The organism is Mesorhizobium sp. B1-1-7 (assembly GCF_006442705.1).
Classification (GTDB): Bacteria; Pseudomonadota; Alphaproteobacteria; order Rhizobiales; family Rhizobiaceae; genus Mesorhizobium; species Mesorhizobium opportunistum.
This window is the reverse complement of sequence record NZ_VFWQ01000004.1, coordinates 115,344-339,482: the sequence shown is the minus strand read 5'-3', so window position 1 is coordinate 339,482 and position 224,139 is coordinate 115,344. Positions and strand designations below refer to the sequence as shown.

223 protein-coding genes, 3 tRNA genes, 3 pseudogenes and 1 riboswitch (2 of these 230 running past the window's edge) are annotated in these 224,139 nt (G+C 63.3%); of the genes and pseudogenes, 136 read left to right on the top strand and 93 right to left on the bottom strand.

The genetic code is table 11. The annotated features are described in order from the left end of the window. From FJ978_RS08845 to FJ978_RS08815, 8 genes are all read left to right on the top strand, one after another. Positions 1–755, top strand: partial view of a M20 aminoacylase family protein gene (locus FJ978_RS08845; RefSeq protein WP_140571750.1) — the 3' portion only. The gene continues 406 nt to the left of window position 1, outside the view; the window shows 755 of its 1,161 coding nt (coding positions 407–1,161); its start codon lies off the left edge, out of view; it ends in the stop codon at positions 753–755. A 313-nt stretch (positions 756–1,068) separates the two neighbouring features. Beyond that, entirely contained in the window at positions 1,069–1,242 is a 174-nt protein-coding gene (locus FJ978_RS08840) for a hypothetical protein (RefSeq protein WP_224730446.1), read from the top strand. A gap of 305 nt (positions 1,243–1,547) precedes the next feature. Further along, positions 1,548–1,721 (top strand): hypothetical protein, encoded by a 174-nt coding sequence (locus FJ978_RS32745; RefSeq protein WP_013896242.1) that lies wholly within the window; start codon positions 1,548–1,550, stop codon positions 1,719–1,721. 101 nt (positions 1,722–1,822) lie between these two features. Beyond that, a complete protein-coding gene (locus FJ978_RS08835; RefSeq protein ID WP_140571748.1) occupies positions 1,823–3,916 on the top strand; it encodes an ATP-dependent helicase in 2,094 nt (697 codons plus the stop codon). A gap of 8 nt (positions 3,917–3,924) precedes the next feature. After that, on the top strand, positions 3,925–4,704 hold the full coding sequence (gene dapB / locus FJ978_RS08830) for a 4-hydroxy-tetrahydrodipicolinate reductase (protein WP_140571745.1): 780 nt from the start codon (positions 3,925–3,927) through the stop codon (positions 4,702–4,704). 176 nt (positions 4,705–4,880) lie between these two features. After that, entirely contained in the window at positions 4,881–5,894 is a 1,014-nt protein-coding gene (locus FJ978_RS08825) for an ABC transporter substrate-binding protein (RefSeq protein WP_140571743.1), read from the top strand. A 142-nt stretch (positions 5,895–6,036) separates the two neighbouring features. Continuing rightward, positions 6,037–6,891 (top strand): ABC transporter ATP-binding protein, encoded by an 855-nt coding sequence (locus FJ978_RS08820; protein WP_013896238.1) that lies wholly within the window; start codon positions 6,037–6,039, stop codon positions 6,889–6,891. Between the two features lie 13 nt (positions 6,892–6,904). Next, complete coding sequence (locus tag FJ978_RS08815) at positions 6,905–7,783, top strand: ABC transporter permease (RefSeq protein WP_140571741.1); 879 nt, start codon at positions 6,905–6,907, stop codon at positions 7,781–7,783. Positions 7,784–7,812: 29 nt separating this feature from the next. On the opposite strand, the gene FJ978_RS08810 is transcribed toward FJ978_RS08815, so the two are convergent. Both FJ978_RS08810 and FJ978_RS08805 read right to left on the bottom strand, forming a co-directional pair. Continuing rightward, the gene (locus tag FJ978_RS08810; protein WP_140571739.1) at positions 7,813–9,165 is read right to left on the bottom strand and encodes a sensor histidine kinase; all 1,353 of its coding nucleotides are present in this window, start codon (positions 9,163–9,165) and stop codon (positions 7,813–7,815) included. Between the two features lie 13 nt (positions 9,166–9,178). After that, on the bottom strand, positions 9,179–9,856 hold the full coding sequence (locus FJ978_RS08805) for a response regulator (RefSeq protein ID WP_013896236.1): 678 nt from the start codon (positions 9,854–9,856) through the stop codon (positions 9,179–9,181). Between the two features lie 498 nt (positions 9,857–10,354). Here FJ978_RS08805 and FJ978_RS08800 point away from each other — a divergent pair, with 498 nt between their 5' ends. After that, the gene (locus tag FJ978_RS08800; protein ID WP_013896235.1) at positions 10,355–10,561 is read left to right on the top strand and encodes a DUF680 domain-containing protein; all 207 of its coding nucleotides are present in this window, start codon (positions 10,355–10,357) and stop codon (positions 10,559–10,561) included. Between the two features lie 51 nt (positions 10,562–10,612). Further along, positions 10,613–10,840, top strand: a complete 228-nt coding sequence (locus FJ978_RS08795) for a DUF680 domain-containing protein (protein ID WP_013896234.1) — start codon at positions 10,613–10,615, stop codon at positions 10,838–10,840. Between the two features lie 5 nt (positions 10,841–10,845). Here the strand turns inward: FJ978_RS08795 and FJ978_RS32740 are convergent, their stop codons facing one another. Then, entirely contained in the window at positions 10,846–11,082 is a 237-nt protein-coding gene (locus tag FJ978_RS32740; RefSeq protein ID WP_181180393.1) for a hypothetical protein, read from the bottom strand. Positions 11,083–11,178: 96 nt separating this feature from the next. On the opposite strand from FJ978_RS32740, the gene FJ978_RS08790 reads away from it, so the two are divergent. Beyond that, positions 11,179–11,418: a DUF680 domain-containing protein gene (locus FJ978_RS08790; RefSeq protein WP_140571737.1), complete on the top strand. Its 240-nt coding sequence runs from the start codon at positions 11,179–11,181 to the stop codon at positions 11,416–11,418. A gap of 56 nt (positions 11,419–11,474) precedes the next feature. Here the strand turns inward: FJ978_RS08790 and FJ978_RS08785 are convergent, their stop codons facing one another. From FJ978_RS08785 to purM, 5 genes are all read right to left on the bottom strand, one after another. Next, positions 11,475–11,987, bottom strand: a complete 513-nt coding sequence (locus FJ978_RS08785) for a histidine phosphatase family protein (protein ID WP_140571735.1) — start codon at positions 11,985–11,987, stop codon at positions 11,475–11,477. A gap of 351 nt (positions 11,988–12,338) precedes the next feature. Then, entirely contained in the window at positions 12,339–12,623 is a 285-nt protein-coding gene (locus tag FJ978_RS08775; RefSeq protein ID WP_013896231.1) for a type II toxin-antitoxin system RelE/ParE family toxin, read from the bottom strand. Positions 12,624–12,636: 13 nt separating this feature from the next. Then, entirely contained in the window at positions 12,637–12,912 is a 276-nt protein-coding gene (locus FJ978_RS08770) for a type II toxin-antitoxin system ParD family antitoxin (protein ID WP_013896230.1), read from the bottom strand. Between the two features lie 54 nt (positions 12,913–12,966). After that, entirely contained in the window at positions 12,967–13,680 is a 714-nt protein-coding gene (gene purN / locus FJ978_RS08765; protein ID WP_013896229.1) for a phosphoribosylglycinamide formyltransferase, read from the bottom strand. Beyond that, positions 13,677–14,771, bottom strand: coding sequence for a phosphoribosylformylglycinamidine cyclo-ligase (gene purM / locus FJ978_RS08760; RefSeq protein WP_140571729.1), 1,095 nt, complete (start codon positions 14,769–14,771; stop codon positions 13,677–13,679). The genes purN and purM overlap by 4 nt, the downstream gene beginning before the upstream one ends. A gap of 205 nt (positions 14,772–14,976) precedes the next feature. Between purM and FJ978_RS08755 the strand changes: the two genes are divergently transcribed. The 3 genes from FJ978_RS08755 to hdaA are packed head-to-tail and all read left to right on the top strand — an operon-like array spanning position 14,977 to position 17,420. Then, entirely contained in the window at positions 14,977–15,534 is a 558-nt protein-coding gene (locus FJ978_RS08755) for a CDP-alcohol phosphatidyltransferase family protein (protein WP_041164322.1), read from the top strand. Beyond that, positions 15,506–16,714, top strand: a complete 1,209-nt coding sequence (locus FJ978_RS08750) for an AI-2E family transporter (protein ID WP_140571727.1) — start codon at positions 15,506–15,508, stop codon at positions 16,712–16,714. The genes FJ978_RS08755 and FJ978_RS08750 overlap by 29 nt, the downstream gene beginning before the upstream one ends. Position 16,715: 1 nt before the next feature. After that, the gene (gene hdaA / locus FJ978_RS08745) at positions 16,716–17,420 is read left to right on the top strand and encodes a DnaA regulatory inactivator HdaA (RefSeq protein WP_140571725.1); all 705 of its coding nucleotides are present in this window, start codon (positions 16,716–16,718) and stop codon (positions 17,418–17,420) included. Positions 17,421–17,731: 311 nt separating this feature from the next. Here the strand turns inward: hdaA and FJ978_RS08740 are convergent. Next, a tRNA-Pro gene (locus tag FJ978_RS08740) sits at positions 17,732–17,808 on the bottom strand. A gap of 141 nt (positions 17,809–17,949) precedes the next feature. Between FJ978_RS08740 and FJ978_RS08735 the strand changes: the two genes are divergently transcribed. From FJ978_RS08735 to FJ978_RS08695, 8 genes are all read left to right on the top strand, one after another. Then, positions 17,950–18,255 carry an ETC complex I subunit gene (locus tag FJ978_RS08735; protein WP_140571723.1) on the top strand — a complete coding sequence of 102 codons (306 nt, stop codon included), beginning with the start codon at positions 17,950–17,952 and terminating at the stop codon, positions 18,253–18,255. A 56-nt stretch (positions 18,256–18,311) separates the two neighbouring features. After that, positions 18,312–18,388 (top strand) — tRNA-Arg (locus FJ978_RS08730). 167 nt (positions 18,389–18,555) lie between these two features. Beyond that, complete coding sequence (locus tag FJ978_RS08725; RefSeq protein WP_140571721.1) at positions 18,556–18,966, top strand: hypothetical protein; 411 nt, start codon at positions 18,556–18,558, stop codon at positions 18,964–18,966. Positions 18,967–19,815: 849 nt separating this feature from the next. Further along, the gene (locus tag FJ978_RS08715; protein WP_013896221.1) at positions 19,816–20,037 is read left to right on the top strand and encodes a hypothetical protein; all 222 of its coding nucleotides are present in this window, start codon (positions 19,816–19,818) and stop codon (positions 20,035–20,037) included. A 183-nt stretch (positions 20,038–20,220) separates the two neighbouring features. Continuing rightward, entirely contained in the window at positions 20,221–21,003 is a 783-nt protein-coding gene (locus tag FJ978_RS08710; RefSeq protein ID WP_140571717.1) for a GGDEF domain-containing protein, read from the top strand. Between the two features lie 99 nt (positions 21,004–21,102). Next, a complete protein-coding gene (locus FJ978_RS08705) occupies positions 21,103–22,065 on the top strand; it encodes a glycosyltransferase family 4 protein (protein WP_140571715.1) in 963 nt (320 codons plus the stop codon). Positions 22,066–22,134: 69 nt separating this feature from the next. Next, positions 22,135–23,361, top strand: coding sequence for an anion transporter (locus tag FJ978_RS08700; RefSeq protein ID WP_140571713.1), 1,227 nt, complete (start codon positions 22,135–22,137; stop codon positions 23,359–23,361). Between the two features lie 17 nt (positions 23,362–23,378). After that, on the top strand, positions 23,379–24,248 hold the full coding sequence (locus FJ978_RS08695) for a tetratricopeptide repeat protein (protein WP_140571711.1): 870 nt from the start codon (positions 23,379–23,381) through the stop codon (positions 24,246–24,248). Here FJ978_RS08695 and FJ978_RS08690 read toward each other — a convergent pair. From FJ978_RS08690 to FJ978_RS08665, 6 genes are all read right to left on the bottom strand, one after another. After that, positions 24,186–24,902, bottom strand: a complete 717-nt coding sequence (locus tag FJ978_RS08690; RefSeq protein ID WP_140571709.1) for a hypothetical protein — start codon at positions 24,900–24,902, stop codon at positions 24,186–24,188. The two genes, FJ978_RS08695 and FJ978_RS08690, sit on opposite strands and share 63 nt — an antisense overlap. A 148-nt stretch (positions 24,903–25,050) precedes the next feature. Further along, positions 25,051–25,374, bottom strand: coding sequence for a cupredoxin family copper-binding protein (locus tag FJ978_RS08685; RefSeq protein WP_013896215.1), 324 nt, complete (start codon positions 25,372–25,374; stop codon positions 25,051–25,053). Beyond that, entirely contained in the window at positions 25,371–25,895 is a 525-nt protein-coding gene (locus FJ978_RS08680; protein WP_013896214.1) for a DUF4142 domain-containing protein, read from the bottom strand. The genes FJ978_RS08685 and FJ978_RS08680 overlap by 4 nt, the downstream gene beginning before the upstream one ends. A gap of 106 nt (positions 25,896–26,001) precedes the next feature. Continuing rightward, positions 26,002–26,685 carry an RNA polymerase sigma factor gene (locus tag FJ978_RS08675; protein ID WP_181180389.1) on the bottom strand — a complete coding sequence of 228 codons (684 nt, stop codon included), beginning with the start codon at positions 26,683–26,685 and terminating at the stop codon, positions 26,002–26,004. Between the two features lie 104 nt (positions 26,686–26,789). Next, a complete protein-coding gene (locus FJ978_RS08670; RefSeq protein ID WP_140571707.1) occupies positions 26,790–27,869 on the bottom strand; it encodes an HPP family protein in 1,080 nt (359 codons plus the stop codon). Positions 27,870–28,112: 243 nt separating this feature from the next. Continuing rightward, on the bottom strand, positions 28,113–29,291 hold the full coding sequence (locus FJ978_RS08665; RefSeq protein WP_140571705.1) for a cystathionine beta-lyase: 1,179 nt from the start codon (positions 29,289–29,291) through the stop codon (positions 28,113–28,115). Positions 29,292–29,590: 299 nt separating this feature from the next. Here FJ978_RS08665 and FJ978_RS08660 point away from each other — a divergent pair, with 299 nt between their 5' ends. From FJ978_RS08660 to FJ978_RS08630, 7 genes are all read left to right on the top strand, one after another. Then, entirely contained in the window at positions 29,591–30,226 is a 636-nt protein-coding gene (locus tag FJ978_RS08660; RefSeq protein ID WP_140571703.1) for a DUF1326 domain-containing protein, read from the top strand. A gap of 7 nt (positions 30,227–30,233) precedes the next feature. After that, positions 30,234–31,133, top strand: coding sequence for a DUF2182 domain-containing protein (locus FJ978_RS08655; RefSeq protein WP_140571701.1), 900 nt, complete (start codon positions 30,234–30,236; stop codon positions 31,131–31,133). 433 nt (positions 31,134–31,566) lie between these two features. Beyond that, entirely contained in the window at positions 31,567–32,595 is a 1,029-nt protein-coding gene (locus tag FJ978_RS08650) for an amino acid ABC transporter substrate-binding protein (protein WP_140571699.1), read from the top strand. A 63-nt stretch (positions 32,596–32,658) separates the two neighbouring features. Beyond that, on the top strand, positions 32,659–33,846 hold the full coding sequence (locus FJ978_RS08645) for an amino acid ABC transporter permease (RefSeq protein ID WP_013896207.1): 1,188 nt from the start codon (positions 32,659–32,661) through the stop codon (positions 33,844–33,846). Between the two features lie 4 nt (positions 33,847–33,850). Next, positions 33,851–35,008 (top strand): amino acid ABC transporter permease, encoded by a 1,158-nt coding sequence (locus tag FJ978_RS08640; RefSeq protein ID WP_013896206.1) that lies wholly within the window; start codon positions 33,851–33,853, stop codon positions 35,006–35,008. Between the two features lie 24 nt (positions 35,009–35,032). Next, a complete protein-coding gene (locus FJ978_RS08635; RefSeq protein ID WP_010915400.1) occupies positions 35,033–35,836 on the top strand; it encodes an amino acid ABC transporter ATP-binding protein in 804 nt (267 codons plus the stop codon). A gap of 112 nt (positions 35,837–35,948) precedes the next feature. After that, positions 35,949–36,614 carry a TIGR02117 family protein gene (locus FJ978_RS08630; RefSeq protein WP_140571697.1) on the top strand — a complete coding sequence of 222 codons (666 nt, stop codon included), beginning with the start codon at positions 35,949–35,951 and terminating at the stop codon, positions 36,612–36,614. Between the two features lie 240 nt (positions 36,615–36,854). Here FJ978_RS08630 and FJ978_RS08625 read toward each other — a convergent pair whose 3' ends face one another. Both FJ978_RS08625 and FJ978_RS08620 read right to left on the bottom strand, forming a co-directional pair. After that, the gene (locus tag FJ978_RS08625) at positions 36,855–38,093 is read right to left on the bottom strand and encodes an FAD-dependent monooxygenase (RefSeq protein ID WP_140571695.1); all 1,239 of its coding nucleotides are present in this window, start codon (positions 38,091–38,093) and stop codon (positions 36,855–36,857) included. 19 nt (positions 38,094–38,112) lie between these two features. Next, positions 38,113–38,358: a zinc-finger domain-containing protein gene (locus tag FJ978_RS08620; RefSeq protein WP_013896203.1), complete on the bottom strand. Its 246-nt coding sequence runs from the start codon at positions 38,356–38,358 to the stop codon at positions 38,113–38,115. 144 nt (positions 38,359–38,502) lie between these two features. Between FJ978_RS08620 and FJ978_RS08615 the strand changes: the two genes are divergently transcribed. Together FJ978_RS08615 and ppx are read left to right on the top strand one after the other, a co-directional pair. Continuing rightward, positions 38,503–40,704: an RNA degradosome polyphosphate kinase gene (locus FJ978_RS08615; RefSeq protein ID WP_023766425.1), complete on the top strand. Its 2,202-nt coding sequence runs from the start codon at positions 38,503–38,505 to the stop codon at positions 40,702–40,704. After that, positions 40,704–42,239 (top strand): exopolyphosphatase, encoded by a 1,536-nt coding sequence (ppx, locus tag FJ978_RS08610; protein ID WP_140571693.1) that lies wholly within the window; start codon positions 40,704–40,706, stop codon positions 42,237–42,239. The genes FJ978_RS08615 and ppx overlap by 1 nt, the downstream gene beginning before the upstream one ends. A gap of 263 nt (positions 42,240–42,502) precedes the next feature. On the opposite strand, the gene FJ978_RS08605 is transcribed toward ppx, so the two are convergent. The 4 genes from FJ978_RS08605 to FJ978_RS08590 all read right to left on the bottom strand — a co-directional run bounded on the left by FJ978_RS08605 (position 42,503) and on the right by FJ978_RS08590 (position 45,782). After that, positions 42,503–42,907: a DoxX family protein gene (locus tag FJ978_RS08605; RefSeq protein ID WP_140571691.1), complete on the bottom strand. Its 405-nt coding sequence runs from the start codon at positions 42,905–42,907 to the stop codon at positions 42,503–42,505. Positions 42,908–43,132: 225 nt separating this feature from the next. Beyond that, positions 43,133–43,555, bottom strand: a complete 423-nt coding sequence (locus FJ978_RS08600) for a DoxX family protein (RefSeq protein ID WP_140571689.1) — start codon at positions 43,553–43,555, stop codon at positions 43,133–43,135. 175 nt (positions 43,556–43,730) lie between these two features. Then, entirely contained in the window at positions 43,731–45,128 is a 1,398-nt protein-coding gene (gene fumC / locus FJ978_RS08595; RefSeq protein ID WP_140571687.1) for a class II fumarate hydratase, read from the bottom strand. Positions 45,129–45,308: 180 nt separating this feature from the next. Then, positions 45,309–45,782, bottom strand: coding sequence for a cupin domain-containing protein (locus FJ978_RS08590; RefSeq protein WP_181176724.1), 474 nt, complete (start codon positions 45,780–45,782; stop codon positions 45,309–45,311). A 113-nt stretch (positions 45,783–45,895) separates the two neighbouring features. Between FJ978_RS08590 and FJ978_RS08585 the strand changes: the two genes are divergently transcribed. Next, positions 45,896–46,840, top strand: coding sequence for a LysR family transcriptional regulator (locus FJ978_RS08585; RefSeq protein WP_140571683.1), 945 nt, complete (start codon positions 45,896–45,898; stop codon positions 46,838–46,840). Between the two features lie 28 nt (positions 46,841–46,868). Here the strand turns inward: FJ978_RS08585 and FJ978_RS08580 are convergent, their stop codons facing one another. Next, positions 46,869–47,642 (bottom strand): SDR family oxidoreductase, encoded by a 774-nt coding sequence (locus FJ978_RS08580; protein ID WP_140571681.1) that lies wholly within the window; start codon positions 47,640–47,642, stop codon positions 46,869–46,871. 282 nt (positions 47,643–47,924) lie between these two features. Here FJ978_RS08580 and FJ978_RS08575 point away from each other — a divergent pair, with 282 nt between their 5' ends. Next, complete coding sequence (locus FJ978_RS08575) at positions 47,925–48,860, top strand: glycosyl transferase family 90 (protein ID WP_181176715.1); 936 nt, start codon at positions 47,925–47,927, stop codon at positions 48,858–48,860. Positions 48,861–48,914: 54 nt separating this feature from the next. Here FJ978_RS08575 and betI read toward each other — a convergent pair whose 3' ends face one another. Beyond that, the gene (gene betI, locus FJ978_RS08570; RefSeq protein WP_140571677.1) at positions 48,915–49,553 is read right to left on the bottom strand and encodes a transcriptional regulator BetI; all 639 of its coding nucleotides are present in this window, start codon (positions 49,551–49,553) and stop codon (positions 48,915–48,917) included. A 92-nt stretch (positions 49,554–49,645) separates the two neighbouring features. Between betI and choX the strand changes: the two genes are divergently transcribed. Further along, complete coding sequence (gene choX, locus FJ978_RS08565; RefSeq protein ID WP_140571675.1) at positions 49,646–50,584, top strand: choline ABC transporter substrate-binding protein; 939 nt, start codon at positions 49,646–49,648, stop codon at positions 50,582–50,584. Continuing rightward, the gene (locus FJ978_RS08560; RefSeq protein ID WP_181180388.1) at positions 50,581–51,420 is read left to right on the top strand and encodes an alpha/beta hydrolase; all 840 of its coding nucleotides are present in this window, start codon (positions 50,581–50,583) and stop codon (positions 51,418–51,420) included. The genes choX and FJ978_RS08560 overlap by 4 nt, the downstream gene beginning before the upstream one ends. Positions 51,421–51,422: 2 nt before the next feature. Here the strand turns inward: FJ978_RS08560 and FJ978_RS08555 are convergent, their stop codons facing one another. Beyond that, complete coding sequence (locus FJ978_RS08555; RefSeq protein WP_140571673.1) at positions 51,423–51,674, bottom strand: hypothetical protein; 252 nt, start codon at positions 51,672–51,674, stop codon at positions 51,423–51,425. Between the two features lie 42 nt (positions 51,675–51,716). Next, on the bottom strand, positions 51,717–52,511 hold the full coding sequence (locus tag FJ978_RS08550; protein ID WP_140571883.1) for an NIPSNAP family protein: 795 nt from the start codon (positions 52,509–52,511) through the stop codon (positions 51,717–51,719). A 149-nt stretch (positions 52,512–52,660) separates the two neighbouring features. Here FJ978_RS08550 and FJ978_RS08545 point away from each other — a divergent pair, with 149 nt between their 5' ends. Next, complete coding sequence (locus FJ978_RS08545; protein ID WP_246678092.1) at positions 52,661–53,308, top strand: TetR/AcrR family transcriptional regulator; 648 nt, start codon at positions 52,661–52,663, stop codon at positions 53,306–53,308. A 45-nt stretch (positions 53,309–53,353) separates the two neighbouring features. Here FJ978_RS08545 and FJ978_RS08540 read toward each other — a convergent pair whose 3' ends face one another. Continuing rightward, entirely contained in the window at positions 53,354–53,953 is a 600-nt protein-coding gene (locus tag FJ978_RS08540; RefSeq protein WP_140571669.1) for a hypothetical protein, read from the bottom strand. Between the two features lie 167 nt (positions 53,954–54,120). Between FJ978_RS08540 and FJ978_RS08535 the strand changes: the two genes are divergently transcribed. Next, positions 54,121–55,248 (top strand): metallophosphoesterase, encoded by a 1,128-nt coding sequence (locus FJ978_RS08535; RefSeq protein ID WP_140571667.1) that lies wholly within the window; start codon positions 54,121–54,123, stop codon positions 55,246–55,248. A gap of 25 nt (positions 55,249–55,273) precedes the next feature. On the opposite strand, the gene FJ978_RS08530 is transcribed toward FJ978_RS08535, so the two are convergent. Next, complete coding sequence (locus tag FJ978_RS08530; RefSeq protein ID WP_013896186.1) at positions 55,274–55,453, bottom strand: CsbD family protein; 180 nt, start codon at positions 55,451–55,453, stop codon at positions 55,274–55,276. Positions 55,454–55,660: 207 nt separating this feature from the next. Here FJ978_RS08530 and FJ978_RS08525 point away from each other — a divergent pair, with 207 nt between their 5' ends. From FJ978_RS08525 to FJ978_RS08490, 8 genes are all read left to right on the top strand, one after another. Then, on the top strand, positions 55,661–56,314 hold the full coding sequence (locus FJ978_RS08525) for a glutathione S-transferase family protein (RefSeq protein WP_140571665.1): 654 nt from the start codon (positions 55,661–55,663) through the stop codon (positions 56,312–56,314). An 81-nt stretch (positions 56,315–56,395) separates the two neighbouring features. Beyond that, entirely contained in the window at positions 56,396–57,151 is a 756-nt protein-coding gene (locus tag FJ978_RS08520; protein ID WP_140571663.1) for an SDR family NAD(P)-dependent oxidoreductase, read from the top strand. A gap of 524 nt (positions 57,152–57,675) precedes the next feature. Next, positions 57,676–57,885: a cold-shock protein gene (locus tag FJ978_RS08515; RefSeq protein WP_010915421.1), complete on the top strand. Its 210-nt coding sequence runs from the start codon at positions 57,676–57,678 to the stop codon at positions 57,883–57,885. Between the two features lie 341 nt (positions 57,886–58,226). After that, on the top strand, positions 58,227–58,454 hold the full coding sequence (locus FJ978_RS08510; protein WP_013896181.1) for a hypothetical protein: 228 nt from the start codon (positions 58,227–58,229) through the stop codon (positions 58,452–58,454). Then, a complete protein-coding gene (locus tag FJ978_RS08505) occupies positions 58,454–58,861 on the top strand; it encodes a hypothetical protein (RefSeq protein WP_013896180.1) in 408 nt (135 codons plus the stop codon). Before FJ978_RS08510 ends, FJ978_RS08505 begins: the two co-directional genes overlap by 1 nt. A 1-nt stretch (position 58,862) precedes the next feature. Next, on the top strand, positions 58,863–59,024 hold the full coding sequence (locus tag FJ978_RS08500) for a hypothetical protein (RefSeq protein WP_013896179.1): 162 nt from the start codon (positions 58,863–58,865) through the stop codon (positions 59,022–59,024). Between the two features lie 58 nt (positions 59,025–59,082). Then, positions 59,083–59,376, top strand: a complete 294-nt coding sequence (locus tag FJ978_RS08495; RefSeq protein WP_085984580.1) for a YkgJ family cysteine cluster protein — start codon at positions 59,083–59,085, stop codon at positions 59,374–59,376. A gap of 93 nt (positions 59,377–59,469) precedes the next feature. Beyond that, positions 59,470–60,081, top strand: a complete 612-nt coding sequence (locus tag FJ978_RS08490) for a LysE family translocator (protein WP_023766446.1) — start codon at positions 59,470–59,472, stop codon at positions 60,079–60,081. Positions 60,082–60,162: 81 nt separating this feature from the next. On the opposite strand, the gene FJ978_RS08485 is transcribed toward FJ978_RS08490, so the two are convergent. The 3 genes from FJ978_RS08485 to FJ978_RS08475 are packed head-to-tail and all read right to left on the bottom strand — an operon-like array spanning position 60,163 to position 62,062. Further along, complete coding sequence (locus FJ978_RS08485) at positions 60,163–60,549, bottom strand: nuclear transport factor 2 family protein (protein ID WP_140571661.1); 387 nt, start codon at positions 60,547–60,549, stop codon at positions 60,163–60,165. Further along, entirely contained in the window at positions 60,546–61,013 is a 468-nt protein-coding gene (locus FJ978_RS08480) for an OsmC family protein (RefSeq protein ID WP_140571660.1), read from the bottom strand. Before FJ978_RS08480 ends, FJ978_RS08485 begins: the two co-directional genes overlap by 4 nt. A 38-nt stretch (positions 61,014–61,051) precedes the next feature. Beyond that, complete coding sequence (locus FJ978_RS08475; RefSeq protein WP_140571658.1) at positions 61,052–62,062, bottom strand: NAD(P)-dependent alcohol dehydrogenase; 1,011 nt, start codon at positions 62,060–62,062, stop codon at positions 61,052–61,054. Positions 62,063–62,160: 98 nt separating this feature from the next. On the opposite strand from FJ978_RS08475, the gene FJ978_RS08470 reads away from it, so the two are divergent. Next, a complete protein-coding gene (locus tag FJ978_RS08470) occupies positions 62,161–62,769 on the top strand; it encodes a TetR/AcrR family transcriptional regulator (protein ID WP_140571656.1) in 609 nt (202 codons plus the stop codon). Positions 62,770–62,862: 93 nt separating this feature from the next. On the opposite strand, the gene groL is transcribed toward FJ978_RS08470, so the two are convergent. The 3 genes from groL to FJ978_RS08455 all read right to left on the bottom strand — a co-directional run bounded on the left by groL (position 62,863) and on the right by FJ978_RS08455 (position 65,947). Further along, complete coding sequence (groL, locus tag FJ978_RS08465) at positions 62,863–64,518, bottom strand: chaperonin GroEL (RefSeq protein ID WP_013896172.1); 1,656 nt, start codon at positions 64,516–64,518, stop codon at positions 62,863–62,865. A gap of 62 nt (positions 64,519–64,580) precedes the next feature. Next, positions 64,581–64,877, bottom strand: coding sequence for a co-chaperone GroES (gene groES / locus FJ978_RS08460; RefSeq protein ID WP_006203049.1), 297 nt, complete (start codon positions 64,875–64,877; stop codon positions 64,581–64,583). Positions 64,878–65,152: 275 nt separating this feature from the next. Beyond that, the gene (locus tag FJ978_RS08455; RefSeq protein WP_140571654.1) at positions 65,153–65,947 is read right to left on the bottom strand and encodes a class I SAM-dependent methyltransferase; all 795 of its coding nucleotides are present in this window, start codon (positions 65,945–65,947) and stop codon (positions 65,153–65,155) included. 154 nt (positions 65,948–66,101) lie between these two features. On the opposite strand from FJ978_RS08455, the gene FJ978_RS08450 reads away from it, so the two are divergent. Further along, positions 66,102–66,869: a hypothetical protein gene (locus FJ978_RS08450; RefSeq protein ID WP_246678091.1), complete on the top strand. Its 768-nt coding sequence runs from the start codon at positions 66,102–66,104 to the stop codon at positions 66,867–66,869. 99 nt (positions 66,870–66,968) lie between these two features. Here FJ978_RS08450 and FJ978_RS08445 read toward each other — a convergent pair whose 3' ends face one another. Further along, positions 66,969–67,595, bottom strand: coding sequence for a TetR family transcriptional regulator (locus FJ978_RS08445; protein WP_140571650.1), 627 nt, complete (start codon positions 67,593–67,595; stop codon positions 66,969–66,971). Between the two features lie 126 nt (positions 67,596–67,721). On the opposite strand from FJ978_RS08445, the gene FJ978_RS08440 reads away from it, so the two are divergent. From FJ978_RS08440 to FJ978_RS08425, 4 genes are read left to right on the top strand one after another with little or no spacing between them, the layout of a single operon-like run. Beyond that, positions 67,722–68,939, top strand: coding sequence for an MFS transporter (locus FJ978_RS08440; protein WP_140571648.1), 1,218 nt, complete (start codon positions 67,722–67,724; stop codon positions 68,937–68,939). 5 nt (positions 68,940–68,944) lie between these two features. Further along, positions 68,945–70,240 (top strand): D-arabinono-1,4-lactone oxidase, encoded by a 1,296-nt coding sequence (locus FJ978_RS08435; RefSeq protein WP_140571647.1) that lies wholly within the window; start codon positions 68,945–68,947, stop codon positions 70,238–70,240. Positions 70,241–70,242: 2 nt separating this feature from the next. Then, complete coding sequence (locus FJ978_RS08430; protein ID WP_181176713.1) at positions 70,243–71,388, top strand: DSD1 family PLP-dependent enzyme; 1,146 nt, start codon at positions 70,243–70,245, stop codon at positions 71,386–71,388. Positions 71,389–71,448: 60 nt separating this feature from the next. After that, positions 71,449–72,393, top strand: coding sequence for a helix-turn-helix domain-containing GNAT family N-acetyltransferase (locus tag FJ978_RS08425; protein ID WP_140571643.1), 945 nt, complete (start codon positions 71,449–71,451; stop codon positions 72,391–72,393). A gap of 7 nt (positions 72,394–72,400) precedes the next feature. On the opposite strand, the gene FJ978_RS08420 is transcribed toward FJ978_RS08425, so the two are convergent. The 5 genes from FJ978_RS08420 to FJ978_RS08400 form a co-directional block, all read right to left on the bottom strand. Next, positions 72,401–73,234, bottom strand: a complete 834-nt coding sequence (locus FJ978_RS08420; protein WP_140571641.1) for an AraC family transcriptional regulator — start codon at positions 73,232–73,234, stop codon at positions 72,401–72,403. Between the two features lie 90 nt (positions 73,235–73,324). Beyond that, the gene (locus FJ978_RS08415; RefSeq protein ID WP_013896163.1) at positions 73,325–74,218 is read right to left on the bottom strand and encodes a glycosyltransferase family 2 protein; all 894 of its coding nucleotides are present in this window, start codon (positions 74,216–74,218) and stop codon (positions 73,325–73,327) included. Further along, positions 74,215–74,961, bottom strand: coding sequence for a glycosyltransferase (locus FJ978_RS08410; protein ID WP_013896162.1), 747 nt, complete (start codon positions 74,959–74,961; stop codon positions 74,215–74,217). Before FJ978_RS08410 ends, FJ978_RS08415 begins: the two co-directional genes overlap by 4 nt. Then, complete coding sequence (locus tag FJ978_RS08405; protein ID WP_013896161.1) at positions 74,952–75,842, bottom strand: glycosyltransferase; 891 nt, start codon at positions 75,840–75,842, stop codon at positions 74,952–74,954. Before FJ978_RS08405 ends, FJ978_RS08410 begins: the two co-directional genes overlap by 10 nt. Then, positions 75,839–77,512, bottom strand: coding sequence for a glycosyltransferase (locus FJ978_RS08400; protein ID WP_013896160.1), 1,674 nt, complete (start codon positions 77,510–77,512; stop codon positions 75,839–75,841). The genes FJ978_RS08405 and FJ978_RS08400 overlap by 4 nt, the downstream gene beginning before the upstream one ends. A 273-nt stretch (positions 77,513–77,785) precedes the next feature. Here FJ978_RS08400 and FJ978_RS08395 point away from each other — a divergent pair, with 273 nt between their 5' ends. From FJ978_RS08395 to FJ978_RS08375, 5 genes are all read left to right on the top strand, one after another. Then, the gene (locus FJ978_RS08395) at positions 77,786–78,088 is read left to right on the top strand and encodes a hypothetical protein (RefSeq protein WP_140571637.1); all 303 of its coding nucleotides are present in this window, start codon (positions 77,786–77,788) and stop codon (positions 78,086–78,088) included. Continuing rightward, complete coding sequence (locus tag FJ978_RS08390) at positions 78,072–79,130, top strand: LacI family DNA-binding transcriptional regulator (RefSeq protein ID WP_013896159.1); 1,059 nt, start codon at positions 78,072–78,074, stop codon at positions 79,128–79,130. The genes FJ978_RS08395 and FJ978_RS08390 overlap by 17 nt, the downstream gene beginning before the upstream one ends. Next, positions 79,127–80,644 (top strand): sugar ABC transporter ATP-binding protein, encoded by a 1,518-nt coding sequence (locus FJ978_RS08385; protein WP_013896158.1) that lies wholly within the window; start codon positions 79,127–79,129, stop codon positions 80,642–80,644. Before FJ978_RS08390 ends, FJ978_RS08385 begins: the two co-directional genes overlap by 4 nt. Next, complete coding sequence (locus tag FJ978_RS08380) at positions 80,644–81,699, top strand: ABC transporter permease (RefSeq protein WP_013896157.1); 1,056 nt, start codon at positions 80,644–80,646, stop codon at positions 81,697–81,699. The genes FJ978_RS08385 and FJ978_RS08380 overlap by 1 nt, the downstream gene beginning before the upstream one ends. Positions 81,700–81,766: 67 nt before the next feature. Beyond that, complete coding sequence (locus FJ978_RS08375) at positions 81,767–82,750, top strand: substrate-binding domain-containing protein (RefSeq protein ID WP_013896156.1); 984 nt, start codon at positions 81,767–81,769, stop codon at positions 82,748–82,750. A 101-nt stretch (positions 82,751–82,851) separates the two neighbouring features. Here the strand turns inward: FJ978_RS08375 and FJ978_RS08370 are convergent, their stop codons facing one another. Together FJ978_RS08370 and FJ978_RS08365 are read right to left on the bottom strand one after the other, a co-directional pair. Beyond that, the gene (locus tag FJ978_RS08370; RefSeq protein ID WP_140571635.1) at positions 82,852–85,146 is read right to left on the bottom strand and encodes an endonuclease/exonuclease/phosphatase family protein; all 2,295 of its coding nucleotides are present in this window, start codon (positions 85,144–85,146) and stop codon (positions 82,852–82,854) included. Positions 85,147–85,334: 188 nt separating this feature from the next. Then, the gene (locus FJ978_RS08365) at positions 85,335–86,399 is read right to left on the bottom strand and encodes an aminopeptidase (RefSeq protein ID WP_140571633.1); all 1,065 of its coding nucleotides are present in this window, start codon (positions 86,397–86,399) and stop codon (positions 85,335–85,337) included. Between the two features lie 27 nt (positions 86,400–86,426). Between FJ978_RS08365 and FJ978_RS33115 the strand changes: the two are divergent. Next, positions 86,427–86,699: pseudogene (locus FJ978_RS33115) on the top strand (integrase); the annotation flags it as partial. Between the two features lie 83 nt (positions 86,700–86,782). Here FJ978_RS33115 and FJ978_RS08355 read toward each other — a convergent pair. From FJ978_RS08355 to FJ978_RS08340, 3 genes are all read right to left on the bottom strand, one after another. Next, positions 86,783–88,273, bottom strand: a complete 1,491-nt coding sequence (locus FJ978_RS08355; RefSeq protein ID WP_013896152.1) for a winged helix-turn-helix domain-containing protein — start codon at positions 88,271–88,273, stop codon at positions 86,783–86,785. Positions 88,274–89,148: 875 nt separating this feature from the next. Continuing rightward, positions 89,149–89,568, bottom strand: a complete 420-nt coding sequence (locus FJ978_RS08345; protein WP_013896151.1) for an SgcJ/EcaC family oxidoreductase — start codon at positions 89,566–89,568, stop codon at positions 89,149–89,151. A 208-nt stretch (positions 89,569–89,776) separates the two neighbouring features. Beyond that, positions 89,777–91,819 (bottom strand): autotransporter outer membrane beta-barrel domain-containing protein, encoded by a 2,043-nt coding sequence (locus FJ978_RS08340; RefSeq protein WP_181180387.1) that lies wholly within the window; start codon positions 91,817–91,819, stop codon positions 89,777–89,779. Here FJ978_RS08340 and FJ978_RS33110 point away from each other — a divergent pair. From FJ978_RS33110 to FJ978_RS08280, 12 genes and pseudogenes are all read left to right on the top strand, one after another. Further along, complete coding sequence (locus FJ978_RS33110; protein ID WP_246678090.1) at positions 91,800–92,375, top strand: hypothetical protein; 576 nt, start codon at positions 91,800–91,802, stop codon at positions 92,373–92,375. The genes FJ978_RS08340 and FJ978_RS33110 overlap by 20 nt on opposite strands. A gap of 727 nt (positions 92,376–93,102) precedes the next feature. Continuing rightward, on the top strand, positions 93,103–93,252 hold the full coding sequence (locus FJ978_RS32730) for a hypothetical protein (RefSeq protein ID WP_181180386.1): 150 nt from the start codon (positions 93,103–93,105) through the stop codon (positions 93,250–93,252). 480 nt (positions 93,253–93,732) lie between these two features. Further along, positions 93,733–93,943: riboswitch (cobalamin riboswitch) on the top strand. 21 nt (positions 93,944–93,964) lie between these two features. Then, entirely contained in the window at positions 93,965–94,426 is a 462-nt protein-coding gene (locus FJ978_RS08325; protein ID WP_140571627.1) for a DUF1636 family protein, read from the top strand. Further along, a complete protein-coding gene (locus FJ978_RS08320) occupies positions 94,423–95,208 on the top strand; it encodes an ABC transporter ATP-binding protein (protein WP_140571625.1) in 786 nt (261 codons plus the stop codon). The genes FJ978_RS08325 and FJ978_RS08320 overlap by 4 nt, the downstream gene beginning before the upstream one ends. Positions 95,209–95,256: 48 nt before the next feature. Next, on the top strand, positions 95,257–96,204 hold the full coding sequence (locus FJ978_RS08315; protein ID WP_140571623.1) for an ABC transporter substrate-binding protein: 948 nt from the start codon (positions 95,257–95,259) through the stop codon (positions 96,202–96,204). Continuing rightward, on the top strand, positions 96,204–97,253 hold the full coding sequence (locus FJ978_RS08310; RefSeq protein ID WP_181180384.1) for an iron ABC transporter permease: 1,050 nt from the start codon (positions 96,204–96,206) through the stop codon (positions 97,251–97,253). The genes FJ978_RS08315 and FJ978_RS08310 overlap by 1 nt, the downstream gene beginning before the upstream one ends. A gap of 492 nt (positions 97,254–97,745) precedes the next feature. Beyond that, positions 97,746–97,859: pseudogene (locus FJ978_RS08305) on the top strand (iron ABC transporter permease); the annotation flags it as partial. A gap of 157 nt (positions 97,860–98,016) precedes the next feature. Further along, positions 98,017–98,496, top strand: coding sequence for a MarR family transcriptional regulator (locus tag FJ978_RS08300; protein ID WP_013896145.1), 480 nt, complete (start codon positions 98,017–98,019; stop codon positions 98,494–98,496). After that, the gene (locus tag FJ978_RS08295) at positions 98,493–99,680 is read left to right on the top strand and encodes an HlyD family secretion protein (RefSeq protein ID WP_013896144.1); all 1,188 of its coding nucleotides are present in this window, start codon (positions 98,493–98,495) and stop codon (positions 99,678–99,680) included. Before FJ978_RS08300 ends, FJ978_RS08295 begins: the two co-directional genes overlap by 4 nt. 307 nt (positions 99,681–99,987) lie before the next feature. Further along, on the top strand, positions 99,988–101,523 hold the full coding sequence (locus FJ978_RS08290) for a DHA2 family efflux MFS transporter permease subunit (RefSeq protein WP_013896143.1): 1,536 nt from the start codon (positions 99,988–99,990) through the stop codon (positions 101,521–101,523). A 564-nt stretch (positions 101,524–102,087) separates the two neighbouring features. Then, complete coding sequence (locus tag FJ978_RS08285) at positions 102,088–102,495, top strand: metalloregulator ArsR/SmtB family transcription factor (protein ID WP_246678089.1); 408 nt, start codon at positions 102,088–102,090, stop codon at positions 102,493–102,495. A gap of 725 nt (positions 102,496–103,220) precedes the next feature. Then, positions 103,221–103,658, top strand: coding sequence for a hypothetical protein (locus FJ978_RS08280; protein WP_013896140.1), 438 nt, complete (start codon positions 103,221–103,223; stop codon positions 103,656–103,658). A gap of 261 nt (positions 103,659–103,919) precedes the next feature. On the opposite strand, the gene FJ978_RS08275 is transcribed toward FJ978_RS08280, so the two are convergent. The 3 genes from FJ978_RS08275 to FJ978_RS08265 all read right to left on the bottom strand — a co-directional run bounded on the left by FJ978_RS08275 (position 103,920) and on the right by FJ978_RS08265 (position 105,805). Beyond that, on the bottom strand, positions 103,920–104,432 hold the full coding sequence (locus tag FJ978_RS08275; RefSeq protein ID WP_140571621.1) for a CAP domain-containing protein: 513 nt from the start codon (positions 104,430–104,432) through the stop codon (positions 103,920–103,922). Between the two features lie 127 nt (positions 104,433–104,559). Continuing rightward, entirely contained in the window at positions 104,560–105,135 is a 576-nt protein-coding gene (locus FJ978_RS08270) for a DUF308 domain-containing protein (protein WP_140571619.1), read from the bottom strand. A 76-nt stretch (positions 105,136–105,211) separates the two neighbouring features. Beyond that, positions 105,212–105,805 (bottom strand): TetR/AcrR family transcriptional regulator, encoded by a 594-nt coding sequence (locus FJ978_RS08265; RefSeq protein WP_140571617.1) that lies wholly within the window; start codon positions 105,803–105,805, stop codon positions 105,212–105,214. Between the two features lie 198 nt (positions 105,806–106,003). Here FJ978_RS08265 and FJ978_RS08260 point away from each other — a divergent pair, with 198 nt between their 5' ends. Together FJ978_RS08260 and FJ978_RS08255 are read left to right on the top strand one after the other, a co-directional pair. Further along, a complete protein-coding gene (locus tag FJ978_RS08260) occupies positions 106,004–106,828 on the top strand; it encodes a DUF2189 domain-containing protein (RefSeq protein ID WP_140571615.1) in 825 nt (274 codons plus the stop codon). Between the two features lie 69 nt (positions 106,829–106,897). Next, positions 106,898–107,707 (top strand): dienelactone hydrolase family protein, encoded by an 810-nt coding sequence (locus FJ978_RS08255; RefSeq protein WP_246678088.1) that lies wholly within the window; start codon positions 106,898–106,900, stop codon positions 107,705–107,707. Here the strand turns inward: FJ978_RS08255 and FJ978_RS08250 are convergent. The 3 genes from FJ978_RS08250 to FJ978_RS08240 all read right to left on the bottom strand — a co-directional run bounded on the left by FJ978_RS08250 (position 107,704) and on the right by FJ978_RS08240 (position 112,586). Beyond that, positions 107,704–108,336, bottom strand: a complete 633-nt coding sequence (locus FJ978_RS08250) for a LysE family translocator (RefSeq protein ID WP_140571613.1) — start codon at positions 108,334–108,336, stop codon at positions 107,704–107,706. The two genes, FJ978_RS08255 and FJ978_RS08250, sit on opposite strands and share 4 nt — an antisense overlap. 129 nt (positions 108,337–108,465) lie before the next feature. After that, positions 108,466–110,451 (bottom strand): TadE/TadG family type IV pilus assembly protein, encoded by a 1,986-nt coding sequence (locus FJ978_RS08245; protein WP_181176711.1) that lies wholly within the window; start codon positions 110,449–110,451, stop codon positions 108,466–108,468. Between the two features lie 200 nt (positions 110,452–110,651). Beyond that, a complete protein-coding gene (locus FJ978_RS08240) occupies positions 110,652–112,586 on the bottom strand; it encodes a TadE/TadG family type IV pilus assembly protein (protein WP_140571611.1) in 1,935 nt (644 codons plus the stop codon). A 302-nt stretch (positions 112,587–112,888) separates the two neighbouring features. Between FJ978_RS08240 and FJ978_RS08235 the strand changes: the two genes are divergently transcribed. The 3 genes from FJ978_RS08235 to FJ978_RS08225 all read left to right on the top strand — a co-directional run bounded on the left by FJ978_RS08235 (position 112,889) and on the right by FJ978_RS08225 (position 115,149). Next, the gene (locus FJ978_RS08235) at positions 112,889–113,749 is read left to right on the top strand and encodes a TIGR01459 family HAD-type hydrolase (RefSeq protein ID WP_181176723.1); all 861 of its coding nucleotides are present in this window, start codon (positions 112,889–112,891) and stop codon (positions 113,747–113,749) included. 6 nt (positions 113,750–113,755) lie between these two features. Continuing rightward, positions 113,756–114,736, top strand: a complete 981-nt coding sequence (locus FJ978_RS08230; RefSeq protein WP_140571608.1) for a bifunctional riboflavin kinase/FAD synthetase — start codon at positions 113,756–113,758, stop codon at positions 114,734–114,736. 86 nt (positions 114,737–114,822) lie between these two features. Further along, positions 114,823–115,149: a hypothetical protein gene (locus FJ978_RS08225; RefSeq protein ID WP_049802475.1), complete on the top strand. Its 327-nt coding sequence runs from the start codon at positions 114,823–114,825 to the stop codon at positions 115,147–115,149. A 4-nt stretch (positions 115,150–115,153) separates the two neighbouring features. Here the strand turns inward: FJ978_RS08225 and FJ978_RS08220 are convergent, their stop codons facing one another. Next, positions 115,154–115,708 carry an HdeD family acid-resistance protein gene (locus FJ978_RS08220; protein WP_013896128.1) on the bottom strand — a complete coding sequence of 185 codons (555 nt, stop codon included), beginning with the start codon at positions 115,706–115,708 and terminating at the stop codon, positions 115,154–115,156. A 230-nt stretch (positions 115,709–115,938) separates the two neighbouring features. Here FJ978_RS08220 and FJ978_RS08215 point away from each other — a divergent pair, with 230 nt between their 5' ends. Further along, positions 115,939–116,709 carry a MipA/OmpV family protein gene (locus FJ978_RS08215; protein ID WP_246678087.1) on the top strand — a complete coding sequence of 257 codons (771 nt, stop codon included), beginning with the start codon at positions 115,939–115,941 and terminating at the stop codon, positions 116,707–116,709. Here the strand turns inward: FJ978_RS08215 and FJ978_RS08210 are convergent. Further along, positions 116,685–116,888 (bottom strand): hypothetical protein, encoded by a 204-nt coding sequence (locus FJ978_RS08210; RefSeq protein WP_140571602.1) that lies wholly within the window; start codon positions 116,886–116,888, stop codon positions 116,685–116,687. The genes FJ978_RS08215 and FJ978_RS08210 overlap by 25 nt on opposite strands. A 108-nt stretch (positions 116,889–116,996) precedes the next feature. Between FJ978_RS08210 and ileS the strand changes: the two genes are divergently transcribed. Beyond that, positions 116,997–119,966: an isoleucine--tRNA ligase gene (gene ileS / locus FJ978_RS08205; RefSeq protein ID WP_140571601.1), complete on the top strand. Its 2,970-nt coding sequence runs from the start codon at positions 116,997–116,999 to the stop codon at positions 119,964–119,966. 258 nt (positions 119,967–120,224) lie between these two features. Next, a complete protein-coding gene (locus FJ978_RS08200; protein WP_140571599.1) occupies positions 120,225–120,902 on the top strand; it encodes a hypothetical protein in 678 nt (225 codons plus the stop codon). A 40-nt stretch (positions 120,903–120,942) separates the two neighbouring features. Here FJ978_RS08200 and FJ978_RS08195 read toward each other — a convergent pair whose 3' ends face one another. Continuing rightward, a complete protein-coding gene (locus FJ978_RS08195; protein ID WP_013896124.1) occupies positions 120,943–121,392 on the bottom strand; it encodes a nucleoside deaminase in 450 nt (149 codons plus the stop codon). A 242-nt stretch (positions 121,393–121,634) separates the two neighbouring features. Here FJ978_RS08195 and FJ978_RS08190 point away from each other — a divergent pair, with 242 nt between their 5' ends. The 5 genes from FJ978_RS08190 (at position 121,635) to FJ978_RS08170 (ending at position 128,216) form a co-directional block, all read left to right on the top strand. Then, the gene (locus tag FJ978_RS08190) at positions 121,635–123,665 is read left to right on the top strand and encodes a pseudouridine synthase (RefSeq protein WP_140571597.1); all 2,031 of its coding nucleotides are present in this window, start codon (positions 121,635–121,637) and stop codon (positions 123,663–123,665) included. 46 nt (positions 123,666–123,711) lie between these two features. Then, positions 123,712–124,266, top strand: coding sequence for a 16S rRNA (guanine(966)-N(2))-methyltransferase RsmD (gene rsmD, locus FJ978_RS08185; RefSeq protein WP_140571595.1), 555 nt, complete (start codon positions 123,712–123,714; stop codon positions 124,264–124,266). A gap of 169 nt (positions 124,267–124,435) precedes the next feature. Further along, on the top strand, positions 124,436–125,824 hold the full coding sequence (locus FJ978_RS08180; protein WP_140571593.1) for a pitrilysin family protein: 1,389 nt from the start codon (positions 124,436–124,438) through the stop codon (positions 125,822–125,824). Positions 125,825–126,027: 203 nt separating this feature from the next. Beyond that, on the top strand, positions 126,028–127,350 hold the full coding sequence (locus tag FJ978_RS08175) for a pitrilysin family protein (RefSeq protein ID WP_140571591.1): 1,323 nt from the start codon (positions 126,028–126,030) through the stop codon (positions 127,348–127,350). After that, complete coding sequence (locus FJ978_RS08170) at positions 127,347–128,216, top strand: patatin-like phospholipase family protein (RefSeq protein WP_140571589.1); 870 nt, start codon at positions 127,347–127,349, stop codon at positions 128,214–128,216. Before FJ978_RS08175 ends, FJ978_RS08170 begins: the two co-directional genes overlap by 4 nt. Before the next feature lie 67 nt (positions 128,217–128,283). Here the strand turns inward: FJ978_RS08170 and FJ978_RS08165 are convergent, their stop codons facing one another. Beyond that, positions 128,284–128,826, bottom strand: coding sequence for a dihydrofolate reductase family protein (locus FJ978_RS08165; RefSeq protein WP_140571587.1), 543 nt, complete (start codon positions 128,824–128,826; stop codon positions 128,284–128,286). Between the two features lie 174 nt (positions 128,827–129,000). On the opposite strand from FJ978_RS08165, the gene FJ978_RS08160 reads away from it, so the two are divergent. Continuing rightward, on the top strand, positions 129,001–129,900 hold the full coding sequence (locus FJ978_RS08160; protein ID WP_140571585.1) for an HNH endonuclease: 900 nt from the start codon (positions 129,001–129,003) through the stop codon (positions 129,898–129,900). Between the two features lie 50 nt (positions 129,901–129,950). On the opposite strand, the gene efp is transcribed toward FJ978_RS08160, so the two are convergent. Further along, the gene (gene efp / locus FJ978_RS08155; protein ID WP_023766508.1) at positions 129,951–130,517 is read right to left on the bottom strand and encodes an elongation factor P; all 567 of its coding nucleotides are present in this window, start codon (positions 130,515–130,517) and stop codon (positions 129,951–129,953) included. A gap of 126 nt (positions 130,518–130,643) precedes the next feature. On the opposite strand from efp, the gene epmA reads away from it, so the two are divergent. Continuing rightward, positions 130,644–131,690, top strand: coding sequence for an EF-P lysine aminoacylase EpmA (epmA, locus tag FJ978_RS08150; RefSeq protein WP_140571583.1), 1,047 nt, complete (start codon positions 130,644–130,646; stop codon positions 131,688–131,690). A gap of 18 nt (positions 131,691–131,708) precedes the next feature. Here epmA and FJ978_RS08145 read toward each other — a convergent pair whose 3' ends face one another. Next, the gene (locus FJ978_RS08145; RefSeq protein ID WP_140571581.1) at positions 131,709–132,125 is read right to left on the bottom strand and encodes a VOC family protein; all 417 of its coding nucleotides are present in this window, start codon (positions 132,123–132,125) and stop codon (positions 131,709–131,711) included. A 169-nt stretch (positions 132,126–132,294) separates the two neighbouring features. On the opposite strand from FJ978_RS08145, the gene FJ978_RS08140 reads away from it, so the two are divergent. The 6 genes from FJ978_RS08140 to lpxK all read left to right on the top strand — a co-directional run bounded on the left by FJ978_RS08140 (position 132,295) and on the right by lpxK (position 137,887). Further along, on the top strand, positions 132,295–133,638 hold the full coding sequence (locus FJ978_RS08140) for a TldD/PmbA family protein (RefSeq protein ID WP_140571579.1): 1,344 nt from the start codon (positions 132,295–132,297) through the stop codon (positions 133,636–133,638). After that, entirely contained in the window at positions 133,625–134,428 is an 804-nt protein-coding gene (locus FJ978_RS08135) for a 3'(2'),5'-bisphosphate nucleotidase CysQ (RefSeq protein WP_140571577.1), read from the top strand. Before FJ978_RS08140 ends, FJ978_RS08135 begins: the two co-directional genes overlap by 14 nt. A gap of 76 nt (positions 134,429–134,504) precedes the next feature. Then, positions 134,505–134,750: a DUF4170 domain-containing protein gene (locus FJ978_RS08130; protein WP_013896111.1), complete on the top strand. Its 246-nt coding sequence runs from the start codon at positions 134,505–134,507 to the stop codon at positions 134,748–134,750. Positions 134,751–134,755: 5 nt separating this feature from the next. Beyond that, positions 134,756–135,547, top strand: coding sequence for a lysophospholipid acyltransferase family protein (locus tag FJ978_RS08125; protein ID WP_140571575.1), 792 nt, complete (start codon positions 134,756–134,758; stop codon positions 135,545–135,547). Further along, positions 135,544–136,860 (top strand): lipid IV(A) 3-deoxy-D-manno-octulosonic acid transferase, encoded by a 1,317-nt coding sequence (gene waaA / locus FJ978_RS08120; RefSeq protein ID WP_140571573.1) that lies wholly within the window; start codon positions 135,544–135,546, stop codon positions 136,858–136,860. The genes FJ978_RS08125 and waaA overlap by 4 nt, the downstream gene beginning before the upstream one ends. Before the next feature lies 1 nt (position 136,861). Further along, the gene (gene lpxK, locus FJ978_RS08115; protein WP_140571571.1) at positions 136,862–137,887 is read left to right on the top strand and encodes a tetraacyldisaccharide 4'-kinase; all 1,026 of its coding nucleotides are present in this window, start codon (positions 136,862–136,864) and stop codon (positions 137,885–137,887) included. On the opposite strand, the gene FJ978_RS08110 is transcribed toward lpxK, so the two are convergent. Further along, a complete protein-coding gene (locus FJ978_RS08110; protein WP_140571569.1) occupies positions 137,884–138,117 on the bottom strand; it encodes a DUF2093 domain-containing protein in 234 nt (77 codons plus the stop codon). The genes lpxK and FJ978_RS08110 overlap by 4 nt on opposite strands. 126 nt (positions 138,118–138,243) lie before the next feature. Between FJ978_RS08110 and FJ978_RS08105 the strand changes: the two genes are divergently transcribed. Continuing rightward, positions 138,244–138,831 carry a hypothetical protein gene (locus tag FJ978_RS08105; protein ID WP_140571567.1) on the top strand — a complete coding sequence of 196 codons (588 nt, stop codon included), beginning with the start codon at positions 138,244–138,246 and terminating at the stop codon, positions 138,829–138,831. A 30-nt stretch (positions 138,832–138,861) separates the two neighbouring features. On the opposite strand, the gene FJ978_RS08100 is transcribed toward FJ978_RS08105, so the two are convergent. After that, positions 138,862–139,788 (bottom strand): LysR family transcriptional regulator, encoded by a 927-nt coding sequence (locus FJ978_RS08100; RefSeq protein ID WP_140571565.1) that lies wholly within the window; start codon positions 139,786–139,788, stop codon positions 138,862–138,864. Between the two features lie 92 nt (positions 139,789–139,880). Here FJ978_RS08100 and FJ978_RS08095 point away from each other — a divergent pair, with 92 nt between their 5' ends. Then, on the top strand, positions 139,881–140,774 hold the full coding sequence (locus tag FJ978_RS08095; RefSeq protein WP_013896104.1) for an EamA family transporter: 894 nt from the start codon (positions 139,881–139,883) through the stop codon (positions 140,772–140,774). 198 nt (positions 140,775–140,972) lie between these two features. Here the strand turns inward: FJ978_RS08095 and mutL are convergent, their stop codons facing one another. Next, the gene (mutL, locus tag FJ978_RS08090; RefSeq protein WP_140571875.1) at positions 140,973–142,847 is read right to left on the bottom strand and encodes a DNA mismatch repair endonuclease MutL; all 1,875 of its coding nucleotides are present in this window, start codon (positions 142,845–142,847) and stop codon (positions 140,973–140,975) included. Between the two features lie 56 nt (positions 142,848–142,903). Beyond that, a complete protein-coding gene (locus FJ978_RS08085; RefSeq protein ID WP_023766521.1) occupies positions 142,904–143,806 on the bottom strand; it encodes a LysR substrate-binding domain-containing protein in 903 nt (300 codons plus the stop codon). Positions 143,807–143,898: 92 nt separating this feature from the next. Here FJ978_RS08085 and FJ978_RS08080 point away from each other — a divergent pair, with 92 nt between their 5' ends. The 6 genes from FJ978_RS08080 (at position 143,899) to FJ978_RS08055 (ending at position 150,476) form a co-directional block, all read left to right on the top strand. Then, complete coding sequence (locus tag FJ978_RS08080; protein WP_140571563.1) at positions 143,899–145,449, top strand: trimethylamine methyltransferase family protein; 1,551 nt, start codon at positions 143,899–143,901, stop codon at positions 145,447–145,449. Between the two features lie 43 nt (positions 145,450–145,492). Then, positions 145,493–147,142: an ABC transporter substrate-binding protein gene (locus tag FJ978_RS08075; protein ID WP_140571561.1), complete on the top strand. Its 1,650-nt coding sequence runs from the start codon at positions 145,493–145,495 to the stop codon at positions 147,140–147,142. Between the two features lie 99 nt (positions 147,143–147,241). Next, positions 147,242–147,934: a B12-binding domain-containing protein gene (locus tag FJ978_RS08070; protein ID WP_140571559.1), complete on the top strand. Its 693-nt coding sequence runs from the start codon at positions 147,242–147,244 to the stop codon at positions 147,932–147,934. 113 nt (positions 147,935–148,047) lie between these two features. Next, complete coding sequence (locus FJ978_RS08065) at positions 148,048–149,157, top strand: mandelate racemase/muconate lactonizing enzyme family protein (protein WP_140571557.1); 1,110 nt, start codon at positions 148,048–148,050, stop codon at positions 149,155–149,157. A 196-nt stretch (positions 149,158–149,353) separates the two neighbouring features. After that, positions 149,354–149,848, top strand: coding sequence for a DUF3828 domain-containing protein (locus FJ978_RS08060; protein ID WP_140571555.1), 495 nt, complete (start codon positions 149,354–149,356; stop codon positions 149,846–149,848). A gap of 4 nt (positions 149,849–149,852) precedes the next feature. Further along, a complete protein-coding gene (locus FJ978_RS08055) occupies positions 149,853–150,476 on the top strand; it encodes a hypothetical protein (RefSeq protein WP_140571553.1) in 624 nt (207 codons plus the stop codon). Between the two features lie 8 nt (positions 150,477–150,484). Here the strand turns inward: FJ978_RS08055 and queF are convergent, their stop codons facing one another. Continuing rightward, on the bottom strand, positions 150,485–150,946 hold the full coding sequence (gene queF / locus FJ978_RS08050; protein WP_013896095.1) for a preQ(1) synthase: 462 nt from the start codon (positions 150,944–150,946) through the stop codon (positions 150,485–150,487). A gap of 138 nt (positions 150,947–151,084) precedes the next feature. Here queF and FJ978_RS08045 point away from each other — a divergent pair, with 138 nt between their 5' ends. Then, positions 151,085–153,130 carry an NADH:flavin oxidoreductase gene (locus FJ978_RS08045; protein ID WP_140571873.1) on the top strand — a complete coding sequence of 682 codons (2,046 nt, stop codon included), beginning with the start codon at positions 151,085–151,087 and terminating at the stop codon, positions 153,128–153,130. Positions 153,131–153,271: 141 nt separating this feature from the next. Here FJ978_RS08045 and FJ978_RS08040 read toward each other — a convergent pair whose 3' ends face one another. Beyond that, a complete protein-coding gene (locus tag FJ978_RS08040; protein ID WP_140571551.1) occupies positions 153,272–153,679 on the bottom strand; it encodes a hypothetical protein in 408 nt (135 codons plus the stop codon). A gap of 113 nt (positions 153,680–153,792) precedes the next feature. Here FJ978_RS08040 and FJ978_RS08035 point away from each other — a divergent pair, with 113 nt between their 5' ends. From FJ978_RS08035 to FJ978_RS08025, 3 genes are all read left to right on the top strand, one after another. Then, positions 153,793–154,221, top strand: a complete 429-nt coding sequence (locus FJ978_RS08035) for a MarR family winged helix-turn-helix transcriptional regulator (protein WP_013896092.1) — start codon at positions 153,793–153,795, stop codon at positions 154,219–154,221. Between the two features lie 70 nt (positions 154,222–154,291). After that, entirely contained in the window at positions 154,292–154,534 is a 243-nt protein-coding gene (locus FJ978_RS08030) for a type II toxin-antitoxin system Phd/YefM family antitoxin (protein ID WP_140571549.1), read from the top strand. Between the two features lie 8 nt (positions 154,535–154,542). Next, positions 154,543–154,992: a type II toxin-antitoxin system VapC family toxin gene (locus FJ978_RS08025; RefSeq protein WP_140571547.1), complete on the top strand. Its 450-nt coding sequence runs from the start codon at positions 154,543–154,545 to the stop codon at positions 154,990–154,992. Here the strand turns inward: FJ978_RS08025 and FJ978_RS08020 are convergent. Both FJ978_RS08020 and FJ978_RS08015 read right to left on the bottom strand, forming a co-directional pair. Further along, positions 154,980–155,684: a polysaccharide deacetylase family protein gene (locus FJ978_RS08020; RefSeq protein WP_224731227.1), complete on the bottom strand. Its 705-nt coding sequence runs from the start codon at positions 155,682–155,684 to the stop codon at positions 154,980–154,982. The two genes, FJ978_RS08025 and FJ978_RS08020, sit on opposite strands and share 13 nt — an antisense overlap. A gap of 110 nt (positions 155,685–155,794) precedes the next feature. After that, positions 155,795–157,867, bottom strand: coding sequence for an EAL domain-containing protein (locus tag FJ978_RS08015; protein WP_140571543.1), 2,073 nt, complete (start codon positions 157,865–157,867; stop codon positions 155,795–155,797). Positions 157,868–158,197: 330 nt separating this feature from the next. On the opposite strand from FJ978_RS08015, the gene FJ978_RS08010 reads away from it, so the two are divergent. Together FJ978_RS08010 and tdh are read left to right on the top strand one after the other, a co-directional pair. Continuing rightward, the gene (locus FJ978_RS08010) at positions 158,198–159,385 is read left to right on the top strand and encodes a glycine C-acetyltransferase (protein ID WP_140571541.1); all 1,188 of its coding nucleotides are present in this window, start codon (positions 158,198–158,200) and stop codon (positions 159,383–159,385) included. Positions 159,386–159,437: 52 nt separating this feature from the next. Next, positions 159,438–160,472, top strand: a complete 1,035-nt coding sequence (gene tdh / locus FJ978_RS08005; protein WP_013896085.1) for an L-threonine 3-dehydrogenase — start codon at positions 159,438–159,440, stop codon at positions 160,470–160,472. Positions 160,473–160,693: 221 nt separating this feature from the next. On the opposite strand, the gene FJ978_RS07995 is transcribed toward tdh, so the two are convergent. After that, positions 160,694–161,131, bottom strand: a complete 438-nt coding sequence (locus tag FJ978_RS07995) for a MarR family transcriptional regulator (protein ID WP_140571539.1) — start codon at positions 161,129–161,131, stop codon at positions 160,694–160,696. 96 nt (positions 161,132–161,227) lie between these two features. Here FJ978_RS07995 and hmgA point away from each other — a divergent pair, with 96 nt between their 5' ends. The 4 genes from hmgA (at position 161,228) to FJ978_RS07975 (ending at position 165,116) form a co-directional block, all read left to right on the top strand. Next, positions 161,228–162,541, top strand: coding sequence for a homogentisate 1,2-dioxygenase (hmgA, locus tag FJ978_RS07990; RefSeq protein WP_140571537.1), 1,314 nt, complete (start codon positions 161,228–161,230; stop codon positions 162,539–162,541). A gap of 11 nt (positions 162,542–162,552) precedes the next feature. Then, on the top strand, positions 162,553–163,407 hold the full coding sequence (locus FJ978_RS07985) for an MBL fold metallo-hydrolase (protein WP_181176722.1): 855 nt from the start codon (positions 162,553–162,555) through the stop codon (positions 163,405–163,407). Positions 163,408–163,519: 112 nt separating this feature from the next. Further along, positions 163,520–164,533, top strand: a complete 1,014-nt coding sequence (locus tag FJ978_RS07980; protein ID WP_140571533.1) for a fumarylacetoacetate hydrolase family protein — start codon at positions 163,520–163,522, stop codon at positions 164,531–164,533. Positions 164,534–164,555: 22 nt separating this feature from the next. Next, entirely contained in the window at positions 164,556–165,116 is a 561-nt protein-coding gene (locus FJ978_RS07975; RefSeq protein ID WP_140571531.1) for a DinB family protein, read from the top strand. On the opposite strand, the gene FJ978_RS07970 is transcribed toward FJ978_RS07975, so the two are convergent. The 3 genes from FJ978_RS07970 to hppD form a co-directional block, all read right to left on the bottom strand. Further along, positions 165,095–165,469: a type II toxin-antitoxin system VapC family toxin gene (locus tag FJ978_RS07970; RefSeq protein ID WP_140571529.1), complete on the bottom strand. Its 375-nt coding sequence runs from the start codon at positions 165,467–165,469 to the stop codon at positions 165,095–165,097. The two genes, FJ978_RS07975 and FJ978_RS07970, sit on opposite strands and share 22 nt — an antisense overlap. After that, on the bottom strand, positions 165,466–165,693 hold the full coding sequence (locus FJ978_RS07965; protein ID WP_013896078.1) for a type II toxin-antitoxin system prevent-host-death family antitoxin: 228 nt from the start codon (positions 165,691–165,693) through the stop codon (positions 165,466–165,468). The genes FJ978_RS07970 and FJ978_RS07965 overlap by 4 nt, the downstream gene beginning before the upstream one ends. 70 nt (positions 165,694–165,763) lie before the next feature. After that, entirely contained in the window at positions 165,764–166,876 is a 1,113-nt protein-coding gene (hppD, locus tag FJ978_RS07960) for a 4-hydroxyphenylpyruvate dioxygenase (protein WP_140571527.1), read from the bottom strand. 137 nt (positions 166,877–167,013) lie between these two features. Here hppD and FJ978_RS07955 point away from each other — a divergent pair, with 137 nt between their 5' ends. Further along, positions 167,014–167,481 carry an Lrp/AsnC family transcriptional regulator gene (locus tag FJ978_RS07955; RefSeq protein WP_023780518.1) on the top strand — a complete coding sequence of 156 codons (468 nt, stop codon included), beginning with the start codon at positions 167,014–167,016 and terminating at the stop codon, positions 167,479–167,481. Positions 167,482–167,730: 249 nt separating this feature from the next. On the opposite strand, the gene FJ978_RS07945 is transcribed toward FJ978_RS07955, so the two are convergent. The 4 genes from FJ978_RS07945 to aztA all read right to left on the bottom strand — a co-directional run bounded on the left by FJ978_RS07945 (position 167,731) and on the right by aztA (position 170,882). Next, entirely contained in the window at positions 167,731–168,069 is a 339-nt protein-coding gene (locus FJ978_RS07945; RefSeq protein WP_013896075.1) for a TIGR01244 family sulfur transferase, read from the bottom strand. Between the two features lie 150 nt (positions 168,070–168,219). After that, on the bottom strand, positions 168,220–169,161 hold the full coding sequence (aztC, locus tag FJ978_RS07940; protein WP_140571525.1) for a zinc ABC transporter substrate-binding protein AztC: 942 nt from the start codon (positions 169,159–169,161) through the stop codon (positions 168,220–168,222). Between the two features lie 27 nt (positions 169,162–169,188). Then, positions 169,189–170,064, bottom strand: a complete 876-nt coding sequence (gene aztB / locus FJ978_RS07935) for a zinc ABC transporter permease AztB (RefSeq protein WP_140571523.1) — start codon at positions 170,062–170,064, stop codon at positions 169,189–169,191. Beyond that, positions 170,064–170,882 carry a zinc ABC transporter ATP-binding protein AztA gene (gene aztA / locus FJ978_RS07930; protein ID WP_140571521.1) on the bottom strand — a complete coding sequence of 273 codons (819 nt, stop codon included), beginning with the start codon at positions 170,880–170,882 and terminating at the stop codon, positions 170,064–170,066. Before aztA ends, aztB begins: the two co-directional genes overlap by 1 nt. A gap of 224 nt (positions 170,883–171,106) precedes the next feature. Between aztA and FJ978_RS07925 the strand changes: the two genes are divergently transcribed. Then, on the top strand, positions 171,107–171,451 hold the full coding sequence (locus FJ978_RS07925; RefSeq protein WP_140571519.1) for a RidA family protein: 345 nt from the start codon (positions 171,107–171,109) through the stop codon (positions 171,449–171,451). 179 nt (positions 171,452–171,630) lie between these two features. On the opposite strand, the gene hutC is transcribed toward FJ978_RS07925, so the two are convergent. Both hutC and FJ978_RS07915 read right to left on the bottom strand, forming a co-directional pair. Beyond that, positions 171,631–172,371, bottom strand: a complete 741-nt coding sequence (hutC, locus tag FJ978_RS07920; protein ID WP_140571517.1) for a histidine utilization repressor — start codon at positions 172,369–172,371, stop codon at positions 171,631–171,633. Continuing rightward, positions 172,368–173,720, bottom strand: a complete 1,353-nt coding sequence (locus FJ978_RS07915) for a formimidoylglutamate deiminase (RefSeq protein WP_140571515.1) — start codon at positions 173,718–173,720, stop codon at positions 172,368–172,370. Before FJ978_RS07915 ends, hutC begins: the two co-directional genes overlap by 4 nt. Before the next feature lie 100 nt (positions 173,721–173,820). Between FJ978_RS07915 and hutI the strand changes: the two genes are divergently transcribed. From hutI to FJ978_RS07875, 8 genes are all read left to right on the top strand, one after another. Then, entirely contained in the window at positions 173,821–175,056 is a 1,236-nt protein-coding gene (gene hutI, locus FJ978_RS07910) for an imidazolonepropionase (RefSeq protein WP_140571513.1), read from the top strand. Beyond that, the gene (hutH, locus tag FJ978_RS07905; protein WP_140571511.1) at positions 175,053–176,588 is read left to right on the top strand and encodes a histidine ammonia-lyase; all 1,536 of its coding nucleotides are present in this window, start codon (positions 175,053–175,055) and stop codon (positions 176,586–176,588) included. The genes hutI and hutH overlap by 4 nt, the downstream gene beginning before the upstream one ends. A 256-nt stretch (positions 176,589–176,844) precedes the next feature. Then, the gene (hutG, locus tag FJ978_RS07900) at positions 176,845–177,660 is read left to right on the top strand and encodes an N-formylglutamate deformylase (RefSeq protein WP_140571509.1); all 816 of its coding nucleotides are present in this window, start codon (positions 176,845–176,847) and stop codon (positions 177,658–177,660) included. Between the two features lie 26 nt (positions 177,661–177,686). Beyond that, positions 177,687–179,357 (top strand): urocanate hydratase, encoded by a 1,671-nt coding sequence (gene hutU, locus FJ978_RS07895; protein ID WP_140571871.1) that lies wholly within the window; start codon positions 177,687–177,689, stop codon positions 179,355–179,357. 12 nt (positions 179,358–179,369) lie between these two features. After that, positions 179,370–179,966 carry a HutD family protein gene (locus tag FJ978_RS07890; RefSeq protein ID WP_140571507.1) on the top strand — a complete coding sequence of 199 codons (597 nt, stop codon included), beginning with the start codon at positions 179,370–179,372 and terminating at the stop codon, positions 179,964–179,966. A gap of 266 nt (positions 179,967–180,232) precedes the next feature. Next, on the top strand, positions 180,233–188,830 hold the full coding sequence (locus tag FJ978_RS07885; RefSeq protein ID WP_140571505.1) for a glucoamylase family protein: 8,598 nt from the start codon (positions 180,233–180,235) through the stop codon (positions 188,828–188,830). Positions 188,831–189,203: 373 nt separating this feature from the next. Next, the gene (locus FJ978_RS07880) at positions 189,204–190,976 is read left to right on the top strand and encodes a glucan ABC transporter ATP-binding protein/ permease (RefSeq protein ID WP_013896062.1); all 1,773 of its coding nucleotides are present in this window, start codon (positions 189,204–189,206) and stop codon (positions 190,974–190,976) included. Positions 190,977–191,210: 234 nt separating this feature from the next. Further along, positions 191,211–192,050: a heme ABC transporter permease gene (locus FJ978_RS07875; RefSeq protein ID WP_246678086.1), complete on the top strand. Its 840-nt coding sequence runs from the start codon at positions 191,211–191,213 to the stop codon at positions 192,048–192,050. A 115-nt stretch (positions 192,051–192,165) separates the two neighbouring features. On the opposite strand, the gene FJ978_RS07870 is transcribed toward FJ978_RS07875, so the two are convergent. After that, positions 192,166–193,224 carry a D-TA family PLP-dependent enzyme gene (locus tag FJ978_RS07870; protein WP_181176710.1) on the bottom strand — a complete coding sequence of 353 codons (1,059 nt, stop codon included), beginning with the start codon at positions 193,222–193,224 and terminating at the stop codon, positions 192,166–192,168. Positions 193,225–193,472: 248 nt separating this feature from the next. Between FJ978_RS07870 and FJ978_RS07865 the strand changes: the two genes are divergently transcribed. Further along, a complete protein-coding gene (locus tag FJ978_RS07865; protein WP_140571502.1) occupies positions 193,473–194,159 on the top strand; it encodes a D-lyxose/D-mannose family sugar isomerase in 687 nt (228 codons plus the stop codon). A 27-nt stretch (positions 194,160–194,186) separates the two neighbouring features. Here FJ978_RS07865 and FJ978_RS07860 read toward each other — a convergent pair whose 3' ends face one another. The 6 genes from FJ978_RS07860 to FJ978_RS07835 are packed head-to-tail and all read right to left on the bottom strand — an operon-like array spanning position 194,187 to position 200,137. After that, complete coding sequence (locus FJ978_RS07860; RefSeq protein ID WP_140571501.1) at positions 194,187–195,050, bottom strand: RDD family protein; 864 nt, start codon at positions 195,048–195,050, stop codon at positions 194,187–194,189. Then, entirely contained in the window at positions 195,037–196,056 is a 1,020-nt protein-coding gene (locus FJ978_RS07855) for a stage II sporulation protein M (protein ID WP_140571500.1), read from the bottom strand. Before FJ978_RS07855 ends, FJ978_RS07860 begins: the two co-directional genes overlap by 14 nt. Further along, complete coding sequence (locus tag FJ978_RS07850) at positions 196,053–197,357, bottom strand: DUF58 domain-containing protein (RefSeq protein WP_140571499.1); 1,305 nt, start codon at positions 197,355–197,357, stop codon at positions 196,053–196,055. Before FJ978_RS07850 ends, FJ978_RS07855 begins: the two co-directional genes overlap by 4 nt. Further along, complete coding sequence (locus FJ978_RS07845) at positions 197,354–198,310, bottom strand: MoxR family ATPase (protein ID WP_140571498.1); 957 nt, start codon at positions 198,308–198,310, stop codon at positions 197,354–197,356. Before FJ978_RS07845 ends, FJ978_RS07850 begins: the two co-directional genes overlap by 4 nt. Beyond that, the gene (locus tag FJ978_RS07840; protein ID WP_140571497.1) at positions 198,297–199,508 is read right to left on the bottom strand and encodes a DUF4350 domain-containing protein; all 1,212 of its coding nucleotides are present in this window, start codon (positions 199,506–199,508) and stop codon (positions 198,297–198,299) included. The genes FJ978_RS07845 and FJ978_RS07840 overlap by 14 nt, the downstream gene beginning before the upstream one ends. Then, complete coding sequence (locus FJ978_RS07835) at positions 199,505–200,137, bottom strand: hypothetical protein (RefSeq protein WP_140571496.1); 633 nt, start codon at positions 200,135–200,137, stop codon at positions 199,505–199,507. Before FJ978_RS07835 ends, FJ978_RS07840 begins: the two co-directional genes overlap by 4 nt. Positions 200,138–200,284: 147 nt before the next feature. On the opposite strand from FJ978_RS07835, the gene FJ978_RS07830 reads away from it, so the two are divergent. Further along, entirely contained in the window at positions 200,285–201,064 is a 780-nt protein-coding gene (locus FJ978_RS07830; protein WP_140571495.1) for a hypothetical protein, read from the top strand. Positions 201,065–201,112: 48 nt separating this feature from the next. Here the strand turns inward: FJ978_RS07830 and FJ978_RS07825 are convergent, their stop codons facing one another. After that, positions 201,113–202,798: a hypothetical protein gene (locus FJ978_RS07825; RefSeq protein WP_140571869.1), complete on the bottom strand. Its 1,686-nt coding sequence runs from the start codon at positions 202,796–202,798 to the stop codon at positions 201,113–201,115. A gap of 47 nt (positions 202,799–202,845) precedes the next feature. Then, complete coding sequence (locus FJ978_RS07820) at positions 202,846–203,478, bottom strand: hypothetical protein (protein WP_140571494.1); 633 nt, start codon at positions 203,476–203,478, stop codon at positions 202,846–202,848. Between the two features lie 183 nt (positions 203,479–203,661). Between FJ978_RS07820 and FJ978_RS07815 the strand changes: the two genes are divergently transcribed. Further along, positions 203,662–203,904 carry a hypothetical protein gene (locus FJ978_RS07815; RefSeq protein ID WP_140571493.1) on the top strand — a complete coding sequence of 81 codons (243 nt, stop codon included), beginning with the start codon at positions 203,662–203,664 and terminating at the stop codon, positions 203,902–203,904. Positions 203,905–204,163: 259 nt separating this feature from the next. Here the strand turns inward: FJ978_RS07815 and FJ978_RS07810 are convergent, their stop codons facing one another. Next, positions 204,164–205,306: a site-specific integrase gene (locus FJ978_RS07810; protein WP_181180383.1), complete on the bottom strand. Its 1,143-nt coding sequence runs from the start codon at positions 205,304–205,306 to the stop codon at positions 204,164–204,166. Continuing rightward, positions 205,306–206,037 carry a hypothetical protein gene (locus FJ978_RS07805; protein WP_140571491.1) on the bottom strand — a complete coding sequence of 244 codons (732 nt, stop codon included), beginning with the start codon at positions 206,035–206,037 and terminating at the stop codon, positions 205,306–205,308. The genes FJ978_RS07810 and FJ978_RS07805 overlap by 1 nt, the downstream gene beginning before the upstream one ends. A 105-nt stretch (positions 206,038–206,142) precedes the next feature. Here FJ978_RS07805 and FJ978_RS07800 point away from each other — a divergent pair, with 105 nt between their 5' ends. Then, the gene (locus FJ978_RS07800; RefSeq protein WP_181180382.1) at positions 206,143–206,346 is read left to right on the top strand and encodes a helix-turn-helix domain-containing protein; all 204 of its coding nucleotides are present in this window, start codon (positions 206,143–206,145) and stop codon (positions 206,344–206,346) included. A 47-nt stretch (positions 206,347–206,393) separates the two neighbouring features. After that, on the top strand, positions 206,394–206,807 hold the full coding sequence (locus FJ978_RS07795; protein ID WP_140571489.1) for a hypothetical protein: 414 nt from the start codon (positions 206,394–206,396) through the stop codon (positions 206,805–206,807). Positions 206,808–207,646: 839 nt separating this feature from the next. Here FJ978_RS07795 and FJ978_RS07790 read toward each other — a convergent pair. Then, on the bottom strand, positions 207,647–207,934 hold the full coding sequence (locus FJ978_RS07790) for a hypothetical protein (protein ID WP_140571487.1): 288 nt from the start codon (positions 207,932–207,934) through the stop codon (positions 207,647–207,649). A 66-nt stretch (positions 207,935–208,000) separates the two neighbouring features. Here FJ978_RS07790 and FJ978_RS07785 point away from each other — a divergent pair, with 66 nt between their 5' ends. The 9 genes from FJ978_RS07785 to FJ978_RS07745 all read left to right on the top strand — a co-directional run bounded on the left by FJ978_RS07785 (position 208,001) and on the right by FJ978_RS07745 (position 216,129). Next, entirely contained in the window at positions 208,001–208,636 is a 636-nt protein-coding gene (locus FJ978_RS07785) for an HK97 family phage prohead protease (protein WP_140571485.1), read from the top strand. 27 nt (positions 208,637–208,663) lie between these two features. Next, the gene (locus FJ978_RS07780; protein WP_140571483.1) at positions 208,664–209,614 is read left to right on the top strand and encodes a hypothetical protein; all 951 of its coding nucleotides are present in this window, start codon (positions 208,664–208,666) and stop codon (positions 209,612–209,614) included. Positions 209,615–209,620: 6 nt separating this feature from the next. After that, positions 209,621–210,472 carry a hypothetical protein gene (locus FJ978_RS07775; RefSeq protein ID WP_140571481.1) on the top strand — a complete coding sequence of 284 codons (852 nt, stop codon included), beginning with the start codon at positions 209,621–209,623 and terminating at the stop codon, positions 210,470–210,472. 299 nt (positions 210,473–210,771) lie between these two features. Then, the gene (locus tag FJ978_RS07770) at positions 210,772–211,386 is read left to right on the top strand and encodes a helix-turn-helix domain-containing protein (protein WP_140571478.1); all 615 of its coding nucleotides are present in this window, start codon (positions 210,772–210,774) and stop codon (positions 211,384–211,386) included. Between the two features lie 4 nt (positions 211,387–211,390). Continuing rightward, complete coding sequence (locus FJ978_RS07765; protein WP_140571476.1) at positions 211,391–212,053, top strand: DUF6441 family protein; 663 nt, start codon at positions 211,391–211,393, stop codon at positions 212,051–212,053. A gap of 2 nt (positions 212,054–212,055) precedes the next feature. Continuing rightward, positions 212,056–214,827: a phage tail tape measure protein gene (locus tag FJ978_RS07760; RefSeq protein WP_140571474.1), complete on the top strand. Its 2,772-nt coding sequence runs from the start codon at positions 212,056–212,058 to the stop codon at positions 214,825–214,827. A gap of 1 nt (position 214,828) precedes the next feature. Continuing rightward, complete coding sequence (locus tag FJ978_RS07755) at positions 214,829–215,155, top strand: hypothetical protein (RefSeq protein WP_140571472.1); 327 nt, start codon at positions 214,829–214,831, stop codon at positions 215,153–215,155. 5 nt (positions 215,156–215,160) lie between these two features. After that, positions 215,161–215,655 carry a head decoration protein gene (locus FJ978_RS07750; protein ID WP_140571470.1) on the top strand — a complete coding sequence of 165 codons (495 nt, stop codon included), beginning with the start codon at positions 215,161–215,163 and terminating at the stop codon, positions 215,653–215,655. A gap of 63 nt (positions 215,656–215,718) precedes the next feature. After that, positions 215,719–216,129 (top strand): hypothetical protein, encoded by a 411-nt coding sequence (locus tag FJ978_RS07745; protein WP_140571468.1) that lies wholly within the window; start codon positions 215,719–215,721, stop codon positions 216,127–216,129. Positions 216,130–216,419: 290 nt separating this feature from the next. Here the strand turns inward: FJ978_RS07745 and FJ978_RS07740 are convergent, their stop codons facing one another. Together FJ978_RS07740 and FJ978_RS07735 are read right to left on the bottom strand one after the other, a co-directional pair. Then, positions 216,420–216,662, bottom strand: a complete 243-nt coding sequence (locus FJ978_RS07740; protein WP_140571466.1) for a hypothetical protein — start codon at positions 216,660–216,662, stop codon at positions 216,420–216,422. Beyond that, positions 216,652–217,995, bottom strand: coding sequence for a hypothetical protein (locus FJ978_RS07735; protein WP_140571464.1), 1,344 nt, complete (start codon positions 217,993–217,995; stop codon positions 216,652–216,654). The genes FJ978_RS07740 and FJ978_RS07735 overlap by 11 nt, the downstream gene beginning before the upstream one ends. Positions 217,996–218,187: 192 nt before the next feature. Between FJ978_RS07735 and FJ978_RS07730 the strand changes: the two genes are divergently transcribed. Both FJ978_RS07730 and FJ978_RS07725 read left to right on the top strand, forming a co-directional pair. Then, complete coding sequence (locus FJ978_RS07730; protein ID WP_140571462.1) at positions 218,188–219,072, top strand: ATP-dependent DNA ligase; 885 nt, start codon at positions 218,188–218,190, stop codon at positions 219,070–219,072. An 82-nt stretch (positions 219,073–219,154) separates the two neighbouring features. Continuing rightward, positions 219,155–219,430 (top strand): hypothetical protein, encoded by a 276-nt coding sequence (locus tag FJ978_RS07725; protein WP_140571460.1) that lies wholly within the window; start codon positions 219,155–219,157, stop codon positions 219,428–219,430. A 107-nt stretch (positions 219,431–219,537) separates the two neighbouring features. Here FJ978_RS07725 and FJ978_RS07720 read toward each other — a convergent pair whose 3' ends face one another. The 3 genes and pseudogenes from FJ978_RS07720 to FJ978_RS07710 form a co-directional block, all read right to left on the bottom strand. Beyond that, a complete protein-coding gene (locus tag FJ978_RS07720) occupies positions 219,538–220,089 on the bottom strand; it encodes a hypothetical protein (protein ID WP_140571458.1) in 552 nt (183 codons plus the stop codon). Between the two features lie 82 nt (positions 220,090–220,171). Next, positions 220,172–220,366, bottom strand: a complete 195-nt coding sequence (locus FJ978_RS07715; RefSeq protein WP_140571456.1) for a hypothetical protein — start codon at positions 220,364–220,366, stop codon at positions 220,172–220,174. 447 nt (positions 220,367–220,813) lie between these two features. Further along, positions 220,814–221,041 (bottom strand): annotated as a pseudogene (locus tag FJ978_RS07710) (helix-turn-helix transcriptional regulator); the annotation flags it as partial. A gap of 93 nt (positions 221,042–221,134) precedes the next feature. On the opposite strand from FJ978_RS07710, the gene FJ978_RS07705 reads away from it, so the two are divergent. After that, positions 221,135–221,764: a hypothetical protein gene (locus tag FJ978_RS07705; RefSeq protein WP_140571452.1), complete on the top strand. Its 630-nt coding sequence runs from the start codon at positions 221,135–221,137 to the stop codon at positions 221,762–221,764. A 503-nt stretch (positions 221,765–222,267) separates the two neighbouring features. Here the strand turns inward: FJ978_RS07705 and FJ978_RS07700 are convergent. Both FJ978_RS07700 and FJ978_RS07695 read right to left on the bottom strand, forming a co-directional pair. Further along, positions 222,268–222,341, bottom strand: a tRNA-Gln gene (locus FJ978_RS07700). 334 nt (positions 222,342–222,675) lie between these two features. Further along, on the bottom strand, positions 222,676–223,608 hold the full coding sequence (locus FJ978_RS07695) for a lysylphosphatidylglycerol synthase domain-containing protein (RefSeq protein ID WP_140571450.1): 933 nt from the start codon (positions 223,606–223,608) through the stop codon (positions 222,676–222,678). A 277-nt stretch (positions 223,609–223,885) separates the two neighbouring features. Between FJ978_RS07695 and FJ978_RS07690 the strand changes: the two genes are divergently transcribed. Next, positions 223,886–224,139 carry the 5' portion of a Ppx/GppA phosphatase family protein gene (locus tag FJ978_RS07690; protein ID WP_140571448.1) on the top strand. The gene runs 1,111 nt beyond the window's last position, so 254 of the gene's 1,365 nt are visible here — the first part of the coding sequence; its start codon is at positions 223,886–223,888; its stop codon lies off the right edge, out of view.

Here is a 224,139-nt window from a genome sequence, read left to right as displayed (position 1 = left end):
AATGGGGCAGGGGCGCGCTGGCCATGCTCGATGATGGCCTGATGCGGCGTTTCCCCTTCGACGAGATCTTTGGGCTGCACAACATGCCCGGCCTGCCCGTCGGGCATTTCGAGACCCGCGCCGGCCCGATCATGTCGGCCGAGGACATCTTCGAGATCGTGCTGAGCGGGCTCGGCGGCCACGCGGCGCGGCCGCATTCGGGCAACGAAACGCTGGTCGCCGCCTGCGCGCTGGTCACCAATCTGCAGACCATCGTCTCGCGCAGGCTGAGCCCGGCCGACATATCGGTGGTTTCGGTGACCGAACTGATCACCGACGGCTCCCGCAATGCGCTGCCCGGCTTGGCCCGCATCCTTGGCGACGCACGCAGCTTCCGCCCCGAGGTCAGCGCCGGGATCGAACGCCAGATGCGTATAATCGCCGAAGGCACCGCCGCCGCCTACAACGTCACCGCCGAAGTGAACTACAGCCGCGAATTCGTGCCGCTGCGCAACGATGTCGAACTGGTCGACGCGGCTTTCGCTGCCGCCAGGGACGTCTTCGAACCCGGCAACATCGCGGTGGCGGCTGAGCCGATGACAGCCTCGGAGGATTTTGCCCGCTTCCTCGACCACGTGCCGGGCTGTTTCGTCTTCCTAGGCAATGGCGAGGCCTCGGCGCCACTCCATAACTCCAGCTATGACTTCAATGATGAGGGGTTGCTATTCGGTGCCAACTTCCATGTCGCCATCGCCAGGCGACGGCTTGGGGTTTGAAGGGCGAGGACTCGTTTGGTTCGTTTTGCGGGGGAAAACGCCCGGAAAGAGCCAAAATCCTCGATCCTGCATGACGCAGCGGCAAGACTCAGCTAGCCTCTTCCTTGCGGCGGACCTCTTATCCGCTTGGCCGGCGCCTTTCTCCTCCCAAGCGGCGCCGGCCTTCTTCTGCGTGGCGCCGCCTTGCTAAATTAGCACTCATTAAATTTGGAATATTCGCACTTCCAGGAAGTTAGGGTCTTGCTGGCATAAGGCGGCGGGTCTTTGGGGACTTGCGGGAAGACAGATGCGCGGGCGGAACTGGATAAAGGCGTTGCGTCAGGACGAAGCGCGGCAGGTGCGTGCGCGTATCGCCGAGCTCGAACGGAACCTGACGGCGGCGTCAGCGTCCCCAAGCCGTCAGCAACGGCACGAAGCCGGGCACGAACTGCGCAATGCCAAGTTCCGCCTCGAGCGGCTCGAGGAATGCATCTCGGCGATGCCTTGAACACCCGACCTGTTGCAAGGAGCCCAGAACCTGCTGCACGGAGCACTGGCTCACTTGCCGACAGTGCCCGTGTTTACGACGGGGTTGCTGGCGAGGCTTTGTTCAGCGCCGGGAGCCGTCGTTGGCGGCAATTTGTTGTCGCAGGCCGAAACAGCCAATACCACCAGGACGAGGCCCAATCTTAGCTTTTTCATCGCTATCGCCTTCTGTCTCAAAACGAGGTGATGTCGGTTTGGTTGCGAATTTCGCGTGAGGGAACAAAACGCCGTTCCTTTGGTTGATCCCGATCACGGGAGAACCGATCCATGGTCCGTTTGCTTCTGGCAGCCACCCTTGCCCTTCTCGCATACCGGCTCGCTCGCAAGATGATCGATGAGGTGCCCGACAATTTCGACCCGCTGTTGCTGCCGGCGCCAAGAAGCGACCGCGAAGCTCTGCGCCGTCAATCGGCGGCGATGGGTGTCGATCCCAAACGGTAGTCCCCAAGCGATAGTCCCCCAAGCGATAGTCTCCAAAGCGGTCGTCCCCTATCGTGCCGCTTCTGTGTTGCGAACAAAGCGGAAACGATGCTTGATGGGCGATGAACCTCGCCGCCCATGATTCGACCTTTGTGGAATCGACCGTCCCGCCCGCCTACCTTGAGCGGTTGAACGACGCCCAGCGCCAGGCCGTCGAGCATGGCGACGGCAAGATCGCGGGGCCTTTGCTGGTCATTGCCGGCGCCGGCTCGGGCAAGACCAACACGTTGGCGCATCGCGTCGCGCACCTGATCGTCAAGGGCGCCGACCCGCGCCGCATCCTGCTGATGACCTTTTCGCGGCGCGCCGCGTCCGAGATGGCGAGACGCGTCGAGCGCATCGCCGGTGAGGTGCTCGGCCGCGACGCGACGGTGATCACGGATGCGTTGACCTGGGCCGGCACCTTTCATGGCATCGGCGCCCGGCTGCTGCGCGATTATGCGCTGGAGATCGGCCTGGATCCGGCCTTCACCATCCATGACCGCGAGGATTCCGCCGACCTGATGAACCTGGTCCGGCATGAACTCGGCCTCTCGAAGACTGAGGCGCGCTTTCCGACCAAGGGCACCTGCCTCGCCATCTATTCGCGCGCCGTCAACGCGCAGGCGCCGTTGGGCGAAGTATTGGGTTCCGCCTTTCCCTGGTGCGCCGGCTGGGCCGAGCAGCTGAAGCAGCTGTTCGCCGGTTACGTCGAGGCCAAGCAAGCGCAGAACGTGCTCGATTACGACGATCTGCTGCTCTATTGGGCGCAGATGGCGGCCGAGCCTGAAATCGCCGCGCATCTGGGCGGGCGTTTCGACCATGTGCTCGTCGATGAATACCAGGACACAAACCGGCTGCAGGCTTCGATCCTGATGGCGCTGAAGCCCGACGGTGCCGGGCTGACGGTGGTCGGCGACGATGCGCAGTCGATCTATTCGTTCCGCGCCGCCGAGGTGCGCAACATTCTCGATTTCCCCAAGCAGTTCGCGCAAGCCGCCGATGTGGTGATGCTGGAGCGCAACTACCGCTCGACCGAGACCATCCTCGCCGCCGCCAACGCGGTGATCGGCGAGGCCTCGGAACGCTTCACCAAGAACCTGTGGTCGGAGCGCAAATCCACGGGCAAGCCGAGACTGGTGAACGTCCGCGACGAGGTCGAGCAGGCGAATTTCGTCTGCGATACCATCCTGGCCGAGCGCGAGGCCGGCATCGCGCTGAAATCCCAGGCGGTGCTGTTTCGTGCCTCGCACCACAGCGGGCCGCTCGAGATCGAGCTGACGCGGCGCAACATTCCCTTCGTAAAGTTCGGCGGTTTGAAGTTCCTCGATGCCGCCCACGTCAAGGATGTGCTGGCGGTGCTGCGCTTCGCCGAAAACCCGCGCGACCGCGTCGCCGGCTTTCGGGTGCTGCAGCTTTTGCCGGGAATTGGCCCTTCGGCCGCCGCGCAGGTCGTCGAGACGATGACATCGGCGCTGGACGAGGCGATGGGCCTGGCCGGATGGCGCCCGCCGCAGCGCGCGGCGGACGACTGGCCAAGCTTCGTCGCGCTCTATTCGGGCCTGCGGGCCGGCGCCAAATGGCCTGCCGATCTCGAACAGGTCAGGCTGTGGTACGAGCCGCATCTGGAGCGCATCCATGAGGATGCGATCACGCGCCGCGCCGACCTTTTGCAACTCGAGCAGATCGGATCGGGTTATGCCTCGCGCGAACGGTTCCTGACCGAGCTGACGCTCGACCCGCCGGACGCGACCAGTGACCAGGCCGGGCCGCCGCATCGGGACGAGGATTATCTGATCCTGTCGACCATCCACTCGGCCAAGGGCCAGGAGTGGAAAAATGTCTTTGTGCTCAACACCGTCGATGGCTGCATCCCGGCCGATCTCGGCGTCGGCACCAAGGAGGACATCGAGGAGGAGCGCCGGCTGCTCTACGTCGCGATGACACGGGCCAAGGACAACCTCAACCTGGTCATGCCGCAGCGCTTCTTCCCCCACGGCCAGGCGGCGCGCGGCGACCGCCATCTCTATGCCTCGCGCACCCGTTTCATCCCGGCCTCGATCCTCGCCGCGTTCGAACAGATGTCGTGGCCAAGCGCGCAGGCCGCGCAGGGCAGGGCGCCCCGGCCGGACGTGCGGGTCGACATCGGCGCGCGCATGCGTGGCATGTGGAAATAGCCGAGGCCATGCCGCAGCCGCCGATCAGGATCGCCATCGCCGGCGCGCTCGGCCGCATGGGCCGCCAGATGGCTGACGCCGTGCGGGCCGATCCACGGCTGGCGCTCGCCGCTCGCTTTCATCGGCCGGGCATTGTCGGTGATGGGCTGGTTAGCCGCGAGGAGGCGCTTGCCGCGGCCGATTTGGTCATCGACTTCACCACGCCGGCGGCCTCGGCTGACCTGGCAAGGTTTTGCGCTGCCCGCGGCGGGCCGGCCCTGGTCATCGGATCGACCGGTTTCGATGCGACTGAACTCGCCGACATCGCCGAGGCCGCGAAGATCATCGCCATCGTGCGCTCCGGCAGCTTTTCGCTGGGGCTGAACATGCTGGTCGGATTGGTCGAACAGGCGGCGACAGCGCTCGATCCCGAAGACTGGGACGCCGAGGTCTTCGAGGCGCACCACCGACACAAGATCGACGCGCCGTCGGGCACCGCCTTGATGCTTGGCCAAGCCGTGGCCGGCGGACGCAAGGTCGAACTCGACGCGGTGGCGCGGCGTGTTCGCGATGGCGTCACCGGCGCGCGGCCCGCAGGCGAGATCGGCTTCGCGGTGGTGCGTGGCGGCAGCATCGTCGGCGAGCACAGCGTCAGCTTCTGCACCGAGGGCGAAACGGTTACCCTGTCGCATGCGGCCGGCGACCGCATTATGTTCGCCCGTGGCGCCATCGCCGCCGCGCTCTGGGTGGCGGGGCGCCACCCCGGCGAGTACGACATGCGCGACGTTCTCGGTTTCGGCGCTCCGTGACCGGCAGCCACAACGGATTCCATTTCAACGGCCGCTAAAACGACTGAAAGCCAGCTGAAAGCTTAGGCGTGCCATGAAGTCATTGCGGCGTTCGCCGTGTGACCGGTGCGGGAGCGGCCGGTAAGGAGGAATGCGGCGCAGCCGGGATGGCGCGCCGCCCAAGTGGAGGAAGTTTCGTGACCGGTTTCATCTCGAAGTGCGCCCTGCGCACAGCGGCGCTAACCCTTGCTGTTGCAGCCACAAGCGCCACGGTGGCTTCTGCTGCCGACAAGATCACCATCATCGTCGGCGGCATGGAAAAGCAGATCTATCTGCCTGCCGTGCTCACCCAGCAGCTCGGCTACTTCAAGGACCAGGGGCTCGATGTCGAACTGCTCAATTCGCGCGCCGGGGTCGAGGCCGAAAATGAACTGCTGGCCGGTGCCGTCCAGGGCGTTGTCGGCTTCTACGATCACACCGTCGACCTGCAATCGAAGGGCAAATACATCCAGTCGATCGTCCAGTTCAGCCAGGCGCCTGGCGAGGTGGAGCTGGTCTCCGCCAAGCACCCCGAGATCAAGTCGCCCGCCGACTTCAAGGGCGCCACGCTCGGCGTCACCGGTCTCGGCTCCTCGACCGATTTCCTGACCCAGTATCTTGCCGTGCGCGGCGGCCTGAAGCCCGGCGACTACACGCTGCTGCCGGTCGGCGCCGGCAACACCTTCATCGCCGCCGTCAAGCAGGACCAGATCCAGGCCGGCATGACCACCGAGCCGACCATCGCCAAACTGCTCAAGACCGGCGAGGCAAGCATCCTGGTCGACATGCGCACGCCCGAAAAGACCAAGGAAGCGCTGGGCGGCGACTATCCGGCAGCGTCTTTTTATGTCCAGTCCTCCTGGCTGGAAGGCCACAAGGACGAGGCGCAGAAGCTCGCCAACGCCTTCGTCAAGACGATGAAATTCATCGCCACGCATTCGGCCGAAGAGATCGCCGACAAGATGCCGAAGGATTATTATGCCGGCAACCGCGACCTCTACGTGCAGGGGCTGGCCGGTGGCAAGGCGATGTTCACGCCGGATGGCCGCATGCCGGCCGATGGCCCGCCGACCGTGCTCAAGGTTCTCTCGACATTCTCGAAGAGCCTGCAAGGCAAGCAGATCGACCTGTCGAAGACCTATACGACGGAATTGGTCGACGCCGCCAAATAGCGGCACCAGCCTGCCACTCGTTGAATAACAAGGGTTTGCGCCGGCTGCTTGAATCAAGAAGGCAGCGGCGCGGCCTCCCGAACACCTGGAGATCCGTGGCACTGCCGCGGGCTCCCTTGCCCCATTGCGACAGGAGTGCGCCATGCAAGTGCAACCGATGGCGGCCGAGAAGTTGTCTCAGGCCGCGCCACAAGCCGACGCCGCGATCGCCATCGATGATGTGACCTTGCGTTTCGTCACGCCCGACGGCCACATGATGACGGCGATCCGCGATTTCACGATGACCGTGGCGCGCGGCGAGTTCGCCTGCGTCGTCGGGCCGACCGGCTGCGGCAAGTCGACGACGCTCAATCTGGTCACCGGCCTGCTGCGGCCGACGACCGGCAATGTCCGTGTCATGGGCACGCCGGTCACCGATATCAGCCGGGACATCGGCTTTGTCTTCCAGGCGGATGCGCTGTTTCCCTGGCGCAGTGTCATCGACAATGTCGCCGCCGGTCCACTTTATCGCGGCACGCCGAAGGCGCAGGCCTACGACCGCGCCCGCGACTGGATCGCCCGCGTCGGCCTCGGCCGCTTCGAGAAGCACTATCCGCACCAGCTTTCGGGCGGCATGCGCAAGCGCGTCGCGCTGGCGCAGACCTTCATCAACCAGCCCAAGATCCTTTTGATGGACGAGCCGTTCAGCGCGCTCGACATGCAGACGCGCACCGCCATGCAGGACGAGTTGCTAGGTCTGTGGTCGGAGCAGAAATCCTCGGTCGTCTTCGTCACCCACGACCTCGAGGAGGCGGTGGCGCTGGCCGACAAGGTCTATGTGCTCACCGCTGGGCCGGGCACGGTCAAGAGCGTCTACCGCATCGACCTGCCGCGCCCGCGCGTCATGGCCGACATCCGCTACGACCCGAACTTCGTCGAGATCGCCAAGGTGATCTGGAACGATCTGCGCGAGGAAGTGCAGCTCGGCCAGAGCCGGACCTTGCAGACCGGACATTGAAAGGAGAAACAGCATGACCGCAATCTCTCCGACCGCCAACCAGGCCGCCGTCCGCGATGCTTCCATCGCCGTTGCCGAAGCCCGGGCGAGGGCAAGGCTGCGCCGCCGCCACGCGCTTGTCATCTCCTTGCGCCTGGCGATCCTGGTCGTCTTCCTTGGCCTGTGGGAACTCGGCGCCGACTACAACATCATCGACCCGTTCTTCTTCGCCAGCCCTTTTGGCATCTGGCAGCAGATCTGGTCGTGGATCACCGAAGGCACCTCGCAAGGCCCGCTCTGGCTGCAGATCTACGTGACGCTGGAGGAAACCTTCCTCGGCTTTGTCATCGGTGCCCTTGGCGGCATCGCCGCCGGCATCATCCTCGGCCGCAATCGGCTGTTGGCGGATGTCTTTTCGATCTACATCAAGATCGCCAATTCGGTGCCGCGCGTCGTGCTCGGCTCGGTGTTCATCATCGCGCTCGGCCTCGGCATGGCGTCCAAAGTGGCGCTTGCCGTGGTGATGGTGTTCTTCGTTGTTTTCGCCAACGCCTTCCAGGGCGTGCGCGAGGCCGACAGGGCAATGATCGCCAATGCCCAGATCCTTGGCGCCTCGCCGTTCCAGATCACCCGCACCGTCATCATTCCTTCGGCGATGAGCTGGATCCTCGCCAGCCTGCATGTCAGCTTCGGCTTCGCGCTGGTCGGCGCGGTGGTCGGCGAGTTCCTCGGCGCCAAGCAAGGCATGGGCCTGCTGATCTCGACCGCGCAGGGCGCCTTCAACGCCAATGGCGTGTTCGCCGCGATGATCATCCTGGCTGTCATGGCGCTGGTGGTGGAGTTCATCATCACCCGCTTCGAGAACTATGTCGTGAAGTGGCGGCCGGCGCCGTTCAACGAGCAGGGAACGTGATCGGTCAGACCAAGGGCAGCCCTGACCAGTCAGGTCAAGGGCAGCCTGACCTCGACCACCAGACCGCCGGCCGCACCATCCCCGAGGGTGACGCGGCCGCCGGCGTTCTCGACCACCTCGCGCACGATCGCCAGCCCGAGCCCGCTGCCTTGCTCGCTCGAACCGGCGACGCGATAGAAGCGTTCGAACACATGCTCGCGCTCGTCCGCCGGGATGCCGGGTCCGTTGTCGGCGACGGTCAGCACGGCCTCGCCATCGAGGGCCGCCAGGCTGACCGTGACACGCCCCCCGACCGGGGAGTAGCGCAGCGCGTTGTCGACAAGGTTGACGATCATCTCGCGCAGCATGGTGCCGTCGCCGGTGACCGGCACGGGACCGGCCTCCTCGAGGCCGAGATCGATGTTACGGGCGATCGCTGTCGGGGCCTGCGTTTCCAGCACGTGGCGGGCGGCTTCGGCCAGATCGACGCGGTCGGCGCGCGGCCGCCGGCTGCCTGGCTCGGCGCGTGACAGGGTCAGGAGCTGTTCGGCCAGCCGCGCCAGTTTGCCGGAACTCGCCTGCAGCGCCACCAGCGCCTCCTGGCGGGCATCGGCGGCACTTTCGCGAAGCGCATAGCTTGCCTGTGTGGACAGCAGCGCCAGAGGCGTGCGCAGCTGGTGCGCCGCGTTGGCGATGAAGCGGCGTTGCGCCGCCATCTGCGCCCGCACGCGCTCCATGTAGGCGTTGAGGGCGTCGATCAGCGGGCGGATCTCGCTTTGCGCACCGGGCACTTCGACGGGGTCAAGGTCGCTGCGGTTTGGCGAACGTACCGCGTCGCGCAGCCGGATCAACGGCGCCAGGCCGCGACGCAAGCCGAGCAGCACGAACACGCCGGCAATCGCCACCAGCGCCAGTTGCTGGGCAAAGGCGCTGAACCAAAGCCGTTTGACCATGGCGTCATGGCCGGCAAGGGTGACACCCACGGTGACCGATATTGGCGAGTCGTTGCCGGCGCCGATCACCGCATGGCCAAGGGTCATGAGCCGCAGCTGGTGATCGCGGTAGGCGGCCTCGACACTGGCATGCCGCGGCGCTTCGGGCAGGTCGGGGTATCCGGTCAGCAGCCGCCCGCCGGCTGTTTCGACGCGATAGTAGACGCTGTCGCGGTCGCCGGTGTCGAACATCTCGATCGCCGCCGGGGGCACCGTGGCATCGAGCACGCCGTCGACCATGGCGACCTGCTCGGCAATCGCCCGCGCCGATCCCACCAGCATCCGGTCGGTGACCAGGTCCGCGGTCGCCAGTGCGTTGCGCTGGCTGGTCCACAGGTTGATGGTCGCGAGCCCGGCAAGCGGCAGCACCACCCATGCCAGCAATTGCAGGCGGAGGCTGTTGATCCTCATGGCGCCAGGATCGTCACGGCGCCAAATCGTCTTGGCGCAAGAGGTAGCCGAGGCCACGCAGTGTGGCGATCTGGACCCGCGACCCTTCGAGCTTCTTGCGCACGCGGTGCACGTAGATCTCGATGGCGCTGGGATCGGCGTCGGTCTCGAAATCGTAGATCGCGGCCGACAATGCCGCCTTGCTCACGGTGCGCCCGGCCTTGACCATCAATTGTTCCAGCACTGCGTGTTCGCGCGGTGTCAGCGCCAGCGTTTCGCCCGCGAGCGAAAACAGCCTTGTGTTGGTGTCGAAGACGAGGTCACCGCAGGTGATCATCGGCGCGGTGCGGTCATTGGCGCGGCGCAACTGCACGCGGATACGCGCTTCGAGTTCCTCGATCTGGAAAGGCTTGGCCAGGTAGTCGTCCGCGCCTTCGTTGAGGCCTTTAACGCGGCCGTCGAGGCTGGCATTGGCTGTGAGCACGATCACCGGCACACGGTTGCCGCGCGCCCGCAGCATGCGCAGCACCTCCATTCCGCCCATTCGCGGCAGCGCAAGGTCGAGGATGATGAGTGCGTGGTCGCCGGCCGCCAGCGCATGCTCGACATCCTCGCCGTCATGCACGATGTCGACGACATAATGCGCCTGGCGTAGGGTCTTGCCCAGCCAGTCCGCCAGTTCGTGGTTGTCCTCGACAAGCAGCAATCGCATGTCTGTTGCTGTTCCTGCATCCGTCTCTTCTCGATCGCGGCGGGCTGCCCTGGCTTGAACGGCCGCCGCATCCGACAATCAGACTTGAAATGAGCGATAGTCTCGATCTCGACGCAAGGCAAATGCGGGCAGGTGGCCGGCGGCGGAAGGCTTTTCGCAGGCTCGATCCATCCATTTCGGCGTCCATTTCAGCATTAAATCGAACCGAACGGTTCGGTTCTGATTGACAGATTGTATCGCAAACGGTGAACAATAGATCGCGAACTGGTGTCGCTTTCGTTGAAGGCGAAAACTTAAGTTACTGGAAATATTGGAGAAGTCATGTCGCATTTGCTGCGGTGCAATATGCATTGTCCATAATATAACGAATAACTGCAAAACCGATGCGACTGGAAATCCAAAAAGGCATTCCCTACTTCGGGGTGGTCCGAGCGACGCGAAATTCCTCCCAAGGGCACGCCACTAGACGGACAGGACTAGCAAACTGGAGTAACCAAAATGACCAAGATCGCTCTTACCGCCGCCGCCATCCTCGTTGCCACGGGCACGGCCTTTGCCGGCAGCGACAATTATGGCTCGGCCAACGCCAATCAGCCCGCCGCCACTGTCGACCATTCCGTTACCGCTTCGATCTCGAAGTCGAACGGAACCGTCCAGGCCCCGGCTCCGCAGGGCGCCGATCACAACCTCTTCGGCAACCACTAATCGCGTTTCCCGAACCGATCGCAACCAATCTTCAAATCAGGAGTAAATAAAATGACCAAGATCGCTCTTACCGCCGCCGCCATCCTCGTCGCCACGGGCACCGCTTTCGCCGGCAGCGACAATTATGGCTCCAACAATGCCAACCAGCCGGTCGCCAACCAGTCGACTTCCAACGTCGACACGCTCCGCACCGGTTCGATCCTGAAGATCGACAAGACGCAGGCCGACGCCAATGCGAAGGTTCCTGCCGAGTCGGGCCAGGGCATCTGGGGCCGCTAACAGCTTCAAACCCTGCATGACGACAAAGAGCGGTGGGCTTGGCCCGCCGCTCTTGTTTTTTGTGCCATGGCGCAGGCACTGACGGGCACCGTCTTGGGCAGTCGGTCTTCGCACTCGCCGAAAAAAGCTTCCACCTCCAGGAATAAAACCCGTTGGCCCCAGGTCTTGTCCATAGAGCCGGATGATTTCAGGTCGAATGACCTGAAATTTGAATCCGCCTCTAAATCAAAGAGATAGAGCATGATGGCGTCCGAAGGCCGCTTCACACTTTTCGGCATCATGCTCTAGCGGAACCGTCCTCCCAAGACGCCGCCCAACGGATGAAACAGGAGATTGAAATGAACAGGATCGCTCTCGCTACCGCCGCCATCTTCGTTATGACCGGCGCTGCCTTTGCCGGCAGTGACCACTATGGCTCCGATGGTGCCAACCAGCCGGTCGCCTCGGTCGCCGGCGTCGATCACGCCGCCACCGGCGCGGTCAAGGACACGGACATGGCTGGGCACAAGGCAGCCGACACCAACATGAAACCCACCAAGGAATGGCCCGAACCCGGCCAGGGCATCTGGGGGAACTGATGTCCGTGGGCAGATATGCGGCGGGTTTTGCCCCCGCCGTTCCTGCCAACATCAGCTTACTGGCTCAGATCCCTCAGCCGCAGGAAATGCGTCAGCCGCGCGGACGTCAGGCCGGACCAGTCGCCCTCGAAGACGAAGCGCGCAAGGGCTGCCGTTGGGAACTTCTCCCCGAGCCGCTTGCGCGCTTTCGCTTCCGATCCTGAACTGGCAAGCTGTTTCGCCAGATCCTCCAGGTCCGGATTATGGCCGACCACCAGCAGGCAACCGTCCGACGGATCGGCCAGGCGAATCTGGCTCAGAATATCCGCCGCCGAAGCGTCATAGAGCGCCTCGGCAAACACGGCTCGAGGATGCATGGGCAACTCCGCCGCCACCAGCCGCCAGGTGTCGCGTGTGCGCAGCGCCGGCGACACCAGCGCCAGATCCGGAACCCAGTCGCGCGCCGCAAGCTCGCGCCCGATCAGCGGCGCCGTCTTCAGCCCGCGCTCGGCGAGCGGCCGGTCGAAATCGGCAAGCTTGGGATCATCCCGACTCGACTTAGCGTGGCGCAGGACAAGCAGCTGTCTCATCGGTATTGGTCAGGACCAGGGAATGTCGGCATTGAAATCCTTGCCATATCCGCCACCATACTTCGTGCCCGTGGTTGCATCAAAGGCCGCTGACAAAGTGCCGAAGATGAACAGACCTACACGTTGCTTGTCACGATCCCACCTAACGGCGACATCTGCCTCGGTGATCGCCCACGCGCCTGAGCGAATATGAATTGTGCCAATGATCGGTCCAACTGCCTGGCCCTTGATCTCGCTCAGATAAAATAGGCTCTAGCGTTTTGTGCCCCATCGGTCTCGTCATATTCAAAAATACCGGCGAAATCGCCTTTTCTTCGGATTGCACTGTCGAAGACGTCCACGGCTTTGATCCTAAAACAGCGTCGAAACATCGCGCGCACCATGCACGATACGCACGATCTCGATCCATCCCTCCGCGAGGCGATAGAGGATGAGATAGTTGCCGATCGTCAGCGCTCGCGCGTCGGCGCCGATGTCGGGTCTACGTGGTCCGGATTCGGGGAAGGCAGCAAGCTGCAGGATACGTTCCGCGATAGCATCAAGAAAGTGATCGGCTGCACGTGGACTGTCATTGGCGATGGCAAGCCAGATATCGACAAGGTCTCCTTCTGCCGCCGGGCTGCGGATGATCGGCATGCTCACCATGAAGCTATTTCTTGATAGCGTCGACGAGCCGGCTGCGGGCCTTCTGTTTTATGTCTTCGATGTCGAAAGGAGCGAATGGACCGCTTTCCAACCCCTCGATCCAGGCTTTGCGCAACCGCTCCGCCTCGGCCTCGCGCAATGGCTGGCGTAACCGCCACTCGCGCAGCGCCTCGCGGATCACCTCGCTTGCCGATCCGTAGCGCCCGCTGTCGACGGCGCCCTTGACCATCTCAAGCAACTCCGGCGAAAGCGCCACGCTAACTTTCTCGACTGTCGCCATTGAACTGTCTCCTTCAACCAGAAGGGTAGCAATATTTGCTACCAGGCTCAAGGCTCAAGGCGTAATCCGCGCCAGGTGCTCCAGATCGGCTTCCTCGCGCAGCGGGTCGGGCGCCATCACCACCGACGTGCCGTTGTCGGCATCGTCGGCAAAATGGGCAAGCACGGTGCGGCCGGCCTCCATGCGCGCCTTGCCTTCGGCGACCAGCCCCAGCGCCAGCGCATAGAGCCGGTGCTCGGCCTTCAGCACCCGGGCGGCCAGCGTGTCGGCATTGTCGCCGACCATCACCGGCACGGCCGCCTGCGCGATGATCGGGCCGTCATCCATTTCGGTCGTGACGAAATGCACCGTGCAGCCGTGGATGCGTATGCCGGCCGCAAGTGCGCGCGCATGCGTATCAAGCCCCTTGAAGGCGGGCAGCAGGGCAGGGTGGATGTTGATCATGCGGCCCTGCCATTTCTGCACGAAGCCGGGAGTGAGGATGCGCATATAGCCGGCCAGCGCCACGATATCGGTGTGGAAGGCCGTGAGTGCGGCGTCTATCGCGGCATCGTGCGCCTGCTTGCTGCCATGGTCGGCACGGGAAATGACCCGCGTGGCGATGCCGCGTGCCTTGGCGATGCCGAGGCCGGCGGCATCCGCCTTGTCGGAGATGACGCCGACGATCTCGGCCGGGAAGGCCGGGTCGCTGGCAGCCGCGATCAGCGCGGTCATGTTCGATCCACGTCCCGAGATCAGGACGACGGTGCGTTTCTTCTGCATATTCATAGGCCGATCGAGCCCCGATAGATGACGCCGGCGTCGCGGCGCGGCACGATGCGGCCGATCGGCGTCACCGTCTCGCCGGCTTCCTGCAGCACGGCGGCGACCTGCGCCGCCTGGCCGGAGGCGACCGCCAGGATCATGCCGATGCCGCAATTGAAGGTGCGCATCATCTCTTCCGGCGCCACGCCGCCGGTCTTGGCCAGCCAGGAGAATACCGCGGGCACGTCGATCGCCTCGAGGTCGAGTTCGGCCGAAAAATCCTTGGGCAGCACGCGCGGAATGTTTTCCGGGAAGCCGCCGCCGGTGATGTGGGCCAGCGCCTTGATGCCATGCGTGTTGCGGATCGCCTTGAGGATCGACTTGACGTAGATGCGGGTCGGTTCGAGCAGCGCCTCGGCCAGCGTCACCTCGTCGTTGAATGGCGCCGGATCGCTCCAGGCGAGGCCGCTGACGCCGACGATGCGGCGCACCAGCGAAAAGCCGTTCGAATGCAGCCCCGAGGAGGCCAGACCCAACAGCACGTCACCTTCGACGATATCGTCGGTCGGCAGCAACTGGCCGCGTTCGGCCGCGCCCACCGCAAAGCCGGCAAGGTCGTAGTCGTTGCCGTGGTACATGCCGGGCATTTCTGCCGTCTCGCCGCCGATCAGCGCGCAGCCGGCCTGGCGGCAGCCCAGGGCGATGCCGCCGACGATCGCCGCACCCTGGTCGGGATCGAGCTTGCCGGTGGCGAAATAGTCGAGGAAGAACAGCGGCTCGGCACCTTGCACGACGATGTCGTTGACGCACATGGCGACGAGGTCGATGCCGATCGTGTCGTGTTTGCCGGCTTCGATGGCGATCTTGAGCTTGGTTCCGACGCCGTCATTGGCCGCGACCAGCACCGGATCGGTGAAGCCCGCCGCCTTGAGGTCGAACAGGCCGCCGAACCCGCCGATCTCGCCATCGGCGCCCGGCCGGCGCGTCGCGCGCACCAGCGGCTTGATCTTCTCGACCATCAGATTGCCGGCATCGATATCGACACCGGCCTCGGCATAAGTGAGCCCGTTCCTGCGCTTGCCCGTTTTGTCCTGGCCCGTTTCGCGCTTGCTCATCGCAATTTCCCTGTTTGCGGGCTCTTCGCATGAATGGTTTCGGGGGGCAAGGATAACGGCGGCGGAGGGGCGGTTCAAAGTGACAAAATCGTGGACAGCGGACCCCAACCGGCCAGTCCGCGCGGCAAAGGGGATTGGCGGCTTCTCCCTTGCACCCGGCTTTCGTCTCCATCATCTATCAGCAAGCAAACTGGCAGGCACGCATTTGACGATCCCCAACCTGATCACCATCCTGCGGCTTCTCCTGGTGCCCGCCGTGGTGCTGGCGATGCTGCAGGAGCGCTGGGACTGGGCCTTCGTCGGGTTCGTCGTCGCCGGCGTCTCCGACGGTGTCGACGGCTTCATCGCCCGCCGTTTCAACCAGTGGTCCAGGCTCGGCGCCTATCTCGATCCGATTGCCGACAAGCTGCTTTTGGTTTCGGTGTTCATCGTCATGGGCTTCATAGGACAGTTGCCGCTATGGCTGGTCGTCACCATGGTGGCGCGCGATGCGCTGATCGTTTGCGCGGTTCTGTTGTCTTCCGTCATGGCCCAGCCGGTCGAGATGAAGCCGCTGTTCGTCTCGAAGGCCAACACCGCCATCCAGATCGTCCTGGCGGCGGTTGTGCTGGGCGAGCTGGCTCTTGCCGTGCGACTCGACCCTTTGCGGCCGGCCCTCATATTGCTGTCCGGGGTCTTGACCGTGGCTTCGGCCGCGGCCTATCTCGTGGCTTGGCTGAGGCATATGAGCGGCTATGGCGAAAGCTCCAAACCGGACACCTGACCAAGGATCCATCGAAGCGGCCGCTGAGGCTGCGGCGGCAGGCGAAACTGCGTCTCTGGCGTTCCGCCGGCAGATCTTCTTCTGGCTGGCCGGATTGGCGGTGCTTGCGCTGTTCCTCTATGTCTTCAGCGACATCCTGCTGCCCTTCGTCGCCGGCATGGTGCTTGCCTATTTCCTCGATCCGGTCGCCGACCGGCTGCAACGGCTCGGCCTGTCGCGCTTCATGGCGACGGTGGTCATCCTCATCACCTTCCTTATCGTGCTGGTGCTGGCATTCGTCATTCTGATCCCGGTGCTGGCGACGCAGATGGCCGACTTCGCCGGCAAACTGCCGGAGTACCTGACCCGGCTGCAGAGCCTGATCACGTCGTTCGATCCGAAATGGCTGGAAGAGAAATTCGGCGTCAACGCCAATGGCTTGCGCGACGGCCTGAATTCGCTGCTGACTTCCGGCTTTGGCCTGATCACCACCGTCTTCACCTCGTTGTGGAGTTCCGGCATGGCGTTGGTCTCGGTGGTCAGCCTGTTCGTGGTGACGCCGGTGGTTGCCTTCTACATGCTGCTCGACTGGGACCGCATGGTCGCGGTCATCGACAGTTGGGTGCCGCGCGACAACGTCGCCACGGTGCGCGCCATCGCGCGCGACATCAACACCGCCACCGCCGGCTTCGTGCGCGGCCAGGGCACGCTCTGCCTGGTGCTTGGCGCCATGTATGCCACCGGCCTGACGCTTACCGGGTTGAATTTCGCCATCCTCATCGGCCTCTTCGCCGGGCTGATCTCCTTCATTCCCTATGTCGGTTCGCTGACCGGCCTGGTGCTGGCCGTCGGCGTTGCCTTCGTCCAGTTCTGGCCGGACTGGACCATGATCGTCGCCGTCGCCGTGGTGTTCTTCATCGGCCAGTTCATCGAAGGCAACATCCTGCAGCCCCGGCTGGTCGGCAAAAGCGTCGGCCTGCATCCGGTATGGCTGATGTTCGCGCTGTTTGCCTTCGGCGCGCTGTTCGGTTTCGTGGGCCTGCTGATCGCCGTGCCGGCTTCGGCGGCCGTCGCCGTGCTGGTGCGCTTTGCCATCGCCCGCTATCTCGAATCGCCGCTCTACAAGGGCCACGCGAAAGAGCCCGTGCCGCCGCTGCCCGCCGATCGCGGCCGCGGTCGCCGCACGCAGCCGCGTCGCTGACGTGACTGCCCAGCGCACCGATCCGCCGCGCCAGCTGCCGCTCGATCTCGGCCACGGCACCGGCTATTCGCGCGACGAGCTCGTCGTCTCCGGCACCAACAGCCAGGCGGCGGCGCTGGTCGACCGCTGGCCCGACTGGCCCTCGCCGGTTGTGGTGCTGGCGGGTCCCGCCGGATCCGGCAAGACGCATCTCGCCGCCATCTGGCGCGCGCGTGCCAACGCGGTGGCCGTCGACGCCGGGCGCATCGGCGACAGCATCGCCAATCTTGGCGCCCGCCCGGCGCTGATCGACGATGTCGACGCCGGAGCGGTCGACGAACAAGGCCTGTTCCACCTTATCAATGCCGTGCGTGGCGCCGGCTCGACGCTGTTGTTGACGGCGCGGCGCTTTCCGGCCGCCTGGGGTGTGTCATTGCCCGATCTTGCCTCGCGGCTGAAGGCGGCGGCGACAGTCGAGATCCACGAGCCCGACGACCTTCTGCTGGCGGGTGTCATCACCAAATTGTTCGCCGACCGCCAGGTCGAGGTCGAACCGCATGTCGTGCAGTATCTGGTGCGGCGTATCGAACGCTCGCTGGCGACGGCGATGCGTGTGGTGGAACGGCTGGATCGCATCGCGCTCGAGCGCAAGATGCCGATCACCAGGGCGCTCGCCGCCGAAACCGTCAGCGTGATGGACGAAGGACAGGGTGAATTCGAGATCTGACGGCCTCGATGTTCGGATAGAGCCTGCCGGCATGGCGGCTCTCCGTGCTACCTGCCGGTGTTCCATTTTGGGAAAACAAGGCTGGCATCAGTCTTGCTCCGAGAGTTTGCCGGCTGACCCCGGTCCTGATTGCGTTCCAAGTCAGGTTGTAGGCTCGCCGGGGGATGGCGCGGGGGTTCTCGCCCGGCGAGCTTGCCTGTCGAAAGGCCCGGATCGACAGGCCTAAAAGATCGACACGCCCATGGTCGGCGAGCCGCAAGGTGGCCATGCGCTCATGCCAGTGGCTATCGATATCGCGTTTTTGAGAAGGATGGTCGGAGTGGAGAGATTCGAACTCCCGACCCTCTGGTCCCAAACCAGATGCGCTACCAGCCTGCGCTACACTCCGAACGGTCTGTTGCCTATTCATTTCGGCGTTGGATGGCAAGTGCAAAAACCTGCAAGTGCAAAAACCTTGCCGCCGTGCGCATTGCGCAGTAATGACGGGCCAAGGGCGGGCGATACCGCCTTGCACAACAATGAGGTGGCCATGTCCGCGCGCATTTTCAGCCCAGCCAAAACCGCGATGCAGTCCGGCAAGGCCAAGACCGGTTATTGGGTGCTGGAGTTCGACCCCGAGATGCGCAAGAAGATCGACCCGCTGATGGGCTATACCACGTCCGGAGACATGAGAAGCCAGATCAGGCTCACCTTCGAAACGCGGGAAGAAGCAGTGGCCTATGCCGAAAAGGAAGGCCTTGCCTTCCGCGTCGAGGAGCCGAAAGAGGCTAAGCGCCGCCAGATTTCCTATGCGGAGAATTTCCGTTATGACCGCAGGACGCCCTGGACGCATTGAACGCGTGCCCGAACGGGCGCCAGAGGCAATATCTACCGGCCCCCGGGTCGGCCAGCGGTCCCGTAGCTCAGCTGGATAGAGCACCGGCCTTCTAAGCCGATGGTCACAGGTTCGAATCCTGTCGGGATCGCCAATCTTTTCAGTGTAGGGCCCGGACACATGGGTTACGGTTTATACCGAAGACATGGGTAACACTTGGCCCGAGAGGGTCCTGTGGACGGTTTTGATTTTGATTGCGTTCTCATTTTAGGAAGACCTAATATCGAAGTGCTTTGAAATCGGCATTTTGGGAGGAGTGTCATGCCTAGAGTTTCAGATCTTTTCTTCAAGACCGCCGTCGTGTGGCTCATTTTGGGAATAGGCGCCGGTTTGCAGATGGCGATCTCGGGCGACCACGGTGCTTTTCCGGCCCATGCACATATCAATCTGCTCGGATGGGTCACAAGCGCTATATTCGGCGGCTACTACGCCCTCAATCCCGCAAAGGCAGCTCGTAAGATCGCAATGATCCACTACGGCCTCTATACGATCGGCTTGGTAATCATGCTGCCAGCCCTGTATCTGATGCTACACGGCGGCTTTACGGCGATCGAGCCGGTCGTCGCCGCCGGCTCGCTGATCGTGGCCGCTGCCGTGCTGGTGTTTGCCTTCGTGGTCTTCTCAGGCGCGAGCGTGCGTTTGGCATCTGAGCTGTCGCCAGCCGCACGCTGAATTGGCGGAATTGATATCAGCGAGATAAGCCCACCAGAAAGCTGCCGACGCTTTGGGACCCAGCGATCGGCCCGCTCAAGCTGCGCCAGAACCCTATTGGCAATTCCGCGTGCCAAGGTTTGAGGAGGAGCATCACCGGCGACACAATATTTTAGTGGCTGCGAAACAAAGATTTCCGACCCGCGTTTAGGCTCGTCCGACATGGGAGCCCTCGGGAATGGATCCAGCAACTGCAGCGGTGATGGTTTTGCTTTCGTGCAGCCCAGGCCAAGCGTCCGTCTGCAAACCTGTCAACTGGGCACCTGAGACTCGCTATGCCTCGCTTGAGGAATGCCGTGCCTCATTGGCCGACAGGCTCGCGGCCGCGCCTGGCGGAGAAATAGTCGGCCGATGCCGTCTTGTCGACCAGACCGTCACCGGCTCGCTGCCTACCGGATATACGACGGTTGTGGTGACCCGAGGCATTGGGAGCGACGCCGTCAGCACGAGCTATATCGTGCAGCACCACGAGTAAGATTTCCTGTGAGGAAGCGAGCTATGCGGCGGACTTGATGGTCCGCCGGGCGGGCCCTTGGCGGGGCGCCCGCCCATTTTGGGTGCGGGACCGCAGTCCGGCGAGTTCGCAATCCGAGCAAACAAAAGTGCGACAAGATCAGCATGCGTCCCGGTCGGCTTCCGCCGCTCAGCATCATCGTCCCCGAATTATTTCGTGATCTTTCGGGCCTGGAACCTTACCACACACCGCGCGTTCGGGGCCTTGTATTCGCGGTGCCTGATAAAAAGGCAATGTGAGGACCAGCGAATCGGGCGGGGCAAAATAGGTGCGGGTTGGGGGAGGAGAAGCAGGCCATGTCGAAACGTGAAATTGGAACGTCCCCTGCTTTGGGGCGGCGTATCGCCGAACTCAAGGCCAGAATGCAGGATGCCGAAATTTCCGATCATGAGATGAGGACCTTTCACAAGGTCGCCGCCATCATGGGGGCGGGCGACGGTTCGCTGCGACTGGATGCCGACGACCTGATCGCGGCATCCTTCGTTGTCGAGGCGGGTGGGCCTTCACCCAACCGCTGACATTCAGGATCTCCCCTCATCCACGCGAAATTCGGTGAATTCGCTTCAGTCGCCGGAGCACTGCCGCCCATTGAGGCAAGCGTGCTCCGGCTCCCGCCAACCGATCTCGAATTGAAACGAACATCTTATCATTTTGTTTGCGTTGGCACGTCATAGTAGAGACGGCTAACGGAGTGAAACGGGATGAAGCTCGACCTGTCGCCGACCAGCTGGGGCAGGGTGGTCGCCGTCACTGCCGCCGGAACGGCGTTCTTTATCGCCGTGGCGTTTTTCGTCGATTCGTTCAATTTCCCCTATCTTTCGCCGGAGGCCGTCTGGCGCGCGCAGCTGACCGACCTGATGCTTCCCCTGGTGCTGGGCGGCTCGTTCCTGTTTTTTCTCATGTGGAAGATCCGGCAGCTGGCCATAGCCCAGCGCGATCTCAGCGTCATCGCGGCGACGGACAGCCTGACGGCGGTGTTGAACCGAGGTGCCTTCTCGATGCTCGTCGAAGCCTATCTCGAGCAGACCCGCAAACAGGAGCCGACCCTTTCCGGCGCGCTGCTGATCATCGACGCCGACCACTTCAAGTCGATCAACGACCGCCTCGGCCATGACTGCGGCGACCAGGCGCTCAAGCTGATAGCGCAGACGATCAAGGCACAATTGCGCGGCAGCGATATCGTCGGCCGCATCGGCGGCGAGGAGTTTGGCGTGTTTCTGCCTGGTGTCGATCCGTCGCAATCCTGGCTGGTTGCCGAAAGCATCCGCCGGCGCATCAGCGAGATGGACTTTTCGCCCGGTGGCCGCTCCTGTCCGCTTTCCGTCAGCATTGGCGGCACCAGCTTCAACGGGCCGACCACCTACGAGGCGATATTCTCCGCCGCCGACAGACGGCTCTATGCCGCCAAATCGAATGGCCGCGATCAGGTCAGCTTCGATCCGGCGCAGGCCGCACCGGAACCCAGCGCCGCCACCATGCATTGACCACCGCCTTGCAAGTGGCTGGAGGCTACGCGGGCGGCTTCCTTGACGCTCTCTCACCGCTATGCTTCCTCCGGGCAAGGCCAGGTAAGCGCAGCGATCATGATCCATTTGTTCAACGGTTTTCAGAACCCGTTTGGCGGCAGTGAACGCGAAGCCCTGGACCTGTACCGACTGTTGAGCGCCGATGTGCCGGTGCGGCTGTGGGCAACCTCCTCGCGCGTATCGGACGAGCTGATGCGCCAATTCCCGATTCGCCCCGTCTCGCCGGCAACGCGCAACGTGCCGGACGGTGGCACCTATGTCTTCCTCGGCGCGCATTGGCGCAACAAGCTATGGCCCTACCTGATCCCGAGGCCGCGCCGGCTGATCTATGTCTTCAACACCTTTCACCCGAAGATTATCGCGCTGACGACGCGCATGCCGCGCCTGCTTGGCTGGCCCGACGCCGAACTGGTTTTGATATCCGACTTTCAAAAGCGACTGTTGCGGGTCGAGGGCGTGGTTCATCCGTCGCCGATCGATATCGACCGTTTCGCGCCACGGCAGGGAAGGCCGGACGGTCCGTTCACGGTTGGCCGGCTGAGCCGCGACACGGCGGACAAGCATCACGCCGACGATGCGGCGCTTTACGAGGCATTGCTGGCCGATGGCGTCGCGGTGCGGATTCAAGGCGGCATGCCGCTCAGGGACAGGCTCGCGCAGCATCCGCTGCTCGAACTCCTGCCGCAGGGCCAATTTGCCGCCGAACAGTTCCTGCCGACGCTCGACGTGTTCTACTACCGCACCGGTTCGCATGTGGAGACGTTCGGCCGCGTCGTGTTCGAGGCGATGGCTTGCAGTTTGCCCGTGGTCTGTCATGTGCATGGCGGCTATGCCGACCACATCAGGCATGGCGAAAACGGCTTTCTGTTCGAAACCACGCAGCAGGCGGCCGGCATCCTGGCCGAGCTCAAGGCCGATCCGTCGCGGCGAGTAACCGTGGGCAAGAAGGCGAGGCAGACCGTCGAACAGGTGTTTTCACCGCAGGCATTGCGGCAACAGCTTGATTTCTACCGGCGTTAGCGGCACCACGCCATCTGGCCTTTCCAGGCTCCCTCCGGCCCGCCAACAGATCGAGCAGGACTTCCACCGATGACATTGATGGGCGCCGCGGCACTGCTGATCCTGGTCCTCACCTATGCCGGCGTCGCTATCGGCCGCATCCCTGGCCTGCGTCTCGACCGCGCGGGGATCGCACTGCTTGGCGGCGCCGCGATGATCGCCATTGGCGCCCTCAGCATGGAGGATGCCTATCTGGCCATCAATTTCGACACCATCACGCTTCTGCTCGGCATGATGATCGTGGTGGCTCATCTGAAGGTATCGGGCGCCTTTCGCGGCCTTGGCGCCATCGCCATCGAGCACGCGCACGCACCGTTCATGCTCCTGGTGATGGTGACGCTTCTAACCGGCGTGCTGTCGGCCTTCCTGGTCAACGACGCCATCTGCCTGGTCATGGCGCCGATCGTCGTCCACGTCACCCGCGTCATCAACCGCAACCCGGTTCCCTATCTGATCGCCACCGCCACGGCGTCGAACTGCGGCAGCGTCGCCACCATTACCGGTAATCCGCAAAACATGGTCGTCGGCGCGCTATCGGGCATTTCCTATCCGGCCTTTTCGGCGGCGCTGGCGCCGGTCGCGCTGTTCGGCCTCGTCGCGGTCATCGTCATCGTGCGCATCGTCTACCGGGCCGAATTCACCCGTACCGCCGAATTGACGCCGCATGTCTCGCGCGGCCGCATGCATCGCGGGCAAGTGCTGAAGGCGGTGATTGTCTGCATCGGGCTGGCGATCGCCTTCTTCGCCGGCGTTCCCGTGGCCAAGGCGGCGCTGGTCGGCGGCGCCATTCTCCTGCTCACCCGCGCCATCAAGCCGGAACGCATCTACCGCGAAATCGACGGGCCGCTGCTGTTCATGTTCGCCGGACTGTTCGTCGTGGTTGCCGGCGCCGAAAAGACGCTGCTGACACCCGACATCATCGCCTCGGCCAAGGATCTCGGCCTGGACGACGTTTGGCGGCTGTCCGGCTTCACCGCGGTGCTCTCCAACATCATGAGCAATGTTCCGGCCGTGCTGGCGCTGAGGCCGTTCATACCGGGTCTGGAGAATCCGCAGCGTGCCTGGCTGGTGGTGGCGATGAGCTCTACGCTCGCCGGCAATTTCACTTTGCTCGGCTCGGTCGCCAACCTGATCGTTGCCGAGCACGCGCGGGTCACCGGCAACCCGTTGTCCTTCGGTGCCTTCTTCAAGGTCGGCTTGCCGCTGACGCTGATCACGCTCGTCGCCGGCACCGCTTGGCTGGCGCTTGGGTTCTAGAGGGGAGCTTCAATCGAGTGACCAGCAAAGGTCAAGGCGACATCGGCAATCTGATCCGGCGGGCTGTGGCTGCGTTCAATTCCGGCAATCACGACCAGGCGCTGGAGCTGTGTGAATTGGGCCTGACGCAGCACCCGGGAGATCCGGCGCTTTGCCATCTCCTGGCGGCTGTATTGTTTGCGAAGGCAGACCTGCCCGAGGCTCGTGCACGCATCGAAGCCAGTCTTGCCTCTCGCCCTGACAATGTGCCGGCCTTGATCCTGGCATGCAGGATTGCCCGGGCCGAAGGCCGGTTTGAAGCGGCGCTGCGGCAATTGGAGCGCGCTGCAAGGCTCTCGTCGCATGCGGAAATACTCGTCGAGCGGGCACGCACCCTGGATCAGGCAGGTGATAGTTCGGCGGCGGGCGTGTCTTGGACACTTGTCTTGCAACAGGATCCGAAATCCGAGGAGGCAGCGGCTCGCCTCGGGCGCCTCGCGTGGGAACGCGGTGCGTCTCTGGAGGCGGAAGCTCTGCTTGAACGCGCCGTAGCAGGCGGCGGGCATCCAACTGCCTGGTTCGATCTCGGGCTGGTGCGTCAGGACTTGCGCAAGTTTGGCAGCGCCGCACAGGCCTATCGACGGGTGCTCGAGATGAGCCCGGACGCACCGGAGGCTGCTGTCAATCTGGGCGTCGTCCTGCAGGAAACCGGCGATCTCGACGGGGCCATGGCAGCCTATTCATTGGCCTATGGTTTGAGCCCATCTACCTTTGGAGTGATCGCCATGGCACTTACGTCGGCGCCAAGCGGCCGGTTGTGGCTCGATGAGGAGGCGCTGCGTCGCTCACTCGCTGGTGGAGCGCCCCCGCCTGGCGCGAAACCGTTTGCGGTAGACACCGGGCGTTGACAGGACATCGGCGACCGTCTGCGTATAGGCGGCTTGGCGTTTCTCGTCGAACACCTCGTATTCGAGCTGCGGCGCGGCCCGCGGAACCGCAAAGCATTGCGCGACAGGAGTTCCTTTCGGGAGCACGCCCGAGAATTCGGGCTCCGTCCAGACCGCCGGGAAATTGATGCCGCCATCGCTGAACCGGTCGCAATCCACCAGACCCGTCACCAGCCTGAAGGGCAGATCGTCGCGATTGACCGGATGAGTCGCGAACAGCGACCAGCCATCCTCGACTTCAATGGTCCAGAAGCTGTTGAATTTGAGGGCGGCCTGGCCTGGGTTTGCAAACGGGCTGCCGGCGAGCTGACCCGGCGTGTGGAAACTCAGCGGAGCTCTGGGGTGGTTCTTGGTAACCGGATCCGGGATCTTCCAATTCCAGGAAAACGCCCCCTTGTCGACAACGACGTCGCAAGGCAGCAAGACCATGAAGCCATAGGTCATCGCGTCGACCACCGGCGGGCACTGCTTGAGCGTACGAATGTCGCGGCCATGGATTGCCGAATATGCGGTGGCAGGCATAGCGCGCAGCCAATCCGGCAGAGCGCCTCGCGCCGGCATTGGGCGCGGCAAATGTGCGGCCAACATTGGATCACATCGGAAAATGACACGCATCGCCGCCTCCTGGCGTTGCGATATCATGGTTGGCAGCTACGCTCCAAGCCAGTCAGTCCTTGTTCCCGCATCTAGCCCGAACAATGTTCGGCGGCCCGGTTGAGCTGCAGCGCGGCAGTACCTCGCCGCAGCTCAACCGGGCCAGAGATTAGGGCGATACGTCGAGATGGCCCTTCATGTTGGGATGGAAGCGGCAGAAATAGTCGAGCGTTCCCGCCGCCTTCAATGTCAGGCTTGCTGATTTCCGTGGCTGGATCATCACCTCCCAGCCGCCCTTCACTGTGGCTGTGTGGGCGATCACGTCCTTGTTCACCCACTCGATCGTGTCGCCGACCTTCGCCTCGACGGCATCAGGCGAAAAGACCAGCTTGTCGATGGTGACCTGGATGGTCGCACCCGCCGCCGGCGCCGCCGCAAGGACCAGCGCCAGCGTGGCCAGCCATGGCAAGCGATTTGAAGCTCCCGCTTTCATTTCAGCATGCCGGCGACGTGTTCGGCATGCTGCTCATGGCCCTGGAAGATCTTCAGGCCGGTCTCCAGCAAGCCCTTCAACTCGGCATTGCTGGCCGAGGGAATGAGCAGGGTTTCGAGCGCGCCGTTGACCTGCTTGTGGTAAGCGACCTCGTTGTCGACATAAGCCTTGTCGAAGGCCGCGCCTTTCAGCTTGGCGAGCTTGGCGCGCTCCTCTTTCGCCGCCTTCGTCAGCGCCTGGCTGGTGGCGTTGTCTTCGGGCTTCACCTTGAGCTTCTTGACCAGGTCGAGCGCCTGCTTGTTCACCGCTTCGTGGTCGCGCTCCATGTCCTTGGCGAAATCGAGAACCTCCTTGTTCTTCGATTTCTTGATCGCTTGCTTGGCGGCCTCGATGTCGAGGACGCCGGCCGTATAGGCGATATGAGCGATCTGCGGGTCGGTCGGCTTGTCGGCGGCCTGTGCGAACGGGGCGGCGCCGACGAGAAGCAAGGCGGCAAGGGCGGCGGTGTATCGGGTGAACATGGCATCCTCCTTGCCCGGTCGCGAGGAGGCGCCGGGCTCACATTTTTCAGTTGACGCTGATTGGATGCGGAAGCTGGAGAAACGTTCCCGGAAAATCAGGACAGGATCATTCGAAGCCCAGCCTTCCCATCACCGCCTGGGTCAGCCGCTCGCAGCGCCGGCCGGCGAAGGGGAAGGCGTCGAGCAGCACCGGGCCGATCTCGTCGTCGAGTGCCTTGCGCAACAGGGCTCGCGCCCGGTGCAGCCTCGTCTTGACCGTCTCCGGCCGCAGACCGAGCAGGTCGGCGGTTTCCTCCATGCTCAGGCCCTCGATGACACGGGCGACGAAGACCATGCGGTAGATGTCGGGCAGGCTGTCGGTAGCCCGTTCGACAAGTGCGAGAATCTGCCGCTGCGCCATCGTCCGCTCCGGATCGTCGCTGGGATTGAGGGGAAAGCGGATGATCCGCGCTTCCGGATTTTCAGGCATTGCCACAATGCGACGCCTCTTGCGCAGGCGGCCAAGCGCTTCGTTGATGACGATGCGCGACAGCCAGGTGGCGAGCGAGGACTCGCCACGGAATGCCGCCAGGCTGGCGAAAGCGTGGACATAAGCCTCCTGGACGATGTCCTCGGCCTCGGCGTCGTTGCGCACCACGCCGCGCGCGATGCGGAAGAGCCGCTGGTTGTGCGTCTTGACGATGGCGCGGAAGGCGTTCGCCTCGCGCGCCAGCGCTCGCTGCACGAGCAGCATGTCGCCGGAAGGGTTTTGGGCCACTGCGGGTATGGCGGGCATTGCGAGCTTGCTCATCGCGACCGGATCTCCCGAACAAGGCCCGAACAGACACTTGACTGCACGTTGGATACGCCTGCCGCAAAAAGGTTCCCGGGTTTCGGCGATCCAGCTTCGCTTTTTTAGGCCGCCGCCAATCCCTTGTCAGCCGTCTGCACGCGTGCGGCCGCCGCCAGAAGGTCGGTCTGCGTGATCAGGCCGAGAATGCGCCGCTCACCGTCGACGATGACCACGGCGTGGCTGCGGCCGTCGGTCAGCACGGGAAGCAGGCTCATCGCCGGCGTATTGGGCGAGGCGGTGCCGGCCCTGGACATCACACCCTTCACCATATCGACGGCCTTCGTCAGCTCGCGCAGGCCGACGGCGCCGACCAGCCTTGCTTCGGCGTCGACCACCGGCAAGGTGCGGATGTTGTGATCGAGCAGCTGCTGGCGCGCCTCGTCGACCGTGGCTTGCTCGGGCACTGAAACCACGTCACGCGACATGATGTCCTGGCAAAGCAGCGTCCGGTGCGACCGCACCATCGCCTGCAGTTCGACTTGTCTCAACAGCCGTTCAAGGTCGTCGCGGTCGATGTCGAAGGTTTCGTCGAGTGTGGTCAGCGCCGCATCGACATCCTCGGGCCGGAAGCCGACGCGCTGCCCCGCAGGCGGATCGGCGGTGCCGTGGCTGTTGGCGGCGGGCACGGCGACATGCGGATAGTTGCGCCGTGCCAGCCTGTGGAAGAGGAAGCCGAGCGTGACCAGGATGATCGAATTCAGGGCCACCGGCACGAAGGGAAACAGGAAGCCCGCGCTGACGACGGCCGGCCCGCCGAGCACCGCCGTCAACGCCGCGGCACCACCTGGCGGATGCAGGCAGCGCGTGAACGACATCGCCGCGATGGCGAGCGCCACCGCGAGGCCGGAGGCAAATATCGGATCATGGACGAAATGCATGACGGTCACGCCCACCAGCGCGGATATGGAATTGCCGCCGATGATAGACCAGGGCTGTGCCAGCGGGCTCGCGGGCACGGCGAAGAGAAGCACCGCCGAGGCACCCATCGGCGCCACCAGCAGGGCCACATGCGGGCCGCCGCCCATCGCCAGTCCGCTGATCGCGCCGGTCAGTGCGATGCCGATCGTCGCTCCGATGCACGCCAACAGGCGTTCACGCAGCGTCGCGCCGGCAAGGATAGGGACAAAGAGACGAAAGGACATGGCAACTTTGTGGTGGAGGGATCGGCTTGGTGACGAATGGATTGGCTAAAATGCAGTGCAGCACGCAATGAAGCCGAACCCACGGATTTGAAAGTCAAACAAATCCTGAAAGCCGCGGCCCGGGAGAATAATATTGCGTGCCACGCCGCGCTGGGATGCTGCGAGCGGCTCGCGCTTTGTCATCAGCATCAATGCCTTGCGGTCGTTTGCTGATTCTGCTCGGCAGCCGGCCCGTACGCGCGGTCAGGCGGCGGCCGCGGCGGCCAGGCCACGCTGGATATCCGCCTTCAGATCGTCGACATCCTCGAGGCCGATCTGCAGGCGGATCAACGGGCCTTCATAGGCGGCTTTTGCAACGACGCGATCGCCGAGCCAGACCGGCACGGCGAGGCTCTCGTAGCCGCCCCAGGAATAGCCGAGCCCGAAGATCCGCAACGCGTCGAGGAAGGCGTGCTGCTGTTTCTGGCCGCCGCCGGTAAGCACGATGGAGAAGATGCCGCTGGAACCGCAGAAGTCGCGCGTCCACAGGCCATGATCAGGGTGGCTGGGGAGGGCAGGGTGGAGAACGCGCGCCACGCCCGGCTGGCCCTCGAGCCACGACGCGATGGCGAGCGCGCTGCGCTGATGATGCTCCAGCCGCACGCCCATGGTGCGCAGGCCGCGCAGCACTTGGTAGACATCGTCGGGTCCAGCGCAGCAGCCAAGCGTGCAAAAGCTCTCATAAAGTTGCTTCCAGCAGCGCTCATTGGCCGAGACCGTGCCGAGCAGCACATCGGAATGACCGGCCGGATATTTCGTCGCCGCATGGATGGAGATGTCGACGCCATGGTCGAGCGGACGGAAGTAGAGCGGAGTCGCCCAGGTGTTGTCCATCATCACGATCGCGCCGGCCGCATGCGCGGCGGTGGCGATGGCCGGAATGTCCTGCACCTCGAACGTGTTGGAGGCCGGCGATTCCGTGAACACCACCTTGGTGTTGGGCTTGATCAGGGCGGCGATGCCCGCGCCGATATGTGGGTCGTAGTACTCAACCTCCACTCCCAGCCGCTTCAGCATCGTGTCGGCGAAATTGCGGGTCGGGTGATAGACGGAATCGACGATCAGCAGGTGATCGCCGGCCGATACGAAGGCGAGCAGCGGTATGGTCACCGCCGCAAGCCCCGACGGCACCACGATCGTGCCGGCCGAGCCTTCCAGCGCGTCGATGGCGTGGGCAAGGGCGTCCGTCGTCGGCGTGCCGCGCGTGCCGTAAGTGTATTTTTGGTTGCGCGCCGCCATCGCGGCGGCATTGGGAAACAGCACGGTCGAGGCATGCACCACGGGCGGATTGACGAAGCCGAAATAGTCGTGCGGATTGTTGCCCGAATGGGCAAGCCGCGTGTTGATGCCCATCTTGCCTGGCCCGCTGCCGTCATTCGCCATTCTTGATCGCCTCGTTTGACAAGGCGCTAGCCATAGTGCGGTGCCATGGGCCGCGCAACAGCCCAGCAGCCGCCACCGGACGAACTTCGGATATGCCAATTCGAAGACAGCTTTGCCGAGTGCGATCTGGCCGCCGGATATTGTAAGCCGCCGCAAAAGGTATATGATGTATATCTAATACAAAGTAGGCGGGCCAATCTTACCGGATGTTCAATCCCGGCAGCGGCTAACGCACTGGCAAATTGGGCATCCGCATCACCGCTTCTCGCTCCCGCCGAACAACAATGGGAGGGATCGTTATGCCCAACGTCAAGTGGATGTTAAAGGCGCGTGAATTCGTCAATTGCAACTGCGCCTATGGCTGCCCATGCCAATTCAACGCCTTGCCGACATATGGTTTCTGCCAGGCTGTGGTCGGCATGGAAGTCGAAAGCGGCTATCATGGCGATACCAGGCTCGATGGCCTGCGCTTTGCGGGTGTGTTTCGTTGGCCTGGCGCGATTCATGAAGGCGGCGGCGAGGCCGCGGTGGTCATCGACGAACGGGCGAGCGAGGCGCAGCGCGTAGCCCTGCTTCGCATTCTCGGCGGCGAGGACACCGAGCCCGGCGCGACCATATTCCAGGTTTTCTCGACCACGCTGGAAACGTTGCATGACCCGATCTTCGCCGCCATCGACTTCAAAGTCGACGTCGATGCAAGGACAGGCCATCTGCACGTGCCTGGCATCATCGAGGGCCATGGCGAGCCGATCAAGAATCCCATCACCGGCGCCGACCATCGGGCGCGCATAGACCTTCCGCGCGGCTTCGAATACGCACTCGCCGAAATCGGGCGCGGCTGGACCCATGCGACCGGTCCGATCGCGTTCGAATTGGCCGATTCCCACAGCCACTTTGCCAATCTGCATCTCACGCAAAGCGGCGTCGTGCATTGAGCCGACCATGAGCGACACGGCCCTCGAGGCGGTGCTGCGGCGCGACCGCGCGGTCGTGACGGCCGCGCTCGTCGTGATCGCGATGCTCGCCTGGGCCTATGTGCTGTGGCTCGCCGCTCACATGGCCATGCCGGGTTCGCCTGCTCCGGCCGGCGCCGACGGCGGCATGGCCGAAATGGACATGTCGAACATGGCCGGCATGAACATGGCTGGCATGGACATGACCAGCATGGACATGACCAGCATGGACATGGGCGCCACCGCGGTGCCCGTTTTCCGGGCCTGGGCAGCGGCCGATTTCGCTTTCATCTTCACGATGTGGACGGTGATGATGGTCGGCATGATGACGCCTTCGGTGGCGCCGATGCTGCTGCTCTATGCCGGCGTCGGCCGCAAGGCGCGAGCCGACGGCCGGCCGATTGCCTCGACGGGATGGTTCTTTGCCGGTTATCTCGCGGTATGGGTCGTCTTCAGCCTGGTGGCGACCGCCGCGCAATGGCTGCTCGCCGGCCTTGCCTTGCTCAGCCCTTCGATGGCGACCGACAGCGCGATCCTCGGCGGTCTCGTCCTGATCGCGGCCGGCCTTTATCAATGGACGCCGATGAAGGGCGTCTGCCTGCGGCAATGCCAGGCGCCGATCGCGTTCCTGGCCAGCCATGGCGGGTTCCGTTCCGCTCCGTTCGGCGCGCTTCGGCTCGGTATCGAACACGGCGCCTATTGCCTCGGCTGCTGCTGGGCGCTGATGGCCCTGCTGTTCGTCGGCGGCGTCATGAACGTGCTGTGGATCGCCGGCATCGCCGCACTCGTCCTGCTTGAGAAGATCATCCCCACCGGGCAATTGGTGCCGCGCACTACGGGCGTGCTGATGGCCGCAATCGGCGTCTGGTTCATCGTCGGGGCATCCTGAACAGCTTCGCATCCTTGCCCGCGAAAGCCGCGGCCGTGTCTGCTCCGAGACGGATCGTGTCTGTCCGGAGACAGATGATGTCAGTCGATCGCGGCGGGACGCCAGTAACGCGGAGTAACGGGCAAGGACGGATTTCGACCGGGAATCTCACTTTACGTAAGGCTGATCATGCCGACTTTATTTGCGCTCATGACTAAATCGCGGGCGCTCTTGTCCGCAATTCAGGCATTCGGGGCAATCGATTTTCAAACACGTTGGAAATCAGTCATTTCCCTTGACCTCACGGGAATTATCGCCTTCGATGCTGTCCGTGAATGGGAGGCAGCGCGTCGGTTTACGATGCGGGGTTCCGGGAATGGGCCGGAATGGGAGCTGCGTTCACACGGGAAAAAAGATCAGGTTTTGCCTGAAAACAGAAAAGGGTCTGTGGGTCATGAAACACATTGCTATCAGCATTCTTGGCGCCGCTGCGCTTGGATTGATGGCGTCGGCCGCATCGGCTACCACGCTCGATACGGTCAAGGCGAAAGGCTTCATCCAGTGCGGCGTCTCGACAGGCCTCGCCGGCTTCTCGGCGCCGGACGACAAGGGTGACTGGCAAGGCATCGATGCGGATTTCTGCCGCGCTGTCGCAGCCGCCGTCTTCGGTGACGGCACCAAGGTCAAGTTCACGCCGCTCAGCGCCAAGGAGCGCTTCACCGCCCTGCAGTCCGGCGAAGTCGACATCCTGTCGCGCAACACCACCTGGACCATCAACCGCGACACGGCACTTGGCCTGAATTTCATCGGCGTCACCTACTATGACGGCCAGGGCTTCATGATCAACGCCAAGAAGCTGCCGGGCGTCAACTCGGCGCTCCAGCTTTCGGGCGCCGCCGTCTGCGTGCAGAGCGGCACCACCACCGAGCTCAACCTCGCCGACTACTTCAAGGCGAACAAGATGGAGTACAACCCGGTCGTCTTCGAGAAGCTCGAAGAGGTCAATGCTGCCTATGACGCCGGCCGCTGCGACGTCTACACCACCGACCAGTCGGGTCTCTACGGCATCCGCCTGACCCTCGGCTCGCCTGCGGATCACGTCGTGCTGCCCGAGATCATCTCCAAGGAGCCGCTCGGACCGGCGGTGCGCCAGGGCGACGACCAGTGGTACCACATCGTCAAGTGGACTTATTTCGCGCTGCTCGACGCCGAGGAACTCGGCATCACCAAGGCCAATGTCGATGAGATGAAGAATTCCGCCAGTCCGGAGATCAAGCGCGTGCTCGGCCAGGAAGCCGACACCAAGATCGGCACCGATCTCGGTGTCTCCAACGATTGGGTCGTCAACATCGTCAAGGCCGTCGGCAATTACGGCGAAATGTTCGACCGCAATGTCGGCTCGGGCAGCCCGCTCAAGATCGCCCGTGGCATCAACGCGTTGTGGACCAAGGGCGGCCTGCAATACGCTCCGCCGATCCGCTGACCGAAATGTGATCCGGGAGGCAGATCGTCTGCCTCCCGGTTTCTCTTTCCAGGGGATGGTCGCATGGCATCGCAGGAAATCCTTCGCGAGGAGCCAAGCCGGGCTTCGTTCGTCAATGATCCGAAAGTCCGCAGTCTCTTCTTCCAGACGCTGGTCGTCATCGTGCTGTTCGGCTCTGTCTGGTGGATCGTGCAGAACGTCATCGACAATCTGCAGCGCCTGCACATCGCCTCCGGCTTCGGCTTCCTTAGGGGACGCGCCGGTTTCGACATCTCGGACACGCCGATCGCCTATACGTCGGACTCGACCTATGGCCGCGCCATCGTCGTCGGCCTGATCAACACCATCATCGTCGCCGTCGCCGGCATCATCACCGCCACCATCATCGGCTTCGTCATCGGCATCGGCCGTTTGTCGCAGAACTGGCTGATCCAGAAGATCTGCACCGTCTATGTCGAGATATTCCGCAACATCCCGCCGCTGCTGGTCATCTTCTTCTGGTATTCGGGCGTGCTGGCCGTGCTGCCGCCGCCGCGTGACAGCTACAACCTGCCCTTCGGCTCCTTCCTCAACCAGCGCGGCTTCTACTTTCCGCGCCCGGTCTGGGGCGACGGCTCCTGGCTGATCCTGGTCGCGCTCGTCGTCGGCATCGCTATGGCGTGGTTCGTCGCCCGCAAGGCGCGTCAGCGGCAGATGGCGACAGGCCAGCAATTTCCTGTGTTGTGGACTTCCGTGGCGCTGATCGTCGGGCTGCCGCTGCTCGCTTATGTGCTGAGCGGCTTTCCGCTGAGCTTCGATCTTCCGAAACAGTCGACCTTCAACCTGACCGGCGGCTTTCAGGTCAAGCCGGAGTTCCTGTCGCTCTATCTGGCGCTGTCCTGCTACACGGCGGCCTTCATCGCCGAGATCGTGCGGGCCGGCATCAGGGGCGTCAGCAAGGGTCAGACCGAAGCCGCCGCCGCACTTGGCTTGCGGTCCGGATCGATCCTGCGGCTGGTTGTGGTGCCGCAAGCCATGCGCATCGTCATTCCGCCGCTGACCAGCCAGTATCTCAACCTGACCAAGAACTCCTCGCTGGCCATCGCCATCGGCTATCCCGACCTGACGGCGACCGCCGGCACGGTGCTCAACCAGACCGGCCAGGCGGTCGAAGGCGTGCTGATCATGATGATCGCCTATCTCATCCTCAGCCTGGTGACATCGGCCGTCATGAACGTGGTCAATGCCAGAATGGCGCTGGTGGAGAGGTAGGACCATGCAGGAACACGACATGTCCTGGGTGCGTACCGAAATGGCTCTGGCGCAGCCGGCGCCGGCAAGCGTCAGCGGTCCGATGGCCTGGGTGCGCAAGAACCTGGTCGGCACGGTCGGCGACACCATCCTGACCATCCTCGGCATCATCATCGTCGCCTGGGTGCTGCCGCAGGTCATCGGCTGGGCGTTCATCAATGCCGTCTGGACCGGGCCGGATCGCACCGTCTGCGCGACCGTGGCACAAGGCGGCATTCAGCCGGATGGCTGGAGCGGCGCCTGCTGGGCCTTCGTCAACGCCAAGTTCGGCCAGTTCATGTTCGGCACCTATCCGGTCGAGGAGCGCTGGCGGCCGATCGTGGTCGCCATCCTGTTCGCGGCGCTGCTGATACCGATGCTGATCCCGCGCGTGCCCCGCAAGGGGTTGAACGCCATCCTGCTTTTCCTGGTGCTGCCGATCGTTTCCTTCTTCCTGCTGGTCGGCGGCATGTTCGGTCTGCCGCATGTCGAAACCTCGCGCTGGGGCGGGCTGCTGATCACGCTCAGCCTCTCCTTCGTCGGCATCGCCGTGTCGCTGCCGCTGGGCACAGTGCTCGCGCTCGGCCGGCGCTCCAAGATGCCGATCGTCAAGATGCTGTGCGTCATCTTCATCGAGGCCGTGCGCGGCATCCCGCTGATCACCGTCCTGTTCTTCGTCTCCGTCATGCTGCCGCTGTTCCTGCCGGCCGGCGTCACCTTCGACAAGTATTTGCGGGCACTGATCGGCGTGTCGCTGTTTGCCGCCGCCTACATGGCCGAGGTGGTGCGTGGCGGGCTGCAGGCGATCCCGAAGGGCCAGTATGAAGGCGCCGATTCGCTCGGCCTCGGCTACTGGCAGAAGATGAGCCTGATCGTGTTGCCGCAGGCGCTGAAGCTGGTCATTCCCGGCATCGTCAACACCTTCATCGGCATGTTCAAGGACACCAGCCTGGTCCTCATCATCTCGATGTTCGACCTGCTCGGCATCGTCAAGCAGAACTTTTCCGACGCCAATTGGGCAACGGCGCAGACCGCGAAATCCGGTCTCGTCTTCGCGGCCTTTGTGTTCTGGCTGTTCTGCTTCGGCATGTCGCGCTATTCAATGTACACTGAACGCCGGCTCGACACCGGCCACAAACGCTAAACAAAAAAGCAAGGGGACCCCGTCATGGCCACCGAAAATGCCGTCAGCGCGGAAGAGATCAAGGTCAACGCCGCCAAGATGCATATCTCCACCACCGATGTCGCCATCGACATCATCGCCATGCACAAATGGTATGGCGAGTTCCATGTGCTGAAGGACATCAATTTGAAGGTGATGCGCGGCGAGCGCATCGTCATCTGCGGCCCGTCGGGCTCCGGCAAATCGACGATGATCCGCTGCATCAACCGGCTGGAAGAGCACCAGAAGGGCAAGATCATCGTCGACGGCAAGGAACTCACCAACGATCTGAAGAAGATCGACGAGGTACGCCGAGAGGTCGGCATGGTGTTCCAGCACTTCAACCTGTTCCCGCATCTGACCATCCTGGAGAACTGCACGCTGGCGCCGATCTGGGTGCGCAAGACGCCGAAGAAGCAGGCCGAGGAAATCGCCATGCACTTCCTCAAGCGCGTGAAGATCCCGGAACAGGCCAACAAATATCCTGGCCAGCTGTCCGGCGGCCAGCAGCAGCGCGTGGCGATCGCGCGCTCGCTATGCATGAACCCGCGCATCATGCTGTTCGACGAGCCGACCTCGGCGCTCGATCCGGAAATGATCAAGGAAGTGCTGGAGACCATGGTTGGCCTGGCCGAGGAGGGCATGACCATGCTGTGCGTCACCCACGAAATGGGCTTTGCCCGCAAGGTCGCCAACCGGGTGATCTTCATGGACCAGGGCCAGATCGTCGAGCAGAACACGCCGGCCGAGTTCTTCGACCACCCGCGCCACGAGCGCACGAAACTGTTCCTGTCGCAGATCCTGCACTGAGCGCTCCGACGCCAGTTCAGGAAGCCCGGCCGCACCACGGCCGGGCTTCCTTGCATTTGAGCGAGCGGATCGCTTGCATTGGAACGCGGCTGAGCCGCAAAGTCGCTGCCTCATGAGAAAACTCGGCCGTTTTCTGGGTCTGCTGTTGATAGCGGCCGCGCTCGCCGCGACGCTCGGCACGCTGTTGCCGCGGCCGCTGTGGCCGGCCGCCGCGGCGGGCGAGGGCACACGGCACATATTGGTGCTGAAGAACCCGATCCACACCGACATCGCCATTCCGGTGGACGATGCCGTGCGCCAGCGCTTTCGTTTCCTGGTCGAGGCTGGCATCCCGGCCGACAGTCCCGAGGTGCGCTATATCGTCTTTGGCTGGGGTGGCCGCGCCTTCTATCTGGAAACGCCGACCTGGTCGCAACTGAAGGCCATTCCGGTAATGAAAGCACTGACCATCGACGCCTCGGTCGTGCATGTCGATGTCACCGGCGATATCGTTGAACCGCATCCCGATGTCGCCAGCTTCGACATCGGCGAGGACCGTTTTGCGGCCTTGCTTGATTTTATCGCAGCCAGCTTTCAGCAAGGGGCCGGCGGCCCAATCGTCATCGAGAATGCGGCCTATTCCAGGTTCGACCGCTTCTACGAGGCGAACGGCCATTTCAACGCGCTGGTCGGCTGCAACACCTGGACGGCGGCGGCGCTGCGCACCGCAGGCCTGCGCACCGGCTGGTGGAACCCGCTGCCGGCTTCGCTTGGGTGGTCGTTGAGCTTGTACAATTAGTGTGCGCATTTCGCGAATTGGCAAACGTCGCGTTCCTTCGCGCCCCCCCTCTGTCCTGCCGGACATCTCCCCCACGAGGGGGGAGATCGGATCTCGCTCCGGCTTTCGCTAATCTCCAACGTTTGCAAAAGGACGCCGGCGCCAAAGCTGCCAATCTCCCCCCTCGTGGGGGAGATGTCCGGCAGGACAGAGGGGGCGCTGTCCCCGCCAGCCCATCGGTTTCTTTATTGTCTCGATGTCCTACCGCCTGATAATCTTCGGTTGCTCCCACCCGTAGAGCCAGTCCAGATCCGCCGCGAGCTTTTCCGCTGGCCGCGTCGCCAGCACCAGGTTGCGAGCCAATGCCACTGGACCCCAGGCATGCCAGGCCAGCCGGTTGAGCGCGCCGCGCCGGATCACCTTCTCGACGCGCGGTCGCCTGAGATTTTCCCAGATCGCCAGGCCCTGCTTCGGATCGGCCGGGAAGTCGGCAATTACCCCGGCAAGCGTTGCGGCATCTTCGATGGCCATGGCGGCCCCTTGTGCCGCGAATGGGGTCATCGCATGTGCGGCGTCACCAATCAGGGCGATGCCGGTTGGTGTCGTCCAGTGCTGCTTCTGGTCGACCGTATGGAGCGGCCAGGTCAGCCACGGGCCGGCCATTTCCACCAGCCTTGCAAGGGCTGCCGCCGTGCCGCTCATAGCATTGGCAAGGATGACGGGATCGGCATGGCCCGACCAGCCCTCGGCAATGCGCTCGCCTTTGGTGAAGGCGACAAGGTTGAAGGCATCGCCCTTGCTGACGGGATAGGCGACCATGTGGAATCCCGGATGCAGAAAAGTCGTGACGCAATCAGCCGCCCCAATCGCGGCAAAGGCTTGCCCGGCGCCGCTGTCGGCGGCAACAGTCGTGCGCCAGGCCAGTTCGCCGGAAAAACGGCTTCTTGACGATCCCCCCCGAGCTCGATCGACAACCGCGCGCACGGATGACCACACGCCGTCGGCGCCGACCAGAAGGAAGCCCTGTGACTGGACAGTCTTGCCGTCCGTCTCCAGTGTCGCCGTCACACCATGATCGCCTGTGGCAGCGCCGCTGACGCGCGTACCCTTGACCAGATGAATATTCGGGTTTTCGGCAACGTGTGCGGTCAGCGCGCTCTGCAGATCGGCTCTGTGGGCGACGAGATAAGGCGCCCCCCAGCGTTCTTCGGCGGCTTGCCCGAGTGGTACACGCGCCAGTTCGCGCAACGTCCTTGCGTCCTTCAGCACCACCGCCTCGGGCCGCACCGCCGCCGGCAGCAGCCGGTCGAGCGTGCCGAGTTGGCGCAGGATGCGTGTCGCGTTGGGGGAAAGCTGGATGCCGGCGCCCACGGCCTCCAGCCGCTGCGCCTGTTCGAACACCTGCACGGGATAGCCGCGTTCGGCGAAGGCAAGCGCCGCGGTCAGCCCGGCAACGCCCGCTCCGGCGATGACGACTTGCCGGGAGCGCTTGTCATCCATCAGGTCCGTCGCGGAAGGATCAGGCGGCCTGGTCGATGTAAAGGCAGCCCGCCGGCAGCGTTTCCGTCGCCTTCAGCTTCGGCGAATAGCGGTAGAGCGTCGAGCAATAGGGGCAGACCTTCTCATTGTCATCGCCCATGTCGAGAAACACATGCGGATGGTCGAAAGGCGGGTTGGCGCCCGTGCACATGAATTCCTTGACACCGATGTCGATTGCCGGAAAGCCCGCATCGTTCTGGAAATGGGGAATGGAACCGCCTGCCATCGTCGTCTCCTTAACGCAGTCTCGCATGCATCTGGATCATAACAGGTCTCTTTGCAAGATCGATGAAATCAAACTGTCGCAAAAGCCTGTCAGAGGATAAGTTAAGCCGGTTAACCGGCCGAGCTGGTGGGAAGAGCAGGAACAATGAACGAACTGAAGCCGGTGCAGAGCGAATTCATCAATGTCGAGGCGGCGAGCCCGGAGGGCGGCAATCCAGACCGTTTCGTCAATCGCGAGTTTTCCTGGCTGCAGTTCAATCGCCGCGTGCTCGAGGAATCGCTGAACACCAATCATCCGCTTCTGGAGCGCGTCCGCTTCCTGTCGATCTCGGCCGCCAATCTCGACGAGTTCTTCATGGTCCGCGTCGCCGGCCTCGCCGGCCAGGTGCGCGAGGGCATCGTCTTGAAGAGCCCTGACGGCCGCACGCCCGAACAGCAGCTCGAACAGCTGCTGCGCGAGGTCGAGCGGCTGCAGGAAGACCAGCAGAAGAGTCTATCGGCGCTGACCGTGCTGCTCAACAAGGAAGGCATCGAGACCATTACGCGGGATGCGCTGACCAAGGATGAGAAGGCCTGGCTGGAAGAGCATTTTCAGGACCAGGTATTTCCGGTGCTGACCCCGTTGTCGATCGACCCGGCGCATCCATTCCCGTTCATTCCCAATCTCGGTTTCTCGATGGCGCTGCAGCTTCGCCATCGCAAGAATGGCGAGGAGATGAGCGCGCTCTTGCGCCTGCCGGTGGCGCTGAAGCGCTTCATCCGTCTTCCGGACCGCAAGCACCATGTCCGCTTCATCCCGCTGGAAGAGGCGGTCGGCCTCTACATCGGCAAGCTGTTCCCCGGCTATGAGGTCAAGGGTTCCGGCACATTCCGCATCATCCGCGACAGCGACATCGAGGTCGAGGAGGAATCGGAAGACCTCGTGCGCCTGTTCGAGACGGCGCTGAAGCGCCGCCGCCGCGGTTCGGTGATCCGCATCGAATTCGACAAGCTGATGCCCAGCGAATTGCGCGACTTCGTCGCCGGCGAGCTTGGCGTCTCGTCGAGCCGTATCAGCGTGCTCACCGGCCCGTTGGCGCTCAGCCAGATCTCCGAGATCGTGGCGGTCGCCCGCGACGATTTGAAGTTCACGCCCTACAATCCGCGCTTTCCCGAGCGCATCCGCGAGCATGGCGGCGACTGTTTCGCCGCCATCCGCGAGAAGGACATCATCGTCCACCACCCCTATGAATCCTTCGACGTCGTGGTGCAGTTCCTGCGCCAGGCCATGGCCGACCCCGAGGTGGTGGCGATCAAGCAGACGCTTTACCGCACCTCCAACGACAGCCCGATCGTGCGCGCGCTGGTCGATGCGGCCGAGGCCGGCAAGTCGGTGACCGCGCTTGTCGAGCTCAAGGCCCGTTTCGACGAGGAAGCCAACATCCGCTGGGCGCGCGATCTGGAGCGCGCCGGCGTGCAGGTCGTGTTCGGTTTCCTCGAACTCAAGACCCACGCCAAGATGTCGCTGGTGGTGCGCCGCGAAGACGGCAAACTGCGCAACTACGTGCATCTGGGCACCGGCAACTACCATCCGGTCACCGCGCGCATCTATACTGACCTGTCCTTCTTCACCACCGATCCGACGATCGCCCGCGACGTCGCCCAGCTGTTCAATTTCATCACCGGCTACGCTGAGCCGACCGACGAAATGCGGCTGGCGATCTCGCCCTTCACGCTGAGAAGCCGCATTCTGAAGCACATTTCCGCCGAAGTCGCCCATGCGCTGGAAGGAAAGCCGGCTCGCATCTGGATGAAGATGAACGCGCTTGTCGACCCGATCATCATCGATGCGCTCTATGATGCCAGCCGCGCCGGCGTCGAGATCGACCTCGTCGTGCGCGGTATCTGTTGCCTCAGGCCTCAGGTTCCGGGGCTTTCGGAAAACATCCGGGTGAAGTCGATCGTCGGCCGGTTCCTCGAGCACAGCCGCATCTATTGCTTCGGCAATGGCCATGGCCTGCCCTCGGACGAAGCGATCGTCTACATCTCCTCGGCCGATCTCATGCCGCGCAATCTCGACCGCCGCGTCGAGACCATGGTGCCGATCACCAATCCAACTGTGCATGAACAGGTCCTTGGCCAGATCATGCTCGGCAACATCATGGACAATCAGCAAAGTTTCGACGTATTGGCTGATGGAACCTCCCGGCGCGTCGTGCTGGAGGAGGGCGAGGAACCGTTCAACGCGCAGGAATATTTCATGACCAATCCGAGCCTGTCGGGACGGGGTGACGCGCTGAAGTCGCACGCGCCCAAGCGCATCGCGCAGTTCAAGCGCCGCAAGAAGAACGCCGCAGCGTCCGGCTGATGCTGTCTGATTCCCAGGGCCGGCTGCAGGACCGCCGACCGCTGTCCATCATCGACATCGGGTCGAATTCGATCCGCCTTGTCGTCTATGAGGGACTGGCGCGTTCGCCGACCATGCTGTTCAACGAAAAGATGCTGGCCGGCCTTGGCCGCGGCATCGTTTCGACCGGCAAACTCGATCCCGAGGCGGTGACGCGCTCGATGGAGGAGTTCCGCCGCTTCCGTGCGCTCTCCGACCAGGCCGGCGCCGAGCACATGTATGTCTTGGCCACCGCCGCCGCCCGCGAGGCGATCAATGGTCCCGATTTCATCCACCGCGCCGAAGAGGTGCTGAAGACCGAGATTCGTGTCATCAGCGGTCGCCAGGAGGCCTATTATTCGGCGCTCGGTGTCATTTCCGGCTTCCACCCGGCCAACGGCATCGCCGGCGATCTCGGCGGCGGCAGCCTCGAACTGGTCGACGTCAATGGCGAGGCGATCGGCGATGGCATAACGCTGCCGCTCGGTGGCCTGCGCCTGCAGGACATGGCCAAGAACTCGCTTACCCAGGCGCAGAAGATCGCGCGCGACGAACTGGCGCGGGCCAAGCTGTTGAAGGGCGGGCAGGGCCGGCCCTTCTACGCCGTCGGCGGCACCTGGCGAAACCTCGCCCGGCTGCACATGGAGATGACCAACTACCCGCTTGGCGTCATGCACCACTACGAGATATCCGCCGAGAGCGCGACGGCCTTTCTCAAGCAGGTGGCAAAAGCCGAGATCGAGAAGATCAAGGGCATTGAAGGCGTATCGAAAAATCGCCGCTCGCTGCTGCCTTACGGCTCTATCGTGCTGCAGGAGATCATGGCGGCCATGCAGCCGTCGAAGATCATCGTCTCGGCGCTTGGTGTGCGCGAAGGCTTCCTCTATTCACTGCTCGACGAGGCCGAGCAGAAGGCCGATCCGTTGATTTCGGCGTCCGAGGAACTCGCCCGGCTGCGCTCGCGCTCGCTCACCCATTCGCATGAACTGGTCGACTGGACGGCAAAATCCTTTGCCGCCTTCGGCATCGATGAGACGGAGGACGAGGCGCGCTACCGCCACGCCGCCGCATTGCTGGCCGATATCGGCTGGCGCGCCCATCCGGAGTATCGCGGCAGGCAATCGCTCAACATCATCGCGCACGCCTCCTTCTTCGGCGTCGACCATCCCGGCCGTGCCTTCCTGGCCTTGGCCAACGCTTATCGCCACGATGGCATCTTCAACGAATCCATCGCGCCCGAAATCAAGGCGCTGGCGACGCCGCGCTATCTGGAGCGCGCCCGTGTGCTGGCGGCGATGATGCGCGTCGTCTATCTGCTGACGGCCTCGATGCCCGGCATCATGCCCAGGCTAAAGTGGGAGCAGCGCGCCAACGGCGTGCTGGCATTGGTGTTGCCGGCCTCGCTGGCCGACCTCTATGGCGAACGGCCGGCCGGGCGCCTAGCGCAACTGGCAAGGATAACCAACCGCCGGCTGGTGCTGGCCGTCGAGGGCGGCCCGAGCGTTTCGGTGAAATGAACACGGCCTACCAGAGCGCACGCGGGCCAACCCAATCGCGCCACTTGCCAGCGGTTTCGCGTTTGATGACCGGCTTCCCCCACTCCGTCGCTGCTTCGCAGCGCCACCTCTCCCCCCTCCGGAGGGAAAGGAAGGGAGCGTTGCTGGACGAGCGTTAACGCCAAAGAACTTGGCGCCTTCCTCTACCCCGTCGATCGGGGGAGAGGTGGCTCGGCGAAGCCGAGACGGAGTGGGGGTCGACCTGGCTCGGGACTAAGACGATATCAAACCGCGTCGCGCCCGTCGGCCGACCAGGCGCCCGCACCGGCCATGCCCAGCGCCAGGAAGCCGCCCGCGATCGCAATGTCCTTCATCAGCATCTGCTGGTGCAGGAAGGCGAGCGTCGCATCGCCAGCGCCCTGGCCGTAATGACCGATGAAACCGGCCGCGATGCAGAAGGCGGCAAGCAGCAGCGCCACGATCCGCGTCTGGAAGCCGATGAGGATCAGCAGTCCGGCGATCAGCTCGAACAGGCCCGTGCCCCAGGCGGCAAGCGTGGGCAGCGGCAGGCCCAGGCCGGCGAAATAATTGGTCGTGCCGGCGATGTTGGCGAGCGCCTGGAAGCCGGACGGTACGAACAGCACGGCAAACAGCAGCCGCGAAACCAAGAGCAATGCGTTGCGGGCCATGGCCATCTCCGTTGTCGCTGCACGATCGTGCTCAGCCGGCGGCCAGGCAGTCTACGCCTGCGAGGCTGCGGCTGAAACCGGAGAGCCGCCTATTTGAGACAACGAAAAAGCGGCGCGGAAAATTCCGTGCCGCTTCCATTTTCAAGGCTTGGGAGGGAAGGCTTGGAGCAATTCCCAGGAAAAGCGCGGCGCTTTCCCTCGGGAACTGCGTCAGAACAAGGAAACTCAGCCGCGCTTGGCGTCGACAGAGTAGGCGCCGGCGCCCGACGAAGCCAGTAGCAGGAAGCCGCCGGTGATGGCGAGGTTCTTGAGAAACTGGATCATCTGCATCTGGTCGGCCCAGCCGGTGTGGGCGACAAGGCCGGTGGCGACCGTGAAGATCGCGAGCACCCAGGCGGCGATCCTGGTCTGGAAGCCGACGAGGATGGCGAGCCCGCCGAGCAGTTCGATCAGGCCGACGACGACGGCCGTTACGGTTGGCAACGGCAGCCCGAGGGCGCCGAAATAGCCAGCGGTTCCGGAAATGGCGGTCAGCTTGCCGAAGCCGGAAAGCAGGAAAATGACCGCGAGCAGGATGCGGCCGAGCAGGATCGTGACAGAACTGTTGGACGCTGTGCCGGCGCCGGCGGCGGAAGTGTTGGTGGACATGGTGGCTCTCCGAGTGGGTTGAATGACCACCCAGATAGACGATGCCGACTGTTCACCAAAGCCGCCTATGTGGCGACACATTGTTCACAGGTCATACGTTTCCGTGATCGCGCGACGCGCGCGAAATTCGTGTCGGATGACGCGGTGACGGGGGTAAATTTTCCCGCCGAAAACCTCACCCCGGATGGGTCATGTCCGCGGGCCGCACCAGCCGGTCATAGTCGGCCTCGCTGACCAGGCCGGTGGCCAGCGTTTCCTCGCGCAGCGTCGTGCCCTTCTTGTGCGCGGCCTTGGCGATCTTGGCGGCATTGTCGTAGCCGATGGTTGGCGCCAGCGCCGTCACCAGCATCAGCGAGCGGTCGAGGGCCGCCTTGATGTTGTCTTCGCGAGCCTCGATGCCGACGACGCAATTGTCGGTGAAGGAGACCGAAGCGTCGGCGAGCAACTGCACCGACTGCAGGAAATTGTATGCCATCAGCGGATTGTAGACGTTGAGCTCGAAATGGCCCTGGCTGCCGGCGAAAGTGACGGCGGCATTGTTGCCGAACACCTGCACGCAGACCTGGGTCAACGCTTCGCACTGCGTCGGGTTGACCTTGCCCGGCATGATCGACGAGCCGGGTTCGTTTTCCGGCAGCGACAATTCACCGAGGCCCGAGCGCGGCCCGGAACCGAGGAAGCGGATGTCGTTGGCGACCTTGAACAGGGCAGCGGCAGCGGCATTGATGGCGCCGTGCGAGAACACCATGGAATCGTGCGCCGCGAGCGCCTCGAACTTGTTGGGCGCGGTGACGAAGGCGATGCCGGTAATGGCGGCGATGCGGTCGGCCACCCGCTCGGCGAAGCCAACCGGCGCGTTGAGGCCGGTGCCGACGGCGGTGCCGCCCTGCGCCAGCTCCTGCAGGCCGGGCAGCGTCAACTCGATGCGCTTGATCGACGAGGCGACCTGCGCCGCATAGCCCGAGAATTCCTGGCCCAGCGTCAGCGGCGTGGCATCCTGCGTGTGGGTACGGCCGATCTTGATGATGTGGTTGAATTCCCTGCTCTTGGCGGCCAGCGCCTTGTGCAGGTGCTTCAGCGCCGGCAAGAGGTCGTGCACGATGCGCTCGGCGCAGGCGATGTGCATCGCCGTCGGATAGGTGTCGTTCGACGACTGGCTCATATTGACGTGGTCGTTGGGGTGTACCGGCTTCTTCGAGCCCATGACGCCGCCCAGCATCTCGATCGCCCGGTTGGAGATCACCTCATTGGCGTTCATGTTGGACTGCGTGCCCGAGCCGGTCTGCCAGACCACCAGCGGGAAATGGTCGTTGAGCTTGCCGTCGATGACCTCCTGCGCGGCCGCGATGATCGCCTTGCCGATGGCGGGATCGAGCCGCTTCAGCTCCATATTGGCTTCCGCCGCCGCCCGCTTGACGATACCGAGCGCCCGCACGACCGAAACCGGCTGCTTTTCCCAGCCGATCTTGAAATTACCCAGGGAACGCTGCGCCTGCGCGCCCCAATAGCGGTCGGCGGCGACCTCGATGGGACCGAACGTGTCGGTTTCGGTTCTGGTCTTTGGCGTGCTCACGGCAAGTCTCCGGTCTGTCGATTTGGGCAACGGCGTATCGCGTTGCACAAAACGCATCAAGCGGAGATTGCGGACGGTGAGGATGCAAATCGGTTGAAGGAACGCACCTCGCTCCCAGCGGCGCAACCGCGTGCGCGGGAAGGAGATTTTGCCGAAGGGGTAGCGTTGGCTTGCTTTTTGTCAGGCTAGGGGTGGGCCAACGATGTCGATGCCATTGCTTGCGCAGAGCCGCACCAGTGCCGCGATGATCTCCGGCTTCGGCTCCATCTGCGGCGGCAGTTCCGGCCGTTCTGCCGGACGGCTCGCCTGACGCAGCATCGTCTCGAAATCGGAACCGCGCGTGACGGTGAGGCTGCGCGCGCCTTCGGGTGACTCGACCCGGTAGGTGTGCGGCAGGCCTTTCGGCGCGATGACTGTCTCGCCGGCGACGGCAATCCGCTCATGGCCATCGATCTGAAAGCGCAGCCGCCCTTCGAGAACGTGAAACACCTCGTCCTCGTGCCGATGCACATGCAGCGGTGGAGAGTCACCATATGGCATGCGATGTTCGACAACGCAGATGGCGTCTGCTCCCGCGTGCGAGGAAATGTGGATGGCGACGAGCGTGTTGTTGAACCAGAAGAGTTCCTTGCCTGTGGTCGTCCCGACGGTCATTGTCACGGTTCTTCCTCCTTTGTTGCCTGTGCCGACGGGCGCCGCCGACAACGACCTAACCAGGGACATGCCCACGATGGAAATCCAATGATCGTATGGGGCGAATTGATGCGATGAATTTGAATGGCCTCGATCTCAATCTCGTCAGGGTGCTCGACGCGCTGCTGCGGGAAAGAAGCGTCACGCGTGCCGGTGAGCAGATCGGCCTCAGCCAGCCTGCCGTCAGCGCGGCGCTCAATCGCTTGCGCCACATCCTGAACGACCAGCTATTCGTGCGGCGCGGCAACGACATGGTGCCGACGCCGCGCGCGGAGAGCCTGGCTGAGCCGGTGCGTCTGGCACTGCGCGAGATCGAACGCGCCTTCCATTCGGCGCAGCCGTTCGATCCGGCGGAGCTCGAACGAACCTTCACGCTCATGGGTGCCGATTTCTTCTCCATGCTGCTCATGCCAACATTGGCGGCGCGCGTCGCGGCCATCGCACCGCGTGTGTCGTTGAGGTTTCTCGATAGCGCGCGCGGCGATGTTTCGCAGCTGCTCCAGGATGATGAAATCGACGCGGCACTGGAACGTCCACTGGAGGTCTTGGACTGGGTCTCCAGCGTACCGCTGTTCCATTCACCTTTCGCAATCATTGCGGCGCGGGACAATGCTGCGATCAGGCAGGCGGGGATCGCGGACGGCGAGCTGCTGCCGCTTGAGCTTTTCTGCGAACTGCCCCACGTTCTTCGCTCAATCGACGGCTCGATGTCGGGTTCCACCGATGAGGCGCTCGGCAAGATCGGAAGGAAGCGTCGTGTCAGCCTGGCACTGCCGCACTTTCAGGCTGTCGCGTTGGCCGTGGCAAACGGAAACTACCTTTCCGCGGTTCCCAGGCAGTTCGCCCTTTGGGCGGCGAAGACCCTGCCGCTCGCCATCTTTGAACCGCCACTTCCCATTGCTGTTCCTGAAATCAGGATGTACTGGCACGCGCGCCACGACGACGAGCCACCTCATCGCTGGATTCGCACTCAGATCCTGGAAGTTGTCGAGGCTCTTGGATTTGTGCGCTGCCCGTGAAGTTGCCGGCAGGTAACGACCAGACAGTTCACCCCGCAGTATATCCGCCATCGATCGCGAAGATACCACCGCTCGTCCACGCGGCATCGTCACTTGCGAGATAGACCGCGATGCCAGCCAGATCGTCCGGGCGGCCGATGCGGCCCAGCGGATAGCTGCGGTCGACATAGGCCTTCAGCTCCGCCTGTGCCTCGGCCGGCAGGTTGTCGACGGTCTTGCGCCGCATGGCGGTGTCGACCGTGCCGGGCGCGATGGCGTTGACCCGGATGCCGCGCGGGCCGAGTTCGAAGGCAAGCGACTTGGTCAGCGAATTCAGCGCGCCCTTGGACAGCGAGTAGAGGCTGGATGGCCGCTTCGGGATCATCTTGTTGGCGAAATAGGAAGAGATGTTGATGACGGACGCGCCGGCGCCGAAATGCTGCAACAGGCCCTGGGTGAGAAAGAACGCCGCCGTCACATTGAGCGCGAAGGAGTGCTGGAATTGCGCCTCGCTGACGGTTTCGAACGGCACGAGATAGGCGACACCGGCATTGTTGACGAGGATATCGAGCGGCTGGCCGGCGCCATTCACATGCTGGACGACGGCGGCGATGCCGGGGCTGACGGCAAGATCGACCGACAATGTCTCGACCGTGCCGACAGGGCCGGGAGCCATCAGCTTGTCGCGAGCGGCTTCGAGCTTGCCGGCGTCGCGCCCGACGATCAGCATATCGGCGCCCTCGCGCAGGAACGCCTCGGCGATCGCCAGGCCGATGCCGTCCGAACCGCCGGTCACCAGCGCGCGCTTGTTGCGAAGTTTCATGGGAACGCTCCAAAGCAGCCTTGGCCAGCCCAAGAGCACCGCATAGTCGCGGCAGTGGTCAACCCAGCGGCCTATCCCACGGTATGAACTTCGATCGCCGCCGGCCCTGCGGCTTGCTTCGGAGGGGCGAACAGGATAGCCGGCTTGACCGAGCGGTCGTGCAGTTTCAAGTGAAGCGCCACGGGTCTCCTATCGAAATACCTTTCCCAAGAAGCATTGTTGAATCCCGCAAGAGCATTGTTGAAAATGGCTACTCTCGAGACGGCGAACCGAAAGCTTCCCTTGCCGGTCGATGTCGTCGAGGTCGGCAGGCGCTTTCTGCCCGGGCTCAATCGGGGTGAAATCTACTGTCGCCTCGACGACGGGAAGCTCATCGTGCGCTCCCGTGCCGCCTGGCTTGAACGGCACGTGCAGGTCCTGACGCTGATTGCCGAGGCATTGGCGTCGCTTGGCGCCCGCAGCATGCCGCCTTTCTACATGCTTCTCGGGGACACGCCGTCCCGCAGAAGGCATCGCCGTTTCCGCACCCGCTTTGCCTTCTCCCAAGCCGACGGCTATGGCGAGGTGGCGGCGCCCGATTTCGTTTTCGACGGATGGCCGGACGCAAAGTTCGACGATTACGATGAGAAGACACGAGCGATGGCGGCCGCATCGGAAGAGCCGCCGCGCGACAACAGATTGTTCTGGGCGGGGCGCTGCATGAACGAAGCCCGCAAAAGGGTCGTCGATCTCGCAAAAGCCCGGCCAGACCTGCTGGAGGCTTATGACACCGAGCCGAACTACGATGTCGCCATCAATCGCTATTCCACCAGTTTCAGGACGATGGAGGAACAGGTCGCGACGTACAGGTACATGATCGACATCGAGGGCGCCGGCTATAGTGGCCGCTTCAAGATGCTGCTCCACACCAAACGGGTGGTTCTGCTGCAGGATCGGCCGTGGCGCGAGTGGTTCTTCGACGATATCGAGCCGTTTCGCCATTATGTCCCGGTGGCGCGCGACATGTCGGATCTGGCAGAGCGCATCGAGTGGCTGCGCGCCAATCCGAAGCGGGAAACCGAAATAGCCACGGAGGCGCGGCACTTCGCGCAGACCCGCCTGACCCGCGCGGCGGCCGTGGCGGCATGGGCGAAGCTCCTGGGGGATCACGCCGCCGCCGGCGGTAATCTGAAATCCGGTCTCCAGCACCGCAAGCGCGCAACCGGCTGGCCGATCTGACCGTGCGCCTGTTCCCATGAGGTGAAACTCAGCCCGGCTGGCAAGCCAGCCGGTTTACGCGCCGACGGCCGCAGGCCGGTGCATGGCCAGTCGCGCGGCGACAAGATCCCTGACCTGGCGGATCGCCTGTTCGCGCGAGACGCTGCCTGGTTGCAGGCCGAGCCGCAGCCAAAGCCCGTCGATCAGCGCGGTGACGCCAAGCGCTATGTCGTCCGCATCTCCAGGCGGGGCAAGGCCGCGCAGACCGGACAACAGGTTCGAGCGCATGCGGGCGTGAAGCACCTTCTGGATGCGCGCCAGCTTCTCGTCGCGCGGGACCTCGGCGCAAAGCGAAAGCCAGGCATGGCATAGCGGTGGCCGGAACAGGTGCTCCTCGAAATTGCCGTCGATCACGGCATCGAGGCGCTCCATCGGCGTCCGCGCCTGGCGCAGCCGGGTGACCACCGCGTCGCGCAGGACGGCATTGGCCTCGCGCATGGCATGCTCGAACAGTTCCTGCTTGTTGCGGAAGTAGTGCAGCACGATGCCCTTGGAGGCGCCCGCGTGGGCGGCAACCTTTTCCAGCGTGGCACCTGCAATGCCTTCGCGCTCCAGCACCGCGAAGGCTGCCTGCCGCAATTCCTTGCGGCGTATGTCGCCGAGACGCTTGAGTTTCACGGGGTCGATCCATGCATGGCGAATCCACGTTGACATTTTCGTCCGGTCAGATCAATCATTGACCAATGGGACAATAAAAAGACCAATTGGTCAATCCGACAATAATTGGTCACAAGAGGAGAACCGAAATGTTGCGCATCCTTGCAAACGGCGTGTGTCTAGCCGCGTTGGCGCTGGCGTCTCAGGCAGCCCAGGCGGCAGAAGCGGAGGAGTGCAGGGCGGTCCGCATGGCCGAACCGGGCTGGAACGATCTTGCCTTCACCACGGGCGTGGCCAACGTCCTGCTGCAAGCGCTCGGCTACCAGCCGCGAAGCGAGGTGCTTGGCATCAACGTCATCTACGAAGGCATGAAGAACAGGGATCTCGATCTGTTCCTCGGCTACTGGGACCCGGCGATGGTCACTTACTACGAGCCCTACAAGAAGGATGGCTCGATCGAGAATGTGCGCGTCAATCTCGTCGGCGCCAAATACACCTTCGCCGTGCCGACCTATGTCTGGGAGGCCGGCGTCAAGGACATTGCCGACCTGCACAAGTTCGCCGACAAGTTCGGCAAGAAGATGTACGGCATCGAGCCCGGCTCCAACCAACTGATGATGGACGCCATCGCCGATCCGAGCTTTGGCCTCGATGGCTGGCACGTGGTCGAGTCCAGCGAGGCCGGCATGCTCTCCGAGGTCGGCTACGAGATCAAGGAGAAGCAGTTCATCGTCTTCCAGGGTTGGGCGCCGCATCCGATGAACACCATGTACGATTTCAAGTATCTGACCGGCGGCGACAAGTTCTTCGGCCCGAATTTCGGTGCCGCCACGGTGACGACGCAGGTGCGCAAGGGCTATCTCGATCAGTGCCCGAACGTCGCGCAATTCTTGAAAAATCTCGCCTTCGACATCGATTTCGAGAATGTCGGCATGGGCTACCTGATCAATGACGGCATGAAGCCGGAGGATGGGGCGCTGAAGGCGGTCACGCTGAATAAGAGCCGCCTCGATGCCTGGCTCGCCGGCGTCACCACTTTCGACGGCAAGCCCGGCCTTGCCGCGGTCAAGGAAAAGCTCGGCCTGTGAGATCGGCCGCGCTGGATGCCTTGCCCGACGCTGGGGCCGAACAGGACGCCTGGGCCGGCCGCAAGCGATTGGTCGATGTTGGCGACCTCGAGATCGCCTATGTCGAGATCGCGGGCGCCGAGCCGCCGCTGCTTCTGGTGCACGGCTTCACCGACACCAGCCGCAGCTTTTCGCTTCTTGCGCCGCATCTGGCCGGCCGCCGGCTGATCATGCCCGACCTGCGCGGCCACGGTGCGTCGCAAGCGGGAAAAGGCTTCGGCATCGCCGAATTTGCCGATGATATCGCCGGCCTGATCGGGCGTTTGCGGCTCGACCGGCCCGTCGTCGTCGGCCATTCCCTGGGCGCCATGGTGGCCATCGCATTGGCCGCGCGACATGATGCGCTTGTCGGGGGACTGGTGGTCATGGCCGGCACGGTGAAGCCTGGTTTCTCGCGCGATCATGCGCTGGTCGCGGGCGTTGAGGCCTTGCATGACCCGATATCGCCGGCCGACCCGTTCTATGCCTGGTGGCATGCCTGCCGGCCCGGCGTGCCGCAGCCCTTTCTCGCCGGTCTTGCGAAAGACGCCTCGGCGATGCCTGCGGCGCGTTGGCGCGCCATCCTGGAAGAGATCCGCCGGGCCGACCTGACCGATGCGGCACAGACAGTACGGACCCAAACGCTGATCCTAGCCGGCGCGTGCGACCCGCTGTTCGGCGAGGCGCACCAGCAGGCGTTGCTCCGCGCGCTTCCTGATGCTGTCCTCGTGCGAGCCGACGCGTGTGGCCACAATCCGCATTGGGAGGAGCCGGCTTTTGTCGCCAGGGCCATCGGCCGGACCTTTGGCGAAGCCTGAACTCAGCCGAATAGTGAGCGAAGCATCGACACCGGGTCGCCAATGAGGCCCAGCGCATGCAGGATCACCGCCACGGCGAAGGCGATGATGAGGGTCCGGCTGGCGATCACCAAGGCAAAGCCCAAGGGGTTTTTATCGACGTCGAAACGATAAATGCCATCATTGGCGACGCCCGAGGACAGCGATCTGTATATGCCCCAGACCGCCGCGAGGGCTAGCAGGCCGAAGACCGTTGCGATGAACCACTGCGGCATGGGTGACGTCCGATTGGATGTCGGCAGCATAAAACAGCCGAATTAAGCAATCGCTGATGTGCCGAGCAGCGATCGCCCGGTTGGCGAAAGCCGCAGCACGTCCGTCGGCTTTGACAGTCTCGGTTCCACGGCCCGCTGGAAAGCCTGCCAGCCGAGCGAGGCTGCAAGCGTCGTCTGGCATTGCGCGTGGGCATCCTCGCTTTCGAAGCCGGTGACGGACAGGAAAACATTTTCGCCGGTTCGAACCGGCAGGCGTGAAAACGTGTTTTCGGCGCGCTCCGTCATGAACGCCCCGAGCAGGCGCGCGCCGTTCGCGGCAAGCTGCGGGGCGGCCTCTGTTCGAAAGCGCTCAGCGAAGCCGGTTTCGGTGCCTGGCCGCAAATGATGAATCGAAATCTCAACGAGGGTATCTAAAGCGCTTTGCGGGTTTGGTTTTCCGGCTTCCGCCGCGGCTGGCCTTTGCAACCCCGACAGATCGAAACCCGCGCTCGGCCATGCCGGCTTCAAAAGCAGAACGTCGTCTGAATCGATCATCGTGGCGTTAGCGGCGTCCCGATGTTCGGCCCAGACCGGGCCGCCATAGAAGGCCGTCAGCGCGTCTTTCCTAGTCTCCATATCGTCGAAGCCGCGCAGCCAGACGAACATGTCAGGACGGTCGAGATCCCTGAACTGGGCGATAATGGTCATCCCGGCGTCTTCCTGGCCCTCGATGAACTTGCTGTCGAAGAGGTCGATGAGTGTGTCGCGCTGGCCCGATTTCAACGTGTATTGCCGCAACTCGACGACGGGCGACGCACATGCCGCAAGCTCCGGCTTGGCATTGAGGGGCAGGTCCATCGCGTTCTTCTCCAAAACAGGGTGATCATCCTGTTTATAAACAGACCGGTTGTCCTGTTTTGTCAACATGCTATTGTCCGGCAATGTCAGCAGAGATGACCATTCGACCGGGCCCACGGTCTCGCAACCGCATCAACGACCCCCAGGGCATGCGCCGGAAAATGCTCGATGTCGCCGAGGTCGCGTTCCAGGCGCGCGGCTATCACGCGTCCAGCCTCGGCGATCTGATGGCGGCGGCAGGGGTCAGCGGCGGCGCGCTGCATCACCATTTCCCGACCAAGAAGGCGCTGGCGCTGGCGGTGATCGAGGAGCGCGTGGCGGCCGCGGTCGAAGAGACATGGATCGTGCCGGTCAAGGCTGCGGCCTCGGTGCGCGAGGGCGTGCGCCTCGTCTTCGAGGCTGTGGCGGCGGAACTGGAACAGCAGGGTTTCGTGCGCGGCTGCCCGCTCAACAACCTGGCGCACGAACTGTCCCTTGCCGATCCGGAGTTCCGCACCGCCCTTGCCGGCATCTTTTCGGGATGGCGGCAGGCGATCGCCGACAAGATCGGGGCCGACCAGCAGGCGGGCAGGGAGCTGGGCATCGATCCCCAGAGCTTTGCGGCGCTGGTGATCGCCACCTACTCCGGCGCCATGTCGATGGCCAAGACGGCGCAGGACGCCGGCCCGTTGCGCGATTGCCTGGCGGCGTTGGAGTGGGACGCCTCCCAGGCCGAGTCGTCCCAGGGCGAGACGTCCCAGGGCGAGACGGAAGCGAGGCGGCGTCGCAGGGTGCTGCGGCGGTACGGAACCTCGTGAGGCCAGTCCCGTACCGGCCAGTCTCCCTTACCCGGCTAGCATCCCTTATTCGGCCAGCGGTTTGATCGTCTCGTAGCCGTTCACCGATTCCTTGCTGGTGCCTTCATCGTAGCGCCGGGCGAGGGCGGCTTGCAGATCGGGTGCGTAGAGCGCGGTATAGGCATCGAGCGTCTCGCCGGCTCCGTTCTTGAAGGTCTCCTGGACGGCGAGCACATTGTATTTGCAGTCGCCCAGGCTGAACGTCTCCTTGCCCTTGACCACCAGCGTCTGCGTCTTGGTGCTCTTCGGCTGCTTGCTGGGCGACAGCTCGACAAACTCGATCGTGCCTTTGGTCCCCTTCTTCAGCGGAAACAGTTTTCGCAGGTCGGAAAACGGGATCATCGCCAGCCGGCCGGTGTCGCTGTCGCGAAACACCTCGATCAGGCCGGCAAACAGGAACTGCTTCTGTGGTGATTGCGAAGCGTAGGTATTGGCGACGGAGACCATTCCGCCGGCTACGGGCCGAAACTCGCTTTGGATGCCGGGCCTCGCCAGGATGAAGCCATTCTTGGCGGACTTTGCGTCGATGCAACCGGCGGCATGTGCGGTGCTCGCGGACGGGATCACGATCGCGGCAAGGATCGCGCAGATCGGTGCGGTTTTCATTTCGTCCTCCTCTGCTCGCGCAAGTTGAAGGCTAGACATGCCAGACCCTAGACATGCCAGACCCTAGACATGCCAGACCCTAGACATGCCAGACCCATCACCCTGTGTCGATGCTCGGCAAGGAGAGGCGCTGGACGGCCACCCGGTCTCCATGCTGAAATTCCCCGATGATGAATCGCCTTTCGCCGCTTTCACGACGCCGCTTTCTGGTGGGGACCGCCGGTCTTGCCGCAGCTGGCGTGCTGTCACGATCGGCGCTTGGTCAGACCGGGCAACGCATCCAGCCCATCGACGCCACCTTCCTGTTCATCGCCGATATCCATGCCTGCCGCATGGCAAGCGGTTTGAGCCCCAACTGCCAGCAGGAAGGCAAGACCGACGCGGCACTGCTGCGCAATGTAGTGGCGCTGAACGCCATCGGCGACAAGGACTGGCCCGCCGAAATCGACGGCGTCGCCACCGGCCTGCGTTCGGCTGGCAGCCGCATCGGCACGCCGCTCGGCCTCGTCGTTGGCGGCGACATCACCGACGACGGCGGCGGCCAGATCACCCAGCCGAGCGAGGGCACGCAGCTCCTGCAGTTCAGCCAGCGCTACCAGCAAGGTGTCGGCCCCGATCGCGTTCACATGCCGGTCTATGTCGGTCTCGGCAATCATGATCTCGACCAGAACGGGCCGCCGCACCATGTCGACTGGTATCGGCGCGAAATGCGCGACTATGTCGAGGTCAACCACCGCCCCGGCGTCTTCTTCAAGCCGCCCGCGCCGGCCACCAGCTATGATGTCGACACCGACTGCTATTCCTGGGACTGGGGCGGCCTGCATCTCGTCCAGACCCATCGTTTCGCCGGTGATACCGGCCACGGCGCCGAAAGCAGCCTGCCATGGCTGAAGCAGGACCTGGCGACCTACGCGGCGGACGGTCGCCCCGTCATCCTGTTCCAGCACTATGGCTGGGACACATTCTCGACCGAGCGTTGGGATGCCGCCAAGAGAACCTACGACGATGACGGCGCCGGCGCGCCGCACTGGTGGGGCGAAGCCGACAGGCAGGCTCTGCTGGCGGCGCTGAAGGGCTACAATGTCGTCGCCATCTTCCACGGCCACCAGCACGCCACGCCGCTGATCTATCACCGCGACGGGCTCGACCTGTTCAAGCCGAAGGCCGCCTATATGGGCGGTTTCGCCGTCGCCAGGGTGACCAGCGACGGCATGGACGTCGCGCTTGGCGAGGCGATCGATGACCATGGCGAGGTCGCTTTCACCAACGCCTTCAGCAAAGGCTGGAGCACATGACAGTCGATGCAGCCATCCGAAAAGGTCAGAGCGCCTTCTTGATTTTTTCCTTCATGTCGCCGTAGGCCTTCTGCACCTTGCCGGTGGCCTTGTCGGCCATGCCTCTGGCCTGGGTCTGCCTGTTGCCGGTCGCCTTGCCGGCGGCCTCCTTGACCGAACCCTTGACCTGCTTGGCCACGCCTGCGACCTGATCCTTGTTCACCATTTCCGCATCTCCCGGGTTTTGAATTCGAAGGAATTGGGTTTTGAATTCGAACGAATTCATCCGCGGCAAGCCAACGGACAGATCCCGCTTGGGTTCCAGGCGTCGTTCGGCCGGCAGATCAGGTCGCACCGTCGCTTCCTGGCGAAAGGCCGGCAGGCTAGGCTGAGAATACGCATCGGGTTTGGACAATCGTGCGCGGGGAGAAAAATGGCGGAATTCACGCTCTACATCGGCAACAAATGCTTCTCCTCATGGTCGCTGCGGCCATGGCTGGCGATGCGGCATCTGGAGATCCCGTTCGAGGAAGGTTTTGTACGCCTGCGCACGCCGGAGACGGCCGCCAATCTGGCGAAAGTGTCGCCGACCGGCCAGGTCCCGGTTTTGAATCACAGCGGAAGGATCGTCTGGGAAACCCTAGCCATCCTTGAATATCTTGCAGACCTCTACCCGCAGAAAAAACTCTGGCCGGACGACCTTGGCGCCCGCGCGCTGGCGCGCTCGGTGGCGACCGAGATGCATTCCGGTTTTCGCGAAGTCCGCTACGGCTGGCCGATGAACTTGCGCCGGCCCAAGGTCCATAAGTCGCTCGACGCCGAAGGCGAGGCGCAACGCGCCCGCATCGAGGCGCTGTGGCGCGAGTGCCGCGAAAAATACGGCAAGGGCGGCCCGTTTCTGTTCGGCCATTTCACCGCCGCTGACGCCATGTATGCGCCGGTCGTCACCCGCTTCGACACCTATGGCGGCGCACTGGCGGCCGACACCAGGGCCTATGTCGACGCCGTGCTGGCCACACCGGCGATGCGGCACTGGTATGCCGAAGCGGCGAAGGAGACGTGGCCGGAACCCGGGCCGGACGAATAACCTCGCTAAAGGGCTGGGCTTCCAGAAACGTTCGCGCGGCCTATCTGAAGGGGTGGGCCGGGCATCTGGAGAAGATCCATCATGACATCCTCTAATTCCCCTCTCATGGGCAAGGTCGCGCTCGTCACTGGGGCCTCGTCGGGCATCGGCGAGGCGACCGCGGCGGCACTTGCCGCCGCCGGCGCCAAGGTGGCGGTCGCCGCCCGCCGCGCCGATCGCCTCGACATGTTGGTTGGCCGCATCGAGAAGGCTGGCGGCAAGGCGCTCGCCATTGAAGCTGACATCGCCAAGAGCGGCGACATCACCGCCATGGTCGACAAGATTGTCTCCGAATGGAGCCGGCTCGACATTCTCGTCAACAATGCCGGGGTCATGCTGCTGTCGCCGGCGGCCGAAGCCGACCTCGATGATTGGCGCCGCATGATCGAGCTCAATCTGATCGGCCTGATGGCCGCCACCAAGGCGGCGCTGCCGCACCTCAAGGCTGCCAAAGGCCATGTCGTCAACATATCCTCGGTCGCCGGACGCGTCGCCAATCCGGGTGCCAGCGCCTACGCGGCAACCAAGTTTGGCGTCGTCGCCTTCTCGGAGTCGCTGCGCCGCGAGGTCTATGTCGACAAGGTGCGCATCACCGTCATCGAGCCCGGCCTGGTGCGCACCGAGCTTGGCGACCATATCACCAATCCCGCCATGAAGGCCGGCCTCGACCAGCGCCTCGCCACCCTGGAAGCGCTGACCGCCGACGATATTGCGAACGCCATCCTCTACGCCGTCAGCCAGCCACCGCGCGTCAACATCAACGAAATCCTTATCCGCCCGACCGATCAGGAGCGCTGAACCGCGGCGCGGGGCAGGGACCGTGACCGCCGGCGATCCGGTGGCGCGTTCGGATCCTCGGTTCCCATGGCGATCTCCTGCCGCCGATCGGCGGCGCGACCTTGGGACCCGGCACATACAAGAACGCCCCTCGCACCTTTTATCGTGCGGGAGGCGTCCTTTTGTCGGCATTCCCGAGATTTCTCTCTAGGATTGCCGACACCATTGAAATGCGCCGGTGTGGAATTGGTTCCGGGCGTGGTGCGTTTTTTTCGGGAAAATGAACGCACGGTCGTTCAGCCGGTTCGCCAGTTGAGGCCCATGCTCCAGGCAACCCAAAATTGAATTCGGGCCGCTGAAAAACCAGAAATTGACTCGCCGCCAAAAGAAGTCTACAAGAAACATGTCGATATTTGTTTGACTGACTTTTGTTATCCGCGCCCGAATGCGCGCCTTTGACGAACTTCCCCATCAAAAATCGAGACAAAAATCGTTGTGCATTCGCACCGCGATTAGCGAATATTTGCCATGGAAAGGGTTCGTTTATGAGCACCGGCACAGTTAAATGGTTCAACGCCACCAAAGGTTTTGGTTTTATTCAGCCTGACGACGGCTCTGCCGACGTTTTCGTCCACATCTCGGCCGTAGAGCGCGCCGGCATGCGCGACATCGTCGAGGGCCAGAAGCTTGGCTACGAGATGGTCCGCGACAACAAGTCGGGCAAGATGTCCGCCGACCAGTTGAAGGCGGCCTGAAAAAAGAATTCGGCCCTCCCGATGACCACGGATGTACTGGCACCGTGAGTGGCGAATTCTGGCGCATGGCCACGGAGACCTGAGTTTCCAAGGCACATCATGCGCATGAGAGGAGTGTTCCTGTACATCCAGCCTGTGCATCCATCTGGATGCGCGTGGATGCGCGGTGCTCCCCACGGAAGGTCAGGCGGTGCCTGGCCTTTTTCATTTTACGCTTGTTGCCGCCGAAAATGCGCTGCGCATCGTGCTGAACGTGCTAAGGGACGCTCCAGCAGTGCGTGGTCCTGACCGAAGACCCGGTCTCGCCCTATCGGCACCAGGCTCCTGACAGGAGAAAGATTTTGACCGCCCATTCGAAGACAGCCGCCGATCCGGCGGTGTCGCTGTTCAGCAAGACGCAAACCCAGTCGATGTCGCTCAACCGCATCATGTCCGAGCGCGATGCCGTCAGCGAGGCGCGTGAGGCCAAGACGGCACGCTTGCGCGAACTGCGCCTGGAAAAGGAAGCCGATGAGATGGCCGCGGCCGCGGCCCGCCCGGCATTGCCGAAACGGGCTGGAAAACGCTGATGGCCACCAAGCGCGTACCGCCAACGCCGATAGCCGCCGACGCGACCATCGCCGACATGGTCGAAGGGCTCGACAAGCCGGTCGAATATGTTCGCCGTGTCCTGGAAAAGCTCGAGCGCTGCAAGCGCGCCCATGGCGATGCCCAGGTGCGCGTCGGTGTGCGCGGCCGTGCCGAGTGCCCGAACTACCTGATCGAATATGTCCGCGAAGACGCCAAGACCCATGAGCGGGTGACTTATCAGGACGCCGCCTACAGCGGCAGCACGCATCGCGAACTGGCGCCCCACCACATCGAGGCGGCAAAGAACTGGTCGCCCGAGGAAATGAACATCACGGCGGTTTCGGCACTGATCGGCCGCTTGCGCAATCCGCGCGCACCATCATCGCGTTTCGCCGACGAGGACTGACATGGCCATAAAATTCTCAGCCAAGGACCAGCCTGCGGCGCCGGTCGCCGCAGTAAAGCCGGCCAAGCCGGTCGCGCCGAAGGCCGACGCTGCCGACACCGCGACCGACCTGTTCAAGTCGCCGGCCGAGACGCCCCGCGGCAAGGCAGGCAAGAAGAAATAGCACCTTGCCGCGCGACGCCGATCATGACCTTGCCGCGCTCGCACCGCGCGGCTCGCAGGTGCCTGCCTTCGACTGCCAGAGCTGCGGCGCCTGCTGCTCCTACTCGGCCGAATGGCCGCGTTTTTCCACCGAGGATGATGCGCAGCTCGACCGCATCCCGGAAAAATATATAGCGGCTGACCTGTCCGGCATGCGCTGCGACGGCGTGCGCTGCTCGGCCTTGTCCGGCGAAGTCGGCAAGGCGACGGCTTGCGGCATCTACGATGTCCGGCCAGACGTCTGCCGCGCGTGCATGCCCGGCGACGCGGAGTGCCTGATGGCGCGCCGCGAACACGGATTGCCGATCTTTTAGAATTGCCCGTGTAACTGCCGATCTCCCCCGCTTGTGCGCGGCCCCGCGGCCCGGTACCTTCCTGGCCGGGCAGGGGTGCCGGAGGAAATCATCGTGAGCATCGAATTCCTGTTGACGTCGCTGATCGTCGTGGCTTCGCCCGGCACCGGCGTTCTCTACACGCTGAGCGCCGGACTTTCGCGCGGTGCGCGGGCCTCGATCATTGCCGCCTTCGGCTGCACGCTCGGCATCATCCCGCACATGGCCGCCGCCATCACCGGCCTTGCGGCGCTGCTGCACACCAGCGCGGTCGCCTTCGAGACGCTGAAATATCTCGGCGTCGCCTATCTGCTCTACATGGCCTGGAACACGCTGAAGGAGAAGGGCGGCCTGAGCGTCGAGGACAATGTCGCGCCGCGTTCGGCCGGCAAGGTGATCGCCACCGGCATCCTCGTCAACGTGCTCAACCCGAAACTGTCGATCTTCTTCTTCGCCTTCCTGCCGCAATTCGTCAGCACCACCGAACCCAACGCGCTGTCGAAGATGCTGGAGCTCAGCTCCGTCTTCATGCTTTTGACCTTCGTGGTCTTCGTCGGCTACGGCATCTTCGCCGCCTCGATCCGCAGCCATGTCGTGTCGCGGCCCATGGTGCTGACCTGGATGCGCCGCACCTTCGCCGGCGCCTTCGTTATGCTCGGTGCAAAGCTGGCGCTGGCCGATCGGTAGCGCCACGGGAGCGGTTCAGTCCCGCGTGCTTGTTCATACGCAATTCCGGACCGAAAACCGGATATCCCTGTTCAGGGCGCGCTATCCCTTTACATAGCCCATCGCCTCGACGATCCGTCCGTCGGCGACGCGCATGAGGTTGACGCCGCGCACCGAATGGCCGTCGGCCATCCAGTAGCGCCAGCGGATCGTGGCACGGTCGCCGGCCACGAAAGTCTCTTCGATGTCGAAGCGCGTGCCGGGTCCGGTGGCGATCGCCGACCACAGTTCGACACAGGCGGCTTTGCCGGCGCGGCGGGCGCCGTCCGGCGCCGGGGTGGTGTTCTCGATCACGCAGTCCTGCGCCACCAGGTCGTTGAGCGCCGATGTATCGTGACGCTGGAACACGTCGTTGTAACGCCGCATGATTTCGGCTGTTTCGCCGGAGAGCTTTGCCGTGGCGAGGTCGATGATGAGTTCCCTGGTCATTGGTTGGCTCCGTTCGTTCCGTGATCGATGGCGGCGTCGACGAGGGTCGCCTTCAGCGTGAGCGTGGCGACACCTGCCAGCGCCCGGGAGACGAGGCAGCCTGCCTTGGCCGACTGCGCCAGCCTCTCGAAATCGTCGGCGCCCAGCCCGGCGACACTTGCTCCAGTCTCGAGTTCGATATGGGTGATCGTCGGCCCGGCCGCGGTCGCGCCGAGATGCACCTTGGCTGTCGTGTGGATAGTTTGGGCCGTGTGGCCCTCGCTGCCGAGGACGGCGCTCAGCGCCATCGAGAAGCAGCCGGCATGCGCCGCGGCGATCAGCTCCTCCGGGTTGGTGCCTGGCCCGTTCTCGAAACGCGACGGAAAGGAATAGGCGCCTTCGAAGACACCGCTGCCGAGCCGCAACCGGCCCGAACCTTCCTTCAGTGTGCCTTGCCATTTGGCCGAAGCTTCACGAATTGTCATTGGTCTGCTCTCCCTTGATTGATTGTGAGAAGTCGGGATCAGGCGCCGTCGATGGTGACCTTCCCAAAGACGTCGCCTTGCTGGAAATATCGGTACGCGTCGCCGGCTTCGGCAAAGGCAAAGCTCTTGTCGATGACCGGCCGCAACCCGTGCTGCGAGACCGCGCGCAGCATGGCCTCGAGGTTGGTCCGGCTGCCGACGAAAAGGCGGCTGATGGTTGCGAGGCTGCGCTGGTAGAGGGCCGCGGGCATTTCGATCGATCTGCCTCGTGCATCCTGCAGCGTCAGCAGCACGATGTGCCCGTAGAGTGTGCTTGCGATCAGCGATTGCGCGAATGTCGCCGGGCCGCCGGTTTCAACGACAAGGTCGATGCCGCCGGTCTGGTCTCGGACCGTCGCACCCCATTCGGCCATCTCCGATGTCGAGATCACAAGATCGGCACCCAGCGCCCGCAGCCTGTCGGCCTTCGCGCCGCGCGAGGTGACAGCCGCGACGCGGCAGCCGAGCAGCTTGGCGAACTGCAGCGCAAACAGCGAGACGCCGCCGGAGCCGATGACCAGAACCCACTGGCCAGGCTTCGGCATCCCGGCGCCCGTCACTGCATTCCAGGCGGTGACGCCGGCGCAGGTCAGGGTCGCCGCTTCATGCCAGTCGAGATGATCGGGCAGGCGTACGGCCCATTGTTCGGCGAGGACGGCATATTCGGCCAGCATACCGTCAAGCGTGCAGCCGAGCTGGTCGATGAGACCGGCGTTTATGCGGCCGTCGATCCAGCGTGCGAAATAGCTGCCGGTGACGCGGTCGCCAACGGCGAAGCGGGTGACTTCATTGCCGATTGCGACAATTTCACCGGCGCCATCGCTCAGCGGCACGACGCCCTGGCGCGGCGTCAGCGGATAGGTGCCGTTGAGGATCATCGTGTCGCGCCGGTTGAGCGAGGCGGCGCGAACGCGCACCATGATTTCATGAGGTCCTGGCTCCGGCCGCGGCTCGTCGCGCATCACCAGGCTTTCGATTCCCGCGGATCCTTCAAGGCGATAGCTTTGCATGTCGGTCTCTCGAATATATAGACTGATCTACATATTATGTAGACCGATTGTCATATTCGATGCAAGGCCTATAATGATCGCTGCTGACAGAGGTTGACATGGCGAACGATACACGGGCCCGCATACTCGAAACGACTGGACTGCTGCTCAGGCAGCGCGGCTATCACGGCACTTCGCTCAACGACATATTGAGCGCCAGCGGCGCGCCGCGCGGCTCGCTCTACTTCCATTTTCCCGGCGGCAAGGACCAACTCGTGATCGAGGTGACGCGCGATAGCGTTGCCGACGTCACCGAGAGGCTTGGCGCGGCTTTGGCAGCCGAACGGGACCCCGCGGTCGCCGTCCATCACATCTATCAGTCGGTGGGACACATGCTCGAAGAGAATGAGTTCTCGCTCGGCTGCCCGATCGCGCCGGTCGTGCTGGACTCGCCAAGCGACGTGCCCGAGCTTGCCGAACTGTGCCGCTCGGCCTTCGAGCAGTGGATAGGCTTGCTGCGAGATGCCTTCGTCAGGGCAGGGGTGCCAGAGCGTCGCGCGCATGCCTTGGCGCTGCTGGTCGAATCGTCCCTGGAAGGGCTGATGGTGATCGCGCGCGCCACCCGCGACCGCGCCCCATTGAAGGCGGTGGCCGACGAGGTGGCGGCACTGATTGAAGGCGCCGTGCTGGCTGGGGAGGCACGGCAACGCGCGGATACAACCGTCTGACGCCGATCGAAGGGTGGCGATCAGGAGCATGCAAACAAAAAGGGCGGCATCGCTGCCGCCCTTTCCGTATCTGAAGGCTGATGGAAGCGTGGATTAGAAATCCATGCCACCCATACCGCCCATGCCGCCGCCCATGCCGCCAGGCATGCCGCCGCCGCCAGCCGACTCCTTCTTCGGAGCCTCCGCGATCATGGCTTCGGTGGTGACGAGCAGGCCGGCGACCGAGGCCGCGTCCTGGAGGGCGGTGCGCACGACCTTGACCGGGTCGACGATGCCCATGGCGATCATGTCGCCATATTCGCCCGACTGGGCGTTGTAGCCGAAGGTCGCGCCCTTGTTCTCAAGGATCTTGCCGGCAACGATCGAAGCTTCCGCACCGGCGTTGGCCGCGATCTGGCGGGCCGGAGCCTGCAGCGCACGACGCACGATGTTGATGCCGGCGGCCTGGTCGGCATTGACGCCGGTGGCCTTGATGTTGGCCGAAGCGCGCAGGAGAGCGACGCCGCCGCCCGCAACGATGCCTTCTTCCACGGCCGCGCGGGTCGCGTTGAGGGCGTCATCGACGCGGTCCTTCTTTTCCTTGACTTCGACTTCCGTCGCACCGCCGACGCGGATCACGGCAACGCCGCCGGCGAGCTTCGCCAGACGTTCCTGCAGCTTCTCCTTGTCGTAGTCCGAAGTGGTCTCTTCGATCTGCTGCTTGATCTGGGCAACGCGGCCCTGGATCTCGGCCTTCTTGCCGGCGCCGTCGACGATGGTGGTGTTCTCCTTGGAGATCGACACCTTCTTGGCGCGGCCGAGCATGTTGAGGCCGACGTTCTCGAGCTTGATGCCGAGGTCTTCCGAGATGACCTGGCCACCGGTGAGGATGGCGATGTCTTCCAGCATGGCCTTGCGGCGATCGCCGAAGCCCGGAGCCTTGACGGCGGCGATCTTCAGGCCGCCACGCAGCTTGTTGACGACCAGCGTGGCCAGGGCCTCGCCTTCGACGTCTTCCGAGATGATGAGCAGCGGCTTGGAGGTCTGCACGACGGCTTCGAGAACCGGCAGCATGGCCTGCAGGTTGGAGAGCTTCTTCTCGTGGAGCAGGATGTAGACGTCCTCGAGCTCGGCAACCATCTTGTCGGCATTGGTGACGAAGTAGGGCGACAGGTAGCCGCGGTCGAACTGCATGCCTTCGACGACTTCGAGCTCGGTCTCGGCGGTCTTGGCTTCTTCAACCGTGATGACGCCTTCGTTGCCGACCTTCTGCATCGCTTCCGCGATCATCTTGCCGACCGACTCGTCGCCATTGGCCGAGATCGTGCCGACTTGGGCAACTTCCTCGGAGGTCTTGATCTTCTTGGCAGCCTTGCCGAGCGCCGCGACGACTTCGGTCACGGCCAGATCGATGCCGCGCTTCAGATCCATCGGGTTCATGCCGGCGGCAACGGCCTTGTGGCCTTCCTGGACGATCGACTGGGCCAGGACGGTCGCGGTCGTGGTGCCGTCGCCGGCGATGTCGTTGGTCTTCGAAGCGACTTCGCGGACCATCTGCGCGCCCATGTTCTCGAACTTGTCCTCAAGCTCGATTTCCTTGGCGACGGTGACGCCGTCCTTGGTGATGCGCGGGGCACCGAACGACTTGTCGATGACGACGTTGCGGCCCTTGGGGCCGAGCGTGACCTTCACCGCGTCGGCGAGGATGTTGACGCCGCGCAGCATGCGCTCGCGGGCATCACGGGAGAATTTTACGTCTTTGGCAGCCATTTTTTAGCTCCTGGCAGGGGCTTGGGGTAAGCCCGGAATTCAGTTGACGGTGAGGCCGATAATCAGCCGATGATGCCCATGATGTCGGATTCCTTCATGATCAGAAGGTCTTCGCCATTGAGCTTGACTTCGGTGCCCGACCACTTGCCGAACAGGATACGGTCGCCAGCCTTGACGTCCAGCGGGACCAGCTTGCCAGCTTCGTCGCGAGCGCCGGAGCCGACGGCGATGATCTCGCCTTCCTGCGGCTTTTCCTTTGCCGTATCCGGGATGATGATCCCGCCAGCGGTCTTGGATTCGGATTCGACCCGGCGAACGACCACGCGGTCATGAAGCGGGCGGAACTTCGACTTTGCCATTTTTTCTTCCTCGATGAGAACGGTGAGAAACAGTTCCTCCATCCGGCGAAGCCGGACAACAACAAAGCCCGGCGGCGCCGGGCCTTGTGATTAGCACTCACCAAAGGCGAGTGCTAACGTGGCGCTGAAATAGGCCGCTGGCTTTTGAGAGTCAAGATGCGCGAAGGCGGCGATGCGAGCGAAATTTTCCTCATGCTGCCGCACGATTTTAGAAAGCCTGGGTTGCGCCTGCCCGGCTTGAGCGCCGTCCTGCTGTCTTCATTGTCATGGCGCGTTCAGTGTCTTGGCGCCCGCAGCACCAACAGCGGGCATCGCTCGGCAAGCCCATAGCTCCCGGTTAAAGCGATGCGAACATCACCAAAGTACGCTTCCGCCTCGCTCACCAATGCAGTCGCCGGTGCGAAGGTGTAGATGGCCGGCGAGTTCCTATAGACATCGATGGTGCCGATGGTGGGCAGATCCCAGCCTGTGCGAGCCGAAAGCTCGTTGCGGTCAGGAAACAGTGCGTCGAACCTTTCCGCGATCGTCCTGACCGGAATGGCATGGTCGGGCGCATCACCCGTCGCGGTCATTGCGACGCGCCATTTGAGTTCGTGGAAGGTCGAGACACCGGCCGAAAGTGCAAGCGCCCGCACCGCCGCCGGATCGTCCGGTGTTTCGGGACCGGCAAAGAGGCGCAGTCCCGCTCGGCCGTCGGTGCGCAGTACCCCGGCGATCGCCGCAAACAGCGCCCGGCGCGCGGTTGAAAGGCCGAGCGCCGACAGGCAGCCGTCGCCGATCACCGCATCGACGCTTGCGTTCGGCACCGGCAAGTCGAGCCAGTCGCCGTTGATTGCCTTCCTCAACGCGGTGTCGCCTGGCCAGATACCGGCGATCATGTCGGACGATTCATCGACGGCCGTCATCGTCGTCCCGAGCCCGGCGAGTTCCGGCGTCACGCCGAGCAGAATGACGTGCGCCTTCGAAAGGTCGAGCTCACGCTCATAGGCCTCAACCGCTTCCGCTGGCGGCCGCAACGGTGGTCCGAGCAACTGCCAGTGCCTTCGAATGGCATTCCAATGGTCGGTCATCCACAGCCCCAAGCCGGCATTGTATTGGCAGCTATAATAGAGGACGCTAAAGAGACCAAGCGGGGGGCGCATGACACGCATCGCGGTTATTACGCATGAGTTCGACAGATTCGAACGCCGGCGCGGGCCGCTGTTTCGCCGCGGAAACTCCTATATGCTTTTCGGTTTGCTGGAGGAACTGAAGCGACGCGGGCATTCCGTCCGCATAATCCCTGGAACGTCGGCAAAGCCGGAGGCCGATATAGCGGTGCTGCACGTCGATGCGACCGTGACGCCACCCGAATATGTCGAATACGCACGCGCTTTTCCCTTCTGCCTGAACATCGGGGCCGCCGACATCTCCAAGCGACGCGTCAGTGGCGCGGTGATCGGCAAGGATGACGACTGGCTAGGGCCGGTCATCGTCAAGAGCAATCTCAACAATCTCGGGATGCGGGAGCAGGCGCTCAACCGGCGATCGCTGCGTGCCGGAAAGCCGAAGCCGTTTCCCGGCGTCGAGCCTATCGAGGGCTATCGCATCTATACATCCCTTTCGGAGGTCGCGCCGGCGGTCTTCGACCGCAGCGATCTCGTCGTCGAAAAATTCATTCCCGAGCCGGAACCGGACGGCTTTGGAGCCCGCTTCTGGATATTCTGCGGCGAGCGCGAGCGCTGCACCCGCCATGTCTCGCCACAGAGCCTCGTGAAGGGCGACGACACGATCCGCCGTGAGCCGGTTCCGGTTCCCGAGGAGCTTCGCGCGCTGAGGCGCCGGCTTGGCTTTGACTACGGAAAGTTCGATTTCGTCATGCATGAGGGCAGGGCGGTGCTGCTTGATGCCAACAAGACGCCCGGTGGCGCCCGCAATCTTTCCGTGTTTCTCGCTGCCGGCAATGCCAATCTTGCCGACGGCTTCGAAGGCCTTGTCCGCCAGCTCGCATAGCGGGCGTCCTGATGCTTGCGCCGCCCGGCACCTCTCATTCGCGGCAGCTTGCTGATGATCGCCAGGGCTACAGATCGCCTGGGCTACAAAAACACAGGGCTACAAAAACAGCCGCAACTGGGTGTGGATGATCGACCGGTAATCCTCGATGGTCCGGTGGCTTTCGGCTCCGCCTTCCGCAAGCGCCAGCCGCACCACGGCGCCAGCGAGCTGGAAGATCAAGAGAACCATGCGTTCGAACTGCTCGTGCTTGTCCGGCGCGAGCAAGGCGATGACATGGTCGCAGAACATCTTGGCTTGATGCCGGGTCTCGGCGATGTCGAGATTCTTGAGCGCCTTGTCGGCCTGGATGGCGTTCTGCAGATCCTGGATGGCCGGATCGCCGGCAACGCGGCTGCGATAGTCGTCGAGCAGCCGGTCGGCCGCCACGATGATGTCCTTGGCTTCGCGGACATCGGCGACAATCGCTGACAGCCGCGCGCGGCTGACTTCGGAGAAACGCTCATAGAGCATTGCCAGGATCGCCGACTTGTTGGGAAAGTAGTGATAGACGGTGGCGATCGGCCCGCCCGCCAGCATGCCGACTTCCTTCATGGTGACGGCATCGATGCCCTTCTCGCCGATCAGCCGCATGGTCGTCGACAGGATGGCGTCGATGCGCTCGCGGCTGCGCTCCTGCTTGGGCCTGCGCCTCGGCTCGATTACCGTCTGCCTTGCTTCAACCATGCACCGGTCTTTCGCGCGCGTTTCCAAATTCTGATTGACAACAAATATGATCAAGTATCAGTTTCTGGAATCCTGACAGATTGTCAGTTTTTTTGCCGCGCGGCAAGGACGTTGGGAGGCGCGCCTTTGGCTTCGACAGATACCGGCCACACGGGCACCGGACACAAGGACACCGGACACAAGGGCAATGGCGATTGGCTGGTCGGCAATCCGACCGGCGGGCAGCTTGCCTCGGCTCTGTGGATCGGGTCGATCGGCCTGCTGATCCTTGGGCTGCAGCCCGTGCTGCTCGGCGCCCTCTATACCGAGGGCCATGTCAGCGGCGATGAACTGGCGCTGGTCGCCACCGTCGAGATGATTGCCATCGCCATCGGCTCGGCGATCGTGGCGATGCTGCTGTCCGCCCACAACATGCGCTGGAAAAGTGCGGTTCTCCTTCTGCTGCTGGCGCTGGCGAACATATGGACGGCCTATGCCGCCGGGGCCGGCACATTGATGGCCGCGCGCGCCCTGGCTGGTCTCGCCGAGGGCGGCCTGGTCGCCGTCGCCACCGAATTGATCGCGCGTTCGCGGCGAGCCGAACGCATCGGCGGCTATTTCGTCACCATGCAGACCCTGGCGCAATGCGCCCTGGCGTTGCTGCTGGCGCTCTATGTCATCCCCGCCGCCGGATCGGCCGGCGGCTTCCTCGTTCTCGCGATCGTCTGCGTCCTGTCGCTCGTGGTCGCCTTCATTGTTCCCGCTGACTACGCCGATCTGCCGAAGGAAGAGGATCTGGCCAATGTGCTGACGGTTCCCTCGATCACCGCTTTGCTGTCGGTCTTCTGCTACTTCATGTTCTTCGGCGCGGTCTGGGCCTTTCTCGAGCCGCTCGGGGCGCAATTCGGCATCGACGGCCGCACGGTCGGCCTGATCGTCTCGGCCAGCCTCGCGGTGCAGGTCCTGGGCGCGATGACGGCGACCGTGTTCGAGGCGCGTATCGACTACCGCATCGCCATCGCAGCCATCGGCGCTGTCGCGCTTGTCGCCTCGCTCGTGCTCGCCAGCGGACCCGGTCTCACCACCTTCTGGGTCACCGCCTTGGTCATGGGCTTCATTCTCCTGTTCATCGTGCCCTATCAGATCCGGCTGGCGATCACCGCTGACGAGACGCGCACCGCCGTGCTTTTGGTGCCGGCCGCCCAACTCTTTGGCCTGGCGATCGGTCCGGTCGCGGCGTCCTTGCTCATCGACGGCAGGGATTTTCGCCCGGTGCCGGAATTCGCCGCCGCCAGCGCCGTCGCCAGCGTGGCATTGCTTGGCCTGTTCGTCCTCGTGGCGCGGCGTCGCCGGGTTGTCGTGTGAGCGCCATGTTGAAAACCTGGAGCAACTGGTCCGGCTTTGTCACCGCCCAGCCGCGTCTGCTTGCCAGCCCCGCCGATGCCGGCGAACTCGGCGATCTCATTCGCACGGCACCCGGTCCCGTCCGCGTCGTCGGCGCCGGTCATTCCTTCACGCCGCTGGTGAAATCGCAGGGTACGATCCTGTCGCTGGAGAAGCTCGAAGGCCTGGTCTCGCATGACGCGCAGAAACATCAGGCACGCGTGCGGGCAGGGACGCGGCTCGGTTCGCTGATGCACATCCTGCAAGGCATCGGCCAGGGCCTGCCCAATATGGGCGACATCGACCGCCAGGCGGTCGGCGGCGCACTGGGAACCGCCACCCATGGCTCGGGACCGACGCTCGGCGCCTACCACACGCAGTTGGAAACGGTGCAGATCGTCGACGGGCTCGGCAAGGTCCGTGACTTCAGTCGGGCGGGGGATCAGGACATGATCCACGCCATCGGCGTCGCGCTCGGCGCCTTCGGCATCCTCAGCGAAGTGACACTCAACAACATCCCGACCTACCGCCTGCGCCGCCGCAAATGGGTGCTGCCGATCGCCGACATGCTGCGCGATTTCGAGACCATGATGACCGCGCACCGGTCGGCCGAATTCTATTACATTCCGTTCTCCGGCTATGCGCAGTTCATCGCCAGTGATTTCAGCACCGAGGCGACCACCGCACGCCCGACCGAGGATGATGAGGGCTCGTTGAGGACGCTGCGCCGGCTGCGCACCGCGCTTGCCTGGCTGCCGTCGTTGCGCCGCCGCCTCATCCTGGGCGCCGTCGCCAAGGTGCCGTCCGAGGACTATGTGCAGGACTGGCTCAACGTCTATGCCAGCGACCGGCAGACAAAATTCAACGAGATGGAATATCACCTTCCCTTCGAGGAGGGCCCAAAGGCGCTGGCCGAAATCATCGAGCTGACCGAGAAGCGCTTTCCCGAGGTCTATTTCCCGATGGAAGTGCGCAGCGTCGCGGCCGATCGGTTCTGGCTTTCGCCCTTCCACGACAGGCCGACCTGTTCGATCGCCATCCACCACGATGCCGCCAACGATCCGCTGCCTTTCATGCGCGCGGCCGAGCCGATCTTCCGCAAATATGGCGGCAGGCCGCATTGGGGCAAGATGCACAGCCTGCAAGCGGCGGACCTGAAGAAGCTTTACCCGCGCTGGGATGATGCGATGGCGGTGCGCCGCGACATCGATCCGCAGAACCGTTTCGTCTCGTCCTACATGGCTGGCCTGTTCGGCATCGAACCCAGTCCTTTCGGCACCTGATGATGAGCGCCTATTTCGCCACGTTGTCGGAGGCGCTGAAGCAAGCCGGCATCTTCCAGCCCTGCCTGCTGCTCGACCGCGACCGGCTGGATAGCAACATTGCCCTGGTCAAAGCGAGACTTGACCCCGGCCTCGCCGTGCGGTTGGTCGACAAGTCGCTCGCCTGTCTGCCGCTGCTTTCGCACATCGGCAAGGCGCTTGGGACCGATCGCTTCATGACTTTCCATCCGCCGATCAGCGAGGCGGTGCTGAATGCGTTTCCGGATGCGGATCTCCTGTACGGCAAGCCGATGCCGGTCGCAGCGGCAAGGGCCATGCTTTCGAAGGGCGAAGTTGACCGGACACGCATCTGCTGGCTGATCGACACCCAGGAGCGGCTGGCGGAGTATGGCGCCCTGGCAGCCGAGCTCGATGTCGACCTGCGCATCGCCTTCGAAATCGATGTCGGGCTACATCGCGGCGGCTTCGCTGACCCGGCGGCCTTGTCGCAAGCCTTGAAGGGACTGTCGGGGCACAAAAGGCTGCGCTGCGAGGGCGTCATGGCCTATGAGGCGCATGCGCCGCACATTCCCGGCCTGTTCGGCGGGCCGGCGAGGGCGCTGGCACGAGCGTCGGAGCGGGCCACCGCTTTCGTTGCGTGCCTCGGTGCCGGCCAGCGCGGCATTCTCAACATCGGCGGGTCAAAGACCGCGCTGCTTCACCGCGGTGGCATGGCCAATGAAGTGTCGATGGGTTCGGCCTTCGTGCTGCCCGGCGATTTCGATACACCTGGCCTCGACGGCTTCCAGCCGGCGGCCTTCATCGCGACGCCGATCCTGAAAGTGGTCGAGCCGATGCTGCCCGGCCCACCGGCCGTCTCCCGCCTGCTGCGGGCGCTCGGCCGGTTTCCGCGCAAGGGCTGCTACCTCTACGGCGGCAAGTGGATGGCCGAACCGGCATTTCCCCGGGGGATGACGACGAACGGCCTGCTTGGCCTGTCCTCCAACCAGCAATTCATGGGCCTGCCTGCCGATGCCGTTGTCAGGCCGGGCGACTATGCATTCCTGCGGCCGACGCAGAGCGAGACCGTGCTGCAGCAATTCGGGCCGATCGCGGTGCTTTCCGGCGGCAAAATTGTCGATCGCTGGCCGGTGTTGCCGATGATGTGATCATGCGGATAGTTGACTCCGTCAAGTAAAAGGTTGATCCTGTGCCGGCAGGAGATATCCATGACGATTCACCCCGGCAAGGAAGCGCCCAACAAGGAGCGCATCGATGCGGTCCGCGCCTTCAACCGCTTCTATACCCGCCAGATCGGCCTGCTTGACGAGGGGCTGTTAAAGAGCCCGTTCTCGCTGACCGAGGCGCGGGTGCTTTATGAGCTTGCGCATCGCGACGGGCTCGTTGCCAGCGACCTTGTGCGCGATGTCGGTCTCGATCCCGGCTACGTCAGCCGCTTGCTGAAGAAATTCGAGGAGCGGGGCCTGGTCGAGCGCGCCGCCACGGAAGCTGATGCGCGCCGCGCCTCGATTACGTTGACGCCGGCGGGCAAGGATGCATTTGCGCCGCTCAACCAGGATTCGCACGATCAGGTGCGTGCGTTGCTCGATCGTCTGGTAACTGCCGATCAGGACCGACTGGTCAAGGCGATGCGCATCGTGCAGGACCTGCTCGGCGACAAGCTTGAACCTGGGGTGCCTTACATCCTGCGGCCGCTGCAGGTCGGCGACATCGGCTGGATCACCCGCCGGCAAGGAATGCTCTACGCGCAGGAATATGGCTGGGACGAAACCTACGAGGCACTGGTCGCCGAGATCCTCGCCGCATTCGTCAAATCCTTCGACCCGAAATGGGAGCGCGCCTGGATCGCCGAGCGGGAAGGCGAGGTGGTCGGCTCGGTCTTCATCGTGCGCAAGTCCGACCAGGTGGCGAAGCTGCGCCTGCTCTATGTCGAACCCTCGGCGCGCGGCCTCGGCATCGGCAAGCGGCTGGTCGAGGAATGCATCGGCTTTGCCCGCGCCAAGGGCTACAAGACGGTGACTTTGTGGACCAACGACATCCTGACCGCCGCCCGGCACATCTACCAGGCGGCCGGCTTCCAGCTGACCGAGGAAGAGCGGCACCATTCCTTCGGCAAGGATCTGGTCGGCCAGAACTGGAACCTGGAACTGTAGCGGCGCCTCAGGTCTTGACCGGAATCCAGATCTCCAGCCCGCCATTGCCGCTGCGCGGATCGAACTCCGGACCATAGCGCTCGAAATCGGGCGCGTCGGCCACCTCGTGCCCGGAGGCCGGCAGCCATGTGTTCCAGATCGTGTTGACCGTGCGGCGGATGGTCGAGATGTGCTCGCGATGCGCAAACACCGCATATTTCTGGGCCGGTATCCGCACGCGGCTGAATTCCCTGGGAAGATCGGAAAAGTCCGTCACCTCGACGCCGGCGATGTAGTCGAAATTGCCGACATCGTCGCCGTTGACGCAGACACCGTAGGCGACGTCGCCGGTCTCGCCCGGAATGTTGCCGATATAGGGGCCGAAGCGCTGCCATTGCATCGGGATGGCGGCGCTGGTTTCGCAGCTGTAGCGTTCGCCGAGACCTGCGATCAGGAACGGCCGGCTGGTCTCGAAGCGTGGCGGTTCAAGGTTGGCGAGAGGGGATTGGTCCATCAGGATTGGCTCCACGAGGTGGAGGGACTTGGTCGAACCTTGCGCGCGCACCAGCTCCGGCGTGGTGCCGAACTGGTCGCGGAAGGCCCGGGTGAAAGCCTCATGCGAGTTGTAGCCGGCGTCGAGCGCGACGCGCAGGATGTCGGGCGCCCCGCCGGCTAGCCGGCGCGCCGCCTCGGTCAGGCGCCGCGCGCGCATATAACCCATCACCGAACGGCCGGTGGCGGCGCCGAAGGCGCGCGTCACATGAAAGCGCGACACGCCGCTGCTTTGGGCGACATCGTCAAGCGATATCGCTTCCGGCAGATGGCTCTCGACGAACCACAGCGCTTTTTCGGTCGGGTTCATGGCGCTCCTTCCCGCCTTGGCCAGATCATACTGCCGCCTTTCCACGCGGCCGGTTTGATCGAAATTGCGCAGCGCGCAAAGTGATGCAAACTAGCGCCGCTGACGCTGGAAGAACCGGCGAAGCCGGCGCCCGATCTCGCGCGGCTGATGGCGCAATCTGCCTTGATGTTTTTGGGCGGTTGGCACGATCGGCAGGGAGAAGGCCGGGTTGAGTGGCTGTTGGCGCCCTAGCCGTTCCCAGTGGATCAGCCCGCGCATGATCCGGTCCCAGGCAAGCACGGTTGCCACTGCGGTGGAAAGTTCACCATCATTGGCGGGCTCATGGCGCCGCTCGAACTCGGCATAGGCCTCGGCGACATAGGTCCCGAAATCGAAATTGTCGGGATTGGGATCGTACGAATCGCTTAGCGCATAGCGCGCCTGCCGGGCAATGAACGAAGCGATGTCGACATAGTTTTCGTGGTGAATGTGGAGGCAGTTCGGTGCCTCCAGCCGACGAAGGCGCTTGGCACCGGTCAGAACCTGCGGCACACGATGATGGCCTGGTTGCCAGGCGACGGTCCCCTTGCGGAAGAACCGTATCTGGTGATCCGGATAGAAGCCGGAGCCGCGCATGACATGGCCGGCGACGGAGTTGAATCTTGGCAGCGCAAAGGCGTCAGTGTTGTCACTATAATCGCGCACGAGCCCTTGCAGTGCCTCGTATGCGTCGTCGGCGAGGTACTCGTCGGAATCCAGCACAAGCACCCAGTCGTTTTGCGCCTGCGGCAGGTATTGGTTGCGGATTGCGTCGACGGCATCGACGATTGCACAACTCAGCACCCGGCAGCCGGCCGCACGTGCGATCTCGATGGTCGCATCGCCGCTTTGCATATCGATGACGATGCGCTCCGATGCCCAGGCGGTGGTTGCCAGCAGCCGGGGCAAGGTCAGTGCCGAATCCCGCGTATGGACGATCAGCGATATCTCGTTTGCCTGCGTCACCCGCTCTCGTCTCCGTCTATGGTGTAGCGCCCACGCCACCGCTCGAAGAACAGTTTGCGCGAGGCCTTGTGGCGGTCAGGCCGCCGGTCCGAGGTCGATTCCAGATGCAATGAATCCCGGCGCTGGCCACATGCGATGCGGATTCCCAATTGCCGTGCCCGAAGACAGAGATCGACATCCTCATAGCCGAAAGGGAATGTCTCGTCGAAACCGTTCAAGGCGTTGAAGGCCGCATGGTCGATCATCATGGCAGCCGCCGTCACGGCCTGCGGGAAAGTCGTCGCCCGGCTGACGATCGCGCTTCGCCTGCCATGATCCTGGTGATAGGGGCCACGTTCTCCAGCGTCGAACCGCACACCACAATGCTGGATCGTGTCGTCGGGCAAGACCAGCCTTGTGCCGCAGATGCCAACCTTGTGGTCACGGAAGATCTCAAGCATCTCCACCAGCGCGTCTGGATGCAGAAGCACGTCATTGTTGAGGAAGAGGTACCGTGTGGCGGCAAGCTCGCGGGCGCCGCGATTGCAGGCTGCCGAGAAGGAATGCCTTAGATCCAGCCTGACGATCCGCACGTGCGGCGGCGCGAGATCATCGGCGAGATAGGGTATGGCGGAGCCATTGTCGACGACGACGACACAGGTCTTGCCTAGCTGTGTCCTCGCCAAGGCATGCTCAAGCTGCAGCAAGCAACTTCGCAGCAGCGCCGTCAGGCCCCATGAAGGAACGATGACGCTTAGCTCCATGACAAGGCGTCCTTCAAGCCCGCCTCCATAGCAGATCGCAGTTTCTTTCTCTGAACCGCGATGCGGTAACGGGATGCCATCGCCGCGCCGCCGTCGCGCAGTGCGGCACGCCGGGAGCCTGCGCCTTGCTTGCTGATTTCGGCGAGCGCGGCTGGCAGTTCTGTCGGCTCAGCGATGTATGCGGTATGCCCATGTTTGAGATACTCCATCCCACCGATGACTGGAACCGATACTACAACGCAGCCCGCCGCCATCGCCTCGAGCGCCGGCAGTCCGAAGCCTTCAGAGACTGCCGTGCCCAGGAAGAACCCGGAGCGCTTAAGACTGTTCGCGCAGATATCTTCACTAACGCCGTCAATCGGCAGGAAGTGGAGGGAGAGCACATGCTTCTTCGCCGATTGGGCTATCGCGGCGCCTCTGCGCGGCATGAAGGCTGCGCACCGCTCATCCTTGGGGGATCCGTCATGGAAGAAAGCGTCGGAGATCGATATGCCGACATCGATCGAAACGCGCCGGGCGACGAACATTGCATAAGTCGTCGCTTGTTCCCAACACGTCAGCACGGTGACATCCCTGTCGTGCAGAATGGGGTTGATGAGGGGGTCGGTACCTTGGCAGTGGAAGATCAGCCGCGCCCCAGTTGCCTTCAACTCGGGATAGTCGTGCGGCAATGAGAAGATGAGCGTATCGCTCTTCCCGGCATTCGCGACGACCTGCTGCCTGTCCACCACAGGCTGACTGCATCGGAACCATGAAGGCGCAAGGTTGCCAGGGGTCGCGACCGCCATCGGCACGCCGGCGTCCGTCAGCAACTGCGCGAACTGGAAGCCAACCTTGATGCCGCCATAAATACCGACCCCAGGCAGAACATAGTAGTTCATCGGCCTTCCAGCGCACGCCACCGTTTTCGGCGCAGCGCTTCCCTGATACCGAGGCGGCGATGGAGAACCCATCGCAGACCGCGAAGCGTAGCCGCAAAGGCACGGCCGTAATGCAGCTCCGCGAACTTGAGCCGCGCATTGTCGATCAACGAGATCCGGACGGAGGTCGGGATATCCGCGCCTCGCTGACCGAGATGCGGCAGCACATGGTCCAGTTCGACGATTTCGAGCCCACGCCGTGCCATTTCAAATCCGACCGCGACATCTTCCATGTAGCAAAAGTATCTCTCGTCGAAACCGCCGATAGCATGAAAAATCTCTCGTCGAACGAACAGGGCGGCCGCGAGCGGCCAGCTCCACTTGTGGTCGTGATAGAATGGGAGACGTCTCAGGCGCCGAGCCCATTTCGCCATGCCGTTATTGTCCAGAAGGTCGGCTGTCAGCTTGAGTCGGGAATAGCCGGGCTGGCGACCGGCTGTGACTCCGCCATGCCAGTCGACATAGTCGGGAACGATCATAGCATCGGGTTTTCGACGAAGCGTCGAGAGTGCCACCTCGACCGCAGCCGATGTCACAAGGCAGTCCGGGTTGAGGAAGCATAGATATTTGGCGCTGGCGGCGGCGGCGCCTTGGTTGGCAGCGGCGGCGAAACCCTCATTGTTTTTGTTCCGGATGATGGTCACGCCCTCATGCGTCACGTGATCGAGTGTCTCGTCGGTCGAGGCATTGTCGACGACAATGATCTCATGCTGGTCCGGCAGGGCGTCGAGGCAGTAGCCGATTATCTTTGACGAGTTGTAGGTGATGATGATGAACGCCAGGTCGGCAGGTTGCCCTGTCGCTGCGTTGTCTAGCAAGGGGCCGGCGGGACCTTCGGCAAGAAGGTTATGCATCGCGAGAACGGTTTCAAATTCGGGGCCGTTGCAGAAGTTGCTGAAGTGGGCGATCAGCGCATCCGGTCGGGGAAAGCCCGTATCCCAGTGGCCGCAATGGTTCCATTGCCAGGAGAGGGAGACGCAGCGATCCGGCACCACTGAATTTGCCCACACCTGGAAATAGTCCTGGTCGGCGATCATGTGCGCGCCAACCGAGTGATCGGCAGGCAAAAGCAACCGTCGGGCCGCAACCCACTCCAGCAAAAGCTGCAGTTCGTCCCTGAAGGCCAGCACCACGCCACTGTTGAAGTAGCGAAACGATATCGCAGATGGCGCCGCCGCTGACCCGTCGATGAATGCTAGCGAGCGCTTGCTGTAATGTTCCTGGAAGTCCCCCGGCGTCATGCCCGAACCAGCGATGCCGGTCTGTTCGACCATTGCCATCCGCTGTTCGCCCAGCGCCGTCGACACCTCGGCCGCCGCCAGGGGGCGCAACAGGATGGTATCGGCATCGACCTGAATAATGATCTCGGCGCTGGACTGCCCGAGACACCAGGCCAATGCGTCGAATTTGGCCAGAAACCCGTCGGCCCGGTATTCCTGCCGTGCGGCGTCGAGCAAGTTGAGATGGATGCGCGGCGAGGGCGGCAAGATTGGGGAGGAGAACCGATCCGTGACTATATAGATTTCGAAATCCGTGTTCCGGAGAAAGGACGCAACGGCTTCGCGCGCCGCCAGCGCATAGCCTGGCTTGCCGATCGCGAGCATGCAGATTGCTACCGTCCGCTCGTTCATTCGGCTGGGTCACCACGCATCATGCCGGGCACCTCCGCTGTGCGGACCCGTCGCGCCAGATAACGTCGCCGGCGTCACGCCGTGCCTGGCATGGAGATAACCGAGGTTTGCCCCGGTTTCGTGAAATCTCAGGCCGGGAATGCCGGCCAACGACGACCTTGCGTCGATCCGGCGCCCGATGCGGAAAACCAGCCCCTCGCTCGCCCGACGTGTCAACGACCAGCCGGGCTCCGGAAATAGAAAATACCAGCCATTTCAAGCGAGCCCTTCTTCGTGAAGCTGGACCCAGATGCTTCTGCGATCCCGAACGATACCGCAATGTGTTCTCACGAGTATCGGCAGGTCAACCGTGCGCGCACGCTCTATTTTCCGCCAAAGATAAGATTGCGCGATCGCCACGGCACCACAACGAATGGTCTCGGCGAAAAAACGCATCGAAGCGATTGCGCAAACGTTTCGATGACATTATGGTTTTCCAAAATCCGCCGAAATCAATTAGAGCGGGCCAGGAAACGCATCATCAGGGAGGAGCGCTTGCCAGCACTCCGATTGAGCCATCATGCCGACAATGGCTGAGGTCGCGCGCCGCGCCGGCGTGTCGGTTTCGACCGTCTCGCATGTCATCAACCACACCCGCTTCGTCTCGCCGGAGAAGGCGCGGCTCATCAATGATGCGATTGCCGCGATGGGCTATCAGCCCAACGAGCTGGCGCGGTCGTTGAAGGTGGCGTCGACCAACAGTGTCGGCCTGGCGATCTCGGCGATCTCCAATCCCTACTTCACCGACATCATCTGCGCGGTGGAGGCCGAATGCGCGCGTCTCGGCCTCATGGTGTTCCTCTCCGACACGCAGGAAGATCCCGACCGCGAGCTGTCGGTGGTGCGCGCCTTCCACCAGCGCCGTGTCGACGGCGTCATCCTGGCACCGTCGGGTTCGCCGCAGCGCGCCATCGACTACCTGGCCGAGAAGAAGCTGCCTTGCGTGCTCATCGACCGCTTCGCCGATCAGCGCTTCGACCAGATCGGCGTCGAGAACGAAACCGCGATGCGGGCGCTCATCGACCACGTCGCCTCCTTCGGCCACAAGCGCATCGGCTATATCGCCGGCCAGCCGGGCCTGGCGACGACGCGCGAACGCATCGAGGCCTTTCGCGCCTCGCTCGTCGCCAATGGACTTGAATGCCTGCCGCACTATGTCTCGCCCGAGAACGTCGACACGGCGAGCGCCACGGCATCGACCCACGCCATCCTGTCCCTACCGTCGTCGCCCACGGCATTGGTCACCGGCAACAACATGACGACCATCGGAGCGGTGCGGGCAATCCGCGAAAGAGGCCTCTCGATACCGGGGGATCTCTCGCTTGCCGGTTTCGACGATTTCGAATGGGCCGATTGCTTCGAGCCGCGGCTGACGCTCGTCGCGCAGCCCTGCACCGAGATCGGCCGGCAGGCAGCGACCTTGCTGTGCGCCCGCATCGCGTCGAGCGGCCTGGAGCCGCAAGCGGTCCGGCTGCAGGCTATGCTGCAGGTCCGGCAATCCTGTGCGGGGCCGGTTCCCATGAGGTCGGCTCCCGTGAGGTCGGCTCCCGTGAGGTCAGCCCCCGTGAGGTCAATATGAGCGCGCCGTTGCTTTCCGTTACCGGTGCGGTCAAGCGCTTTGGCGGCGTCCAGGCGCTGCGCGGCGTCGACTTCGATCTCAAGGCCGGCGAGATCCATGCCCTGCTCGGCGAGAACGGCGCCGGCAAGTCGACGCTGATGAACCTGTTATCGGGCGTCTACACGCCGGACGAGGGCACCATCCTCATCGACGGCAAGCAGGTAACCTTCAACAATCCGCGCGAGGCGCAAGCCGCCGGCATCGCCACCATCTTCCAGGAGCTCGACCTGGTGCCGACGCTCGACGTCGCCGCCAACCTGTTCCTCGGCCGCGAGCTGATGCGGCCGGGCGGCTTCCTCGACGTGCCGGCGATGCGCGGCGAGGCCCGCAAGCGGCTGGAAGCCATCGAGCTTGCCATAGATCCGGCGGCGATGGTCGCCGATCTGTCGATCGGCCAGCGCCAGGTCGTGGCGATCGTCAAGGCGCTGTCCTACGCCTCGCGCGTGCTGATCATGGACGAGCCGACGGCGGCATTGACGGTCGGCGAGGTCGAGAGGCTGTTCGACATCATGCGCAAGCTCGCCGCCACCGGCGTCGGCATCGTCTATATCTCGCATCGCCTGGAAGAGGTGCCGCAGATCGCCGACCGGGTGACGGTGATGCGTGACGGCAGCATTGCCGGCGTCACCGAGCCGCATGCGCCGCAGGCGGAACTGGTTCGCCTCCTGGTCGGGCGGCCGCTGGACGAGCTTTATCCCGGGCGCTCGAGGGCCGCCGGCAAGACGCTGCTCAGCCTGCGCGATGCGAGCTTCAGGCTTGCCCATGAAAGTGCCGGATGGCAGCCGCCGACCGGCATCTCGCTCGATGTCAATGCAGGTGAGATCGTCGGGCTGGCCGGCATCATGGGGGCAGGGCGCACGGAACTGCTGAGCGCGCTCTATGGCGCCGGCCTGTCCGGCCGCTGGGAGGGCGAGGTCGCCATCGACGGACGGCCAGTGAAGCTGGATTCGATCAAGGCGGCCCGCGCGGCCGGCATTGCCTTCGTCACCGACGACCGCCGCGGCAGTGGCCTGATGCTCAGGATGGCTGTTGGACTCAACCTCGTGATGTCGGTGATCCGCCGCATCTCGCCGGCCGGCCTGATGTCGCCGCGCCGCCAGGCGGATGCGGTGCGGCAATCCTTCGGCCAGTTCGACATCAGGCCGAAGAACCCCGACATCGCCGTCGGCGCGTTATCCGGCGGCAATCAGCAGAAAGTGGTGCTGGCAAAGGAAATCCTCGGCAATCCCCGGCTGCTGCTGCTCGACGAGCCGACGCGTGGCGTCGATGTCGGCGCCAAGGGCGAGATTTACGCACGGTTGCGGCAATTGGCGGCACAGGGCCTCGGCATCCTGGTCGCCTCCAGCGAGATGCCGGAACTGATCGGGCTCTGCGATCGCATCGTGGTGCTGCGCCAGGGGCGCAATGTGGCGGAATTCATCGGCGGCGTCGACGAGCACACGGTGCTGGCCGCGGCAAATGGCAGGGAGGCCTGATGGCGGACGAAAAGATCTCGGTGGCAGTAGCTCCGGCGGTGCCGGCGGCAGCGCCAAAGCATCGCGACCCGCTGGCCCTCATCGTGCGCTTCCAGAGCCTGATCGGCCTGGTGCTGGTGGCGATCGGCGGCATCATCTTCTCGCCGCGCCGGCATGGCGAGATCCTGTTCCTCAACCCCGACAACATCGCCAACATCGTGCGTGCCGTGTCGGAGACCGGCATCATCGCCATCGGCATGACCTTCGTCATCATCACCGCCGGCATCGACCTGTCGGTCGGCGCCGTGCTCGGCCTGTCCAGCGTGGTGACCGCATCGATGATGATTTCCGGCGGTTTCGGCCTCATCCCGACCATCCTTGCCGTGCTGGTCATGGGCATCGTCTTCGGCACCCTCCAGGGCACCATCTCCACCCGTTTCCGGCTCGAACCCTTCATCGTCACGCTCGCCGGCCTGCAGGCCGCGCGCGGTCTGGCACTCGTCGTCTCCGGCAACCAGTACATCAACATCTCATACGGCGACGGGCCGGGCCTGGCGCCGCCGGTGTTTGCCGTGCTGGGCGAGCGTCTGTTCAACAACACCGTGCCGGTGGCGACGCTGGTCTTCATCGTCTTTGCCGCGATCGCGACGGTGGTGCTCAACACCACGCGCTTCGGCCGCTACGTCTTTGCCGTCGGCGGCAATGAGCGCGCGGCGCGCATTTCCGGCGTGCCCGTCTCCATGGTGAAGATCTCGGTCTATGCCATCACCGGCTTTGCCGCGGCGCTTGCCGGCATCGTGCATGCCGGCCAGTTCAATTTCGGCAGCGCCAATGACGGCATGGGCTACGAGCTGACGGCCATCGCCGCCGTGGTTATCGGCGGCACCAGCCTGTTCGGCGGCGCCGGCTCGATGGTCGGCACCGTTGCCGGCACCATCATGCTCGGCGCGTTGGCCAACATCCTTCAGCTCAACAACATCACGCCTGCCATGCAGCTGCTCGCGACCGCCGCGATCATCGTGTTGGCGGCAGTGCTTCAATCCCTCGTTCGCCGCCGCGAGGGTTTGGGTCGTTAGGAGGAAGGCGGCAGCAAGTGGACGTCAACCAAGGTCTGGCCCCCGGCCCGACGAGGAGGAGAGAGTTATGAAAACCACAACACAAAGGCGTGTGCTCAAGGCCGCGCTTCTGGCAGGCGCTGGCCTGTGCATTGCGGGAGCGGCGCAAGCCGCCGACCCGATGGTGAAAGCCTGCGCCAAGGACGGCCAGTTCATCATCGGCTTTTCGCAGGCGAACAATGCCGAACCCTACCGCCAGCACGTCAATGACGAGCTGACCGCGGCGGCCAAGGAAGTGCCGGGCTTCACCCTGCAGATCGCCGACGGCGCCGGCAACGTCAACACGCAGACCTCGCAGGTCGACAACTTCATCACCCAGAAGGTCGATATCCTTTTGATCTCGCCCTTCGAGGCGGCCCCGCTGACGCCGGCGGTCAAACGTGCCATGGATGCCGGCATCCCGGTCATCGAACTCGACCGCAAGACGGTCGGCGACCCCGGCAAGGACTACACCGCCTTCATCGGCGGCGACAATTACAAGATCGCCATGGAAGCCGGCAAATACACCGCCAAGACGCTGCTGCCGGATGGCGGCGAGGCGGCGGTGCTGGAAGGCCTGCCGAGCTCCACGCCGGCTGTCGAACGCCTCAACGGCTTCAAGGACGGCGTCAAGGAAAACGCCAAGATCCAGGTCGTCGCCGAGCAGGCCGCCGACTGGGTGCCGGACAAAGCCCAGACCGCCTTCGCCGCCATGCTGCAGGCGCATCCCGACATCAAGGTGCTCTATGCTTCCAACGACATGATGGCGGCCGGCGCGCTGCTTGCCGCCAAGGGCGCCGGCAAGGACGTCAAGATCATCGGCACCGATGGCTTGCCGGGACCGGCCGGCGGCATCGAGGCCGTCGCCAAGGGTGACTGGGCGGCGACCTTCACCTACCCGACGGGCGCCAAGGAAGCGATCGAGATGTCGAAGAAGATCCTGCTCGATTGCGCGACCTCGGTGGAGCCGACGGTGACGGTGGACACCACTGCGATCACGCCGGAGAACGCCAAGGCGATGGCTGGGAAGTAGGGCAGGGCTCTGCAATCGAAGGTGTCGCGACAAGGCCCCGCAAGGGGCCTTGTTTTTTGGGAATCGATCAATCGACAGGAGGCGGCTCGACCTCGGCTTTGCTAGGGCGCGGCCGCCACGGGTTCGTTCTTGCGCATCGTCAGTTCGTAGTTGAGCCGGTAGCGGCCGCCCTCGAATTTCCAGATCAGCGGGGTGCGCACGCCGTCGATCGAGCTGGCGCCGACCGGCAGGTCGGGAAAATCCCTGACATGGCTGGGGTCGTCCGGGCTGGTGTCGTCCTGCTCGAACACCTTAAGTCCGGCATGGTCGACGAAGGTAAGGTTCGAGCTGCCGAACCGCGTCGCCCAATCCTTCTGGTCGGCGGAGTCGTCGCAGTCGAACTCCACCTCGCCTGAAGCCGGAAAACGGATGGTGCGGCTGTCGATCGACAGTTGCGTGAAGATGTCGTCGGAGCCGAATTCCGGATTGGTCTCGTCCTCGCAGATCAGCGCCTTCATCTCGAGATTGCGCACCGTGGTCTGCATGGAGGCGCGCACCCGCACCGGCTGGTTTCCAGCCGCGGCCTGGTGGATGACCAGATAGCCACGCGTGCCGTCGCCCATGGCGTCGCTGACGATGCGGCTGCTGCCGGAAATAGCGATTGGGGGTTCGCCGCCATGCGGGTTGTCGAACTCCTCCAGCGTCGCCTTGTAGCCGTTCGGGTCGGGCAAGCCGTCGGCGGTCAGCGTGACGGTCTGGTCGGCGCCGCTGTCGGCCTGGCCGACGACGTCGAAACGGAACCAGGCTTCGTCCTGGCTGCCGAGCAGGCTGCCGGCTTCCGTGAGCGAGGCGAACTGCGGCGGCTCGCCAGGCTGCAGCGGGCAGGCCTCTTCCTTGGTCGCACAGGTATGGCGGCGCACCAGCAGCGCATAATTGCCTCGCCAGTCGCGGTCCTTGCCGGTGATGCGGATGAAGAACTCCTTGGGCAGCGCATAGGTGTGGACGGTGAAGGTCTGCTCGCCGTCTTGGATCGTCCTGGTGTCGCCGTAATAGCTGGAGATCGGCGTCGTCATGTTGGACGGCTGGTAGATGTCGATGTTGACGCCCGGATTGTCGGCGCCGATCGAATAGCTGCCCGCATCCTGGCGCACGACGTGGAACCACTGCATCGAACCCGGAAAGCGGATCTGGGTGACGTCCTGGCCGTTCCTGAAATCGATCACCTCCTCGGCCTGCGGCTTGCCGTCGGGCCCCTTCTTCGACTTCAGGTCGACTTGGTAGGCAATGCCCGGATGGCAGAAATTGTTGCCGAGATTGAGGTCGGCGGTCAAAAGATTGTGGTCGCTCTCGAGGTTGACGAAATCGACCGGGATGGTGACATGCTGGACGCAGATCGGTCCTTCGATGCCGCCGCTCAGATAAGGCTGCGGCGCGGCGAGGATATAATCGTAGCGCTCGCCGTCGATGTAGTTGGAGATGCCGGGGTCGGCACGGTTGGTCGCTGCCCAGCTGTCATAGTGCTTGGATGTCCAGTATTTGCCGGGACTGGCGAAGCGGCGCGCCCATTCGCCCATCGGCTGGTGGAACAGCGGCACGTTGAGGTCGCCCATCACCAGCACCCGTTCGCGCTTGCGCTGCGCTGCCGTCAGCGGCGACAGCGTCGTCTCGATCAGCTTCTGGACCTGGTCGAACTGCGCATCGCGGGCGTCGGCGTGAAGCTCGGGCGGGCTCTTGTCGAAATAGTCGGCCTGGGCATGGGTGAAGACGACCGTGTAATTGCTTTGCGAGGGCTGGTGGAGCAGTCGCACGATCGCCGCGCCCTTGCCGGACAGGCAGTCGACGCCGCCGCAATGATCGTAGAGCGTGAAGCCGACCTCGTCGGTCGCGGCATCCAGTGTCTCGCCGTCGTTCTTGCCCCATTTGAAGCTGTCGTCGGGCAGCGGCAGGAACTTGAAGTCCTTTTTGGCGAAGAACATCAGGCCGCTGTCCTCGCCGTCGATCTTCTCGATCGGCTCGCCATAGATGGCTATGGCCGCCGCCGGATCGAGGCTGGTGATGGCATCGACGATGGCCTGCGGCCGCACCTTCAAGAGCGCGGCGTCGATCTTGCGCACGAAGTTCGGATAGACCGGCGTCAGCCTGTCGATGAGGATCTGCTTGGCGTCCTCGTCCCAGGCCTCGTTGATGGCGATGATGTCGAAGCGGTCGGTGTCCTTGAGAATGGTCTCGGCGAGATGCTTGGCCTGTTTTTCGGTCTGGCCGTGGATCTGGATGAGGCAATCGGCGAAGTTCGGATTGGCGCATTTGAAGATCGGCGACAGCAGATAGGCGTTGAAGGTGGCGATGCGCACCGTTTCCACTTCCTGGCCGCTCGCGCCGATCGGCTCGGCAAGAAGCGTGACAGCAAAGATCGCCAACCCGGCCAGGACTCTGCCCAGCCAGGACCCGCAAGAAACCGCCAGCAATCGACCGCCCATCTTTGCCCCCGCGCTCACTGAACGAAACCCCGCTCACCCAATGAAACTATGACAAAGACAACCGTCCACACCATGAAGCGCTTCACATTGCCCTGCGGGCCAGGCTTGCGCGGCCTTGCTCGCCAATATCAGTTACAGGCAGCGGCGGTCTTCAGAGCCTGGGCTCGGGAAGGTGCGGGCAGATCCCCGATCCGGCGGACGGCGGCATAAAACCTTGGATAGTCGCCGGAGCACAAATCGAACAGGCGAAGAAATGCCGGAACCTGTTCGCCGTAGACAGCGGTCGCGGCGAGCTTGGCGTTGTTGATCGGGGCGGCGAACCAGGCATCGTATCCCCGATATCCGGCCCATTGCTTGTCGCGCATCCGCCGGTAGCGCACCCGCAGCCTGTCGATCGTGGCTGCCTTGGCAGCCGCCATCTTTTCCGGGGTACGTGGGCTACCATAGACTTGGCCCAACTCGTCCCGCGTTTTCGCGATCAGTCCGAGAAAATCGGCGCTACGCTTTCGATTGGCTTCGTAGCGGCGCAACCCGGCGCGGTTGCCGGTGGCGCGAAGCCATTTCCGCACGCCGCTGGTTTCGACGGAAACCGCGAAAGCCTCGTTGAACGCGGAGTCGCCGTCGACATAGATTTTCTGATGCGCCAGCTCGTGAAAGACAAGGCTGGCGAGATAGGTGTCGTCCTGGCGAAGCATGGTGCTGAGCAGCGGGTCGCTGAACCAGCCCAGCGTGGAATATGCGGTGACGCCCGAAACGTAGACGTCGAGCCCCTGTCGTCGCAGTTCGACAGCACTTTCAGCCGCGGATTTCCGCGAAAAGTAGCCTCGGTACGGAACGCAGCCGAAGACCGGAAAACACCATGTAATTGGAGTCAGCGAGAATTGCGGCGCGGCAAAAACCGCATACGTCACATCGTCCCGACCGATGTCGACATAGCTGCGGTAGCTGCTGTTTTCGGGCAGCGCCAGTTCATCCGTGGCAAAGCGGCGTATGGCACTCGCCGACGTCAGCCTGGCGCGCAACGCCTCGGGTGTCGAAGGATCGCGGATCAGCCTCCCGACACTTTTCCGCGCCGCCATGATCCGTACATGGCCCTCCACCGACTGCGCATAATAGGAAATGCTGGTGCACCCGGTGATGGCGGACGCCACGATAACGGCGGCAAGCCATCGAAAAACCCGCTTCCTGCCCACTGCTTGCTTGTCTCCCCATGAAACGAAATGGGACATTCGTGCTACGAACTACCCGCCGGTCGCCGGGCATGGAATGCAGGCAAGAAGGTCGGAACGAAACGCCCTCTGAAACCTCGACAGATATGGGCGATTCGCTTCTTTTTCGATCGGGAGCGGCGTCTGCGAGACAGAGCGCTCTTCGATTTGGCGATCGACAGCAAGTTGCGCGGTTGCGACCTCGTCAAGATCAAAATAGGCAACCTTGTTGCCGGGCAGGATATCCGAACTCGCGCGATGCTCATCCAAAAGAAGACCGGCCGAGGCTGGCTGAGATCCGGGACGTTGCGAGCTAGATACGTGCCGGCGTCCGAAGGTTTGCCAGACGTCTTGCCGTCCGAGAAAGCTCATTTTTCCTCCTCAACGCGCTGCAGGATCGAGCGATAACGGTCGAGTACGGCAGGGTCTTCGTGGACCACCTCTTCTGTCAGAATGTCGTCCAGGGAATTTCCTACATGCCGGGAACAGGATGACCTTACGCGCGCGAGAGCTCCCCCGGCCTGCGCGGTTTCGCCCAGTTCTGCATGGCAGATGGCGACGTAGACAAGCGACCATGAGTGCAGGGTTGGCATTTTGGCGAAGCTGGCCAACCCCTCGCGGTAGCGTCCTGCGTTCGTGAGTATGATACCGAGCACATCATTAAACCATCCTACTGCGAACGGGTCGCGGCGCCGGGCCTGCTCCAGTTCGCGAAGCGCAGCATCGTACTTGCCGACGTAGTTGAGTAGAAGAGCGTTGTAGATGAGTATGAACGGATCGTTCGGATTGAGGGAGACGGCACGGTCGAGACTAGTTTCGGCTTCTCGGAATCGGCGCAGGAACATCGAGGCGAAACCGTTGGCGAGATGCGCGTAGGCCTCTTCGGAATCGAGTTGCAGGGCGGCTTTCGCCGTCCGTAGCCCAACCTCGACATCGTTGATGTCGTTGGACCAGAAGTATTTGATCGTCTCGACAAAGCTGAGCATGCCGAGCGCCCCTGCGAAGTCGGGATCGAGCTTGACCGCAATGCCCAGGAACGGCGCCGCTTGGACTGCCGTTTCAAGCTGGCTGACAAGCTGGAGCGCCCGAAGGTAGTTTTCGTACGCGGAGACATTTCCGGTCGGGTGAGCCCTGGCGCGCGATGCTATCGCCGTTCTGGCCTGTCGCGCCAGCCGAGCCGCGATCATCTGGGTGATGTCGTCCTGGATGGCGAAAATGTCATCGAGCTGGCGGTCGTAGTGCTCGCCCCATACATGAGCCATGGAAGCTGCGTCCGTCAGCTGCACGCTGACCCTGATGCGGCTACCGATTTTCCGAACACTGCCTTCCACGACATACTGGACACCAAGCCTCATCGCGACCTCGGCGAGGTCCCCCTTCTTACCACGAACGCGGAAGGACGAATTCCGCCCGATGACCAGGAATTCCCTGAATTTGCCGAGCTGCGCGATGATGTCTTCAGTAATCCCGTCGCTAAAATAGTCCTGCTCGGGATCGCCGCTCATGTTGTCGAAGGGAAGAACGGCGATGGAGGGTCTGGCTTGCATCGAAGCCGGGTCGGTCGCCGCAGAGGGCTTGGGACCAGCATACTTGTAGCCGCGACCATGCACCGTCACGATCATTTCAACGGGCAGCAGTTTTCGCAGCGCGGAAACATGGACCTGGAGCGTATTCTCCTCCACCACCAAGCCGGGCCAGGCGGCATCGAAGAGTTCGGCCTTGCCGATCACCTCGTCCGGCCGGTCCAACAACGCCGCTAGGATGTCAAAGGATCGCGCCGAAAGCTCGACCGGTCCCGTGGGTCCAAGCAGCAGCCGCTCGGTACGTTTCAGGCGAAAGTTGCCGAATTCCACGTCCATCACCAAAGACCTGTCGCTTCAGGGCAAGATAGCTGAAGCAGGATAGCTGAAGACGGTCCTGATGGCGAACTTCAGGAGTGTTCAGGTTCGTTGAGGAGTCTTCAGGTCTCGGACAAGGACGCAGGCATGGAGCGGTGTCATCCTTAGCGCTGCAGGAGAACCCATGACCGACATTTCGACTGATCCCCAAGTCCATTTTGGTTCAATAGTTATCCGGAGCACAGTCGTGGCTCGACGAAGCCTTCGAGGATCCCGAGCGTTACTGATTGCCATGGCATGTTTGGTCGGCGACGCATTCAGGATGGCCTACGTGGATCCCCTTGTCAGTCACGATCGCCAGCCCAAGATCGCGCCAGACAAAGATTTTGAAGGGCGGGACCCTACTTGGTGAAATGTTCGCGCCTATCGAAGAACGCAAGCTATCCGCAATCTTTGCAAGGCAGCAGACGAACCGCTCTCTGGCCCGATCGTGCGGACAGGTGAACGTGCTAGCAGCAGCGGCTTTCTAGAACCGTACGTGACCATGGAACGATCGGGATGGTCGGTTGCTGCCGTTCGGTCACCGGTGATTGAATGGCAGCTATCTCACGGCCGATGCCCGAAAGCGGATTGTCCGGAACCAGCCCCCAAAGGCGACATCATGGGAATCCTGCCGCCGATGTTGGCGGATGTCCCCGCGTGCCGGATAGAAGGGAAATGACAACCAGCCTCGCACGTCACCCCAAACCCTTCGTCGACCGCTCCAGCGCATCCACCACCAAATCACAAAACTTTGCGTGATCCAGCGTCATCGCCACGCTGTGCAGGGGCCTTGTTTGTTTTGGGGTCGCCTGCCGGAGAATGGCAGCTTCGCGCGCCGTTTTCGGTGCGCAGGCTCAAGCTGCAGGGGCGATGATGGCAGGAACAATATCCGTGTTCTGAGCCACCTTGATGCGCCATCCCGACCGCCCTTCTTGGACGATCAGAAGCAATATGCCCTTCCTGATCCCGACCGGGGTTCCGTCCGGAGCAGATGCTCCCGTTAGGGTCCAACTGTAGTGAATGGAAGCAAGCCCCTGAGCCAATTCCACAACCGACGAGACATCGCCTTCCAGGCGGCTATCCCGAAACATGGTGTCATGAGTGGCTCGGTGCGCTGCTTCGATTTCGGACCGGTTCTTCCACCAGACACCTACGACGTTGACGAAATTAGCATCGGAAGCGAACAGAGATGCGAACTCATCCATGTCGTGCCGGTTCCAAGCGTTCGCAAAAGCGGCAGCGACATGCTCGGGCTTGCCGTTCGTCACGCTCATGACCCCACGCCTCCTGAATACTTCCGCTAACCATACAGGGGCCGGCAGCCGATGCGACCACTGCAAAAGTCAAATTTCAACTGAAACGCGGCATCGGATGCGGGATGCTGCTCGGCTTTCTCGGTGGTGAAAACGGTCGGGTCGATCATGGCCGCCACGCAGCACGCTGAGCGGCAGGTTCCGCAATGGACTGACGGCCACAGGCCTTCTACCACTTGACCCGCAAACCGAGCGAACCCGTCAGTGCATGGCTGTCACCGAAGTTCTCCAACCCCGTGCGGGCGACAGCTTCGCCAAAGACGGAGAACTTGTCGTCGGCCCAGTTGATCGTGCCGCCGATGCCGAGACCGCCCCATAGCCGCTCGTTTCGGCTTGAGAGGGTACTGCCGGCCAGGTCGACCGACGAGCCGTCCTCGAAATCGTAATAAAGGTTGGCGATCGTGTAGACATTCGTGTGCCCGGTCCGGCCGCTGCGGTCCTGCCACTGTGACTGGTGGTCCAGCGACAGGCCGAGACGGCCAAGCAGGCTGTCGTTGCTGCCGGGAGCAACTCTTGCGCCGAAGGCGTCGGTGAACGCGTCGAGGTCGACGGACGACCAGGCAAGCTGCGCTTGCGGCGTCAGCGACCAGCTCGGGTCGAGCATGATACGCTTGCCCGCTTCGACGCCGAGTGCGTAGCCGACGCCGTTGTTACCATCGACCAGCCGCTGTCCGGCGGTCGCCGAGTCGAGATCGCTGTCATACCAGATCACCTGCGCCTGGCTGTCGAGGTAGAACCCTTCCGCGCCGTACCAGGTCAGCGAGCCTGAAACGCCGGTGCCGGTGCTGTCGATCGACCCGCCGCCGAATAGCGACGAGACATCGGCTGATACGGTGCCGTACTGGAAAGCGACACCGCCGATGAGCTGACCGGCGGCGGTGTCGGAAAGGAGCATGTCTGCGCCAGTCTGAAGCTTCCAGGTCGAAGTGTCGTAAGTCGTCCCGGTTGTGGAGTTTTCCGGATCGTAGGAGCCGCTGGTGCCCTCGATCCTGCCCCACAGGCCGATGCCTGCCTCGGCCCTCACATCGTCGGAAACCCCGTCGGCGCCTTGCGCTTCCACGGTCCACGACCGGTTGCCGAGTCGCTGCTGGAGCGTGCCTAGCTGGTTGAACGTCTGCAGCGCACCCGCATAGGCCTCGTACAGCGGTGCGCCGGCCTGATAGAGCGGCGTTCCGGGTCCACCGCCATCGATCAGGGCGGAACGCAGATACCAGTCGCCGTCGCCGGGTGTGCTCGTGCCGCCCTGGTAGAGCCGGTAGGCATAGGCGCCGCCGACCACCGCCTGATCGCCTTCGAAGGTGTAGTTGCCCTTTAGCGAGAAGCTGCCATTCGAGACGCCGCCGACATCGACGATCTTGATGCCTTCGACCGTCTGCGCCCCGCCGCCGCCGAGATTGACGACCTGGAGCGTGCCCGTGCCTGACGTACCCCCGGCGATAACCATCATGTTGGTTTGTGAGTTGTCTGCACCCAGGGCGGTGCCGATGAGAATATTGCCCCCATTGCCGACATAGTCGCCGCTGACGGTCAGCTTGCTTCCAAGACTGCCGGCAATGCCCACCGTTCCGGCGTTGGTCAGCCCTGCGATCGTCTGCGAGGTGCCGGCGAGATCGAGCGTCGCGCCCGAGGCGACCGAGAACTGCGAAGCGGAACTGAACGCGTTGGCCGCGCCCGCGGCGAGCGTGCCGCCATTGACCAAAGTGGCGCCGGCGAAAGCCGAGTTGTCCGAGGCCAGAACCACTGTTCCCAAGCCGTCCTTGACGAAATTTCCGGCGCCCGAGAGCGCGCCGGCATAGCTCGCATTGGCTGTTTGGTCGAAGGTGAACGAGGCGCCGGCGCCGATCGAGACATCGCCGCCGAAGCGCTCGGCCGCCGCGACGAGGCCGCCTTGGTCGATGGTCCAGTCCAGCAGCGACGTGCCTGAAAGGGTCAGCGTGCCGGCACCATCCTTCACCATCGCGCCGGTGCCGGAGATATCGCCGGCAAAGCTGGCGTCCATCGACTGGTCGAAGACGACCGTGCCGGCATTGCCGATGTCGCCCCGGATCGAGGCTGCATTGCCGACAAGCGTGCCGGCATTGACGATGTTGCCGCCCGTGTAGCTGTTGGACAAGTTGGTGACGTTGAGGGTACCCAAGCCGTCCTTGACCAGCGTGCCGGCGCCGGTCACCTGCCCGGTAAGGTCCAGTTGCGTGCCTCCGGGCCGTTTCAAAGCCGCCATTGCCATTGAGCTGGACATTGCGGGCAGTGGAAAAGCTGGCGGTCGTGCGCAACGTGCCGCCGCCGAAACTGAGATTGCCCGAAGTCGCGCCGAGATTGCCGTCGGCGGCCACTTGAAGTGTCCCGGCGTTGATCACCGTGCCGCCGCTATAGGTGTTGGCGCCGGTCAGGATCGTCGTTCCGCTGCCGATCTGGCTGACCGAGCCAGTGCCGCTGATAACGCCGCCATAGGTCAGCGCGTCGCTGCGGTTGAAGGCGAGCATGCCGGCGTTGGTGACGTCGCCGATGATCGAGCCGCTGGTGCCACCATTTCCCAGTTGCAGCGTGCCTTGCTGGATATCCCAGTTGGTGGTCGCCGTGCCATTGCCTGTCAGCATCCAGGTGCTGGCGCCCGTCTTCTGGAAGGTGTCGAAATTCCGGTATTGGGCCGCCGCGCCGATGGCCGAGACATCGAAACTGCCGTCAGCCGTGCCGCCCAGGCGCAGGATGTCGTTGGTACCGAGCGCGCTGCCGACGATATTCCCCTGAATGACCGACGTGGCCCATAGCTCCAGCGTGGCCTTGCTTGTCGCCGTCGCGCCGAACTGAATTGCATTGGTCTGGCCAATGCCGGCCTGGATGAGGCCGCTGTTGACGACGGCCAGGTTTGTTGTGCCGTTGCTGTCGATCGCCGCCGCGCCGTTTCCACCTTCCAACGTTCCGGCATTGGTAATCGATTGCAACTGGCTTCCACGGCCCCGGATGGCAACGTTGCCCACATTGACGCCAGTCAAGTCCGAACCGCCGGTAATCGTACCGTTGTTGACCACCGTGGCAGCACCAGCAAGGCCGTTCAGATAGAGCCCCATGCCGGCGCCCGTGCCCTGGCTGTTACCACCTTGCACCGTGCTGTTGTTGATGAACGACCCACCATTGTTGAGCGATACGCCAGCCGCTGAGTTGTTCGCGCTGCCTGTATATGCCAGGCTCGCACCACCACTGATCGTACCGTTGTTGATCAGGTCCGCACCATTGCCCACAACGACGCCTATGCCGCCTGCTTGTCCACTGACACTTGCGGTTCCGCCCGTGACCGAACCGTTGTTCACGACCTGGCCGCTGCTTCCGGCCAGGCTGTTCACGTAAAGCCCAGTTCCAGGAAAAATTGAGCCCGACGAACCGCCGCCAACAAGGGTGCCGTTGATGGTCAGCGAGCCGGCGCCGGGGAAACTGCCGGAAAAAGTAATGCTGCCCGCGGTGGGAGGCGAGGCGACCCCGGACAGAACGAAACCCTGAGTGTCGATGATCAGCGGTTTGGTGGGCATGGGCATGCCCGTGGGCGAAACCGCGAAGTTGCCTGTCAGCGTGATCGTGGCGTTGGGATCGGCGTCGGCGTTAGCCGCTGCGATCGCGGCGCGAAGCGAGCCATCGCTGTTGGCGACGTAGTTGCCCGCGATCGCCTGGCGCGGCGCCACCCCGGCAACGACCAGCACTGCCAGGGAAGCCCCCGCCAAAAACCGCCCGCGCGCCGCAGTCAAAACCCCGCCGCGCGCGTGAACCCGTCCCACCATGCCTTCGCCCCTAATTCCAGATGCCCGAACGCAGCATGAATGCTACCGCCCGGCAATCCGTCTATAGTCCAGAGGACTACCAAAACGCTAAGAATGTTGTGCAACTGCAACTATATAGCGGTGAGGATAAAATTTATATTTGTAGTATCTAAATTAGCCCATAAAACTATACAGGGGAGGCGGGCCTGCGGTGGCATTGATCGAGGGATCGCTTGGCCGGCCCTCTCTGCCGGCAGACGTCTCGGCTTTCCAGACAATAGGGGTTGACATTATCCGCAAATATCGCTTCTAACGTAATGTTATTACATTAATAAACAGCATCGCAAAAACCCGTTGCGGTGCGATCGATGGAAATCTACGGTGGGTGCGTGATGGTCCCCGCGCCGAAAGGCAAGGGGTGAAAAGGGAACACGGTGAGATCCCCGGAAAGGGGTCGAGACCGTGGCTGCCCCCGCAACTGTAAGCGGTGAGCACGATCCGAAATGCCACTGGCCGGCAAGGCTGGGAAGGCAGGATCGAGCCGAGACCCGCGAGCCAGGAGACCTGCCATCACGGAGTTGACCGGACGGGGTGTGCCGGGAGGAGACGTGGACGTCGGTCTTGTCGGCCGGCTCGCCAGCATCCTTCCGTCGCCTATCGAGAAAGACGGAAAGTTGGACGGCGCCATCGATCCCATTCATCCCCCGCATCGCATCATCGTGTGCACGCTTTGCCGCGGCGCCCCGAGTGGGATCAGGTCGGGCGAAAGCCTGTACATCCTGCGCTCCCGGCTCTCGGCCCCTGCGGTGGCGCGTGGTTTCACGGTCGAGGGCGTCGAGTGCATGGCGGGCTGCGCGCGGCCGCTGACGGTGGCCTTCCAGGCGCCGGGCAAGGCCGCCTATCTCTTCGGCTCCATCGACGCCCAGGCCGACGCCGGCGATCTCGTGCGGTTCGCCAGCCTCTATGCCTCGCTCGCCGACGGCTGGTGCAACTCCGGGCAACGTCCGCCGCGACTGGCTGGCAAGACCGTGGCCCGCATCCCGGGCACGCCTGCGGAGGGAAACCGATGACACCGCTCCTCGAAGCGCGCGATCTGGGCGCGACGGCGAACGGCCGGGACCTGGTCCAGTCGGCCAGCCTGTCGGTGGCATCGGGCGATCGCCTCGCCATCATCGGCCCCAACGGTGCCGGCAAGACCACGCTGCTGCGCATGCTGTCGGGCATGCTCAGGCCCAGTTCCGGGGAGGTGAAGCTTGGCGGCCGGCGCCTGGACAGGATTTCGGCCGCCGAGCGCGCGCTGCACATCGCCGTCGTCGGCCAGACCGACCAGCCGGATCCGCGGCTCGCGGTAATCGACTATGTCGAACTTGGCCGCGTCCCGCATGCCGGCTTGAGGCGCAGGAGCGAGGAACGCGACATCGTCGTTGACGCGCTGCGCCGGACCGGCCTGTTGCCGCTGCTTGGCCGCACCATCGGCTCGCTGTCGGGCGGCGAGCGCCAACGCTCTCAGCTTGCCCGCGCCATCGCCCAGCAACCGAAGGTCTTGTTCCTCGACGAGCCGACCAACCATCTCGACCCGCGCGCCCGTGGCGAATTGCTCGAACTCGTCGCCGGCTTCGGCATGACGGTGATCGCGGTGCTGCACGATCTGGCGTTGGTGGCGCCCTTCGCCACCAGGGTCGCGGTGATGAACGAAGCCCGGCTGCATGCGCTGGCGGCACCGCGCGAAGCGCTGACCCAGCAGCTGATCCGCGAGATCTTCGGCGTCGACGTGTTTCGCCTGCGCCACCCCACCGAGGACCGCGAACTGACGGTGTTCGACGTTCCGAACCGCGCCGCGCCGCCGTCCTGATCGAAGCCCATCCCTCATCCAAACCTGTTCAACCAAGGAGCAAAATCCGTGAAACGTCTCGCTATGTCGCTCTTCTTCTCGCTGCTGGCCTCGACGGCCTTGGCCTTTCCCGTCACGGTCGACAGCTGTGGCAAGCCGCTGACCTTCGACGCGCCGCCCAAGCGCGCCGTCATCCAGGATCTCAACATGGCCGAGATGGCCTTCGCGCTGAAGCTGCAGCCGTCGATCGTCGGCCTGACCGGCATCACCGGATGGTACAAGGTCGGTCCCGAATTCAAGGCCGAGCAGGGCTCCATCCCGGAACTGGCGCCAAAATACCCGACGCTCGAAAACCTGGTCGCCGCCGAGCCCGATTTCTTTTTTGCCGGCTGGTACTACGGCATGAAGCCGGGTGGCGAGGTGACGCCCGACACGCTGGCTCCGCGCGGCATCAAGACGCTTGTGCTGACCGAAAGCTGCGTCCATCTCGACAAGAGCAGGCCCGCCGCCTCGATGGACCTGCTCTATGGCGACGTCGAAAAGCTGGGCAAGATCTTCGGCAAGGAAGCCGACGCGGAAAAGCTCGTCTCCGGCTGGAAGGCACAACTGGCCGATATCACCGCGAAAGTCGGCAGCGCCAAGGCAACGCGGGTGTTCCTCTACGATTCCGGTGAGGACAAGCCGTTCACCGCCGGGAAATTCGCCATCCCGAGCGCCATGATCACCGCGGCCGGCGGCGACAACATCATGGCCGACATGGACACCAGCTGGGGCAACACGGACTGGGAAACGGTGGCGTCGCGCAACCCGCAATTCCTCATCCTGCTCGACTACCAGGATGGCGGCGGCTACAGGAAGCTGCTCGATTTCCTTAAAGAACACCCGGCGATGAAGGAGACGGACGCGGTCAAAAACGAGCGCTTCGTGGCGCTGCGCTATGCCGAACTGACGCCCGGACCGGCAAACATCGAGGCGATCGGCAAGATCGCCAGGGCGATGCATCCGGAAGCGTTCTGATGCATCTTGCGCTTACGCATAAATCCGGCGCGCTTTCGGGGCACAAGGCATTCACGCTGGCCACGGCGGCGGGCGCGGTGGCGATGGCGGCCCTGGTGCTGCTGTCGATCGCCTATGGGTCGACGCTGATACCCATGAGGGATGTCATTGCCGCACTTGGCCATGCCATCGGGCTGGAGGAACATTCGGTATCGGGCCCGATCGGCAAGATCGTCGTCGATCTCAGGTTGCCGCGTACGATCCTGGCGATCTGTGTCGGCGGGGGCCTGGGCATCGTCGGTGCGCTTTTGCAGACGGTGACCCGCAACGATCTAGCCGATCCTTTCCTGTTCGGCCTGTCGTCGGGAGCCGCGGCAGGCGCGGTTTCCGTCATCACCGTCTTTGGCGACAGTTTCGGCATCTGGACCTTGCCGGTCGCGGCTTTCACCGGCGGCATACTGGCGGCCTGTATCGTCCTGCTGCTGGTCGCGCGGGTGCGGGGGCAGGGCCCGGAGCGGCTGATCCTCGCCGGCCTTGCCGTCTCCTTCATGTTCACCGCATTGACCAACTATTTGGTCTTTGCCGGAGACCAGCGCGCGGCCCATTCGGTGCTGTTCTGGACGATGGGCGGGCTTGGGCTGGCGCGCTGGGACAATGTCTGGCTGGCTGCGGTGGGCGCCGGCACGATTGCGGTTTACGGGCTCTGGAACCACCGCCGGCTGGACGCTTTCCTGGCCGGTGAAAGCGCCGCCGAGAGCCTTGGCGTGCCGGTGGCGCGGATGCGCAGGGCGACATTTCTCGTCGCCGCCTTCTCGACGGCAATCCTGGTCTCGGTCGCCGGCGTCGTCGGCTTTGTCGGGCTGATGATCCCGCATCTGTCGCGCCCGCTGGCCGGTCCCTTGCATCTGCGCCTGATCGCGAGCTGCGCGCTGTTCGGGGCGGTGCTCTTGCTGGCAAGCGATCTCCTGGCCCGGACCTTGCTGCCGCCGCAGGAACTGCCCATCGGCATCATCACCAGCTCGCTTGGCGCCTTCTTCGTCGTCACCATGGTCCTCCGGAACCGCGTGTGAAGGCAGCGTGTCCTGCTCAGTTCGGCTGTTTCCGGGGTCGCGTCGTTCACCTGGTGCTCGCGGCGCTGGTCCTGCCGCCCTAGGCGAAAGATAGGCCCGCTGCGGGAGCAATGGGCCATCAACTTGGGCCGCGGCGAATTGCCCGATCGCACGTCGGCATTGGGCAGTGGGCCTAGTGGCCCCTATCACCCGGCTTGTGGCCCGCGTCGCGCGTGTCAGCCATGGTCAGACTTGCCGTGATTCCGACGGCGGTGGAGCAGAGGACGACGATAGCCAGAACCCTGAATATTGCACGTAGCATCTTACCCTCCTGTTCGCCGAAACCGGCCAATCCAGCGTCGGGAACGCCTGAATTATACTGCCTTTCTCAAGGGGAGTGACGACGCCCGGATACCGCAATCGGCCAGCCTGGCATGTCCTTTCGACGGAGTACGACGGCGCTTGCTGGGCAGCCGTGCCCGTCAGGATGGCGATTGCACCGGTCCCGCGCCGCTGCTGGCAGGCGAACTCCGGGCCCGGACTTTGCCGCCGCCGCAAGAACTGCCCATCGCAATCATCACCAGTTCGCTCGGCGCCTTCTTCGTCGTCGTCCGAAACCGCCTGTGAAAGCAGCAGGTTCTGGGCCCAGTTCGGCTGTTTCCAGGTCTGCGCCGTTCACCTGGTGCTAACCATGATCGCGTCGCACGACCGCCATGCGCATTTGCCGGCTTTCAACTGCAATGTGGCGCTTGAATAGTAAGCACGCTTATTATATATACCGCTCATGGTTTCAGATGGCTTAGACAGATTGGGATTTTTGATCCACGACGTGCAGCGCTTGATGCGCAAGCGTTTCGAAACGCGCGCCAGCGGCCTTGGCCTGTCCTCGGCGCAATGGCGGCTGATGGTGCGCGTCGCCAAGGAAGCGGGCATCACGCAGGCGCGGCTCGCCGAACTGCTCGAGATCGAGCCGATCAGCGTTTCGCGCCTTGTCGACAGGATGGAGGAGGGCGGCTGGATCGAACGCCGCGCCGACGCCGCCGATCGCCGCGTGCGCATGATTTTCCCGACCGCCAAGGCGAGTGCCGCCTATGCGGAGGTCAAGAGCCTGGCTGGCGAAGTCTATGAAGAATCGCTCGTCGGCGTTTCACCGGAGGATCGTCGCGTCCTGATCAGGGCGCTCGACGCAATGGCACAGAATCTCGGCGACGGCGATTCGCCGTCCGACGAAAAGGTCAAGAATACGGAAGGCGCAGCAGCATGAATGCCGTAGCGAAGATAGACGAGAACGAGAGCACTCCCAAGGTGGAGATGGAAGCGCCGGCCAAGCCGGCCGCCACGCCCGTCGCGGCGGCCCCGGTGGTGCCGGAGCCGGCCCCGGCACCAAAGAAGAAGCGCGGCATCGGCCGCTCGCTCTTGATGTTTGCCTTGCCGGCGGCGCTGGCCATCGGCGGCGGCTATGTCTGGGTCACCGGCGGGCGCTACCAGGAGACGGAGAACGCCAACCTGCAGCAGGCCAAGGTGTCGATCGCCTCGGATACGGCTGGCCGCATCGTTAAGGTCGCCATATCCGACAACCAGCTGGTCAAGCAGGGCGATGTGCTGTTTGCCATCGACCCCGAGCCCTACCGCATCGCATTGGCCCAAGCCGACGCGGCGGTCGCGGTCGCACGCGTTGGTATCGAGCAGTTGCGCGCGGCCTACAGCCAGGCGACGGCGCAGCAAAAGTCGGATGCCAGCGAGGTCGCCTTCGCCCAGTCGCAATACGACCGCGCCGCCGACCTTGCCCAGAAGGGCATCAACGCCAAATCGTCGCTCGATCAGGCCAAGAACGATCTCGACAAGGCCAGGCAACAGTTGGCGGTTGCCGAGCAGGGCATCATCAGCGCCAAGGCGGCGCTTGCCGGCAATCCCGACATCGAGACCGACAAGCACCCGACCGTGATGGCGGCGCTCGCCGCGCGCGACAAGGCCGCCTACGACCTGGCGCAAACCACGGTCAGGGCGCCCGCCGATGGCGTCATCAGCCAGGCCTCCTCGTTCAAGGTCGGCCAGTATGTCGGTTCCGGCACGCCCTTGTTTGCGCTGGTCGAGACCGGTGACACCTGGATCGACGCCAATTTCAAGGAAACGCAGCTGACCCACATGAAGCCCGGCCAGAAGGCCGAGATCGTGGTCGACACCTATCCCGGCCGCACCTTCGAGGCGACGGTCAAGGCGATCGGCGCCGGCACCGGGGCAGAGTTTTCGTTGCTTCCGGCGCAGAACGCCACCGGCAACTGGGTCAAGGTCACGCAGCGCATTCCGGTGCGCCTGGAGCTGACGGATCCCGACGCCAAGATGGCGCTGCGCACCGGCATGAGCGCCGCCGTCACCGTCGACACCGGCGTGGCGCGTGGCTGGCCATCGATCTTCGGTCACGCCACGGCCGGCGAGACCGCGCAGTAGAGACAGCGAAGCCCGCGGGGACCAGGCGGGTGGAAGCGAACAGCAGGATTGGTCTGATGGGAGTGGTTGGAAGGATCAGCGTTTGGCCGAACCGCGTCGCGGCTTGCCCGAATTTTGAAACCTTCGACACGGACCCGTCGGTCCTCATGTTTCCGGGCGGCAGACATCCGCTCATCGGAGACTTCGGTCGATGTAACCCCCACATCGACAAATCGCGTCCCACCGCGATGAGGGTCTCTCAACGGAAGGCATTGCCGCCCGGAAACCCGTTGTACACGTTTTTGTTACCGGCTGGAAGTTCAACGCCATGAGCACGCCCGAACCTTTCAAGGAAGTGCCGCATCGCGGCCTGATCACGGTCGCGCTGATGCTGGCGACGATCATGCAGGCGCTCGACACCACGATCGCCAACGTCGCGCTGCCGACCATGACCGGCGATCTCGGCGCCTCGCCCGACAACATCAACTGGGTGCTGACCTCCTACATCGTGGCCGCCGCCATCATGACGCCGGTGACCGGCTGGCTCGCCGACCGCTTCGGCCGCAAGGAACTGTTCCTGGGGGCGGTTGTCGGCTTCACCGTGTTTTCGATGCTGTGCGGTATCGCCTGGAGCCTGGAGAGCATAGTGTTCTTCCGTCTGATGCAGGGCGTGTTCGGCGCCGCCATCGTGCCGCTGTCGCAGACCTTCCTGCTCGACATCAATCCCAGGGAACGCCACGGCCAGGCAATGGCCATCTGGGGCGCCGGCATCATGCTGGGGCCGATCCTGGGCCCGACGCTGGGTGGCTGGCTGACCGAGAATTTCAACTGGCGCTGGGTGTTCTTTATCAATTTGCCGGTCGGTATCATCGCCTTCCTGGGCATGGCCGCCTATCTGCCGGCAGTTGCCCGGCGGGTGCGCAGCTTCGATTTCTTCGGCTTTGCCATGCTATCGCTGGGCGTCGGTGCGCTGCAGCTGCTGCTCGATCGCGGCGGCGAGGTCGACTGGTTTTCTTCGGTCGAAATCTGGATCGAGCTTGCTCTTTCGATCACCGGCTTCTGGGTGTTCATCATTCACACGGTGACGGCGGAACGTCCTTTCATCGATCCCAAGATCTTCCTCGACCGCAATTTCGTGACCGGGCTCGCCTTCATCTTCGTGATGGGCGTGCTGATTCTCGCCTCGATGTCGTTGCTGCCGCCAATGCTGTCGACCATCTTCGGCTATCCGACCGTCACCATCGGCATCGTCCTGGGGCCGCGCGGTGTCGGCACGATGATTTCGATGCTCGTCGTCGGGCGGCTCATGAACAGGATCGACGCCAGGATCCTGGTCGTCATCGGCTTTCTCTTGACCGCGCAGTCGCTCTACACCATGTCCAGCTTCACGCCCCAGATGGACAACTGGCTGATCCTCAGCTCCGGCGTCATCCAGGGCCTGGGCATGGGAATGGTGTTCGTGCCGCTGTCGACGGTGGCCTTCGCCACACTTGACGTGCGCTTCCGCACCGATGCCACCGCTTTGTTCAGCCTGGTGCGCAACCTCGGTTCGTCCATCGGCGTGTCGGTGGTGACGGTCTTGATGGTGCGCAACACGCAGGTCAATCACACCGAGCTTTCGGCGTTCATCAACCCGTTCAATCCCAATCTCTGGGCGGTCTCGCCGGCGGCTGCGGGCGGCGATCCGATGGCGCTGTCGGAGGTCGATCGCATGGTCAACCTCCAGGCCATGATGATCTCCTACGTCAACGACTTCAAGATACTGATGATGATGACGCTGCTGGCCATCCCGTTCGTCGTCCTGCTGCGCAAGCCGAAGGCCAGTCCGGCTGCCGGCGGCGCGCCTGCCGCACACATGGACTAGCGGGCCTTTGATGTCGAAACCTGAGGGGTCGCGATGACACAGGGGAAAAGTAACGAGATCATGGATTGCGACAATGCAGGCGGTATTGTCATCACGCAACGTTCAAAGACCGTATGGGTCGCAGTCGGAGTCAATCGAGGTCACGAGTACGAGGTGAAGGGGCGCTCCCCAAAGGCCGCGCTTGCGCTATGGATCGAAGCTGCCGGATACTTGGGGCGCGGTTCACTCGATTCATTCGATAAGAAGTAGCGCTGTCACGCGGTAGTGGAACGTCATTTGTCGGCAAGTTTCATCTACGGCAGCGTCCCTCACGCTGTCGGTCAAGGTCGCCAAGCCTCGGCCGGGCCCGCATCGCCCCGAGTGGTGTGGGCCACGCTGTGGCCGAAGCCGACCGTACCCATTCGGACGATTGACTGCACAAAGCTTCAGCAGCAATTTGCTCCTGTTAGGGCAGATATGCCCCCAACTCCAAGCCTGCCCTGACAGGAGCTCGCTGGTTTCACGGCTGGCGAGCTTTCTGATCATTTGCTTTATTAGAGGCATCTCAGCGATTCGGGGTCACTGTTGATCGGCGGCACGAGCATGGTTTCATACGTCAGACAGCGACTTGCGGAAATCCAAGCCGACCCTGCTCTGCGGCGTCGGCCGGCCAAGCCCCTTAGCTTCCAGAAACAGGCGGTTGTGGTGGCGAAGTTTCTGGCCGCCTTGGCGCACGAGAAGCGCCTCTTAACCTGCATTCAACTGATGGACGGCGAGAGAACGGTGACGGACCTGCTCGCGCGCGTGGGCGGGACCCAGCACTCCCTCTCGCAGCACCTGGGCATGCTTGTTGAAATGGGGATAGTTGAAAGTCGGGCCGAAGGCCGGTGGCGGTACTATTCCTGCAAATCGGAAGCCGCCAAGGATGTCATCAGAGTGCTTGATCTTCTGGCCCGGAACAATGCGCTTCCTGCGCCCCGTCTGGTGCGCTAGAGCGACCTTGAAGTATCGGACGCGGGCTTTCACTGTCTCACCATAGGCAATCTCGGCACGACATTTGCTTCTCCCACTCCAGCATGGGTCCCAACGGCCCGTGTAGTCCCAGAATCCCAGGGACGCCCGCCGCTGCCGTGAATGGGGCGGCGGGATTTGCGTTTCGGTATTCCTGATGCTTGACGACGGCCGTCTCACCGCCGTCCGCAACTGCAATCTGTCGACCGTTGCGACAAAGGCTATCGAACCTCGGATCGCGAGACCCATATTTCTCTCGCCTGAATTAGGGTGTACTAATGCTTTGTTGGGGAATAACTTGGGGCTGAGGGATTTGTGCAACAAATACGCGCAAAGATTTTCGAGTGGGCGAACAGTCGCGGCATCTCAATCAAACAACGCTCAAAAACGGTATGGACTGCGGCAGGAAGCTATCGAGGCCGCAATTTTGAAGTTAAGGGCCGTTCGGCAACAATCGCGCTCGCACTGTGGATAGAGGGCTCTCGGTACAAAGGGCCACGGGCTTGAGGCCGTTCTTCGCAGCGATGCGGTAGATCCCATGTTCCATATGTTGTTAACGATCGATTTGGCTCGCCGCCGAGCCGGCAATCCAGTCAGCCTGAGCTGACTGTTGCTCAGCTTCGGAGACAACAGTTGACAGTTTTCGAACTTGAGCGCCGAGTCTCCCGCGCGAATTATCGCACGACTGCTCAAAGGGAGGACCGTACATGGAACACCTTAATCGCAGATCAGCCCTTAAATTTGGTCTCGCTGCGACCGCCGCGACCCCCGTATTTTCATTAGCAGCGCCGGCGGAGGCGGCAGCTCCCAGCTATAGCGTCACTGATGGTATGGACATGGGACACGGACGACGGATGGTGGAAGTCGGGGAGCAGGAGTCACAGATCAGTGCTTACAAGAGCATCAAGATAATCGATGTGATCTATCAACCCGGAGCTTCCGATCCGGACGACCAGCCTATGATGGACATGGACATGATCTGCCACATCATTGCCGGTGAGTTCAAAATCGAGAAGAAAGGTATTCCGGCCTATACCGTCAAAGACGGCGGCCTCTACAGCTGCGGCAAGGGAAAGTCGGATAAAGCCACCAACATCAGCAACGTGGTTGGCATCCATCGAATTGCACTCTTGATCCCAGCTTAAGATCTGCGACGACGCATTCGCCACGGTGGCGACTTTGTCGCCGAGCCGTCCGTGTGGCGGTGGCAAGCTGCCACACGGCAGGCGTTATGGGTGTGCAAGATGAGGAAGCGGTTGCTGGAACGTAACGCAGTCGGGATTAAGCGGGATAGAGATCGATGAGGAAGTTGACAGCCTCTACCGCGCCCTCCTGGAAGCCAGTGATGTCGTTCCGGCATGGAGCGCGCTAACACGACGTAAGGAAAGTAGGATAGCCGGGAAGCTCTACCTGCCCAGAACCAGCGCCCAATAGCGCAGGTTAGGGTCACGCCCGTCGCGGACATAGGCGAGCCCGAAGCGGCTGAAATCCGGATCGAGTATGTTGCGCCGGTGGCCCTGCGAATGCATCCAGATGTCGAACAGTTTTTGCTGGTCGAAGCGGCCTTCGGCGATGTTCTCGGCCGCGGCCCCCCGTACTCCGTTGTCCTTCATGCGCGAGGCAAAATCCTTGCCCCAGCCCGTGGTGTGGCTCATGCGCTCACGCGACGCCATATAGCCAGCCTGCTGCAGCGCCGCCTGCTCGAGCTGGGTGTCGGGGACGAGCGGCCCCAACCCCGCGGTGGCGCGCAGGCTTGCCAGCGTGCCGGTCGCGGAGGACGAGACTCCGGCGCCTTGCCCGGTCGGCAGCGAAACAGTGCCGCAGGCGGCAAGGCCGGCCAGGGCCGCGAGACCGATCAGAAGGGCACGCCTGCTTCGGCGCGGTTCGACGGCGGAATGGGAATGAGCAGCAGTGGTCATTCCTGCCTGAATAGTCGCGATCGTGGCTTTTGACGGGCAAGCGGCGAAAATTTCGTGCCGCCGCCCTTTGCGCCAATCGGTTTCCTGCCAATCCTTAGGGACAACGAGGCGGCCTGGGGCCGCGGGCCTATGCAGTCTTCCGCCGCGATTGGCTCACGCTCAGCCACACCGCCGAAACCAGGAAGTAGAAGGCGCCTACCGCGGCATAGCCGGCCACGTTGGTGATGGAGGGCGGCATCGGCATCCGCGCCTGGATGATGAAAAACGTGCCCGCCAGCGCTGATTGCCCGCCGCTCAGGATCATCGCCCACTGCGCGCCAAAACGCTTCCAACGGCGGACGGCGGTGCCGAGCTGAAGCAGGCCGGACAGGATCGCCCATACGCCGAACACGCCGAGCACCCAATTCATGCTCATCGTCAGCGCGAGAACCACCGCGAGCGCTGTCGCCAGGCTGGCCAGGACGTTGATGGCCTGCGTGCGATTGCGTCCCAATCCTCCACTGCGCGATGCGTCGACAAAATTGGCCAGCGCATCCCATGCGGGATAAGCCACGAGTAGAACCGCGGCGATCGCCAGGGAATGCTGTCCCACCGTGAAGGCAGCCGCCACCCAGGCCGCCGAGAATGCCGTCCGGGCGAAGTAGTAGAGTTTGAGCCATTGTTCCTCGCTGGCGCGGGAAAGATCGCCACTGTGAACCGTCATTGGATTGTCCTTTCGACTAGTAGGTAGGGATTTGCGACGAGCGTCGCGGAGTAATTTGCGTCGTGGTGTTTGAGACCTAGGACCGTATCTGGAGGGAAGCGAGCCGCTCCAGGAGCGGGCCCGTCACGGCGCCGAATATCTTCGGATCGCCATAGGCCCGCGCCGAAAGCATCGCGCCGTGAACCGTCGCCATGAACGCTTCGGCCTCTGCGCGAGGGGTGGTCATCAGGTGCAGCTGGCCATGCCGCGCCCCGCGCTCCAGCACCGATGCCAGCCACGCCGACAGGGAGCGGAAATGGGCGCGGACCTCCAGGCCAACTTCCCCGGGCAGGACCGGGAGTTGGCCTGCCAGCAGCGCGCAGACGCAGAATGGAGCGCTGGCGTCCGCGATACAGGCTTCCCAGTACCCAACGTAGAGTCGAAGCTGTTCGAGCGGGTCGGAGACCTGCAGTTCGAGATTAGCCATCCCCGCTTCGGCTTCTTCCCGATACCGCGCAACCAGCGTGCGGACCAAGTCGACCTTGCTTGGGAAATGGTGATGGATGCTCGCCTTGCGAATCCCGACGACATCGGCGATGTCGGCATAACTGAAACCGTTGTAGCCCCCAGCGACGATCAGGGAACGCGCGCAAGCCAGGATGTCGTCGGAGGTCGTAGACAGGTTGCTCATGGCCCTTACCTACCTTCTGGTAGGATGGTCGTCAAGTGGACTAGCCTGGGTGATGGAGAGCACAATCTTGTGATGCTGTATCCAAGACCATCGATTTGGCGACAAGACCTGGCAAATCGGCTATGCTGCCACATCTACTAGTGGCAGCTGCGGGCGGCCTCACGGCGGTGACCGCCCCCGATTAACGGAGGGAAGGTTATGGCCAACTTTCATGTCATGGCGGACGCGCGTGGAATGCATGTGCAGCCCGCGGTGCGCCACATCACCACCTCGGATCTCTGGGACGCGTTGCGGCTCGGCGCCGAGGATTTCTGGGCAAAACCGTCCCACTATGTGTTCCTGTGCCTGATCTACCCGATCGTCGGCCTGATCCTCACCCAGTGGTCGTCGGGCTCCAATGCCATCCAGCTCGTCTATCCCTTGATGTCGGGCTTTGCATTGGTCGGCCCGTTCGCCGCCATCGGCCTTTACGAGATCAGCCGCCGGCGCGAACTCGGCATGAACACCAACTGGCGGCATGCCCTCGATGTCCGCCACTCCTCGGCACTGCCATCGATTGTGGTCATCGGCATCATGCTGTTCGCGCTGTTCCTGCTGTGGCTGTTCACGGCGCAGTCGATCTACACCAGCCAGTTCGGCGACCAGCCGCCGGCCTCCGTCGGCGCCTTCCTGCGCGACGTGCTGACGACCAGCAAGGGTTGGACGTTGATCCTCGCCGGCAATGCCGCGGGCTTCGTCTTCGCAGTGGTCGTGCTGGCCACCACGGTGATCGCCTTCCCGCTGTTGCTCGACCGCGATGTCGGCGCCGTTTCGGCAATCGAGACCTCGGCCCGCGCGGTCATGGCAAATCCGCTGCAAATGGCGCTGTGGGGCCTGATGGTCGCCGTGCTCCTCGTGATCGGCTCGATCCCGCTCTTTGCCGGCCTGGCCGTGGTCATGCCGATCCTTGGCCATGCCACCTGGCACCTCTACCGCAAGGTGATAGAGCCGGAGCGGACGCAGCAGATAAGGCGGCCGATGTAGGCAAGCCGGCGCCATCGCATGCAACGGCCGGGACCGCTTGGGAAGCTTTTCCGGCCGGTCTGCCTTGGCATGGCCGGCTATCTCGCTTGCGCGCCCGCGAACGCCGAGGAAGCGGTTCGATTTCAAAGCGCGGCGGTCGCGCCGACGCCACTTCAGATGCGCAATGCGCAACAAAACGGGCAGGCGCTCAAAGCTGTTCCCGGCACGCCCTTGAACGGCTATCTGACGCGGCCGCCGGGCGAGGGGCCGTTCCCGGCTGTCGTGGTTCTTCACGGGTGTACGGGTCTATCCCCGGATGTAAAGAAAACCTGGTCGGAGCGGCTGTCTTCCTGGGGTTACGTCTCCCTCTTTGTCGACAGCTTCAGCACCCGCGGCATTCGCGAGACGTGTGATGGCAAGCCGCTTGCCGATCGCGTCTATGACGCCTACGGCGCCCTGGAGTTCCTGTCGAAATACAGTTTTGTCGATCCGCGGCGCATAGCGTTGGCGGGGTCCTCCGCTGGCGGAACCACAACGCTCGAGGCCGTGCAATCCGGTGGCGCCGAGCATCTTATGGAGCGCAAGTTCAAGGCGGCGATTGCCTACTATCCGAATTGTTCGGCAACGAATGGCGACATGGCGGTCCCGACCTTGATCCTGATCGGCGAGCTCGACGACTGGACACCCGCCAAAAAATGCCTGGGGATGATGGCCCGTCGCAATGGCAAGGGAAGCGCGGTGCAGCTCGACGTCTTCAAGGGCGCCCGTCACGCATTTGCCTCGCCCGGATCGAAGACTGGCGGCGAGGACTATGGTCACCGGGTGGAGTACAATGCGGCTGCCGCCGAGCAATCGATAACCGACGTACGCGTCTTTCTGAAAGAAGCGTTCGGCGGCTAGCGCTGCGCGTCGGTCGCCATCTTCAGGGCCAGCGCCGTCAGCACCGTTCCCATCATCCAACGCTGGATGACCAGCCACAAGGGCCGGCCGGCAAGGAAGGCTGCAATCGAGCCGGCCGTCACGGCGATGATGGCATTGACGCTCAGGCTGATCGATATCTGCGTCGCGCCGAGCACCAGAAGTTGCGACAGCACATGGCCCTTGCCGGGACTGATGAATTGCGGCAGCAGCGACAGATAGAGCACGGCCACCTTGGGGTTGAGGAGATTGGTCATCAGCCCCATGGCGAACAGCTTTCGCGGCCTGTCCTTCGGCAGGTCGCGCACCTGGAACGGCGAGCGTCCGCCGGGCTTCACCGCCTGCCAGGCCAGCCACAAGAGATAGAGCACGCCGGCAAAGCGCAGCGCATCATAGGCGAAAGGCACGGCGAGCAGCAGCGCGGTGATGCCGAACGCAGCCGACACCACATAGAACAGGAAGCCGACCGCAACCCCGCCAAGCGAGATCAGCCCGGCCTTCGGCCCTTGCGACAGCGAGCGCGAGATCAGGTAGATCATGTTCGGGCCCGGCGTCAGCACCATGCCGAGGCAGACCAGCGCGAAAGCGATATGATTGGCGGTGTCGGGCATTGTTCGTCCCCAAGGCTCGTCGCAGCGTGTCGCGATGGATGCGGGCGATCTCGCGAGCGCGCAATATGTGCCCGTCACGGCAGGCGCCCGCAAGGGCTTGGCGGCGCCACGCGTTGCGCCAGGGAAGCTTTAGCCGACCACCCGCAGGTTCGACAGTTCGTTGCCGATTTCCTTGAAATCGTTCGACAGGCTGGCCCCGGTAGCATTCCAGAACAGCTTCGCCGGCTTGCTCGGATCGGTCGGGTCCTTTCGGAAGCGCGACTCCGACGAGCAGGATTTCAGCGCATCGATCGCCAGCTTGTCGCTGGCCTTGGTCGTCGACAGGTCGAGCGCCACCGTCATCACCATGATGTTGGCCGCCTTGGCGTTGTTGCAAAGCGTCGCCATCTGCTCGTTGAGTGCGTTCGTGTAGTTGCCGTTCGAATAGTCGAACTGACCGATGGCGGTCGATGTGCCCATGAACATCCGCCCGACCGAGGTGCCGTTGTAACCGGGGTTGAGATAGCCGTAGGACGCATAGGTCGATTTCGAGTCGGCGGGATCTGAATAACTCAGCGAGGACGGCGTATAGTAGGTGTTGGCGCCGTCGGTCAAAACGATCACCACCTTGTCGTTGCCCTTTTCCGTCTCCAGGCGCCCTTGCGTGAACGGCTCGCCGCTCGAAACCACCCGCCAGCCCCACGCCATGCCTTCGGGAACATTGGTGCCGCCATTCGGCTGCATCAGGTCGATCGCGGCCTTGATCGCGGTGGCTCCATCGGTGACGCTGACATCGGTCAAAGGCGTGATCGCATTGGTGGTGCAGCTGTAGTTCGGGCCGTTGCCGGTGGGCAACGCTGGCGCATTGATCGGCCGCGGCTGGAAATACTTCGCCATGTTGCGCAGCCGTGATTGGCCGCTGGTGCTTGAAGGATCGTCATTCCACCAGCTGTTCACCGCACCATAGGTCACCGGGGCGGCCTCGTCGGGATCCTGGGTGAGCTTCCAGTGATTGCCGGGTTCGTCCGGGGCGAACATCGGCACGAACATCGTTGCCGGATCGCCGACGCCGATGCCGGTGTTGGCCGAGCCGCCGGACGGCGGGGCGTCGTTGACATTATAGGGGTAGGGCCGGGCTTCGACGCAGCCCTGCCAACTGGCGAACGGGCCATAGGTATCGACGTAGTCGTACTCGTTGTGGCTGCGTTTGCAGGTGTTGTTCGAATAATATTCGTCGCACACCACGCGCTTGCTGTTGACGACACGCTCGTGGTTGGTGACCACCTGCATGTCGCGGTAGAGCGAAAACCGGGTCAGCATCTGGCCCTCCTCGCTGCCCCAGCCGGCGCCGCGCTTGTACCAGATCCCATTGGTCTTCTGGGCGTATTTGTCGGCGGCGTTCAGCGTCGACCAGTCGAAATTCTCGTTCGACACCGGGGACAGGCCCTCGGTGTCCATCCACGATGCGTTGCCGTTGCCAGGGCCGACATTCACCGAGGCAGCGAACGGCACGAGGCCGAATTGCACCGGTCTGTCGACCTGCTTGATCATGACCGCCTGCTGGGCAAGCGTGTCGACCAACTGCTTGGACGCGGTCTTGAGAAGGTCGATGCGTTTTTGGCCCGAGCCCGTGCCGAGCGTGGTCATCGATCCGGAATTGTCGAGCACCAGGGCAACTTCCAGCGTGTTCTTCAGCCGCACCTGGGAGGTGACGTCGAAGCTGATGCTCTGGTTCGCATCGGTTGCGGATTTGCCGACGAGCTGGGCGAAGGCAGGATAGAAATAGGGCTTGTAGTTCAGCCGGGCGGTCATCTTGAGCAAGCCGCCGCCTGCGGTGTTGCTGGGCAAGGTGACATTGAGCGTCGCGTTGGCGGGATTGAGATCGTTCAGGTTGGCATTGAAGAAGTCGAGCGCATAGGCTCTCAACTGGTCGTCGGTCGCGCCTTCCGTCAGCCGGCGTGCCGTGGCGAAATTGGCGGCGTCGAGCGCGTTCGTCACCATCTGCTTTTCGCGGTTCATTTCCGTGAAGTCGATCGCGAGCGCCAGGCCGCCCATCAGCGGTATCATCGCCACGGCTGTCATGAGAGCATAGTTGCCGCGCCTGTCGCGGCGGAACTGACGCCAGATTTCATGCATGTCTTGCAGCGGCCCCCGCCGGCGGATTCTCGATTGGCGCCAGCTTTTCACAAAACGCTGAAGGACGGGTTTGGGAAACCGCTCTATTGCTTGGTTGGCACTTCACCAACCGCTAACCAATCCAGAGCCTGCGGCCCCGATCCCGTTCAAAAGCAAAACGCCCTGCCGGGGCAGGGCGTTCATAAGGGCAAACCCGCCGATCAGCTGACGATGCGCAGGTTGGACAGCTCGTTGCCGATCGCCTTGAAATCGTTGGACAGCGTTGCCCCGGTCGAATTCCAGAACAGTTTCATCGGCTTGCTGGGGTCCGTCGGGTCCTTGCTGAAGCGGGAATCCGAAGAGCAGGCCTTCAGCGCATCCATCTGCGTTTTTTCCGCGGTATTGGTGGCATCCAGGTCGAGCGCGATGGTCATGACCATGACGTTGGCGGCCTTTGCATTGTTGCAGAGCGTGGTGAAATGCTCATTCATCGCCTTCGTGTAGTTGGCGTTGGAGTAGTCGCTCTTGATGACGCTGCTGCTGGTCCCCAGGAACATGCGGCCATAGCTGTAGCCATTGCTGTAAGGCGTCACATATCCCAGCGCGGAATAGATCGCCTTGTTACCGGCGAGGTCATTGGCGCCATAGTTGTAGTTGGTGCCGGAATAGGTCTGCGCAATGACTGAATCCGGTGTGTAGTAGGTGTTGGCGCCGTCGGTCAGAACGATCAGCACCTTGTCATTGCCTCTTTCGGTCTCGGGTCGGCCCTCGGTGAAGGGAGCCGTGCTGGAAAGCGTCCTCCAGCCCCAGGCCATGCCTTCCGGCACATTGGTGGCGCCGTCCGCGGCCATGGCATCGATGGCTGTCTTGACCGCGCTCGCGCCGGCTGTCGTGGAGACATCGGTCAACGGTTTGATCGGCGTGGTGCTGCAGCTCGTGTTCGGGCCGGCGTCCATGCCGTAGCTGGGTGTAACCGTGGTGGAGCCCGGATCGGCGAAATACTTCGGCATGAAGCGCTGGCGTATGGCGCTGCTGCTGTTCGACGTGACGTCGGTACGCCAATTGTTGTTGGCGGGGCGGCTATTGCTGTCGGTGAGGTCGGTTTCATCGGGCGCGAACATCGGCACGAAAAGCGTTGCAGGTGTTCCGGTCGCTGCGGGAGTGTCATTGATATTATACGGATAGGGCCGGGATTCGACACACCCTCCCCAAGACGCGACACTGCCATATGTTGCCGGTGTCGTCGTCGTCGTGCAGCCTCTCCAGGTACATGTCGTGCTCGTGGAACTCGCCGTCACGACGCGCTTCATCTGGTTGTAGATGGAGAAGCGGGTCAGCGGCAGGTCTTTCTGGGTAGCGTCCCATCCAGTGCCCTTGGCGTACCAGACGCCGGCGATGTTCTGGGCATATTTGGTGGACGAGTAGGACGAACTCATGCTCGTCCAGTCGAAATTCTCATGATGGATCGGCGAGATGCCGGTGGTGTCCATCCATGCCGCAGAGGCATTGCCCGGATCGACATTCACCGAGGCGGCGAAGGGGACGAGGCTGAATTGGACCGGCTTGCTGACCTGCTTCATCAACTGGGCCTGGCCGGCCAATTGGTCGACCAACTGCTTGGCGGCGTCCTTGAGCAGGTCGAACCGCACCTTGTTGGAACCCTTGCCGAGTTCCTTCATCGAGCCGGAATTGTCGAGCACCAGCGACACTTCCAGCGTGTTCTTGAGGCGCACTTCCGAACATGTGTTGAAGGCCATCGTGGTGGCGTTGCCGTTGGTGCCGCCCGCCAATATCTTCGCTGTCGGCAGGAAGTAGGGCTTGTAGGTCAGCGTGCCGCATAGCTTCAGTGTTCCGCCGCCGGTGTTGTTGTTGGGCAGCGTCACGGCCAGCGTGGTGTTGGCCGGATCGATATGCGCGAGATTGGCCTCGAAGAAATTCTTGGCATAGGCTATGGCTTCGGCGTCGGTGGCGCCGGCAACGATCTGCTGGGCGGTGGCGATGCCCGCGGCATCCAGTGCGTTCAGGGCGTTTTGCCGCTCGCGCACCATTTCGGTATAGTCGATGCCGATCGCCAGGGCACCCATGAGCGGCACCATGGCAAGGACGGTCATCAGCGCATAATTGCCGCGCCGATCATTTGCAAATTTCCGGATCATGCCTTTATCCACCCCCCGCCAAATCAAATTGGTGGTGACTGTGTCATAAATCGTTAAATTTCAGGTTGCCGGAATATATCCAAGGTCGAGCCTCGCTTTCAAAGCTCGTTAACCAAACCATCTGGTGATGGTTTCCGCCGCCGAATGGAGCACCCATCGGCGGACTGCCGGCCCTCTGCGCGATCTCCATGCGACACCCGGGCGAAAGCTGGTGACAGCATGGGCCGGTTCGGATAATTCGGACCGGTCGCGGCGAACCGTCGGCCGCGGCGCTCGCAATGGATCATATTGAAGGGAACGACATGGCGGATTCGCCTGAAATCGTCGGCTCGCTCGAAGACGTGTCGAAAGCCTATTCGGCAATTCTTTGCGATGTCTGGGGCGTGGTGCACAACGGCGAATGGCATTTTCCGGCAGCTGCGGCCGCGTTGGCGGCGGCAAGGGCGGCTGGTATTCCCGTTGTCCTCATCACCAATTCGCCTCGCCGCAGCGCCGATGTCGTGGCTCAAATGAGCGCGATCGGCGTTCCGCCGTCAGCCTATGACCGTGTGGTGACCTCGGGCGACGTGACCCGCGACCTGATCGCGGAAGGTCCGCGCAAAGTCTTCCATATCGGCGCCGACCGCGATCTGAACCTCTATGACGGCCTCGATGTCGAACTCGTCGAGGAATTCGAGGCCACCGGCGTCGTTTGCACCGGGCTGTTCGACGATGAGGTCGAAAAGCCCGAGGACTATGCCGAACTGCTGCGCCGTTTGCGTGCCAGGAACCTGCCGTTCATCTGCGCCAACCCCGATATCATGGTGGAGCGTGGCGAACGGATCATCTGGTGCGCCGGCGCCTTGGCGCGCGAGTATGCGCAGCTCGGCGGCCGCACACTGATCGCCGGCAAACCCTACGCGCCGATCTACATGGTCGCGATGAAGGAAGCGGCCGAGGCTCTTGGCCGACCGCTCGAGCGTTCGCAGGTATTGGCCATCGGCGACGGCATGATGACCGATGTGAAGGGCGCGGCCGACAATGGTTTCGACGTTCTCTATGTCTCCGGCGGCATTCACGCCCGCGACTATGGCGATGCCTTGCAGCCGGATCCGGCAAGGCTCGGCCTCTTCCTGGAACGACACGGCTATCGCCCGGTGGCCGTCATAGCCAGACTGCGGTAGGTGGCAATGGAAGCCTTTCAGCATCTCTCGGCGACCATGCCGCTGCCCGCCGACCTGAGGGGCGGCGTTGTCGCGATCGGCAATTTCGACGGCGTCCACCGTGGCCATCAGGCGGTGCTCGAACGGGCGTTGGCCGAAGCCGTGCGGCGCGGCGTGCCGGCCCTGGTGCTGACCTTCGAGCCGCACCCGCGAACGATCTTCAGGCCCGACATGCCGTTGTTCGTGCTGACGCCGCCGCCGATGAAGGCGCGGCTCCTGTCGTTGCTGGGCTTTGCCGCGTTGGTCGAGCAGCCGTTCACGCGCGACTTCGCCTCGCTGTCGGCGGAAGCGTTCGTCACCGATGTGCTGGAAAGGACGCTCGGCATCACGCATGCCGTGACCGGTTTCGATTTCCATTTCGGCAAGGACCGCCAGGGCGGTCCGGCCTATCTCATGGCGGCCGGCGAGCGCCATGGCTTCGGCGTCACGCTTGTCGACGCCTTCCGGGACGAGGGCGCCGAGGTGGTCTCGTCGAGCCGCATCCGCGCTTTGCTCTGCGATGGCGAGGTAGCCGAGGCCGCCGGCCTGCTCGGCTACCGCTTCACGGTGGAAAGCGAGGTCGTCGGTGGCCAGCAGCTCGGGCGAACGCTCGGTTTTCCGACGGCGAACATGCGGCTTCCCGCGGAAGCCGCCCTCAAGCAAGGGATCTATGCCGTCCGCTTTCGGCGCGCCGACGGCACGCTGCACGACGGCGTCGCCAGTTTCGGCCGCCGTCCGACAGTCGACGACAATGGCGCACCGCTGCTGGAAACCTTCGTCTTCGATTTCTCAGGCGACCTTTATAGCGAGATTTGCCAAGTGTCGTTCTTCGGCTTCCTGCGCAGCGAGATAAAATTCGACGGGCTCGATGCGCTGGTCGTGCAGATGAAGCGCGATGAAGCCGAGGCAAAGGCGCTGCTGGCCGGCGTCAAACCGCTTTCGGAGCTGGACAGCGCGATCGCTTTCTGACGGTCCTTGGCTGAAATCGCGGGAATACGCCAACGACTGTGAAACAATTCATCGAAGTCGGTTGGCGGGGCGTCCAACACTCGTTGATGAAAATCGACCTGTTCGTCTGGGGCGTGGTGATCGTCTGCGCAGGCTTGTTCATACTCTGCGATGGGCTGAGCGCGCATTGGGGCAAGACCGGCAGCGGTCGCAGCCTGGCATATGTCATGCTGCTGTCGCCGCTCTCCTACTGGGCCTTTGCCTTCATCAACACACGACTGGATCTTGCCGTGACCGGGGCTCTGGTCAACACCATCGTGGTCGCCGGCGCCGTGCTGGTCGGTGCGGTCGTCTTCAAGGAAGAGGTATCGTCGCTGCAATATATTGGAATTGCATTCGCGCTGATCTCGGTGACGCTGCTCAACCTCGCCTGATCATCTACTTCTTCAAGGCAAGCCCGACCGCGATGAAGGTCCAGCCCTGAAAAATCAGGTCGATCGCCAGGAACAGTCCGAGCACCCACAGGCTGTTGACCGGCCAGCCCATGGCGATGATCAGGCCGGCGAGCACGCTGATGACGCCTGCCGCGACGATCCAGCCCCAGCCGCGTTCCGGGCGGTGACTATAGCCGACCCAGGCCCTGAGCGCGCCGGAAGCGACAAGCGCAACGGCCAGCAGGAAGGTCAGCACCGCCGAGGCGAGCAATGGATTGTCGAAGGCGAAAAATCCGGCGACAGCGTAAAGCAGTCCGCTGAGCAGCCAGTAGAAGAAGCGGCCCCAGGTCTTGACGCCGAACGCATGCATGATCTCGATGATGCCGGCCACCAGCATCAGCCAGCCGACGACATAGACGGAAGCCACCGTGGCGATGAACAGATTGCCGAAGGCGATGCCGCCGAGGATCAGCAGCAGCACGCCCAGACCGACGAACCATCCCCACTTGTCTCGCGTCTGGCCGATCGCGTTCTTCAGTGTATCGCCGTGCAGGGTCATGTCGCCACCTCCATTGAGGACCGCCAGCATGCAACAAAGTTATTCCTGGCGCCGATCCGCGTCCAGCCGATGGCGGACTGGATGGTGCAGGCAATACGAGCCCGATGTCTCGTCCTTAAATCAAATTTTACCAAAACCTCTTCAATGCTGTCGCCGAAGGACAGTTGTATCGTGTTAGTGGAGTTGCCATGAGTCCGGTCGGGAAGATTTCTGCAGCCTTGGCAACCGTCATGCTGGCTACCTCAGGCGCCGCCGAGGCCGGCGAGGGCGCTTTCGGCTGGCTGTCCGGCGACTGGTACCTGACGGTCGGCGCCACCGGCATGGTGGCGCCCAATTTCGAGGGCGGCAGGCAGTACCTGCTCAGTGCCTCGCCGATCATTTCGCTGGGCAAGGCCGGTCCGGCGGCTCGCTTCACCTCCCGCAACGACAACATTTCGTTGGCGCTTGTCGACGATGGCAGCGTTCGCGCCGGTCTGACCGGCAAGTTCCTGTTCTCGCGCGACGACAGCAATGCCGACGAGCTGAAGGGTCTCGATCCTGTTCGCTGGGGTGGCGAAGTCGGTGGCTTCTTCGAATTCTACCCGACGGACTGGTTGCGCGCTCGCGCTGAACTGCGCCACGGCATCCGCGCTCACAACGGCTTTGTCGCCGATATCGCCGCCGACGCCTTCTACGACGTGACGCCGACCGTCAGGATTTCGGGTGGACCGCGTGTGTCTTTTGCCTCGGCCAATTATTTCGACGCCTACTATGGCGTCGATGCGCAGGAGGCCGTGGCATCGGGCCTGAGCCGGTACAATCCCGGCGGCGGGCTGAAGTCTGTCGGCCTCGGCGGCGCGGTGACCTGGAAAGTGACCGATCCGATGACCGCCAGCCTGTTCGGAGAGTATTCGCGCCTGGAGGGTCCGGCAGCCGATTCCAGCCTGGTCAGGGAACGTGGCGACCGCAACCAGTTCATGGTCGGCGTGTCGACCACCTATCGCTTCGACTTTTCGATGTAGGCGAATCGAACGAGACGCTTTATTCCTGCCGCGGCTTCGGCTAAAAGCCCAGCCATGAGCAGCTTTTTGCGCGTTTTCGCGATCGCGATACGAATTACAGGCCCGGTGTTCCGGGCGGCCTGAGCGCCGCCGGAACCGCCGGGAGTTTCGCGCGCGCCCTCGCGCTTTTTCCAGAACATCAATGCATATCGCCCAAAAGTGGGTCCGGTTTTGGGAAACGGTATGCGTCAACCAAAGACTTCAACGCCCCGGCTTTTGTGCCGACGGGCTATGCAGATGGCAGATCAATGACCGACACTGTTGAAACGATCGACTATTCCAAGACGCTCTACCTGCCGCAGACGGATTTCCCGATGCGCGCCGGCTTGCCCGAGAAAGAGCCGGTGCTGGTCAAGCGCTGGCAGGATATGGACCTCTACCGCAAGCTGCGCGAGGAAGCCGCCGGCCGCGAAAAATACGTGCTGCATGACGGCCCGCCCTACGCCAACGGCAACATCCACATCGGCCATGCGCTGAACAAGATCCTCAAGGACGTCATCACCCGTTCGTTCCAGATGCGCGGCTATGATTCCAACTACGTGCCCGGCTGGGATTGCCACGGCCTGCCGATCGAATGGAAGATCGAGGAGCAGTACCGCGCCAAGGGCAAGAACAAGGACGAGGTGCCGGTCAACGAGTTCCGAAAGGAATGCCGTGAATTCGCCGCGCACTGGATCTCCGTGCAGGGCGGCGAGTTCCAGCGCCTCGGCGTCATCGGCGACTTCAAGAACCCCTATACGACGATGGCTTTCCACGCCGAGGCGCGCATCGCCGGCGAATTGTTGAAATTCGCCATGTCGGGCCAGCTCTATCGCGGCTCAAAGCCGGTGATGTGGAGCGTCGTCGAGCGCACGGCGCTGGCCGAGGCCGAGATCGAGTACCAGGACTATGAGAGCGACACGATCTGGGTGAAATTCCCGGTCGTCAGCCTTGCCCGGGAGGTCGCCAATGCCGAAGAGCCGGCGAAGCTGACCGAGACGTCGCTGGATCTGCTGGAAGCTCATGTCGTCATCTGGACGACGACGCCCTGGACCATCCCCGGCAACCGCGCCGTCAGCTATTCGCCGCGCATCGGCTATGGTCTTTACGAGGTCACCGCGGCCGAGAATGCCTTCGGGCCGCAGCCGGGCGAGAAGCTGATCTTTGCCGATGCTCTGGCGGAAGATTGCGCGGCCAAGGCCAAGGTCACCTTGAATCGCCTTCACAGCGTTTCGGCCGAACAGCTTGGAAGTCTTACGCTTTCGCATCCGTTCAAGGGTCTTGGCGGCGGCTACGAATTTGCCGTTCCGATGCTCGCCGGCGACCATGTCACCGACGATGCGGGCACCGGCTTCGTCCACACCGCGCCCGGCCACGGCCGCGAGGATTTCGATGCCTGGATGGATTCCGCTGCCGACCTGCGCGCGCGCGGTGTCGACACCGCGATCCCGTTCACGGTCGACGATGGCGGCTTCTTCACCAGGGACGCGCCGGGCTTCGGCCCGGACCGCGAGGGCGGGCCCCCGCGCGTCATCGACGACAACGGCAAGAAGGGGAACGCCAACCAGGCGGTCATCGACGAGCTGATCAAGCGCAACGCGCTGTTCGCGCGCGGTCGTCTGAAGCACTCCTATCCGCATTCCTGGCGGTCGAAGAAGCCGATCATCTTCCGCAACACGCCGCAGTGGTTCATCTACATGGACAAGGACCTCGGCGACGGCACGACGCTGCGCAGCCGCGCGCTGAAGGCGATCGACGACACCCGTTTCGTGCCGGCGGCAGGCCAGAACCGCATCCGCGCCATGATCGAGGAACGGCCCGACTGGGTGCTGTCGCGTCAGCGTGCCTGGGGCGTGCCGATCGCCGTTTTCGCCGACGAGGACGGCAATGTGCTCAAGGACGAGGCCGTCAACCAGCGCATCATGGACGCCTTCGAGACGGAAGGCGCCGACGCCTGGTTCGCGGCTGGCGCCAAGGAACGCTTCCTCGGCAATCACGACGCCTCCCGGTGGCGGCAGGTGATGGACATCCTCGACGTCTGGTTCGATTCGGGTTCGACGCATGTCTTCACGCTCGAGGACCGTCCCGACCTGAAATGGCCGGCCGATGTCTATCTCGAAGGTTCCGACCAGCATCGCGGCTGGTTTCATTCCTCGTTGCTCGAAAGCTGCGGCACCAGGGGCAGGGCGCCCTACGACACGGTGGTCACCCATGGCTTCACCATGGACGAGGACGGGCGCAAGATGTCGAAATCGCTCGGCAACACCGTCGTGCCGCAGGACGTGATCAAGCAGTCCGGCGCCGATATCCTGCGGCTCTGGGTGGTGACGACGGATTATTGGGAAGACCAGCGGCTCGGCAAGAACGTGCTGCAGACCAACATCGACGCCTACCGCAAGCTGCGCAACACGGTCCGCTGGATGCTGGGCACGCTCGCCCATGACGATGGCGAGGAGGTGCCGCTGGAAGCGATGCCGGAGCTGGAGCGGCTGATGCTGCACCGGCTGTCCGAACTCGACGAGGTGGTGCGCCAGGGCTACGACGCGTTCGAGTTCAAGCGCATCACCCGCGCGCTCATCGATTTCATGGTGGTCGAGCTGTCGGCCTTCTATTTCGACATCCGCAAGGACGCGCTCTATTGCGACGCGCCGTCGAGCGCGAAGCGCAAGGCCTCCGTGCAGGTGGTGCGTCATCTCTTCGACTGCCTGGTGAAATGGCTGGCGCCGATGCTGCCCTTCACCATGGAGGAGGCTTGGCTCGACCGTCATCCCGATGCGGTCTCGGTGCACCTCGACCAGTTCCCGGAAATCTCGGCGGATTGGAAGAACGAGGCCCTGGCGGAGAAATGGCGCAAGGTCAGGCAGGTGCGCCGCGTCGTCACCGGCGCGCTCGAGATCGCGCGTGCCCAGAAGGTGATCGGCTCCTCGCTGGAGGCGGTACCGGTGGTCACGATCAACGACGCGGCGCTCGAGGCGGCGATATCGGATGTCGACATGGCCGAGATGGCGATCACCAGCGATCTCGTCATTGCTCATGGCCAGGCGCCGCAAAGCGCCTTCACCCTGGACGACGTCAAGGGCGTCGCCGTGGTGGTCGAGAAGGCCGAGGATCGCGGCCTGGTCAAATGCGCGCGCTCCTGGCGCTACACGGCCGATGTCGGGCAGGACACGGAATTTCCCGATGTCTCGGCGCGCGATGCCGCCGTGCTGCGTGAGCTGAAGGCGCTCGGCCGGCTCTGATGCATGTTACCCAAAAGTGCATGGCGGCTTTTGGGATCACGGCATGCGCGGCCAGAATGCCCAGCATATCGGTGCACAAATACCACGCCGGGCGGTGCTGATCCGCCCGCGCGTTGCCCTTAATGAGTGGTTGAGGTAAACACGCGAAACTCCGGAAGACAAATTGTCGCCGGATTTCCGTCGCAAGTGCTTGGACGATGGGGACCGGACACAAGGCCGGTGGCAATCGAAAGGCTGTCTAGAGTGGGACTTTTTGGCATGACCGAGAGATATAAAGCGCGCCTTGCGCTTTTGGCGCCGCTTGTCGCATCGGGCCTCGCTTTGTCCGGCTGCATGGGCTCTCCGACCTATGGAACCGACAAGACTGCCGCCGAACAGCTGGCCGGCGATCTCACCGGCGCCGTTTCCTTCGCGCCGAAGCGCAAGGACCCGATCGACTACAAGCCGCGCCCGACGCTGGTGAAGCCGGCACCTGGCCAGAAGGAAGCGCTGCCGGTGCCGCAGAACAGCATCCAGACGGCGAGCGCCGAATGGCCTGAATCGCCCGAGCAGCGCCGCGCCCGCCTGCGCGCCGACGCCACGGCACACCAGGATGATCCGAACTATCAGTCGGAGATCGTTGACGACGTGCAGACCGATCCCGAGGCGATCAAGAAGGCGATGGCCGAATCAGGTTCCAGCCACCCGCCGGCTTGGACGCCCGCGGATTCCGACAAGGGCCGCGCCGCCGAGATCCAGCGCCGCCTTGCCGAAGGCAAGCAGGGCAATCCTAACACCCGCAAATATCTGAGCGAGCCGCCACTGGCCTACCGTGTCGCGTCCGATCAAGCGCCGCAGAACGAACTCGGCGAGGACGAGTACAAGAAGGAACGCCGCCTGAAGAAAGAGGCGGAAGGCAAGAAGGGCGGCTGGTTCGACTGGCTGCCGTCCCTGTAACAGCCGGCTGCGTCGATTGTGGACGGGCACGGCGCCCGGTTCAGTCGCGACGTTCCCTGAAAAATCCCTTGAGCAGCAGGCCCGCTTCGGTCTCGGCCATCCCCGGGTAGATGTCGGGCGCATGGTGGCAGGTCGGTGAGGCGAAGAAGCGCACGCCGTTGACCACCGCGCCGCCCTTTTCGTCGGCGGCGCCGAAATAGAGACGGCGCAGCCTGGCGAAGGAAATGGCGCCGGCGCACATGGCGCAGGGTTCCAGCGTCACATAGAGATCGTGGCCGGTAAGCCGCTCGGTCGCCAGTTTGCCGCAGGCCTCGCGGATCGCCAGCATCTCGGCATGCGCCGTAGGGTCGGCAAGCTCGCGGGTGCGGTTGCCGGCACTGGCGACGACAGTGCCGCCGCTGGCGATGACGGCGCCGACCGGCACTTCGCCGCGCAAGGCGGCTGCTTCGGCCTCTTTCAGCGCCACGGCCATGAAATCCGGCCGCTTCACGCGGTTTCCATTCCCATTGTGTCCTCGCCGCTCCAGGCTTTTGGTTTTCGTTTGTCTTTCCGGAAAAACCGGTCTCCACTTTTCCCTGACAAACTCTGATGATCCTGTTATTGAGCGCATAACCTCGAAAATCGGACTCGATTTTCGGAAATGATCATGCGCCAAATCAAAAGTGCTACAGCGTTCGTTGCGCGCCCGAAAGGATGCGCCACGCTGTAGCAGCGCAAACGGACAAAGGCCACATGGACGACAACGACAAGAAATCTCCGCGCCAAAAAGGCCCGGGCAAGAAACCCGCAGGCCCGCGTGGCGGTGGCAAGCCGTCCTTCGGCGCCAAGAAACCCTACGCGCCGCGCGGCGATCGTCCGATGGCCGCCGAGGGCGAGCGGCCGAAGCGCAACTTCAAGAGCGGCGACAAGCCGTTCAGCAAGGGGCCGCGCCCCGAAGGCAAGCCCTATGAGAAGCGCGAAGGTCCGCGCAAGCCTTACGCGCCGCGCGGCGATCGTCCGATGGCGGCCGAAGGCGAGCGCAAGCCCTACGAGAAGCGCGAAGGTCCGCGCAAGCCCTACGCCCCGCGTGGCGATCGCCCTGTGGCGGCCGAAGGCGAGCGCAAGCCCTACGAGAAGCGCGAAGGTCCGCGCAAACCCTACGCCCCGCGTGGCGATCGCCCTGTGGCGGCCGAAGGTGAGCGCAAGCACTATGAGAAGCGCGAAGGTCCGCGCAAGCCTTACGCGCCACGCGGCGACCGTCCGGCTGCTTCTGCGGAAGGTGGCGAAAGGCGCTTCGACCGTCCCAAGCGCGATTTCGGCGACCGTCCCAAGCGCGATTTCAACGATCGTCCCAAGCGCGACTTCGGCGATCGTCCGCAAGGCGCATCCGGCGGCTTCAGGCCCCGCCCGCGTCCCGCCGAGGCAGAAGAAGAAGCCGGTGAACGGATCGCCAAGCGCCTGGCGCGCGCCGGTCTTGCCTCGCGTCGCGATGCCGAGGACCTGATCGCCGCCGGCCGCGTCAAGGTCAATGGCCGGGTGCTGGCCTCGCCGGCCTTCAATGTGATGCCCGGTGACATCATCCATCTCGACGGCATGGAAATCCCGCCGATCGAGCGCACGCGCCTGTTCCTGTTCCACAAGCCGGCCGGCGTCGTCACCACCAACCGTGATCCGGAAGGCCGCAAGACCGTCTTCGACGTGCTGCCGGCCGAATTGCCGCGGCTGATGACCATCGGCCGGCTCGACATCAACACCGAAGGCCTGCTGCTGCTGACCAATGATGGCGGCCTGTCGCGCGTGCTCGAACTGCCGGCCACCGGCTGGCTGCGCCGTTACCGCGTGCGGGTCCACGGCAAGGTCGAGGAAAGCGCGCTTGCCGGCCTGCGCGAGGGCATTGCCGTCGACGGTGTCTTCTATGGCGCGATCGAAGCCAGCCTCGACCGCGAGCAGGGCTCCAATGCCTGGCTGACGATCGGGCTGCGCGAAGGCAAGAACCGTGAGGTCAAGAACATCCTCGGCGCTCTCGGCCTCGACGTGACGCGGCTGATCCGCATCTCCTACGGGCCTTTCCAGCTTGAGGATCTTCCGGAAGGTCACGTGCTGGAGATCAAGGGCCGCGTGCTACGCGACCAGCTCGGCGAGCGCCTGGTCGAGGAATCCGGCGCCAATTTCGACGCCGAGATTACAAAGCCGTTTTCCAACAAGCCGGTGCGGCGCACCGAACCGCGCCAGGAAGAAGCCGAATGGCCGAAAATTATGCGCGAGGGCGACCATCGGCCGATCGGCGAGGGCGGTCTGATCAAGAACCGCAAGCGCCGCGAAGGCAGCCGCGACGAGGCGCTGGGCAAGCTGTCGACCAGCCCCGACAGAGGCGAGAGACCGGAAAAGAGTTTTGGCGAACGCGGTCCGAGGCCCGAACGCGGCGGCTTTGGCGACAAGCCGCGCGGCAATTTTGGCGACAAGCCGCGCGGTGGCTTCGGTGACAAGCCTCGTGGCGGTTTTGGCGGCAAGAAGCCCGAGCGCGAGCAGCGGCCGATCGAGCCGCCCGGCCAGCGCAAGGCCAATGTCTGGATGGCGCCGGGTGCCCGGCCGATCGGCAAGGGCAGGGCTGAAGCCGACGCTGCCAAGGCGGCCGAAGCCAAGGCGCGCAAGGCGTCGTTCAAGCCGTCCTATGGCAAACCGGGCGGCGCAAAACCGTTCGGCAAGCCGCGTGGCGAGCGTCCTGGCGGCGCCGGTGGCGGTGAGCGGCCGCGCGGCGGTCCCAAGGGGCCCAGGACGAAATGAGACCGGACTTAAATGAGACCCGGACTTAAATGAGACCCGGACTTAAATGAGAATCGTTGGCGGTGAGTTTCGCGGGCGTCCGCTGGCGACGCCCCGCAGCAGTGCCATCCGTCCGACGACCGACCGCACCCGCGAGGCCGTCTTCAACGTGCTGGCGCATCGCTTTGGCGAGCAGTTGGACGGCGCGCGCGTGCTCGACCTGTTTGCCGGCACCGGCGCGCTTGGCCTGGAAGCGCTGTCGCGGGGGGCATCCTATGGCGTGTTCATCGAGGAATCGGCCGAAGGCCGCGGCCTGATCCGCGACAATGTCGAGGCCTTCGGGCTGACCGGCCGCACCAAGATCTTCCGCCGCGACGCAACCGCCCTTGGCGAGGCCGGCACGCTGGCGCCGTTCGGCCTCGTCTTCGCCGATCCGCCCTACGGCAAGGGCCTTGGCGAGCGCGCCCTGCAGTCGGCCAAGGCCGGCGGCTGGCTGCGGCCCGGCGCACTCTGCGTGGTCGAGGAGACCGCGGCGGTTCCCTTCGAGCCAGGCGCCGGCTTTTCCGTGCTCGACGAGCGCAACTACGGCGAGACCATCATCCGCTTCATCGAGGCTGGCTGACACGCTTGCGTTCAGAGGCCTCTTTGCCGCCGCCTTTGCCGGCAACAACAATTCGCTTTGCTTGTCGCCAGCACCTTGCCTATCGTCCTGTCCAAGCAATTCCAGGAAAAGTGTGAAGCGGTTTTCCCACGGGAATTGCGTCAAAACGAAGAGAAAACCGGAGCCATTGATGACACCCAGAGTTGAATGGCTACGGGCAGCACTGCTGGCGACGTCGCTGGCTTTTGTCATGACCGGCCCGGTGCCGGCCGCCAGCCCCGTATTGCCCGACACCGTGCCGGCCGAGTTCAAGGTGACGGATTTCCTGCTCGACAACGGCATGGAAGTGGTCGTCATTCCCGACCACCGTGCGCCCATCGTCACCCACATGGTGTGGTACAAGATCGGCAGCGCCGACGAGCCGCCGGGCAAATCCGGCATCGCCCACTTCTTCGAGCATCTGATGTTCAAGGCGACGACCCATCACGCGGCCGGCGAGTTCGACCGTGCCGTCTCCGATATCGGCGGCTCCAACAACGCCTTCACCTCCTATGACTACACCGCTTTCCACGAGACGGTGGCGCCCTCGGCGCTCGAACAGATGATGAGCTTCGAGGCCGACCGCATGCGCAACCTCATCCTCACCGACGACGTCATCAAGACCGAGCGCGATGTCATCCTCGAGGAGCGCCGCTCGCGCATCGACAACAATCCGCAGGCCGTGCTCGACGAGGAAGTCGATGCCACGCTGTGGCAGAACCAGCCCTACCGCATTCCGGTGATCGGCTGGATGCAGGAGATGGAGCAGCTCAACCGCACCGATGCCACCGCCTTCTATGACAAGTATTACAGGCCCAACAACGCCGTGCTGATCGTCGCCGGCGATGTCGAGCCCGACGCGGTGCGGGCGCTGGCCGAAAAGACCTACGGCAAGGTGGCGCGCGGGCCGGACCTGCCGCCGCGCGTGCGCCCGGTCGAACCGGAGCAGAATACCAAGCGCACCGTCACGCTTTCCGACGCCCGCGTCAGCGTGCCCAGCTTTTCGACGCAATGGGTGGTGCCGTCCTACCACACCGCCAAGCCGGGCGAGGCTGAGGCGCTCGATCTGCTTGCCGAGATCCTCGGTGGCGGCAACCGCAGCCGGCTCTACCAGGCGCTGGTGGTCAAGCAGGGCATCGCCTCCAACGCCGGCGCGTATTTCCAGGGCACCATGCTCGACGACACCAATTTCACCGTCTATGGCTCGCCGCGCGGCGACGCCAGGCTCGCCGACATCGAAGCTGCTGTCGATGCGGAGGTGGCGCGTATCGCCAGCGGCGGCGTCACGCCCGGAGAACTCGAAAAGGCCAAGGACCGCTATGTCAGGTCTATGGTCTTTGCCCGCGACAAGCAGGATTCCATGGCCGAAATCTATGGCTCGACATTGGCCACCGGCGGCAATGTGCAGGATGTCCAGCAATGGCCCGACCGCATCCGCAAGGTCACCGCGGACGAGGTCAAGGACGTCGCCGCGCGCTATCTGGTGCTGGCCCACTCGACCACCGGCTATCTCTTGCCGCAGCAACAGGCGGGGAATTGATGATGAAGCGGTCGATGCACATACACGAAGCCGTGAACGCGCCTTCCCTTCTCCCCTTGTGGGAGAAGGTGGATCGGCGCGCAGCGCCGAGACGGATGAGGGGTGCGCGACAGGGTGCCGTCCTTGCCAAGCTGGAGCACCCCTCATCCGACCGAGCTTCGCTCGGCCACCTTCTCCGGCAAGGGGAGAAGGGAAGACCGCGCGTGGCCACCACGCTCGCAACTTTCGTCCTCGCCATCCTCTTCCTGGTCCTGCCGGCACTTGCCGCCCGCGCCATGGAGATCCAGTCCGTCACCTCCTCGAAGGGCGTCACCGCCTGGCTGGTGGAGGACTATTCCGTGCCGGTGGTCGCCGTTCGTTTCGTCTTCGGCGGCGGCTCGACGCAGGATCCGCCGGGCAAGGAAGGGCTGGCCAACCTGATGACCGGCCTGTTCGACGAGGGCGCCGGCCCGCTCGATTCGGAAGCCTTCCAGATCAGGCTCGACGATGCCGGCGCCGAGATGGGCTTCGAGGAGAACCGCGACGGCATCTACGGCTCGATGCGCATGCTGGCCGAACAGCGCGACGAGGCCTTCGACCTGCTGCGGCTGGCGGTCAACGAGCCGCGCTTCGACCAGGCGCCGATCGACCGCATCCGTGCCCAGATCCTGTCTGGCATCATCGCCAACGAGAATGACCCCGACACGGTCGCGCAGAACCGATGGGCCCGCGCCATCTATGGCGACCACCCCTATTCGCGCTCCGACCAGGGCACCAGGCAGAGCATCGCCGCCATCACGCAGGAAGATCTCAACGCGCTGCACAAGGCGGTGTTCGCACGCGGCGGCCTGCATGTCGCAGTGGTCGGCGCCATCGATGCCGGGACGTTGAAGAAGAAGCTGGACATGGTGTTCGGAAACCTGCCTGAGAAACAGGCGCTCGCCCCCGTCGCCGATATCGAGCCGAAGCTGGCGCAGCATCTGGAGGTCAATTACGATCTGCCGCAGACCTCGCTGCAGCTCGCCTGGCCCGGCGTGAAGCGCAAGGCTGTGGATTTCTTCCCGGCGGTGCTGATGAACGAGATCCTCGGCGGTGGCACCTTCACCTCGCGCCTGTTCCAGGAGGTGCGTGAAAAGCGCGGGCTGGCCTACAGCGTCGATTCCTCGCTGGTCAACCAGGACCACGCCAACGCGCTGATCGTCACCACCGGCACGCGATCGGACCGCGCGGCCGAGACGCTCGGCATCGTGCGCGCCGTCGCCAAGCGGTTGGCTGAGGACGGCCCGACCGAGGCTGAGCTCGCCGCAACCAAGAAATATTTGATCGGCGCCTACGCCATCAGCAATCTGAACTCCTCGAGTTCCATCGCGGCGACGCTGGTCGAGCTGCAGCTCGACGATCTCGGCATCGACTACATGCAGCGGCGCGCCGGCTACATCAACGCGGTGACGCTCGACCAGGTCAAGGCGGCGGCGAAGAAGCTGCTGTCGGCCGAACCGACCATCATGGTCGTCGGACCTCCGCTGGCCGGAGCCGGCAAGGGATGAGCCCGACTTTTGGAATAGCCTTCGGCGGTGGCGGCGCACGAGGCCTGGCGCATATCCATGTCATCGAGGCGCTGGACGAGCTCGGCATCCGGCCGGTGGCGATCGCCGGCTCGTCGATCGGCGCCATCATGGGCGCCGGCATGGCCGCCGGCATGACCGGCAAGGACATCCACGACTATGCCCGCTCGGTCCTCGGCCGGCGCGCCGAGGTGGCAAGCCGCATGTGGCGGGCCCGGCCGGGCACGATCGCCGAAGCCATGCAGGGCGGCATCCGCGTCAGCCAGTTCAATGTCGAGCGCATCCTCAAGGCCTTCCTGCCCGACGCCATTCCCGAAACCTTCGCCGAGCTGAAGATCCCGCTGAAGGTGACGGCGACCGACTATTTCGGCCACAAGCTCGCCGTGTTCGACGACGGCGATCTGCATTCGGCACTTGCCGCCTCGGCCGCCATCCCCGCCGTGTTCCGCCCGGTGATGCGCAACGGCCGCCTGCTGATCGACGGCGGCATCTACAACCCCGTGCCGTTCGACCTGATCGAGAACGATGCCGACATCATCATCGGCGTCGACGTGGTCGGCGCGCCGGAAGAAGCCGACCGCAAGCACCCCACCTCCGTCGATCTGATGTTCGGCGCCACGCAGTTGATGATGCAATCGATCACCGCCAACAAGCTGAGACAAACCCAGCCCGATATCCTGGTCCGCCCGACTGTGTCGAAATACCGCGTGCTCGATTTCCTGAAGATCGACGCCCTGATGAACGAGACGGTGGCGATCAAGGATCAGCTGAAGCGGGAGGTGGAGCGGGTGGTGGAGGCGCGGAATGGCGCCGCCGCCAAGGGGAGGCGGGCCAAGGAAGCCGGGTAAGGACGGTGCGACGCCGGCAATTGGTCGCCAAGGTCGACTGCTGTTGTCATCCAGGCATGGAAGCCCATTACGACTTCGCCGCCATCGGCACATACTCAAGCGCTACAACCCCGTTGCTGAATGGCGTTGCGGAGATCAACTCAAGCGGCACTTGTTCACCAGGCGGGAACAGCTTCTTGCCCTGGCCGACGGCGCCGGGATAGCTGAGCAGCCTGACGCGGTCGACCAGACCGTGGCGCAGCAGTTCCTGCGCGACGCTCAGGCTGCCATGCACATAGATGTTGCCGCCGCTGCCTTCCTTCAGGGCTCGCACCGCCACCGGCAGTGGCCCCTTGAGCAGTTCGGCCGGTTTCCAGTCGAGCGCCTTCAAGGTGCTGGAAGCGACATACTTCGGCAGCGCGTTGAACCGGTCGGCGAAGGTTCCGGTTTCATCAGGCCACGAACCGGCAAAGATCTCATAGGTCGTGCGCCCCAGAAGCATGGCGCCGCTGTCGGCCAGTTCGTCCTCCTTGAAGCTGTTCATCTCATCGTTCCAGGTGATGCTTGGCAGCTTCTCGACCTCGGCGATGCCATCGACGCTGATGAATTCGGTGACGATAAGTTTTCTCATGGCGTCCTCCTTCTTTGCTCAAAGGACGAACCGGGCGGGCCCTTTGCGACTGCCCCCGTGAAAAAATCTGGAGCGGTTTGTCGGAGAGGGTAATTTCTCTGGCCTAGACTAAGCTTCCAAGATCGAATTTTGGTGCTACATCTCGGCGGATATCCCCAAAATTACAGGAAGATCATGGGATTCGGGGTCTTCATCCACCGGTCGGATTCGATCTACGACGACAGCCCCGCTGAGCGATATCAGTTCCCCAGCCAGTATCTGCGTCGTGTGGAAGCATGCGTTGGTGACTGGATCATCTACTACGAACCAAGCAAAGTGGATGATACCCGCGGCTATTTCGCCATGGCCAAAGTCCAGCAGGTTATTCCCGATCCCGCTGCGCCTGGTATGTATCTCGCTTTGATTGAGCCAGGATCATACCTCGATTTTGCCAATCCTGTTCCATTTAATGGGACAGACGGTCTCGCTGAGCGGGGTCTGCTTAACGACCAAGGACGGATTTCCGGCCGCGCTCAATCTGCCGTCCGGCCAATCAGTCCAAGCGATTTCAACCGTATTGTCGATCTTGGCCTTGATGCCCGTGAGTTGCTGCTGCCACGCGTGGATGAGACCGGCATTTCCTCCGGGTTTGAGGACGAGGGGGCCGCATTCCAGTTCGAGCAGAGTCGTGATCGTGTGAGCTACATCGGATCGCGAATCGTGCGGGACCGTATTTTCCGCCGCATCGTCTTGCGCGCCTATGACGAGCGCTGTGCGATCACGGGACTGAAGCTGATAAATGGAGGCGGTCGAGCAGAGGTTTCTGCCGCCCATATTCGACCTGTCGAAAAGAATGGACCAGATATCGTCAGCAATGGGATCGCGCTATCCGGTACCGCGCATTGGATGTTCGATCGAGGACTAATCAGCCTATCCGATGATCTGGAAATCCTGATATCGAGGCAGGTTAACGACCTGGCAAGCGTGCAGACGTTCATAAACAGGACTCGCCGCGCGATTTCGCCCCGCCGACAGCTCGAACGCCCGCATCCGCATTTCCTGCAATGGCACCGCGAGCACTGTTTCAAGCAGTGAGGTGACGCTTGGCTTCCAGCTTGGGATTGGCGGACCTAAGGGCGCCCCCCTCAGTCCTTCGCCCGCTCCACATACGCGCCATCCGCCGTCATCACCACCACGCGGGTGCCGGGCGCGATGTGCGGCGGCACGGTGGTGCGGACGCCGTTGGAGAGGACGGCGGGCTTGTAGGAGGACGATGCCGTCTGGCCCTTGGTGGTCGGTTCGGTCTCGACCACTTCGAAGGTGGCGCGCTGCGGCAGCACAAGGGAAATCGCGATGCCGTTGAACTGCGAGACCTGCACCGGCATGCCTTCCTGCAGATAGGGCGCGGCGTCGCCGACCACGGCTTCCGACACCGCCACCTGGTCGTAGGTTTCCGGGTTCATGAAGTGATAGCCTTCGCCGTCGGCGTAGAGGAAGGTGTGCTCGCGCTCCTCGACATAGGCGCGCTCCACCTGCTCGGTGGTGCGGTAGCGCTCCGAGACCTTCACCCCGTCGCCGATGCGGCGCATGTCGAGCTGCGTCACCGGGGTGCCCTTGCCTGGGTGGATGTTTTCGGCAAAGAGGATCACATAAAGCTTGCCGTCCTTTTCGACGACATTGCCTTTGCGGAGCGAACTGGCGATGACTTTCACCACGGTTTTTTATCCTGCGAGAGTTGATGGGCGTTTGCCGGCTTCTGCGGCGCTGGATGGGGGCCTAGCGCATCTCGGCGCGAACCGCCAGCCCCCAGTGCAAACTGACACGCCCGCGGCCCGGCGATGACCGCCGCTTCGCCCTGGTGGACGCCTGACGTTCACGCCGACCGTCGCCCGCGCCTGATGCTGCGCAACGGCCTGACCACCGCCTTGCGCGACTGGTTCGCTGCCCAGGATTTCATCGAGGTGGAAACGGCGGCGCTGCAGGTCTCGCCCGGCAACGAGGCGCATCTGGCGGCTTTCGCCACGGAGGTGGTCGGGCCCGATGGCGCCCGGTCGCCGCTTTATCTGCACACCTCGCCCGAATTCGCCTGCAAGAAGCTGCTTGCCGCCGGCGAACAGCGCATTTTCAGCCTGGGTTCGGTTTACCGCAACCGCGAGCGCGGTCCCTTGCACCATCCCGAATTCACCATGCTCGAATGGTACCGGGTGGGCGAGACCTATGAGAGCCTGATGCGCGACTGTGCCGATCTGCTGGCGCTGGCGGCGACCAGGGCAGGGGCCACGCGCTTTTCCTTCCGGGACCGCGATTGCGATCCGTTCGCCGAGCCTGAGCGGCTGACGGTGGCGGATGCCTTCACCCATTATTCCGGCATCGATCTCCTGGCCACGGTCGCCGCCGACGGGAGCACAGACCGCGAGGCGCTTTACGCCGCTTTGATCAAGGCTGGCCTGCGCACAGCGCCCGACGACAGCTGGGCCGACCTGTTCAGCCGCGTCATGGTGGAAAAGATCGAGCCCAATCTGGGCATCGGCCGCGCGACCATCCTGTGCGAATACCCGGTCGCCGAGGCTGCACTTGCCCGGCCGAGCCCCGGGGATGCCCGCGTCGCCGAGCGCTTCGAGCTCTATTGCTGCGGGGTCGAGCTTGCCAACGGCTTTGGCGAACTGACCGACCCGGCCGAGCAGCGCCGGCGCTTCATCCTCGAAATGGACGAGAAGGAGCGCATCTATGGCGAGCGATACCCGCTGGACGAGGATTTTCTCGCCGCCCTTGCCATCATGCCGCAGGCCAGCGGCATCGCGCTCGGCTTCGACCGGCTGGCGATGCTGGCGACCGGCGCGCGGAAGATCGAGGATGTGATCTGGACGCCGGTCGTCGGCTCGTGAGTCCAGGCTCGCTCCACCTCAATGCGCGAAAACCTGCTCCAGCGAGCGGAAACCCTTGAATTCCAAGGCATTGCCTGAGGGATCGCGAATGAACAGCGTCGCCTGTTCGCCGGGCTCGCCCTTGAAGCGCACCATCGGCCGTTCCAGCCAGTCGATGTCGTCGCGCGCTTCCAGCCGTGCCGCCAGGCGTTGCCAGTCGTCCATCAGCAGCACGGCGCCGAAATGCGGGATCGGCACCAAAATGCCATCAACCTTGCCGTCGCTGGCGGATGGTGTGGCTTGTGGCCGCAAATGCGCCGACATCTGGTGGCCGAAGAGATCGAAATCGACCCAGGTCGTCGACGAGCGGCCGATCGCGCAGCCCAGCACCTCGCCATAGAAAATGCGGGTTTCATCGAGATCACGGACCGGAAAGGCGAGATGGAAAGGCGTCATCGAACATGCTCCGTGCAGGCTGCGGGCTGCGTTTTTGCTTCACTCGGTTCCGGAAGGAAGCCGTGAAGCTGCATTTTGATAGAGGCCTGTGCCATTGCACAAGCCGGACCGGAACAATAGATGGGTGGGCAGCAGCCAGACGCTGGCCGCAACAGCAGGAATCACAGGCATGTCCGATATAACAGACGCTGCAAGACTGACCGATCGCGTTGCTGCGCTGGTCGAGGCTGCCAAAAAGGCCGGCGCCGATGCCGCCGACGCGGTGGCCGTGCGCGGCCGCTCCACCGGCGTGTCGGTACGGCTCGGCAAGGTCGAGGCCACCGAGGCTTCCGAGAGCGAGGACGTTGCGCTGCGTGTCTTCGTCGGCCAGAAGGTCGCCAGCGTTTCGGCGACCGCCGCGTCCGACCCGAAAGCGCTCGCCGAGCGCGCCGTGGCGATGGCGAAGGTGTCGCCGCAGGATCCCTATCAGGGCCTTGCCGATCCGGCGCTGCTTGCCAAGCGGACGCCCGATCTCGACCTGTTCGACGCCACCGAAGTGTCGGCCGACCAGTTGAAGGAGGCGGCATTGGCGGCGGAAGCGGCGGCGCTTGCCGTCAAGGGCGTCACCAATTCGTCCGGCAGCAGCGCCGGTGCCGGCATGGGCGGCCTTGTGCTGGCCACCTCGCACGGCTTTCTCGGCCATTATGTCGTCTCGCGCTTTTCGCGCTCGGCCAGCGTCATTGCCGGCGAGGGCACCGGCATGGAGCGCGACTATGAATTCTCCTCGCGCCTGCATTTTAGCGATCTCGATGCGCCCGAAGACATCGGCCGCAAGGCCGGCGAGCGCGCGGTGCGTCGCATCGGCGCGCGCAAGGCGGCGACCGGGCCGGTCGACGTAGTGTTCGACCCGCGGGTTGCCCGCGGCATCGCCGGCCATCTTGCCGGCGCCATCAATGGCGCCTCCGTCGCGCGCAAAACCTCGTTCCTGCGCGACATGATGGGCAAGCAGGTCGCGGCTGCCGCCATCACCGTCACCGACGAACCGCTGCGGCGGCGTGGCCAGGCGTCGCGTCCGTTCGACGGCGAAGGCATCGAGGGCGAGAAGCTCTTGATGGTCGAAAAGGGCGTCCTCAACCACTGGTTCCTGTCGACGTCCGCCGCGCGTGAGCTTGGCCTTGTCACCAACGGGCGTGGATCGCGCAGCGGCTCCTCCGTCTCCCCATCCTCCACCAATCTAGCCATCGAGCCGGGCGAACGCTCGCCGCAGGACATGATCAAGTCGCTCAGGAGCGGCTTCTACGTCACCGAAGTGTTCGGCCAGGGCGTCGACATGATCACCGGCGAGTACAGCCGCGGCGCCTCCGGCTTCTGGATCGAGAATGGCGCGCTGGCCTATCCGGTCGCTGAAGTCACCATCGCCTCCAATCTGAAGACCATGTTCCTGAACATGGTGCCGGCTGATGACCTCGACCGCAATTTCGGCACGGCGGCCCCCACGCTTCTGATCGAAGGCATGACCCTTGCCGGAGCATGAGCTGATCTCGACCGACGCTACGGAAGACCTGCCGCTGCTGCGCGAAGCCGCCCGCGAGGCTGGGGTCATCGCTATGCGCTACTTCGGCCAAAGCCCGCAGGTCTGGATGAAGGGCGGCACTTCGCCGGTGAGCGAGGCCGATCACGCCGCCGATGCTTATCTGCGCCAGACGCTACTGGCGGCACGGCCGGATTATGGCTGGCTGTCGGAAGAGACTGTCGATGATCCCGCCCGGCTTTCGGCGCGCCGCACCTTCGTCGTCGACCCGATCGATGGCACGCGCGGCTTCCTGGAGGGCCAGCGCACCTGGTGCGTCAGCGTCGCCGTCGTCGAAAATGGCCGCACGCTCGCCGGCGTGCTCGAATGCCCGGCGTTGAACGAGACCTATTGGGCGCTGCCCGGCCAGGGCGCCTTCCGCAACGGCAAGCGCATCGCGGTGCGCCAGCCCGGCGAGAAGGCTGAGATTTCAGGGTTGAAGCAGCTCATCGACCTGATGCCGGCCAGCTGGCAGAAGCGGCTGACGCGGGCGCCCTATAGCCCTTCGCTTGCCTACCGCGTGGCGATGATCGCCAACGGCACGCTCGACGGCACCTTCGTCAAGCCGAACGCGCATGACTGGGACATTGCCGCCGCCGACCTCATCCTGCGCGAGGCCGGCGGGCAGTTGCTCGACCCGCATGGCCGTGCGCCACTCTATGCCGGCGAGGTGACCCGCCACGGCGCGCTCGCCGCCGGCAGCGGCGACCTGCTGGCGGTGCTGGTCGACGTCATCGCCGGGCTGGACGCGTGAAAGCGTTTTCGAAGGTTCCAAAGTCGACGGCTTTGGTCTAGACCTGTCACAAACTCACGATATGTGAAGGATCGACATGGCCGCGGAAGACGGAAAGAAACAGCTTTTGCATCTGGTGTTCGGCGGCGAACTGAAGAAGCTTGGCGGCACGGAGTTCCGCGACCTCGACGGGCTCGACATCGTCGGCATCTATCCCGACTATCAATCCGCGCACACGGCGTGGAAAGCCAAGGCGCAAGCCAGCGTGGACAATGCCCATATGCGTTATTTCGTCGTTCATCTGCACCGTCTCCTGGACCCCGACAGCAAGGCTGCCGGTTGACCTCGATGGAGCATGACCTGGCGAAAGGGCCAGCCGGCGATGCCGCGCCCACGGGCAGGGGAGGCAGCCGCACGACCAAGACCTTCTGGCGCAAGATCCGCGAACCCCTCGCGCAGTCGCGATTCGTCAAGAACGCCATTGCCAGCCTGCTGGCGCAATTCGTGCGCCTGGTGCGCCTGACCAGCCCGCTGGTCGCCGGATCGGCGCGCTTTTCGGGAGGCGCCTACGCCGAGTTCGAGCCCGGCATCATCGCCCTGTGGCACGGCCAGCATCTGTTGACGCCGGCCTATTATCCCAAGCGCAAGCCGCTGGTCGCCATGGTGTCGCGCAGTGCCGATGCCGAGCTCAACGCGCTGATGCTGGAGAAATTCGGCATCGAGGCTGTGCGCGGCTCGGGCGGCCGCGAGAATGCCAGGCATCTCGACAAGGGCGGGGCCAAGGCGCTCATCGCCCTGAAAAAGTCGCTCACGGCCGGCAAGAACGTCGCCATGATCGCAGACATTCCCCACGGCACGCCGCGCGACGCGGGGCTCGGTATCGTCCTCCTGGCGCGCCTCTCGGGCCGGCCGCTGCTGCCAGTCGCCATCGCCACCAGCCGCCGCAAGGTGCTGGAGAAGAGCTGGGACAAGACCACCATCAACCTGCCGTTCGGCCGTTCCGCGGTGACCATCGGCACGCCGATCTTCGTGCCGGCCGACGCCGACGAAGCCGAAATGGAGCGCAAGCGCCAGGAAGTGACGGTCGCGCTCAACGCCGCCACCACCGAGGCCTACCGTCTCGTGGATGGCCCGCGATGAGCGGTCGCTGGGCGCGCGCCATGCTGACGGCATACCGGTTCGCCGGTGCCGCCGCCTATCCGCTGGTCGGACCCTATGTCGCCTGGCGCACCTCGCGCGGCAAGGAGGACCGCAACCGCCGCCGCGAGCGCTACGGCGTCGCCGGCCGCCCGCGCCCCGAAGGGCCGGTGATCTGGATCCATGCCGCGAGCGTCGGCGAGACCATCGCCGTCGTGCCGCTGGTCGAGAGCATTCTCGATTATGGCGTCAACATCGTGCTGACCACCGGCACTGTGACATCGGCCCAGGTCGCCGACGAGCGGCTCGGCGACCGCATCATCCACCAATATGTGCCGCTCGACCTGAAGCCGGCGGTCAGCCGGTTCCTCGATCACTGGCGGCCGGACCTGGCGATCATCGCCGAATCCGAGATCTGGCCGATGACCATCCTCGAGCTTGGCGCGCGCCACGTGCCGCAGGTGCTGGTCAACGGCCGGCTGTCCGACCGCTCGTTCACCTCGTGGAAGAAGCGGGCCAACATCGCCGAGGCGCTGTTCGAGAACCTCGCCCATGTCGTCGCTCAATCCGATGTCGACGGCGAGCGTTTTCGCGCGCTGGGCGCCCGGCCGGTCACGGTGTCGGGCAACCTCAAGGTCGACACCAACCCGCCGCCGGTCGACGATCGGGCGCTGGGCACCTTGCAGCGACAGATCGGCAGCCGTCCGACCTGGGCGGCGATCTCGACCCATGATGGCGAGGAGGTAGTCGCCGCGGAAGTCCACGCGACACTGCACAAGCGTCACCACGGCCTGCTGACGATCGTCGTTCCGCGCCATCCCGATCGCGCCGAAGCCCTTGCCGCGCAAATTTCCGGCATGGGTCTGAAGGTCGCGCGGCGCAGCAAGGGCGATCGCATCGGGCCCGACACCGATATCCTGCTCGGCGATACGATCGGCGAGATGGGGCTCTATCTCAGGCTGACCGAGATTGCTTTCGTCGGCCGCTCGCTGACCTCCGAGGGCGGGCAGAACCCGCTTGAACCGGCCATGCTCGATACGGCGGTTCTGGCCGGCCGCAATGTGCAGAATTTTCGCGAGGCCTATCAGCGCCTGATCGACAGCGGCGGCGCCAAGCTGGTGCGCGACCGCGACATGCTGGCCGGTGCTGTCAACTTCCTTTTGACCAACGAAGTGGCGCGCCACGAAATGATGGCGGCGGGCATCGCGACCGTCGACGAGATGCGCGGCGCTCTGGCGCGCACGCTGAAATCGCTTGAACCCTATATCCAGCCCCTGGTCGTCAAGTCGCGCCTGAAGGGCGCCAACGGGCGTTAACGTGGCGTCCGAAGCACCACCATTCTGGTGGGAAGAGCCGGACTGGAAAGTCCTGGCACTGTCGCCGCTGTCGGCCGTCTATGCGTTCGTCGCCGGCCGCGGCATGCGGCGCGCGCGGCGCGAGAAGATCGAGGCGCCGGTCCTGTGCGTCGGCAATTTCACCGTCGGCGGCACCGGCAAGACGCCGGTGGCCATCGCGCTCGCCCAACAGGCCAAGCGCATGCAGCTCAAGCCCGGCTTCCTGTCACGCGGCCATGGCGGCTCTTTCGCCGAGCCGCATGTCGTCGATAGCCATCACGACAGCGCCAGGCATGTCGGCGACGAGCCGCTGCTGCTCGCCGAACATGCGCCAGTTGCGGTGACGCCCAATCGCGCCGCCGGCGCCCGGCTGCTGCTGGAAAGGCACGGCTGCGATTTCCTGATCATGGACGACGGGTTTCAAAGCGCGCGCATCCATATCGATTATGCGCTGGTCGTGGTCGATGCCCGCTACGGCATCGGCAATGGCCGCGTCATCCCGGGCGGCCCGCTCCGGGCCAAAATCGTCGACCAGCTGGTCTTCACCAGCGGGCTCTTGAAGATGGGCGAGGGCAGCGCCGCCGACCCCGTGGTGCGCCAGGCCGCGCGCGCCGGCCGGCCGATCTTCGAGGCCCACACCGAGCCAAGCAGCAAGGCGGGGCTCGCCGGCAAGCGGTTCCTGGCCTTCGCCGGCATCGGCCATCCCGAGAAATTCTTCGACACCATTCGGGAGGCCGGCGGCGAGGTGGCTCTTTCGCGGCCCTTCCCGGACCATCATTTCTACGCCGAGGACGAGCTGGCCGAACTGGCGATGACGGCGCGCGCCGAAGGCCTCGCCCTCATCACCACGGCCAAGGATGCCGCCCGACTGCGCCACGGCGCCCCGCAGGACTTCCTCGACCGCCTCGACGTGCTGGAAATCGACACGGTGTTCGAACTCGACCATGTGCCTGAGCGCATCATCGAGGAAACGCTCGATGCCTGGCGGCAGCGCAAGCTGAAGGGCTAGCTGCGCTTGCGCAGTTCCGGATGCACCTCGATTTCGCGGCGCAGCGAAGCGGTGGCGTTCACGTAAGGCTCCTGCCTGACGACGCTCCAGTATTTCAGCTCATCCAACGGGATGCTTTCCCCTGTCACGGCACAGCGCACGAACGAGCCGGGGCTGGTGACCTGGAAATCGCCATCGAGATAGCGGATGCGGGCTTCCTTGCCGCCCGGGCCTTCAAAACGGTTCATCATGCGCTGGTGCCGAATGTCATGGAGATTTCATCGCCACAAATCTGCGGCCGGGTCAAGCATGCGACAAGCCTCAGACAATGCTGAGGCGCTACGACGGGTGCGAAAAGCGCTTTTGTTGGGGGCACGATGGATACTTCTTCCGCCCGCCTGGCTTCCTTGCTCAAGGAAGCGATGACGCCGCAACCCGTGCCGTTGGCGAAAGCCGATCCGGTCAGGGCGGCTTTGGTCAGGGAATTGGTCCAGCCAGCCACACCCTCCCTGTTCGCTCAACGGACGGCGCCGGCTCTGCTGGCGATGCCTGCGGCGCCGATGGCCGTCAGATCGCAGCAGATTGCTTCGGCCGGTATTGTCGAGGCCTATCAGGCGCAGCTCGAGACAAGGGACGAGGCGGTGCTGGCAACGGTCGCGGCGAGAAAGGCAACGCCCGAAGCCGAAACGCAGCGCGGCTTCGTGCCGCCTTCGACAACAGCCAACGATAACGCTCCCGCCAGGGCCGCGGGCCTGTCCCTGCTGTCGTTCATCCCGCCGCCGGCTCCGGTTCCACGCGGCAGTGCCGCTCCGGATACACCGGCAGGACGGCACAGACCGGCCAATCAATCCCACGGTGCGGCGCCGAACCCCGAACGCCTGCTGGTGAAGATCGGCTTTGTTTCGACCATGACCGGCCTGTTGGCGACCATGATCTTCGGGTTCGTCCTGCTGCTGTTTCGCTGAAATCCGGATCAGCCAGGAATATGTTGGAGCCTATCGCTCGGCCTCTATGAACGCCTCGACCTTCTCCGCCGCCAAGCCGGCCTGCTGCGCGATGCGGCGGGCGAGATCGGCCGCGGCCGTGCGTGGCCGTCCTATCGGCCGATCGAGCCAGTAGGACACCGGATTGAGCGCTGTGCGCTCATCGACGGCGGTGATGCGGCCCGACGTCAGCTGATGCCCGCTCAGCGGCGGCCGCGCCAGCGCGATGCCGAGCCCATAGGCGGCCGCGTCGAGCACCAGATTGTAGTCCTCGAAGCGGCGGTCCTGTGGGCGCGGCCGGTAGTCCATGCCTTGCGCCGCGAACCAGGCACGCCAGCCGGAGGCGTCGGAATCGTTGATCAGCGGAAATCTGAGCAGCCGGGCCGGGTCACCGCGGCCGATCTCGCGCGCCAACTCCGGTGAGGCGACTGGGAAGACATGCTCTTCGAAAAGCTGCACCGAAACACGGCCCGGAATGCCGCCGCGGCCACAGCGGATCGACAGGTCGATGCCCTCGTCGGCAAGGTCGGCCTGGCGGACGTCGACATCGAGCACGATGCGCAGCTTGGAGGGATTGTTCTCCAGGGCCGCCATGCGCGGCATCAGCCAAAGCCCGCTCACCGATGGGATCGAGGTCAGCCGCACGACCGCCGTGCCGCGCGGCTCTACCCAGCGGTCGGAATGGCTCGATATCAGCGCGAAAGCTTCCGACGTGCGCAGATGCAGCCGGTTGCCTTCGATCGTCAGCGAGACGCCCCGGGCGCCCCGGTCGAACACTTTCAGCCCCAGCCAATCCTCGAGCTTGGCGATCTGCCGGCTGACCGCGCCGTGGGTGATGTTGAGTTTCTCGGCCGCCGCCGAAAAGCTGCCGGTTCGCGCCGCCGCGTCGAAGGCCCGCAGGGTTTCGAGAGGCACCATCGTATCTGAGCTGTGATCCATAGTCACAGGTGATCCTCGATTTGGTCGTTTGTCAACGGGCCGAAAATGGCGTTTTCTGCCTTTCAGGACGAGACGAAAGCGAGGAGAGTGAGATGGGTGCGATGACGGGCACGTTGAATCAGACACAGCGCATGGACACGACGGCCATCGTCGCCGTGGCCCTGACAGTGGTCGGCTGGGCGTCCGCCTTCCCGGCGATCCGCGCCGGCCTCGCTGCCTTTCAGCCGCTGGAACTCGGCGCCATGCGCTTCGCCATCGCCGCGGTGCCGGCGGCGATCTTCCTTGCCGTCAAGCGCCCGGCGCTGCCCCGGATCGGCGAATTGTGGCGCTTCGCCTTTGGCGGCGCCATCTTCGTCGCGCTCTACACCGCCATGCTCAATTTCGGCGAACTGACCGTCTCGGCCGGTGCCGCCGGCTTCATCATCAATGTCAGCCCGATCTTCACCGCCATCATGGCGATGGCGCTTCTGGGCGAGCGCTTCTCCGGCATGGCGTGGCTCGGCACCGTTATTTCCTTCGCCGGCATCGGCATCATTGCCATGGCCGACGGCAACGGCCTGCACTTCAATGCCGGTGCTCTGCTGGTGCTGGGCTCAGCGCTGTGCTCGGCCGTCAACACCATCGTCCAGAAGCCGCTGTTCGCCCGCCACCATCCGTTGACCATTTCGGCCTCCAACATGGTGCTCGGCGCGCTCTGCCTCGCGCCCTTCCTGCCTGCCGCTTTCCAGCAGGCAGCTGTCGCCGACACGGCCGGTCTCGGCGCCGTCATCTATCTCGGCATCGTGCCGAGCCTGATCGCTTATGCCGCCTGGGCGACCGCCCTGTCGCGCCTGCCTGCGGCGCGTGCCTCGAATTTCCTCTATCTGGTCTCGCCGGTGTCCGCCCTGATCGGCTTCTTCTGGCTCGGCGAAGTACCGACCCTGCTCGGCATCCTCGGCGGCGCGCTGGCGCTCGGGGGTGTGATCGTGGTCAATTTGAAGCGGTGAATCAGGGAGTTGGGATTGTTCCTTGGTCCGAAAAGAGCCGCTTAAGCGGCTCTTTTCGGACCCCCACCCGGACCTTCGGTCCGACCTCCCCACAAGGGGGAGGTGGGGAGCCCAGCCCTTCACCCTCCCCCTCGTGGGGAGGGTCGCTGCGAAGCAGCGGGGTGGGGGCGCGCCGGCGAACCTCGCAGGCCGCAGTCTTCACCGCCGCCCGAACAGCCGCTCGATATCAGCCAGTTTGAGCTCGATATAGGTCGGCCGCCCATGGTTGCAGGTTCCGGAGCCCGGCGTCGCCTCCATCTGCCGCAGCAGCGCGTTCATCTCCTCGGGCTTGAGCAGCCGGCCGGAGCGCACCGATCCGTGGCAGGCCATGGTGGCCGCGATCTTGTCCAGCCGCTCCTTCAGCGTCTCGACCGTGTCGTTGTCGGCGATCTCGTCGGCGAGGTCGCGCACCAATTGGCCGACATTGGTCTCGCCCAGCATCGACGGCGTCTCGCGCACCGCGACGGCGCCCGGACCGAAACGCTCGATGCCGAGCCCGAAGCGGGCGAGCGTTTCCGAATGCATGGCGAGCCGCTCGGCATCCTCTTCCGGCAGGTCGATGATTTCAGGCAGAAGCAGCATTTGGGAGGGGACCGGCCGCGAATGCAGCGCGTTCTTAAGCGCTTCATAGACCAGCCGCTCATGCGCGGCATGCTGGTCGACAATGACCAGCGAATCGCGGGTTTGCGCCACGATGTAGTTCTCGTGCACCTGCGCGCGTGCCGCACCGAGCACCGCGCCGAGCAGCGTCTCGGCCGCCTCGCTCTGTCCAGCGCGGGCATCGGCGCTGGCAAGCGGGCCGGCATCGAACGCCGCCTGGTCGGGCTCACGCAAGCCGCGGTGCTCGAAACCCACGCCGTCGAACTGCATATCGAGCGGCCGCTGCGACGATCGCGCCGGATCGAAACCGGCCGAGCCGGAGGCGTGGTACGATGCTTCGTAGCTTCGATGGCCGTTGGCCGGGCCGCCATGACCGTAGGGTGCGGCACCCGGCCGGAACGCCGCCATCATGCCGGCCGCTCCCGTGGTGGCTGAACGGATGCCGGCATCGGCCAGTGCCTGGCGAATGGCGCCGACGATCAGCCCGCGCACCAGGCCCGGATCGCGAAAGCGGACATCGGCTTTGGCCGGATGGACGTTGACGTCGACGGTTCCCGGATCGAGTGTCAGGAACAGCACCGTCACCGCGTGGCGGTCGCGCGGCAGCACGTCGGCGAAGGCGCCGCGAATGGCGCCGGCGATCAGCTTGTCGCGCACCGGCCGGCCGTTGACATAGGCATATTGCTGCAGCGCGTTGGCGCGGGTGAAGGAGGGGATCGAAACGTGCCCCGTCAGATGCACGCCTTCGCGCATCGCGTCGATGGGAATCGAATTGTCGGGAAACTCGGCGCCCATCACCTGGGCGACGCGGCGCAGGCTGCCTTCGGCACTTTCGTCGGTTGCCGGCAATTCCAGCGTCGAGCGGTCGGAGCCGGCCAGTGTAAACCGCACGGCGGGAAAGGCGATGGCGATGCGCTTGACCACGTCGCCGATGGCCGAGCCTTCGGCGCGCTCGCCCTTCATGAATTTCAGCCGTGCCGGTGTCGCGAAGAACAGGTCGCGCACCTCGACCGTGGTGCCGCGATTGGCCGCCGCCGGCCTGACGGGCAGGATGCGGCCGCCCTCGATGCCGATCTCGGCGGCGCTATCGCCCAAGGCTGTGCGCGAGCGGATCGACAGCCGCGACACCGAGCCGATCGACGGCAGCGCCTCGCCGCGAAAACCGAGTGAGCGAATGTCGTGGATATCCTCGGCGAGCTTGGAGGTGCAGTGGCGCGCGATGGCCAGCGAAAGCTCATGTTCGGGGATGCCGGAGCCGTCATCGGTGACCCGGATCAGGTTTAGCCCGCCGCCAGCGGTGACAACCTCGACCTTGCTCGCACCGGCATCGAGCGCGTTCTCGACCAGTTCCTTGACCACGCTTGCCGGACGCTCGATGACTTCGCCGGCGGCGATCTGGTTGATCATCGTTTCGGAAAGCTGGCGAATGGGCATGACGACAGTATAGGCGGATTCGTATCGCGCGGGCGAGGGCGAACTGAGCAAACGAACTATGCCTGCGCGACCAGCCAATCCCTGACCTTGCGGGCATTGTCGCTGAGTTCGCGGTTCTTCGGCCAGATGACGTGGAATCCGATGCCGGTCCTCAGCACATGATCCGTCACGGGCACCAACAGCCCAGATGCCACGAGGCGCTCGACGAGATGACGCCAGCCGAGCGATATGCCTTGGCCCTCCATGACCGCCTGAATCACCAGGGCATAGTCATTGATGCGCAATCCGCGCTCGGCATTGCGCAGGCTGGTTCCGGCTGACGCGAACCATTCGTCCCAGTTCGGGGCCTCGCGGTAGGGCTCCTCCAGATGGATGAGCCGGTGCATGGCAAGTTCAGCGACGGTCTCCGGCAGCCCAAACTTCGCCAGATAATTGGGGCCCGCAACCGGGAAGATCTCCTCGTCGGCAAGCGATAGCGAATGATAATCCGGCCAGTCGCGCGGCACGCCGCCGCGCACGCCCAGCGGGATGCCCTCGGCGATGATGTCGAGGTCGCGGTCGGCGGTCTGGATGCGCAGATCGACGCCCGGCAGTTCGTCGCGGAACTGCTGCAGGCGCGGCATCATCCAGAACGAGCCGAAGGCGGTCGAGGCGGCGAGCGTCACATGGCCGCCGGTCGCCTGCAGGCGCAGATCCTCCGCCGACTTGCGGATATGCGACAGCCCGAGCGAGACGTCGGCGTGGAAGCGCTCGCCGGCTTCCGTCAGGAGAACCTGGCGGTGGCGGCGCTGGAAGAGCTTGGCGCCGAGCTGTTCCTCAAGCCCGCGCACGGCGTAGGAGACGGCCGCCTGCGTCATGCCGAGCTCGCGACCGGCGGCGGTAAAGCTCGACAGCCGGCCGGCCGCCTCGAAGACGATCAGGCTGCCGGCGGAGGGCAGGAGATGGCGCAGGCTTCGCATAAGGAGAGTTTATACAAGAGATCAGGATTTTCCAGCATCACAGCTATATCTCGCCTCGCTAAGTTGACGGGGCTGTTGGAGGATGAGTTGCCATGAATGCACCGGCCGTTGCCATGACCGAACACGCCAACCGCAGAAGTGGCGGCCGCCTGGGGCGCAAGGCGCTGCGAGGCGCTCCGGTCACGTCGTTCCCGACGCTGGTGCGCGAGATCCCCGCCTATCAGATGGTCCCTGACGAGGCGGTGGAGTTGATCCACCAGGAATCGCTCTCGATCCTCGAAGAGGTGGGCTGCGAGTTCCGCGACGATGAGGCGATCGCCCTGTGGAAGGCCGCCGGAGCCGATGTCACCGAGACGCGCGTCCGTATCGACCGTGCGCTCTTGATGGAACTGGTCTCCAAGGTCCCATCGGAGTTTACCCTCAATGCCCGCAACCCCGAGCGTACCGTGCGCGTCGGCGGCAAGAACTCCATCTTCGTGCCGATGTATGGCGCACCCTATGTGCGCGACCTCGACAACAACAGGCGTTACGGCTCGCTCGCCGACCTCAACAATTTCCACAAGCTCGCCTACATGGCGCCGGCGCTGCACTCGTCGAGCTCGGTCATCTGCGAGCCGATGGAAATTGCGGTGCCGAAGCGTCACCTCCACATCATCCATTCGGCGCTGAAGCATTCCGACAAGCCGTTCATGGGCATCGTCACCTCGAAGGAACGTGCCGAGGACACGATGGCGATGGCGGGCATCGTGTTCGGCGACGAGTTCGTCCGCGACAATCCCGTCCTGGTGTCGATCACCAACTGCAATTCGCCGCTGGTGTGGGACGCCACCATGCTTGACGCCATGAAGGTCTATGCGCGCCACAACCAGCCGCTGATCCTGGCGCCCTTCGCGCTGTGCGGCGCCTCGACCTCGGCCTCCGCGGTCGGTGCGGTCGCGCAGGTCAATGCGGAAGCGCTGGCCGGCGTCGCCTTCACGCAGCTCTTGCGTCCGGGTTCGCCGCAGATCTACGGACAGTTCATGGTCACGGTCGACATGAAGACCGGGGCGCCGATGGGCGGCACGCCGGAGGCGGCCCAGATGATGTACCTGATGGGCGCGCTGGCCAGGAAATACCGGCTGCCTTGGCGCACCTCCGGCTTCCATGTCGGCTCGAAGCTCAACGACGCCCAGGCCGGCTACGAGGCGAACATGCTGATGCACGCCGCCATCCTCGCCGGCGCCAACTACATCTGGCATTCCGCCGGATGGCTGGAGGCGGGGCTGACCTGCGGCTATTCGAAATTCGCCACCGACTGCGAACAGCTCATCGGCTGGTATAAATATGCCGGCGGGCTGCCGTTCGACGACTTCAAGGAAGCGATGGCGGCAATCCGCGAAGTGGGGCCGCAGGGCCATTTCCTCGGCACCCAGCATACGCTCGAACATTTCGAGTCCGCTTTCTTCATGCCCTCGATCATGGACTTCAATTCGTTCGAACAGTGGAAGGCCGAAGGGGCGAAGGACCACGACACCCGCGGCCGCGAAAAAGCGCGCAACATGCTCGCCGACTATGAAGAGCCGAAGCTCGATGAGGGTGTCGCCGAGGGTCTCGCGGATTTTATCGCCCGGCGCGAGGAAAAGCTGCCGGACAGCGTTAGTTGAGAGAGAACGGGCAAAGAACCGACCAAACCAATGGGAGAAAGAAATGACACTTTTCAGAAGCAATAGCGACCGGGTCCCCGCCGCCATCGAGGCGATGGCTGAGGACGCGCGCGCGGGTCGCATGGACCGGCGCGAATTCCTGGCATTGGCCAGCGCCTTCGGCGCCACGACGGCTTTCGCCTATGGCATGATCGGCCTTGCCGCGCCGACAAAAGCACTGGCGGAAGAACCGAAAAAGGGTGGGACGCTGCATGTCGCGATGTCGGTCAAGGCGCAGAAGGACCCGCGCACCTATGACTGGACGGAAATGGCAAACGTCACCCGGACTTGGCTCGAGCCGCTTGTCCGCTACACCCACCAGTTCACGTTCGAGCCGGTCCTGCTCGAAAGCTGGGACGTCAATGACGATGCCACCGAATACACGCTGCATCTGCGCAAGGGCGTGACCTGGAACAATGGCGATGCCTTCAACGCCGACGACGTGGTCGCCAATCTGAACCGCTGGTGCGAGAAGGGTGCTTCCGGCAATTCCATGGCGGCACGCGTCGGTGCGCTGATCGACACAAAGACCGGCAAGGCGAAGGATGGCGCCATCACCAAGGTCGATGACCACACGGTCAAGCTGAAGCTCAACGAACCCGACATTGCGATCATACCGGGCTTCACCGACTATCCCGCACTGGTCGTGCATCGCGACTTCGACAAGGATGGCGCCGACCCGACCACCAAGCCAATTGGCACCGGGGCTTTCGAACTGGTCTCCTACGCGGTCGGCCAGAAAGCGGTGGTCAAGCGCCGCGAGAACGGCAAATGGTGGGGTGGCGAAGCACCGCTCGACAGTGTCGAGTTCATCGACTACGGCACCGACTTCAACGCCACGCTGAATGCCTTCGATTCCGGCGAGATCGACCTCGATTTCGAAACGCCGGCCGACTTCATAGACGCCCTCGACAAGATGGATCTGGTGAAATCGGAGGTCGCGACGGCGACCACGCTGGTTGCCCGCACCAACGTAACCCACAAGCCCTATGACGATCAGCGGGTGCGCAATGCGCTGCAGATGGCAGTCGACAACAATGCCGTCATGCAGCTCGGCTATGCCGGACGCGGCACCGTCGGCGAGAACCACCACGTCGCCCCGATCCATCCCGAATACTATCCGCTGCCAAAGAAGACACGGGATGCGGCGGGCGCCAAGAAGCTGATGGCGGATGCCGGGCAGGCCGACTTCGAGCACGAGCTGATCACCGTCGAGGACGAATGGCAGAAGAACACCGGCGACGCGATCGCCGGCCAGCTGCGCGATGCCGGCATCAAGGTGAAGCGTACGGTGCTGCCGGGCTCGACCTTCTGGAACGATTGGACGAAATATCCCTATTCGATGACGATCTGGTACATGCGCCCGCTCGGCGTGCAGGTGCTGGCGCTGGGATACCGCACCGGCGAGGCCTGGAATGAGACGGCCTATTCCAACCCGGACTTCGACGCCAAGCTCAAGCAGGCGCTGTCGCTGGCCGATCCCGCCCAGCGCAAGGAGGTGATGAAGGACGTCGAGCAGATCCTGCAGGATTCCGGCGTCATCATCCAGCCGTTCTGGCAGAAGCTCTACTGCCACATGAGCAAGAAGGTGAAGAACTACGGCATGCACCAGACCTACGAAATGGACTTCCAGAACGTCTGGCTGGACGCCTGATATAATTCCCGAGACATGCAAGAAAACGCTGCCGGCGCCTGTCACAAAAGGCGCCGGCGGCCCGTAAATCACTGACATGCAAATTCACGCAGGCAAAAAATGGCCGACGACGAGATCATCCTTTCCGAGCTTTCCGACGAGGAGTTGGTGCAGCAGATGCACGACGATCTCTATGACGGGCTGAAGGAAGAGATCGAGGAAGGCACGCGGATCCTGCTCGAGCGCGGCTGGGTGCCTTACAAGGTGCTGACCGAGGCACTGGTCGAGGGCATGCGCATCGTCGGCGAGGATTTTCGCGACGGCATCCTGTTCGTTCCCGAAGTGCTGTTGTCGGCCAATGCCATGAAGGCCGGCATGTTCATCCTGCGGCCGCTGCTGGCCGCCACCGGCGCGCCCAAGCAGGGCAAGATGGTGATCGGCACCGTCAAGGGCGACATCCACGACATCGGCAAGAACCTGGTCGGCATGATGATGGAGGGCGCCGGCTTCGACGTCATCGACCTCGGCATCAACAATGCGGTCGAGAAATATCTCGATGCCATCGAAAAGCACCAGCCCGACATCATCGGCATGTCGGCGCTTTTGACCACGACCATGCCCTACATGAAGGTCGTCATCGACACGATGAAGGAAAAGGGCATTCGCGACGATTATGTCGTGCTGGTTGGCGGCGCGCCGCTCAACGAGGAATTCGGCAAGGCCGTCGGCGCCGATGCCTATTGCCGCGATGCCGCGGTGGCGGTCGAGACCGCCAAGGATTTCATGAAGCGCAAGCACAATGTGCGGGTCTGAGCACGGCAGCCGGGACAAGTTTGTGACCGAGAGCGTCGTCATGCAGTGGCCCGTCATGCACTGGAACGGCAACATTGCCGGAATAGCTTGGCTCGAAGGGAGCTGAGGTCGGCATGCGTATCGAAACGATCAAGGTCTATCAGGTGGATCTGCCCGTCAAAGGCGATGCCTACCGGATGGCTAGCGACACCGTGCGGGATCTGGACAGCACGCTTGTTGAAGTGACCACCGAGGACGGGCTGTCGGGCTGGGGCGAGACTTGCCCGGTCGGTCCTGTCTATCAGCCCCAACACGCCCTGGGCGCGAGAGCGGCAATTGCCGAAATAGCACCTGGCCTGGTGGGCGAGGACACCACGTCCTTGCGCCGTCTCGCGAAAAGAATGGACGAGCGGCTGAATGGCCACAACTATGCCAAGGCGGCCTTGGACATAGCTTTCCTCGACCTCGCCGGCCAGCGGCTGGGCGTTCCGGTATCGACGCTTCTGGGCGGTGCGCTCACCGATCGTGTGCCGTCCTATTATTCCACGATTGTCGGCGCGCCGGACGAGACGGCGCGTATCGCCGCCGACAAGGTCAAGGCCGGATACCCACGGCTTCAGATCAAGATAGGCGGGCGCGATCTCGAGCAGGACGTCGCCACCGTGCACAAGGTATGGGAGGCGGTCGGCTTCAAGGCCCGGATAGCCGTCGATGCCAATCGTGGCCTCACCGCCGCGGCGACGCTGCACATCGACCGGCTTTGCCAGGCGATCCCGTTTGTGTTCGAACAGCCTTGCAACACCATGGAGGAGGTCGCGAGCCTCAAGGGACGCGTTACCCATCCAGTCTACCTCGATGAGAATACCGAGGATTTGAACGCCGTCCTGCGGGCAATTTCTTCGGGGATCGCGGACGGATTTGGGTTGAAAGTCACCCGCCTTGGCGGCCTCACCAAGATGGCCACCGTCCGCGACCTCTGTGCCATACGATCTCTTCCGCACAGCTGCGATGATGCCTGGGGCGGGGACGTCATCGCCGCGGCATGCGTGCACCTCGCGGCTACCGTCGAACCACGACGTTTCGAGGGCGCCTGGATCGCGCAGGAATACATCGAATGGCATACCGACCCCGTAGACCCCGTCGTCATCGAAAACGGCCATATACGCGTGCCGCAGACACCGGGGCTCGGTGTCAGGCCTGAGCGCTCCCGTCTCAACGCGCCTGTCGCGACTTTCGGAGGCTGAGGATCCCATGACGTTTGCGGCGATTATGGCTGGCCAGTGTCATCGGCAGTTGACCGCGGAAGTGCTTTTGCAAACTTCCAGGACGTCTGGCGGGCGCCCAGGGCAAACCGCCAGGGACTTCATGAACCGCAAAAAAGCCGATATGCAGGAGGCGTGGTATTGATTGCCGCAAGCCATCAAAAGCCGGAGATTCTGCATGAAACTGACAGTGCTCCTTGCCGCTCTTTCGACCGCCTTGCCCGCCGCGGCCTTACCCGCTGCAGCCTGGGCCGGTCCGGCGTCCGACGCCGTGAAGTTCTTCTATGTTCCGGAGGTCAAGTTCGAGGCCGACACGCAATACCGGGATCGCTTCACCGAGCCGGTGACGAAACTGTTCGATCTCAACGATCAGGCGACGAAAAAGAATCCGGACCAGGTCGCGTGCATCGATTTCGATCCGGGTCTCGACGCGCAGGATTTCGACCAGAAGTCCGTGGCCAAGACGCTGAAACTGTCTGAGAAGCGCGATGGGGACAATGCCGAGGTCACAGCGTCATTCAGCCTGTTTTCGGAAGGCGATGATGCCAAACGCGAAATGGTCTGGTCGCTCAAGAAAATCGACGGCAAGTGGAAGATATCGGACATCGCCTCGAAGACCAGCGACTGGACGCTCAGTGCGTTGGAGTGCCTGGCCGGTCAAACGCCGGAGTGATGTGATGGACCGCCGCTCGTTCCTGGCACTGTCGACCATGTGCCTGATGGCGGTGGGTCAAGTTGGCGCTGCCGCACAAGGGCTGCTTGGCACCCCGCCGGCAAACGCCCCGCCCGCAAATGCCCCGGAGGCCACCGCGCCGGCCGACAGCGGGTCGCCGCCCGCAACTGCGCCTGGCGGAGCAGCGGAGCCGGCAACACCACCCGTTGCCTGGCCCCCAAGCGAACCGGCCGCGCCCATCCAGCCGGGATCGCCGACAGCGGTGGTGCGGCCATTCTACGATCACGTCAATCGGGAGGTCGATCCGTCGCAGCGCGGCCATTTCATCGATCCGGCGAAGACCGTGCTCGACAAGAGCGATGCGCTGCGCAAATCCGGGCAGGGCGAATGCCTCGACCCCAACATGGCATTGGACAATGCCGACTACGACAAGGACGAGATCGACAAGAGCCTGAAGACGCTTGAGGCGATCAATGGCGACCAAGCCAAGGTCATCGTCGCCTTCGTCGTCGCCGGTAACCCGCATCGCCTTGAATGGAAATTCAAGAAGGTCGGCGGCGAATGGAAGATATCGGACCTGTTGTCGGTGACCGGCGAATGGGCGCTCAGCCAGTACCAGTGCGAATGATGGGCGGGCTAGCCGCGCCCGCGATAAGGCGCCACTCCGGTGTCCGGCAGCCAGGCGCCTTCGGGCGGCGCGCCGGTCTGCCAGAACACGTCGATCGGAATGCCGCCGCGCGGGAACCAGTAGCCGCCGATGCGCAGCCACAGCGGCTTGGTTGCCGCCACGATGCGACGGCCGATCATCACCGTGCAGTCTTCATGGAAGGCGCCGTGGTTGCGGAACGAGGTCATGAACAGCTTCAGCGACTTCGATTCCACCAGGGCCGCATCGGGTGCGTAGTCGATGACGATATGGGCGAAATCCGGCTGCCCGGTGACCGGGCACAGCGAGGTGAATTCCGGGCAGGTGAAACGCACGATCGCCGGCGGCCCGTCGCCGCGCGTATACGGCACGGTCTCCAGGACCGCTTGTTCGGGGCTCTGTGGCGTCTCGACGTGGGCGCCGAGCTGGGTGAGGGTTTTGGTGTCGATCATGAGCAAAGCCTTCTTGGTTTGCGGCGCTCATTAGCATCGGATCGAAAAGTGCGCAGCGGTTTTCGGACGAATTCGACGCTTAAATAGAAATGGAGCAGCTCATGCTGCTCCGACACAATTTGAAACGGCAGGAAGATGATGACTACCAACGATCCGCTTCTCCAGCCCTACCAGCTCAAGCATCTGACGCTGAAGAACCGGGTGATGTCGACCAGCCATGAGCCGGCCTATTCCGAGGACGGCATGCCGAAGCAGCGCTACCGGCTTTATCACGCCGAAAAGGCCAAAGGCGGCATGGCGCTGACCATGACCGCCGGTTCGGCCATCGTCTCGCGCGACAGTCCGGCAGCCTTCGGCAATCTGCATGTCTATGACGACCGCATCGTGCCGTGGCTCGCCGAGCTTGCTGACGCCTGCCACGAGCATGACTGCAAGGTGATGATCCAGATCACCCATCTCGGCCGCCGCACCGGCTGGAACAAGGCCGACTGGCTGCCGGTGCTGTCGGCCTCGCCGGTGCGCGAGCCGGCGCACCGCGCTTTCCCCAAGACCATCGAGGACTGGGACATCGAGCGCATCATTGCCGACTATGCGTCGGCCGCCCAGCGCTGCCAGGCGGCCGGCCTGGACGGTATCGAGTTCGAGTCATACGGCCATCTGATGGACGGCTTCTGGTCGCCGGCCACCAATCATCGCGACGATGAGTATGGCGGCTCGCTCGATAACCGCCTGCGCTTCACCAACATGGTGCTCGATGCCGTGCGGGCGGCGGTCGGCGAGACATTCGTCGTCGGCATCCGCATGGTCGCCGACGAGGATTTCGAGAAAGGCCTGTCGAAGGAGGAGGGCGTCGAGATCGCCAGGCGTCTGGCCGGCTCCGGCAAGGTCGATTTCCTCAACATCATCCGCGGTTCGATCGAAAGCGACGCGGCATTGACCAAGGTCATTCCGGTGACCGGCATGCGATCTTCGCCGCATCTCGATTTCGCCGGCGAGGTGAGGGCGGCGACAAAGTTCCCGACTTTCCATGCGGCACGCATCTCCGATGTCGCCACCGCGCGCCATGCGATCGCGACAGGCAAGCTCGACATGGTCGGCATGACCCGCGCCCACATCGCCGACCCGCACATCATCAGGAAGGTGATGGAAGGCCGCGAGCACGAGATCCGCCCCTGCGTCGGCGCCACCTATTGTCTCGACCGTATCTATGAGGGCGGCGAGGCGCTGTGCATCCACAATGCGGCGACCGGCCGCGAGGCCGATATTCCGCACATCATCGTCAAGACCGAAGGGGCGAAGAAAAAGGTCGTTGTCGTCGGCGCCGGCGCCGGCGGACTTGAGGCGGCGCGGGTGGCAGCCGAGCGCGGCCATTGGGTGACGGTGCTTGAAGCGTCGAGCCAAGCCGGCGGCCAGGTGCGTCTGGCGACCCAGAATCCGCGCCGAAAGGAATTGATCGGCATCATCGACTGGCGGCTGGCAGAGCTTGATCGGCTCGGCGTCGAGATCCGCTACGATACCTGGGCCGAGAAGGACGACGTCCTGGCGCTGGCACCCGATGTGGTCATTGTCGCTACCGGCGGCTTGCCGCAGAACCCGCCGCTGGCGGCGGGCGACAATCTCGTCACCTCGAGCTGGGACATCATGGCCGGCAGCGTCAAGCCGGCCGAGAATGTCTTGCTCTATGACGACAATGGCGGCCATCAGGGCATGGGTGCCGCCGAACTGATCGTCAACAGCGGCGCACGGCTGGAACTGGTTTCGCCCGAGCGTTTTTTCGCGCCCGAAATGGGCGGCATGAACCATGTGCCGTACATGCGCGCGTTCCAGGAAAAGGGCGCCACCATCACTATCAACACGCGCCTGCGCTCGGTGCGGCGCGAGGGCAATCAACTGGTCGCCGAACTCGCTTCGGACTTCGCCGACGGCTGGCGCGGTGAACGGCGGGTCGACCAGGTGGTGGTCGAGCACGGCACCGCGCCGCTCGATGATCTCTACCTGGCCTTGAGGCCGCTGTCGAAGAATGGCGGCGCGGTCGACTACGAACGCCTGGTCAGCGGCGGCGACATTTTTCCGGCACGCAACCACGAAGCCGGCTTCGTGCTGTTGCGCATCGGCGACGCGGTCGCCTCGCGCAACATCCATGCCGCCATCTATGACGGGATCAGGTTCGGTTTGCGGATCTGAAATCTCGCCGCGAAAATTGATGGCGCGCGGCCGGGCTGGCATACGAGAGCCCGTGTATTCCGGCTCGATCCGCGCGCCCGCACGTCATTGGCTCGTTGCCAGACAACGCACGATGCTGTGAGGGTTGCGGCGTGGCGGCGCTCAGAACATTCTGGCGGTGGCCATGCACAGCACGGTCAGCGCCAGCAGGCCTCCGGCGATGCGCTCGCCTCTTGTCATCTTCGTGCGCAACCGGCTTTCCGTTGCCGCGTCAGCGCCGGCAAGCTGCCTGCTGGCAGAGCCTACCAGCGCGCCCTGCACGCCGGCGGCAATCAGGGCCGTCACGATCCCCAGTGCCAGCACCTTCTCCATCGAGCCGAAAGCGCCCTCATGGAAGAAATACCAGAGCAGTATGCCGGTCAGGAAAACCAGGCCGGCAGCGCCCATTTGCGGCCGGAAAAACCGTTCCGCGCGGATGTCCGGGTCACGGCCGACCGCGATGGTCGTGCCCGCCCAGAATACGCCTGCCATGACGTGAAGACCGATGACGACGATGTAGACATATTGCATGCCATCTCTCCTCTCTCACTTGCTAAAGGTAATGATTAGATATCGAACTGTTCGATGTCAATGTATAAAATGAGCCAGTTCCATCCTTGGAAAACACCGTCTAGTGTCCGGCAATGACGCCCTTTGAACGCCCGCCAGTCGGCATGAATCTCGGCCGCACCGCCAAGCTTGTCGCCCAAGCCTTCGACGCTGCCTTGGTCGAAGCGGGCGGCACCTTGCCGGTCTGGCTCACGCTGCTGTCGGTCAAGTCGAGCAAGCTTGCCAATCAACGCGAACTTGCCGGCATGATAGGCATCCAGGGCGCGACGCTGACCCACCATCTCAACGCCATGGAGGCGCAGGGCCTGCTGACGCGCCGCCGCGATCCCGTCAACCGCCGGGTCCATCTGGTCGAACTGACTGAGGCGGGAGAAGCGATGTTCGAAACACTACGTAAGGCCGCGCTTGTTTTCGACAAGCGGCTGCGGGTGGGATTGTCCGACGAGCGGCTGGCGGAGTTCGCGCAGGTGCTGGCGGTGTTGCGAGACAATGTGGAGGGCTAGGTCGGTCGACAGCCTTGTTTTATCCGAGTCGCCTTGCTATATGACTACTCTAGTCACTTTGGGGTAAGCCATGCGCGAGATTCAGTTGAAGGATGCCAAGGCAACACTTTCCGCGGTGGTCGATCAAGCCATCGCCGGAACACCCGCCGTCATCACCCGTCACGGACGCAAGCAGGCTGTCATTCTGTCTTTTGAAGACTACGAAAGGCTCTCGCGCGTGCCAAGTTTTGGACAATTGTTGGCGGCCTTTCCCGGTGACCTTGACGATATTGCGCCTCGGCCCCGCAAACGGGCTCGCAAGGTCGAGTTGTAACGCAGTCGATGTTTCTGCTGGACACCAATATCATCTCGGCAATGGCTCCCTCGAAGAGAGCCGCTCGGCAAGCCTTGGCTACATGGCTTGATCAGGCGAGTGACCATCTGTTCCTGTCCGTTGTCACCGCATCCGAGGTTGCTGCCGGAATAGCCAAGGCCGAACGTGAGGGTGCGACAACAAAGGCAAAATCATTGCGTGGTTGGTGGCAAGCGGTCCAGCACCTTTATGGAGAAAGAGTGCTCCCCTTCGATTTGCGTGCCGCACATGCCGCAGGACTGATCCTGGATCGCGCGAGGGCACACCGGCCCGGATTTGAAGACATAGCGATTGCTGCCACTGCCGAGGTCCATGGTTTGACGATCTTGACTGACAACGAGCGTCATTTCGCGCCACTTGGGGTGCCGATGCTCAATCCGCTGAAGAATTTGCCTATCTTATCCACTCAGTCGTCATAGGTCGGGATCGTTCCAAAGGCATAGTGGCGCAGCTTCAGCGCGGCGATCAGGTTGGTCAGCTTCGTCTTGCCATCGAAGCGGTCTTGGAACATCTCGTCATGCATCAACAGGATCAGCTTGCCGGGTCTGGCGAAATGACCATAGCCGAACAGATGATCGATCTCGCTGACCAGATGGTCGACGCTCTGTACCGGCTCACCGCTGTCCTTGTGCACCCATTCGTGGTCCCAGCCATAGAGATAGAAGCCGGAAGCCGCGACGAACTCGTAGTCGGGATCCTCGCGGCCGGCTTGTGCGGGCCCGAGCGAGTTGTCGTCCTTTGACATCGAGGGCAGCCGGAACACATCGCGCCCCGGCAGGCGCGCATGCACCGCGGGCTTCAGGCCGAGCACGGCGTTCGCCTTGAGCATGTCGGCGACGACGCCTTCCGTATCGCCATAGAAGTGCCGGTAGTGATTGTAGGCGTGGCTGTAGCTGTGGTTGCCGATCGTCACCAGTGGCATCGTCTTGGCGCGCCGCACCAGCATCTTGTTGGACGCACTGGCCTCGGCGTGCATGCCGACCATGAACAACGTTGCCGGAACCTGGCTCGCCTGCAACACGTCGAGGATGTTGCCGGTGCCGCTGAGCGGACCGTCGTCGAAGGTGAGATAGATGGTGCGATCCGCCCCATGAGCCGGCAACGTGGACATCAACACGGCCGCGAGGACAAACCGGAAAAGTGTCATAAGTCGCGGCATCCGTTTGGGTTGCGACAGGCCGCCATGTCCATGGCCGGTGTCAAGGCGGACCGCGCGGGTGCCTACGCTAGGCTGCCTTGCAGCACCGTCAGCTTTGCCTTCTTCGGCATGCGGGCGGTCAGCCACTCGAGCGCCTTGTCCTGCGGCATCGGGAAGGCGATGGAATAGCCTTGCACCTGGTCGCAACCGATCGCCATCAGCGAGTCGAGTTCGGCTTCGGTTTCGGCGCCTTCGGCGACGATCGAGATGCCGAGGCCGCGGGCAAGCTCGGTGATGGCGCGCACGATCTTGGAGTTGTCGCCGTTCTCGTGGATGTTCTGGACGAAGCGGCGATCGATCTTGAGCCGGTCGATCTCGTTCGGATTGACGTGGCTCAGCGAAGCATAGCCGGTGCCGAAATCATCGAGTTCCAGATGGATGCCGGCCGCCCTGATGTGACGCAGCTTTGCCGCGATACCTGTCTTCTCATCGTCCAGAATGACGGATTCGACGATTTCCAGCGACAGTTTCTGCGGCGGCAGTCCGGCCTTTTCCAGCGTCCCGAACAGGAACGCGTCGAAATCATGCTCGCGCAACTCGGTGCCCGAAACGTTGACGGCAAGGCGCCCGAAGGCGATCCCGGCGCGGTTCCATTCGGCGGCTTCGTTGATCGCCTTGCTGATCACGATGCGGCCGATCTCCGGCATGGAGCCGCATTTCTCCGCAACCGGAATGAATTCGCCGGGCGAGATCATGCCGCGTTCGGCATGGTTCCAGCGCACCAGGGCTTCGATGCCGCTGATCGTGCCGGTGGTCAGCGAAACCTGCGGCTGGAAATAGACCTGGAACGCCTTTTCGGAGATGGCGACCTTGATGTCGTGTTCGAGTTGCTTGCGATAGTCGAGTTCGCGGCGCAGCTCCTCCGAGAAGAACGAGAAGTTGCCGCCTCCCATCTTTTTGGCCGAATAGAGCGCCAGATCGGCGTGAACCAAAAGATCCTGCGCGTTGTCGGCGTCTATCGGATAGACGGCAATGCCAGCGCTGGCGCCGGGAAGAATGGTCGTGCCCTGGAAAATGATCGGCTCGTTGATGTGCGCCAGGATGCGCCGTGCCAGCATGTTGATGTCTTCGGTGCTGCCGGCGCCGTTGAGGATCATCACGAATTCGTCGCCACCGAGCCGCGCGCACAGATCCGACGCCCGGCAGGAATCACGCATGCGCTGTGCCGTGATGACCAGGACATAGTCGCCGGCGGCATGGCCAAGCGTATCGTTGATCTGCTTGAAACGGTCGAGATCGAGCTGGACCACGGCAAGGCGCTCGCGCCGCCGATGCGCGCCCTTGATCAGCGTCTCGAAATGGTCGGTCAGGAAGGTTCGGTTGTGCAGACCGGTCAGGCCGTCATGAACCGCGATGAAGGCCATCGAATTGCGCGCGTCGACCAGTTCACGCGTCTTGCGCAGGATCGCGTTGGACATCGGCCTGAAGATGAACAACGCCACCAGCAGGATGACGCCGAGGGTGGCGTAGAACAGCGTGCGGTGGAGGGAGAGCAGCTTTTCGGAGCGCTCGTCGGCCTCGGCGCTGATACGCTGGCCGAGCGCGGCATAGCCCGACAAGGTGGCGTTGGCGACCGACATGTCGAGGTTGACGCGTTCGGCACTGCCTTTGTAGCCGCCATTGTCGAGATTGTTGAGTTGCGATTCCAGGGCCGAGATCAGGCGGTCGCCATTGGCGATCAGCCCAACCGAGAAATAGTCGAGATGGAAGGGTTTGGCGAAGAGTACGCTCTCGATCGACTTCGAATCGAGCTTGGCCGGTGATTCCGGATTTGCCCCCGTCTGCTCGAGCAGCAGATCGTAGTTGGTCTCGAACTCCGTCGTTGCCTGCTTGAGCGCGCTGACCAGCGCCGGCTGCTTGTCGAGCGACGCGGCACCCGTTGCACTGGCAAGGAAGACGATGCGCTGCGACAAGGTTTTTTGCGTGCCGACGATATCGAGCAATGTATGGTTGTGCTGCTGCGTGGCCATCGTCTGCTGCAGCAGGACGAAAGAGGCTGCCACCATGGCGGCGATGATCAACAGCGCCAGCCAATAGCCGGCCTTGATCAGCAGTATGAGCTTGCCTGAAACGGTTTGCACCGGCTGCTGCGACATTTTCGGGGGCGGCCCTCTCGCCAACGGATTCCTGTATGAGCATCATTGAACCGCAAACGTTAACAGGACTGGAAATCGACAGCCGGCCTGCAAGGGGGAAACGCGGAAAGATCGGGGGGAAACGCGGAAAGATCGCGGAATGGTTATCGGCTCCTTTCGCCGCCAACCCGCATTTGAACGTTTGCCAACCCGTGTGATCCTCCTGGGGCACGCTCGGGCGATGCCCACGGCGTTTCATTTGATGCCGCCCACCACGGGCCCGGTCGCTTTTGCGATGGATTTTTTGCGCGGGCGGGACAACAGTCGACCCACGTCAAACAGGGCCTGATCATGACCGCAGCATTTCTCTCCCATATCGACAACGAGCTTGCAGGGCTCAAATCGGCCGGTCTCTACAAGTCGGAGCGGGTGATTTCCTCGATGCAGTCGGCGCAGATCGAGGTCGGCGGCGAGAAAGTGCTTAACTTTTGCGCCAACAACTATCTCGGCCTTGCCGACAGCGCCGAACTGCGCGACGCTGCCAGCCAGGCGCTCGACCGTTATGGCTACGGCATGGCCTCGGTGCGCTTTATCTGCGGCACGCAGGAAGAGCACAAGCAGCTCGAGGCGACGATTTCATCCTTCCTCGGCCTGGAGGACACCATCCTCTACGGCTCGTGCTTCGACGCCAATGGCGGCCTGTTCGAGACGCTGCTGGGTGAGGAAGACGCGATCATCTCGGATGCGCTGAATCATGCCTCGATCATCGACGGGGTCAGGCTGTCGAAGGCCAAACGCTTCCGCTACGCCAACAACGACATGGCCGATCTCGAAGCGCGGCTGAAAGAAGCGAAGGATTGCCGTTTCCGACTGATCGCTACCGACGGCGTGTTTTCGATGGACGGCATCATCGCCAATCTGAGGGGTGTCTGCGATCTCGCCGACAAGTACGACGCCATGGTCATGGTCGACGACAGCCATGCCGTCGGCTTCGTCGGCCACAATGGCCGTGGTTCGCCCGAACATTGCGGTGTCGAGGGCAGGGTCGACATCATCACCGGGACGCTGGGCAAGGCGCTTGGCGGCGCGTCGGGCGGCTACACCTCGGGCAAAAGCCAGGTGGTCGACTGGCTGCGCCAGCGCTCGCGCCCCTATCTCTTCTCCAACACGCTGATGCCGGCGATCGCCGGTGCTTCGATCAGGGTGTTCGACCTGATCCGCAATGGCGACGCCTTGCGCCAGCGCCTCTATGCCAATGCGGCGCGGTTCAGGTCTGAGATGGGCAAGCTTGGCTTCACCTTGGCCGGAGCCGACCATCCGATCATTCCGGTGATGCTGGGCGATGCGAGCCTGGCGCAGGAGATGGCGGCGCGCATGCTGAAACGCGGCATCTATGTCATCGGCTTTTCCTTCCCGGTGGTGCCGAAAGGCCAGGCGCGCATCCGCACCCAGATGTCGGCGGCGCACTCCACTGCCGATATCGACCGTGCAGTGGAGGCGTTTGGCGTGGTCGGCAGGGAATTGGGTGTGATTTCCTGAGCGATCGGCGCCGAAAAGCGATTCCGGATCAAGAGATTCAAGGGACAAAAGAATGTCGAACATGATGAAGGCGCTGGTAAAGGCCAAGGCCGAGCCGGGCATCTGGATGGAAGAGGTGCCGGTACCGGAGATCGGCCCCAACGACGTGCTTATCAAGATCAGGAAAACCGCGATCTGCGGCACCGATGTCCACATCTACAATTGGGACCAGTGGGCGCAGAAGACGGTGCCCGTGCCGATGGTGACCGGCCATGAATTCGTCGGCACCGTCGCCGATTTCGGCGCCGCGGTCACCGAATACAAGGTTGGCCAGCGCGTGTCGGGCGAAGGCCACATCGTCTGCGGCCATTGCCGAAACTGCCGTGCGGGCAGGGGCCATCTGTGCCGCAACACGCTCGGCGTAGGCGTCAACCGTCCCGGTGCCTTCGGCGAGTATCTGGCGATCCCGCAACACAATGTGGTGCCGATCCCCGACGATGTGCCCGATGAGGTCGCCGCGATCTTCGATCCCCTGGGCAATGCGGTGCACACCGCTCTGTCTTTCGACCTCGTCGGGGAAGATGTGCTGGTCACCGGCGCCGGGCCGATCGGCATCATGGGCGCGCTCGTCGCCCAATGCGTCGGCGCGCGCAAGGTGGTGATCACCGACATCAATCCGGTGCGGCTGGCGCTGGCCAAGAAGCTCGGTGTCCAGCATGTCGTCGATGCGTCGAAGGAAAAGCTGCGTGATGTCATGCCGGCGCTCGGCATGACCGAGGGTTTTGACGTCGGCCTCGAAATGTCGGGCGCCGCGCCCGCCTTCCGCGACATGATCGACACCATGAACAATGGCGGCAAGATCGCCATCCTGGGCATCGCGCCGACCGGCTTCGAGATCGACTGGAATAAGGTCATCTTCAAGATGCTGCATCTCAAGGGCATCTACGGCCGCGAGATGTTCGAGACCTGGTACAAGATGATCGCCCTGGTCCAGGGCCCGCTCGACGTCTCCGGCCTGATCACCCACCGCATCGGTATCGACGATTTTCAGGCTGGGTTCGATGCAATGCGCAGCGGCAGTTCCGGCAAGGTGGTGATGGACTGGTGAGGCTGCTGTGAAGGCACTGTGCCGGAGACGTTAGCGGGACAGCACCCCCCTCTGGCCTGCCGGCCATCTCCCCCGCAAGGAGGGAGATTGGCAGTTTCGACGCTGCGCTCATTTCTCTCCCGTTGGTGATTGGCGAAAGCCGGGATGACGTTCGATCTCCCCCTTGCGGGGGAGATGTCCGGCAGGCCAGAGGGGGGTGCTGTCCCGCCAGCGTATCAACGCTACTTTCCCTCCAACGCTCTCTCCAGCGCCGCCACCCCACTGACAATCGCCGTGCGTTCGCTGGCGCTCAGCCTCGCCAGCAACTCCCGCTCGAACGCCTTCGCCAAGGGCACCATCTCACGATAGGCGGCCAGCCCCGCTCTGGTCAGCGTCAGATGTTCGACACGGCGGTCATTCCCATCAGGCGTGCGCGTCAGCCAGCGCCGCCGTTCGAGTTCGGCGACGGCGCGCGACACCTTGGTCTTGTGCATCGCCGATTGTTCGCCGAGCTCTGTCGCAGTCATCGTGCCGCGCTGCCCCAATCCGGATAGCGTGCGCCACTCCGGCCGCGTCAGTCCATGGCTGTCCTTGTATATCCCCGAGAATTCGCGGCTCACGGCATCGGCGAGGCGATAGAGCCGATAGGGCAGGAAGCTTTCGAGTTCCAGGATTTCCATGGCCTCACATCCCGATGTGATGGGTTGATAGTTACATTTTCGATGGTTACAAATGAAACCAGTTTGGTCAATTGAGATCCATTCCGGGAGGAAGCGATGGCCTTTTCCTACATGCCGGGCTTCGGCAATGATTTTGAGACCGAAACCTTGCCAGGTTCGCTGCCGCAAGGCCGCAACTCACCCCAGCGGCCGGCCTACGGCCTTTACGCCGAGCAGCTTTCCGGCTCGCCCTTCACCGCGCCACGCGGAACCAATGAGCGCTCCTGGCTCTATCGCATCAGGCCGAGCGTCAAGCACACCGGCCGCTTCAAGGCGTCGAGCTATCCCTTGTGGAAGAGCGCGCCCAACGTCGGCGACCATGAACTGGCGCTCGGCCAGTATCGCTGGAATCCGGTGCCGATGCCGAAGGAGCCGACCGACTTTGTCCAGGGCATGCGCACTATTACCACCGCCGGTGACGTGCTCGGACAGACCGGCATGGCGGCCCATGTCTATGTCGCCAACACATCGATGGTCGACGACCATTTCTTCAACGCCGACGGCGAGTTGATGGTCGTGCCGCAGGTCGGCGCCCTGCGCTTCGTCACCGAGATGGGGGTCATCGAACTTCGGCCGGGCGAGATCGCTGTGCTGCCGCGCGGCCTCGTCTTCAAGGTCGAACTCGTCGACAAGGAAGTGCGCGGCTATGTCTGCGAGAATTACGGCGCCAAGCTGACCTTGCCCGATCGCGGCCCGATCGGCGCCAATTGCCTCGCCAACCCGCGCGATTTCAAGACGCCTTGCGCCTGGTTCGAGGAGAAGGAAACGCCTTGCCGGCTGATCGTCAAATGGTGCGGCAATTTCCACGTTACCGAGATCGGCCATTCGCCGCTCGATGTTGTCGCCTGGCATGGCAATTACGCGCCCTACAAATATGATCTGGCAACCTTTTCGCCCGTCGGCGCCCTCCTGTTCGATCATCCGGATCCGTCGATCTTCACCGTGCTCACCGCGCCAAGCGGCGAGGAGGGCACCGCCAACATCGATTTCGTCATCTTCCCGCCGCGCTGGCTGGTTGCGGAAGATACGTTTCGCCCGCCCTGGTATCACCGCAACATCATGAGCGAGTTCATGGGGCTGATCCACGGCCAGTACGATGCCAAGGAAGAAGGCTTTGTCCCCGGCGGCATCAGCTTGCACAACCTGATGCTGGCCCATGGCCCGGATGCGCCTGGCTTCGAAAAGGCCTCGCGCGCTGAGCTCAAACCGGTCAAGCTCGACAACACCATGGCGTTCATGTTCGAGACCCGCTTTCCGCAGATGCTGACCCGCTACGGCGCCGAACTGGAAACACGGCAGGACAATTACATCGACTGCTGGGCCGACCTGAAGAAGCGCTTCAACGGCACGCCGGAGGGTGACTGGTCTTGAGCGGCAAGCCAATGCCGGATCGGTTGGTGCTGCTGGGCTCGAAAGGCGGCCCGGCGCTTCGGCCGGGCGGACCGTGGCCGAGTTCGTCGCTGCTTGAGATCGGCGGACGGACCATCGTCGTCGATTGCGGGCTTGGCGTCACGCGCGGTCTGGTCGATGCCGGCATCAGCCTGAAGGCACTCGACCTTGTCTTCATCACGCACCTGCATTCCGACCATGTGCTGGAGCTGGGGCCGCTGATCCACACCGCCTGGACAGCGGGGCTGGCGAGCCCGGTCAGCGTGTTCGGCCCGCCCGGCACCGGCCACTATTGGCATCGCTTCTGCCAGGCGATGGAATTCGACATCGAAATCCGCATCGCCGACGAAGGCCGGCCCGACATTCGCGATCTGGTTTCGATCAATGAATTCGGCGAGGGCCAGGTGCTTAGGCAAAGCGGCCTGAAGGTGACGGCGCTACGCGTCGACCATCCGCCGGTGACCGACTGCTTTGCCCTGCGCTTCGAGCATGGCGGCAAAAGCGTGGTTTTTTCCGCCGACACGGCCTTCTTTCCGCCGCTTGCCGATTTCGCCGAAGGGGCCGACATCCTCGTCCACGAAGCCATGCTGGAAGAGGGGATCGAGCGGCTGGTCGCCCGAACCGGCAACGGCGCGCGGCTCAGGGAACATCTCCTCGCCAGCCACAGCTTTGCCGAGGAGGCCGGGCGCATCGCCAGCGATGCCGGCGTGAAGCGGCTGGTGCTCAACCATCTCATCCCGGCCGATGATGCCGAAATCGGCGATGCCGACTGGGTCGCCGCTGTCAGGAAAACATGGGCCGGCGACTTGACGATCGCCCGCGACGGCCTTGTTGTGGAATTAGCATGATCCCGAACCGAAGGACCGCGTCAGCGAAAAGTGGGAACCGGTTTTCGGAAAAGATCATGCGCAAAATAAACAACCAAAGCGGCGCCAAAGCCGCATCAGGAGAGGGAACCGCATGAAGCTTGCCACATTGAAGGACGAGACGCGTGACGGAAAACTCGTCGTCGTCTCGCGCGACCTGACGCAGTACACCGACGCCTCGTTCCTGGCGCGTACGCTGCAAGCGGCACTCGACGATTGGCGCAGGATCTCACCGCATCTCTCGACCATCGCGGAATCGCTGGAGAACAATGCGATGCCCTCGGCGCGCTTTCACGAGCATGATGCGCATTCGCCGCTGCCGCGCGCCTATCAATGGGCCGATGGCTCCGCCTATGTGAACCATGTCGAACTGGTGCGGAAGGCGCGCGGCGTCGAAATGCCGGCAAGCTTCTGGACCGATCCCCTGATCTACCAGGGCGGCTCGGACTCTTTCATCGCGCCGCGCGATCCGATCCGCATGGCCGACGAAGCCTTCGGCATCGACATGGAGGCGGAGGTCGCCGTCATCATCGACGACGTGCCGATGGGCGCCAGCCTCGACGAAGCGCGCGCCGCGATCCGGTTGGTCATGCTGGTCAACGATGTGACGCTGCGCGCACTGACCGGGCCGGAACTGGCCAAGGGTTTCGGCTTCTTCCAGTCGAAACCGTCTTCGGCCTTTTCGCCGGTCACGGTCACCCCGGATGAGCTGGGTGACGCCTGGGACGGCGGCAAGGTGAGCCTGCCGCTACTCGCCGATCTCAACGGCAAACCGTTCGGCCGCGCCAATGCCGGTGTCGACATGACCTTCGATTTTCCGACGCTGATCGCCCATGCCGCCAGGACACGGCCGCTGGTGGCCGGCACCATCATCGGCTCCGGCACCGTCTCCAACAAGCTCGACGGCGGAGCAGGCAAGCCTGTCTCGGCGGGCGGTGCCGGCTATTCCTGCATCGCCGAACTGCGCATGATCGAGACCATTGCGTCGGGCGAACCCAAGACGCCATTCCTGCGCTTCGGCGACACGGTACGTATCGAGATGAAGGACAGAGCCGGCCATTCGATCTTCGGCGCGATCGAGCAGAAGGTAGAGAAATACGAGCGATGAGGGCCTACGGGAGATTTCAGCCATGAATCTTCTTGACCATCTGCGCCGCATGGCCGGCAACAATCTCTGGTCGAACGACCGGCTCTACCGAGCCGTGCTCGCGCTCGAGCCCGGCGAATTCGAAGCCGAGCGCACCAGCTTCTTTCCCTCGATCAAGGCGACGCTCAACCATATCCTTGCGGTCGATTATCTCTATCTCGATTTTCTCGAAGAAGGCGGTGTCGGAGCGGCTGCCCATGATGACTACGTGCCCTTCGACGAGCCCAGGGCGCTGTTTGCCGCCCAGCTTGTGGCCGACCGGCGGCTGATCGCTTTCTGCGATGCCCTTTCGGAGGCCGATCTCGACCGCCGCGTCATCACTGACCGACGCGAGGACGGCATGATCCCCGAGCGCATCGGCGACATCCTCGCTCATGTCTTCCTGCACGACATCCATCATCGCGGCCAGGTGCACGCGATGCTGTCCGGCACCTCGGTTGCGCCGCCGCAGCTCGACGAATTCCTGCTCGATTACGATTTGAAGCTGAGGAAAACGGAGGTTGAGCGACTGGGCCTGGATGATCAGACCAACGCGACGTCGTAGCTTGAAAATTGCCGGTCCGCGGTGACCAAGGTCAGGCCTTCAATTTGAGCCTGTGCAACGAGCAGACGATCGAAGGGATCGCGGTGATGAAGCGGCAGATGCTCAAGTCTCGCCGCGTGCAGTTCGTTTATGCCGAGGATCGGAATCCCGTTTGATCGCAGAATGTCCACGACGTCGCCTGGGAGCGTGACTTTGCCGATCGATTTCTTGATCGCGATCTCCGCTACCGAGACGGCGCTGATGATCACTTCCCTGCCTGCGAGAAAGATGTCGCGATGATGGTCCGAAAGACGTGAATCCGCGTTGAGCACCCAAAGCAGAATATGGGTATCGACCAGATATTTGCCGCTCATTTAATATACTCGTCCCATTCGGGACCGAGTTCGTCAAAATCATCCGATATCCAGACTTTGCCTTTCAAGGCTCCAAGCAAGCGCTGGCTGCCGCCGGGCCGGGCGGGAGCGCTCAAGGTAGCGACAATTTCCCCATGCCGGGTCAGATGGATTTCTTCGCCAGCCTGGGCACGCTTCACCAACTCGGAGAGCTGGGCCTTCGCTTTCGCCATCGGAACATTCATCGTCAGACTCCTATGACCATAATTTAGGTCATAATCGATTGAGCCGCAAGAACTCCGGTGTCGCGTCGCTCTACTCCGCCGCCTGAACCTTGATCACGCCGCGCTTGATCTGGTCCTGCTCGATCGATTCGAACAGCGCGCGGAAATTGCCTTCGCCAAAGCCTTCGTCGCCCTTCCTCTGGATGAACTCGAAGAAGATCGGGCCGATCACGGTCTTCGAGAAGATCTGCAAGAGAATCTTGGTCATGCCGCCGTCGACCACGCCTTCGCCGTCGATCAGGATGCCGTGCTTCTTCATCCGCTCGATCGGCTCGTCATGGCCGTTCACTCGGTCGTACGACATATCGTAGTAAGTCTCGGGCGGGCCGGGCATGAATTTCAGCCCGTTGTCGGCGAGCTTGTCGGTGGCGGCGTAGATCTCGTCGGTGCCGACGGCGATGTGCTGGATGCCTTCGCCATTGTACTTCTTCAGGTACTCGGCGATCTGGCTGGTCTCGTCCTTGGATTCGTTGAGCGGAATGCGGATCTTGCCGCAGGGCGAGGTGATGGCGCGGCTGACCAGGCCGGTGATCTTGCCGTCGATGTCGAAGAAGTGGATCTGCTTGAAGCCGAACAGATTGCGGTAGAAATCCCACCATTTGTCCATCTGGCCGCGATAGACATTGTGGGTCAGGTGGTCGAGGTAATAGAAGCCGACGCCTTGCGGCCGCGGATCGCGCGCGCCGAGCCACTCGAACTCGGCGTCATAGGCCGAACCCTTCTTGCCATAGGTATCGATGAAATAGAGCAGCGAACCGCCGATGCCGACGATCGCCGGCACATCGAGCGCCTTGTCGTCGCCTTCGTACGGCGTGGCGCCTTTGGCAACGGCGTGATCGAAAGCGTGCTTGGCATCCACCACCCGCCAGGCCATCGAGGCCGCGCAGGGACCATGCTTGTCGACGAACTTCATCGCGTGCGAACCTGGCTCGGCATTGACGACATAGTTGATGTCGCCCTGGCGCCAGACGGTGATGTCCTTCGTGCGGTGCTTGGCCACCGCCACATAGCCCATGCGGGTGAACAGCTCGGCCAGCTTCTGCGGCTCCGGATGCGCGAATTCGACGAACTCGAAACCATCGGTACCGGCGGGGTTGTCCCTGCTGATCGTGGCGGGCGGGGCGTCGTGCGGGAAGGGACCCATGATATTCCTCCGGAAGCTGCTTGGCCTGAAAAAGCCATCCGCCGCCATCATAGCGCGGAGCCGGTGCATGGTGCTTGCATTCAAACGCTTGAAATGATCATCTCATGCGTGAAGTGTGCATGTTGTGGGGAAATATCATGGATGAGGCGCGCATTGACCAATTTGACCGCAAGATAATGGCGCTATTGCAGGGCGATGCGCGGCTCACCAACAACGATCTCTCGGAGCGTGTGAACCTGTCGGCGTCGCAATGCTCGCGCCGTCGCCAGCGGCTGGAGGAAGACGGCTATATCAAGGGCTATCGGGCCGTGCTCGACCGCGACAAGCTCGGCTTCTCGCTGGTCAACGTCATTTCGGTGACCTTGGCCACCCACAACCGCGACAATGCACGGCGCTTCGGCGAACTGCTGGCACGGCTCCCGGAAGTGCAGGAGGCGCACGCGCTGACCGGCGAGATGGATTACATCCTGAAAGTGGTGACGCCCGACCTGAAGTCGCTGTCCGAATTCGTCAACGGCGTACTCCTGCCGCACGAATCCGTGCAGCACGTGAAGACGGCGATCGTGCTGGAGACGCTGAAGGAAACTGGCGCACTGCCGATTTAGTCTGAGCGAATTTCACTTGATACGTCGGAGGGACAGCACCCCCCTCTGGCCTGCCGGCCATCTCCCCCGCAAGGGGGGAGATCGGATGTCACTTTCGCTTTCGCAAATTGCCAACGCTGCAGAATGGTGCTGAGCCCAATGCTGCCAATCTCCCCCCTTGCGGGGGAGATGTCCGGCAGGACAGAGGGGGGTGTGAAGGATCACCATCGCTGGAATTTGGCGTTCCTTCATCTGCGATGATGAGACCGTTCAACCCTTCGACTGCTGGATCAGCCCATAAAGATTGGTGCAGCGCGCACCGGAGCGGCAATAGGCGAACACCGGGCCTTCCAATTCGTCCAGCGCCTCGGCCTGATCCTCGACATTCTCGGCGGTGATCTGGCCGCTGATGACGGGAATATAGCGGAAGGCAAGACCGGCGGCTTCCACCGCCGCCTTTACCGTGTCGGCCGAAGGCTGGCCGGGCTGCTCGTCATCGGGGCGGTTGCAGATCACGCTCTTGAAGCCGGCTTCCTTGATGGCGGCGGCGTCTTCGGGCTGGATCTGGCCCGAAACCGAATAGTCTTCACTGATCTCGCGGTATTCCATGGCAGCATCCTCGCAATCTGATTAGAGGCAGTCTTGCCACCGCCCTGCATGCGCGGCAATCCGCATCGAGAGAATTCTCTGCCAAATAGACATTGTGCGCGGAAAAATCCAACCGGGCCAATACGGCCCGATTGGATAGCGCTGTTCGCCTCAGCTGCCGAGGATCGCGCCTTTGATCTGGCGGATGTTGTTGTGCATCATGTCGATATAGGTCGAGGCCGGGCCGTCGGGCTGCGACAGCGCGTCCGAATAGAGCGTGCCGCCCACCTTGATGCCGGTTTCATCGGCGATCTGCTCGATCAGGCGCGGATTGGTGATGTTCTCGACGAAGATCGCGGCCGCCTTGTCCTGCTTCACCTGCGTGACCAGCTTGGCGACGTCGGCCGCTGAGGGTTCGGAATCGGTCGAGATGCCCTGCGGGGCGAGGAAGGTCAGGCCGTATGCGTGCTCGAAATAGCCGAACGCATCGTGCGAGGTGATGACGACGCGCTTCGCCTCCGGGATCGACTGGATCGCTGTCTTCACTTCGCCTTCCAACGCATCGAGCTTCTTGGTGTAGGTCGCGGCATTGGTCTGGTAGGAGACGCAACCATCGCTGTCGGCCGCGCAGAAGGCCTCGGCGATATTCTTCACATAGATCCTGGCGTTGGCGATCGACTGGAAGGCGTGCGGATCGGTGACCGTCTTGCCGCCGCCGGTGCCGGCGCCTTCGGCGGCGTCCGCGTCGGCGAATTCAGGCTTGAAGTCGATCGGCGTCACCCCCTTGGTCAAGGTGATGATCGAGGCCTTGGTGGCGCTGGCATCGACCAGCCGCTGCAGGAAACCTTCGAAATGCAGGCCGTTGACCAGCACGATATCGGCCTTGGCCATGGCCACAGCATCGGTCGGGCTCGGCTCGTAGACATGGGCGTCCCCATCCGGCCCGACGATGGTGGTGACGTCGATGCGGTCGCCGCCGACATTTTTGGCGAAATCGGCGATGACCGTGAAGCTGGCGACCACTTTCAGCGGTGCCGCGAGGGCCGATGAGGCGCCAAAGGCGGTTAATGTTATAACGCTCATCGCCAGGGCGGCACGGAGTGATTTCAGCATGGTCAAGTCTCCTTTGGGGGGCGGGGATCAGGCCGTTCTGTGACGGTGGTGGATGATGCGGGCGCGCAGGATGCCGCGCGTGCCGAACAGGATCGAGGCGAAATAGACGACGCCGGACGACAGGATGATGGCCGGGCCGGATGGCAGCGAGGCGTGATAGGACAACAGCAGCCCTGCGATGCAGGAGGCAAAGCCGATCAGCACGGCCAGCACGCACATCGGCTCGACGCGCACGGTCCAGAAGCGGGCGGCAGCGGCCGGCAGCATCATCAGCCCGACCGACAGAAGCGTACCGAGCGCCTGGAAGCCGCCGACCAGATTGAGCACGACGAGGCCGAGGAAGATGAAATGCACCGGGCTGCCCATGCGGCTGACCGAGCGCAGGAACAGCGGATCGAGGCATTCGGCGACCAAAGCCCGCCAGAAAATGGCAAGGCTGATCAGCGTTACCGCGACAATGCCGCCGATCAGTGTCAGCGCCTCGTTGTTGAGCGCCAGCACGGTGCCGAACAACACATGCATGAGATCGACGCTGGAGCCGCGGATCGACACCATCAGCACGCCGATGGCGAGCGAAATCAAATAGAAGGCCGCCATCGAGGCGTCCTCGCGCTGGATGGTGAAGCGCGAGACCGCACCGGCGCCGAGCGCGACGATGACGCCGGCAATCAGGCCGCCAATCGTCATCGGCAGGATTTCCAGCCCATAAAACAGGAAGCCCGCGGCCGCACCCGGCAGGATGGCATGCGCCATGGCATCGCCGGACAGGCTCATGCGCCGCAGCATCAGGAAGACGCCGACCGGGCAGGCGCCGAGCGATAGCATCAGCGAGCCGACCAGCGCCCGCTGCATGAAGGCGAAATCGGCGAAGGGCGCGATCAAGAGACCATAGACCATGTCCATCAGGCAGCCCTCGGTCCGGCGCCGTGGTGATGATCATGATCGTGATCGTGGCCATGATGGTCGTGATCGTGCCCATGGGCGTGCTCGTCCGGCTCGCACCAGGGGGCGTTTTCCTCCCAGGCCTCGTGGAAACGGCGTGCGCGCAGAAGATTTTCCGGCTTCAACGTTTCCCTGGTTTCGCCCCAGGCGATGGGCTGGCGGGCCAAAAGCAGCGTTTCGGGGAAATTCTGGCGCACCAGGTCGAGGTCATGGACGACGACCATGATGGTGCGTTCCTCGCCATGCCAACGCTTGATCAGCGCGATCAGGTCGCCGACCGTCTTGGCATCGACGGCGTTGAACGGCTCGTCGAGGAGGATCAGATCGGCGTCCTGCAGCAGCACGCGGGCAAACAGCGTGCGCTGCAACTGTCCGCCCGACAGCGTGTCGATCGGGCGCTTCTCGAATCCGCCAAGACCGACCGCCATCAGCGCCTGGCCGACGGAGTCGCGGTCTTCCTTGGTGTAGCGGCCGAGCATGCCGCGCTTCGGCCACAGGCCGAGCGAGACCAGATCGACGACGCGCGCCGGGAAGGAGCGATCAAGCTCCGACTGCTGCGGCAGGTAGGCGGCGCGCACGCCGGGCGCCCGGATCACGCTGCCGGCCATCGGCTTCAGAACCCCGACAATGCCCTTCATCAGCGTCGACTTGCCCGAACCATTGGCGCCGACCACGGCCGTCAGCGAGCCCTTGCGGATCGTGCCGTCGAGATGATGGATCGCGGGATGGCTGTTGTAGCCCAGTGTCAGGTCACGGAATGTCAGGCAGGTCTGGGTCATATCGTTCCGTGGGCAGGCCAAATCCGGCTGCATGCAGAGACCGGTTGGATATGTGATGTTATTACATTAGTCAACAAGCCAATCGGGCGGAATTGCGGCCGGCGGCACAACTTGCCGTGAATCCTGTCCCTGGCTGGTCCAAGGGGATTTGGGTCCGGCGGCCTTGCCCGAAGCAAGTCGCGATTCTAAAGAGGCGCGACCGACAAAAGGAAGGAAAACATCCCATGAGCATTCGTCGCATCGATGTAGGCCCGCGCATGACCCAGATCGTCATCCATGGCAACACCGTCTACCTGGCCGGCCAGGTCGGCGAGCCGGGCGGCAACGTTGCCTCGCAGACCCGGGATATCCTGGCGACCATCGACGAGTTGCTGGCCAAGGCCGGCACCGACAAGACCAAGATCCTGCAAGCAATCATCTGGCTGGACGACATGGGCACCTTCGCCGAGATGAATGCGGAATGGGACAAGTGGGTGCCGAAGGGCCACACGCCTGCCCGCGCCACCGGCGAAGCCAAGCTCGCCAGCCCGGAATATCTGGTCGAGATCATCATCACGGCGGCGATGTGAGGCATTGAAACTGCCGATCTCCCCCCTCGTGGGGGAGATGCCTGGCAAGGCAGAGGGGGGCGCTGTCCCGCCGGCCTTCCCGGTTTTTGAGTAAGCTCATGCCAGGCAACATCGAGGGTCGCGCTCTACGGCGCCCCCTCTGTCCTGCCGGACATCTCCCCCACGAGGGGGGAGATCAGCTACCCCTGCGGCCTGAATCTTGCCACCAGCGTGTGGCTCTCGGCCGCGTAGGTGAAGCGGACATGGGTGACCGGGTGTTCGGCGCTCCATGTCCGTCGTTCGACCACCAGGCAGGGTGCGCCGGCGGCGATGTCGAGTGCCGCCGCGATCTGCCTGTCGGCGGCAACCGCGCGGATGCGGTGCTCGGCCTCGCTCCACGGCACGCGGCCGATCAGCCACGGGCTAGGCGCGACATCGAGAAATTCCTCGTCGGCCGCCCCAGGCACGGCGGCGAGATTGATCAGCCGCTGCTCGTGCGCGAATGGCCGCTTGCCGGCGAAATGCCGGCATTCCAGCGCCAGCACCGATCCGGCGGCGTCGAGCTCCAGCAGGCCGCGATCCTCGGCGCTGCTGCGCCGTTTGTGCCGCGCCACGCGCTCGTAGCGATAGGGCAGGCCGAGCGCTTCGACTTCGATCCTGATGTCGTGGATTTCCAGCACCGCCGCCTGCGACTGCGGCTGGCGGACGAAACTGCCGGAGCGCCGCCGCCGTTCGATCAGCCCGGCCTTGGCCAGCTGCGACAGTGCCTTGTTCACCGTCATGCGTGAACAGCCATATTGGTCGGTCAGTTCATGCTCGAACGGGATGCGATGGCCGGGCGCCCACGTACCGGACAGGATCTTCTCGCTGATGTCGGACAGGATGCGCTGGTGGAGTGAGCCGCCGCCGATGTCCGCATCCGCTATTGCGACCGCGTTCATGCTGAAAGTGCTGTCATGACGCTACGAAACCGCGCGGCGATGGCCTCGCGCTTGGCATGCTTGCCGCCACTGACTTGCTTCTGCCCATGCACCCAGACGCAATCGACCTTGCTGCCATTGGCGAAGATCCAGGCATCGAGGATCGCGTCGCCCGTCTTGCCGGCCAGCGAGGGGTTATCGGCATCGAGCGAGACGAGATCGGCGGCGGCGCCAGTGGCGACCTCGGAGGCGCCGGCGCCAAGCGCGACGCTGCCGCCGTCGAGTGCCGCGTCGAACAGCGCGCGCCCGGTCGAACCGCCTGCCACCGCCAGCACATTGCGGGCGCGGTGGGCGAGGCGCTGCGAATATTCGAGCTGGCGCAATTCGTCGGACAGGCCGATCAGCACGTTGGAATCGGAGCCGATGCCGAAGCGGCCGCCATGTTCCCGGAACAACGGCGCGGCAAAGGTGCCGTCGCCGAGATTGGCCTCGGTGATGGGGCACAGGCCGGCAATGGCGCCGCTCCTGGCCATGCCGATGGTTTCCGCCTCGGTCATGTGGGTGGCGTGGATCAGGCACCAGCGCTGGTCGACCTCAGCGTTGGCGAGCAAGAATTCGACTGGCCGGGCGCCCGACCAGGCGAGGCAGTCTTCGACTTCCTTCACCTGCTCGGCGACATGAATGTGGATCGGCCCATCGGGCGCCAGTGCCGCGATGGCCGTGAGTTCTTCGGGCGTCGCGGCGCGCAGGCTGTGCGGTGCGACGCCGACGACAGCTTGATTCAATGCGCGAACCGATTCGCGGCTTTTCTCAACAAGCCGGGAGAACTGATTCACATCGTTGATGAATCGCCGCTGGCCCTCGTTTGGAGCTGCGCCGCCAAAAGACGAATGCGCGTAAAACACCGGCAGCAACGTCAGGCCGATGCCGGTTTCGCCGGCCGCGGCGGCAATCCGCTCCGCCATCTCGGCAAGATTAGCGTAGGGTTTTCCATCGCGGTCATGATGGAGATAGTGGAATTCGCCGACGCGTGAGAAGCCGGCCTCCAGCATTTCGACATAGAGCTGCGCTGCAACTGCCTCGACCTGGTCGGGCGTCATCGACAGCGCGAAGCGGTACATCACCTCGCGCCAGCTCCAGAAACTGTCTGCGGAGGGGCCGCGGAGCTCGGCAAGCCCCGCCATGCCGCGCTGGAAGGCGTGGCTGTGCAAATTGGGCATGCCGGGCAGCACAATGGAATGACGCTCGTCGCCGGTCGATGCAACGGCTCCGGGCTCGACGGCTGTAATGCGTCCATCGGCGAAAATGATCCGCACATTGTTGTGCCAGCCATCGGGAAGGAGTGCCCGTTCCGCAAGGATCGCTGTCACTTTTTTCTCTCCGCTTCCCTATCCAGCATGCGATGATAGCACTTGCAGTGCGTTTCGATATGTATATACATAATCGCCGCCGATTGAAACGGAAAAGATGATGGCCGCAGAGAGCAAAAGCCGGGCAGGGGATCTTCGTCTGTGGCGCAATGCGCGCCTGGCGACCATGGCCGAAAGTTCCGCCGGACTTGGTGTCGTCGAACATGGCGCGATTGCCGAGCGCGATGGCCGCATTGTCTATGCCGGCCCGGAATCGGAGATGCCGGCGGCATTTTTGCAGGGCGCCGAGACCGTCGATTGCGAAGGCCGCTGGATCACGCCGGGCCTGATCGACTGTCACACGCATCTTGTCTACGCCGGCAACCGCGCCAACGAATTCGAGATGCGGCTGGCCGGCGCGACCTATGAGGAAGTCGCCCGGGCCGGCGGCGGTATTGTGTCCTCTGTCAAGTCGCTGCGCGCCGCCAGCGAGGATGAGCTCGTTGCCCAGACGCTGCCGCGCCTCGATGCGCTGATGGCCGAGGGGGTCACGTCGGTCGAAGTCAAATCGGGCTATGGCCTCGATCTCGACAATGAAAAGAAGTCGCTGCGCGCCGCCCGCCGGCTGGGCGGAGAACGGGCGGTGACGATCCGTGCGACTTGTCTGGCTGCGCACGCCCTGCCGCCCGAAGCAAAGGGGGACAAGGACGCTTTTATCGATCTGGTCGCCAGGCAGATTGTTCCGGCGATTGCCGCCGAAGGACTGGCGGATGCGGTCGACGGTTTTTGCGAAGGCATAGCGTTCTCGCCAGAGCAGATGGCGCGCGTTTTCGATGCCGCCAAGGCCTTGGGGCTGCCGGTCAAGCTTCACGCCGACCAACTGTCCAACCTGCACGGCGCCGAACTTGCCGCGCGCTACGGCGCGTTGTCGGCCGATCATCTCGAATACACGGATGAGGACGGCGCTGCCGCGATGGCGAAAGCCGGCACGGTGGCGACCATCCTGCCCGGCGCCTATTACTTCATCCGCGAAACGAAGAAGCCGCCTGTCGACTTGTTCCGCCGCCATGGCGTGAAGATGGCGGTGGCGACGGACAGCAATCCCGGCACCTCGCCGCTCACCTCGCTGTTGCTCACCATGAATATGGCGGCGACGCTCTTTGGCTTGACCGTCGATGAGTGCCTTGCCGGCGTCACCCGCGAGGCCGCGCGAGCGCTTGGTCTTCTCGGCAAGGCCGGCACGTTGGAAGCCGGAAAATCCGCCGACCTGGCGATCTGGGACATCGAGCGCCCCGCCGAACTCGTCTACCGCATGGGCTTCAACCCGCTCCATGCCCGCATCTGGAGAGGACAATGACCGAACTGACCCTGAAGCCCGGCAGTGCGACGCTAGCCGACTGGCGCGCCATCTATCGTGGCGCCGTGCCAAAACTCGACGATGCCTGCCGTCCAAAGATCAAGGCGAGCGCCGAGGCCGTCGCCAGGATCGTTGCCAAGGGTGAGCCCGTCTATGGTATCAACACCGGCTTCGGCAAACTGGCCAGCGTCCGCATCCCGGCCAGTGATCTCGAGACCTTGCAGCGCAACATCGTGCTGTCGCACGCCGCTGGCGTTGGCGAGCCGATGCCGGTTGCCGTGGCCCGGCTGATGATGGCGCTGAAACTTGCCAGCCTGGCGCAGGGCGCCTCTGGCGTCCGCTCCGAGACCATCGAGTTGCTTGAGGCAATGCTCGCCAACGACGTCATCCCGGTGGTGCCGGCGCAAGGCTCGGTCGGCGCCTCCGGCGATCTCGCGCCGCTATCGCACATGACGGCGGTAATGATCGGCGTCGGCGAATGCTTCACCCCGCATGGCCGCTTTCCGGCCAAGGTCGCCTTCGTCTCGCACGGACTGGAGCCGGTGACATTGGGCGCCAAGGAAGGCCTGGCGCTGCTCAACGGCACGCAGTTCTCGACCGCCTACGCGCTCGCCGCCCTGTTCGAGGCCGAAGTGCTCTACCAGTCGGCGCTGGTTGCCGGCGCGCTCTCGACCGATGCGGCAAGGGGCTCCGACGCGCCCTTCGATCCGCGCATCCATGTGCTGCGAAAGCATCCCGGCCAGATCGAGACGGCGGACGCGCTGCGCAATTTGATGGCCGGCAGCGCTATCAGGGAATCGCACCGTGTCGGCGACGAGCGGGTGCAGGATCCTTACTGCCTGCGCTGCCAGCCGCAGGTCATGGGCGCCGCGCTTACCGTGCTGCGCCAGGCCGCCGAGACGCTCGGCACCGAAGCCAATGGCGTCACCGACAATCCGCTGATCTTCGCCGAGGACGACACCTCGCTTTCCGGCGGCAATTTCCACGCCGAGCCGGTGGCCTTCGCCGCCGACATGATCGCGCTTGCGGTCTGCGAAATCGGCTCGCTGTCGGAACGCCGCATCGCCATGCTGGTCGACCCTGCGCTGTCCGGCATGCCGGCCTTCCTGACGCCGAAGCCCGGCCTGAACTCCGGCTTCATGATCCCGCAGGTGACGGCGGCCGCGCTCGTTTCGGAAAACAAGCAGAAGGCCTATCCGGCGAGCGTCGATTCCATTCCGACCTCGGCCAACCAGGAAGACCACGTTTCGATGGCCGCGCATGGCGCCCGCCGCCTGATCGGCATGGTCGAGAATGCGACGGCTGTGATCGGCATCGAGTTGCTGGCCGCGGCGCAAGGTTGCGATTTCCATGCTCCGCTGGCCTCGAGCGATGCGCTGGAAGCCGTGCGCAAGCTGGTCCGGGACGAGGTGCCGCATCTCGACAACGACCGCCACTTCCACCCCGACATGGAAAAGGCGATCGCCATGGTGCGCAGTGGCGCGACCGTGAGGGCGGCTGGTGCTGTGGCGCTGCCGGGTATTGCGTCATGAATACAGCCGTAGGCCGCGTTCTGTCGCGCCCCCCTCTGTCCTGCCCGTCCTCCGCAGCAGCTGCGCTGCAGCTGCGGAGGGTGGACCGGACATCTCCCCCTCAAGGGGGGAGATCAGCAGCTTCTTTGGCGCCGCCCGTTCTCCCACGCTGGCGATTGGCGAAAGCCGGCGTGACAGCCAATCTCCCCCCAAGAGGGGGAGATGTCCGGCAGGACAGAGGGGGGCGCCATAGAGCTCCAACCTGCGGAGGTTTCGCATGACACCTCCTTGGCTGACAGTAAAACAAGGCACCGCGCCGCTGCTGGTGTCGATCCCGCACACCGGCATCGACCTCGCCGGCCTCGAAAGCCGGCTGGTGTCGCGCTGGCTCGGACGCCGCGACTGCGACTGGTGGATCGACAATCTCTATGATTTCGCCGGCAGCCTCGGCGCCACCGTCGTCCACACCGCGATCTCGCGCACCGTCATCGACGTCAACCGCGATCCGTCCGGCGCTTCGCTCTATCCCGGCCAGGCGACAACAGGCCTTTGCCCGACCGAGACTTTCGATGGCGATCCGCTCTACGGCGAGGGCGAAGAGCCGGGACCGTCGGAGATCGACGAACGGCGCCAGAAGTTCTTCGTACCCTACCATGCCGCCTTGCAGGCCGAGATCGACCGGCTGCGCGGCATGCACGACAAGATCGTCCTCTACGATTGTCATTCGATCCGTTCGGTGCTGCCGCGTTTGTTCGAAGGCACGTTGCCGGTCTTCAATCTCGGGACCAATGACGGCAAGAGCACCGATCCGGCGCTGCAGGAAAAGGTCGCTGCAATCCTGGCCGAAACCGGCGAGACATGGGTCGTCAACGGCCGCTTCAAGGGTGGCTGGATCACCCGCCACTTCGGCCAGCCGCAGAACGGTGTCCATGCGCTGCAGATGGAACTCTCTAACCGGGGCTACATGCGCGAGCCCGACGGGAAGGGCACGCCGGAGAATTGGCCGGTCCCTTACGATGCTACCTATGCGGCGCCGATCCGCGTGACGCTGAAGCAGATTCTCGAAACCGCCATTGACTGGGCCGGGCGCTGACGCGCCGCCATCCGAAAGGGACAATGATGACCAACCCTCGTCACAACATTCGCGAAGTGCGCAGCCCCCGCGGCGACAAGCTCAATGCCCGGTATTGGACGACCGAGGCCCCGCTGCGCATGCTGATGAACAATCTCGACCCCGACGTCGCCGAGAACCCCAATGAACTGGTCGTTTATGGCGGCATCGGCCGGGCGGCGCGCACCTGGAACGATTTCGACAGCATCGTCGCCTCGCTGAAGACGCTTGGCGAGGACGAGACGCTCTTGGTGCAGTCCGGCAAGCCGGTCGGTGTGTTCCGCACGCACGCCGATGCGCCCCGCGTCCTGATCGCCAACTCCAACCTGGTGCCGCACTGGGCGAATTGGGATAAATTCAACGAGCTCGATAAGAAGGGCCTGATGATGTACGGCCAGATGACGGCCGGCTCGTGGATCTACATCGGCACGCAAGGCATCGTGCAGGGCACCTACGAGACCTTCGTCGAGGCCGGCCGCCAGCACTATGGCGGCAATCTCAAGGGCAAGTGGATCCTGACCGGCGGCCTCGGCGGCATGGGTGGCGCCCAGCCGCTGGCCGCCGTCATGGCCGGCGCCTGCTGCCTGGCGATCGAATGCAATCCGGACTCGATCGATTTCCGCCTGCGCACCCGCTATGTCGACGAGAAGGCCGAGACGCTCGACGAGGCGATGGCGATGATCGAGCGCTGGACCAAGGCCGGCGAGGCGAAGTCGGTCGGCCTGCTCGGCAACGCAGCCGAGATCGTGCCCGAAATGTTCAGGCGTGGCATCCGCCCCGACATGGTCACCGACCAGACTTCGGCCCACGACCCGATCAACGGCTATCTGCCCAAGGGCTGGACCATGGCCGAGTGGCGCGAGAAGCGCGTCAGCGACCCGAAGGCGGTCGAAAAGGCTGCCCGCGCCTCGATGCGCGAACATGTCGAGGCGATGGTGGCGTTCTGGAACGCCGGCGTGCCGACGCTCGACTACGGCAACAACATCCGCCAGGTGGCCAAGGACGAAGGCTTCGAGAACGCCTTTGCCTTCCCCGGTTTCGTGCCTGCCTATATCCGCCCACTGTTCTGCCGCGGCATCGGTCCGTTCCGCTGGGCCGCACTTTCGGGCGATCCCGAGGACATCTACAAGACCGACGTCAAGGTGCGCGAACTGACGCCGGGCAACACCCATCTGCACAACTGGCTGGACATGGCGCGCCAGCGCATTTCCTTTCAAGGGTTGCCGGCGCGCATCTGCTGGGTCGGTCTCGGCGACCGGCACCGGCTCGGCCTCGCTTTCAACGAGATGGTGGCCAAGGGTGAGCTCAAGGCGCCGGTCGTCATCGGCCGCGATCATCTCGATTCCGGTTCGGTCGCTTCGCCCAACCGCGAAACCGAATCCATGAAGGACGGCTCGGATGCCGTCTCCGACTGGCCGCTGCTCAATGCGCTGCTCAACACCGCGTCGGGTGCCACCTGGGTATCGCTGCATCATGGCGGCGGCGTCGGCATGGGGTTTTCCCAGCATGCCGGCATGGTCATCGTCGCCGACGGCACGCCGGACGCCGCAAGGCGGCTGGAGCGGGTGCTGTGGAATGACCCGGCGACCGGCGTCATGCGCCACGCCGACGCCGGCTACGACATCGCCATCGATTGCGCCAGGGAACACCAGCTCAACCTGCCCGGCATTCTGGGGTGACAGGCTGAACACATGCGCATCCTTCGTGCCGCCGACTACCGCGTCATGCCGTGGAAGAACGGCGGCGGCACGACGACCGAGATCGTCGTCTGGCCCAACGGTGCCGGGCTCGACGATTTCGATTGGCGCATCTCGATGGCGCGCGTCGAAGGCAGCGGCCCATTCTCGAAGTTTGCCGGGATCGATCGCACGCTTGCCATACTTGAAGGCGAGGGCATCGTGCTCGATATTGCCGGCCGCGCGCCGGCATCGATCAACAGGGCAACCGCCCTGTTTTCCTTTCCGGCCGACGTGCCGACGTCCGCCACGCTGGTTGGCGGGCCGATCACCGACCTCAATGTCATGACCCGCCGCGGCAGGACGACGCACTCGGTCGAACGCCTGGTCGTTTCTGCCCCAGTGGAAATCCGGACGGAGCCCGGCACGACCCTCGTCCTGTGCCCGGACGGGGAGGTGGTCATCGCCGCCGCCGAACCGGTTCGGCTTGGTCCGCTCGACACGTTGCTGGTCGAACGCGACACCGCCAGCCAGCCTGCCCAGCCCACGCTGCTTGTCCGGCCCAACCATGACACGACGCTGTTCGTGATCCGCATACGCGGCAACGATTAACGCTTGTTTCCAAACATGATCGCGATGCCGGCGAAATATAGCGTAAGCTCTTGTCGGCATCACGAAAAAGCCCGAATCCTTTCCGTCGATCGATCCCGATGGGAAGAGGGGCGATCGTCTTTGAATGTTGTCGAGAGATGACGCCCTGTCGCGGTGCGGAAACAAACTTTCGGCAAGTGGGATTATGCAACCAATTGCATTTGAATCGGTTTTAGGGCCATTGCCGTAGCGGTGACGCCGCTGAGTGGCCGCTTACGGAATTTTCAATGAATATTCAGACGAATCCAGCACACATCGAGAAGACAAGCGCGAGCTTTCCGGCCATTACGGAAGAGCCGATAAGATCGACCTTTCTGCCGGAGGAACGCCTCCGGCTGCTCGGCGAAAGCCTGGCAAAAGGCGATCTCACCGACCTGTTCGGCCTGACGCCATTCGACTTCCAGGCCCGCATCCGCGACAGCGCCAAGAAGATACTGGAAGTCTACCGGTCGACCAATGCCGCACAGGGCAAGGGAGAGACGATCACCCCGGCCGCGCAATGGCTGCTCGACAACAACTATCTGGTCGAGGAGACCATTTTCCAGGTCAAGCGCGATCTGCCGCGCCGTTTCTATCGCCAGTTGCCGACGTTGAAGCTGCCCGATGGCGGCACCGTGCCGCGCGCGCTGGCGCTGGCCTGGACCTATGTGGCGCATTCGGACAGTTCCGTCTCGGCAACCATGTTCAAGGCGATCGTCCAGGGTTTTCAGTCGGTCGAGCCGCTGAAGATCGGCGAACTCTGGGCCCTGCCGTCGCTCCTGCGCTTCGTGCTGATCGAGAATCTTCGCCGGCTGGCGGTCAGGGTCAATCGCACCCGCCAGATGCGCCAGATCTCCAACGACGTGGCCGACAAGGTACTGGCGACCGACGACAGCGCCGACCGGCAGGCGATCCTGGCCAATTTCTGCGCGCATGCGCAGGACACCACCTTTGCCACCCAGCTTCTCTATCGCCTGCGCGATGGGTCGCAGAATGCCGGCAAGGCCCTGGAATGGCTTGAAGGCGAGCTCGAGAAGACCGGTTCCGATGCCGAGGAGATCATCATCTCCGAGCACCACACGCTCTCCAGCGGCAATGTGACGACCGGCAACATCATCCGCGGCCTGCGCCTCATCAACGACGTCGACTGGACGGTGTGGTTCGAGGGCGTCAGCCGTATCGATACGGTGCTGCGCGAGCGCACCGACTTCGCCGCTCTCGACTTCTTCTCGCGCGATCAATACCGCACCGCGATCGAGGAATTGGCGCGCCGCTCGAACCTGTCGGAATACCGCGTCGCCGAAAAGGCCATCGAACTGGCCGGCCAAGCCGCAAGCGAACATGCCGCCAGTGAACTTGCACCGGCTGGCGATGCTGCTGATTCAGTGCCGGCTCCGTCCGCGCACACCGATGTCGGCTTCTTCCTCGTCGGCCCGCGCCGGCTGGAGCTGGAGAAGGCGATCGGCTATCGGCAGACGATCAGCCAGACGGTCAAGCGCACCTTCGCCAAGACCGGATGGGTGGGCATCGTGCTGCCGGTGTTTGCGCTTACCGCCCTGCTGCTTGTCGTCACCGGCAACGCCTTGGCCAACCTTGGCCTGTCGGTGACCTCGATCGTCCTGATGCTGGCTCTGTTTGCCGTACCGGCGAGCGAGGGCGCGCTGGCCTTCTTCAACACCGTGGTCTCGCTGTTCCTCAAGCCGACACGCCTTATCGGCTATGACTACAGGCATGGCGTGCCGCCCGAGGCGCGCACGCTGGTGGTGGTGCCGTCGCTGATCGGCTCGCGTGACGATGTCGAGGAAAACATCCGCAACATCGAAGTGCACTACCTCGCCAATCTCGCGGACGAGATCCATTTCGCGCTGCTGTCGGACTGGCCCGACAGCAAGATCGAAATCGATGCGGCCGACACCGAGATCCTCGAATTCGCCCACGCCGAGATCGCCCGCCTCAACGCCCGCTATCCCTCGGAGGGCGCACCGCGCTTCTACCTCCTGCACCGCCGCCGGCTCTTCAACGCGGCGCAAGGCGCCTGGATGGGCTGGGAGCGCAAGCGCGGCAAGCTGCATGAGCTTGACCTTTTGCTGCGCGGCGACAGCGACACCACCTTCCTGCCCTTGGAGGTGCCGCTGCCGGAGAAAGTCGTCCATGTGATGACGCTCGACGCCGATACCCGCACCACCCGCGACGCGGTGGCGACCCTCGTCGGCAAGCTCTGCCATCCGCTCAACCGCCCGCATTTCGACGCAACGCGGCGCGTCGTCACCGCCGGCTACACGATCCTGCAGCCGCGCATCACCGCTTCGCTCACCAGCGGCGACGAAGCCTCGTTCTTCCAGCGTGTGTTCTCGGCCAACCGCGGCCTCGACCCCTATGTCTTCGCCGTCTCGGACCTCTATCAGGATGTCTTCGGCGACGGCTCCTTCACCGGCAAGGGCCTCTATCACGTCGACGCCTTCGAGGCGGCGCTGAAGGGCCGCATCGAGGAAAACACCATCCTCAGCCACGATCTGCTCGAGGGCGCGCTGGCGCGTTCGGCGCTGGTCACCGATGTCGAGCTGGTCGAGGACTACCCGACCCGTTACTCCGTCGACGCCTCGCGCCACCATCGCTGGGCACGCGGCGACTGGCAGCTCCTGGGCTTCATCCTCGATCCGCGCTCCGGCGTTCCGGCCTTGTCGCGCTGGAAGATGATCGACAATCTGCGCCGTTCGCTGACGCCCATCTTCTGGGTGATGGCGGCGATCGCCGGCTGGACCTTGCTGCCCTTCACGCAGGCCGCGCAATGGCAGGCCTTGCTGATCCTCAGCCTGTTCATGGCGCCGACCTTCGACGTCGTCAACGCCATCCTGCCCAAGAGCGGCGACCAGACGCCGCGCGGCCATTTCTCGGCACTCGCCCGCGACGTCGCCTTCGGCACCGCCATGGTGGCGCTGAAGATCGTGCTGATGGCGCACAACGCCTGGATGATGGGCGATGCCATCGTGCGCACGCTCTACCGGCTGTTCGTCAGCCGCCAGAACCTTCTGGAATGGCGCACCGCTTCGCAGGCCCACAAGGCCGGCGACAACGACATCGGCTCCTACTACGGCATGATGTACGGCGCCGTGATCATCGGCTTCGTCGGCCTCGCCATTCCAGTGCTGGCCGATTCCACCGGCGCCTTCGTCGCCTTCTTCTTCGCGCTGTTCTGGATCGGCTCGCCGGCGATCGCCAGCTGGATCAGCCGCTCAGCGGAAACCGAGGACCGCTTGCGCATATCGCAGGCCGATATCCATACGCTGCGCACCGTGGCGCGGCGCACCTGGCATTATTTCGAAACCTTCGTCACGGCAGAGCATCACCATCTGCCGCCCGACAATTTCCAGGAAAGCCCGGCGCCGGTCGTGGCGCCGCGCACCTCGCCGACCAATGTCGGTGTCTACCTCTTGTCGGTCGTCTCCGCGCGCGATTTCGGCTGGATCAGCCTGTCCGACGCCATCACCCGCATCGACGCCACCATGGCGACCATCGAGAGCATGCCGCGCGAGCGCGGCCACCTCTTCAACTGGTATGACACCACGACGCTGAAGCCGCTCTATCCGCTCTATATTTCCGCTGTCGACAGCGGCAACCTCGCTGGCCATCTTGTCGCTGTGGCGGCTGCCTGTGCCGAATGGGCGGAAGCGCCTTCCGTTCACCTCCAGGGCGATTTCGAAGGCATTCTCGACACCGTCACCATCCTCAGCGAAAGCCTCGATGAGCTGCCCGACGACCGCCGCCAGTTGCGGCCGCTGCGCCAGCGCCTCGTCGACCGCCTCGACGGCATGCGGCGCGCGGTCGATACCATCAAGGCGCAGCCGGAAATGGCCTCGATCCGCACCATCAACCTGGCCGTGCTGGCGGGCGAGATCCGCAAGCTGGCGACCGCAATCCACACCGAGGCGGCATCGGCCCAGAGCGACATCATCGTCGACTGGGCGGCCAGGCTGGAAGCGACTTGCGAGGCGCATGTCCACGATGCCCACAGCGACGAAAACGCCGTCGAGGCGTTGCGCGCCAAGCTCCTGACCTTGCGCGAGCGCACGCGCCGCTTCGCGTTCGAGATGGAATTTGCCTTCCTGATGCGGCCGGAACGCAAGCTTCTGTCGATCGGCTACCGGGTCGAGGAACATCAGCTCGACGAAAGCTGCTACGACCTTCTCGCCTCCGAGGCGCGGCTGACCAGCCTGTTCGCCATCGCCAAGGGCGACCTGCCGACCGAGCACTGGTTCCGGCTCGGCCGCCCGATCGTCGAGATCGGCTTCCAGGGCTCGCTGATGTCCTGGTCGGGCTCGATGTTCGAATATCTGATGCCGCCGCTGGTGATGAAGGAGCCGCAAGGCTCGATCCTCAACCAGACCAGCAAGCTGATCATCAAGCGCCAGATGCAGTACGGCCGCCAGAAGAACGTGCCGTGGGGGATCTCGGAAGCGGCCTACAATGCCCGCGACCGGGAACTGACCTACCAGTACACCAATTTCGGCGTGCCCGGGCTTGGGCTGAAGCGCGGCCTTGGCCAGAACACGGTGATCGCGCCCTATGCCACCATATTGGCGGCGCAGTTCAACCCGCGCGAAGCGGTGCAGAATCTTGCGCGTCTGCGCGAGATCGGCGCGCTTGGTCCCCATGGTTATTACGATGCGGTCGATTTCACGCCGCAGCGCGTGCCTGAAGGCACCAACCATGCGGTCGTGCTGAATTACTATGCGCACCATTCGGGCATGTCGATCGCGGCGGTGGCCGACGCGATCTTCGAGGGTCGCCTGCGCGACCGCTTCCACAGCGATCCGGTCATTGAATCTGCCGAACTCTTGCTGCAGGAGAGGGCGCCGCGCGACATCCCGACGGCGACCGTCCGCACCGAGGCCGACGAGCGCTCCAAGGACGAGACCGAGATCGAGAGCCCCGATACCCGCATCGTGCTTGATCCCTTGAGGGCGCTGCGTTCGACCAATGTGATGTCGAACGGCCGCTATTCGGTGATGGTGACCGCGACCGGTTCCGGCTACAGCCGCTGGGGCGATCTTGCCGTCACGCGCTGGCAGCCCGACCCGGTCGAGGACCGGCTTGGTTCCTACATTTTCCTGCGTGACGCCACCACGGGCGACTGGTGGTCGGCGACATCGGAGCCCAAGCGCGCGGCCGAGGAAAAGACGCAGACCCTGTTCTCCGACGACAAGGCGAGCTTCGTAAAGTTGGTTGGCACGCTGCGCTCCGAAGTGGAATGCATCGTCGTCTCCGAAGGCAATGGCGAAGGCCGGCGCGTCACCCTGTTCAACGAAGGGCCGACCGACCGTCACATCGAAGTGACGTCCTTTGCCGAGCTGGTGCTGGGTTTGGAGGCTTCCGACAACGCGCATCCGGCCTTCTCGAAGATGTTCGTGGAGACCGAAATCGCCGCCAACAACGGCGCGATCTTCGCCACGCGCCGCAAGCGCGAAACCAGCGAGCCCGACATCACCCTGGTGCATTTCGTCACCGATCCGTCCGGGCCGGCGCGTGACGCCGAGGCGGAGACCGACAGGCGCGCCTTCATCGGCCGTGGCCGCACCATCGTCGATGCCGCCGCCTTCGATCCCGGCGCCAGGCTCGGCGGCGGCTCCGGCTTCACGCTCGATCCCATCGCCTCTCTGCGCCGCCAGGTGCGCGTGCCCGCCAACAAGAAGATATCGCTGACTTTCTGGACCGTCGTCGGGGCCAACCGCACCGAGCTGGAGGAGGCCATAAACCGCCTCGACCATCAGGAGAGCTTTGCCCGCCAGGCGATGCTTGCCTGGACACGCAGCCAGGTGCAGACCCGTCATATGGGCCTCAGCCTGGCCGATGCCGCCAATGTGCAGAAACTGGCGCGCTATCTGATCTATCCCGATCCGTTCCTGCGCCTGCCGGCCGATTCCATCGCTGCGGGCCTTGGCAAGCAGTCGAGCCTGTGGCCGACCAGCATTTCCGGCGACTTCCCGATCTTCCTGGTCAGGATCGGCGATGTCGCCGATCTGGAGATCGTTGCCCAGGCGCTGCGCTTCCAGGAATATATGCGCACCCGCGGCATGATGATCGACTTCGTCGTCGTCAACGAGCAGGCCTCGTCCTACGTCCAGGACCTGCAGCGTGCGGTCGAGACGCTGTGTGAAAACAGCCGTCTGCGCGGCAAGGAACTCGGCCCCCGACAGCACATTTTCGCGGTGCGCCGCGACCTGATGGAAGAAACCACCTACAGGACGCTGCTCGCCGTCGCCCGGGTGGTGCTGCATACGCGCAACGGCACCATCTTCGACCAGATCGAGCGGGCCGATGCGGCTGCCTTGCAGGCGCGCGACGGCCTTCAGCCGGCCGGGCTGCCGGCTCCGCGCGAAATTACGGCGCCGACGACGCATTCGTTCGCCTCGCAGGCCCTGGCCGATGTCAGCGCCGATGGCGCCGGCCTCAGCCAGTGGAACGGTTTCGGTGGCTTCGACGGCGACGGGCGGCACTATGTGGTGCGCCTTGCCGGCCGGCGCACCACGCCGCAGCCATGGATCAACGTCGTCTCAAATGCTTCTTTCGGCTTCCACACCTCGGCCGAGGGTGCTGCCTTCACCTGGAGCCGCAACAGCCGCGACTACCAGTTGACGCCGTGGTCGAACGACCCGGTCTCGAACCGGCCGGGCGAGGGCATCTATATCTACGACCAGGCCAGCGGCCGGGCGTTCTCGCCGCTCGCAGCCATGGTGCGCGATCCCTCGATGACCTACGAGGCCTGGCATGGCCAGGGCTTCTCGACCTTCCGCTCGAAGCGCGGGCCTCTGTCGATGGACCTGACCCATGTCGTCGATCCCATCGATCCGGTGAAGATCACGCGCCTGCGCATCCAGAACGCCGGCTCGGTGCCGTCGCGGCTGCGCGTCTATGCCTATGCCGAATGGGTGCTCGGCGGGCATCGGTCCCGCACCGCGGCAACCATCGTCCCGTCGCGCGACGGCGCGACCGGCGCGTTGCTGGCGCAAAACCCATACGGCCTCGATTTCAGTGAGCGGGTGGCTTTCCTCGCCGCCGATGCCGGCGTCCACTCGGTGACGGCGGACCGCGCCGAATTCCTCGGCCGGCATGGCTCCAGCGAGCTGCCGCAGGCGGTGCTGAGCGGTGCGGCCTTATCGGGCCGTGTCGAGGCCGGAGACGATCCTTGCGCGGCGATCGCCCGCGACATCGAGATTCCGGCCGGTGGCGACGTTACGCTGCTCTGGCTGCTCGGTGACGCCGAGTCCTCCGCGCAGGCGAGCGCGCTGGTGGAAAGGCACCGCGGCAAGGATTTCGACCAGCGCCTGGCAGACAACGAGCGCGAGTGGCGCGGTTTCCTCGACACCATCCAGGTCGAGACGCCGGACAAGGCCCTCGATGCCATGGTCAATCACTGGCTGCCCTATCAGAGCCTTGCCTGCCGCATCCGCGCCCGCTCGGCCTTCTACCAGGCGAGCGGCGCCTTTGGTTTCCGCGACCAGTTGCAGGACACGCTGTCGCTGCTGGCGCACGATCCGACGCTGGCGCGCGACCAGATCCTCAATGCCGCGCGGCGGCAGTTCCCCGAGGGAGATGTGCAGCACTGGTGGCTGCCGCGCACCGGAGCCGGCGTGCGCACCATGATCTCCGACGACGTGGTCTGGCTGGCCCATGCCACGGCGCGCTATCTGACGGTGACCGGCGATGCCGGCATCCTGAAGGAGCAACTGCCCTTCATCGACGGGCAGGCGCTGGGCGAGGGCGAACACGATGCCTTCTTCACCCCGGAAATCTCGAAGAAGACCGTGTCGCTCTACGACCATTGCGCGCGTGCGCTCGACCTTGCCATCAAGCGCAGCAGTCCTGGCGGCCTGCCGCTGATCCTCGGCGGCGACTGGAACGACGGCATGAACCGCGTCGGCGAGCACGGCAAGGGCGAGAGCGTGTGGCTGGGCTGGTTCCTGCTGAAGACGTTGGGCGATTTCGCCCCCGTCGCCAAGGCCGAGGGCGACACCAAGCGTGCGCAGGCCTGGACAAAGCATGCCGAGGCGCTGAAGCGGGCGCTTGAAAGCACGGCGTGGGACGGCGAATGGTACCGGCGCGGCAGCTTCGACGACGGCACGCCACTGGGCTCCCGCACGTCGCAGGAGTGCAAGATCGACTCCATCGCACAATCCTGGAGCGTGCTTTCGGGTGAGGGCGACCCGGCGCGGTCGACGACGGCGATGCAGCAAGCGACCAAGCTGCTCGTCGACGACAAGCTCAAAATCGTGAAACTGTTCACGCCGCCCTTCTCGAAGACGCAGAAGGATCCCGGCTATATCAAGAGCTATCCGCCGGGCGTGCGCGAGAATGGCGGCCAGTACACCCACGCCGCCACCTGGTTCGTCATTGCGCTGGCCGAGATGGGGCTGACCGATGAAGCCTATCGCTGCTTCTCGATGCTGAACCCGGTCAACCACGCCTTCGACGAGGCCTCGGCCGAGCATTACCGTGTCGAACCCTATGTGGTCGCGGCCGATATCTATGCCGGAGACGACAAGGGAGGCCGTGGCGGCTGGACCTGGTACACCGGCTCGGCCGGCTGGCTCTACCGGGCGGCGGTCGAAGGCATTCTCGGCATCGAACGGCGCGGCAAGCAGATCACATTACGGCCGAAACTGCCCAGCCACTGGGATGGCTACCAGGCCTCGCTCAAAATGCTTGGCGCCGAGATCAAGGTTCATGTCATTCGCGACAAAAAAACCAAGACGATCTCGCTTGAAGTCAATGGTTCGAAGACAAAGTCCGCGTCCTTCGAACCCAAAGCCGGCAGCCAGACCGAGGTTGTGGTCAAGATACCGGGGTGAAATCAAAAGGTTAATCCGACCTATCGCGCGTCCTGCGGGGCGCGCGAAGCCGCGCCCGGTTTACTTGCGCGAGATCCATGGCGGCAACCGCCGGGTGGCCCCTGAATAGGCTGTTCAAGCCTGCTGTGATTAAAAATGTGGCACTGCTCTGCCGTTGCCATGATTTTGCCGCAAGGCTGACATTTCACCTTTTATCTCAAACCGTTAGGTGATCACGTCAGATTTCGCATCGTCGTCATCTTTTGTTCGCTAAATGGGAACGGAAGCGATAGACGGGCATTGTTTTGCGACGCGTCAACCGTTACGTGTCATTAAATGGTGCAGTGCACAATACTGGAATTGAGCACAATAGAGAGTTGGCGGAGTAGCTGAAGTGTCACTTCTGCAGATCTATTGGAGAGCGCTGGGGTATTTGGCCGCCGACAAGAAGCGCGTCGCGCTGATTTGCGGCGCCAATATCGCCCTTGCCGCCATCGCCATCCTGGAGCCAATCATGTTTGGCCGGGTGATCGATGCGATTTCGGCGCATGGCTCGGTATTCTCCACGCTTGCCGTGTGGGCCGGTTTGGGCGCCTTCAACGTCATGGCTTTCGTTCTCGTGGCGCGCGGCGCCGACCGCTTTGCTCATGCCCGGCGCAGCGAAGTGCTGTGCGAGTCCTTCGAGCGTGTCATCACCATGCCGCTTGCCTGGCACCATCAGCGCGGCACGTCGAACGCCTTGCACACGCTGCTGCGCGCCGTCGAGACGCTGTTCAGCCTGTGGCTCGAATTCATGCGCCAGCATCTGTCCACGGCAGTTGCACTTGTGCTGCTGGTGCCGACCGCACTTAGCATGGATGTGCGTATGTCGATGGTGCTGCTTGGGCTCGGCATCCTCTATGTCGGCATCGGCCGTCTGGTGATGAAGCGCACCAAGGCCGGCCAGGCCGCCGTCGAGCGCCACTATCACAAGGTGTTCGCGCATGTGACGGATTCCGTCAGCAACGTCGCTGTTCTCCAGAGCTACAATCGCCTTGGCCATGAGGCCGAAACCTTGCGCCGCTACGTCAAGAACCTGCTCGACGCACAGAACCCGGTGCTCGACTGGTGGGCCATCGCCAATGCGCTCAATCGCCTGTCGTCGACCATCTCGATGATGGTGGTGCTTCTGATCGGCGCCTATCTGGTCACCCACGGCCAGTTGCGGGTTGGCGATGTGATCGCCTTTACCGGCTTTGCCACGCTGTTGATCTCGCGGCTCGACCAGATGTCGGCTTTCGCCAACCAGATTTCGGAGGCCCGCGCCAAGCTCGAGGACTTCTACAAGCTCGAGGACTCGGCTGCCGATGTGGCCGAACCGGATGGCTTGCGCGATCTCACCAACGTCACCGGCCATGTCCGCTTCGAGGAAGTCGGCTTCGAATTCCCCAATTCGGGCCAGGGCGTCAGCGACGTTTCCTTCGAGGTCCAGGCCGGCCAGACCGTCGCCATCGTCGGACCGACGGGTGCCGGCAAGACGACGCTCATCAACCTGCTGCAGCGTGTCTTCTCGCCGTCGCACGGTCGTATCCTAATCGATGGCATCGATACCCGCACCGTGACCCGCAAGTCGCTGCGCCATTCGATCGCCACCGTGTTCCAGGATGCCGGCCTGCTCAATCGTTCGATCGAGGACAACATCCGCGTCGGCCGCGCTGACGCGACCAACGATGAGATCCATGCCGCCGCCAACGCGGCTGCCGCGCAGGACTTCATCCTGGCCAAGAGCGGCGGCTACGACACCGTGGTCGGCGAGCGTGGCGGCCAGCTGTCGGGTGGCGAGCGCCAGCGCATCGCCATTGCCCGCGCCGTGCTGAAGGATGCTCCGATCCTGGTGCTCGACGAGGCGACCAGCGCGCTCGACGTCGAAACCGAGGACCGCGTCAAGGAAGCGATCGACGAGTTGCGGCGCGACCGCACCACCTTCATCATCGCCCACCGCCTGACCACCGTTCGCGACGCTGACCTGGTCGTGTTCATGGACAAGGGCAAGGTGATCGAGATGGGTGGCTTCGCCGAATTGTCGCTGCGCAATGGCCGCTTCGCCAGCCTGCTGCGCGCCGGCGGCTTGCTCAACGACGAGGAAGTCCGCCGCCTCAGCCGCTCCGTGCAGGGCGAGGCCGCGTAAGCAGGTGACGGTTCTTCCTTCTCCCCTTGTGGGAGAAGGTGGATCGGCGCGCAGCGCCGAGACGGATGAGGGGTGTTCCGGGGAACGCCAACGCCTCACTCCGCTGGAACACCCCTCATCCGACCTCGCTTCGCGAGGCCACCTTCTCCCGCAAGGGGAGAAGGAAGAGGCTTATACGACTGCGACACCGCCGCTCGATTGCCCCCAGCGCATTGGCGGTCTATGTAAAGTCGCATGAGCGACATCACCTCACGCCTGACCGGCTGGACCGATCTTGCCAACCCGACCCGCTTCGTCGGGCTGGCCGACAAGGTCGTGCCGTGGCTGGCAGCGATTGCGGCGCTGGTCCTCGCGGTCGGGCTCTATATGAGCTTCACCGCGCCTGAGGATTTCCAGCAAGGCATCACCGTTCGCATCATGTACATCCATGTGCCTTTCGCCTGGCTCGCCATGATGTGCTACACGCTGATGGCGCTTTCGGCACTCGGCACCCTGGTCTGGCGCCACCCGCTGGCCGATGTCGCGCTGAAATCGGCCGCCCCCATCGGTGCCGCCTTCACCGCACTGGCGCTGATCACCGGCTCGATCTGGGGAAAGCCGATGTGGGGCACCTGGTGGGTCTGGGATGCGCGGCTGACCTCGGTCTTCGTGCTGTTCCTGATGTATCTCGGCATCATCGCGCTGACCCGTGCGCTCGATGACGCCAGCCGCGCCGCCTGGGCCGCCGCCATCATCACGCTGGTCGGCTTCATCAACATCCCGATCATCAAATTTTCGGTCGACTGGTGGAACACGCTGCACCAGCCGGCCTCGGTGTTCCGCATGGGCGGATCGACCATCGACGCCTCGATGCTGTGGCCGCTGCTGATCATGGCTATCGGCTTCACGGTGCTGTTCTTCGCATTGCATCTGATGGCAATGCGCACCGAAATCCGCCGCCGCCGGGTCATCGCCATGCGTCGCGTGGCGGCACGGCAGGCCGAGCGGTCTCCCCCTTCTCCCCTTGTGGGGTCCGAAGGACGGGGCGAGACAAGCGGCTCGCCCCCGGGCGGTCTCGCCGAAGGCGACGGATGAGGGGTGTTCCAGGGAACGCCAACGCCTCACTCCGCTGGAACACCCCTCATCCGTCTCGGCGCTGCGCGCCGATCCACCTTCCCCCACAAGGGGGGAAGGGAAGGCGTTTGTTGGCTCATCCCATCCGCCCGCGCGCGGCCACCGGCAGTGTTTCCAGCACCGTCTCGCCGTCGATCAGGTTGACCTCGTCGAACAAATTGGTGACGACGCAGCAATGGTCGGGCACCACGCGCACGCGCTCGCCGATTTTAAGCTTGCCATCGCCGGAAAGCGTGACGGTGCCGTGCTCTTCGCTGAGGCCTGTCACCCGCGCGCCGGAGACGCCGAGCAGCTCGCCGAAATCGGGCAGCCCCAACGTGTCGCTGGACAGCGCCTTGCTGCCGCTGTCGAGGATGGCGCGGGTCGGTGTCGGGTGGCTGACCACCGTCGACAGCACCGTCAGCGCGCAATCGTCGAGCGCGCCGACGCCCTTGGCGACCTGATAACGGTCGAGATAGATGTAGGTGCCGGGGCGGTATTCGGTGACGACGCTGTCCTTGCTGGAACGCCACATGTCCGGTGTGCCGCCGCTGGAGATGCGCTCGCAGGCGAGACCGCAGACGGCAAGCGCCTGGCTGGCGTTGGCGAGCCAGGCTTCGGCCTCCGCCGCACGGCCCGCGGCCGGATAGGTCATCAGCCCACCGAAGGCGAGGCCTTTGGCAGTGTCGATCTGTCTTGCCAGTCCAACCGCGTCACCCGCTGTCTGTACGCCGCAGCGCCCCATGCCGGTGTCGCACTCGACCAGCACCGTCAGACGATGGCCGGCATCGGTGAAGGTGGCGGCCAGCCCGTCGATGGTCTCCATGCTGTCCGCCGTCACCGACAGGATTACGCGCCTGTGCAGCGCCAGAAGCCGCTCCAGCTTGGCGCGGCCAAGGATGTTGTAAGGGAGAAAAATATCGGTCAGGCCGGCATCGGCCATCACCTCGGCTTCGCCGATCTTCTGGCAGGTGATGCCGACCGCGCCCGCCGCCACCTGCTTCTTCGCCCAGTAGGGCAGCTTGTGCGTCTTGATATGCGGCCTCAGCTTCAGCCCGTTCTTGTCGGCATGGGCCTGCGCGCGGGCAATATTGGCTTCAGCGCGCGCTGCGTCGATCAGGATCGATGGCGTATCGAGGTCATGGATGGTCGGCATCAGCTATCACTCCTGAATTCCGCAAGGGGTTATGGCCTCCAAAGCGCGTGATGTCACGCAGCCAGCGGACGGGATCGATGGGCCATCGGTTCGCGGCCAGGGCGGGGCAGGCGGCTGGATGGATCGACACCGCACCAGTGTTCGGCTATGCGAATTGCCATGCATGTCGCCCAAAAAGTGGCCAATGGTTTTGGGACAACGACATGCATGCTGCCAAACAAAGCGTATCGACACGAAGGACCATGATCATGAAACGCTCCGCCATCAACGACATCATCCGCGAAGCCGACGCTTTCATCCGCTCGTTCGGCTACATCATGCCGCCCTTCGCCTACTGGTCACCAGAAGAGATGAAGGCGCGCCAGGTCGATTCCTCGGCCATCTTCACCTCGCGGCTCGGCTGGGACATCACTGATTACGGCCAGGAGAAATTCAACGAGCTCGGCCTGTTCCTGTTCACCGTTCGCAACGGCCGCTACGAGGACATGAAGAAGGGCATGGGCATGCTCTACGCCGAGAAGATCATGATCTCGCGCAAGGACCAGCTCTCGCCGATGCACCGCCACAACATCAAGGCCGAGGACATCATCAACCGCGGCGGCGGCAAGCTGGTGCTGGAGCTGTTCATGCATGATCGCGACGGCGGCATCGACCCCAAGGCCGAAGTGTCGGTGCCGGTCGATGGAACCATCCACAGGATGCCTGCCGGCGGGTTGCTGAAGCTCGATCCGGGCCAGAGCGTCACGCTGCTGCCGGGCGTCTGGCACGCCTTCTGGGCCGAGTGCAAGGACGTGCTGATCGGCGAGGTGTCGACCGTCAACGACGACCTCACCGACAATGTTTTTCGCGAGCCGATCGGCCGCTTCTCCAACATCGACGAGGATGTCGCGCCGGTGCACCTCTTGGTGTCCGACTATGAGAAGTGGCTGGGATAGGGCAGGTCAAATTCCGCTTGGCACGCGCTACCGCGCATACTTGTCCACCTTGCGGTTGCCGAGCAGAAGCTTGCGTTCCAGATGCGCCCTGAGCTCACCGTAGTAGGCGGTCAAGAAGGCCTTGGAATCGTTTGGTTCAATCGTCGCGCCGATCTTGCGGCCGATGGTTTCGGCAACCGCCTTCATCGCGAAATAGTCATCGCGCCGCAGCACTTCCTCCAGTCTGTGCAGTTCGGCGATGCCGTAGGCGTCGAGCTGCGCCGGGCTGAAGTGGAAGCGGCCGGCGGCCGGGTCCTGCCTTAGCGACAGGTCTTCGACCAATGCCAGCTTCGGCGCCTCGACCACCCATGTGCCGGCGAGCAGGTCGCCGATGCGCAGGCGATCGCGGTTGAACAGCGGAAACAGCGAAAAAAGCAGCGCCCACACCAGGCCGAAGATCGTCGACAGCGTATCGGCGACGCCGGTGCCACCGCGCACGGCGATGATCGACAATGGCAAGAACACCTCGAGCTCGCGCATCAGATTGCGCGCGATGACCTGGTCGATCGTGAGGCCCGCGCCGCCGCGCGACGCGACCCGAACGCCGACGATCCGCTTGCCTGGCGTCGCCGCGCGCCGGCCCGCCTCGAAGGCGATGAAATAGACGTTGCGCAGCAGGAAGATGGAGATGATCCAGACCACGAAAAGCGGTTCCGCCTCGCGCAGGCCAAGGCCGCCGAGGCCGAAGATCGCGACCAGGCTGACGGCCACCGCGGCGGCGACGATAATGACCACATCGAGCAGGAAGGCCGAAGCCCGCGTGCCGGCGTCCGCCAGCTTGACCCTGAGGTCGACGCCCTCCGGCGTGATCAACGGCCTGATCAGTGCGGCGGGGTTCCTAGCCGTTGCCATGCCGCACCATCCGGAACAGGTAGAAATAGGCAATCCATAGCGTCAGCATGCCGCCGCCAATGGCGTAGCGGGTCGCATCGCTGGCGATCGTCTGCCGGCCGATGCCTTCGAGCAGGCCGGCAAACAAAAGCATCACCATCACGCCGACCATGACGGTCGCCGCCACCTGTCCGGCTTGAGCGGCAGCGGCCATCCGGGTCGATTCGCCGGGAAAGGCGATGCGCGTGCCGATCCGCATGCCCGCGGCACCGGCCAGCGCGATGGCAAACAGTTCGGTCGTGCCGTGGATCGACAGCCAGCCGCCAAGCTCAAAGCCCAGCCCCTTGGCGGCGTAGACCTGGAACAGCGCGCCGAGCATGCACCCGTTCATCAGGATGATCAGGACGCTCGGCACCGCGAAGGCGAAGCCGAGCGCAAACGCCAGGATCGCCACTTGCGTGTTGTGGGTGAAGAGATAGGCGGCAAATCCCGACAGGAAGTGGCTGCTGCCGCCATCGTAAAGCACGCTGCGCAGCGCCTCGACCGACGAATCCGGATTGCGGCCGCCGGCAAGGCTGGGCGCGATGATGGCGTCGTACCAGCGCTTGTCGGAGGCGACCAGCCAGTAGCCGGCAATGGCGCCGACAAGGGTCAGTCCGACCGAGACCGAGGTCTCGCGCCACAGATCGCGGATCGCCGCCGGCCAATCGCGCAGGAAAAAATCGCCGACGCGCTGCCGCAAGCCCCGTTTCGCGCCATAGAGATAGAAATAGCCGCGCAGGCACAGCGCCTCGAGATAGGCGATCAGCGCGCTGTCCAGCGACGTCGCGCGGGCGACCGACAGCGAAGAAAGCGCCGAACGGTAGAGCAGCGGCAGCGACAGCAGCTCATCTTCCGAAAGCGTGCGCGGGGCGCGTTTCTCGACGCGCGCAAGCAGCGCCTCGAATGCCTTCCAGTCGGCCTCGCGCTCCTGACGGAAGCTCGCCAGCGATTGGCGTACCGCATCGGTGCCGGAGGGCAGCGTCATAAGAGGTTCTCCTCCTTGAGTTGGATATAGCGCTCGACCAGCGCCGGGCCGAGCCGCTGGTGGTCGGCCTCGATCACATGCGCGCCGAGCAGCCGCAGCCGCCCGATCACCACCTGGCGTTGCCGAAGCAGGCCGCCGGCGGTGACCGCGCGGGCCACATCCTCCGGCGTGGCGGGTGCCATGTCGGCCAACGCCTCCAGCTCGGCGTCCCTCATCAGCATGAACAGCACCAGATGCCGCTCGGTCAGCCGGCCGACGGTGCGCAGCATCAGCTCGGCGCTGATCGGGTCGACGAAATCGGTGAAGATGATGACCAGCGAGCGCCTGTCGAGCTTGGCCGCCAATGTCGTCAGCGCCAGGGTGAAATTGGTCTCTTCGCTGGAATAGTCGATTTCGGCGGCGCGCTTCTGGATCATCATGAAACTCGGCGAGCCGCGCACCGCCCCGCTCGACACGCGCGGCCTGGCGTCGAAGGAGAACAGGCTGACGAGGTCGCCGCCCTTGAGCGCGATGAAGGCCGACAACAACGCTGCCGTGACCGCCTTGTCGACTTTCGGCACGCCGTCGACCGGCTCGCACATCAGCCGCCCGCAGTCGATCGCCAGCACGATGTTGTTGTTCTCCTCGACGCGAAATTCGCGCGCCAGAAGCTTGCCGTGGCGCGCGCTGCGCTTCCAGTCGATCATCCGCCGGCCCATGCCGGGCTGATAGTCCTTCAGCGCCTCGAACTCGCGGCCCTGGCCGGCTCGCCTTTGCGCGTGGCCGTCGGCAAGCGCGGAGCGCTGCAGCAATGTGATCGCCTCGTCGCGGGCACTGCTGACATCGGGCAGCACCGCGACTTTCCGGTCCATCGGCAGGACCACCTGGTTCCAGATCAGTCCGAACGGGCCGCGCCAGCGCAGCCACAGCCGGTCGAAGCCGGCGATGCCGCGCCTGAGCGCATCGAATTCGAGGTCGAGCGTGCCGCCATTGGCCGGCAGCGCGCCGCCGGTGCCGGCGACTGGCGCCAGCCGCTGATCGTGGCCGACCCGCGCCTGCAGCGCGCTCTGTCGGCCGCCGAGACTGGCCGTGACATGGAGGGTGAAACGGCCGCCGACGCCGACTTGCGGTGGGGCGGAAAGGCTGGCGGTGAGCGCTGCACGCCCACGCCCGGCAGCCGCGTCGACCGCCAGGAATGCAAGCAGGATGCAGATCCACAGCAGGCCGAGATACCAGAAAGAGGGCAGCGCAAGCGCGATAAGGAAGGCGGGGATGGCGCCCGCCGCCGCTGCCCAGACCGCACGGCCGCTCGGATAGATCAACGCGGTGCTTCCGTCTGGTCGACAAGATCGGACACGATCTGCTCCACCAGCCGCCCGTCGATCTGCGCCGCCGGCGACAGGATGACGCGGTGGCGCAATGCCGGCACCGCCAGCGCCTTGACATCGTCGGGGATGACATAGGCGCGGCCGTCGAGCGCTGCCCTGGCGCGTGCCGCGCGCGCCAGCATGGCGCCCGCGCGCGGGCTTGCGCCAACCTCCAAATCGGGGCTCTCGCGCGTGCCGCGTACGAGGGCGGCGATATAGCCGACGACATCGTCGACCAGCGTGACGTCGCCTACGGTGGCGAGCGCTTTCTCCAACGTCTTTCGGTCTGCCTGCGCCGTGATGCCATATTGCTTGATGTCGTGGGAAGCGGAGCCGCCGCCATGATGGACGATGATGGCGCGTTCCTCCCGCGCGTCGGGATAGCTCACCTTGTGCTTGAACAGGAAGCGGTCGAGTTGGGCTTCGGGAAGCGGATAAACACCCTGATGCTCGATCGGGTTCTGTGTCGCCACCACCATGAAGTTCTGGCTGAGCGCATGCGTTGTGCCGTCGAAGGTGACGGCGTGTTCCTGCATGGCTTCCAGCAGCGCCGCCTGCGTCTTCGGCGGTGTGCGGTTGATCTCGTCGGCAAGCAGGAGGTCGCAGAAGATCGGCCCGCGCGTCAGCGTGAACTGCCCGGTCTGGAAATTGTAGATGTTCGAGCCGACGATGTCGCCGGGCATCAGGTCAGGCGTGAACTGGATGCGCCCATAGACGACGCCGAGCGCCTGCGCGAAGCAGCGCGCGATCATGGTCTTGGCCGTGCCTGGCGGGCCTTCGAGCAATATGTGCCCGCCGGCGAACAATGCCGTCAGCATCAGATCGACCGTGTCGCGTTGTCCGGTGATCGCCTTCGCCACCTCTTCCCTGATCGCGGTCGCCAGGGCCTTCACATCATCGACGTTCACCGAGCCTCCTTGTCGTCCAGTCATGCAGCTCCTGCGCTGCTTCATGCATTTGAGCCAAATTCCTGGCTTCGTTCGCGGCCTTGAAGCGGCGGCTGAAGCCTTGAGTTTCGCCGTGGTCGCGGGAATCGAGCCAGCGGTCGAGCGCGTCGCCTGGCAAGCCTTGCGGCGCGCCGAGCAATGCTGCGGCACGCGCACGCATCAGCACCGCATAACGGTCGCCGAGCCCCTGCAAACGCCCGGCGCGCCTGAGCAGCATCGCCGTGGTGTCGACCAGCGCCCGCTTGCCGAAGGCGATCGCCCGGCCCTCGGCCCGTGGCGGACCGAATCGGCCGAGGCCATGCAGGAAGGCAAGGGCGGCCGCCGCCAGCACCGACAGCGTCAGCGCCAGGAAGGGCGGCTCGACCAGGAGCTTGGCGAGATCGTATCTCTGGCCGGCACCGTGCAGCGTCAGATCGAAGATCACCGCGCCCTTGGCCGGTTCGAGTGAGGCAATGAGGTCGAGCGCCGCCTGGGCCTTGGTGAAGTCCTTCAGCGCGGCATTGTTGATCAGGTCCGGATCGGCCAGGACGTAGAAAGGCTTGTCCTTGACCTCGGAGAGCACTGCCTTGCCGTTACCTGCCGCGATCAGCGGCTGGTCGTCGGCAATCCATTGCAGTTGATCGGGCGCGGTGACCATGTGGCCCCGGACGTCGATCTGCCCGACCGTGCTGTTGCCGACACCGAGCTTTGCCTTGACGATGTGGCCGAGCCAGTCGTTGACCACCGTATCGGGCAGCCTTTCGATCTTCATCTCAAACTCCTGGCGTCCCTCGAGCGGCAGGGTCAGCCATTTCGGCAGCACGAACAGCGTCGGCTTGTTCGCGCGAAGCCTGACGATGCGGTCGAGCGCGGCGGGGTCGCTGTCTGGCGAGATGGTGACGATCAGCAGGAACCCGGACCATATGCCTGTGCTGATGTCTTTCTGGTTTCGCGCCATGGGTGCCGGCGTTCCCGTCAATTGCAGCCATTTGACGATGCCGGCATAGCCCGAGCCGCCCTTGGAGAGCGGGGTGGCGCCGCCGCCGGGCTGGCGGAAATCCGGGGCATAGGTGGACAGGAGAAAGAATGCAGCAGCGGCCAGCAGGCTGGCAAAAATGCCCCAGAACACGGTTCTGCGGCTGAACGGTTCCTGCACCGCCTCGACTGCCGGCGCGCTCATGTCCAGGCATCCCTGAAGGCAAACCGCTCATAGGCGCCGCGCGCCTGCTGCCAGCCTTCGGCGCCGACCGGCCGGCGGGCGAACAGGGCTGCCTCGACGATGCGCGCGATGTCGCTGAACGCCTGGCGTGCCCGCCACGGGAGCGATGGGGCGGTGGCGATGTCGCGCGACGTCAGCGATGGGCGCAGGAAGTCGGGCAGCCGTCCGGCGATGTCGGCGACGCTGCGCCGAAGCAGGAGATGCACCGCCTCGTCGAACGCGCCGCGCGCTGCGAGCGCGTCAGCCTCGGAAAGCAGGATCTGCGCCGCGCTGGAATCCGGGCGCCAGTCGTCCTGCGTCTCCGCTTCCTTGCGGGTGCGCCGCCAAGGCAGGCGCCAGGCCACCCCCTTCGCTTCGAGTGCGACCAGAAGGACGATGACCGCCACACCGATGATCACCGCGCCCCAGAACAGGTAGATCATGTAGGGGCCGATCCGCGCCAGCATCTCCAGCACGGGCTTCAGCCATGCCGGCGGTTCTGATGGCACCAGGCTCGGCAGATCGAATTGGATGGAGTGGTCCGCCAGCAGCTGCTCGTGCAGATTTGCCAGCCCTTCGGCGTCCGCCGTGTCCGGCTGTGCGACTGTCACCCGCTCGCTCCCTGCAACCCGCGGTTCGTCGCCAACACTGGCAATGCTGCACCGCAATTGCAAGTGATTGGACGTCGGTTATCAATACTGGCAGATTTACAGTCGGGAACACCGCTTGGCATAGCCCGGTGAGGAGGGGACGACGTCATGACTTCAACCACATTGGCACGGCGGGAGAAATTCGATATCGGCAGGGTGTTCAACAACACATTTGCTGTAATCGGCCGCAACATCGGGCTCTGCATTGGCCTTGCCGCCGTATTTTCAGGACTGCCGAATCTTGTTTCGCAGCTTGCGCGCCCGGCTGCCCACGCAGTTGGAGATCCGGCTAGTCTTGCCGTGGCGACCGCGAATTACACATTCGGCTATTTCGTCGGCTTCGCGGTGTTTGGAATACTCTATGTCGGTCTTTCGCTTCTGTTGCAGTCCAGTCTCGTTCGAGCGGCGATCGAAGATCTGAACGGCAAGAGACCGAGCTTTGGCGACTGCATCCGCGTGGCGATCCGCAATTTGCTGCCGACGCTTGGGATTGGCCTGCTTGTCGGGCTTGGCGTTGGGTTTGCCTCGATTGCCTTGCTGGTGCCCGGTATCATCCTCTGGCTCGGCTGGTCGGTGTCGATACCGGTGCTTATCCAGGAGCGGCTCGGCGTGTTCGGTTCGATGTCGCGCAGCCGCGCACTGACGAAGGGCAGCCGCTGGGCCCTGTTCGGGCTTTTCCTGGTCCTGATGATCATAGCACTTGTCATCCAGTCGATGAGCGCGGTGGTCATCTATCTCTTCCACGGAATTGCCGCTGCGGTCTTGGGCGCCCTGGTGCAGACCATCGTGTCGATGGTGATCTCCGTCGCCACGGCTGTCAGCTATGTCGAACTGCGCCAGGTCAAGGAAGGCGTCAGCGTCGACGAGTTGGCGGAGATCTTCTCGTAGCGGAAGGTGCCGTTCGCGTCAGCGCGACGGCCCACTTCCGCGACAGCTTCAATGACAGCAGCAATGATCCGCTTGCACGCTCGTCCTGCATAGGCAGGACGAGGTGATCGGCACGTCCGCCTTGGCCGACGCCACGGCAAGACGTGCCTGCAGCGCCTGCAATTCGTCGCTCTCGCCACGCCGTGTCAGGCATTCCACCAGCCCGTGCAGTGCCCAGACATTGTTCGGGTGCTGGGCGCAGCGCTGCACCGTGCCGCTGAGGCCGAGATCGTCGCGGTAGACCTGCTCGGCCTCCTCTGCGTAGTCCTGGTCGAGCAGCAGGGCGGCCAGTGCATGGCGCGGCGGGTGCATCCACGCCCATGGCTCGGTGTAGGAGAGGTTGTCGTCCAGCTCGACCGCTTGCCGCAGATGGCCATAAGCCTCGTCGTGCCGGCCCTGGTGATAAGCAAGCTCGCCATCGAGCAAGGCAGCCCCGACCGCGAGCGAGGCACGGGTGGGATTGCTGAGAAAACGCCGCTCCGGCGCAATGCTTTCCACATGCCGGTGGAACCGCTCACGCTCGCGCTCGGCCTCGGCGAATTGCCTCAGCGTCGCGTACGCGACGCCCTTGGCGTAGTGCTGCATGGCCGCCGTCAGTACATAGAGGCCGGGCTCCGCCGTCACCGGTTCGTCGATGATCTCCCGCCAGCGGCCGAAGCGCACCTCAACATGCGACTTCATCGCGTGATAGCCTTCCACTGTTTGCGTGAGCTTGGGACGATCCTGGATGGCGACCACATCGCGCACGACCAGGCTGCGCACCTTTTCGGCCGCCCACAGCGCCGGCCCGTATTGGCCTGACAACATGCAGGTGAACATCATCAGGTGCAGGTCGTGGCAGCAGCCGAGCAGATAGTAGGTCGGCTCGTTGGCATAGGCGAGATAGAGGTCGTTGGCGCGCACCGCCTTTTCGCTGGCGAGCTTCGCCTTCTCATACTCGCCGCACAGCACATAGATATGGCCGGGCATGTGGTTCATGTGCCCGGCATCGGGGCACATTTGCCCGAGCAGATCCGCCGAGCGCATGCCGCGTTCCGGCATGGTGGACATTTCCAAGAGATGGATATGCAGGTGGACGATCGCCGGATGCTGCGCGATTCCGGCCTCGTCGGCCAACCGGATTGACCGCTCGCACACCTCCAGCGCCTCGATGACATCCGAGTTCGGCGCCGGCGCACCGGTCTTGAGGTTCCACAGCCGCCGCACCGTGCGCATCATCAGCGCCTCGACCAGCAGCGCCATCACGTCATGGTCATCAGGAAAGTCCTGGTAGACCAGCCGCATCGCTGCGGCATAGGCATCGTCCCACTGTTCGAATTCCTGTGGGCTCACCTTGTGCGGCTTCTGGAAACGACAAGCCAGCGCCTCGATCAAGGCCCGTTCGACATCGCTGGCGCCAGCCGCATTGGCGCGCGCCTTCTGCACATGCTTAAAACAGCGCTTCGTCGCGCTGTTTGCCTCGGCCTCGCCATGCTCCTTCCAGGTCAGGTTGTAGAAAGGCCCGGCGGCATAGGCGATGCCCCAATGCACCATCGGACAGTCCGGATCGGTCTCCAGCGCCTTCTCAAAACACTTGATGCCTTCCTCATGGTTGAAGCCGTAGCACCAGTTCAAGCCGATATCGAACCAGCGCTGGGCTTCGGCCGAGCGGGTGGAGATGAGGCGGCGGTAGGTGCCGAGATTGAAGCGGTCCATGTCTTCCATTCAAATTTGATCGTTGTTCTAGATATTACCGCCGCCTTTTAGTCAGTCCCTTCGGGCACCGCTTCATTTTGCCATCCGGCCAGCTCTGGCAGGTCGTCGAGCCAGCTTTTCTCGCTCGTCAAGGCATCGTCGACTTGAGGGGTAGCCTCGGTGGCGTTTTGAATGAGCCAGTCCATCCACTTCCGATAGGCAACCGGATCCAGTTGCGGCGGCAGCACCTTGGCCTTGAGCAGCATCCTCTTGCGGAAACTGGTTTGCCGGCGGAGTTTGGTCGTCGTGAACTTGATGACCTTGCCCTGGTATTCAACCGTCCAGCGGCCATCCCCATGGCTGGCGAGCCTGTCGATGGCAAAACCGGCATCGACAGGCCTATCGCGCCAGGGAAGCTCGACGGCATTCTTCCGCAGGTCGAGTGACCATCGCCTGTAATTGGTCCCGGCACGCTGGGGCGGCAGCACACCGGCCTGTTCGAGTATCTTCCTGCGGAAGGTAGGCTGCTTCTTGAGCTGGCCGGTCGTGAACTCGATCCGGTGCCCGCGAAACTCGACGTGCCAACGGACCCTTCCGTTGCCGACATACTTCACCAGCCTGTCGATGACGAATTCGCCATCGTCAAGCACCGCGCAGCCCTGGCTGATGCTTTCGAGAATGTACTGGCTGTCAGTGACCATTATGGAGCCCAATGCAAAAAACCTTTGCGGAGCTTAGCCCGGCAGCGACTGCCATGACCAACGCGTTATTGCCCTCCGAGGAGGGAGCCGGGTCGGATCAAAGGGATAGGGCCTCGTCCTTTTGAAGGAATCGCAAACCGTGAGAAGCCGGCGTAAGGATTCGTTGCGCACAGTGAGGTCCCCATGTTCTTTGAACCGCTCAATCTGGACGGCCGAAAGCGAAGCGCCGCCCATCATGCAACACGGCTTTCGAAGCTGCACGGCCGGCTGGCGAAGAAGCTCGACCAGGTGGACCATGCGGCCGATCGGGTTGAACATGCGGCGGTCGCTTTGGTCGAGGCCACCCGTCAATCTGCCATGCATGAGAAGATGGCACCTTCGGCAGTTTTCGTGCATCTGGGCGCGAGTCAGACACTCGGTCTGTGAAGCCTCTCGCGCGCTGGGACACAGCGCAAAGAAGAACTTGTCGAAGAGCGCCTGATCGTCGCCGATGGTAGCGCCGACGTTCTGCGGCGCGAAATCAAGAGAAATGCAAATCCCAAGCGAGCTAAGTTTCTGAATTGACTTAGAAAAGTTTGGCTGGGGAACCTGGATTCGAACCAGGACTAACGGAGTCAGAGACAGATTGGTCCGTTGTTTTCGCTATGAAATTTGCCTTCGTGTTGCAACCGTGTTGCAGTCCAAGCTACGAAAGCAGTCTGGCTTCGATCTCGGCGACTGCCGTTTGATCGGCGGCGTCATCCTCGAAAAGGTGGCCGTAGGTGTCGAACGTCACTGTGATCGAGCTATGCCCCATGATTGTCTGTACGCGCTTCGGCGAGAGCTTCTGTTCGATAAACAAGCTCGCCGCCGCATGACGCAGGGCATGGAAATTGTACTTTGCGACTTTAAGCGGTTCGCCGCTGTCGTCCAGCCTGGACGGGTGCAGGCGGTAAAGCTCGGCGTCGACGAGTAGAGGCGTCCAGACGCGCGCAAGAATGTTGTGGTGGTCGAGCGGCGTTCCCTCTTCCGATGGAAAAACCAGGCCGTCGGGACCGTTCGCTACAGATAGACGCTGCTGCTTCAACGCGTTTACTGCCATCGGCGCTAAAGGCACGTCGCGCTCGCCGGCCGATGTCTTCGGCAGGCCGAACTCACCCCATGCGTCGACCCGTCCCTTCACCGTGAGAATGCCGCGCTTCAGATCCACGGCACTCCATTTGAGGCCACGCAGCTCGGAGGCGCGTAGGCCGCTGAATAGTGCGGTGACGATCAGAGCGCGGTGCTTACCCTGCGCCGCGGCAAGTATTTTGCGCAATTCGGGCTTACTCGGAATTTCCGGTCGCTTCGACTTGCGACGGTCGCCGGTCTTCACCTTGGCATCCGACACTGGATTGGTCGCCGCCAGGCCACGCCGCCTTGCATCGACAAAGATGGCGCCGAGAGATCGCACGACGCGTTTGACCATGTCGGGCGATCGCCCCTTCTCCCCCAGATCGTCGGCAAAGGCATGGACTTGTGGCGTGTTGAACTGGCAGAGTTTCTTGGCGCCGATCAGCGGCACGATGTGAATGTTGACATGCTCGGCATAGGCGGCGAGCGTCGAGCGCTCCAAGCTATTGGCTTCGCATCTTGCCAGCCAAAGTTTTGCGGCTTCGCGGATTGTGATCGAGGCGCTGTCGGCAACATGGACACCCAGCTGCAGGTCGCGCCGCACCCTGACCAAATATGCATCGGCGTCCTTGCGCTTGTCGAACTGCTTGGCACGGCGCTTGCCGCCGGCGTCGAAATAATCGGCCAGCCAGCGAACTTCGCCGGAGGGTAGGGTGCGTTTCCGAACCTTGGCCATCAGAACGTGTCCTCCCGATCCAAGCGAGGATCTTTGCCTTCCTCGATCATTTCCTTCTCGATTTCGTGCCTGGCCTGGATGATCATCGCAGCTCGTTTCTGCCCCCACTCTTTCCATTTAGCCGCGTCGTCGTTTTCCAAAGGCCAATCTGAAAGCCCCAACTGGTCCGCCAGCACGTCTTCACGTTCTTTGCGTCGCTGCTCATATTCTCCTCGATGGATCGTTGGCCTGCTCAGCAGGCTCGGTATATCAGCATTGATGTTTCTGAATTTGCTGAATGGTCTGGCCTCATCAGCTTCAACAATATCCTTCCAAACGCTGCGTGCGATGTTGGCCGAGGCGCGGTAGTTCTCCGATGGATCATTCGGTCGATCAGGTGTATCGGCCGGCCTGATCGCTCCGATTGCTGCATTGAACGTTTGGACCACGAAATCGAAAGCATCGCGATCGTTCAGCCACGATCTTGGCGTGAAGGTATCCTGCGCCCGGTCGATGGCAATGCCGAGAATCTGCATCATCCGGAAATTTTCCAAACTTCCAAATCTCCGCTCTATTTCCGGAGGCTCACTCAGTGATGCGGCCAGCTTGGAGTTGATCACTTCGGAAAGCTTTCGGCCCTCTCGATCGGCAATCTCCTCAAGCGTACTTCGCAGGTTTGGCCTGAGGCGAATGGAGAACACTTCGGCTGCCGCTGGTTTTTGTCCGGACGGCTTCGGTCCTCGTTTGCCCACTTTAAGTCTCCAAAACTCGTGTAATACGTTCGTAGTCTCGTTAGCTTTCTCCGTCAACAAATTTCGGATATGTGTCGGGAAATACCGCGAACAATGGAGATCGAAATGGAAGCGCGCAAAGTGACTACCCATCCCGACGCATTGGTGCTGACGCTCCAGGAGGCCGGACTTAAACTCGGATTCTCGAAGAGTGCAGCCTATGCCGCGGCCGCCAGGGGCGACATTCCAACGGTTCGCATCGGAGGTCGTATCAGGGTTCCCAAGGACGCACTCGCTCGCCTTCTTGAGGTGTCGAAGCAGCCGGCCTGATCCGTTTCTAGCCAAGGGTGCGGTGTTCGGTGGAAGAGGTTGGCAAAATGACGGACGACAGCGGGACAGCTATTGATGATCCGATCACCCCAGCCATAAATTGGGGTGAAGTCGCCCATAAGCTTTCGCTCGTAGATCATGCGCGAATCCTTTTCGGCATGCGCGCTGCACGGCAAATGTGGACCGATCTTGGCCTGCCGTCGCCGGCGGCCGATCGCCGGAACAGCGGTGCGCCTGGAGGCGTCATCGATTTTTTGCACGAGGCTACCAGGCAGGACATGTTCGGAGAGATCAAGGCAACTGATCTCCATTCCCTCTATCAATCATGGGCCGAAAGTAGGGGCATTGTGCCTTGTGGTCCGAGCGCTTTCGGGAAGTACGCCGCGCGCGAGCGTATAGCGGTTCGACGGAGTGGCGGCGACACGTTCTATTGCGGGCTTCGACTTAAGGAAGTCCCATGAACTTTGGAGCCAAAATCCCCATCCCCTTGGCTTCGCTTCGCGCGGCGAGAGGTCAGATCGGCCCCATGGGCACTCTCAGCAGGGCCGGTAGTGCCGATTGCGATCATCATGCGCGGGGATCGGCACTCGAAATAACGTCGGCGGATCAAATGGTTATACCGGAAGTGCCGATAGTGCGGCGTTTTGGCGGTTATGCATGCGCGTGTAGGCTAGGCCGACGATGGGTAGGTCGGCTCTCCCTATATGTACGCGCGGTTTTGATGCACTTCCGGCACTGTCTTGCTATTTGGGATGAAGTAGCAAGCGAGAACAATAACTTACCTATTTTCAAATCAGTGCAGATATCCAAAAACAGTGCAGATAAGGCACAAATCAGTGCCGATGTGCGGTTTGACGGGTTCCACCTCTGCAACGGAGGCTGCTGCCGCCGTGGATCGTGAACAAGCCTTGGCTGAATTGCGGCGGATTGCTACGGCGGCCAAGGAGCTGGACCGAGCGGCGACGGCCCTGGAAGCCGCGATCCGCAATGGTTTGCCCTCGGTCCAAGCAGGCCCGTCAGGTTCTCCCAACGCAGATCTTGGAGATGAGGATTGGATCGAACCCTGCGTTGCAGCCGGGAGGGCAAAAAAAAGTGACTCCACCATCAGACGGTACGCCAACGACGTTCGATATCCCGGACTATGCCGAAAGATAGGGGGGCGGTGGAAAATATCGTCTAGGGTGTTGCGACAAATCATAGCCGGGGAGCTGCCCCTGGCGTCCAAGCGCACCAAAGGGCGCTGATGGTGCCGATCCTCGCGCTCCGCCGCTCGACCGGCACCCCAAAAAACCTCACTAAATCAAATTGTTATCCAGATGGTGCCGATGGTGCCGGTCTCTGGCGTGTACGCATATGACTGCGAAGGCGTTGGCATTGGGCGATCGTCTTGGCTCTCATATGCGTTATCGGAGATTACCCTCACCATCGGCACCATCGCGACCTTTGGTCTTAATTTGCTTGCGAAAGCAATGACTTGCTGAAGTCCAAGAGGGTGCAGGAAGGGAAAAAGGGTGCCGATGGTGCTGGTCTTGATCTTGCAGCCAGCGAAACTGGCATTTTCGCGCGCGTTTTGCGCGTTTCGAGGCATGGCGCGTGCGCGTTTCGTGCCGCACCGTTCTCGCGACGAACGAACTGATTTGCGAGACGATCCATCATGGCGGACATCATCCAGTTGCCACAGTTCCAGCGGGCCGCCGCTGTGCGCAGTGCATCGTTCGACAAAGGCGCGAATACGGTCGACGTCATCTGGACCACAGGCGCCACGGTTCGCCGGCGATCCTGGGAGAACGGCGAATTCGACGAAGAGCTTGTTGTTTCGAATTCGACCACACGGCTTGGTCGCCTCAACAGCGGCGCCCCGTTCCTCGATACACACTCCAGCTCGAATCTTGCTGCTGTGATCGGCTCGGTGGTGCCTGGCAGCGCCCGTCTGGAAAGCGGCCAGGGCTTGGCGAAGATCAAGCTTAGCGGGCGATCCGAGGCTGCCGGCGTCGTCAAGGACATATCCGAGGGTGTGATCCGAAACGTTTCCGTCGGCTACCGGGTGTTGATGGTCGAGAAAACCGAACGCCGTGGCGACGTTCCCCTGCATCGCGTGATCGACTGGGAGCCATGGGAGATCTCGGCGGTACCTATCGGCGCCGATGCTGGCGCTCACATTCGCGCGCAGCGTGGCGAGACACTCTTCACCTGCAAGATCCTCGAAGGGCGGGACCTCGTCCAAGCCATTCGCAACCGCATGCTGCGCTCGCAACTGGAAATGGAACAACGGCTCGCCGGCATTCGCTGAGCGCTGTGAACCTGAAAGGCCACTCGGATGGACATCAAACTGAATTGGAAAGACTTCGTAGCAGTCGTGCGCAAGCCGAAGTCCGGCGCAGACGAGGTAAGGGCCAAACTGGCGCTGATTGACATCGACGCGATGGAGAGCCGGGCGTCTGAGCTTGAAGCGAAACGCCGCGCCTTGCTCGGCAGCGGTGAGGACAGCGACATCGACGCGATCGAGGCAGAGATCGTCAAAGCCAATCGTGACATCGAACGCGCCACCGCCATTCAGGAGGATCTGCAGAAGCGCCTTGCGGCCATCGAGGCGGAACAGACGCGCGCAGATCGGGAGAAGTTGTACGCACAGGCCGCGGCGCTGTCGACGCCAAAGAGGGTGGCCGAGATCGAGCAGCGATACGAAGCGCTAGGGAAGGCAGCTGTGGACCTCATCCGCGAGATCGCAGAGGCGGAAATTGCCATCAATGCTGCCAACGCCAACTTGCCGGACGACGCGACGCGTCTGCCTTCGTTCGAGTTGATCATGCGGGGTTTACCTGGCGAGCCCGAGCAGAGGGGCAAATCCAAGCTGCTTCCCATGACCTGGTACTACACCAAAGACGCCGAAGGCTGGGGCAAGGTAGAGGCACAATACGTTGACCGGATAGTGCCAAAAGCAGATGGGAAGACCGGCAAGCTACCTCGCGGCGGCGGCAACGACCTTGATGTCGAACTGCGGCAGTTCCGCGAGGTGGAAATCCTTGTCGAGCGGGGATGGGCTCAGCCGGTTCCGCTCGCCGCCTCGATCAAGCTGCCTGCCTTTCACGTCGGCGAGGCGGATGTTTGGGTGCCCTGGGGAAACACCGGCTTCATGTGTGAAATCGGCCAGGATGCATCGGCCATCCTCGATCGCATCGAGACGGCAAAGCGCGAGCGTCTGAGGCCTGCCGTTGATCCGAGGATCGACCGCAATACGCGCACCATCCTCGAACGCGTCGACGTGTGACCGAAAATGGCTGCCGATCCTAACGTCCTGGCATTTCGTCCGACCGATATTTCGGCCAGCCGGCTGTTTGTCGTGGCCCATCATGAAGCAGGCCACGCGGTCGCCGCTTCCAAGCTGGGTTGGACGATAGAGCACCTGACGACGATCCCAGGATGTGACGATCGGGGAGCATTCGACGGGCAGGTGCACTTTGACAAGAGACCACGCCATCAGATCCAGGACAGGGATCTCAGAATAGCATTCGCTCGCCAGAAAATGACGGAAGATCTGATCATCACCATGGCTGGTGCGGCAGCTCAAAGAAAGGTGGCGCCGCGGTCAAGGGTGCCGGCGAGCGCGAGGAGTGATGAGGAGACAACCTGCAACCTGCTTGCGCTAGCGGCAACGAGCTTCAAGAGCGAGATCGCCATGCGCCGGTTCTGTGCGATTGAAGCGCGAGAGCTGATCGCGCGAAACTGGCCGGCGGTGGAGGCTGTAGCTGCTGCCGCCATCAAGGAGCGTTGGCTGAGCGGCCAGAGAATTGGGGATCTGATCGGCCAGGTGGACGCGGCGCAAGCCGATGCCAACAGCAGGTATCTTGAGGAACATGGATTGCCAGACGCCGGGCACGTCATGGCGGTGTGCGAGCAAGGACGACGCCGCGCCAAGGGTGTCTCTCGCCAGCAAATCGCCAATGGTGCGCTTACGGCAGTCCTTGATCACTTGGCGTTTGGCAGACCGCTGAACCATGCGGCAATTGCAGAGGCCGTTGAGATCGACGCGTGGTGGAGGCACCTCGACACGGTGCTCGCAGCCGACAAGTTGAACGCACTGGTGGACCAGCACCGCACCGCCTTTCGGCACACGGTGAAACCATGACCAGCAGGCCGGTCTTCGTTGCACCACGCAAGATGCCGAGGCGGGCAGGGCGGTTGGTCGCAACGTTGGTCTCTGCATTGGTTGGCGGCCCTATGTCATGGCTGCTGATGCTGCTGTCAGCGAGTGATTGTCTCGCCGACGAATTCGAAAGCGGCCGACCCATCCTTCTCGCTTGCTTGCTGTGGCGCCAGCCATGATCAGCACACCCCCCTGCCTTGGGTCCTTCCCCGCTTCAAACCGTATGCGGGACGGCGTAGCCCGAGGGTTCGCTAGTCAGAGGGGTTGGAAACGTGGTTGACATGTTGACGGAAGTTGACGGCGAGGAAATCGGCTTGTGGTTGACGCTCGCCGAGATCGCCCGGCGCCGAGGCGTCAGCCGCGCGGCCATCTCAAAGCGCGTCAAGCGCCTGGCGGCCGAAGGGTCCATCGAGACTAAGCCGGGAGCTGGCGGAACCATCACGGTCGAACTCGCTGCCTTCGACCTGGCGACCAATGAACAAACGCCGATTGATGAAGGCCGAGCGCCTCCGGCCGTCACGCAGCATTCGCGACGATCGCCAAAGCCACAAGGCGCAGCTGCCGACAAGGTCAAATACGAAGCGGCCTTGCGTCGGCTCGACTACGAAGAGCGCATCAAAAACCTGGTGCCGATCAAGCAGGTCGAGGACGCCATGGTGCGGGCGGGCGAGGCGATCGTGCGCGCGATCGACCTGTCGAATTTCGCGGGCGATCTGCTGATAGCGGCGCGGGAAGGTGAGCCGGCAGTGCGCCGCAAGTTGCGAGAAATCAAGGATCGCATCCAGCGCCAAGCTGCCGACGCCCTGGTGCTGCTGGCGAAGGAGGGTGAGACCCAGGAGCGGGCCGGCGGCGTTGAATTTGACTTAGGCGAAATCGATCAAAGAGAGGATCGCTGAGAGCATGGTCGGCAAACTTCGCTTTCGCATGACCGCGCCGGCCGGTGCGTTCGAACGCGCGATGCAGCGCAACCAAGGCATCATGGCCAAGGCAGCGCAAGGCGCGATGAACCAGGCCGCGACGAACATTAAGCGGGAAGGTCGCGCCGACATCAAGGGCGCCGGCTTTTCGAACCGGTTTGCGAACAGTTTCCGCGCCAACGTTTACCCAAAGGGCGGCCAGGCCTCGGTCGGTGCCGCCGCACTCATCTTCGACACGATCAAATACGCCGACATCTTCGAAACCGGTGGGAGCGTTCACGGCAAGCCGATGCTGTGGCTTCCGTTGCCGACCGCGCCCAAGAGGATAGGGCGCCAACGCATGACGCCGGCTCTCTACATCCGCCAGATCGGGCCGTTGTTCACAATCAACCGGGAAGGCAAGCCGCCACTCCTGGCCGCCAATATCGGCATCTCTGCGCGACAACGGGCGAGCGGCAGCGTTGGCAAGATCACCAACGCCAGGCTGCGCAAGGGCGCCGCCGGTGGCGGGCCGAAACAAGTCGTTCCGCTCTTCGTCGGCGTCGACGACGTCACCCTAAAAAAGCGGTTCAACCTGCGCAGAATAACCGCGGCGAACGCCGCAAAGCTCGGCCAGTACTTCGCCGAAAACCTCAAGGACGAATGACCATGGCAAATGAGATCAAGACACGTTTGTCCTTCGATGGCGTCGCCGGCATCGTTGCTGATTTGAAGGCACTCGGCGCGGCTGGGGAACGGGCTTTCAAGGACATCCAATCCGCCGTGAACAAGGCTGATCTTGCCAAGTTCTCGGCGTCGCTCGGCAAGGCTCGCAGCGATATCACCTCATTCGTCCGAAACGTCGCCCTGCTTGGCGCCGGCATCACTGCGGCCGTGGGCGGTGCCAGTGTGGCACTGCTCGATGTGGCCAAGTCGTCTGGCGAGGCCGCCGACCAGGCGGGCAAGGCCGCCCAAAGCGCCGGAATCACCACAGAGGCGTACACCAAGCTCGCCTTCGCGGCCAAGATGTCGAACGTAGAGCAGGGCAACTTCGATGCCGGCATGGCCAAGTTGAACAAGACGATTGGCGCCGCTGCTCAGGGCTCGAAACAGGCGGTCGGCCTGTTCCAGAAACTGGGCGTCTCCCTTCGCGATTCTGCCGGCAACCTGCGCTCGCCAGACGCCATCCTGCTCGACGTCGCTGACGCCTTTTCGAAGTTACCTGACGGCGCTTTGAAAAGCGCATTGGCGATCCAGTTATTCGGCAAGGCCGGCGCCCAGCTGTTGCCGTTCCTCAATGAGGGCAAGCGCGGACTGATCGACCTCGGCGCCGAAGCCAAGGCTCTGGGCGTCACGCTGACCGATGCCCAGGCAAAGATCGGCGACAACCTTGGCGATGCACTCGATAGCGTCTCGGCCGCCGCGCGCGGCGTGAAGCTGCAGCTCGGTCTGCTGTTCGCTCCTGCGATCACCCAGGCGGCGACGGCGCTGACCGAGCGCATCAAGGCGCTGCGGCCGGCCATCCAGGGCTTTGCCCAGGACATCGCCGACAAGGCCTTGCCGGTCATGCTCGACTTCGTCAACGCGCTGACGGGCAACGATGCCAAGGTGCAGAACCGTTGGGTGCTGGAATGGCGCGACGACGCGATCGCCTTTGGTCAATCGATGCAGCAGGCGTTCACCATCGTGATCGGCGTGCTGAACGATTTTCGCGTGGTGCTCGACAAGGTTGCCATCGGCGTCAATGCCGTGTTCGGAACCAATGTTTCGGGCGACGCAATCGGCCTGGTGCTTTTGGCCGGCCAGGCGACAGGAGCATTTCGAGCGCTGTATAGCGCCGTCATCGCGGCGAAGGATGGTATCGTCCTGCTGTTCGGGCTCGCCCGAGCCAATCCCTGGATTGCGGCGATCACGGCAATTGGCGGCGGCATCCTGCTTTGGGCGACGCGCACCGACCAGGCTACGGCGGCCCTGCAGCGGCACGAGGGCCAGGTTGAAGGTGTCAAGAACGCCTATCTGCAAGCCGGCAATGCCGTCAAAAACATGACGGACGAGATTCGCAACGGGTTGATCCTGAAGACGCGCGATGCGCTCGGCGACCTGGTGCCGGCGCTCGAGGCGGAGATGAAACGCCTGCGCGACCTCGCCGCCGCGCCAGCCAAGGAAAACCCGTTCAGCCAGGCCTTGAAGGACTTCGCCGCCGGCGGCGGCCTCGACGCCTATCTGAAGGCGGTCGCCGCCATCGGCGCCGCCAATCCGAAATTGAACGATGCGGCTGTCGCCTTCCTGAAGCTGGCGGAAAGCGCCAAGTCGCTACAGGATCAGATCAAGCCGTCAGCCGATTTCCTCGACCTGCTGACCGGCAAGATCACCGACGCGCAGTTCCAGGCGAGGCAAGCCGGCGCCGGCTTCCAGGCGCTCGGCACCGATGCCAACGCTGGACTGAAGAATGCCGGCGCAGCCGTCGACGAGACCAAAGGCAAGGTCGAGGCTCTCGGCAAGACGATCGAGGTTTTCCGGGGCGGTGGCGCCGGCATCACGAAACAGACGTTTTCGGTCATCGACGGCGTTGCGCATGCCGTCGACGAAAGCAAGAAATCGATCGACGATCTTGGCAGCGCCTCACAAGACGCCGGTGATTCCATCGACAGCGGCATCACGAATTCGATCAGCAAGATCGCACCGGCCGCCGAGGAGGCGGCATCCGGTTTCAACAGCTCACTAGGCAGTCTCGACGCCGGCGCCGCCCAGCAGGCCGCCGAGGCGGTCGTGGCGCCGTTCGAGACACTGCCCGGAAAGTTTTCCACCATCCTCAACGGCGTACGCGCCTTGCTGCAGGGTGGCTTCGCCGGGCTGGGCGGCATCGTCACCAGTCTCGCCGGCCAGGTGGAGAGCGCGATTGCGCGGATCCTCTCGGCGCTACGCCAGGCAGCCGCCGCAGCCGCCCAGCTGCGCGCTGCGGCCGGCGGCGATGGCTCGCTGGCCTCGACCGCCGGGGGCTCGCATGGCGGCTTTGCCGAGGGCGGTCTGATCCGCGGCGCCGGCGGTCCGAAGTCCGACAACATCCTGGCATGGCTCAGCCCCGGCGAATTCGTATTGCGGGCCGCCGCCGTCAGGAAGCTTGGCCTCGACGCCGTCGCCATGCTCAATCAGGGCGTGCTGCCGTCGCTCAAGGGCCTGCGAGGCTTCAGCCTGGGCGGCGTCGTCGACAATCTAAATCGCTCGCTGGTGGTCCCGCGCTTTGCCAGCGGCGGCCTTGCTAGCATGAGCCTGGCGCCGGCGGCTTCGGCATCTTCGAACAGGACGCCGCTGCTCCTGCAGTTCAATAGCGGCCAACAGATCGACGACATTACGATCGGCAACATCGCGATGAACCAGCTGCAAAGGGAGCTGATTAGGCATTCGCAAACTAGTACTGGCCGCAAACCGGGGTGGAGATAACATGGGCGATTCAAACATGATGCCCGACTTCGATCCGAGCACGATTCCGCAGGCCTACGACCCGCAGAACCCGCAAGTGCGAGCAAATCAGGCGGAATTCCAACATCAGTTCGGCGACTTCAAGGCCCATCACATCATGGGTTTTCGCTTGGGGCCTGCGCCGAAAGGCGAGTGGGTCGGAATGCGTTTTGACATGGAGGACGGCACGACCGTCAGCGTGTCGGTGCCGTTCACCTTATGGCAGGCCTTCGGCAATGAGTACGTCCTGGCAATGATGTCGGCGGCTCAGATCGCCTCGGCCGCCTACGGCAAGGAAGGCGAGGCGTGATCGCTATGACGATCGACTATGAAGGCGCGCGCCAAAGATATGTTGAATTCCAAGAGCAACGGCGCATCGATACCCTGGCAAAGAGCGCCGCTGTTCAAACACTCCGGCGAACTAAGGCGGACCGCCGTCGCCTGCTATGGGGCTATCCCAGTTTCCTGATTAGCGAGGAAGCGGACTTCAAATCTCGCGAGGCAGCAACCGTCGCCGCTGGCCAGAATCTCGTCGCTGGCCAGGTGGTGGAATTTTCGGCTGGCAAGCTGGTTGCATGCAGCGGTGAGACTGACATCGCCGGCAACCTGGTCACCGACGTTATCGGCATTCTGCTGAAGGCGGTCGATGCGACCGAAGGCGATGTTGCTGACTGCGCCTATGTCGCGCGCGCGGCTGATGCAAGGGACGATCTGCTCAAATATCCGCTGGCGCCAGGCGTGAAGAGAGCTGTGGTTGCAAGCCTTAAGAAAATTCGCATTCGCGCACGGCCGCGGCGAATAGGTGAGTGAGGGCGGCCCTTTGGTCCGCGCTGTTGTAACGGCTGAAAACGAAACCACGAAAGGAAACACACAATGCCCGATTTGCTATCCATCGCACCCCTGACTGAGACGGTGCCCGTGCGCGGCGTCGCCGCCGTTGTACGCGGCGTCGCCGTCCAGTCGATCGCCGACCTGCTTGCTCGCTTCCCAGACCTGCGCAAGATGTGGGCGTCCGGACAGTGGGACTATGCCAAGCTGCTCGGCATGACCGATGAGATTCTGGCGGCGGTCGTTTCGGCTGGCGTCGAAGGCCTCGACGAGGCCAACGCCGCCAACCTGGCGCTAGACGAAAAGGCCGAACTGCTCGCTGCGATCCTGCGCGTGACCATGCCGCGGGGCCCAGCCCCTTTCGCGGCGTCGCTGACCGCTCTGATGGGCACGGTCGGCGGCGCAGCATCGCCCGTGGCGCCGGCTACGACCTTGCGCGCGCGGTCGAACGCCTGATCGCCAACGGCCACCAGGCGGCCGATGTCTGGCGCTACACACCGCGCCAGATCATCGGCTTCCTGGCCTTCGCCTCGACGCGCCGGAGGCACGACGCCGCCGAGGCGCTGTCGATCGGCGCCATGGCCGCGCGCGGCGACCCGAAGGAGTTGAAGAAACAGATCGAGAAGCTGGGGCGGGATTGAATGGCCTACAAGCTCATCTTTGTCATCGCCTGCGCCACGGTGCTGGCGATGACTTGGTGGCCTTGGTAGGGCGTTTGCTGGCGGCGCGTTTAGACGCGTCTCCTGCTACTGCATCGGCGTCGGATCGAACGGATCGTCTATTGCATCCATCGGATCGCAGCCGAGTTCATTGGCGAGGGCGATTGCCTCTTCGTCCGTCAGCCAGGTTCCCCGTCCGTCTTCGAGGCGTAGGCAACGCCTGCGATACTTGAGCAGGTAGAGATGATGCTGCTCGTCGACCACGCGTTCGTGGCCGAGATTCAAGCAGTCGGCAAAAAGGATTCGCTCACCGTCAATGTCAATCCACATCAGATGAAACCGTCTTGTTTGGTAACTGAAACGGCCCGGCGGCAGCGTCGCGCGGGCCAAAGGTGATGTCGACCCAATCGTCATCACCTGGTCGACCGCTTACAAGCTCAGTCTTGACGATCATCCGCCCATCCCGGTGGCATTGCGCCAACCTTTCTGAGATCCCCGGACGATCGTCGTCGCCGTCCAAGATCGATCGAGCGTTGCCACCGGCGAGTATTTCGCCGAGCGACCGCGCTGGAATTCGAAATTTGTCTTCTCCCATAGACGTCCAGCCTCCTCGAAAACCGATGCTTTTGGCCGTTTTCATGCGATTGGCGTAAGCGCTTTCAATGTTCTGGAGCGGGGGATCGAGTTTGGCCAGCGCTTCCTGCACCAGACGATCGACTTTGTCGCGAGGGGCCTCATCGCGAGCTATGACGCTATGGCTGACCTTGTAAGTCGCTCGTCGTGATCTTAGCGAGCGCGCCATCCAATCTGGCGGATCACGGTCCTGCTCTACGGAAAGGACGACGACGAAGTCGAGCCACGAAGACGAAGCGATATAGCGCCGCACTATGTCATGTATCGGATAGGTTTTGTGGGCAGCGCCCTTCGTCCAAAGTTCGGTGCCTCCGTCACAAAGGTAGACACCTCTGAGCGACCCTTCCGGTGCTGCTTCCAATTGCGGCCGCGCCCCATCGAGAGCGCTTTTCGCTACAGAATCGACCTCGCGGTCGTGTCTGCGATGCGTCGTGAAATGCGCTGAATTCCAGGCAAGCGTGGGGCGGTCGTGGCGACCCGGCTCGAATGATATTTTGGTGGGCACCTCGTCGAAAACGACTGAATGTTCAAAGGGATGTTTAAAGTCGCCGCCCTTCAGTCTGAGGTCCAAGGCGATTTTCTTGGTGATTTGGGCAACATCGGCTTTCGGCGGCAGCGCCGGAACGGACACCAGGTGGCCATCAATGGTCTCCTTGCGCGAACCGAAAACAACAGAATAGTCCCCCTTTACGGGCAAGCGCCGCAATATCTGGTCCGATAGGCACTCCATGAAGAATCCAACTGGATAGTCACGGTGAGCCTGATCATCCGAAATCGATTTTATGTCGGTGTAAATCAGGTGCTCTGACAACAGAAGATCCGGCTTCTTGCCGTTGGCAAGCGTCGGCTCGATTTCCACCTTGTGCGCTAGGATATGACCAGCGAGGAGATAGAGCTCCCAGACACCAGGGATGCCGTTTTTGTTCGGTTTCTCTATGTCGCGGACAAGTGAACGCAACTGCGGGTCCGGCATATGGCCAGAGACAGTGTCGATGGCAGTTTGCAGCGTACGTCGGGAAAAGATGAGCATCGAAATCCTGTCGCCTGCGCTCAAAAAACCTCAATCAAAATGCAGTCCGTCAAACCTCAATATCTAGTGCAAATTTTCGCCGATAGAAGTGCGGCGCTTCTGCGTTTCCCGACGGGGTCATATCAGTCACCGCTAACGGAACTGAAACGACCATGCGATATTGAATCAAATTCGAGTTGCGTGGGAGTTCCAATGCGTAAGCTTGCGGGCGGGGAGGTCCGGCTGTCGTTCATTCCTCCGTTGATGCCGACGCTCGTCGAAAAGCCGCCGGAGGGCGACGGCTGGTCGCACGAGGTCAAGTTCGACGGCTACCGCTCGCAGATCATCATCGACGAGGAAGGCGTGCGGATCTTCACCCGGCGCGGCCTCGACTGGACGTCGAAGTACCGCGACCTCGCCGCTGTCGCGGCTTCGCTCGGCGTCGAGTGCGCCATCCTCGACGGCGAGATCATTGTCTTGAACGATGCCGGCCTGTCCGACTTTGGCGCGCTGCGCAAGGCGATCACCCGCCGCCAGCACGACCTATATTTCGTTGCCTTCGATCTGCTCTACCTCAACGGCCACGATCTACGAGACATGCCGTTGGAGGATCGGCGCGAGATCCTCGCCGAGATGATCCCAGCCGGTGGACGCATCCAATTCAGCGAGGCGCTGCCGGGGACTGGCGCAGCGGTGTTTCACCTCGTCGACCAGGCCGGGCTTGAGGGCATGGTTTCAAAGCGCAAGGACAGCAAATATCGCAGCGGACCCTCGACCAGCTGGCTTAAAGCGAAATGCTACGCGGTCGGCGAGTTTGATTTGCTCGGCATCGAGCGGGAGCCTGGCAAGCCGGCCTTCGCTCTCATGGCCGAGCGCGGCACCGGGCGCTATGTCGGCTCTGCATTCATCACCTTGAACCGCGAGATGCGCGAACGCCTCTGGCAGCGTGTCCAGCAACACGCAGGCGCCGCACCCAAGGGCATGAAGCGACCGGCGACGCAATGGGTCAAGCCGGGGCTGATCGGCCGCGTGAAGCACCTGCGCGGCGAGGAAGACCTGCGGCATGCATCACTGCAGGATTTCCGGGAAGAAACGTAGCAGGGCACTTGCCGGCGCCATCGAGATGAGGAATATAATCCTCCGTTGCGGCGAACCCTTCAACGGAGATCGCCTGTCCCCCATGACCATGAAATATCCGTTTGTCGAGAACACCCTCGGCAAGAAGCTGCAGAGCGGCACAGGGCTTTCGGTCGACTGCATGACCTGCCACCGCAACGTCAAGCTAGACCTTCAGGCGCTCGTCGATCGCCTGGGCGAAGATCACGGCTGCATGCACTGGGACTTGATAAAGGTGCTGTTCTGCCAGCCTTGCCGCGACGCAGGGCGAGGGGATCGAAACCTGGCCTTCACCAATCACGCGCTGACGCCTGAACAGCGCTCAACGGGTGCTCCCTGACGCCGCGTGTACACGGCGATGCACAGCTTGGCGCTGTGATGGTCGGCGGGGTTCGGCGGCTGATCTGTAAGGGCGCTCGGTGGCGGTGCGCCTAGGCGGCGGCGCAGTCAACCTTGATGTTGATCGTCCTGTGCGGCTTCATGCTTTGGCGGCTGTTGCATGTGTTCGGGCCATAGAATGGGCCGATCCGGCCATTTGAAACTGGCCTCCAGCCACAACAGACATTTCCGCGTGTATTCGAAATAGGTTTCCTGCGTTTTGAGAAGAGCCAGGTCGATGAGCTTCCACCGCATCTTCCCGTCCGGTTTCCAGGAAATGTCCCTGGCGTTGGTGAACATCATTCTACCCTGCATGTGCACCCATTGAGCGTGCGCATATTGATTGCGCACCGCCTTACAGTAGCGCATCGCGCCGATCGCCTCGGCGAACTTGGCCTCGTGGCCCTTTGCCACCATGACATGGCGGACCAGGCGGCTCACGACGTCAAGGCGCGTCCCTTCGTTATCGATGGCATGCAGCGCGTCCAAAACAGCAAACTGTTCGCCCAGGGCAAGGCCGCCGACAAAGCATAGAGAAATATCGAGTTCGCTGTAGCCGATAACCATCAGTCCGATGAGGTTCGACTCAATGGGGAACGCTTGGTGCGTGGGATTGATCATTTTGTTGGTCCGAGTAACGGGACGCGAAAGCCCTCTGCGCCAGCGCGAACGCCGGCCGGCGCAGAGAGTAGTAAGTCTCAGCCTAGTGGCTGCGTCGGTCGGCTTCCTGTTTGCTGCCGACGTGCTTGCGCTCTTTCAGCACCTCGTTGATTCGAGCTGGGTTCACATGGAACTCAGCCGCGATCTGGTGCTGATACCAGCCTTGGCGGCGAAGAAGCCACACTTCGATGGCTGCATCGAAGTCGATCGACTGGGTAGGGTGCGGATTTTCGGTCAATTGGGTCTCCTTTATTTGACCTAAAGACGCCCCAAGGCTTGACCGACGCGGTTCGACGGGACAGTTTGTACCCGCTTGACATAAGCCGCCTCCTGCGCCTTGGGGTAACCAATGCAGGATGTGATTTCGAGAAGCCGTCGGGGGAGGCAATCCGCGGCGGCTTCTCTTCAATCACAAGATCGCCATCGAGCGTATTGATGGGGAGTCACGCGTCAAGCACTCGGCAACGAGTGTTAACAGGCGGTATGTTCCTGTTTTGATCCAATTTCGCCAGAAAACGACGCGTTATCAATGTCTTGGCTAGGTTTTCCACAGGTGTAACAATCTGTGAATCATTGCCCGTTGACTTTGATTTCCTTGTGAAAACTGGGGATAAACCCCGACGCAACCCTTTGATTGAGCAAGATCACCCCGAATCGATAGCCCGATTAGTCCGAACTAGCGCGGTTTCCGCAGCCTTACGCCGGCGCCGCCGCCATTCTCGGCGATGAATTCGACGCCCGCTGATTCAAGCGCGGCGCGCACATCGGCTAACGTCCTGTCATAGGGTGTCCTATTACCGCGTTCGAAGTCGGCAAGGGTCTTTGTCGCGACCTTGCTTGCGGCCGACAGCTGCGCCTGCGACCAGTCCAATAGCGCCCTGGCGGCTCGGCACTGTGACGGCGACATTTCCATTTTTACGAAACCTTACCTAAAATCAGTTGACTTCAATCGCGTAACGTTACACAAAAACGGTTATCGCATATCGCGACTTTTGGAGCAACCACCATGCCGAACACCCATGTTCCGGCGGCCGGCGAAGCTGTGCCGTCGAAGTGCACCATCTTCCTAGCGATGACGCCGACCCTTCGCTTGCAGCTCGCGACGACGATCGAGAGCCTGATCGCGCTGCTCGACGAGATCGACGGCGATTCCGACGTTGAGGCGACCGGCGACGACGAGCCGTCGCTCGGCTGGAATGCGGCAGGGCAGCCGGGCTTCACCGAAGACGTCGAGTTCGATACCGGCGACGACGAGGATGGCCACGATCGGGAGCCCACCTTGGGCGCGTCAAACGACTACAATGGCAGCCGAAATCAGACTTGGTCCTATCAAGGGTCATCTCAGCAGGACGAGTGCGAGGTCGAAAACGAGCACGGCGGCGACATCCTCGACGAGCCGCACGACGAGGAGGACCGCGAGTCGTTCTTAGGTTGGACGGAAAAATGCGGCCAGACCGGCGTCGGGCTCGATGGCTGGACAGAAGCCGACGACGAAGGGCCAGAAGACCATCTCTGGCTGGGGTCGGGCTTCACAGGCGCCGGCTATGTCGAAGGGCGGGAGATGGTCCGGAAGATCGGCGCCTATGCCGGCGAGCCCGAGCCTGTCCGAGTGCTGTGCCTGCCGGCTCGGCGCTGAAATTGGAAACGAGTTCTGAGCTGGAAGCGCTCCGGGCCATGGCGGCAGGCGTCAGGTCTCCAGACCATCCGGCCATGCGGGTCGAACGTGACGCCACCTCGATCGCCAGTGCGATGGCGACGATTCACGGAGGGCGGTGGCGGGTCGAGATCGACCATCTGGTCGGGCTCGTTCTGGTTCGGCGGAGTGATTGACGTGGCCTGTTCATCACCTGCTTGGTGCCGATAGTGCATGACCTGCTCGTGTCGCCGGCAATCTGGAAATATGGGGATAGGGAGGATCGCGATCTTAAAAAAATGGCGCGCGCCATCGGCATCCGTTGTGGAACAATCCAAGCACAAATGAAGCAATTCGTGTTGCACTCGTGTTGCAATGACCAGACGGGAATTTCTAGGAAACAACAGAAAATCAACGGATTAGCTACGAATTACCGACATATCCAATGCAACACGAAACTCGAGGCGAGGAAGGCGCTAACGGTCTGAATTCGTTGAGAAAAATCTTGGCTGGGGAACCTGGATTCGAACCAGGACTAACGGAGTCAGAGTCCGTGGGTCTACCGTTAACCTATTCCCCAGCAGGCGTGGTCATGGACCGCGCGGGCCGAACGGCTGAGCCGCTTGAGCGCTGCCTTGTAGCCGCCAGCGGAAAATAGTCAAGCCTGCTCTGCGGCTCAAATCGGCCAAATCGCACAAGTTTGCGCTGCCCCTCATCCGCCTGCCGGCACCTTCTCCCCGTATAGGGACGGGGAGAAGGGAGGTGCCGCTACGTCGCTTCCTATGTGCCGCTGGCGGTTGGCGAAATCGCCGCCACCAGCATCTTTCTCCCCGTCGCTATACGGGGAGAAATGCCCGGCAGGGCAATGAGGGGCGGCGCTGACCTCGGTGCTTGCAAGGCAATTATCCCGCGCCTCAGCTCTCTGTCCGGCTGAACTGCGAGCGTTCGAAGAACAGCACGACGCCAAGCCCGAGAATCAGCGGGATGATGAGATAAAACAGCCGGAACACCAGCAGCGCCGCCAGCACGCCGACCGGGTCCATGTCCGAAAGCCCGGCCAGGAACACCACCTCGAACACGCCGAGGCCGCCCGGTGCGTGCGAGATCTGGGCGATCGAGAACGAGACGAGGAAGATGCCGAGCACGACGAAATAGCCGGGATTGTGGGCCTCGGGCAGGGCGAAGAAGATGATCGCGGTCGCCGCCAGGAGTTCGATCGGGCCGACCAGCAATTGCCTGGCGACGATCGGCAGTGCTGGATAATGCACCTGAAAGCTGGCGATCTTCAGCGGGCGCAGGTGCAGCCAGCTGCCGAATATGTAGGCGGCGACGAGGATCAGCATGGCGATGCCCGCCGCTTCCGACAGGCCGTGATGGGCAATGCCGGAGAACCGGTCGAGAACCTGCGGCTCGAAGACCAGCACGAGGCCGGAGACGAGGATGGTCGACAGCACGAAGGTGATCCAGCAGATCGCCACCAGCACGCCGACATCCTGGCCGGTCAGGCCCCTGGTGCCGTAGGCGCGGTAGCGGATGACGGCGCCGGAGAACACTGAGCCGCCGATATTGTGCGACAGCGCGTAGGTGGTGAAGGAACAGAGCGTCACGAACAGCCACGACACCTTTTTGCCGATATGCAGCAGGGCGATGTGGTCGTAGCCGGCGAGCGAGGCATAGGCGATGACCGAACTCAGCCCCGCCAGCGCCCAGCCGCGGGTTGGGATGGCCGTGAGACCCTCCCAGACGTCGTCGAGCGAAATGCCGCGCAGTTCGTGCCAGAGCAGCAGCAGTGAGAAGATCACCGCGGCGATGCCGACGACCGGCCAGAAATAGCGTCTCCAGTTCATTGCCTGACTGCCATGCGTTGCGTTTCCGCTTCCTTTTTGCCTGATGGTGGGAGGCCGGCTGCCCGGTGACCTCAGTCCATTTCAGAAATGCCTCATCGAAGCCGGCTATTCAACCGCGAACACTTGTCGCGCAGGCGGCCGCGCGGCCAGCCGGCAAAATTCAGCAACCGGCTCTTGGTGATCGGGCGCGGCACTGTTAGTCTGGCGGCAACTTGAAACATGCCAAAGCGCCTGCTGCGTCCGTCACCCGGTTCGCGCGGCGCCGGAAGGAACGACAGTGGAAGACCGCGACACCGGCGCAGGCGCGCCGGAGGTGGGCGCGTCCAGCGCTTCCCCAGGGCCATCGGGCTCGGGGACGGCCGGTTGGCAGCAACGCCGCCCGACGGAGCCTCGCTCCGCTGACGGGCAGGCGGGCGACGCGACCCACAACCAGAAGGGCAAGCCCAAGAAGCGGCGCAAGCGAAGGCGCGGGCGCAAGGTTTTCGCGCGCGATGAAGCGCGTCCGCAGGACAATCGATCGCCGATGCCGGG

What these genes read in the sequence shown, in the direction of transcription:
- FJ978_RS08640 (WP_013896206.1), top strand. Translation starts at nt 33,851, where the DNA reads ATGCAGGAACACGACATGTCCTGGGTGCGTACCGAAATGGCTCTGGCG.
- hutU (WP_140571871.1), top strand. Translation starts at nt 177,687, where the DNA reads ATGACCAACCCTCGTCACAACATTCGCGAAGTGCGCAGCCCCCGCGGC.
- FJ978_RS07795 (WP_140571489.1), top strand. Translation starts at nt 206,394, where the DNA reads ATGACGGACGACAGCGGGACAGCTATTGATGATCCGATCACCCCAGCC.
- purM (WP_140571729.1), bottom strand. Translation starts at nt 14,771, where the DNA reads ATGAGCAAGCGCGAAACGGGCCAGGACAAAACGGGCAAGCGCAGGAAC.
- FJ978_RS08390 (WP_013896159.1), top strand. Translation starts at nt 78,072, where the DNA reads ATGCCGACAATGGCTGAGGTCGCGCGCCGCGCCGGCGTGTCGGTTTCG.
- FJ978_RS08165 (WP_140571587.1), bottom strand. Translation starts at nt 128,826, where the DNA reads ATGAGAAAACTTATCGTCACCGAATTCATCAGCGTCGATGGCATCGCC.
- groES (WP_006203049.1), bottom strand. Translation starts at nt 64,877, where the DNA reads ATGGCAAAGTCGAAGTTCCGCCCGCTTCATGACCGCGTGGTCGTTCGC.
- hutG (WP_140571509.1), top strand. Translation starts at nt 176,845, where the DNA reads ATGACACCTCCTTGGCTGACAGTAAAACAAGGCACCGCGCCGCTGCTG.
- FJ978_RS07765 (WP_140571476.1), top strand. Translation starts at nt 211,391, where the DNA reads ATGGTCGGCAAACTTCGCTTTCGCATGACCGCGCCGGCCGGTGCGTTC.
- FJ978_RS08260 (WP_140571615.1), top strand. Translation starts at nt 106,004, where the DNA reads ATGGCCAACTTTCATGTCATGGCGGACGCGCGTGGAATGCATGTGCAG.
- FJ978_RS07695 (WP_140571450.1), bottom strand. Translation starts at nt 223,608, where the DNA reads ATGAACTGGAGACGCTATTTCTGGCCGGTCGTCGGCATCGCCGCGGTG.
- FJ978_RS08795 (WP_013896234.1), top strand. Translation starts at nt 10,613, where the DNA reads ATGACCAAGATCGCTCTTACCGCCGCCGCCATCCTCGTCGCCACGGGC.
- FJ978_RS08045 (WP_140571873.1), top strand. Translation starts at nt 151,085, where the DNA reads ATGACTACCAACGATCCGCTTCTCCAGCCCTACCAGCTCAAGCATCTG.
- FJ978_RS08140 (WP_140571579.1), top strand. Translation starts at nt 132,295, where the DNA reads ATGTCCGATATAACAGACGCTGCAAGACTGACCGATCGCGTTGCTGCG.
- FJ978_RS08515 (WP_010915421.1), top strand. Translation starts at nt 57,676, where the DNA reads ATGAGCACCGGCACAGTTAAATGGTTCAACGCCACCAAAGGTTTTGGT.
- FJ978_RS08635 (WP_010915400.1), top strand. Translation starts at nt 35,033, where the DNA reads ATGGCCACCGAAAATGCCGTCAGCGCGGAAGAGATCAAGGTCAACGCC.
- FJ978_RS07720 (WP_140571458.1), bottom strand. Translation starts at nt 220,089, where the DNA reads ATGATCAATCCCACGCACCAAGCGTTCCCCATTGAGTCGAACCTCATC.
- FJ978_RS08665 (WP_140571705.1), bottom strand. Translation starts at nt 29,291, where the DNA reads ATGGCGAATGACGGCAGCGGGCCAGGCAAGATGGGCATCAACACGCGG.
- aztC (WP_140571525.1), bottom strand. Translation starts at nt 169,161, where the DNA reads ATGCTGAAATCACTCCGTGCCGCCCTGGCGATGAGCGTTATAACATTA.
- FJ978_RS08280 (WP_013896140.1), top strand. Translation starts at nt 103,221, where the DNA reads ATGGAACACCTTAATCGCAGATCAGCCCTTAAATTTGGTCTCGCTGCG.
- FJ978_RS08025 (WP_140571547.1), top strand. Translation starts at nt 154,543, where the DNA reads ATGTTTCTGCTGGACACCAATATCATCTCGGCAATGGCTCCCTCGAAG.
- FJ978_RS07830 (WP_140571495.1), top strand. Translation starts at nt 200,285, where the DNA reads ATGACTTCAACCACATTGGCACGGCGGGAGAAATTCGATATCGGCAGG.
- FJ978_RS08245 (WP_181176711.1), bottom strand. Translation starts at nt 110,451, where the DNA reads ATGCATGAAATCTGGCGTCAGTTCCGCCGCGACAGGCGCGGCAACTAT.
- FJ978_RS08790 (WP_140571737.1), top strand. Translation starts at nt 11,179, where the DNA reads ATGAACAGGATCGCTCTCGCTACCGCCGCCATCTTCGTTATGACCGGC.
- FJ978_RS07965 (WP_013896078.1), bottom strand. Translation starts at nt 165,693, where the DNA reads ATGAATGTTCCGATGGCGAAAGCGAAGGCCCAGCTCTCCGAGTTGGTG.
- FJ978_RS08550 (WP_140571883.1), bottom strand. Translation starts at nt 52,511, where the DNA reads ATGGACCTGCCCCTCAATGCCAAGCCGGAGCTTGCGGCATGTGCGTCG.
- FJ978_RS08530 (WP_013896186.1), bottom strand. Translation starts at nt 55,453, where the DNA reads ATGGTGAACAAGGATCAGGTCGCAGGCGTGGCCAAGCAGGTCAAGGGT.
- FJ978_RS08810 (WP_140571739.1), bottom strand. Translation starts at nt 9,165, where the DNA reads ATGAGGATCAACAGCCTCCGCCTGCAATTGCTGGCATGGGTGGTGCTG.
- FJ978_RS08775 (WP_013896231.1), bottom strand. Translation starts at nt 12,623, where the DNA reads ATGCCGATCATCCGCAGCCCGGCGGCAGAAGGAGACCTTGTCGATATC.
- FJ978_RS08215 (WP_246678087.1), top strand. Translation starts at nt 115,939, where the DNA reads ATGCTGGCTACCTCAGGCGCCGCCGAGGCCGGCGAGGGCGCTTTCGGC.
- FJ978_RS08455 (WP_140571654.1), bottom strand. Translation starts at nt 65,947, where the DNA reads ATGACCGACCATTGGAATGCCATTCGAAGGCACTGGCAGTTGCTCGGA.
- hppD (WP_140571527.1), bottom strand. Translation starts at nt 166,876, where the DNA reads ATGGGTCCCTTCCCGCACGACGCCCCGCCCGCCACGATCAGCAGGGAC.
- hmgA (WP_140571537.1), top strand. Translation starts at nt 161,228, where the DNA reads ATGGCCTTTTCCTACATGCCGGGCTTCGGCAATGATTTTGAGACCGAA.
- FJ978_RS08010 (WP_140571541.1), top strand. Translation starts at nt 158,198, where the DNA reads ATGACCGCAGCATTTCTCTCCCATATCGACAACGAGCTTGCAGGGCTC.
- FJ978_RS32740 (WP_181180393.1), bottom strand. Translation starts at nt 11,082, where the DNA reads ATGCTCTATCTCTTTGATTTAGAGGCGGATTCAAATTTCAGGTCATTC.
- FJ978_RS08650 (WP_140571699.1), top strand. Translation starts at nt 31,567, where the DNA reads ATGAAACACATTGCTATCAGCATTCTTGGCGCCGCTGCGCTTGGATTG.
- FJ978_RS08355 (WP_013896152.1), bottom strand. Translation starts at nt 88,273, where the DNA reads ATGGACGTGGAATTCGGCAACTTTCGCCTGAAACGTACCGAGCGGCTG.
- groL (WP_013896172.1), bottom strand. Translation starts at nt 64,518, where the DNA reads ATGGCTGCCAAAGACGTAAAATTCTCCCGTGATGCCCGCGAGCGCATG.
- FJ978_RS07885 (WP_140571505.1), top strand. Translation starts at nt 180,233, where the DNA reads ATGAATATTCAGACGAATCCAGCACACATCGAGAAGACAAGCGCGAGC.
- FJ978_RS08020 (WP_224731227.1), bottom strand. Translation starts at nt 155,684, where the DNA reads ATGTCCACGTTGCCGGCTCATGGGGCGGATCGCACCATCTATCTCACC.
- FJ978_RS08445 (WP_140571650.1), bottom strand. Translation starts at nt 67,595, where the DNA reads ATGGTTGAAGCAAGGCAGACGGTAATCGAGCCGAGGCGCAGGCCCAAG.
- FJ978_RS08210 (WP_140571602.1), bottom strand. Translation starts at nt 116,888, where the DNA reads ATGTTCTGGAAAAAGCGCGAGGGCGCGCGCGAAACTCCCGGCGGTTCC.
- FJ978_RS08520 (WP_140571663.1), top strand. Translation starts at nt 56,396, where the DNA reads ATGACATCCTCTAATTCCCCTCTCATGGGCAAGGTCGCGCTCGTCACT.
- FJ978_RS07770 (WP_140571478.1), top strand. Translation starts at nt 210,772, where the DNA reads ATGTTGACGGAAGTTGACGGCGAGGAAATCGGCTTGTGGTTGACGCTC.
- FJ978_RS07870 (WP_181176710.1), bottom strand. Translation starts at nt 193,224, where the DNA reads ATGCCGACCATCCATGACCTCGATACGCCATCGATCCTGATCGACGCA.
- dapB (WP_140571745.1), top strand. Translation starts at nt 3,925, where the DNA reads ATGCCGCAGCCGCCGATCAGGATCGCCATCGCCGGCGCGCTCGGCCGC.
- FJ978_RS07780 (WP_140571483.1), top strand. Translation starts at nt 208,664, where the DNA reads ATGGACATCAAACTGAATTGGAAAGACTTCGTAGCAGTCGTGCGCAAG.
- FJ978_RS08435 (WP_140571647.1), top strand. Translation starts at nt 68,945, where the DNA reads ATGTTGAAAACCTGGAGCAACTGGTCCGGCTTTGTCACCGCCCAGCCG.
- FJ978_RS08660 (WP_140571703.1), top strand. Translation starts at nt 29,591, where the DNA reads ATGCCCAACGTCAAGTGGATGTTAAAGGCGCGTGAATTCGTCAATTGC.
- FJ978_RS07980 (WP_140571533.1), top strand. Translation starts at nt 163,520, where the DNA reads ATGAAGCTTGCCACATTGAAGGACGAGACGCGTGACGGAAAACTCGTC.
- FJ978_RS08040 (WP_140571551.1), bottom strand. Translation starts at nt 153,679, where the DNA reads ATGCAATATGTCTACATCGTCGTCATCGGTCTTCACGTCATGGCAGGC.
- FJ978_RS08240 (WP_140571611.1), bottom strand. Translation starts at nt 112,586, where the DNA reads ATGATCCGGAAATTTGCAAATGATCGGCGCGGCAATTATGCGCTGATG.
- FJ978_RS08835 (WP_140571748.1), top strand. Translation starts at nt 1,823, where the DNA reads ATGAACCTCGCCGCCCATGATTCGACCTTTGTGGAATCGACCGTCCCG.
- FJ978_RS08535 (WP_140571667.1), top strand. Translation starts at nt 54,121, where the DNA reads ATGATGAATCGCCTTTCGCCGCTTTCACGACGCCGCTTTCTGGTGGGG.
- FJ978_RS08690 (WP_140571709.1), bottom strand. Translation starts at nt 24,902, where the DNA reads ATGCGTGTCATTTTCCGATGTGATCCAATGTTGGCCGCACATTTGCCG.
- FJ978_RS08525 (WP_140571665.1), top strand. Translation starts at nt 55,661, where the DNA reads ATGGCGGAATTCACGCTCTACATCGGCAACAAATGCTTCTCCTCATGG.
- FJ978_RS08095 (WP_013896104.1), top strand. Translation starts at nt 139,881, where the DNA reads ATGGGTGCGATGACGGGCACGTTGAATCAGACACAGCGCATGGACACG.
- FJ978_RS08060 (WP_140571555.1), top strand. Translation starts at nt 149,354, where the DNA reads ATGAAACTGACAGTGCTCCTTGCCGCTCTTTCGACCGCCTTGCCCGCC.
- FJ978_RS08675 (WP_181180389.1), bottom strand. Translation starts at nt 26,685, where the DNA reads ATGAGCAAGCTCGCAATGCCCGCCATACCCGCAGTGGCCCAAAACCCT.
- FJ978_RS07740 (WP_140571466.1), bottom strand. Translation starts at nt 216,662, where the DNA reads ATGTGGATTGACATTGACGGTGAGCGAATCCTTTTTGCCGACTGCTTG.
- FJ978_RS08450 (WP_246678091.1), top strand. Translation starts at nt 66,102, where the DNA reads ATGCTTTTCGGTTTGCTGGAGGAACTGAAGCGACGCGGGCATTCCGTC.
- FJ978_RS08410 (WP_013896162.1), bottom strand. Translation starts at nt 74,961, where the DNA reads ATGGAGCTAAGCGTCATCGTTCCTTCATGGGGCCTGACGGCGCTGCTG.
- rsmD (WP_140571595.1), top strand. Translation starts at nt 123,712, where the DNA reads ATGAGAATCGTTGGCGGTGAGTTTCGCGGGCGTCCGCTGGCGACGCCC.
- FJ978_RS08160 (WP_140571585.1), top strand. Translation starts at nt 129,001, where the DNA reads ATGGGATTCGGGGTCTTCATCCACCGGTCGGATTCGATCTACGACGAC.
- FJ978_RS08425 (WP_140571643.1), top strand. Translation starts at nt 71,449, where the DNA reads ATGACGATTCACCCCGGCAAGGAAGCGCCCAACAAGGAGCGCATCGAT.
- FJ978_RS07750 (WP_140571470.1), top strand. Translation starts at nt 215,161, where the DNA reads ATGACGATCGACTATGAAGGCGCGCGCCAAAGATATGTTGAATTCCAA.
- FJ978_RS07820 (WP_140571494.1), bottom strand. Translation starts at nt 203,478, where the DNA reads ATGGTCACTGACAGCCAGTACATTCTCGAAAGCATCAGCCAGGGCTGC.
- FJ978_RS08075 (WP_140571561.1), top strand. Translation starts at nt 145,493, where the DNA reads ATGACACTTTTCAGAAGCAATAGCGACCGGGTCCCCGCCGCCATCGAG.
- FJ978_RS08380 (WP_013896157.1), top strand. Translation starts at nt 80,644, where the DNA reads ATGGCGGACGAAAAGATCTCGGTGGCAGTAGCTCCGGCGGTGCCGGCG.
- FJ978_RS08500 (WP_013896179.1), top strand. Translation starts at nt 58,863, where the DNA reads ATGGCCATAAAATTCTCAGCCAAGGACCAGCCTGCGGCGCCGGTCGCC.
- FJ978_RS08605 (WP_140571691.1), bottom strand. Translation starts at nt 42,907, where the DNA reads ATGGCCCGCAACGCATTGCTCTTGGTTTCGCGGCTGCTGTTTGCCGTG.
- FJ978_RS08735 (WP_140571723.1), top strand. Translation starts at nt 17,950, where the DNA reads ATGTCCGCGCGCATTTTCAGCCCAGCCAAAACCGCGATGCAGTCCGGC.
- ppx (WP_140571693.1), top strand. Translation starts at nt 40,704, where the DNA reads ATGCTGTCTGATTCCCAGGGCCGGCTGCAGGACCGCCGACCGCTGTCC.
- FJ978_RS08385 (WP_013896158.1), top strand. Translation starts at nt 79,127, where the DNA reads ATGAGCGCGCCGTTGCTTTCCGTTACCGGTGCGGTCAAGCGCTTTGGC.
- waaA (WP_140571573.1), top strand. Translation starts at nt 135,544, where the DNA reads ATGAGCGGTCGCTGGGCGCGCGCCATGCTGACGGCATACCGGTTCGCC.
- FJ978_RS08190 (WP_140571597.1), top strand. Translation starts at nt 121,635, where the DNA reads ATGGACGACAACGACAAGAAATCTCCGCGCCAAAAAGGCCCGGGCAAG.
- FJ978_RS08630 (WP_140571697.1), top strand. Translation starts at nt 35,949, where the DNA reads ATGAGAAAACTCGGCCGTTTTCTGGGTCTGCTGTTGATAGCGGCCGCG.
- FJ978_RS07985 (WP_181176722.1), top strand. Translation starts at nt 162,553, where the DNA reads ATGCCGGATCGGTTGGTGCTGCTGGGCTCGAAAGGCGGCCCGGCGCTT.
- FJ978_RS08105 (WP_140571567.1), top strand. Translation starts at nt 138,244, where the DNA reads ATGGATACTTCTTCCGCCCGCCTGGCTTCCTTGCTCAAGGAAGCGATG.
- FJ978_RS08770 (WP_013896230.1), bottom strand. Translation starts at nt 12,912, where the DNA reads ATGGCGACAGTCGAGAAAGTTAGCGTGGCGCTTTCGCCGGAGTTGCTT.
- FJ978_RS08420 (WP_140571641.1), bottom strand. Translation starts at nt 73,234, where the DNA reads ATGAACCCGACCGAAAAAGCGCTGTGGTTCGTCGAGAGCCATCTGCCG.
- FJ978_RS08065 (WP_140571557.1), top strand. Translation starts at nt 148,048, where the DNA reads ATGCGTATCGAAACGATCAAGGTCTATCAGGTGGATCTGCCCGTCAAA.
- FJ978_RS08035 (WP_013896092.1), top strand. Translation starts at nt 153,793, where the DNA reads ATGACGCCCTTTGAACGCCCGCCAGTCGGCATGAATCTCGGCCGCACC.
- FJ978_RS07855 (WP_140571500.1), bottom strand. Translation starts at nt 196,056, where the DNA reads ATGACGCTGCCCTCCGGCACCGATGCGGTACGCCAATCGCTGGCGAGC.
- FJ978_RS08265 (WP_140571617.1), bottom strand. Translation starts at nt 105,805, where the DNA reads ATGAGCAACCTGTCTACGACCTCCGACGACATCCTGGCTTGCGCGCGT.
- FJ978_RS08545 (WP_246678092.1), top strand. Translation starts at nt 52,661, where the DNA reads ATGCGCCGGAAAATGCTCGATGTCGCCGAGGTCGCGTTCCAGGCGCGC.
- FJ978_RS08600 (WP_140571689.1), bottom strand. Translation starts at nt 43,555, where the DNA reads ATGTCCACCAACACTTCCGCCGCCGGCGCCGGCACAGCGTCCAACAGT.
- FJ978_RS07785 (WP_140571485.1), top strand. Translation starts at nt 208,001, where the DNA reads ATGGCGGACATCATCCAGTTGCCACAGTTCCAGCGGGCCGCCGCTGTG.
- FJ978_RS08015 (WP_140571543.1), bottom strand. Translation starts at nt 157,867, where the DNA reads ATGTCGCAGCAGCCGGTGCAAACCGTTTCAGGCAAGCTCATACTGCTG.
- FJ978_RS08470 (WP_140571656.1), top strand. Translation starts at nt 62,161, where the DNA reads ATGGCGAACGATACACGGGCCCGCATACTCGAAACGACTGGACTGCTG.
- FJ978_RS07875 (WP_246678086.1), top strand. Translation starts at nt 191,211, where the DNA reads ATGAGCGACATCACCTCACGCCTGACCGGCTGGACCGATCTTGCCAAC.
- FJ978_RS07925 (WP_140571519.1), top strand. Translation starts at nt 171,107, where the DNA reads ATGAGCATTCGTCGCATCGATGTAGGCCCGCGCATGACCCAGATCGTC.
- FJ978_RS07840 (WP_140571497.1), bottom strand. Translation starts at nt 199,508, where the DNA reads ATGAGCGCGCCGGCAGTCGAGGCGGTGCAGGAACCGTTCAGCCGCAGA.
- ileS (WP_140571601.1), top strand. Translation starts at nt 116,997, where the DNA reads ATGACCGACACTGTTGAAACGATCGACTATTCCAAGACGCTCTACCTG.
- FJ978_RS08275 (WP_140571621.1), bottom strand. Translation starts at nt 104,432, where the DNA reads ATGACCACTGCTGCTCATTCCCATTCCGCCGTCGAACCGCGCCGAAGC.
- FJ978_RS07995 (WP_140571539.1), bottom strand. Translation starts at nt 161,131, where the DNA reads ATGGAAATCCTGGAACTCGAAAGCTTCCTGCCCTATCGGCTCTATCGC.
- FJ978_RS08475 (WP_140571658.1), bottom strand. Translation starts at nt 62,062, where the DNA reads ATGCAAAGCTATCGCCTTGAAGGATCCGCGGGAATCGAAAGCCTGGTG.
- FJ978_RS08375 (WP_013896156.1), top strand. Translation starts at nt 81,767, where the DNA reads ATGAAAACCACAACACAAAGGCGTGTGCTCAAGGCCGCGCTTCTGGCA.
- FJ978_RS08805 (WP_013896236.1), bottom strand. Translation starts at nt 9,856, where the DNA reads ATGCGATTGCTGCTTGTCGAGGACAACCACGAACTGGCGGACTGGCTG.
- FJ978_RS08145 (WP_140571581.1), bottom strand. Translation starts at nt 132,125, where the DNA reads ATGACGCCTTTCCATCTCGCCTTTCCGGTCCGTGATCTCGATGAAACC.
- FJ978_RS08670 (WP_140571707.1), bottom strand. Translation starts at nt 27,869, where the DNA reads ATGTCCTTTCGTCTCTTTGTCCCTATCCTTGCCGGCGCGACGCTGCGT.
- FJ978_RS08055 (WP_140571553.1), top strand. Translation starts at nt 149,853, where the DNA reads ATGGACCGCCGCTCGTTCCTGGCACTGTCGACCATGTGCCTGATGGCG.
- FJ978_RS08800 (WP_013896235.1), top strand. Translation starts at nt 10,355, where the DNA reads ATGACCAAGATCGCTCTTACCGCCGCCGCCATCCTCGTTGCCACGGGC.
- FJ978_RS08485 (WP_140571661.1), bottom strand. Translation starts at nt 60,549, where the DNA reads ATGACCAGGGAACTCATCATCGACCTCGCCACGGCAAAGCTCTCCGGC.
- FJ978_RS08085 (WP_023766521.1), bottom strand. Translation starts at nt 143,806, where the DNA reads ATGCGAAGCCTGCGCCATCTCCTGCCCTCCGCCGGCAGCCTGATCGTC.
- FJ978_RS08615 (WP_023766425.1), top strand. Translation starts at nt 38,503, where the DNA reads ATGAACGAACTGAAGCCGGTGCAGAGCGAATTCATCAATGTCGAGGCG.
- FJ978_RS08655 (WP_140571701.1), top strand. Translation starts at nt 30,234, where the DNA reads ATGAGCGACACGGCCCTCGAGGCGGTGCTGCGGCGCGACCGCGCGGTC.
- epmA (WP_140571583.1), top strand. Translation starts at nt 130,644, where the DNA reads ATGACCGCCGCTTCGCCCTGGTGGACGCCTGACGTTCACGCCGACCGT.
- aztA (WP_140571521.1), bottom strand. Translation starts at nt 170,882, where the DNA reads ATGACCCAGACCTGCCTGACATTCCGTGACCTGACACTGGGCTACAAC.
- FJ978_RS08540 (WP_140571669.1), bottom strand. Translation starts at nt 53,953, where the DNA reads ATGAAAACCGCACCGATCTGCGCGATCCTTGCCGCGATCGTGATCCCG.
- FJ978_RS08070 (WP_140571559.1), top strand. Translation starts at nt 147,242, where the DNA reads ATGGCCGACGACGAGATCATCCTTTCCGAGCTTTCCGACGAGGAGTTG.
- FJ978_RS08700 (WP_140571713.1), top strand. Translation starts at nt 22,135, where the DNA reads ATGACATTGATGGGCGCCGCGGCACTGCTGATCCTGGTCCTCACCTAT.
- FJ978_RS08270 (WP_140571619.1), bottom strand. Translation starts at nt 105,135, where the DNA reads ATGACGGTTCACAGTGGCGATCTTTCCCGCGCCAGCGAGGAACAATGG.
- FJ978_RS08230 (WP_140571608.1), top strand. Translation starts at nt 113,756, where the DNA reads ATGGAAGCCTTTCAGCATCTCTCGGCGACCATGCCGCTGCCCGCCGAC.
- betI (WP_140571677.1), bottom strand. Translation starts at nt 49,553, where the DNA reads ATGTCAACGTGGATTCGCCATGCATGGATCGACCCCGTGAAACTCAAG.
- FJ978_RS08225 (WP_049802475.1), top strand. Translation starts at nt 114,823, where the DNA reads ATGAAAATCGACCTGTTCGTCTGGGGCGTGGTGATCGTCTGCGCAGGC.
- FJ978_RS07760 (WP_140571474.1), top strand. Translation starts at nt 212,056, where the DNA reads ATGGCAAATGAGATCAAGACACGTTTGTCCTTCGATGGCGTCGCCGGC.
- FJ978_RS08180 (WP_140571593.1), top strand. Translation starts at nt 124,436, where the DNA reads ATGACACCCAGAGTTGAATGGCTACGGGCAGCACTGCTGGCGACGTCG.
- FJ978_RS08750 (WP_140571727.1), top strand. Translation starts at nt 15,506, where the DNA reads ATGGCGAAAGCTCCAAACCGGACACCTGACCAAGGATCCATCGAAGCG.
- FJ978_RS08480 (WP_140571660.1), bottom strand. Translation starts at nt 61,013, where the DNA reads ATGACAATTCGTGAAGCTTCGGCCAAATGGCAAGGCACACTGAAGGAA.
- FJ978_RS08220 (WP_013896128.1), bottom strand. Translation starts at nt 115,708, where the DNA reads ATGACCCTGCACGGCGATACACTGAAGAACGCGATCGGCCAGACGCGA.
- FJ978_RS07975 (WP_140571531.1), top strand. Translation starts at nt 164,556, where the DNA reads ATGAATCTTCTTGACCATCTGCGCCGCATGGCCGGCAACAATCTCTGG.
- FJ978_RS07970 (WP_140571529.1), bottom strand. Translation starts at nt 165,469, where the DNA reads ATGAGCGGCAAATATCTGGTCGATACCCATATTCTGCTTTGGGTGCTC.
- FJ978_RS08110 (WP_140571569.1), bottom strand. Translation starts at nt 138,117, where the DNA reads ATGATGAACCGTTTTGAAGGCCCGGGCGGCAAGGAAGCCCGCATCCGC.
- FJ978_RS07775 (WP_140571481.1), top strand. Translation starts at nt 209,621, where the DNA reads ATGGCTGCCGATCCTAACGTCCTGGCATTTCGTCCGACCGATATTTCG.
- FJ978_RS07730 (WP_140571462.1), top strand. Translation starts at nt 218,188, where the DNA reads ATGCGTAAGCTTGCGGGCGGGGAGGTCCGGCTGTCGTTCATTCCTCCG.
- FJ978_RS08320 (WP_140571625.1), top strand. Translation starts at nt 94,423, where the DNA reads ATGACACCGCTCCTCGAAGCGCGCGATCTGGGCGCGACGGCGAACGGC.
- FJ978_RS08130 (WP_013896111.1), top strand. Translation starts at nt 134,505, where the DNA reads ATGGCCGCGGAAGACGGAAAGAAACAGCTTTTGCATCTGGTGTTCGGC.
- FJ978_RS08820 (WP_013896238.1), top strand. Translation starts at nt 6,037, where the DNA reads ATGCAAGTGCAACCGATGGCGGCCGAGAAGTTGTCTCAGGCCGCGCCA.
- purN (WP_013896229.1), bottom strand. Translation starts at nt 13,680, where the DNA reads ATGAATATGCAGAAGAAACGCACCGTCGTCCTGATCTCGGGACGTGGA.
- FJ978_RS08590 (WP_181176724.1), bottom strand. Translation starts at nt 45,782, where the DNA reads ATGACCGTCGGGACGACCACAGGCAAGGAACTCTTCTGGTTCAACAAC.
- FJ978_RS08290 (WP_013896143.1), top strand. Translation starts at nt 99,988, where the DNA reads ATGAGCACGCCCGAACCTTTCAAGGAAGTGCCGCATCGCGGCCTGATC.
- hutI (WP_140571513.1), top strand. Translation starts at nt 173,821, where the DNA reads ATGGCCGCAGAGAGCAAAAGCCGGGCAGGGGATCTTCGTCTGTGGCGC.
- FJ978_RS07725 (WP_140571460.1), top strand. Translation starts at nt 219,155, where the DNA reads ATGACCATGAAATATCCGTTTGTCGAGAACACCCTCGGCAAGAAGCTG.
- FJ978_RS07745 (WP_140571468.1), top strand. Translation starts at nt 215,719, where the DNA reads ATGCCCGATTTGCTATCCATCGCACCCCTGACTGAGACGGTGCCCGTG.
- FJ978_RS07755 (WP_140571472.1), top strand. Translation starts at nt 214,829, where the DNA reads ATGGGCGATTCAAACATGATGCCCGACTTCGATCCGAGCACGATTCCG.
- FJ978_RS07955 (WP_023780518.1), top strand. Translation starts at nt 167,014, where the DNA reads ATGGATGAGGCGCGCATTGACCAATTTGACCGCAAGATAATGGCGCTA.
- FJ978_RS07790 (WP_140571487.1), bottom strand. Translation starts at nt 207,934, where the DNA reads ATGCCTCGAAACGCGCAAAACGCGCGCGAAAATGCCAGTTTCGCTGGC.
- FJ978_RS08125 (WP_140571575.1), top strand. Translation starts at nt 134,756, where the DNA reads ATGGAGCATGACCTGGCGAAAGGGCCAGCCGGCGATGCCGCGCCCACG.
- FJ978_RS07860 (WP_140571501.1), bottom strand. Translation starts at nt 195,050, where the DNA reads ATGGCAACGGCTAGGAACCCCGCCGCACTGATCAGGCCGTTGATCACG.
- FJ978_RS08400 (WP_013896160.1), bottom strand. Translation starts at nt 77,512, where the DNA reads ATGAACGAGCGGACGGTAGCAATCTGCATGCTCGCGATCGGCAAGCCA.
- FJ978_RS07705 (WP_140571452.1), top strand. Translation starts at nt 221,135, where the DNA reads ATGCCGAACACCCATGTTCCGGCGGCCGGCGAAGCTGTGCCGTCGAAG.
- FJ978_RS07890 (WP_140571507.1), top strand. Translation starts at nt 179,370, where the DNA reads ATGCGCATCCTTCGTGCCGCCGACTACCGCGTCATGCCGTGGAAGAAC.
- aztB (WP_140571523.1), bottom strand. Translation starts at nt 170,064, where the DNA reads ATGGACATGGTCTATGGTCTCTTGATCGCGCCCTTCGCCGATTTCGCC.
- FJ978_RS08430 (WP_181176713.1), top strand. Translation starts at nt 70,243, where the DNA reads ATGAGCGCCTATTTCGCCACGTTGTCGGAGGCGCTGAAGCAAGCCGGC.
- FJ978_RS08725 (WP_140571721.1), top strand. Translation starts at nt 18,556, where the DNA reads ATGCCTAGAGTTTCAGATCTTTTCTTCAAGACCGCCGTCGTGTGGCTC.
- hutC (WP_140571517.1), bottom strand. Translation starts at nt 172,371, where the DNA reads ATGAACGCGGTCGCAATAGCGGATGCGGACATCGGCGGCGGCTCACTC.
- FJ978_RS08310 (WP_181180384.1), top strand. Translation starts at nt 96,204, where the DNA reads ATGCATCTTGCGCTTACGCATAAATCCGGCGCGCTTTCGGGGCACAAG.
- FJ978_RS07825 (WP_140571869.1), bottom strand. Translation starts at nt 202,798, where the DNA reads ATGGACCGCTTCAATCTCGGCACCTACCGCCGCCTCATCTCCACCCGC.
- choX (WP_140571675.1), top strand. Translation starts at nt 49,646, where the DNA reads ATGTTGCGCATCCTTGCAAACGGCGTGTGTCTAGCCGCGTTGGCGCTG.
- FJ978_RS08200 (WP_140571599.1), top strand. Translation starts at nt 120,225, where the DNA reads ATGACCGAGAGATATAAAGCGCGCCTTGCGCTTTTGGCGCCGCTTGTC.
- FJ978_RS08235 (WP_181176723.1), top strand. Translation starts at nt 112,889, where the DNA reads ATGGCGGATTCGCCTGAAATCGTCGGCTCGCTCGAAGACGTGTCGAAA.
- hutH (WP_140571511.1), top strand. Translation starts at nt 175,053, where the DNA reads ATGACCGAACTGACCCTGAAGCCCGGCAGTGCGACGCTAGCCGACTGG.
- FJ978_RS08345 (WP_013896151.1), bottom strand. Translation starts at nt 89,568, where the DNA reads ATGAGCGTGACGAACGGCAAGCCCGAGCATGTCGCTGCCGCTTTTGCG.
- FJ978_RS08255 (WP_246678088.1), top strand. Translation starts at nt 106,898, where the DNA reads ATGGCCGGCTATCTCGCTTGCGCGCCCGCGAACGCCGAGGAAGCGGTT.
- FJ978_RS07735 (WP_140571464.1), bottom strand. Translation starts at nt 217,995, where the DNA reads ATGCTCATCTTTTCCCGACGTACGCTGCAAACTGCCATCGACACTGTC.
- FJ978_RS08250 (WP_140571613.1), bottom strand. Translation starts at nt 108,336, where the DNA reads ATGCCCGACACCGCCAATCATATCGCTTTCGCGCTGGTCTGCCTCGGC.
- FJ978_RS07815 (WP_140571493.1), top strand. Translation starts at nt 203,662, where the DNA reads ATGTTCTTTGAACCGCTCAATCTGGACGGCCGAAAGCGAAGCGCCGCC.
- FJ978_RS07800 (WP_181180382.1), top strand. Translation starts at nt 206,143, where the DNA reads ATGGAAGCGCGCAAAGTGACTACCCATCCCGACGCATTGGTGCTGACG.
- FJ978_RS08680 (WP_013896214.1), bottom strand. Translation starts at nt 25,895, where the DNA reads ATGTTCACCCGATACACCGCCGCCCTTGCCGCCTTGCTTCTCGTCGGC.
- FJ978_RS08715 (WP_013896221.1), top strand. Translation starts at nt 19,816, where the DNA reads ATGTCGAAACGTGAAATTGGAACGTCCCCTGCTTTGGGGCGGCGTATC.
- FJ978_RS08625 (WP_140571695.1), bottom strand. Translation starts at nt 38,093, where the DNA reads ATGGATGACAAGCGCTCCCGGCAAGTCGTCATCGCCGGAGCGGGCGTT.
- FJ978_RS08300 (WP_013896145.1), top strand. Translation starts at nt 98,017, where the DNA reads ATGGTTTCAGATGGCTTAGACAGATTGGGATTTTTGATCCACGACGTG.
- tdh (WP_013896085.1), top strand. Translation starts at nt 159,438, where the DNA reads ATGTCGAACATGATGAAGGCGCTGGTAAAGGCCAAGGCCGAGCCGGGC.
- FJ978_RS08080 (WP_140571563.1), top strand. Translation starts at nt 143,899, where the DNA reads ATGAATGCACCGGCCGTTGCCATGACCGAACACGCCAACCGCAGAAGT.
- FJ978_RS08620 (WP_013896203.1), bottom strand. Translation starts at nt 38,358, where the DNA reads ATGGCAGGCGGTTCCATTCCCCATTTCCAGAACGATGCGGGCTTTCCG.
- FJ978_RS08645 (WP_013896207.1), top strand. Translation starts at nt 32,659, where the DNA reads ATGGCATCGCAGGAAATCCTTCGCGAGGAGCCAAGCCGGGCTTCGTTC.
- FJ978_RS08815 (WP_140571741.1), top strand. Translation starts at nt 6,905, where the DNA reads ATGACCGCAATCTCTCCGACCGCCAACCAGGCCGCCGTCCGCGATGCT.
- FJ978_RS08405 (WP_013896161.1), bottom strand. Translation starts at nt 75,842, where the DNA reads ATGAACTACTATGTTCTGCCTGGGGTCGGTATTTATGGCGGCATCAAG.
- FJ978_RS08555 (WP_140571673.1), bottom strand. Translation starts at nt 51,674, where the DNA reads ATGCCGCAGTGGTTCATCGCAACGGTCTTCGGCCTGCTAGCCCTCGCG.
- FJ978_RS08100 (WP_140571565.1), bottom strand. Translation starts at nt 139,788, where the DNA reads ATGGATCACAGCTCAGATACGATGGTGCCTCTCGAAACCCTGCGGGCC.
- FJ978_RS32745 (WP_013896242.1), top strand. Translation starts at nt 1,548, where the DNA reads ATGGTCCGTTTGCTTCTGGCAGCCACCCTTGCCCTTCTCGCATACCGG.
- FJ978_RS07945 (WP_013896075.1), bottom strand. Translation starts at nt 168,069, where the DNA reads ATGGAATACCGCGAGATCAGTGAAGACTATTCGGTTTCGGGCCAGATC.
- FJ978_RS07865 (WP_140571502.1), top strand. Translation starts at nt 193,473, where the DNA reads ATGAAACGCTCCGCCATCAACGACATCATCCGCGAAGCCGACGCTTTC.
- FJ978_RS08785 (WP_140571735.1), bottom strand. Translation starts at nt 11,987, where the DNA reads ATGAGACAGCTGCTTGTCCTGCGCCACGCTAAGTCGAGTCGGGATGAT.
- queF (WP_013896095.1), bottom strand. Translation starts at nt 150,946, where the DNA reads ATGATCGACACCAAAACCCTCACCCAGCTCGGCGCCCACGTCGAGACG.
- FJ978_RS08580 (WP_140571681.1), bottom strand. Translation starts at nt 47,642, where the DNA reads ATGAAACTTCGCAACAAGCGCGCGCTGGTGACCGGCGGTTCGGACGGC.
- FJ978_RS08710 (WP_140571717.1), top strand. Translation starts at nt 20,221, where the DNA reads ATGAAGCTCGACCTGTCGCCGACCAGCTGGGGCAGGGTGGTCGCCGTC.
- FJ978_RS08585 (WP_140571683.1), top strand. Translation starts at nt 45,896, where the DNA reads ATGAATTTGAATGGCCTCGATCTCAATCTCGTCAGGGTGCTCGACGCG.
- FJ978_RS08705 (WP_140571715.1), top strand. Translation starts at nt 21,103, where the DNA reads ATGATCCATTTGTTCAACGGTTTTCAGAACCCGTTTGGCGGCAGTGAA.
- FJ978_RS07810 (WP_181180383.1), bottom strand. Translation starts at nt 205,306, where the DNA reads ATGGCCAAGGTTCGGAAACGCACCCTACCCTCCGGCGAAGTTCGCTGG.
- FJ978_RS08505 (WP_013896180.1), top strand. Translation starts at nt 58,454, where the DNA reads ATGGCCACCAAGCGCGTACCGCCAACGCCGATAGCCGCCGACGCGACC.
- mutL (WP_140571875.1), bottom strand. Translation starts at nt 142,847, where the DNA reads ATGCCCATTCGCCAGCTTTCCGAAACGATGATCAACCAGATCGCCGCC.
- FJ978_RS08685 (WP_013896215.1), bottom strand. Translation starts at nt 25,374, where the DNA reads ATGAAAGCGGGAGCTTCAAATCGCTTGCCATGGCTGGCCACGCTGGCG.
- FJ978_RS08295 (WP_013896144.1), top strand. Translation starts at nt 98,493, where the DNA reads ATGAATGCCGTAGCGAAGATAGACGAGAACGAGAGCACTCCCAAGGTG.
- FJ978_RS08030 (WP_140571549.1), top strand. Translation starts at nt 154,292, where the DNA reads ATGCGCGAGATTCAGTTGAAGGATGCCAAGGCAACACTTTCCGCGGTG.
- FJ978_RS08170 (WP_140571589.1), top strand. Translation starts at nt 127,347, where the DNA reads ATGAGCCCGACTTTTGGAATAGCCTTCGGCGGTGGCGGCGCACGAGGC.